Raw genomic sequence first — 228,110 nt, 5'->3', positions numbered from 1 at the left:
GCTCGCCGAGCTGATGGTCGGCTCCGAGCTGCCGTCCCCGAGCACCGAGGCGTCCACGGTGACCGACCAGGTGCTGCTGCGCGTGCGCGACCTGTCGCTGCCCAGCGACGACGGCCGGCCGCTGCTCCAGTCGATCTCCTTCGAGATCCACCGTGGCGAGGTGCTCGGCATCGCCGGTGTCGAGGGCAACGGCCAGGCCGAGCTGGTCGAGTCGATCATGGGCATGCGCCCGGCGGCGACCGGGCTCGTCGAGCTCGACGGCGCCGACCTCTCCGGCCGCTCCACCCGCGACCGGCGGATGAGCGGCGTCGGCTACATCCCCGAGGACCGGCACCGCCACGGCCTGCTCCTGGACGCCCCGCTCTGGGAGAACCGGATCCTCGGCCACCAGTTCCGCCCGCCCAGCGTCAGCCACGGCCTCATCGACAAGCGCGGTGCCCGCAACGACACGCTGCGCATCATCGACGAGTACGACGTCCGCACCCCGGGCCCCGACGTGCTGGCCCGGGCGCTGTCCGGCGGCAACCAGCAGAAGCTGATCGTCGGCCGCGAGATGAGCGGCGAGCCGACCCTGCTGATCGCCGCGCACCCGACCCGCGGCGTCGACGTGGGTGCGCAGGCCGCGATCTGGCGGCACATCAAGGACGCGCGTCGCAACGGCCTCGCCGTCCTGCTGATCTCCGCGGACCTCGACGAGCTGATCGGTCTCTCCGACCGGATCGAGGTGATCCTGCGGGGTCGCTTCGTCGGCACGTTCGATCCGGGCGACGTGACACCCGAGCGGCTCGGCTCCGCGATGACCGGAGCAGGGGAGGGCGAGTAGTCGTGACCAAGGCACGCCTCACGGCGCTGGGCCTGGGCATCGCATCCGCGGTGCTCGCGCTGCTCGCCGCATTCCTGATCACCAGCCTGGTCCTGCTGGCCGCCGGCGACCCGGTCGGCGACGTCTGGGGCCAGCTGCTGTCGTGGCCCGAGACGCGCAACTGGACCAACATCGTCAACAACGCCACGGTGCTCTATCTCTCCGGTCTCGCCGTCGCGGTGGGCTTCCGGATGAACCTCTTCAACATCGGCGTCGACGGCCAGTACCGCGTCGCTGCGTTCACCGCCGCGGTCGTCGCCGGCGAGGCCTGGCTGCCCGGCTACCTCAACACCGCGCTCGCGATCGTCTGCGCGATGGCGGTCGGCGCGATCTGGGCCGGCATCGCCGGCGTGCTGCGCGCCACCCGGGGCGTCAGCGAGGTCATCTCGACGATCATGCTGAACTTCATCGCGACCGGCCTGGTGGCCTACCTGCTGCGCCAGGTCGCGGTGCGCGAGGAGGGCAGCAACCAGATCGGCACCAAGCAGATCCCCGAGGGCAGCCGCATCGGCGGCATCCCGTTCGGCGACTACACGATCTACGGGTTCATCCTGATCGCCGCGGTGGCCGGCTTCGCCTTCTGGTTCGTGCTCAACCGCACCCGCTTCGGCTTCGACCTGCGGGCGACCGGCCGCTCGACCACCGCCGCGGTGGCCAGCGGCATCAGCGTCAAGAAGATGACGATCGCCGCCATGATGATCTCCGGCGCGGTGGCCGGCCTGGTCGGACTGCCGATCCTCTTCGGTGACGCCTACACCTACGGCTCGACCTTCCAGTCCGGCCTGGGCTTCGCCGGCATCGCGATCGCGCTGCTCGGCCGCAACAACCCGATCGGGATCGCGTTCGGCGCGCTGCTCTTCGCCTACCTCGACGAGCAGTCCAACCCGCTGCAGATCCTGGTCGGCGTCTCGCCCGACATCGTCGCGATCACCCAGGGCGTGATCGTGCTGACCGTCGTGATCTCCTACGAGCTGGTCCGCCGCTACGGCGTCCGTCTCGAGCAGCGCGAGGTGGCCCGCGCCTTGGCCACCTCACGCACCGACGAGCCCGAGGAGGTGAAGTCGTGAGTCTCCCCACCCTCATCGGCGCCGCCGAGCCCGGCACCCGACCGCAGCAGCGTCGCCGGCTGCCGCGCTGGTGGTTCGCCGCCGCGCTGTTCCTGGTGCTGCTCGCGCTGTCGATCCTGGAGGCCGTCACCGGCGCGAACGACCTGGTCTCGCGCGGCACGGTCGCCGCGACCCTGATCGCGATCGTCCCGATCATGCTGGCCGGTCTCGGCGGCCTCTGGTCCGAACGTGCCGGCATCGTCAACATCGGCCTCGAGGGCATGATGATCCTCGGCACCTGGGGGGCCGGCTACTTCGGCTACCACTACGGCGCCTGGGCCGGCGTCGCCGGGGCGATCCTGATGGGCATGCTCGGCGGCCTGGTGCACGCGCTCGCGACCGTGATCTTCGGCGTCGACCACATCATCTCCGGTGTCGCGATCAACATCATCGCGCTGGGCGCGGTGCAGTACCTCGCGTCGCTGACCTTCGTCGGGCTGCCCGGCGGCGGGCAGACCCAGTCGCCGAAGATCCCCGACGTCCCGACGATCACGATCACACCGGTCGGCGACGCGCTCGGCGACATCGTGGGCAAGGACATCTTCTTCGTGTCCCAGCTCGCGTCGGTCGCGCAGGCGCTCGTGACCAACCTGTCGCTGCTCGTCGTGCTCGCGATGCTGCTGCTGGTGCTCACCTGGTGGGCGCTGTGGCGCACGTCGTTCGGCCTGCGGCTGCGCTCGTGCGGTGAGAGCCCCTCGGCCGCGGAGTCGCTGGGCGTCGCGGTGCTGCGCTACAAGTTCGTGGCGGTGCTCATCTCCGGCGGGCTCGCGGGCCTCGCGGGCGGCTTCCTGGCGATGGTCGCGTCCAGCAACTACCGCGACGGCCAGACCGGCGGCCGCGGCTACATCGGTCTCGCGGCGATGATCTTCGGCAACTGGCGCCCGGGCGGTCTGCTCGCCGGCTCCGGTCTGTTCGGCTACACCGAGACCCTCGGCCTGCGTCAGGGCGGCGACTCGGTGCACGCCCTGCTGCTCGCGCTCGCGGTGCTCGCCCTCGCGGCCGCGGTCTGGCAGGCCCGCCAGCAGCAGCAGCGCGCCGCGATCATCACCGGCGTCGTCGCGATCGGCCTCGGCGTGCTCTACTTCGCGATCGACCAGGTCCCCGGCGACTTCACGAGCATGACGCCGTACGTCGTCACGCTGCTCGTGCTCGCCTTCGCCTCGCAACGATTGCGGATGCCGGCGGCCGACGGGCAGATCTACCGGAAGGGCAGCGCGGGGTGACGGCCGCCGAGTCAGGGGACAGCTTCGACTGGGACGCGCTCAAGGCGGCCGCCGAGGAGGCGGTCACCCACGCCTACGCGCCGTACTCGCACTTCTCGGTGGGCGCCGCCGCGACCGTCGACGACGGCCGGGTCGTCACCGGGTGCAACGTCGAGAACGCGGCGTACGGCGTGGCGCTGTGCGCGGAGTGCGGCCTGATCGGCCAGCTGCACATCACCGGGGGCGGGCGGCTGACCCACTTCGTCTGCGTCAACGGTGACCGCGAGATCATCATGCCGTGCGGTCGCTGCCGCCAGTTGCTGTACGAGAACGGTGGTCCCGGACTGCTCCTGTGGACGGTCTCGGGGATCCGGAGAATGGACGAGGTGCTGCCTGATGCGTTCGGTCCCGACGACCTCGATTGACCTGACGGACCCGGAGGTCGTCGCCGACCCCTATCCACACTTCGCGCGCGAGCGCGAGGAGCACACGGCCACCGGCGGCGTGGCGTGGCACGAGCCGTCGGGGATGTACCTGACGTTCGCGCACGCGTCCGTCGGCCAGGTGCAGCGCGACCGACGGCTGGGGCGGCTGTGGAAGGACAAGGAGCCGCTCGACTACCTCGAGCCCTTCAACCTCCTGCACCGCAACCAGATGATGGAGAACGAGCCGCCGGAGCACACCCGGCTGCGGCGCCCGGTCGCCTCGGCGTTCGCGCGCGGCCACGTCGAGCGGCTCCGGCCGCGGGTGCGCGAGCTCGCCGCCTCGCTGCTCGACGATGTCGACCCCGCCGGGTTCGACGTGATCGAGGGGTACGCCGAGCCGCTGCCCGTGTTGGTGATCGCCGACCTGCTCGGTGTGCCCCGGTCCTACGCCCACGACCTGCGCGACTGGTCGCAGGCGATCGTGCGGATGTACGAGGTCGCGCCGTCGCAGGAGACCGTCGACAACGCGGTCCGGGCGTCGGTCGAGTTCGCCGGCCTGGCGCGTGAGCTGGCCGCGGAACGGCGCGCGAAGCCGGCCGACGACCTGATCACCGACCTGGTGGCGACCGAGCTCGACGACGACGAGGTCGTCGCCGCCGTGGTGCTGCTGCTCAACGCGGGTCACGAGGCGTCGGTGAACGTGTTCGGCAACGGCCTGACCGCGATGCTGCGGCGCGGGCTGCGCCCCGGCACCGACGTACCGGCCACCGTCGAGGAGATGCTGCGCTTCGACTCCGCGCTCCAGCTCTTCGAGCGCACCGCGATGGAGGACGTCGAGTTCGACCACGGCGAGCAGAAGGTCGTCGTCGAGGAGGGCCAGAAGATCGCGGCGCTGCTCGGCGCGGCCAACCGTGACCCGGCCGTCTTCGACCGGCCCGACGAGTTCCTGGTCGACCGGACGCCCAACAGCCACCTGGCCTTCGGGGTCGGCGTGCACTTCTGCCTGGGCGCCCCGCTCGCGCGGATGGAGCTGGCGGAGTCGGTGCCCGCGTTGTTCGAGACCTTCCCCGACCTGGCCCTCACCGGGGAGCCGGAGAGCCGGGGCACGTTCGTATTGAGGGGCTACCGCCGGGTGCCCGTGGGAGGAAGCCATGCATGACGCCGTCGAGGTGATCGCCGCGAAGCGTGACCGGTTGGAGTTGAGCGACAGCCAGATCGATTGGGTGATCGATGCCTACACGCGGGGTGGGGTGGCCGATGAGCAGATGTCGGCGTTGTTGATGGCGATCCTGCTCAACGGGATGGGCCGGCGGGAGGTCTCGCGGTGGACCGGGGCGATGATCGCCTCGGGGGAGCGGATGGACTTCTCGGGGCTGTCGTGGCCGACCGCGGACAAGCACTCGACCGGTGGGGTGGGCGACAAGATCACGCTGCCGTTGGCGCCACTGGTCGCGGCGTGTGGGGTGGCGGTGCCGCAGCTGTCGGGGCGGGGGCTGGGCCACACCGGTGGCACGCTGGACAAGCTGGAGTCGATCCCGGGCTGGCGGGCGGGGCTGTCGAACCAGGAGATGCTCGCCCAGCTGGAGTCGGTCGGTGCGGTGATCTGCGCGGCCGGGGACGGGCTGGCCCCGGCGGACAAGAAGCTCTACGCGCTGCGCGACGTGACCGGCACGGTCGAGGCGATCCCGCTGATCGCCTCCTCGATCATGTCGAAGAAGATCGCCGAGGGCACCGGCGCGCTGGTGCTCGACGTCAAGGTCGGCACCGGCGCGTTCATGAAGTCCCTCGACTCCGCCCGCGAGCTCGCCGAGACCATGGTCGCGCTCGGACAGGACGCGGGGGTGCGCACGGTGGCGCTGCTCACCGACATGACCACCCCGCTCGGCTACACCGCCGGCAACGGCATCGAGGTCGCCGAGTCCGTCGAGGTACTCGCCGGCGGCGGACCCGCCGACGTGGTCGAGCTGACCCTCGCGCTGGCCCGCGAGATGCTCACCAGCGCCGGACGCGGCGACGTCGACCCGGCCGACAAGCTCGCCGACGGGACCGCCATGGACACCTGGCGACAGATGATCCGCGCCCAGGACGGCGACCCCGACGCCCCGCTCCCCACCGCCCGCGAGACCCACACCGTGACCGCACCCACCACCGGCACCCTGACCCGCCTCGACGCCATGGCCGTCGGCCTGGCCGCCTGGCGCCTCGGCGCCGGCCGGGCCCGCAAAGAAGACCCCGTCCAGGCCGGCGCCGGCGTGACCTGGCACGCCCGCCCCGGCGACCCCATCACCACCGGCCAACCCCTGTTCACCCTCCACACCGACGACCCCGACCGCATCGACCGCGCCCAGACCTCCCTCGACCACGGCTACGACATCGCACCCACCGACACGCCGTACCAGCCCACCCCCCTCATCCACGACCGCATCGGCTGACCCCCGGGGCGGCAGTCGGTGGTCTCGAGGCTCGCCGCGGGCGCGGCTCGCACCTCAACCACCGTGTCGGTGGTTGAGGTGCGAAGGCGCTCTGGCGCCTGAGCCTCGAAACCACCGACTCAGGGCAGCGACTCAGGGCAGGAGCAGCACCACCGTCTCGGCGACGCAGGCGGGCTTGGCGACGCCCTCGATCTCGATGGTGTAGCGGATCGCGGCCTGCTTGCCGCTCGGCAGGTCCGTGACGTCGCCGAGGGCGACGTGGGCGCGGATCCGCGAGCCGACCGGCACGGGGTGGGGGAAGCGGACCTTGTTGGTGCCGTAGTTGAGCCTGGCGCCGGGTGTTTCGAAGCTCACCACCTGGCTGCCCAGGAAGGGCACCAGGGACAGCGTCAGGTAGCCGTGGGCGATGGTGCCGCCGAAGGGGCCGGACGCCGCGCGCTTCACGTCGACGTGGATCCACTGGTGGTCGCCGGTCGCCTGGGCGAACCGGTCCACGCGCTCCTGGTCGATGGTCAGCCAGCCCGAGGTGCCGAGCTCCTCGCCGGCGGCGGCCGACACCTCGTCGAGAGTCGTGAAGACGCGCATGCCGCCAACGTATCGGTTCTGGTTGGATCAGTTCATGACGCCGACCCACGACCAGGTACGCCGGGCGCCGAAGGTGCTGCTGCACGACCATCTCGACGGCGGACTTCGGCCGCAGACCATCATCGAGCTGGCCGCCGACTGCGGCCATCAACTGCCCGACGTGGGCGGTGAGCCGACCGCCCCCCTGACCGCGGAGTCGCTCGGCCGGTGGTTCGCCGAGGCCGCCGACTCGGGCTCGCTGGTGCGCTACCTCGAGACCTTCGACCACACCGTCGCCGTGATGCAGACCGGGCCGGCCCTGACCCGGGTCGCCCGAGAGTGCGTGGAGGACCTCGCGGCCGACGGCGTCGTGTACGCCGAGATCCGCTACGCCCCCGAGCAGCATGTCGGCACCGGCCTCACCCTCGAGGAGGTCGTCGCGGCCGTGCAGGAGGGCTTCGACCAGGGCGTGGCGGCCGCCGACGGCAGGATCGTGGTGCGCCAGCTGCTCACCGCGATGCGGCACCAGGCCCGGTCGATGGAGATCGCCCAGCTCGCGGTCGCCTGGCGCGACCGCGGGGTGGCCGGCTTCGACATCGCCGGCGCCGAGGCCGGCTACCCGCCCACCCGGCACCTCGACGCGTTCGAGTACCTCCAGCGGGAGAACTTCCACTTCACCATCCACGCGGGCGAGGCCTTCGGCCTGCCGTCGATCTGGCAGGCGATCCAGTGGTGCGGGGCCGACCGGCTCGGCCACGGGGTCCGCATCATCGACGACATCACGGTCCACGACGACGGCTCGGTCGAGCTCGGCCGGCTCGCGGCGTACGTGCGCGACAAGCGGATCCCGCTCGAGATGTGCCCCTGGTCCAACGTGCAGACCGGGGCGGCGGAGTCGATCGCGGAGCACCCGATCGGGCTGCTGAAGAAGCTGCGCTTCCGGGTCACGGTCAACACCGACAACCGGCTGATGAGCCAGACCTCGATGACCCACGAGATGTGGTCGCTCGTCGAGGCGTTCGGCTACGGCCTGCGCGACCTCGAGTGGTTCACCGTCAACGCGATGAAGTCGGCGTTCCTGCCCTTCGACGAGCGGCTGGCGCTCATCCAGGACCACATCAAGCCGGCGTACGCCGCCTTGCGGGAGGAGACGTGAGGTGAGGATCCACTACGTCCCGACCGTGCTGCTGCTCGGCTCCGCGCTGGTGCTGCTGCTGGTCGCGGGCGGGCTGCTGCTCAAGGGACAGGTGGTCCGTCGTACCGCCCAGCGGTTCCGCGCCCGGGCGGTCGCGGTGCGAGCGACCGTCGTGGGCCTGGAGGCCAAGGACCTCAGCCTGGGGGGTGAGCCCGACACGCGCTACTTCCCGCGGGTCTCCTTCGTCCCCGACGGCGCCGCGGGCCCGGTGGAGGCGCAGACGCTGACCGACGTGCCCGCGCCGCCGCCGCGGGTCGGCGACGAGCTCGACGTGGCCTACGACCCCGAGCGCCCGGAGCGGGTCGACGTGGCGGCGACCCAGGGCGGCGTGGAGGGCGCCGGGCGGACCTGGTTCGTGCTCGGCTACGGCGTGCTGCTGCTCGCGCTCGGCGTCGCCGCGGCGTGGCTGGTGCTGGTCCTCGTCGTCTGGACCTCCTGATGCCCGGGGCGGCGGAGTCGATCTTCTGGATCACCCTCTGCGCCGTGCTCGCCCCGCTGCTCGCCGGCCTGCTGCTGCGTGGCCGGGTGCCCGAGGTCGTGCTGCTGCTCGTGCTCGGGGTGCTGATCGGGCCGAACGTGCTCGAGCTCGCCGCCGCCGGCGAGGGCGTCACCATCCTGCGCGAGCTCGGGCTCGGGATGCTCTTCCTGCTCGCGGGCTACGAGGTCGAGGTGGACGAGCTGGTGGGCCGGGGTGGCCGCCGCGCCCTCATCACCTGGCTGGGCTGCTTCGCGGTCGCACTCACCCTGATCTTCCTGATCGGCCTGGCCGACGCCATCCACGCGGAGATCGCGGTCGCGATCGCCCTGACCTCGACGGCCCTCGGCACACTGCTGCCCATCCTCAAGGACGGCGGCCTGCTCGGCACCCGCTTCGGGGGCACGCTGATGAACCACGGCGCGTACGGCGAGCTCGGCCCGATCGTGGCGATGGCGGTGCTCCTCGGCAGCCGCGGGCTGGTCGCCTCGCTGCTCGTCCTGGCTTCGTTCTTCGCGGTCGCCGTGCTCGTGCACCGCTTCTCGGCGCGGATCAGCCGGGAGGGCTCGGCCCTGCTCGCCGCCGTACGCCGTGGGGCGGAGACCTCCGGCCAGACCCAGGTCCGCCTCGTCGTGCTGCTGCTGGTCACGCTCGGCGTCGCGGCGGCGCTCTTCGACCTCGACGTCGTGCTCGGGGCGTTCGCGGCCGGCTTCGTGCTGCGCGGCCTGCTGCCGGCGGGCCACGAGAGCCTGGAGCACAAGCTCGAGGGGCTCGCCTTCGGGCTGCTGATCCCGGTCTTCTTCATCACCTCGGGGATGGCGATCGACCCGCGCGCGGTCGTCGAGGAGCCGGTCGCGCTCGTGGCCTTCCTCGGCATGATCCTGCTGGTGCGCGGCGGCGGCGTCCTGATCGCGACCCGTACGGAGCGGGAGGCGGGCCGCCGGGTCTTCGACGGCCGCGAGAGCGCGGCGATGGCCCTCTTCGCCGCGACCGGGCTGCCGATCATCGTCGCGGTCACCTCGGTGGCCGTCGACGCGGGCGAGATGACGACGACCAACGCGTCGGTGCTGGTCGCCGGCGGCGCGTTGAGCGTGCTGATCTGTCCGCTCCTCGCGCAGCGGCTGCTGGCGGGGCGCAGTCACCCGGTTCAGGTGAGCCCCGCCGACTCCGGGCCCGACTAGCCTCGGCGCGACACCGGGGCCGGAACCGGCCTCGACGCACCTGAGAGGAACGCTGTGGACAGCTTCTGGGACTTCTTCTGGTTCATCATCTCCTTCTTCCTGCTCATGGCCTACTTGGTTGTGCTGTTCCAGATCCTGACGGACCTGTTCCGCGACAAGGGCACCAGCGGCTGGATGAAGGCGGTGTGGGTCTTCTTCCTGATCATCCTCCCGCTGATCACCTCACTGGTGTACCTGATCGCCCGCGGCCACGGCATGGCCGAGCGCAACGTCGCCGCAATGAAGGCCGCCCAGGCCGACACCGACGCCTACATCCGGTCGGTGTCCTCCGGAGCCGGCTCGCCCGCCGAGGAGATCGCCCGGGCCAAGGCACTGCTGGACGCCGGCACGATCAACCAGGCCGAGTACGAGTCGCTGAAGGCCAAGGCGCTCGGCTGAGCTGCCTCGCCGGAAGCTCCTCCTGGCGGCAGCCCGCCAGGAGGAGCTCAGTCCGGCAGCACCGCGAACCAGGCGTGCCTCCAGCGCGATGTGGAGAGCGGTGCGACCACCCCGCGCGCGGGGTCGTAGGCCAGGGGCTCCCCGTCCCGCTCGTCGAGGACCAGGACGACGTGGCGGGGCAGCCACCGGCTGCCCAGGTAGACCGGCACCCGCCGGGGGAGCGCGGCGAGCACGTCCGCGCGCCGGTAGCGGCGGACCCGGCCGCCGAGCACGCGGGCGACCGCCCACGGTGTCGTGCCGAGTGCCCGGGGCCACCACCGGTTGAGCCGGCGGTGCATCGCCAGTACCTCGTCGCGGAAGCCCGGCCACGGCTCCGGGAGCCCGTGGTCGAGGAGCCGGGCGACCACGACGACCGACGGCCCGCAGGTGCGGGAGTCCGGCTGCCGCGGCCAGTCGGTCATCGCGCGGCGTCCTGCCCCGCCAGCCGGTCCAGGTCGGCGTAGGCCTGGTCCGGCGTCACCGGCCGGCACCCGCACTCGACGGCGTGGCCGACCACCCGGCGCTGGTCGCGCAGCAGCGCGAGACCGCGGCGGACCAGCACCAGCGGGGGCTTGCGGTGCTCGCGCAGGTCGCGGGTCAGGCGCCGCCAGAAGGTCACCATCGGGTGCTGGCGAACGCAGTACGCCGCGGCCAGCAGCCCGGCCTCCCGGCAGTGGGACACGATCTCCTGCGCGAAGATGCCCTCCGCGACGAACAGGTCGTGCCCGTCGAGGTCGAGCGTCTGCCAGCCGCAGCGGCCGTTCCGCGCGATCTCGTAGACCGGCACCTCCGCGCGCCCGGTGCGGCACAGCTCGTCGAGCGCCGCCATGGCGTCGTCGAGCAGCCACGACTCGGGGTCGTCCCAGTCGACGATGCCGGCGTTCGGACCCTCGGTGATCAGGGGGAGCGTGGGGTCGCCGCCGCTCTTGTAGAAGTCGTCGAGGCGCAGCACCGGCAGGCCGGTGCGCTCGGCGAGGCGGGACTTGCCGGCGCCCGACGGACCGGCCAGGACGATCACCCGGGCGTGCACGGACGGTCAGATGCCGATCGGGTGCCAGACGGTCTTGATCTCGAGGAACGCGGTGATCGGCTCCAGGCCCGGGTCGAGGGTCCAGTCGGGCTCGGCGGCCGGCGCGCGGCGTACCCGCTTGAGGTTGTCGGCCGCCGCGACCTCGAGCTCCGTGGCGAGCGCGGGCTCGCCGGCGATGCCGGTCAGGTCGATGGCGTTGACGTCCATGTGGGCCGCGAGCCAGGGCGCGATCGTCGCGGCCGAGCCGGTGAGCAGGTTGACCACGCCACCGGGCACGTCGGAGGTCGCCAGCACCTCGGCGAAGGTCACCGCCGGCAGCGGCCGCTCGTACGACGACACCACGACCGCGGTGTTGCCGGTGACGATGACGGGCGCGACGACGCTGACCAGGCCGAGCAGCGAGGAGCGCTGCGGCGCGAGCACCGCGACCACGCCGGTCGGCTCGGGGGTGGAGAGGTTGAAGAACGGCCCGGCCACCGGGTTGGCGTTGCCGACGACCTGGGTGATCTTGTCGGCCCAGCCGGCGTACCAGACCAGCCGGTCGATGGCCTCGTCGACGACCTTCTCGGCCTTCGCGGCGGTCAGCCCCTCGGACTGCTGGGTCGCCTGCACGAACTGCGGCCGCCGGTCCTCCATCACCTCGGCGATGCGGTAGAGGATCTGTGCGCGGTTGTACGCCGTGCGGCCGGCCCAGGAGGCCTGTGCCTTGCGGGCCGCGACGACCGCGTCACGGGCGTCCTTGCGCGAGGCGAGGGCGGCGTTGGCCACGAACTTCCCCAAGCTGTCGGCCACCTCGTAGGAGTGCCCGGACTCCGAGCGCGGGAACGCGCCGCCGATGTAGAGCTTGTAGGTCTTGCGAACGTCGACTCTGCTGTTGGTTGGGCTCACTTGAGGTAGGCCTCCAGACCGTGGCGGCCGCCCTCGCGACCGTGGCCCGACTCCTTGAACCCGCCGAACGGGCTGGTGGGGTCGAACTTGTTGAACGTGTTGGCCCAGACGACGCCGGCGCGCAGCTGGTTGGCCATGGACAGGATCCGCGAGCCCTTCTCGGTCCAGACGCCCGCGGAGAGACCGTACGGCGTGTTGTTGGCCTTCTCGACGGCCTCCGAGGGCGTCCGGAAGGTCAGCACGGAGAGCACCGGGCCGAAGATCTCCTCGCGGGCGATCCGGTGGGCCTGCGAGACGCCGGTGAAGAGCGTCGGCGGGAACCAGAAGCCGGTCTCGGGCAGGTCGCAGGCGGGCGACCAGCGGCCGGCGCCCTCGGCCTCGCCGATCTCCGACAGCTCGCGGATCTTGGCGAGCTGCTCGGCGGAGTTGATCGCGCCGATGTCGGTGTTCTTGTCGAGCGGGTCGCCCACGCGCAGCGTGGACATCCGGCGCTTGAGCTTGGCCAGCAGCTCGTCGGCGACCGACTCCTGCACGAGCAGGCGGGAGCCGGCGCAGCAGACGTGGCCCTGGTTGAAGAAGATGCCGTTGACGATGCCCTCGACCGCCTGGTCGAGTGGGGCGTCGTCGAAGACGACGTTGGCGGCCTTGCCGCCGAGCTCGAGCGTGACCCGCTTCTCGGTACCGGCGACCGCGCGGGCGATCGCCTTGCCGACGTCGGTCGAGCCGGTGAACGCGACCTTGTCGACGTCCGGGTGCGAGACCAGCGCCTGACCGGTCGCGCCCGCGCCGGTGACGATGTTGACCACGCCCGGCGGCAGGTCGGCCTGCTGGCAGATCTCGGCGAAGAGGAGCGCGGTCAGCGGGGTGGTCTCGGCCGGCTTGAGCACGACCGTGTTGCCGCAGGCGAGCGCCGGCGCGATCTTCCACGCCAGCATCAGCAGCGGGAAGTTCCACGGGATGATCTGGCCCGCGACGCCGAGCGGCCTCGGGTCGGTGCCGCGGCCGGCGTACTCCAGCTTGTCGGCCCAGCCGGCGTAGTAGAAGAAGTGCGCCGCGACGGTCGGCACGTCGACGTCGCGCGACTCCTTGATCGGCTTGCCGTTGTCGATCGACTCGAGCACGGCGAGCTCGCGGCTGCGCTCCTGGATGATCCGGGCGATCCGGTAGAGGTACTTGGCGCGCTCGCGGCCCGACATCGGGCCCCAGACCTTCTCGTAGGCCTTGCGGGCCGCCTTGACGGCCGCGTCGACGTCGGCCTCGTCGGCCTCCGCGATCTCGGCGAGGACCTCCTCGGTGGCCGGGCTGATCGTCTTGAACGACGTACCGTGCCCCTCGGTGAACTCACCGTTGACGAAGAGGCCGTACGACGGCTTGATGTCGACGATGCTTCGGGACTCGGGAGCGGGGGCGTACTCGAACGGATTAGTCATCGGTGATCAGTCCAGCGTGAAGTAGTCGGGACCGGAGTAGCGGCCGGTCGTCATCTTGGTGCGCTGCATCAGCAGGTCGTTGAGCAGCGTGGACGCGCCGAAGCGGAACCAGTCTGGGTCGAGCCAGTCCGGGCCGGTCACCTCGTTGACCATGACGAGGTACTTGATGGCGTCCTTGGCGGTGCGGATGCCGCCGGCGGGCTTGACGCCGATCATCGTGCCGGTCTGCTCGCGGAAGTCGCGGACCGCCTCGAGCATGATCAGCGTGACCGGCAGCGTCGCCGCCGGCTGCACCTTGCCGGTGGAGGTCTTGATGAAGTCGGCGCCGGCCATCATCGCGAGCCAGCTCGCCCGGCGCACGTTGTCGTAGGTCTGCAGCTCGCCGGTCTCGAAGATGACCTTGAGGTGCGCGTCCTCCCCGTCGGCCCGGGCGCATGCCTGCTTGACCGCGACGATCTCGTCGAAGACCTGCTGGTAGCGGCCGGCGAGGAACGCACCCCGGTCGATGACCATGTCGATCTCGTCGGCGCCGGCCTCGACCGCGTCGCGGGTGTCGGCCAGCTTGATGTCGAGTGCCGCGCGACCGCTCGGGAAAGCCGTCGCGACCGCGGCGACCTTGACCCCGGAGCTGCCCAGCGTCTCCTTCACGGTGGCGACCATGTCGGGGTAGACGCAGACGGCGGCGGCCGCCGGGCAGGTCGGGTCGGCCGGGTCGGGCCGCATCGCCTTCGAGGCGAGCGCCCGGACCTTGCCGGGGGTGTCCTGCCCCTCCAGCGTGGTCAGGTCGACCATCCGGATGGCGAGGTCCAGCGCGAACTCCTTGGCGCTGGTCTTGATCGAACGCGTCCCGAGGCCGGCCGCCCGTGCCTCCGCGCCGACCTGGTCGACACCGGGCAGTCCGTGCAGGAACCGGCGCAGCGCGGCCTCCGAACGGGTCGCGTCCGCGAGACCTGGGTCGGGGATGGTGGAAGTTCCGCTCACCGGGCCAGCATAGGGTTGGCCGAGCCCAGTACCACAACCTTGAGAGCACGACATGACCGAGCAGACCGGCGACCGGGTGGTCGAGCGCTTCCAGCCCACCAGCGGTCGCTCCAGCGGCATCCTCGGTCTGGTGACGGCGGGGGTCGTGCTGGTCCTCGCTGTGATCGGCCGGGACAGCGGCACGGCGCTCGGGGTCGCGATCGTCGCCGTGCTCGGTGCGGTGCTGGTCTGGGCGGCCCTGCTGCGCCCGGCGCTGTGGGTGACCGAGCGCGACCTGGTGATGCGCGGCATGTTCCACACCGACCGGGTGCCGCTCGCCGCCATCGACCGGGTGCAGGTGAGGCAGGTCCTGACGGTGACGGTGGGCGAGCGCGCCCTGGTGTCGCCGGTGGTGGGCTACTCGCTGCGGCACCTGACGAAGAACCGGGTCCAGCCGCGCGGCGGGATCGAGCAGCCGCGGCTCGACGCGCTCGAGCCGCGGGACCCGGTGAGCGACGCGCCCCTCGAGTCCAGCGTGCACCAGGCGTTCGTGGAGTCCCGGATCGCCCACCTCGCGAAGTCCGCGCGCGAGCGGGCCGGCCTCCGGCAGGGCTCGCCCGAGCAGCAGGTGCTGGCCGCCCACGTACGCCGTACCTGGGCCTGGCCCGAGATCGGCGCGTCGGTCGCGCTGGTGGTGGCGTTCGTGGTGTGGCTGGTCGTGCACTGAGCGGTCGCCCGCGTCGGCGGTGGTGTCGAGGCTCGCTCCGCTCGCACCTCAACCACCGTCAGATGCCGGCCGCGGCCTTGACGTCGTCGCGCAGGGCGTCGAGGCGGCCGGCGGCCGCGATCCGGGCGGCGTCCACGCCGGCGTCGGGGTCCACGGGTACGACGACCTCGAGGTAGCACTTGAGCTTGGGCTCGGTGCCGCTCGGGCGCACGATGACGCGGGCGCCGTCGGCGAGCCGGTAGCGCAGCCCGTCGGTCGGGGGCAGGTCCGCGCTGCCGGCGCTGAGGTCGTCGACGCGCTCGACGGCGAGCCCACCCAGCTCGCTGGGGGGAGTCGTCCGGAGACGGTCCATGGCCGCCGCGATCTCGCCGAGGTCGGTGACCCGCGCCGAGAGCTGGTCGGTGGCGTGCAGGCCGTGGGCCAGGGCGATGTCGTCGAGGATGTCGACCAGGGTGCGGCCGTCGGCCTTGGCGGCCGCGGCGAGCTCGCAGAGCAGGAGCAGCGCGGAGACGCCGTCCTTGTCCTTCACGTGCTCGGGGTCGACGCAGTAGCCGAGCGCCTCCTCGTAGCCGAACGCGAGGTCCTCGACCTTGCTGATCCACTTGAAGCCGGTGAGCGTCTCGGCGTAGGGCTGGCCGGCGGCGGCCGCGAGCTTCCCGAGCAGGCTCGAGGAGACGATGCTGCAGGCGTAGGTGCCCCGCTTGCCGCGCGCGAGCAGGGCGTGGGCCAGGAGCGCGCCGACCTCGTCGCCGCGGAGCATCCGCCAGCCCTGGGGGCCCGGCACCGCCGCGGCGCAGCGGTCGGCGTCGGGGTCGTTGGCGACCACCAGGTCGGCGCCACGGCGCTCGGCGAGCTCGAGGGCGAGGTCCATCGCACCCGGCTCCTCCGGGTTGGGGAAGGCCACCGTCGGGAACTCCGGGTCCGGCTGCTCCTGCTGCTCGACCACCGCGGGCGCGGCGAAGCCGGCGGCCTCGAGCACGCGCTCGACCGACGTGCCGCCGACCCCGTGCAGGGGCGTGTAGACGATGTCGAGGTCGCGGGGCCCGTCGCCGACCAGCGTCGCGGTGGTGTCGAGGTAGCGGTCGACGATCTCCTCGCCGAGCACGGTGCCGGCGCCGCCGCGCGGCACGTCACCGACCCGGCCCACGGCAGCGATCCGCGCCGCGATCTCGGTGTCGGCCGGCGGCACGATCTGGCTGCCGTCGCCGAGGTAGACCTTGTAGCCGTTGTCGCGCGGCGGGTTGTGGCTGGCGGTGACCATCACGCCCGCCGCGCAGCCGAGCTCGCGGATCGCGAACGCGAGCACCGGGGTGGGCAGCGGTCGTGGGAGGAGGTACGCCGTGAGCCCGGCGCCGGTCATCACCTCGGCGGTGTCGCGGGCGAAGACGTCGGAGTTGTGCCGGGCGTCGTACCCGATCACGACCGATCCGCTCCCGTGCCCGGTGTCGCGCAGGTAGGCCGCGAGCCCGGCCGCGGCGCGGGTGACGACGACGCGGTTCATCCGGTTGGGTCCGGCGCCGAGCTCGCCGCGGAGCCCCGCCGTGCCGAACTCGAGGGTGCCGTCGAAGCGGTCGGCGAGGTCGGTGCTCTCGGCCCCGGCCTCGACCCGGGCGATCACCGCCTCCAGCTCGGCGCGGGTCTGCGGGTCGGGATCGTCGGCGGCCCACGCCCGAGCGGCGGCGAGCAGGTCACTCATGCGGGGGTCCCCTGTGTGCTCATAGGGGGCACCATACGAGGATGCGGGCCTCCTTCGCCTTCCGGGACAGCTGGGAGATCGACGCGCCTCCGGCGCGCGTGCACGCCGTGCTCGTCGACCTCGAGCACTACCCGGCCTGGTGGCCGCAGGTCGTGGCGGTCGCCTCGCTCGGCCCCGACGACGCCCGGGTGCTCTGCCGCTCGGCGCTGCCCTACACCCTCGACCTGGTGCTGCACGCGGTCTCGCGCTCGGCCGCGCACCTCGAGGTCGAGGTCTCGGGGGACCTGGCCGGGGCGGTGCGCTTCGCGCTCACCCCGGTGCCGGCCGGGACCCGTCTCGACTTCGAGCAGCAGGTTCGGGTGCGGGGCTGGCTGGGCGCGGCGGCGTACCTGGCGCGGCCGCTGCTGCGCTGGAACCACGAGCGGATGATGCGAGGCTGCGCCCGCGGCCTGCGGGCCCGTCTCGCGCTCAGCTCACGCAGAACTCATTGCCCTCGGGATCCTGCATGACGGCGAAGCAGGAGTGCTCGTCGAGGACGCTGCGGACCACCGTCGCGCCCTGGGCGACCACGCGGTCGACCGTCTCCTGGACCTCGCGGCGACGCTGCTCCATCGGCCGCGTCTTGTCGCGGCCGCCCGGGTAGACGTCGAGGTGCAGCCGGTTCTTCGTGACCGTCTTGCCCTCGGGGACGATCTGGAACCAGATCGTCGGCCCCTCGCCGGACGGGTCGTGGAGCCGGTCGCAGTAGTCGGGACCGATGTCGGTGAGCTCCTCCTCGGGAACGCCGACCGAGCGGTACCAGTCGACCCAGGACGCGTGGCCCGGCGGAGGCGGCTGCGGCTCGTAGCCGAGGAGCGGGGCCCAGAACCGGGCCAGCCGGTCCGGGTCGTTGGCGTCGATGGTGAGCTGCCAGGTGACCATGTCACCACGGTAGGCGTCGGCACCGACACCCGGCAGGGGTCGTCGGACACCCCGGCGCTCAGGCGTCGATCGAGCTCATGTCGCCGTACCGGTCACCGGCGACGGCGCCGCGCGGGACGGCCTCGGCGAGCGCCGTCAGGTCGTCGTACCCGAGCTCGACGTCGGCGGCCCCCACGTTCTCCTCGAGGTACCGGACCCGCTTGGTGCCGGGGATCGGCGCGACGCCGACCTCGTCGCCGCCCTGGGCGAGCACCCACGCCAGCGCCAGCTGGCCCGGCGTGCAGCCCTTCGCCTCGGCGATGGCGCGCACGGCGTCGACCAGCGCGAGGTTGGCCCGCAGGTTGTCGCCGTTGAGCCGGGGGAAGTACGCCGAGCGCCGGGAGTCGTCCTCGTCCAGGGAGTCGTCGGAGGTGATGGCCCCGGTGAGGATGCCGCGGCCGAGCGGGGAGTAGGGCACCAGTCCGATGCCGAGCTCGCGCAGCGTCGGGAGGATCTCGTCCTCGAGGTCGCGGGTGAAGAGCGAGTACTCGGTCTGGAGCGCGGTGATCGGGTGCGTCGCGTGGGCCCGGCGGATCGTGTCGGTGCCCGCCTCCGAGAGCCCGAGGTGGCGGACCTTGCCGGCCTCGACCAGCTCGGCCATCGCGCCGACCGTCTCCTCGATCGGCACGGTCCGGTCCACGCGGTGCTGGTAGTAGAGGTCGACGTGGTCGACACCGAGGCGCTGGAGCGAGGCGTCGCACGCGGCGCGGACGTACTCGGGGCGGCCGTTGATGCCGACGCGGGTGCCGTCGGGCCGACGCTCGTTGCCGAACTTGGTCGCGAGCTGCACCTCGTCGCGACGGCCGGCGATCGCCTTGCCGACCAGCCGCTCGTTGGTGAACGGGCCGTACATGTCCGCGGTGTCGAGGAAGGTGACGCCGAGGTCGAGGGCACGGTGGATGGTGGCGATACCGTCGGCCTCGTCCGAGGTGCCGTAGAACTCCGACATGCCCATGCAGCCGAGGCCGAGCGCGGAGACGGTGAGGGGCGACTGGGTCCCGAGGGTGCGGTGCTGGATCGTCATGTGTCCACTGAAGCGCCTGGAGTGCGCTCCAGGTCAAGGGCCTCGAGCTTCGCGCTGTAGATCCCGATCTTGCGGTCGATGGCACCGAGGTGCTCCTGCACCTCCGCCAGCCGGGCGAGCACCTGTACCCGGTGCGCACGGAGCAGGTCGAGGCGCGCCTGCTCCGTGCCCTCGCCGGAGCGCACCAGCTCGGCGTACCGGCGGACGTCGCGGATCGGCATGCCGGTGCCCCGCAGGCAGGTGAGCAGGTTGATCCACGTGAGGTCGCCGTCGGTGTAGCGACGGTGCCCGGTCGCGGACCGGTCGACCGGGTGCAGCATCAGGCCGTCGCGCTCGTAGTAGCGAAGCGTGTCCGGGGTCAGGTCGGTCAGCTCGGCGACCTCGGCGATCGAGTAGCTCACGCCTCAGTCTCGCCCTTGGAGCGCACTCCAGGTCAACCGCCGCGAGGCGACCGCGGTCAGCGGGCGTACGCCTCGAGGTTCTCGCCGAGCTCGGCGAACAGGGCCTGGTTGAGGCGGAAGGCGAGCTTGACCTCGGCGACGATCCGCAGCCGCTCGTCGGCGTCCAGGTCGAGGGCGTCGAGCCGGGCCCGGTAGCCGTCCTTGTAGACCTTCGGCTTCTCGATCTCCGGGAAGTCGTAGAAGGCGATGCCGGCGCCGCCGAGCTCGAACGTCCGGTCGAGGATCCGGCCGATGGCCTGGCCGCCGGAGAGATCGCCGAGGTAGCGGGTGTAGTGGTGGGCGACCAGCAGCGCGGGCCACTGCTCGGCGGCCTCGACCAGCCGCTGCCGGTAGGCGTCGGTGGCGGGGGAGTCGACGGTGCGGGGGCCGTCGGGAGCCCAGTGGTCGAGGTCGGCGTCGATCGCGGCCAGCCGCTCGAGCGCGTCGTCGCGGACCGCGGCGACGGACGGCTCGTCGCGGTGGGTGTGCACGGTCTGCTCCAGCGTCGCGTAGACGCCGCGCAGGCGGAGCAGGTAGTCGGCGTACCCCTGCTCGTTGACCCGGCCGCCGAGCAGGTCGGCCATGAACTTCGAGTCCTCCGCCGCCTGGTGCTCGGCGAGTGAGCCCTCGCGCATCGCCGCCGACAGATTGAGGTCGGTGGTGCGGTCGAGGACGGTCATAGCGGCTCCAGATGGGTCGAGGTTGATGTTGCGACAGATTGTCAGGATCGTAATATACACACAGACCTTTAGGTAAGGCATGCCTTAGTTAGTGCTACCTTTGTCGTCATGGGTGGTGGGGTGAGGACGGCCGCGGTCGCGGGCGCCGTGGTGATGGTCGGGCTGCTGGCGTCGTGCGGGCTGTCGTCGAAGGCGGACCCGGCCGAGGGCGACCGCACGGCCGCCGTCTCCGCGGGCAGTACGCCGCCGCTCTCCGAGGTGACGCCGCTCGACGACGTGCGGGACTGGGACGGCGAGGTCACCGCCGTCGCCGAGACCCCGGTCGACCCGGTGGCCGACGACCCCACCCCGAAGCTGCCGGTGACGGTGACCGACGCCCAGGGCACGAAGGTCACCGTGCAGGACGCCAGCCGGGTCCTCGCGCTCGACGTCTACGGCACGCTGTCGCGCACCGTCTTCGAGCTCGGCCTGGGTGACAACCTGGTCGGCCGCGACGTGTCGACGGAGTTCCCCGAGGCCGACGACCTGCCGCTGGTCACCCAGAACGGCCACGAGCTCAACGCCGAGGCCATCCTGGGCCTGGATCCGACGCTGATCATCACCGATACCTCGCTCGGGCCGTGGGACGTCATCCTCCAGATGCGCGACTCCGGCATCCCGGTCGTCGTGCTCGACTCCCACCGCGGCCTCGACAACGCGGCCGAGCTGATCCGCGAGGTCGCCGACTCGCTGGGGGTGTCCGACGCCGGCAAGGCCCTCGCGGAGCGCACCCAGCAGCAGATCGACGCCGTCACCGCCGAGATCGCCGAGATCGCGCCCGCCGACCGGGGTCAGCGGCTGCGGACCGTCTTCCTCTACGTGCGCGGGCAGTCCGGCGTCTACTACATGTTCGGCGAGGGCTCGGGCGCCGACTCGCTCATCGACGCCATCGGCGGGTACGACGTGGCCGAGGAGATCGACTGGAACGGCATGAAGCCGCTCACCGACGAGGGCCTGGTCGCCGCGCAGCCCGACCTGGTGCTGATGATGAGCGGCGGGCTCGACTCGGCCGGGGGCGTCGACGGGCTCCTCGAGCGACTTCCGGCCCTGGCACAGACCCCGGCCGGCGAGCACCGTCGGTTCGTGACCATGGACGACTCCCAGATCCTCGGCTTCGGGCCGATCTCCGCCAGCGTGCTCGACGCCCTCGCCGTCGCGGTCTACGCCCCGGGGTCAGTGTGAGCACCTCGGGGGACTTCGCATGACGGCCGCCGTCGTCGAGCACCAGCGCGCCGGCATCCGCGCGCTGGCCGGCCGGATCGGCCTGCTCGGCGGACTCTCGATCGCCCTCGTGGTCTCGCTGGTGTTCGCGGCCGGCCACGGCCAGCTCGACGTACCGCCCTCGGAGGTGCTCGGCTCGGTGCTGCACAAGCTCGGCCTCGATCTCGGGCCGGTGCCGCACCACCCGCAGGGGGAGAACACCCTGTGGCAGGTGCGTTTCCCGCGCGTGGTGATGGCCGCGCTCGCCGGGGCCTGTCTCGCCACGGCCGGCGCGCTGATGCAGGGAGTCTTCGGCAACCCGCTCGCCGAGCCCGGCGTCGTCGGCGTCTCGGCCGGCGCGGCCGTCGCGGCGGCGACCGTCATCGTCTTCGAGCTCACCTTCGCCGGCACCTGGACCGTCGCGATCTGCGCCTTCATCGGCGGCCTGCTGACGACCCTCCTCGTCTACGCGATGTCCCGCGACGGCGGCCGCACCGAGGTGGTGACGCTGGTGCTGACCGGCATCGCGGTCAACGCGGTTGCCAGCGCGGGGCTCGCGTTCCTGATGTTCCTCGGCGACACCCAGGCGCGCGAGGAGATCGTGTTCTGGCAGCTCGGCAGCCTCAACGGCTCCCGCCGGGAGTACGTCGGGGTGGTCGCGCCGATGGCCGCGGTCGGCCTCGGTGCCGCGCTCTTCCTGGCGCCGCGACTGGACCTGCTCGCCCTCGGCGACCGGGCCGCCCGGCACGTCGGCGTCGACGTCGAGCGGCTGCGGATGACCACCATCGTCGTGGTGGCGGTGCTGACCGCCGCGGCCGTCGCGTTCTGCGGCATCATCTCGTTCGTCGGCCTGGTCGTACCGCACCTGATCCGGATGATCGCCGGGCCCGGACACCGGCTGCTGGTGCCCGCGAGCGCGCTCGGCGGCGCCGTGCTGCTGGTGCTCGCCGACCTCTGGGCCCGCACGCTGATCGCCTACGCCGACCTGCCGATCGGCATGCTCACGGCGCTGGTCGGCGGACCGTTCTTCTTCTGGCTGATCCGGCGCGCCCGGCGTACCGCGGGAGGCTGGGCATGAGCCGGACCGGCCCCCTGCTCAGCGCCCGCGGCGTGGGCGTGCGCTACGACGACAACCCGATCCTCAGCGACGTCGACGTCGACATCCGCGGGGGCGAGCTCGTCGTGCTGGTCGGGCCCAACGGCGCCGGCAAGTCGACGCTGCTCGGCGTGCTGGCCGGCGACATCGAGCCGACCGTGGGCGGGGTGTCGCTCGACGACAAGCCGCTCCCGGCGTACGCCGCCCGCGAGCTGGCCCGCCAGCGTGGCGTGCAGCTGCAGAAGCAGGGGCTCGCCTTCGGCTTCCGGGTCCGCGAGGTCGTGCAGATGGGCCGCTCGCCCTGGCACCGCACCGCGCGCGAGGACGACGACGAGCGGGTGGTCTCCGAGTCGATGCAGCGCGCCGACGTGGTCGAGTTCGCCGCCCGCCTCTACCCGACCCTGTCGGGTGGCGAGCAGGCCCGCACGTCGTTCGCCCGGCTGCTGGCGCAGGAGACGCCGGTGCTGATGCTGGACGAGCCGACCGCGGCGCTCGACATCCGCCACCAGGAGTCGCTGCTGGCGGTCGCCCGCTCCGCCGCCCAGGCCGGCGCGGCGGTCGTGGTGGTGCTGCACGACCTGTCGCTCGCGGCGGCGTACGCCGACCGGATCGTGATGCTCGCGCACGGCCGGGTCCGCGCCAACGGCGTGCCCCGGGACGTGCTCACCTCCGAGCTGCTGACCGAGGTCTACGAGCACCCGGTCGAGGTGATCGACCATGCCGGCGCGCTGCTCGTCGTGCCGGTCCGGACGCGTGCGGTGGAGTCGCACGCGGGGGAGGAGGTCCGATGCGCCACGCCGTGGCCGCACGCCTGATCGCGGCGACCCTGATCGCAGGGGCCGTGGTCGCCGGCACCGTCCTGGTGGCGACGCCCGCGCACGCGGCGTCGCGGGTCACCGTCGCCAACCCGGAGGGGCAGGCGAAGATCGACCCGACGTACGCCACCACCCTGCGGGTGTCCGGCTCCGGCTTCCAGTCGGTCAAGGGCGGGCACGGCGGGCTCTACGTGTTCTTCGGGGCCGTCCGGCCCGGGTGGCAGCCCAGCAAGGGCGGCGTCACCGGCCAGGACTACTTCTACGTGCCCGACGACGAGGCCAAGGCCAACCAGGGCTTCCAGAAGTACGTCGCCTTCCCCGGCTCCGACACCGCCTCCTCGGCGAACGGCGGCACCATGACCGCCGCCGGCTCCTGGTCGACCCAGGTCGTGGTGCCGGGCGCGACGTTCCAGACCTACGACCGCGACGGTGCGGTGCGCACCGTCGACTGCCGCAAGCTCACCTGCGGCGTGATCACGATCGGTGCGCACGGCGTCAAGAGCCCGCCCAACGAGACCTTCACGCCGGTGACGATCGGCGCCGTGGGAGGCGCGAGCGGCGCCGCCACGCCGACGCCGACCGGGACCGACGGCTCGACCGCCGAGCCCGCCGAGACCGACGCCCCGTCCGCCCCGAGCACGGCACCCGGGGAGGGCGCGAACCCGAAGCCCGGCGCCGCCAAGCCGGCGACCCTCGAGGTCGACCGGGAGTCGGCCGTGGCCGGCAACGTGCTCGCCTTCAGCGCGACCGGTCTGCCGCCCGGCGCCCAGGTCTCGGCGGTGTTCGACGACGGTGCCTCCGGCGCCGGGCCCTTCCTGGCCGGCAGCGACGGCAGCCTGGCCGGCATCATCACGCTCCCCGCCGACACCGGCCCGGGCACCCACGAGCTGCGGCTGTACGGCGTGCCGGAGCCTCCCACCGCCAGCTTCGCCGTGCAGGCGTCCGGGACGACGACCGACAGCGTCGAGCCGCGGGCCGCGGAGGAGGACACGAGGGCCGCCTGGCTGTTCGCGGGTGCCGCCGCGCTGGTCCTGCTGCTCGCCGTCCTGCGCCTCGGCGTGCGCACCTGGAAGGGCAAGCGTCGTGCGGCGGCGTGAGCGGATTGCGGGCGCGCTGCTCGCCGCGGTCGGCTGCGTCCTGCTCGCCGTACCCGCCGTCGCCGACGATCCCGGCCCGAGCGCGAGCCCGACCTCCTCGGCCGGGCCGGTCGAGCTCGACGGCGTCACGCTCCGGTGGGGTGTGAACGACGAGTCCAGCAACCGCGCCTTCGCGCCCGACACCTTCAACTTCTTCGCCGCCGGCACGGTGCCCGACCCGGGCAAGGGCGGCACCACGCTGCCGAAGTCGCGCTGGAAGCAGGCCGTCGGCGACGTCTCGATCGAGAAGTGGAACGGCAAGGCCTGGAAGCCGGCCACGTGGGAGGGACTGCGCACCGACGAGCGGGGCAAGCCACTCGGATCGCCGACGTCCGGCACGTTCAGCAAGCACCGCTTCGTCTTCGGCGCCGGCACGGGCACCGTCGACCTCGCCGCCGGCACCGCCCAGGTGACGTGGGACGGCGACGTCACGATCCTCTACTACTCCGGCATGTCGTTCTTCGCGCTCTCCGACCCGGTCCTCGACGTGGCCGACGGGCGGGGCACGCTGACCGCGACGCTCTCCGGGTACGCCTCCTCGGTCGACGACCCGACCCAGTGGGCGCCCGTCCCCGCCGCCCGGGTGACGGTCGCCGACCTGCCCGACGTCACGCTCGGCGAGACCGGCCTGAGCGCCACGCCGGCGTACCTCGGCACCGAGGTGACCGGGGTCGGTCAGGTCCCCGGAGGTCCGGCCTTCGGCTCGTTCCCGCAGTCGTTCGTCGACTACATGAACCAGCTCGGCACCGCGGCGTTCTGGCTCTCCAGCGGGGCGTCGACCGACGGGTTCAAGGTCCCGCTGCCCGTCTCCGTCGGCTTCGGGGCCGCGGAGGAGGAGCCGGTCGAGCCGACGCCGAGCGAGACGGCCACCAAGCAGCCCCTCGACAACCCGATCGTGCCGCCGCCGGTGACCGTCACGGCGACGGTGACCGCCCGGCCCGCACCCGCGCCACCCGCCGTCGCTCCGCCAGCCGCCCCCTCCGTGCCCGCGGTGCCGACCGCCGAGGCGCCGGCGGTGGACATGGCGCTCCCGCTCGCCGCACAGCTGGTCGCGGCGCCCCAGACGTCGGCCGCCCCGGCCGAACCCGCGTCCGACGCCACCTGGATCTGGTGGCTCGGCGGCGGCCTGCTGATCGCGGCCGCACTCACCTTGCTCGTCCCCGTCGGCCGTCCGCGCCGACCCTAGAAAGGAAACCGCATGTCTCAGCACAAGCGCCTCCGCGGGCTGGCGTTCGTCGCCGCCGGCGCGGTGGCATCGACCGCGCTGGTAGTCGGCACGGCGCCGGCGCAGTCGGCATCGCCCAGTACCGCCTCCGCCGCGACCGGGTCGTTCGCGTGGGAGATCTCCGAGCAGTTCGACGACCACCTGTCGACCCACGAGCTCGCGGACGGCGCGACGGAGGACGCCGCCGGCGTGATCACGTTCCCGGCCGTCTCGTCGGTGGTCGACCCGGTGACGGGTGCGGGCACCGTCCAGTACGACGGGGCCGTCAAGGGCACCTTCGTGAACGCCGGCAATCCGTTCTACTGGGTCAAGATCGAGGACCCGGCGGTGACCGTCGACGCCGCCGGCGAGGGGACGATCACGGCCCTGGTCTCGGCCTGGAACGCCGCCGCCATGGGCTCGGCCGAGGCGAGCACCTCGCCCGCACGGGTCGTGGTGACCACCTTCGACGCGGCCACCAAGTGGTCCACCGGCTCGATCGCGGCGACGCCGGACTGGGCCGGCGTACTGCCCGCTGACAGCCCGCAGGCGACGGCGCTCGGCATCGCCGCCGGCCGACCGGTCGACGGGAAGTCGTTCGCCCCGACGTTCCTCGGCCAGATCACCAGCGGGGTCCGGGCGCACTTCTACTGGACCACCGGCTCGGACAAGAAGGCGCCGGCCGCGTTCACGGCGTCGTACGCGAACGTCGCCAAGTCCGTCACCACGACCGCGACCTATGCCAAGCAGAGCGTCTCGTTCGCGGTCGAGGGCAAGGGCTTCCTGCCCACCGACGGCAACCCCGGTGACGACGGCGTCTACGTGGGCCTGGCGCCGGCCGGCGGCCTGCCCGCCACCGGCTCGCAGACCGACATGGACAAGTTCGTCGCCGCGCAGTGGGTGCCGGCGTCGGCGATCAAGGCCAACGCGTTCAGCACCACGCTCACGGCCGGTGCCGACAAGCTCGAGAAGGGCACGGCGTACGCGCTCTACACGTGGCGCGCCCACGGCCACTCGACCACGAGCCAGGACACCCAGACCGCGGTGTCGCTCGACTGGAGCAAGCTGACCGCGAAGGCCAAGGTCACCGCCAAGGCCAAGAAGAAGGTCACGACCGCGAAGGCCGGCAAGCTCGCGGTGGCGGTCAAGGGCGGCTCGCTCACGCCCGCCGGCAAGGTCAAGGTCACCCTCAAGAAGGGCAAGGTCGCCAAGAAGCGGAGCGCGACGCTGAAGAACGGCAAGGCCGTCGTCAAGCTGCCGAAGCTGCAGGCCGGCAAGTGGAAGGTCAAGGTCGCCTTCACCTCCGCCGACGACGTCTACACCAACGGCACCAAGGCGCTGAAGCTGAAGGTCAAGAAGGCGAAGAAGGCCAAGGCGAAGAAGTAAGCAGCACCCTGCGCAGGCCGGCGGTACCCACCCGGGTGCCGCCGGCTCGTGCGTGTCGGAGTCGGCGGCCGGACGGCGGGCCTCAGATCCGCGGTACGACCCGGCCGAGCAGGTCGCCCATCCGGGACGCGGCGGCGCGGCCGGCCTCGAGGACCTCGGCGTGGTCGAGCGGCTGGTCGCTGATGCCGGCGGCCAGGTTGGTGACCAGGCTGATGCCGAGCACCTCCATGCCGGCCTCGCGCGCGGCGATGGCCTCGAGCGTCGTGCTCATGCCGACCAGCTGACCGCCCAGGATGCCGGCCATCCGCACCTCCGCGGGCGTCTCGTAGTGGGGGCCGGGGAACTGCACGTAGACGCCCTCGTCGAGGCTGGAGTCCACCTCGCGGCACAGGGCGCGGAGCCGGGAGCTGTACAGGTCGGTGAGATCGACGAAGGTCGCGCCGACGATCGGGCTCCGGCCGGTGAGGTTGATGTGGTCGGAGATGAGCACCGGGGTGCCCGGCGTCCAGGTCTCCTTGAGCCCGCCGCACCCGTTGGTGAGCACGATCGCGCGGCAGCCCGCGCGCGCCGCCGTACGCACGCCGTGGACGACCGCGTCGACACCCTTGCCCTCGTAGAAGTGGGTGCGGCTCAGGAAGACGAGCAGCTGTCGGTCGCCGGACCTGATCGAGCGGATCTTGCCGGAGTGGCCGGCGACCGCGGCCGCGCTGAAGCCCGGCAGGTCGGTGGTGTCGATCTCGGCGGTCGCCTCGCCGAGCGCGTCGACCGCGGGCAGCCAGCCCGAGCCGAGCACGAGTGCGATGTCGTGACGCTCGACTCCGGTCAGCTCGGCGAGACGCCGGGCGGCCTGGTCGGCGAGCTCGTACGGGGACTCGGGGGTTGCTGCGTGGGTCACATCGGCGACTCTAAACCGCTCCCGCCGCAACGCCAGCATCCGGCAGGATGAGCGGATGATCGATCACTTCGGCATCAACTGCTCCGACCTGGCCGCGTCGTCGGCGTTCTACGACAAGGTGCTCGGGGTCCTGGGCTTCGGCCGGGTCCTGGACTTCGAGGTCGCCATCGGATACGGCGTTCCGGGCAAGCCGGACTTCTGGATCGGCACCCAGCCCGAGGGCGGTCCCTCGTCCGGACCCAACCGCGAGGTGCACGTCGCCTTCCAGGCGGAGTCGGCCGACGCCGTCCGTGCCTTCTTCGACGCCGCCGTCTCCCTCGGTGCCGAGGTGCTGCACGAGCCCCGGAACTGGCCGGAGTACCACGAGGGCTACTACGGCGCCTTCGTGCGCGACCCCGACGGCAACAACGTGGAGGCGGTCTGCCACACGGCCCCGCCGGCCTGAGGCAACCCTGCCGCGTCAGTCGTCGAGCAGGTCGCGCGGGGTGATGGTCACCGGGTAGGGCGCGGTGGCGGTCCAGGTGTCGTCGGGCCCGACGAGCTCGGCTGCGACGTACCGGTCGTTGTCGAGCTGCCAGACGGTGAGCTCGGGACCGGTGGGGTCGATGGTCCAGTACGACGGGCAGCCGGCCTCGGCGAGGAGCTCCTTCTTGCGGCCGAGGTCGAAGAGCCGGGTGGAGGGGGAGAGCACCTCAACGGCGAGAAGCGGCGCGGTCGGCAGATCGATCTCGGTGAAGTCGGTTCGCCGGCCGACCAGGACGTCGGGCTGGAGAATGCTCGCCGGGCCGAGCGCGACGTCGAAGGGTCCGAGTAGAACCTTGCAATCACGAGGCGCGTGATCCGCCAGCAGGATCGCCAGGCTGCCGACGATCGACTGATGCCGGACGCCTTGGGCCGGAGTCATCACCAGGACCCCGTCGAGGAGCTCATGGTGGCGACCGTTCGGCGGCACCGCGTCTCGCTCTGCGCGGGTGTAGGGGCCCTCACGCACGATCACGTCGTGCCGGAGAAGCGTGGTCATACAGGTATGGTGCGTCATAACCCGGTCGACCGGCAGGGCCGGTTGCGCAGGGCGGCGACGTAGTCGGCCGGGGCGTCGGCCGCCTCGGCGGCGTCGGCCATGATCCCGAGGTACGACGCGGAGGGCAGCCCGCCCTCGTAGGCGTCCAGGACGTAGGTCCAGGCGACCACCGAACCGGTCATCGTGGCGACCCGGACCTTGGTCTTGCGGTAGAGGCCGGAGTCGGCGGCCTCCCAGCCGTCGAGCGTCGACTCGTCCTCGCGGGTGACGTCGTACACCGCGACGAAGACCTGGTCGATCGGATCCTCGACGATCGTCGGCAGCGCGCCGTCCCAGCCGTGCTCCTCGCCGCCGAACGTGAGCCGCCAGCCCTGGAGCCATCCCACCGTCGAGAGCGGTGAGTGCGGGGCGCGCTCGCCCATCCGCGCGGGATCGAGGTTGGTCCCGTAGGCGGCGTAAAGCGTCACTCGTGCAGAGTAGTGGAGCGGTGCGGAGTGACCGTGTTCACGTCAGTAGGCTGACGTGCGTGAGCACCCACTTCAACACCCTCGTCCTCGGCGCCGGCCCCGGTGGGTACGTCGCCGCGATCCGTGCCGCGCAGCTCGGCCAGACCGTCGCCGTCATCGAGGAGAAGTACTGGGGCGGCGTCTGCCTCAACGTCGGCTGCATCCCGTCGAAGGCGCTGCTGCGCAACGCGGAGATCGCCCACATCATCACGAAGGAGAAGGACACCTTCGGGATCAGTGGCGATGCGTCGATGGACTTCGGGAAGACCCACCAGCGCAGCCGCGGCGTCGCCGAGGCCAGCGCCAAGGGCGTCCACTACCTGATGAAGAAGAACAAGATCTCCGAGATCGACGGCTGGGGCACGATCAAGGGCACCGGCGAGGTCGAGGTCGACAAGGACGGCACCAAGACGTCCTACACGTTCGACAACCTGATCGTCGCGACCGGTGCCACGGTCCGGATGCTGCCGGGCATGAGCAAGAGCGCGAACGTCGTCACCTACGAGGAGCAGATCCTCGACAGCGAGCTCCCGGGCAGCGTCATCATCGGCGGCTCCGGTGCGATCGGGGTGGAGTTCGCCTACGTGCTGGCGAACTTCGGGGTCGACGTGACGATCGTGGAGTTCCTGGACCGGATGGTCCCGACCGAGGACGCCGACGTCTCCAAGGAGCTGCTCAAGCACTACAAGAAGCTCGGCGTGAAGGTGCTGCTGTCCACCAAGGTCGAGAACGTCGAGGACACCGGCAGCGGCGTCAAGGTGACGGTGAGCAAGGACGGCAACACCGAGGTGCTCGAGGCCGACCGGATGCTCGCGGCGTTCGGCTTCGCCCCGCGCGTCGAGGGCTACGGCCTCGAGAACGCCGGCATCGAGCTCACCGACCGCGGCGCGATCGCGGTCGACGCCCGCGGCCGCACCAACGTGCCCAACATCTACGCCATCGGCGACGTCACCGGGAAGCTGATGCTCGCCCACACCGCCGAGGCGATGGGCGTCGTCGCGGCCGAGACCATCGCCGGCGCCGAGACCATGGAGATCGACTTCGACATGATCCCGCGCGCGACGTTCTGCCAGCCGCAGATCGCGTCGTTCGGCTACTCCGAGGAGCAGGCCAAGGAGAAGGGGTACGACGTGAAGGTCGCGTCGTTCCCGTTCTCGGCCAACGGCAAGGCCCGCGGCATGGCCGAGGGCGTCGGCTTCGTGAAGATCGTGGCGGACGCCGAGTACAACGAGATCGTCGGCGCCCACATGATCGGCCCGGAGGTCACCGAGCTGCTGCCGGCGCTGACGCTGGCCCAGCAGTGGGACCTCACCGCCGACGAGGTGGCCCGCAACGTCTTCGCGCACCCGACGCTGTCGGAGGCGATGAAGGAGGCCGTCGAGGGCATCGCCGGCCACATGATCAACTTGTGACGAGCAGTCGCCGCGGCTGAGGGCGATGCGGCGTACCGAGGCCCGGTGAGACGAAAGGAAGCGCCACTATGGCCGACGAACGGGTCGTCATCATCGGGGGCGGTCCCGGCGGCTACGAGGCGGCGCACGTCGCCGCGCAGCTCGGCGCCGAGGTCACCATCGTCGACACGGACGGCGTGGGCGGCTCCGCCGTGCTCACCGACTGCGTGCCCAGCAAGACCCTGATCGCCACGGCCGAGGTGATGAGCGAGCTGGCCGGAGCGGCCGAGCTCGGGGTGACCTTCCTCGACGCCGGGGGCGACGCCGCCACCTCGATCCGGGTCGACCTGGCCCGCGTCAACAAGCGGGTGAAGCAGCTCGCGGCCGACCAGTCCTCCGACATCGAGCGGCGACTCACCCGCGACGGCGTCACGCTGGTCCACGGCCGCGGCCGGCTGGACGGTCCGGGCCGGGTCGTCGCGAGCCTGGCCGACGGCGGCGAGCGGACGCTCGAGGCCGACGCGGTCCTGGTCGCGACGGGAGCCGCGCCGCGCACGCTCCCGACCGCGCAGCCGGACGGCGAGCGGATCCTCACCTGGGAGCAGGTCTACGACCTCACCGAGGTGCCGACCGAGCTGATCGTCGTCGGCTCCGGCGTCACCGGCGCGGAGTTCGCCAGCGCCTACCTCAACCTCGGCATCCCGGTCACGCTGGTCTCCAGCCGCGACCGGGTGCTGCCCGGCGAGGACGCCGACGCCGCCAAGGTGCTCGAGGACGTGCTGACCCGGCGCGGCATGAACGTGCTCTCCAAGTCGCGCATGGAGTCGGTCACCCGCGACGGCGACGTCGTCACCGTGACCCTCACCGACGGCCGCACCGTCCAGGGCTCCCACTGCATCCTCGCGCTGGGCTCGGTGCCCAACACCGAGGACCTCGGCCTCGAGGAGGCCGGCGTCGTCACCAAGAACGGCGGCTTCGTCAACGTCGACCGGGTCTCGCGCACCTCCGCTCGCGGTGTGTACGCCGCCGGCGACTGCACCGGCGTGCTGATGCTCGCCAGCGTGGCGGCGATGCAGGGCCGGATCGCGATGTGGCACTTCCTCGGCGACACCGTGCATCCGCTCGACCTGAAGACGGTGTCCTCCAACGTCTTCACGGCGCCCGAGATCGCCACGGTCGGCTGGTCGCAGCAGGCCGTCGACGCGGGCGAGATCCAGGCCGAGGTCGTGATGCTGCCGCTCTCGGGCAACCCGCGCGCCAAGATGCAGGGCGTCCGCGACGGCTTCGTGAAGCTGCTCTGCCGCCCCGGCACCGGCAACGTCGTCGGAGGCGTCGTGGTCGGTCCGCGCGCCAGCGAGCTGATCCACCCGGTCTCGATCGCGGTCGCCGAGTCGCTCACGGCCGACCAGCTCGCCCAGGCGTTCACGGTCTATCCGTCGATGAGCGGCTCGCTGGCCGAGGCCGCGCGCCGCCTGCACCGCATCTGAGCCTCGGAGCCCGCCTTGAGGCGGTCCGTTGCCTCGACACGCCGGTCGCGACCTCGCAGGCTCGGTCGCGCGGCTCGCTCGACCACCATCAGCGTGTCCGCTTGCGCGTCCCCGCTAACCTGACCGCTCCGTCCGCTTCTCGGGAGGTCCGATGTCGATCCGGCGCGCTGCCGTCGCCCTGTCCGTGACCCTGGCGCTCGCCGCCACCGCCGCGCCGGCCGACGCCGGGCCGGCGAAGCCCGACCGGCGCAGGCTCGACAGCGTCACGATCACCACGGTCGGCTGGGGACACGGCAAGGGCCTCTCGCAGTACGGCGCCCGTGCCCGCGCCGAGGCGGGCCAGGGCTGGCGCGAGATCGTGCGGCACTACTACCCCGGCACGAAGTGGGGCACCGCCGGCGGCAAGATCCGGATCCAGATCACGGGTGACACCTCGCGGGACGTGGTCGTGCGGGCCCGGGCCGGGCTGAGGCTGCGCTCGCTCGGCGTCGGCAGGACCTGGCGGCTGCCGGCCAAGATCCGGGGCAAGCACGTGCAGGCGTGGCGGATCCAGCCGGCCGGGCATCGCTCGAAGGTCTCGTTCAAGACCCGCACGTGGCACCACTGGCGCACCGCCCGAGGCGACGCCGAGTTCTCCGCGGGCGGCCAGCCGATCGTCCTCAAGATCCCCGGCGGACGGGCGACGTACCGCGGCGCCCTGCGCTCCACCTCCGTCAACGACTCGGGCAGCAAGCGCAACACCGTCAACGTGCTGCCGATCGACTCCTACCTGCGCGGCGTCGTGCCCCGCGAAGTCTTCCCGTCGTGGCCGGCTCACGCGCTTCGGTCGCAGGCCGTGGCGGCGCGCACGTACGCGGCCTTCGAGCGCCGCGACAACCGGCACCGCCCCTATGACCTGTGCGATACCGACGCCTGCCAGGTCTACGGCGGGGTCGCCGACGAGACTCCGCAGACGGATCGTGCCATCACGGCGACCCGACGCAAGGTGGTCAGCCTCCAGGGCCGCCCGATCTTCGCCCAGTTCTCGGCGAGCAACGGCGGCTGGAGCATCGACGGCGGCTACCCCTACCTGCGCGCGGAGGAGGACCCCTTCGACACCGGCGTCCTCGGTGAGGACCCGAAGGCCACCACCTTCACCGCGTCGGACATCACCCGCAACTGGCCGGGGATGGGCGACCTGGTGTCGATCGCGGTCACCGCCCGCGACGGCCGCGGCCCGTACGGCGGCCGGGCGCTGGAGGTCACGGTGACCGGCACCGGTGGCACCCACACGGTCTCCGGCGACGACTTCCGGAGCTGGATGGGGCTGCGCTCCACGCTCTTCGAAATTACATAAGTGTAGTTCTCCGGTTCACATTGCGGGGCCGCTCGGAGCATGGTGCGATGGCTCGTCACACTCGCACCATCCGCCACTTCAAGCCCCGAGGACCTCATGCGTCGCAGCACCGCGCCCCTGCGCGTCGGCCTCCTGGCCGGCGCCCTGACGCTCTCGGCGACGGTGGCGTCCGCCGGGCCGGCCGGCGCTGCCGCCGAGCGACGCGCCGGCGGCTGGGACGTGCCGGCCGCGGCGCGGATCACCATCAGCGGTCACGGCTACGGCCACGGCCACGGCATGTCCCAGTACGGCGCCGAGGGGGCCGCGCGCCAGGGCCTCACCTACCAGCAGATCACCGAGTTCTACTACCCGGGCACCCAGTGGGGCACCGCCGCCGGGCGGGTGTCCGTGCAGCTCACCGCCGACACCACGCCGCGCGACCTCGTGGTCCGCGCCCGCGCCGGTCTCACGATCAAGGACACCCAGGTCCGCGGGCGGACCCTGTTGCCCGAGAACGGCGCCACCGCCTGGCGGGTGGTCACCGGCCGGGCCGGCGTCGGCCGGGTCTCCTACCGCACCGACCGCTGGTACCCCTACACGACCCTGCGCGGCACCGGCGAGTTCTTCGCGGGCGGCCGGCCGATCACCCTGGTGACGCCGTCGGGGGAGCGCGCCTATCGCGGCCGGCTGCGCACCGGGATCACCTCCACCGGCACCCGCGCGACCGTCAACGAGCTGCGCCTCGAGAAGTACCTGCGCGGGGTCGTCCCGCTCGAGCTTCCGGCGACGTGGAGTACCGAGGCGGTGCGTGCCCAGGCGGTCGCGGCGCGCACCTACGCGGCGTACGAGCGCGCGCACCCGCGGTCCTCGGCGTACCAGATCTGCGACACGACCTCCTGCCAGGTCTATGGCGGGGTCGCCGCCGAGCACCCGAGCGCCAACCGGGCGATCCGGGACACCCGGACCCAGATCCTGACCAGCTCCGGCGAGCCGGCCTTCACCCAGTTCGGCTCGAGCAGCGGCGGCTGGACGGCCGCGGGCTCGATGCCCTACCTGCCGGCGCGCGAGGACCCGTACGACGGCTGGGCGGGCAACCCGGTGCATGCCTGGAAGATCGTGCTCGCCGACACCCGGCTGGAGCAGGCGTGGCCGGCCGTCGGCGACCTGCGGCGCATCGAGATCACCTCGCGCGACGGCAACGGCGCCTGGGGCGGCCGGGTCGGCTCGATCACCCTGACCGGCAGCGCCGGTCAGGTGACCGTGAGCGGAGACAGCTTCCGCTCGGCGCTCGGGCTGCGCTCGACCTGGCTGACCCTCACGATCGCGCCGGGCTGACCACCCGCAGCAACGGCCGGAGCACGAGCCCGGCGACCAGCGCCCAGAACGCCGCGCCGACACCGAGCACGGTCACGCCCGAGGCGGCCACGATGAAGCACACGACGGCCGCCTCGCGGCCGTCCTCGTCGGCGAGTGCGCCGGCGAGCGACGCCGCGAGCGTGCCGAGCAGGGCGAGGCCCGCCGCCGCCTGCATCACGTCGCCGGGTGCCGCGGCGACCAGGGCCGTCAGGGCGGCGCAGCAGAGCGCGAGCACGAGGTAGGTCGCCGACGCGGTCACGGCGGCGATCCAGCGGCGACTGCGGTCGGGTCCGGCCGTCGGTCCGGCCGTCAGCGCGGCGGTGATCGCCGCCAGGTTGATCGCGTGTCCGCCGAAGGGGGCGCCGGCGACCGTGCCGATCCCGGTCACGGTCATGGCCTCGCGCCACGGCACGGCGTACCCGTAGCTCGCGGCGATCGCGACGCCGGGCACGTTCTGCGAGGCCATCGTCACGACGTAGAGCGGCACGCCGATGCTCACGACGGCCTGGAGGGTCCAGTGCGGGGTGGTCCACGTGGCCGAGGGGACCAGGTCGGCCGCCGCCACCGACGACCCCGCCGCGACCACCACCACGATCAGCGCTACGGCCAGCGAGACCGGCACCGCCCACCGCCGCGAGATCCGGTGCATGACCAGCCAGGCGAGCACCACGGGCGCGACGTACGCCGGGGAGTCGGCGAGCCCCGTGACCGGTTCGAGGCAGATCGGCACGAGCACCCCGGCGAGCATCGCCCGGGCGAGCGACGTCGGGATGCGCGAGACCAGGTCGCCCAGGGCCGGGACCAGGCCGGTGAGCACGACGAGCAGGCCGGTGACGACGAACGCTCCGACAGCCGCGGGCCAGCCACCGGTCACGACGCCGGTCGAGATCAGCAGCGCGGCACCCGGCGTCGACCAGGCGAGAGTGATCGGCGTCCGGTGCCGGACGGAGAGCCAGAGCATGCCGAGCGCCTGGGTGATCAGCAGGGTGAGGAATCCGGACGCGGCCTGCTCCGGCGTCGCCCCGACGGCGGCGAGCCCGGTCAGCACGACCACGAACGAGCTGCTCGTGCCCACGACCGCGGTGACGATGCCGGCGACGACCGGCGTGCCCTCCTGATCGGTCACGCCCGACTCCCACCGTGGCGCCCCGGGACGAGCGGGCGCGATGCAGTCGTCGACCGCCCCGGCGTACTTCGCGGGCAGTCCCGCAACGCCTGCGCCAGCGCCGACTCCCGCCCCGACACGACCGAACCTACGAGAGCACGAGCACCAGGTCGCCGCCGTCGACGGCCTGAGTGCCGGAGAGCGCGATCCGCTCGACGGTCCCGGCGACGGGGGCGGTGATCGAGGCCTCCATCTTCATGGCCTCGATGGTCGCGACGGTGTCGCCGGCGGCGACCTTGTCGCCCGGGGCGACGACCACGGTCACGACGCCCTGGAACGGCGCGGCGACGTGGCCGGGCTGGCCGCTGTCGGCCTTCTCGGCCGCGGCGACCTCGGCCGCGATGGACCGGTCGCGCACGTTGACCGGGCGGAGCTGGCCGTTGATCGTGGCCAGCACCGTGCGGATGCCGCGCTCGTCGGCGTCGCTGATCGCCTGGATGCCGAAGAGCAGGGTCTTGCCCTCCTCGAGCTCGACGGTGTGCTCGACGCCCTGGCGCAGGCCGTAGAGGTACTCCCGGGTCGGCACCACCGACAGGTCGCCGTACGTCGCGCGCGACTCGGTGAACTCCCGGGTCGGGCCGGGGAAGAGCAGCTCGTTGAGCATCCGGCGGCGGCGCGGGTTGGTGGTGTGGCGCTCACCGTCGAGAGCCTCCCGCTGCTCGTCGGTGAGGGTCTCGAGCGGCGGCTTGTGCTTGCGGCCCTCGAGCGCCTTGGTGCGGAACGGCTCGGGCCAGCCGCCCGGCGGGTCGCCGAGCTCGCCGTTGAGGAAGCCGATGACGGAGTCGGGGATGTCGAACCGGCCGGGGTTCTCGGCGAACTCGGCCGGGTCGGCGCCGACGGCCACCAGGTGCAGTGCGAGGTCGCCGATGACCTTCGACGAGGGCGTCACCTTCGGGACGTTGCCGAGGATGTCGTTGGCGGCGGCGTACATGTCCTCGATCTGCTCGAACTTCTCGCCGAGGCCGAGCGCGATCGCCTGCTGGCGCAGGTTGGAGAGCTGACCGCCGGGGATCTCGTGCCGGTAGACCCGGCCGGTGGGCGAGGGCAGGCCGGACTCGAACGGCGCGTAGACCCGCCGGGTCGCCTCCCAGTAGGGCTCGAGGGCGTTGACGGCGCCCAGCGACAGGCCGGTCTCGCGGTCGCTGTGGTCGGTCGCCGAGACCAGGGCCGAGAGCGGCGGCTGGGAGGTGGTGCCGGCCATCGACGCGGACGCGGCGTCGACGGCGTCGACCCCGGCCTCGATCGCCGCGACCAGCGTCGCGAGCTGGCCACCGGCGGTGTCGTGGGTGTGCAGGTGCACGGGCAGGTCGAAGCGCTCGCGCAGCGCGGTCACCAGGGTCCGCGCCGCCGGCGCGCGCAGCAGGCCGGCCATGTCCTTGATCGCGAGCACGTGCGCCCCGGCCGCGACGATCTCGTCGGCCAGGCGCAGGTAGTAGTCGAGCGTGTAGAGCGACTCGGCGGGGTCGGACAGGTCGCCGGTGTAGCACAGGGCGACCTCGGCGACCGCGGTGCCGGTCGCCCGGACCGCCTCGATCGCCGGGCGCATCTGCTCGACGTCGTTGAGGGCGTCGAAGACCCGGAACACGTCGATGCCGGTCGCGGCCGCCTCCTCGACGAAGGCGTTGGTCACGTCGGTCGGGTACGGCGTGTAGCCGACGGTGTTGCGACCGCGCAGCAGCATCTGGAGGCAGATGTTCGGCACCGCCTGGCGCAGGGCGGCGAGCCGCTCCCACGGGTCCTCGGCGAGGAAGCGCAGCGCCACGTCGTACGTCGCGCCGCCCCAGCACTCCAGCGACCACAGCTCCGGCGTCGTGCGCGCGACGTGGCCGGCGACCGCGAGCAGGTCGCGGGTGCGCACCCGGGTCGCGAGCAGGGACTGGTGGGCGTCGCGGAAGGTCGTGTCGGTGACGGCGACGTCGTTCTGTGCGCGCAGCCGGCGCGCGAACTCGGCCGGGCCGACCTCGAGCAGCAGCTGCCGAGTGCCGTCGGGCGCGGGCACGTCGAGGTTGACCGCCGGCAGCTTCGCGACCGGGTCGAGGCTGACCGGCGCCGCGCCGTGCGGCTGGTTCACGGTCACGTCGGCGAGGTAGCTGAGCAGCTTGCTGCCGCGGTCGCCCGACCCGCGCGCCTGGAGCAGCTGCGGGTGCGTCTCGATGAACGACGTCGTCACCCGGCCGGCCGCGAAGTCGGGGTCGGCGAGCACCGCCTGCAGGAACGGGATGTTGGTGGAGACGCCGCGGATCCGGAACTCCGCCACCGCTCGGCGCGCCTTCTCGACGGCCTTCTCGAAGGTGCGTCCGCGACAGGTGAGCTTGGCCAGCATCGAGTCGAAGTGCGCGGAGACCTCCGCGCCGGTGTACGTCGTGCCACCGTCGACGCGGACGCCGCCGCCGCCGGGGGAGCGGTACGTCGTGATCACGCCGGTGTCGGGACGGAAGTTGTTGGCGGGGTCCTCGGTGGTGATCCGGCACTGCAGCGCCGCGCCGCGCAGCTGGACCGTGTCCTGCGCGAGCTCGAGGTCGGCCAGCGTCTCGCCGGAGGCGATCCGCAGCTGCGACTGCACGAGGTCGACGTCGGTGACCTCCTCGGTCACGGTGTGCTCGACCTGGATGCGCGGGTTCATCTCGATGAAGACGTAGTTGCCCTGCGGATCGAGCAGGAACTCCACGGTGCCGGCGTTGCGGTAGCCGATCTCCTGGGCGAAGCGCACCGCGTCGGCACACATCCGGTCCCGCAGCTCCGGGTCGAGGTTGGGCGCCGGGGCGATCTCGACGACCTTCTGGTGCCGCCGCTGCACCGAGCAGTCGCGCTCGAAGAGGTGGATCACGTTGCCCGCGCCGTCGGCGAGGATCTGCACCTCGATGTGCCGGGGGTCGACGACGGCCTGCTCGATGAAGACGGTCGGGTCGCCGAAGGCGCCCTCCGCCTCGCGCATGCAGGTCTCGACGGCGTCGCGCAGGTCCTTCGGGTCGTCGACGCGCCGCATGCCGCGCCCGCCGCCGCCCGCCACGGCCTTGACGAAGAGCGGGTAGGGCAGGTCGGCGGCCGCCGCGATCAGCGTGTCCGGGTCGGTCGAGGGCTCGACGCTCGCCAGCGTCGGGACGCCGGCCGCCTTGGCAGCGGCGATCGCGCGCGCCTTGTTGCCGGTCAGCTCCAGCACCTCGGAGGTCGGACCGATGAAGGTGATGCCCGCGTTGGCGCACGCCTCGGCGAGCGCGGGGTTCTCCGACAGGAAGCCGTAGCCCGGGTAGACGGCGTCCGCACCGGCCCGCACCGCGACCGCGACGATCGCCTCGGGGTCGAGGTAGGCGCGCACCGGGTGGCCCCGCTCACCGATCTCGTAGGCCTCGTCGGCCTTCAACCGGTGCTCGGACCAGCGGTCCTCGTAGGGAAAGACCGCGACGGTGCGCGCACCCAGCTCATAGGCCGCGCGGAACGCTCGGATCGCGATCTCGCCCCGGTTGGCCACCAGTACCTTGGAGAACATGGCGGACACGCTATAAGCCCGGCGCGGCGGGCGACGGCGCGCTCGTCTCCGGCGAGACGAGGAACTGCCCGAGCAGCTCGGGCATCGCGTCGTGGGCGAGTGTCACCGCCGTGTCCACCGGTACGTCGAGCACGGTCACCGCCTGCCGCCCGCCGGCCGTGGTCGCGACCAGTGTCGTCAGGCCGGCCCGGCGCTGGAACCACGAGGCGCGCAGGTTCCAGCCGATCACGCCGCGCACCGCGAGCGCCTCGCGTCGGCGATCGAGGCTGCCCGAGCGCGCGACCAGGTGCCGGTCGACCAGCGCGTGACCGAGCGCGGCGGCCCGGTCGTGGGCGAGCAGGAGCGCCGCCGGGAGCGCGAGCAGCGTGGCCAGCCACCAGGTGTCGAGCACGCCGGCGGCGACGGCACCCACGACGACCGCGAGCGCGACGAGCACCGGTCCGGTCGCCCTGGTGTAGCGGCGCCCCCGGGCGCGGGGCCCGTGGCCGGTGAGCGGCGTCTGCACCGGTGCGACGGTGCCCAGCACCTCGGCCGCAACCCGGTCGACCACCGGGCGCGGACAGGGCGGTGCCAGCAGCGAGCTGGCCGACCGGCCGCGGTCCAGGCCGGTCACGATCGCCGAGACACGCGCCCCGCGCGCGGCCCGCAGCGCGAGCGGGTCCGCGATGCTCACGCCGCTGACGCGCTCGTCGTCGACGGTCGTCTCCCGGGTGGTGAGCAGGCCGCGGCGCAGGTGCCAGGCGCCGTGGCGCCGGGGGCCGGTGTGGGTGAGCGTGAAGCCCCAGTTGGTGACGACGTACCCGGCGATGGCCAGCGCGGAGACGAGGATGGCCAGCAGCACCAGCCCGATCGGCACTGCGAGCCAGATCGACCATCCGGTCGCGCCGTTGACGATGCCCTCGGCGTCGAGGTCGTCGAAGCCGCCGACGGCGTTGAGCGTCTGGGCCGCCACACCGAGGGCACCGCCGGCCAGCACCAGGCCGGTGGTCGTCAGCGGGGCGAACCGCACCCAGGCGGGGTCGAAGCGCACGACCACGCGGTCGGTGGGCGCGGCCTCGCTCCCGGTGTCGCCGAGTCGGAGCAGCTCGGCACGGAGCCGCCGGGCGTGCTCGACCGGCAGGCCGTCGAGGTCGAGGTGGTCCTCGTCGTCGGTCGAAGCCGTGCCGGTACCGATCCGCACCGTGGTGAGCCCCAGCAGCCGATGGGTGAGCGAGGCGGTGACGTCGACGGTGCGCACCCGGTCGAGCGGCGTCGACAGCAGGTGCCGGTTGACCAGGCCGCGGCGCAGCTCGACCCGGGCGGCGGTGATCCGGTAGTACGTCGTGAAGTACCGCAGCAGGCCGAGCGCGACCGGGATCGCGATGCCGAGCCCGTGCCACCAGTCGGTCCGGCCGGCGGCGGTGCCGGCGATGAAGATGGCCAGCAGCGCGGGCAGGAAGCGCACCACCTCGCGCACCGGGTAGATCAGCAGCATCCGCGGGTCGAGCCGGCGCCAGGCGACGTCCTCCGCGGCCCCCGGGATCCCGCCGGCCTCCGGGGTCTCCGGTGCGGTCTCGGGATCGGTCACGTCGCGTCGCCCGGCACGGTGTCGGCCTGCACCGCGAGCTGGTCGACCAGCTCGAGGGCGCGGCCGCGTTCGAGTCCGACGATCTCGAGCGCTCCGGCGGCCGAGGCCGTGGTGACGGTGACGGTGGCGAGCCCGAAGAGCCGCGCGATCGCGCCCTCGGCGTGGTCGACGGTCTGGATCCGCGACATGGGCGCGATCCGCCGTTCACGCACCCACCAGCCGGTCTGGGTGTAGACGGCGGTGTCGGTGACCTCCCAGCGGTGCACCCGGTAGCGCCAGAGCGGCATCACCACGACGTATGCCGCGGCGAGGACGCCGACCAGCGCGACCAGCCAGCCGGGGATCGGGAGCCAGCCGGTGATCGGGCCGACCACGGCGAGGATCGCGACCAGCACGACCGCCTCGAGCCCCGCCGACGTCGCCCACATCAGCCGCGCCCGGGGGCTCACCCGCTGGCGGGGCTCGCGCAGGCGTGGCCGGGCCTCGGAGTCCGTCACGCCCCGAGCCTACGGGGCGGAGCGGCGGCGGCTCCGACCCCGTCGGCCCGACTCGAGCAGCCGCCCGAGGAGGTCGCCGTCGAGCGCTCCGTAGCCGGTGCGGCTCCACGCGCCCAGGTCGAGCTTGAAGTAGTGCGCCGGCCGCCCGTCGGCGACGAAGTCGAGCACGTCGTCGGGCTCGGTGCCCCCGGTCACCGCGCGAGCGCACCGCTCACAGGCGGGCACCCGGACACCGGACTCGCCATCGCGCCAGAGCACCGGTGTCGTGGCGCCCTCGTGCAGTGGGTTGAAGTAGCAGCTCGGCGCGGGCTCCCAACCGCGACCGTCGACGGCCGCGGCGAGGGCGGAGCGTCCCCGCCCGGCCAGCACGATCGCGCCGACGGCGTCGGCGGGCGAGTGGTCGCGGTCCAGGATGCGGCGCGCGACGTCGTAGTGGTCGAGGGCCGCCTGCCACGCGGGCAGGCCCGCGCTGCGCCGGGGGTCGAGCTCGGCGGCGTCGATCGCCTCGCCGAGAGCGAGCACGTCCGCCTGGGCCCGACCCTCGGTGCGGCGGTCCTCGGCGGCCCGGACGGTGCTGAGCACGGCGGTCGGCAGCGTGAACGATGCCCCCGTCGGGGTGGGCGCGGCCGGCAGCGCCCGCGCCCGGCGACGGCGCGCGGTCACGACGACGGCGACCAGGGCGAGCACCGCGACGGCGATGCCGGTCAGCGCTCCGGCGCCGAGCCCGCCGTCGTCCCCGCCGGACGAGCCGCCGGGGTACCGCTCCTCGGGGTCGAGCTGCTCGTAGAGGCGCTCGGCGTCGCCCGACTTCAGCAGGTCGAGCACCCGCAGCGCCTGGGCGCCGAGGTCGTCGGGGTGCTCGGCCGAGGCGACCCGCGCGGCGTAGAAGAGCCCGGAGTCGTCGGGGAAGCTGGTGAGCTCGAGGACGTAGGGGTCGTCGCCGTACTGCGGCTCGAGCCCGACGTACACGCCGGAGCGGCCGGTGTCGTCGCGGATGTAGTTCGCGAGCTCCCCGGCGTCGCCGTGCGTCAGCGGGTCGCGGTGGTCGAGGTCCACGAGGGCGACGTACGTCGGTGTGTCCGCCTCGGCCGCCGCCGCCTCGATCTGCGCCTCGACGTCGTGCGGCACCTGGTCGCGGAGCTCGGGGGCGACCCAGACGCCGTCCTCGCCGAGCTCGGCCTCGATCTGTCGCAGGGTCTCCTCGTCGATCCGGGTCATGCGCGGCCCTCACGAGCGGAGCGGGACAGCGCACCGACGAGGCCGACGACCGCCAGCAGCCCGAGGTAGCCGATCGCCGCGAAGAGCAGGCCGGCCGCGATGCCGCCGCCGGTGCCGCCCCAGTAGTCCGAGCGCGTGTCACCGCCCTCGAAGTCGCGCTCCGGCGGCACCGCCGCCAGCTCCTCGACGAGCCGCTCCAGGGCCGCGCCCGCGCGGCCCTTGCCGTCGGCGTCGACGTAGGGATCGCGGTAGCCGAGGGCCCCCAGGAGTGGGTAGCTGCCCCGGGTCACCACCGCGTAGTAGCCGTCCTCGCCGACCCCCACCCGCAGCTGGTCGAGCGCGGCGTACGTCGTGTTGTAGCCGGCGTCGGCGGTGTCCGCCCACCAGACGACGAAGACCGGCACGGGAGCCGTGGCGATGATCCGCTCGACGGTGGCGACCTCGTCGTCGGTCAGCTCGTCGCGCAGCTCCGGCCCGACGTAGAAGCCGGTCTCCCGCACGCCGTCGATCGCTGCCTGCACCCGGTCGCCGGGCGGCTCCTGCGCCGCCGCGGCCAGGATGGCGTCGTCGAAGTCGACCTCCGGCGGCACCGCGTGGTGCCCGGGGACCAGGCCGGCGAACAGCCCGACCCCGACCGCGACGACCACCGCCAGCAGGGCACCGAGGACCCTCATCGCGACCGCCCCCTCGCGGCGGCCACGCGCGAGGCGAGGTCGCCGAGGTCGGCGGCGAGGCTGCCGAAGCCGGTCTGCGCCCAGACCGAGTCGCCCTCGTAGTAGGGCTGGAGCCGCCCGTGCCGGCGTACCTTCAGGGTCTCGGGCTCCCGGCCGGAGCTCACCGCCTTCCGGCACGCGCGACACACCGGCACCTCGACCGCGCTGTCGCCGAAGCGCCACTCGGCCACCTGGGTCGCGGTGGCATGGCGCGGGTCGAAGAAGCAGACGTCGTACGGCGCCGTGGCGCGCCGCCGGGCGATGGCGAGCTCGCGGCGCCCGGCGCGGGCCAGCACCAGCGCACCCATGACGTCGAGGACGTCGTCGGAGCCGAGCAGTGGCTCGGCGACCTCGCGCGCGAGTGCGGCGCGGTCGTGCCGGTCTCCGGCGGGCGCGGTCGGCAGCGTCTCGGCGAGCGCGGTGAGCTGGGTGCCCGCCTCGGCCCGCAGGGTCTCGATGTCGGGGGGCGCAGGACTGCCGGCGGCCCTCGCCCGAGTGCTCGGCCGGTCGCTCGTCCGGTCGCCGCGCCGGCGACGCCAGCCCGGCCAGCCGACGAGGCTCTGGAGCAGCACGGCCAGCAGGCCCGCGCCGACGGCGACCCCGACCATCCACCGCTTGCCGGTGCTCCACGGCTCCGGCGGCTCGTCCAGGTCGGACCGGCTCGGCCGCTCGTACGGTTGCAGGTCCCGCTCCCGTTCGGCGAGGTCGTCGACGACGGTGTCGGGGAGGCTGACGTCCTCGTAGTCGAGTCCCTCGCTCTGCGGCGGGGCGGCGAGCGCGGTCTGGAGCACGGCCTCGACGTCGACGGTCGGGGTGAGGAGGTAGCTCCCGCTCGCGGCCTCGACGGCGTCGCTGTCGGTGTTGGCCTGGAGGCTGAAGAGCGTCTCGTCCCAGCCCGTGCCGATGACCCGGACGCCGGTGGGGCTGCCGCTCGCCGAGACGACGTAGAGACCGGGCTCGCCGATCCGCCGGCTCAGCGCGGTGGCGAGGAAGCGCGACGAGTCGATGCCGGCGTCCACGTCGGGCGGCGCGTCGATCACGGCGACGTACGCCGCGAAGGGCAGTCGCGACACCAGTTCGCCGATCCGGGCCATCGCCCCGCTGGTGTCGCCGGACGCGCGCGTCTCCTGGACGATCACGTGGTCCTGGCGCAGCGCCTGCTCCAGGGCGTCGATCGTGTCCGGGTAGGGGACATCGCCCGAGAGCAGCATGGCGTTGCGGACCCGGTCAGTCCTTGAGTTCGCAGATCACCGCGCCGTTGGCCACGGTCTGGCCGACCTCGGCCTGCAGGCCGGTGACGGTGCCGGCCTTGTGGGCCTTGAGCGGCTGCTCCATCTTCATCGCCTCGATGACGACCACGGTGTCGCCCTCGGCGACCTCCTGGCCCTCCTCGACGACGACCTTCACGACCGTGCCCTGCATGGGGCTGGTGACGGCGTCGCCGCTCGCGGCCGCGCCGGCCTTCTTGCCGCCGGCGCGCTTCGGCTTCTTCGCCCCTCCGCCACCGGCGGACAGACCTGCCCCGAGAGTCTGGCTGAGCCCGCCGGGCAGCACGACCTCGAGCCGCTTGCCGCCGACCTCGACGACGACCTTCTGGCGCTCGTCGGCCTCCTCGGCCTCGGCCACGTCGCCGCCGTAGGGCTGGATCTGGTTGTCGAAGTCGGTCTCGATCCACGTGGTGTAGACGGTGAACTCACCCTCGCCGGACGGCGTGGAGGCGCCGACGTACGCCGGGTCGTCGACCACCGTGCGGTGGAAGGGGATCACGGTCGGCATGCCGTCGACGACGAACTCGTCGAGCGCGCGGCGCGAGCGCTCCAGCGCCTGGGTGCGGTCGCGGCCGGTCACGATCAACTTGGCGATCAGGGAGTCGAACGAGCCGGGTACGGTCTCGCCGTTCTCGTAGCCCCCGTCGATCCGCACGCCCGGACCCTGCGGCGGGCTCCAGGCCGACAGCGTGCCGGGGGCGGGCATGAAGTTGCGGCCGCCGTCCTCGGCGTTGATGCGGAACTCGATCGAGTGGCCGCGCACCTCCGGGTCGTCGTACCCGAGCGCCTCGCCGGCGGCGATCCGGAACATCTCGCGCACCAGGTCGATGCCGGTCACCTCCTCGGAGACGCAGTGCTCGACCTGGAGCCGGGTGTTGACCTCGAGGAAGGAGATGGTGCCGTCGCGGCCCACGAGGAACTCGCAGGTGCCGGCGCCGACGTAGCCGGCCTCGCGCAGGATCGCCTTCGAGGACTCGTAGAGGCGGGCCACCTGGTCGTCGGTGAGGAACGGGGCGGGCGCCTCCTCGACCAGCTTCTGGTGCCGGCGCTGCAGCGAGCAGTCGCGGGTGGAGACCACCACGACGTTGCCATGGGCATCGGCCAGGCACTGGGTCTCGACGTGGCGCGGCCGGTCGAGGAACTTCTCGACCAGGCACTCGCCGCGGCCGAACGCCGTGACCGCCTCGCGCACCGCGGACTCGTAGGCGTCGGGGATCTCCTCGAGCGTGCGGGCGACCTTGAGGCCGCGGCCGCCGCCGCCGAAGACGGCCTTGATCGCGACCGGCAGGCCGTTGGCCTTCGCGAACTCGACGACCTCGTCGGCGTCCTGGACCGGGTCCTTGGTGCCGGGGGCGAGCGGGGCGTTCGCCTTCTGGGCGATGTGCTTGGCCCGCGCCTTGTCGCCCAGCGCCTCGATCGCGGCCGGCGGCGGGCCGATCCACACCAGGCCGGCGTCGAGCACGGCCTGGGCGAAGTCGGCGTTCTCGGCCAGGAAGCCGTAGCCGGGGTGCACCGAGTCGGCGCCCGCCTGCTCGGCGACCGCGAGGATCTTGGCGATGTCGAGGTAGGACTCGGCGGGCGTCGCTCCGCCCAGCGCGTAGGCCTCGTCGGCCAGCCGCACGAAGAGCGCGTCCCGGTCGGGGTCGGCGTAGACCGCCACGCTTCCGATCCCGGCGTCCTTGCAGGCCCGGATCACCCGCACCGCGATCTCTCCGCGGTTGGCGATCAGGACCTTCTGCAGCGGCTTGCTCTCGGGCACTACCCCTCCTGCGTCAGACATGGCGGGTCGGCACGACCCCGCGGGGCAGGGTATCGCCAGCGGGCGCCCAGATGGGCTTCGTCCGGGTGTGGGCCATGTCGCACCAAGCGGATGTTTGGTGTCCCGAGGGTCGCGAGGTTAACAACCGCTAACCTCGGCGGCTAGCATGCGGAGCATGAGCCAGTCGTCGAGCTTCGAGGTGTCCCGCGAGCACGAGGAGTTCCGTCGGAGCGTCCGCGACTTCGCGGAGGCCGAGATCGCGCCGCACGCCGCTCGGTGGGACCGCGACCACCACTTCCCGGTCGACGTCGTGCGGAAGATGGGCGCGCTCGGCCTCTTCGGGCTGACCGCTCCGGAGGAGTACGGCGGCGCCGGCGAGGACGGCGACTTCACCAGCCTCTGCGTGGCGATCGAGGAGATCGGCCGGGTCGACCAGTCGCTCGGCATCACGCTCGAGGCGGCGGTCGGCCTCGGCATCAACCCGATCCTCGCCTACGGCACCGACGAGCAGCGTCGGACCTGGCTGCCCGACCTCGTCGCGGGGGAGCGGCTGGCCGGCTTCGGCCTCACCGAGCCGGGTGCCGGCTCCGACGCCGGGGCGACCACGACCCGCGCCGTACTGGAGAACGGCGAGTGGGTGGTCAACGGCGCCAAGCAGTTCATCACCAACTCCGGCTCCGAGATCACCAGCCTGGTGACCGTCACCGCGCGCACCGGTGAGACCGAGGCCGGGAAGGCGGAGATCAGCACGATCATCGTGCCCAGCGGCACGCCCGGGTTCACCGCGGAGAAGGCCTACGACAAGCTCGGCTGGCACGCCTCCGACACCCACCCGCTGACGTTCGAGGACGCGCGCGTCCCGGAGGCCAACCTGCTCGGCGCCCGTGGCCGCGGCTACGCCCAGTTCCTCGCAACGCTCGACGACGGCCGGGTCGCCATCGCCGCGCTCGCCGTCGGCTGCATCCAGGCCTGCCTCGACCTGAGCGTCGAGTACGCCGGGGACCGGCAGACCTTCGGCGGTCCGATCGGGCGCAAGCAGGGCGTGGCGTTCCAGATCGCCGACCTCGAGGTGATGCTGCACGCGTCGCGGCTGCTGACCTACCGGGCCGCGGCGATGAAGGACTCGATGCGCGACGGGTCCGGCGCGTCGACGAAGGACTTCAAGCAGGCCGCCGCCGTCGCCAAGCTCTACGCCACCGAGTCCGCCGTCACCGCCACCCGGATCGCCACCCAGGTCTTCGGCGGCTACGGCTTCATGGAGGAGTACCCCGTCGCCCGCTTCTACCGCGACGCCAAGGTGCTCGAGATCGGCGAGGGCACCTCGGAGGTGCAGCGGATGCTGATCGCGCGCGGCCTGGGCCTGCCGGTCGAGTAGCGCCACCCGGGGTGGTTTCGAGGCTCAGGCGCCAGGGCGCCTTCGCACCTCAACCACCGTGTCACGGTGGTTGAGGTGTGAGGAGCGCCAGCGACGAGCCTCGAAACCGCCCGCTGGGGTGACAGGTCTCGAGGTTCGGGCTCGGCGGCCCTCACACCTCAGCCACGTGGTCCGGGGCGGTTGCTACCGGGCTGAGCGGGCCCAACGGTTAGCCTTGGCCCCATGGCTGGTGGCCGGTGGCATCGGATCTTCACCGAGGCATACCGGTTCCTGGCGGTCGGTGGCCTCGCGACGATCGTCGCGTTCCTGATCTTCAACTTCCTGCTGCACGGGTTCAGCACCGGCTGGGACGCGCCGCTCGCCAACCATCCCTACCTCGCGTTCGTGATCGCCAACGTGGTCGGCATGACGATCAGCTACCGCGGCAGTCGCACCTGGGTCTTCAAGGACCGGCCGCCGCGCACCGCCGACGGCGGCCGGCTGATGTTCGTGGCGATCAACCTGGTCACCATGCTGATCCCGATCGGGTGCCTGTGGGTCAGCCGCAACGTGCTCGGCCTCGACGACCCCTACTCCGACAACGTCTCCGCGAACGTGCTCGGGCTCTTCCTGGGCATGGTGGCGCGCTTCTACCTGTTCCGCACGCTGGTCTTCCGGCGGCCGGTGGTCCTGGCCGAGCTGCGGCACCACCCGCTCCAGGTCTTCGAGCTGAGCGAGCTGCAGCCGACCGACGAGGGCGGCGGCCCGGGCGAGCTGGGTGGTCTGGGTGGTCTGGAGGTCACCGGGACGGACGGGGAGTCCACAGCTCGGTCCACGAGTGACCGAGCTCCGCGACGAGGTCCCTGAGCAGCGGCAGGCTGACCCCGACCACGTTGTGGTGGTCGCCGTCGATCCCCGTCACGAACGCACCACCGAGTCCGTCGACCGTGAACGCCCCGGCGACGTGCAGCGGCTCGCCGCTCGCGATGTACGCCGCGATCTCCTCGTCGGCCAGGTCGGCGAAGTGCACCGTGGTCGACGCCGTGGCCGCGGCGACTCGGCCGGTGGCGGTGTCGCGCAGGCAGTGGCCGGTGCGCAGCACGCCCGAGCGGCCGCGCATCCGCTCCCAGCGATGCACGGCCTCCGCGGCGTCCTCGGGCTTGCCGAGCGCGGCGCCGTCGAGGTCGAGCACCGAGTCGCAGCCGAGCACGAGCGCACCCTCCGGCAGGTCGCCGCGCTCGGCGACCGCGGCGCACTTGAGCTCGGCGAGCTGGAGTGCGAGCTCCGCGGGCGGCAGGCCCTCGAGCTGCGACTCGTCGACCCCGGACACGATCACCGTGGGCTCGATGCCGGCGTTGCGCAGCGTCTGGAGCCGGGCGGGGGACGCGGAGCCGAGAACGAGAGCCGTCACGCGGGTGATTCAAGCATCTCGATCGCGTCACCGAACGCGCACGTCGCGAGCGCGGTCAGCGGGTCGCCCTCGTCGAGGTGCTCGTGGGCGCGCATCGAGATCATCACGTTGAGCAGCATCCCGTAGGCGATGAAGTCGCGGGTCTCCTCGTCGTCCCAGCCGGTGCGCTTGATGGTCGCGAAGACCTCGCCCATGCAGCGCCGGGCGGCCGCCCCGATCTCGGGCACGCCGCCCGCGGAGAAGCCGTGCATCATCACCTGCAGGAAGTCCTGGTCCTGCAGCAGCTCGGTGTAGGCGATGCCCATCCGGGCGCGGTCGTCCTCGCTCGTGGGGTCGAACGGACCCTCGTCGAGCACCGCCGCGAACGCGTCGCGGATCCGGCCGACCGCGCGCTCGAAGACCTCGAGGAAGAGGTCGAGCTTGGTGCCGAACATCCGCACGACGTACGGCTGGGAGACGCCGGCCTCCTTGGCCACCGCGTCGGTGCTGGTGCCCGCATACCCGCCGCGGGCGAAGGCCCGGGTGGCCGCCTCCAGCACCAGCTCGCGCCGGTCCTCGGCGCTCATCCGGCTGACCTTCTGCGCACGTCCGGCCGCATTCATGGTTGACATGTTATCAGTCGATTACTTACCGTCGTGACCTAAGTAATCATTCAATGCCTTCCTAGGAGCCGTGATGACCACTCTCGACGCGACGCGGGAGCTCGCCCCCGCCAGCGACCCCGGGCCCCGGTCCCGCCGTGCGCCGGTGTGGCTCGCCGTCCTCGCGGCGTCGCTCCCGATGTTCATGGCCACGCTGGACAACCTGGTGATGACCAGCGCGCTACCGGTGATCAAGGCCGACCTCGGCTCGTCGGTCGGTGAGCTCTCCTGGTTCATGAACGCCTACACGCTCGCCTTCGCCACGTTCATGCTCCCGGCCGCCACGCTGGGCGACCGGCTCGGACGACGCCGGGTGATGCTGGTCGGCCTGGCCGTCTTCACGCTCGGCTCGATCGGTTCGGCGCTCAGCACCACGTCGGAGGCGCTGATCGTCGCGCGGGCCGTGCAGGGCGTCGGCGCCGCCGCGATCATGCCGCTCTCGCTGACGCTGCTCGCGGCCGCGGTGCCGCCCGCCAGGCGGGCCGCCGCGATCGGCATCTGGGGCGGGGTCAGCGGCCTCGGGGTCGCACTCGGCCCGGTGATCGGCGGGGCCGTGGTGGAGGGCGTGAGCTGGGAGGCGATCTTCTGGCTCAACGTGCCGGTCGCCCTGGTGGCCGCACCGCTGCTGCTGGCGGCGATCCCGGAGTCGCGCGGCGCCTGGCAGCGTCTCGACCTGGTCGGCGTGCTGCTGCTCGGCGGCGCGGTCTTCCTCGGAGTCTGGGGGATCGTGCACGGCAACGACGACGGGTGGGGCGACCCGCGGGTGCTCGTGCCGCTCGCGCTCGCGACGCTGCTGGTGCCGGCGTACGTCGTCTGGGCCCGGGGCCGCTCGTACGCCGTGCTGCCGCTGCGGCTGTTCTCCTCGCGCAGCTTCTCGGTGGCCAACGTGATCGCGCTGTTCTTCACCCTCGGCATGTTCGGCACGGTCTTCCTGCTCGCGCAGTACCTCCAGATCGTGCAGGGCTACTCCCCGCTGGACGCCGGCCTGCGCACGCTGCCGTGGACCGCGGCGCCGATGGTGGTCGCCCCGATCGCCGGGGCGCTGGCGCCGAAGGTCGGGCTTCGGCCGCTGCTCGCGCTGGGGCTGGCGCTGCAGACCGCGTCGCTGGTCTGGTTCGCGTGGCTCACCGAGTCGGACTCGGCGTACTCCGCGTTCGTCCCGGCACTGCTCCTGGCCGGCGTCGGCATGGGCCTGACGTTCGCGCCGATGGCCACCGCGGTGCTCGACGGCCTCCCGGAGGGCGACTTCGCGGTCGCCAGCTCCGCGAACTCCACGGTCCGCGAGTTCGGCGTGGCACTCGGCATCGCGCTGCTGACCGCGGTCTTCCTCGGCTACGGCGGCGCGCTCGACCCGCGGGGCTACGACGGTGCGATCGGCCCGGCCCTGATCACCGGTGCCGCCGCCGTCGCGATCGCGTTCGTCGCGAGCCTGTTCGCGCCCGGACGGGCGAGCCGGGCGGGATGAGCCGGGGCGGGGACCGCGCCTCGGGCATGATGGCGCGGTGCTCCTCCGCCGCCCCTCCGCCGCACCGGCGGCGCTGCTGCTGGCCACCCTCGCCGGGCTCACCGCCTGCTCCGGAGGCGGTGACGGTGGCCCGGCGGACGCCCAGGCGGTCAACCCGTACGCCGACCACGCGGGCTACGCCGATCCGGACTCGCGCACGGCGCAGGCCGCGGAGCAGGCGAAGGCGTCCGGCGACGCCGATCGGGAGCGGGTCTTCCGCCGGCTGGCCGAGACGCCGCAGGGCATCTGGCTCACCCCGGAGGAGCACCCCGCCGGGGACGTCGGCGGCTACGTGACGCGGATCGTCGACGCGGCGGACGAGGCCGGCCGGGTGCCGACCTTCGTGGTCTACGGCATCCCCGACCGTGACTGCACGGGCGGCTTCTCCGGAGGCGGCCTCCCGGCCGACCGGTACGGCCCGTGGGTGCAGGAGATCGCCGACGCCGCCGCGGCGGGCGACGACGTGGCGGTGGTCGTCGAGCCCGACGCCCTCGCCTCGGTGCTCGAGTGCGGGAGCCGTGAGGACCGGGTCCGGCTGATCGCCGACGCCGTGGACCGGCTCGCCGCGGCCGGCCTCACGACGTACGTCGACGGCGGTCACTCCCACTGGGTCGAGGCGAAGGACCTGGCGCGGCTGCTCGAGCAGGTCGGTGTCGAGGACGTGCGCGGCTTCGCGACCAACGTCTCGAACTTCCAGACCGACGCGGACGAGCGGGCCTACGCCGAGCGGTTGAGCGGGATGCTCGGCGGTGCGCACTACGTCATCGACAGTGGCCGCAACGGGTTCGGCGCCAGCCAGGACTGGTGCAACCCACCGGGCCGGGCGTTCGGCACCGAGCCCGGCGCGGCGACGGACCAGGGCAACCTCGACGCCTACGTGTGGGTGAAGCCGCCGGGGGAGAGCGACGGCGAGTGCCACGGCGGACCGCCGGCCGGGCAGTTCTGGCCCGACCGCGCGATGGAGCTGGCCGGCGCGTCCGGGTGGTGATGCGCCGGACGCGGTGGGATCCGGGCGGCGAGTCGGGGACCCACGCGTCGCCGTCGGGCGCAGCGGCGTTGTTAGGCTGCGGCTCATGGAGTCGGGCAACGAGTGGGTTGCGGTCATCATCGAGGACGACCCCGATGTACGTGACCTGATCGACATAGTGCTGACCCAGTCGGGCTTCACGACCGTGGTGACCGAGAACGGCGCCGACGGTGTCGAGGCGGTCCGTCGCCACAACCCGCTGATCACCACGCTCGACGTGAACATGCCGGGCATGGACGGCTTCGCGGTCGCCAAGCGGCTGCGCGAGTTCAGCAGCACCTACCTGATCATGATCACCGCGCTCGCCGACGAGATCGACGTCGTGCAGGGGTTCGAGGCCGGTGCCGACGACTACCTGGTCAAGCCGTTCCGTCCCCGCGAGCTGCGCGCCCGCGCCGACTCGATGCTGCGCCGGCCGCGCACCCGGATGGACAAGCCGCAGGGTTGGGTCGACGCCGAGCGCGAGGCGCCCGCCGCTCCCGAGCCGGAGTCGTGGGCCGCCGCGGCCGCGCGCGACCTGGCCACGGCCGGCCCGCTCGCGCCGCTCTCCTCGCAGGCGTCCGAGCCTCAGCAGGCGCAGCAGCCGCAGCGGCCCTTCCAGCCGGCGCACCCGCCGACCGTGCCGGCGCCGCCGCCGGCCCCCCAGCAGGCCCCGCCGCAGGTCGCTCCGCAGCCGCCGGCCGAGCAGCCGCACCGGGGTGCGCCCCAGCCCGTCGCCCAGCCCGCAGCCCAGCACGGCGCGGTGCTCGCCGACCCGTCGACCGGCTGGATGCAGTTCAACGGCCTGGCGCTCAACCACGAGACCCGCGTCGTGACCGTCAACAACGGGGCCGTCGACTTGACCCGCACGGAGTTCGACCTGCTCGCCTCGCTGATGGGCACCGGTCGCCGGGTGCGCAGCAAGGCCGACCTGGTGCTGACCATGCGCGGGCAGCAGTACGTCACGTCGTACTTCGTCAACGAGGCCGACAAGCGCTCCGTCGAGGTGCACATCGCCAACCTGCGCCGCAAGCTCGGCGACGACGCGGCGACGCCGCGCTACATCGAGACGGTCCGGGGCGTGGGCTACCGGCTCGCCGAGGCGGTGTAGCGCTCGACGCGCATGTAACGCCGGGTTACCCGCTCTTCCCACCGTGTTGCAGCACCGTGGGAACAGGCAGTAGCCCGGCGTTACAACCGGTGGGCCGGCTCAGTTGGCGTCGACCGGGATCGACTGCGCCTGGGTCGGCTGGTCGGACTTGAAGATCGCGATCGGGACCTTCTGGCTGACCTTCTTCTTCACGAAGCTCCCGGTCCCGGCGCGCCGCTCCATCCAGACGGTCGCGGTGAAGAACAGGTTGAGGCCCTTGGTGTCCATCGACGTCGGCCGGATCGCCTGGTTGCGCAGCTCGAAGGCGCCCTTCGGCGAGGTGATCAGCATGCCGTACTTGGTCGACAGCGGCTCGGGATCGAAGGTGACGTTCTTGGCCACGGCGTCGAGGGAGTAGGGCTCCTCGCCGGACGTCGACCCGTCGTACGTCACCACCTGCGAGGTGACCCGGATCCGGTCGAGGTAGACCTTGCGCTTGGTCCGGAACGGGTCCCGCAGGTCGCGGTCGAGGTCGTAGGCCTGGAAGGTGAACGAGAAGTACTTCTTGCCCTTCGGGTACCACTCGTTGGTGCGCGGCGTCGACTTCGTCGGGTAGAGCGTGTACACGAAGTCGAGGTTGTCGATGTTGATGTGGGACTGGAACGTGCCGTCGCGGGTGAACTGCGAGTCGTACGGCGTCTCGCTCGCCGTCGGCGTCGCCGACGGCGCGGCCGATGGGTCGTCGTTGCCGGTGAGGCTGTCGATCGCGGAGCAGCCGGTCAGCCCCGTCAGCATCAGCGCGCCCGTGGCGGCGACGGCCACCGCGCTGCGGCGCAGACTCGGGCGGGGGTGGATGCGGGACATGCGGCGCTCCTGAGGATCGTGGGGCATGTGGGATCAGGCCTTGAAGCCGCGGTAGCGACGCATGGCCTTCATGATCATCCAGGCGGTCTGGAGGACGGTGATGACTCCGAGGATGGGCCAGCCCACCGCCAGGATGTCGGAGCGCAGGCTGATCGGGAGCTGGAGCCAGATCGCCGCACTCACCGCGAAGATGAACAGGAAGGCGACGAACGGGTAGAGCCACGCGACGCCCTTGCCGCGCTCGGCCTTCGCCTGCGCCGCCCAGTTGTCGGTCTGCTGGCGGCTGAAGAACTTCAGCCACGCCCGGATGAAGTGGCCCATCCGGATCACCATGTACGACTCGGCCGGGACCATCAGCAGCGCGAAGAGATAGTCGCGTCGGTTGACGAACTCCATGGACCGGGCGACCCGGAAGTTCAGCCAGATCGCGGCCGCGGGCGGGATCAGCCACCACGGGCTGAACACGAACGCGTGGATGTTGAGCGAGCCCGCGAGCAGCAGCACGAACATCGTCCGGGTGAGGATGTTGAGCACCATCGACATGTGCTCGAACCAGCGCAGTCGCAGGTTGGGGTGGAACGGCTGCCCGCGGGTGTCGCCGCGCTGGCCGGGCCACATCAGGTCGATCGCCCCGAAGTTCCACTTCACCTGCTGGGCGTCGAGCGCCCGCAGCGTGGTCATGCCGCCCACGTGGGCGCGGGCCCGGGCGGAGATCTTGGTGAGGTAGCCGGCGCTCTTGATCTGCAGCGAGAGCAGGGAGTCCTCGACCTCGCTGTCGTTGACCCAGGGGGTGCGCTGGTGGCTGTCCTTGAGCACGTCGCGCAGCGCCTGCGTGGAGAAGATGGAGAACTGGCCGCCGAGGACCGCCATGTTGCGGCCCTTGAGCAGGTTCTGCATGTTGAACGCCGAGAACTGGGCTCGCTGCCCGGCGATCAGGAACTTCGACATCCAGCCGTCGAGGGCGCTGTCGTCGATGGAGTAGATCGCGGAGATGCCGCCGATCCGGGCGTCGCTCGAGATCTCGTCGACGAGGTGCTGCACGGCGTCCGGCTCGGGCGTGGTGTCGCCGTCGACGCCGAGCAGGTAGTCCATGGTCTCGACCAGGGAGTAGCCGTAGTTGAGCGCACCGACCTTCTTGTCGGGGTTCTTGCCGATGTCGTGGACGTAGATCGCCGTCTCCTGCTCGCCGGTCGGCGTCATCCGCTTGTGCGGTCCGGCGTAGTGGCTGGCGATCTCGACGGAGTCGTCGGAGGAGTTGTTGATGATGACGTGGATGACGTCGGGGAGCCGGGTCTGCTGGAGCAGTGAGTCCAGCACGCCGGCGATGGTCTCGGCCTCGTTGTAGGCCGGGATGATGCAGCCGACCGTGGGCCGGTAGGTCGGGAGCTCCTGCACCTCGCCCTGGTACTGGTCGGCGTACGCCGCGAGATCGGGGTCCGCGAGTCGCACGTACTGGTCGTCACCGGTCGCGGCGAACTGCTGCGTGCCCGTGTCGTTCACGTCCACGTGGTCTCGTCTCCCGTGCTACGGCGCCGCCCGTGCGACACCCCCATGGTGTGACGCTCAGTCTGGTCGGCCAGCCTCAAGACGCCACACGGGAAATCCCAAAGATCGGCTCAAGTATGGTCCAGACCAGGTGGTCTAGGCGGCATTTCCCGGAAGGCGACCCGGGGTGCGACCGGTCACACCTGCCCCTCGGGCAGGGGAAGCGAGCGCGACACGCCGGGCCGGTGCGGCGTGTCGTCACCGTTTCACCGGGCGGCCGGTGAAACGACGTCGGCCTCCGGGCGGCAGCGCTGGACCGCGACCCACCTGGCCCGAGGCCCACATGCCCCGGCCGTGACGGGTTGCCAGGCCGGAGCGGGGGTGCCGGTCGCCAGGTGCGACGGCGACGCCTCAGCGCGGCAGCGCGCTGGACCGCCACCCACCGGGCCCGTGGGGCAGCGCGCGCCGCACCTGGCGGTGGTGTGCCGCCCACTCGGGCACGCGCCGCGGCGCGGGCGACGGGGTGTCGCCGGCCGCGGCGAGCACGGCGACGATCGCCGCGATCTCCTCGGGCGTGGCGTCGCCGTGGGCGACGCGCAGCATCGGGCGCTGCGGCACGGTCTCCGGGGTTGCGGATGCCTCGTCACTCACCGTGGGCTCCTCCTGCTCCTGTGGTCGCGGTCGCTTCTGGGCGCGGGTTGCTCTCGCGACCCCACTCACAGCGGGATGTTGCCGTGCTTCTTGGCGGGGAGGATCTCCCGCTTGGAGCGGAGCAGCCGGAGCGCGCGGACGATCTCGACGCGGGTCTCGTGGGGCGAGATGACGGCGTCGACGTACCCGCGCTCGGCGGCGATGTAGGGGTTGGCGAGCGTGGTCTCGTACTCGTCGATCAGCTCGGCGCGCTTGGCCTCGACGTCCCCACCCTCGTCCTGGACCGCCTTGAGCGTCTTGCGGTGCAGGATGTTGGCCGCGCCCTGGGCGCCCATCACCGCGATCTGCGCGGTCGGCCAGGCGAGGTTCATGTCGGCGCCGAGGTGCTTGGAGCCCATCACGTCGTACGCGCCGCCGTAGGCCTTACGGGTGATCACCGTGACCAGGGGGACCGTCGCCTCGGCGTAGGCGTAGATCAGCTTGGCGCCGCGGCGGATGATGCCGTTCCACTCCTGGTCGGTGCCGGGCAGGAAGCCGGGCACGTCGACGAAGGTGATCACCGGGATGTTGAAGGCGTCGCAGAAGCGGACGAAGCGCGCGGCCTTCTCGGAGGCATCGATGTCGAGGGTGCCGGCGAACTGCATCGGCTGGTTGGCCACCACCCCGACCGAGTGCCCCTCGACCCGGCCGAAGCCGACGACGATGTTCGGCGCGAAGAGCTCCTGGACCTCGAGGAACTCCTCGTCGTCCACGACGGTCGTGATCACGTCGCGGATGTCGTACGGCTGGTTCGGCGAGTCCGGGATGATCGTGTTGAGCGCCCGGTCCAGGTCCGAGAACTCGGTGTCCGCGACCTCCTCGTACGCCGGGACCTCGTCGAGGTTGTTCTGCGGCAGGTAGGACAGCAGCGCCTTGACGTACTCGATCGCGTCCTCCTCGTCCGAGCCCATGTAGTGAGCGTTGCCGGACTTGGTGTTGTGCGTGCGCGCGCCGCCGAGGTCTTCCATCGTGACGTCCTCGCCGGTGACGGTCTTGATGACGTCGGGGCCGGTGATGAACATGTTCGAGGTGCCGTCGACCATGATCGTGAAGTCGGTGACGGCGGGAGAGTAGACGTGCCCGCCGGCGCAGGAGCCCATGATCATCGAGATCTGCGGGATCACGCCCGAGGCGTGCACGTTGCGGCGGAAGATCTCGCCGTACAGGCCGAGTGAGACCACGCCCTCCTGGATGCGGGCGCCGGCACCCTCGTTGATGCCGATGATCGGGCTGCCGGTCTTGATGGCGAGGTCCATCACCTTGGTGATCTTCTCGCCGTAGACCTCGCCCAACGAGCCGCCGAAGACGGTGAAGTCCTGGGAGAACACGCACACCTGGCGGCCGTCGATGGTGCCGTAGCCGGTGACCACGCCGTCGCCGTAGGGCCGGTTCTTCTCGAGCCCGAACGCCGTGGAGCGGTGCCGCGCCAGCTCGTCGAGCTCGACGAAGGAGCCCTCGTCGAAGAGCATCTCGATCCGCTCGCGGGCGGTCTTGCGGCCCTTGGCGTGCTGCTTCTCGACGGCCTTCGCGGACCCGGCGTGCACCGCCTCGTCGAGACGTCGGTCCAGGTCGGCGAGCTTGCCCGCCGTGGTGTGGACGTCGATGTCGGCGGGGACGTCGGTACCTTCGCCTGGCTGCACGCTCATGGGGGGTCGGCTCCTCTTCGACAGGCCTACTGACACGGTGTTGGGACCGTGGGCCAATCTAGTGCCCGTGACCCGCGATGCCATGAGACGCCCATCACTCGACGCCGGGCGCCTCGCGGCGCTCGCGCCCGGACTGGACGTCGAGGTGCTGCCCGAGGTGACGTCGACGAACGCCGTCGCCGCCGACCGCGCCCGCGCCGGCGCTCCCGAGGGGCTGGTCATCGTGGCCGAGCACCAGACCGCGGCCCGCGGTCGCCTCGACCGCAGCTGGTCGACCCCGCCGCGCTCGGCGCTGCTGTTCTCGGTGGTGCTGCGTCCGACCGTCCCGGCGGCCGAGTGGCCCTGGCTGCCGTTGCTCACCGGGCACACCGTCGCCAAGGCGCTGCGCGGAGCGGGGTACGACGCCGGCGTGAAGTGGCCCAACGACGTCCTGCTCGGCGACCCCTCGGGCGAGAGCCGCAAGGTGGCCGGCATCCTCGTCGAGCGGGTGGACACGCCGACCGGACCGGCGGCGGTGGTCGGGATCGGTCTCAACGTGTCGGTCACCGCCGACGAGCTGCCCGTGCCCACCGCGACGTCGCTGGCCATCGCCGGCGGCGCGGAGCCGGACCGCACCGAGGTGCTGGCGACGGTGCTGAACGCGCTCGTCGAGGCCTACGACGCCTGGCAGGTCGGTGGCGAGCAGGCGCGTGACCGGCTCGCGTCGTCGTACGCCGCTGCGTGCGTGACCGTCGGCCGCGACGTCCGGGTGCTGCTGCCCTCGGGCGATCCCCTCATCGGGCGGGCCACCGGAGTGGACCGCGACGGGCGGCTGGTGGTGGCCGGGCCGGAGGGCCCCACCGCCGTGGGCGCCGGCGACGTGGTCCATGTGCGCCCCGCCCGGTAGCCCTCGATCGGTGACATGATCTGCCCGTGGCCATCTCACGCAGACTGCTGAACGACGGCGAGAGCGTCGTCATCGACACCCGCACCCACGTCAAGGCCCTGCTGTGGCCGCTGATCCTGCTGGTGGTGCTGCTGGCGGTGGGCACCTACGTCCAGGTGCAGTGGGACCAGAGGGTCGCGTACGTCGTGTGGGCGATCGTCGCGGTCGCCGTCGTGTGGTGGGTGCTGCGGCCGGTGATCGTCTGGGCGACCGCGTCGTACACCTTCACCGACCGGCGGCTGATCACCCGCAGCGGCGTCCTGGTGCGCCGCGGCCACGACATGCCGCTGGCCCGGATCAGCGACATCGCCTACGAGTTCGGCCTGATCGACCGGATGCTGGGCTGCGGCACGCTGCTGATCTCGGACGCGAGCACGCACGGCACGATCAAGCTCCACGACATCCCGCGGGTCGAGGAGACCCAGCGGAAGGTCAACGAGATGCTCCAGAGGATCCACGACCGCTCGGGCGGACATGACGGAGTCTGACCAGCCGCACGAGTCCACCGAGGGCGGCCGGGGCCCCAAGGACCTCGAGCGCGCGATCCTCGGCGAGGCGCCGACCTTCAACGCCGCGGAGATCGCGACCCGCACCGGGGTGACGATCGAGGAGGCGCGCCGGCTCTGGCGGGCGCTGGGCTTCCCGGAGCACGGCCTCGAGACCGCGTTCACCGACGCCGATGCCGAGGCGCTGTCGTCGATGCTGGCCATCGTGCGGTCGGGCGCGGTCGACTTCGACCTGGCGCTGAACCTGACCCGCGCGGTCGGTCAGACCATGGCCCGGCTCGCCGACTGGGAGGTCTCGACGCTGGTCACCCGCGTCGAGGAGTTGGCCGGCGACCCGGAGGGCACCGACAGCCGCACGGTCTCGGCGCTGCGCCTCGTCGACGACCTCAGCGCGCCGTTCGAGGAGCTGCTGATCTACGTGTGGCGCCGGCATCTCGCGGCGGCCGTCGCTCGCGTCGAGGCGCTGCGGGCCAACGAGGAGGACCTCAACACGGTCCAGCTCACCGTCGGCTTCGCCGACATCGTCAGCTTCACTGCGCTCTCCAACCGGTTGAGCGAGGACCGCATCGGCGACCTGGTCGAGCTCTTCGAGTCCCGGTGCGCCGACGTGGTCGCCGCGCAGCGCGGCCGGGTCATCAAGAGCATCGGCGACTCGGTGCTCTTCGTCAGCGACGATCCCGTCCGCGCCTACGACATCGCGGAGGGCATCATCAACGTCGTCGGTCGCGACCCGCGGATGCCCGACGTACGCCTCGGGCTCGCCAGTGGGTCGGTCGTGATGCGGCTCGGCGACGTCTTCGGCCCGCCGGTCAACCTGGCCGCGCGGCTGACCGCCGTCGCCCGGCGCAACCGGATCATCATCGACGCGGCCACCGCCGGACTGTTGCCCGCCGACGAGTTCGAGACCCGGCGGCTGCCCGCCCGCCCGGTCCGCGGCTTCGGCATCGTCGAACCGGTAGCCGTGCGCCGGGCCTGACCAAACCCGAGGAAATTCACCGAATCCACCCCGTGATCCGCATCACGTTCCTACCGTGTGCAGGTGATCGAGGTGCAGGGCATCCGGCTCGACCCCGACGAACGTCGCGCGTGGCGAGGGGATCAGGAGATCACCCTGTCGCGCAAGGAGTTCGACCTCGTGCACTGCCTGATGCGGCACGCCGGCACCATCGTCAGCCGGGCCGAGCTGATGGAGGAGGTCTGGGAGACGACGTTCTGGACCTCGTCGAAGACCATCGACGTGCACCTGGGCTGGGTACGCCGCAAGCTCGGCGACGATGCCCGGGAGCCCTTCCTGATCACGACGATCCGCGGTCAGGGCCTGCGTTTCGAGACCCAGGACCACCGGCAGCCGCTCTGAAGACGTCGCCTAGGCTGCGGGTGTGCCCGAGCCCGCCCCGCCCCTCGCGCCCACTCTCGCCGTGATCGGCGGCGGACAGCTGGCCCGGATGATGGCCGAGCCGGCGGCCGCGATGGGGCTGCCGCTCCGCCTGCTGGCCGAGGCCGAGGGCGTCTCGGCCGCCCAGGTGATCCCCGACCACACGGTCGGCGACTACCGCGACCTCGCGACGCTGCGCGAGGTGACCGCGGGCTGCCCGGTCGTCACCTTCGACCACGAGCACGTGCCGACCGAGCACCTGCACGCCCTCGAGGCCGACGGCGTCGCCGTGCGGCCCGGACCCGAGGCGCTCGTGCACGCCCAGGACAAGGGCGTGATGCGTGAGCGGCTCGCGGCCCTCGACGTGCCGTGCCCGCGCAACGCGATCGTCACGTCTGCCGCCGAGGTCGAGGACTTCGGCTTCCCGTGCGTGCTCAAGACGACCCGAGGCGGGTACGACGGCAAGGGCGTGTGGTTCGTGCGGGACGCCGCCGAGCTGGAGAAGGTCGGTGCGGAGGCGTTCGCGGCCGCGACCACGTCGGGCGTGCGGATCATCGCCGAGGAGCTCGTCGACTTCCGGCGCGAGCTCTCCGCGCTCGTCGCCCGCTCGCCCAGCGGTCAGGCCGCGGCGTACCCCGTCGTCGCCTCGACGCAGAAGGACGGCATCTGCCACGAGGTGATCGCGCCGGCGCCCGACCTGTCACCTGAGCTCGCGGGCCGGGCGCAGGAGATCGCGCTGCGGATCGCCGGCGCGCTCGACGTGACGGGCGTGCTCGCGGTCGAGCTGTTCGAGACCGACGACGGCCGGATCCTCGTCAACGAGCTCGCGATGCGCCCGCACAACACCGGGCACTGGACCCAGGACGGCGCCGTCACCTCGCAGTTCGAGAACCACCTGCGCGCCGTGCTCGACCTGCCGCTCGGGGCGCCGGAGCCGCGGGCCCGGTGGACGGTGATGGTCAACATCCTCGGCGGCCCCGACGCGGGCGTCGGCCGCCTCTACGACGGCTATCCGCACGCGCTCGCGCGCGACCCCCACCTGCGGGTGCACCTCTACGGCAAGGAGCTGCGGCCCGGCCGCAAGGTCGGCCACGTCAACGCCTACGGCGACGACCTCGACGACTGCCTCGAGCGCGCGCGGCACGCCGCCTCGTGGTTCCGTGGCGACCTGGGAAACGAGAGTGAGTGAGATGGCGGACCAGCCTCGCGTGGGCATCGTGATGGGCTCCGACTCCGACTGGCCGGTGATGAAGCTGGCCGCCGAGGCGCTGGGCGAGTTCGACATCGCCTACGAGGCCGACGTGAAGTCGGCCCACCGGATGCCCGAGGAGATGCTGGCCTACGGGCGTGAGGCCGCCGAGCGCGGCCTGTCGGTGATCATCGCGGGCGCCGGGGGAGCGGCGCACCTGCCGGGCATGCTCGCCGCCGTGACGCCGCTGCCGGTGATCGGCGTGCCGGTGCCGTTGAAGTACCTCGACGGCATGGACTCCCTGCTCTCGATCGTGCAGATGCCCGCGGGTGTCCCGGTGGCCACCGTCGCCGTCGGCGGGGCGCGCAACGCCGGCCTGCTCGCCGTGCGCATCCTCGCCGCCACCGACCCTGCGCTCCAGGAGCGGATGCGGACGTTCCAGGCCGAGCTGCGCGAGTCCGCGCAGGAGAAGGGCAAGGTCGTCCGCGGCGACGCGGGTGGACGGCGCGTCGGCTTCTAGGGTTTCGAGGCTCCTCGCTGGCGCTCGTCGCACCTCAACCACCGTCACGGTGGTTGAGGTGCGAAGGCCGCCAGGCCTGAGCCTCGAAACCACCGGCCTCACCCCTTGACGCACGCCGCCGAGATCCGCACCGTGGTCGCATGTCGCTGACGGCGGGCTGCGTGCTCTGCTCGGCACCGGTGGTCGAGTCGGACGGCGAGTGGTCCTGTCCCGAGCACGGCGCGACCGGGCCGCTGTGGCGTGCGCCCGAGGCGTCGTACGACGCGTTCGCGGAGCACCTGCGCACGGCCGGGACCTTCCCGACCTACGTGCCGTGGCCGATGAGCCCGGGCTGGTCGGTGACCGACTTCGCGGTGGTCGCCGCGCGGCCGGGCCGGGCGACGGCGGCGCTGACCTGCACCTCGGGCACCAGCGAGCTCGACGGTCCGGTCGACGTGCTGGTCGTCGCGGAGGAGGCGGGCACCGGGCTGGGCGCCCGCTGTGCCGGCACCCGCTACACCGACCCCGGGCACGAGATCGGCGACCGCGCGCCGTCGGCGCGGGTGCGGATCGGCAGCCAGTCCGTCAACCTGTGGGACATCTCGACGAGCGGCTTCGACGGCGAGTTCGACCGGTCCGTGCTGGCCGGGGAGGCCGCCGGGAGGTGGCTCTGGATCGTGCTCCGGCCGGCCTCGGCCCTGCTGCTCCTGCGCGACGACTGGATCCTGCGCGACGTGTCGGCCGCCGGCCCGCAGCTGGTCGAGCTGCCCTTCGGCGGGCACCGGCCCGGCTGGTGAGGTCCGTGGAGCCTCTAGCCTCGGGATTTCGTCTCTGATTGGGCGACACCGGCCGTGAACGCACGGAAGTGCCTGTCCTGAGCGGGAAACTTGGGATTGCGACGTCTCAAGCAACCGCACGGAAAGGCACTCCGTAGGTGAAGGGTAGCCCGGTCCCGAGTCTGGTTCTCGATCCCGTCCGCGAGTCGTTGGTCTCGTCGTCGGGGGCGCTGTTGTTGAAGGAGGCGATCCGGGTCGCGGGCCTGGACCGCGGCCTGGTGGCGGCGCTCGCGCCGTGGCGCCCGGCCCGGGCGACACATGATCCGGGCAAGGTGCTGCTCGATGTCGCGGCCGCGGTCGCGCTGGGTGGTGACTGTCTGGCCGATGTCGCCGCGATCCGCGCGCAGCCGGAGGTGTTCGGGCCGGTGGCCTCGGACCCGACGATTTCGCGGCTGGTCGCGAGCCTGGCTGTCGATGTCGACGGCGCGGTGGCCGCGATCCGGGCCGCGCACGCCCAGGCTCGGGCCCGGGTGTGGGCCCGACGGCGGCCGCTGGCCGGTGCTCCTGGCCGTCGGGCGGGCGGGCAGGTGATCGTCGACCTGGACGCCACGCTGGTGACCGCGCACTCGGACAAGGAGGGCGCCGGACCCACGTTCAAGAAGGGCTTCGGGTTCCACCCGATGTGCGCGTTCGTCGACCACGGTGAGCACGGCACCGGCGAACCCCTGGCGATCGACCTGCGACCCGGGACGGCCTCTGCATGGGCCAGCGCCGACCACATCACCGTCCTCGACAACGCACTCGAACAACTGCCCGCCCATGAGCGGGACCAGGTGTTGGTGCGTGCGGACACCGGCGCCTGCTCCAAGGCGTTCTTGCACCGCATCACCGACACCGGCCTGGAATACTCGATCGGGTTCCCCGGCCGCGAAGGCGTGCAGGCCGCGATCGAGGCGATCCCCGAGCAGGCCTGGCGGGCTGCGGTCGACTCCGACGGACAGCCGCGTGATGGGGCGCAGGTCGCCGAGCTGACCGCGTGGATGCCGACCCCGACTAAGCCGGGTCGGTCCCCGGCACGGTTCGGCCCGCAGGAGTGGCCGGCCGGGATGCGGGTCATCGCCCGCCGGGAGCGTCCCCATCCCGGCGCCCAGCTCCGGTTGACCGACCACAACGGCTGGCGGGTCACCTGCTTCGCCACCAACACGCCACGTTCCGCCGGCTGGCGGCTGGCCGACCTGGAGGTCCGGCACCGCCAACGCGCCCGCTGCGAGGACCGGATCCGCGCCCTGAAAGACACCGGGCTACGGAACCTGCCCTTCCACGGCTACGCCCACAACCGGATCTGGATCGAGATCGTCACCCTGGCCGCCGACCTGCTGGCCTGGTCCCAGATCCTCGCCTTCGACGAAACCGAGCCCGCCCGACGGTGGGAACCCAAACGACTCAGATTCCGCGTCCTCGCCGTTGCCGGCCGCATCATCCGCACCGGCCGACGAAGACGCCTGCGGCTGCCACGCGGCTGGCCCTGGAACCACCTCATCGACACCGGTTGGCACGCACTCCGCGCCGCCTGACCACGTGCAACCAAGGACCCGAACCCGCTCCCACGACCAGGACATCGGAGAACCGGCGAACACAGCGCCGACGGCCGAGCACGCACTTCGCAGGCCGCATCCCGCGAACCCGCAGCAGACCCGGCCGGACCGGACTCACGAAAGATCGAGGCTAGAAGAGTGATTCCAGGGTGTCGTGCAGGCGAGCGGCGCTCAGCGCCGCGCTGGCCAGGCGCCGGCGCGAAGGCAGACCGGGGCGTCTTTCGAGCGCTGGCAACGCAGCCAGCGCGGATGCTGAGCGTCGCGCAGCGTGCGAGACCCTGGAATCGGTCATCTAGGGTGACGCCTGTGCGCATCGACCTGCACACGCACTCACGCGCCAGCGACGGCACCGACACCCCGACCGAGTTGGTGCACGCCGCGGCGCGCGCCGGCCTCGACGTGCTGGCGATCACCGACCACGACACCGCCGAGGGCTGGACCGAGGCGGCGGCCGCCGCCGACGACGTCGGGCTCACGCTCGTGCCGGGCATGGAGATCAGCACCCGCCACCACGGGCGCAGCGTGCACCTGCTGGCCTACCTGCCCGACCCGGCCTACCCGCCGCTGGCCGCGGAGCTCCAAAAGGTGCTCCACGGTCGGGCCGAGCGGGTGCCGACGATGGTCGAGCGGCTCAACGGCCTGGGCATCGACATCACCCAGGACGACGTACGCCGGGCGTCGGCGGGCGCGGTCGCGTCGGGGCGTCCGCACGTCGCCGACGCGCTGGTCACCCTCGGGGTGGTCGTCGACCGCACCGAGGCGTTCGACCGCTACCTCGGCTGGGGCAGGCCCGCCCACGTCGACCGCTACGCCGCCCCGCTGGAGACCACGATCCGGGCGGTCGCCGGCGCCGGCGGGGTGTCGGTCATCGCGCATCCGTGGGGACGCGGCGGCCTGGGCCGCCCCGACGAGGCGACGCTCGCGGAGCTGCAGGCGGTGGGGCTGGCCGGCATCGAGGTCGACCACCAGGACCATGATCCGGCGACCCGGGACCGGCTGCGGGCGATGGCCCGCGACCTCGGCCTGGTCGCCACCGGGTCGAGCGACTACCACGGGATCGGCAAGGCCGACCACGACCTCGGCTGCAACACCACGCACCCCGCGGAGCTGGAGCGGCTGCTGGCGCTCGCCGCCGACGCGTCCGCGCGCAGCGGGCGGGCGACGCCGACCGTGGTCACCGCCGGCCGAGCGACTGGAACCGCCTGAGCAGCGGGGTCGGGACGATCCGCGCCAGCCGGGCGATCACGCGGTACTGCGGGCTCGGGATCGACCACACCCGGCCCTTCTCGTGGTCGTCGAGCGCGGTCGCCACCAGCTCGTCGGCGTCGAGCCACAGGAAGCCCGGCGCGGAGCCGCGCGAGACGTCCATCCGCTCGTGGAACTCCGTCCTGGTGAACCCCGGGCACAGGCAGGTCACGGTGACGCCCCGGTCGCGATACTCGTAGGCGGCCCACTCGGAGAAGGAGTTCACCCACGCCTTGGCGGCGCTGTAGCTGCCGCGGGGCAGGAACGACGCCACGCTCGAGACGTTGATGACGCCGCCGCGACCGCGCTCGGCCATCGGGCCCAGCGCGGCGTGGCTCAGCCGCATCACCGCCGTCACCAGCACGTCGAGCATCGCCTGCTCGTCGTCGACCGCGTTGTCCAGGAAGCGCCTCTTCAGGCCGAAGCCGGCGTTGTTGACCAGCAGGTCGACCGGGCGGTCGCGGTCGGCGAGCCGGGCCTCGACCGCGGCCAGCTGCCCGCGGTCGACCAGGTCGGCCGGCAGCACCTCCACGTCGACGGCGTACGTCGAGCGCAGCAGCTCGGCCTCGGACTCCAGTCGCTCGCGGTCCCGCGCGACCAGCACCAGGTCGTGGCCCCGGCCGGCGAGCTGGTGGGCGAAGGAGCGGCCGATGCCGGCGGTGGCGCCGGTGACGAGCGCGGTGTGCCTCGAGTCGGACATGCCGTCGAGTCAAGCAGGTGTCGCCACGATGCGGCGACGCCGGTCCGGCATGATGGGCCTCGATGAGCACGACACTCGCGGTGGCCAACCAGAAGGGTGGCGTCGCCAAGACGACGACGGTCGCATCCGTCGGTGCGGCCCTGGCCGAGCTGGGCCACTCCGTGCTGCTGGTCGACCTCGACGCGCAGTCCTGCCTGACCTTCTCGCTGGGCATCGACCCCGAGGACCTCGAGGTCTCCGTGCACCAGGTGCTGACCCAGGGTCTCGACCCCGCCGAGGTCATCCTCGCCACCGACGAGGGCGTCGACCTGATGCCGGCCACCATCGAACTGGCCCGGGCCGAGGCCGAGCTGCTGACCCGCACCGGCCGCGAGCACGTCCTGAGGACCATGATCGAGACGCTCGCGGAGGACGGCACGGCGTACGACTGGATCCTGCTGGACTGCCCGCCCTCGCTCGGCGTGATGACGGTCGCCGCGCTGACCGCCGCCGACGGCGTGCTGATCCCGCTGCAGTGCGAGACGCTCTCGCACCGCGGGGTCGGTCAGCTGCTCGACACCGTCCACGACGTACGCCGGTTCACCAACCGCTCGCTCGAGGTGTGGGGCGTGCTGCCCACCCTGTACGACGGGCGCACCAACCACGCGCGCACCGTGCTCGAGACGATCTCGGAGACCTATGGCCTCGAGGTGGTCGAGCCGCCGATCCCGAAGACCATCAAGTTCGCCGAGGCGCCGGCCGCGGGGCGCTCGATCCTGGCGACCAGCCGGAGCAGCAAGGGCGCCCAGGCCTACCGCGACGCGACCGAGGCGCTGGTCGCCCGGGCGCAGCGACCGCGGTCGCGCCGCCGGAAGGGCCGGGCGTCGTGAGCCGGCACCGCGGCACGCCCGTGCGCCCGCGCTACGGCCGGCTGGCCGCGCTCGGCTCCTCGCTCGCGGTGACGGCCGTCGCCGTGCTCGGCTCGTTCGGGGTGTTCCCGGGCACCGGCGGCGCCGGGGGTGAACCGCTGGGCAGCGACCCGGCGGCCGCGATCGACGTGGCGGCCGACGCCGGCGCCGGCGTCGCACCGACGCCCGACGCGACGGCCTCGACCGACCCGACGGCGCGACGGGCCGGACGCTCCTCAGCCGACGCGGACACCGCCGACGTCGACGAGGCCGAGCAGGACCCGGCGCGCGATACCACGCTCCCGGACGGCTCGGGCACCGGCAAGCGGGTGGTCTTCAGCCAAGGCCGCCAGCGCGTGTGGCTGGTCGCCCGGGGCACGAAGGTGGAACGCACCTACCTGGTCTCCGGCAGCGTCTACGACAACCTCGACCCCGGCACCTACCAGGTGTACTCACGCTCGCAGCAGGCGTGGGGCATCGACGACTCCGGCACGATGCGCTACTTCGTCCGCTTCGCCAAGGGCGACCGCGCCGCGATCGGCTTCCACGACATCCCCGTCGACGACGGCAAGCCGGTCCAGACCGCCGCCCAGCTCGGCACCCCGCTGTCCCACGGCTGCATCCGCCAGAAGGAGTCCGACGCGATCGCGCTCTGGGACTTCGCCCCGCTCGGCACCACCGTGGTGGTCACCGCCTGACGGCGTACTTCTCGGGCACCTCATGCACTTCTGGGGTGATGCACCCCAGAAGTGCAGGGATACCCGGTGCACCGGGTATCCCTGCGCCCGACGGTCACTCCGCCGCAGGAGCCTTCTCGCCCGAGCCCGACGGACGCCGCCGGCGGCGCCGGTTGCGGCTGCTGCCGGCGGGCTTCTCGCCGCCCTCGGCGGCCGCCTCGGGGGCCTCCGGACCGCTGGAGGTCTCCGCGCCGACGCTCTCGCCGCCGCGGGTGCGGGTGCGCTGCCGGTTGCGGTTGCGCGCCGGCCGGTCGCCCCGGCGATCGGCGGAGCGTTCGCCCGAGCCCGACCGCTCCTCGCGCGGCTTGCGCTCGACCGGCTTCGGGTCGGCGATGCGGCCCTTGGTGCCCGGCGGGATGCCCTGGTCGTGGAAGAGGTGCTCGGAGGTGGAGTAGGTCTCGACCGGCTCGTCGAAGGGCAGGTCCAGCGCCTTGTTGATCAGCTTCCAGCGGTGCAGGTCGGCCCAGTCGACGAACGTGATCGCGATGCCGGAGGCGCCGGCGCGACCGGTGCGGCCGATCCGGTGCACGTAGGTCTTGTCGTCCTCGGGGCAGGTGTAGTTGATGACGTGGGAGACCCCGCGGACGTCGATGCCGCGCGCGGCGACGTCGGTGGCGACCAGCACCTGGATCTTGTCCTCGCGGAACTTCGTCAGCGCCTTCTCACGCGCGACCTGTGCCATGTCGCCGTGCAGCGGGCTGGCCTTGAAGCCGCGCTCGATGAGGTCGTCGGCGACCCGCTGCGCCTGCCGCTTGGTGCGGGTGAAGACGATGATCTTCTCGACGTCCTCTGCCTGCAGGATCCGGCCGATGATCTCCGGCTTGTCGAGGTCGTGAGCCTGGTAGATGAACTGCGCCGTGGCCGGCACGGTGGCGTTCTCGTACGACGACTCGGCGCGGATGTTCATCGGGTGCCGCATGTGCATCCGCGCGAGGGCGACGATGGCGGACGGCATGGTCGCGGAGAACAGCATCGTCTGCCGGGTCTCCGGGGTCATCCGCAGGATCTTCTCGACGTCGGGCAGGAAGCCGAGGTCGAGCATCTCGTCGGCCTCGTCGAGCACGAGCGCGTGGACGTGGGAGATGTCGAGCACCCGGCGGTTGGCGAGGTCGATCAGGCGGCCCGGCGTGCCGACGACGATGTCGACGCCGGCCTCGAGGGCCTCGATCTGCGGCTCGTAGCCGACGCCGCCGTAGACGGTGAGCACGCGCAGGCCGCGGTCGGCGCCGGCCAGGGCGAGGTCGCCGGAGACCTGGAGCGCGAGCTCGCGGGTCGGCGCCACGATCAGCGCCTGCGGCTTGCCCTGCGGAAGCTCGGCGTAGTCGGGGTCCTTGGGGGCGACGCTGCGCTGCAGCACCGGGATGCCGAAGGCGAGGGTCTTGCCGGTGCCGGTGCGGGCCTGGCCGATCAGGTCGGTGCCCAACAGGGCGACCGAGAGGGTCATCTCCTGGATGGCGAACGGTGTGGTGATGTCGGCGCGCTCGAGCGCGTCACAAATCTCGGGGAGCACCCCGAGCTCTCGGAACGTGGTCAGGGTCTTGTCGCTTTCGTGAGTCAGCCGGATCTGGTCCGAATGAGGACGGATGCGGCGGACTCTCCCCGGGACCTCCGGGCCGCGGTCTGCCGCGCACATACGCGGGTCGCAGGCCAGGGTCGTCGTGACGGTGGTAGCGACCTCTATCCCGACCACCATATCGGTAGGGTGCGCACGTGACCGCATCGACGCCCGTCGCCTTCGAGGACCCGCAGTACGTCGAGGCGGTCATCGACCTGCTGGGCGCGATCGCGTACGGCGAGATCTCCGCCTTCGAGCGGCTCGCAGAGGACGCCAAGCTGGCGCCCACCCTGGAGGACAAGGTCGCGATCGCGTCGATGGCCACGGCCGAGTTCGGGCACGTGGCGAAGCTCAACGACCGGCTCGCCGAGCTCGGGGCCGACCCGTTCGAGGCGATGGCGCCGTTCCGCACGGCGATCGACCGCTTCCACGAGCACACCGCGCCCGGGGACTGGTACGAAGGCCTGATCAAGGCCTACGTCGGCGACGGCCTCGCGAACGACTTCTACCGGGAGATCGCCGCCTACCTGGACGCCGACACCCGCGACCTCGTGGTCGCCTCGCTGGAGGACGCGGGCCACTCGGCGTTCGTCGTCGACCGGGTGCGCGCCGCGATCGCCGCGGACCCGCGGCTGGGCGGCCGGCTGGCGCTGTGGGGCCGGCGGCTGATGGGGGAGGCGCTGACCCAGGCGCAGCGGGTCGCGGCCGACCGCGACTCGCTCACCGCGCTGCTGGCCGGTGGCGTGGACCGGCCCGGACTGGACCTGGCGGCGATCGGCCGGATGTTCGCCCGGATCACCGAGCGGCACGCCGAACGGATGGCCGAGCTCGGCCTCGACTCGTAGCGGTGGTTGAGGTGCGGTGGTTGAGGTGCTCCGGAGCGAGGTACGAGCGTAGGAGCCTCGAAACCCGGTGAGGTGAGAGGCAGCCTGGGGTACGGCGGTGGTTGAGGTGCTCCGGAGCGAGGTACGAGCGTAGGAGCCTCGAAACCCGGTGAGGTGGGAAGCAGCCTCGGGGTACGGCGGTGGTTGAGGTGCTCCGGAGCGAGGCACGAGCGGAGGAGCCTCGAAACCCGGTGAGACGAGAAGCAGCCTCGGGTACGGAGGCGGTGGTTGAGGTGCTCCGGAGCGAGGTACGAGCGGAGGAGCCTCGAAACCCGGCGGGGTGAGAGGCGGCCTTGGGTACGGGCGGTGTGAACATCGCTGGGTTTCGAGGCTCGGGCCTGGCGGCCCTCGCACCTCAACCAGCGTGGGGTTCGGGCCTGGCGGCCCTCGCACCTCAACCAGCGTGGGGCCGGCTCAGGCGCGCCGCCGTCCGCTGACGCCGGCGGCCAGGGCCACCAGCACCGCGGCCGCCGCGACCTGCCAGCCGTGTCGCCACCAGTCGACGCCGAGGGTCTGCCGGTCCCAGAAGAGTCCGTAGAGGAAGTCGCCCGCCAGGCAGCCGCCGATGCCGCACAGGATCGTGAGCCACAGCGGGACCTCGTCGGTGTCCCCGGGGGCGACGAGCTTGCCGAGCAGGCCGATCAGCGTGCCACCCAGGACTGCCCAGAGCAGGGCGGAGACCATGGGCCGATCACCACCGAAGGATCAACTACGGAACCCGACCTGGCCGACGGTGCCGTGACCGAGCTCGACGTAGGCCAGCTTCGTCACCGGCACCAGCAGCTGCCGGCCCTTGCTGTCGCGGAGCGTGAGCACCCCGTCGTTCGCGACGGCGTCGGCGACCAGCTTCTGGACGTCGGCGGCGGACTCCTCGACATCGATGGTCAGCTCGCGGGCGGCGTTCTGGATGCCGATCTTGACCTCCACGAGGTCCTCCTTCGGGTTGCTGCGTCGGGGTGGGGGAGGGGGTGTCACTGGTCGTCGGTCAGCGGGTAGCCGCGGATGCCGCGCCACGCCAGTCCGGCGACCAGCGCGGTGGCGTCGTCGCGGTCGATGCCGCCCTGGTCCGAGAGCCAGAACCGGGCGCTCACCTGTGCCATTCCCACCAGGGAGACGGCGAGCAGCCGGGACGCCGCGCCGGACAGCCCGGTGTCGTCGTGGATGACGTGGGCGATCAGGGCGGCGCACTCGGTGGTGACCCGGTCGACGTGCTCGCGGACCGCGGGCTCGTTGGTCAGGTCGGACTCGAAGACCAGACGGAAGGCGCCGGTGTCGCTCCCGACGTACTCGAAGAAGACGTCGATGGCCGCGTGGACCCGCAGCTTGTTGTCGTCGGTGGACTCCAGCGCGCGGCGACAGTTGTCGATGATGGCGTCGCAGGACTGGTCGAGCAGGGCGACGTAGAGGTCGAGCTTGCCCGGGAAGTGCTGGTAGAGCACCGGCTTCGAGACCCCGGCGCGCTCGGCGATGTCGTCCATCGCGGCCGCGTGGTAGCCCTGCGCGACGAAGACCTCGAGGGCCGACGCCATCAGCTGGGCGCGGCGCTCGCGGCGGGGCATCCGGCCACCCCGGGGCCGCGCCGGTACGTCGTACTGCTCTGCCGTCACGCCCGAAACAGTACCGGTCGGTCACCCCCGTCCGGATGACGGGACGTCACGAGGCCGCGGCGGGGCGCCGGGGAACATGGCAGTACCGGAGGTTGTTCGTACGGACGAGACAACCAGCCCTGGCAGAACGAGGAGTACGCCGTGTCCTATCCCGCGCTCGTGGAGCCCGCGGACGAGCTGACCATCGACGAGGTGCGTCGCTACAGCCGGCACCTGATCATCCCGGACGTCGGCATGACCGGGCAGAAGCGGCTCAAGAACGCCAAGGTGCTGGTCATCGGCGCCGGCGGCCTGGGCAGCCCGGCGCTGCTCTACCTGTCCGCGGCCGGCGTCGGCACCATCGGCATCGCGGAGTTCGACGAGGTCGACGAGTCGAACCTGCAGCGCCAGGTGATCCACGGCGTGTCCGACATCGGGAAGTCCAAGGGGCTCTCGGCCAAGGAGTCGATCGCCGAGATCAACCCCTACGTCGAGGTGATCCTGCACGAGCAGCGCCTGGACAACGACAACGTCATGGACGTCTTCCGCGGCTACGACCTGATCCTCGACGGCACCGACAACTTCGCGACCCGCTACATGGTCAACGACGCGGCGTACTTCCTCGGGATCCCCTACGTCTGGGGCTCGATCTACCGCTTCGACGGCCAGGCCTCGGTGTTCGCGCCGAGCCTCGGCGACGACGCGCCGTGCTACCGGTGCCTCTACCCCGAGCCGCCGCCGCCGGGCATGGTCCCGAGCTGCGCCGAGGGTGGCGTGCTCGGCGTGCTCTGCGCCGCGATCGGCTCGATCCAGGTCAACGAGGGGATCAAGCTGCTGACCGGCATCGGCGAGCCGCTGGTCGGCCGCCTGATGATCTACGACGCCCTCGAGATGGAGTACCGCAAGCTCAAGGTTCGCAAGGACCCCAACTGCGCGCTGTGCGGCGACCACCCGACCGTCACCGGCCTGATCGACTACGAGACCTTCTGCGGCGCGGTCTCCGACGAGGCGGCCGAGGCCGCCGCCGGCTCGACGATCTCGGTCGTGCAGCTCGAGCACATGCTCAAGGAGCGCGAGGAGGGCACCCGCGACTTCGTGCTCGTCGACGTGCGCGAGCCCAACGAGTACGAGATCAACCAGATCCCCGGCTCGGTGCTGATCCCCAAGGGCGACTTCCTCAACGGCTCCGCCCTCGAGCAGCTGCCCGGCGACAAGCAGATCGTGATGCACTGCAAGACCGGCGTCCGCTCGGCCGAGACGCTCGCGATCGTCAAGGGCGCGGGCTACGCCGACGCCGTGCACGTCGGTGGCGGCGTGGTCGCCTGGGTCAACCAGATCGACCCGTCCCAGCCGTCGTACTGACCCAGCGCGCCGAGTCGGCGCAGATTTGCCCGCGAGTCGGCGCAGAGTGACCCCGTGAAGGGTCATGTGGCGCCGACTCGGCCTTTACTGGCGCGTAACCCGCCCGGCGGGCCCTCGTTGAGGCGGGCATGAGCCTCTCGCGTTCGCAGCTGGCCGCCGCTGTCGCGGCCGTGACCGTCACCCTGATGACCGCCGTGCTGATGGTGGTCATGCCGGCGCCGGCCGGCGCGGCGCCCACCTGGGCGCCGGCCGACAGCGCCCGGATCCACCCCGGCGTCCAGATGTACACGCAGGGTGCCCAGTGCACCGCCAACTTCGTGTTCACCGACGCCGCGGACAACGTCTACGTCGGGTACGCCGCGCACTGCGCCGGCACCGGTGAGGCGACCGACACCAACGGCTGCGACGTCGACTCGCTGCCGCTCGGCACGCCGGTCACGTTCAACGAGGGCGGCAGCCTGCTGAGCGAGGGCACCAAGGTCGGCTCGGGGACCTTGGCGTACTCCTCCTGGGACACGATGGGCAAGGTCGGCGAGACCGACGCCAACACCTGTGCCTACAACGACCTGGCGCTGGTCCGGGTCAGCCCGGCCGACGTGGCGAAGGTGAACCCGTCGATCCCGTTCTGGGGCGGTCCGACCGGCATCGACACCGACGGCACCGCTGCGGGCGACCGGGTCTGGACCTACGGCAACTCCAGCCTCCGCGCCGGCATCTCGCTGCTCTCCCCGCACACCGGCATCAGCCTCGGCGACGCCGCCGCCGACGGTGGTTGGTCGCACCCGCTCTACACGCTCACCCCGGGCGTGCCCGGTGACTCCGGCTCGGCGTTCCTCAGCGCCGACGGCAAGGCGGTCGGCGTCCTCTCCACGCTCGGCCTGGCCCCGCTCCCGGCGTCCAACAACATCGGCGACCTCGGCAAGGAGCTCGCCTACGCCCAGCAGCACTCCGGCATCGCCGGTCTCCGGCTGGTCAACGGCACGGAGGCGTTCGACCCGATCCTCTGATCGTGACCGCGATGTGACCTCCGAACCCACGTCGACGGCCGGGGCGGCCGGGTAGGTTGCCGAGCATGACCGCTCGGCGCGCCGGCCCCCTGGCCGTGGCGCTGGTGGCGGCGGGCGTCGTGGTCGCGGTGGTGCTGATCACGTGGGCCGCCTCGATCGGGCCCCGTGAGGTGCTCCGCGGTGACGGATGGCAGCCCGAGTCCACCAGCTCCGCCACGCCGCAGCAGGGCGCCTCCGCCAGCATCGCACCCGATCGCTCCGACGACACCGAGCGGGTCCCCAACAACCAGGGGCTCCTGCACGTGATGGCGCTGATCCTCAACGTCGCGGCGGTCATCCTCGCCGGTGTCCTGGTCGCCCGGCTGGTCCGCTGGGCACGGCGGGCCCGGCGCGAGCGACGTACCCGACTCGCCCGGCAGCGCTCCCTCGGGGCCGCGGAGTTCGACGTCATCGAGCCGGCCGTCGCCGTCGCCCGGGACCTGCTGGCCGACGCCGACGCCCAGCGTGACCTGCTCGGTGGCAGTACGCCGCGCAACGCCGTCGTCGCGTGCTGGCACCGGTTCGAGGTCACCGGGGCCGCCGCCGGCATGGAGCGTCACGAGTGGGAGACGTCGTCCGAGTACACCCTGCGCATCCTCGACCTGGTCGCCGCCGACACCGCGGCGGTCACCCGGCTGGCAGGGCTCTACCGGGAGGCGCGGTTCTCCACCCACGAGCTCACCGAGGCCGACCGGGCCGCGGCCCTCGCGGCGCTCGACGAGATCCACCGCACCATCCGGGCCCCCGCCCGGTCGAGCGGGGCGCGGGCATGAGCGGCGGTCGCTGGTGGCCGCGGGTCGCGGGCGCGGTCGCCGCCTTCGCCGGCTTCGAGGTGCTGCTGACGGTGATCGAGGCCGACCCCGACCCGATCCGGCTCGCGCTCCTGGTCGCGATCTGCACGGCCCTGCTGGGGCTGCTCGTCGACGCGCTCGGCGGTGCCGAGCCGTCCTGGCGGGTCGAGGTGGAGCGCCCGTCGGTGCGCGAGAGCGGCGACCCCCGGCTGGTGCGGTACGTCGCGCTCATCGAGGCCCACCTCTCGTCCCGCACCGCCGAGCACGCCCTGCGCGACCGGCTGGCGCAGCTCGCCGACCAGGTGCTGCGCCAGCGACACGGACTGCACCGCGACGACCCCGAGGCCGCGCAGCTGCTCGGCCCGGAGCTGGTCGGCGTACTCTCCGGACCGCCGCGGCGGCTCAGCCGAGCCGAGATCGACCGTTGCCTGACCGCCATCGAGGAGCTGTGACGATGAGCCAGTCCAACACCGGGAGCAGGAGCATCACGGACGCCGCCGAGCAGGCCGGCCACGTGCTCGCCGAGGTCGAGAGGGCGATCGTCGGCAAGCGCGAGGCGCTGATGCTGGTGCTGGCCGCCGTGCTCGCGAAGGGGCACGTGCTGCTCGAGGACTACCCGGGCCTGGGCAAGACGCTGGCTGCGCGCTCCTTCGCCCGGGCGCTGGGCCTGGAGTTCCGGCGGGCCCAGTTCACCCCCGACCTGCTGCCGGCCGACCTGACGGGCTCGTTCGTCTACGACCAGCGCGAGGCCCGCTTCGACTTCCGGCCCGGCCCGCTCTTCACCGGCCTGCTGCTGGCCGACGAGATCAACCGGACCCCGCCCAAGACCCAGGCCGCACTGCTCGAGGCCATGCAGGAGCGGCAGGTCACCGTCGAGGGGGAGACCTTCCCGCTGCCGGCGCCCTTCCACGTGCTGGCGACCGCGAACCCGATCGAGTACGAAGGCACCTATCCGCTCCCCGAGGCGCAGCTCGACCGGTTCCTGCTGCGGGTCAGCTTCGGCTACCCGGCCCCGGCCGAGGAGTACGACGTGCTGGCCCGGCGGCTGGATCGCCGCCAGGAGGAGGTCGAGCTCGAGCAGGTCACCGACGCGGACGGGCTGCTCGCGATGCAGGCCGCGGTCGAGTCGGTGACCGTCGACGAGAGCGTCGCGCGCTACTGCGTCGACCTCGCGACCGCGACCCGCACCCACCCCGACGTGCTGACCGGCGCCTCGCCGCGCGGCTCGCTCGGGCTGGTGCTGGCCGCCCGGGCGTTCGCGGTGCTCCGCGGCCGCGACTACGTGATCCCCGAGGACGTGAAGGCCGTCGCCCGCTCGGTGCTGGCGCATCGCATCACGGTGCGGCCCGAGCTCTGGATGACCGACGCCAGCGGCCGGGGCGTCGTCGACGCCGTGGTCACCCAGGTGCCGACCCCGGCCACCCTCGAGCCGAGATGATCAGGATGGGTCGACCATCGGGCGGGGGTACGGCCGGGGAGCGGTGGGTGTTCCACGTCTTTCAGCGGGGATCAGGTGGATCGCCCACCGCCGCCCGGCTCCGGCAGCACCGGGCGGTGTGCCAGTGAGCCACCCCGACGCCCAGTGGCGGCCGACCGGTGCGCTCGGTCGCGCGGTCGTGGTCGCCGCGGTCGCGGTCTGCGGCGCGCTGCTCGTCGGCGACCCGGCGCTGCTGGTGATCGCGGTGCCGTTCGTCGCGATCGCGACGCTCGGCCTGCTGCACCGGCCGGTCCGGTCGCCGGTGCTGGCCGCCCGGCTCGACCACGCCTCGCTGCACGAGGGACAGGGCACCACGTCGCGGCTGACCCTGGCCGACGCCGACGACGCGGAGTACCTCACCCGGGCGAGCGGGCACGCGCCGTACGTCGCGATGCGGCCGCACCAGGGTCAGGTCGGCGCCCTGCTCGACGGCCCGGCCGGCCCGGCGCCGCTCGTCGAGATGAGCCCCCGGCGCTGGGGCCGGCGGGTCCTCGGCGAGGAGAAGGTGGCGCTGATGTCGCCGTGGGCGGGCTACCGGTTCGGGCCGCTGCTGCTCGGCGGCCAGCAGCTGCGAGTGCTGCCCGCGACCTCGGCGTACGACTCCCGCGCCGAGGCGCCGCACCCGCTCGGCCTGGTCGGCGCCCACCGCTCCCGACGGCCTGGTGCGGGCACCGAGCTCGCCGGGATCCGGCCCTTCCTGCCGGGCGATCGGCTGCGCCGTGTCAACTGGCGGGTCTCGCTGCGCACCGGAGACCTCCACGTCGTCAGCACCCGTGCCGAGGAGGACACCGGCGTGCTGCTGGTGGTCGACGCGTTGGCCGACCACGGCGCGTCCGGGGGCGTCGACGGCCCGTCGAGCAGCCTGGACCTCTCGGTGCGCGCCGCCTCCGCGATCGCCGAGCACCACGTGCGCTCGGGCGACCGGGTGGCGCTGCGCGTGGTCGGTCGCGGTCGCGAGCTGGTCGGCTACGGCACCGGCACCCGGCACCTGCGGCGGCTGCACCACACGCTGGCCGGGATCAGGCCCGGGGAGATGGTCGGAGAGGCCGATCCCGGCGTGCTGCAGCTCGGGGTCACCGGCGGCACCGTGGTCATCCTGCTGTCGCCGATGCTGGCCGAGTCGATCGGCACGGTGGCCGCGATGCTCACCCGGCGCGGAGTGCCGGTGCTCGTCGTGGACACCCTGCCCGGCGACGTACGTCCCGGTGTCGCGGAGGGCACCGACCCGCGGACCGCCATGCTGGCCTGGCGGATGCGGGTGCTCGAGCGGTCGATGGTGCTGCGGCGCCTGGCGGCCCTGGGCTGCCCGGTGGTGCCGTGGCGCGGCCCCGGAACCATCGACGACGTGCTGCGCCGGCTGGCCCGGCGCGCCGAGCTGCCACGGGTGGCGGCGCGATGACCACGATGGTGGGCGAGACGATGACCGAGCTCGGCGAGCTCTCCCGCGGCCAGCTGGTGCTGCGCGTCGTGGTGCTCCTGGGCCCCGTGGTGGCCCTGCTCGCGAGCGGACCGGCGGGGCACTGGCCGCCGTGGTGGGTGATCGCGCTCGTCGTCGGGCTCGCCGGCGGCTTCGCGGCGTTCCCGGAGTCGCCGGTCGGCGTCGTCGCGATCCTCACCGTGCTGGTCTGGTGGACCGCGGCCCTCGACGACGGCCTGCACCCCGCCGTGCTGGTCGCCGCGACCGCGCTGCTGGCCTCCCACGTGGCGGCGGTGCTCGCGTCGTACGGCCCCGGCGAGATGCCGGTCGACCCCGCGCTGCTGCGGCTGTGGGCGGTGCGCGGCACACTGCTGCTGGTCGCGGTGCCGCTGGTCTGGGGGCTCGCCCTGCTGCTGCGCGGCGAGGCCGAGGAGCCCGGCATCTGGGTCGTCGGCGTCGCGACCGGCCTGGTCGGCACCGTCGCGGCCGGGGTCGTGCTGACCTCGCGCCAGCAGGAGGAGGAGTCGTGAGCCTCGATCACGAGTGGTACGTCGAGCTGGTGCTGCGCTGCGTCGAGTCGATCCCTCGCGGCCGGGTCACGACGTACGGCGCCATCGCCGAGGTGGTCGGCCCGGTCGTCGGCGGGGGTGGCCCGCGGTTGGTCGGCACGGTGATGGCCAACCACGGCGCCCCGGTGCCCTGGTGGCGGGTGGTGCGCGCCGACGGCTCGCTGCCGCCGAGCCACCAGGGCGAGGCCCGCCAGGCCTACCTGGAGGAGGGCACTCCGCTGCGGCCCTCCGGCAACGTCGACCTGCGCGCGGCGTTCTGGAGGCCGCCGGAGCCGATCCCAACCTGACCTGATCGGGCTATTCCCGGCCCCGCCCGCGCGGAGGACGCTGCTGGGATCGCTCGATCGGAGGTTGGGATGGAACCCAGGAAGCGTCTTCTGAACGGCCGGCAGCTCACCACGGTCTTCGTGGTCGGCTGCCTGACCCTGGTGCTGCTCCCGTGGGGCGCGTGGGCGGCCAAGAAGCAGTTCGTCACGATCACCGGCAAGGGTGGCCAGCAGGCGGCGGTGTCCAAGGGCGGTGGTCTCAAGGTCACCGACGGCAAGGGCCCGATGACCGTCGACGGCAACGTGGGCGTCACCGGCAACGTCGGAGTGACGGGCAATGTGGGAGTGTCCGGCAGGATCGGGGTCGACGGCACCGTCACCACCCAGGCCGCCGGCACGCCGTTCCAGGTCGCCGACACGCTCAACGGCACGACGTCCCGGCGCTACGTGCTCGGGCACGGCCGGGTCGCGGTGACCGACGCGGTACTGAGTCAGGACAACACCGGCTCGACCCGGCTGAACCTCAGCCTCCGGATCCAGGCGGGCAACAGCGACTGCTCGACGGTCAGCGGCCCGTACCTGGGCCGGATCGTCGAGTACTCCTACCTGCCCGCCCAGGAGGTCGTGCCGGTGAGCTTCACGACGCCGGTCGTCGCCACCGCCGAGACGGTCTGCCTGGTGCCGTCGGTGGGGTCGAACTCCGGTCTCTTCTTCAGCTTCGTCGTGAACGGCGTGCAGCTGTAGGTCGGGGCGCGTCGAGACACCCGGAATGGCCGCTGCTCGGCCCTGCCGAGAGCCATTCCGGGTGTCTCGACGGGAAACTCAGGCCCGCGCGCGGGTCAGCTCGGCCAGCCGGGCGAGCGCCTTCGGGAAGATCTCCGCGGGCGGGGTGACCAGACCGGCGCCGACCTGTCCGACGCCGGCCACCCGCCCGGCCATGCCGGTGTTGATCTGCGGCAGGATGCCGGTGCGGCACACCATGCTGACGTCGATGCCGGTCGGGGTGCCCTGGAACTCCAGCACGGGCACCGACCAGCGCGGGTTCTCCCCGAGCGTGATCTCGTGCATCCGCCGGGTGGTCGCGAGCGCGTCCGGGACCGAGCCACCGACCAGCCGGACGATCGCCGGCGCGGTCGCCATCGCGAAGCCGCCGATGCCGGCGCTCTCGGTGATCGCCGAGTCGCCGATGTCGGGGTTGGCGTCCTCGGGACCGTAGCTGCCGAGGAAGAGGCCGTCGGCGAGCTGGGCCGGCCCGGTGAACCACTCGTCGCCGGTGCCGGCGACCTGGATGCCGAAGTCGGTGCCGTTGCGGGCCATCGCCACGACCATCGTCGACCCCTCGATGCCGCGGGCGGCGTCGAGGGCGAGCTTGCACGCGGGCATCGCGAGGTTGAGGAAGAAGTGGTCGTTGCCGCCGATGAAGCGCAGCGTCTCGGCGACGTCGGCGGAGTCCATCCCACTCGTCACCATCGCGGGAGAGAGGTCGCGCAGCAGCATCAGGGTGCCGGCCCGGTTGCGGTTGTGGGCCTCGTCGCCCATCTGCAGCATCTGGGTGAGGATGCCGGTGACGTCGACCGGTTCGGATCCGCGCACCGCCTTCTGCAGCAGTGGGCCGAGCACGTCGCGCATCCAGCGCAGCCGGGTCAGCACCTCGGAGGAGTAGGCGCCGTAGCGCAGCACCTTGCCGAGCCCCTCGTTGAGGGAGCAGTAGGTACGCCGGCCGGTGGTGGCGTCCTCGAGCACGAACATCCACATGCTCGGCGTGACGACGCCGGCCATCGGGCCGACCGCGGAGCGGTGGTGGCAGGGCTCGAAGGAGACGTTCGCGCCCGACTCGAAGATCGCGACCGCGTCCTCCGGGTCGGCGACGAGGCCCTCCAGTGCGGCACCGCCCATCAGCGCGCCCTTGAGCGGGCCGGACATCCGGTCCCAGGTGATCGGCGGTCCGGCGTGCAGGAACTGGCCGGCCTCGAGGCCGAGCAGCTCGGACGCCGGAGCGACGTCGACCAGCGTGGCGGTGACGCCGAGCATGGCGGCGAGGGCGCGCTCGTTGGCGGTACGCCGCAGCGGGTTGGCCGCCACGGTGGCCAGGTCGGCCTCGGTGCCGGTCATCGGCGGCCGCCAGTCGACCCGGGTCACCGGGGTGGCCTGGTCGGCGACGGCGTCGGCGAGCAGGTCGGCACCGACGTTGGCGACGGCGGTGGGGGTGGTGGTCACTTGGTGCCTCCCAGCAGCTCGATGGCGCGGCGCGTCGCGCCGGCGTTGGACAGGTAGACCTCGGCGCCGGCCTCGGCGAGCGTGCGGACCTGCCGCGCGCGGCCCTGCGGGTCGCCCTCGGTGCCGACGACCGCCACGACGACCGGCTTGTCGACCGCGGCGATCGCGGGCGCCAGCAGCGCGGTGGGGTCGGCCTCGGCGCCGTGGCCGAGTACGACGTCGAGCAGCACGACCGCGGTCTCGGGGTCGGCCGCCGCCCGGGCCAGGTGCTCCAGCCGCAGGCTCGGGTCGATCATCGGGTGCGCGCGGCCCGCGGTGTAGGCGTCGTCGCCGAAGTCGATGAACGTGTGCCCGGCATCGGCCCCGAGCGCGTCGGCGGCGATCAGCTTGGCCTCGCTCTGCAGCGTGCCGCCGACGAACAGGCCGCGCAGCGCGGTGCCGCCCGACGGTGCCGCGGCGGTGCCCTCGACCGGCCAGGCCGGCACGTCGCGGCCGAGCCGGCGCAGCACCGACTCGGCGGCCGCGGTGAGGTCGGGCCGGCCGGCGCCGAGGAGCGCGAACTCGACCGGGGTGGCCAGGCTCGCGGCGTACGCCTCGATCTCGGCGGCGACGTCGGCCGCCGGGGGCTTGGAGATCACCACGATCAGGTCGACGGCGGGGTCCTCGTCGAGCCGCCGCATCGCCTCGCGCGTCGAGGCGCCACGGACCTCCGAGGAGAGGTCGCGGCCGCCGACGCCGAGCGCCGAGGACACGCCCACGCCCGCGTGGTCGAGCAGCGCCAGGAGCTGCTGGCACCCGGTGCCCGAGGCGGCGACGATGCCGACCGGCCCGGGCGCGACGACGTTCGCGAAGCCGAGGCCGAGGCCGCCGACGACGGCGGTGCCGCAGTCGGGGCCCATCACCAGCACGCCGCGCTCCGCGGCGGCGCGCTTGAGCGCCACCTCCTGCTCGACCGGCACGTTGTCGCTGAAGACCATCACGTCGCGGCCCGCGTCGACGGCGTCCATCGCCTCGACCAGCGCGTTCGCGCCCGGGACCGAGACCAGCGCCACCGCGTCAGGGGTACGTCGCAGCGCGCTCGACGTGGTGCGCGGCGGGGCGACCTCCGTCGGGCCGTCGACCCGCCTGGTCGCGTCGCGCAGCGCCTGGTCGACGCCGGCCAGCGCCGAGGCCAGGGCGTCCGGCTCCGCGAGCCGGATGGCGACGACCATGTCGTTGGTCGTCGCCTCCGCGGGGACCTCGAAGCCCATCTCGGTCAGCACCTCGATGTTGAGGGCGGTCGCCATCGCGACCTGCGCGGCGAGCACGCCGTCGAGGCCCTGCACGGTGCGGCTGACCTGGAGCAGCGTGACGGAGTCGGCGTAGGCGCCGGCCCGCAGCTCGACGTGGGTGAGACTCGGAGGAGTGTTCATGCAGCGCCTTCCAGAGGGGAGAGATGGGCGAGGGCGAGACGGGCGCCGTGCAGCAGCCCGCGACCGGAGGAGTGGCCGACGGCGGCCAGGGCCGCCGCACGATCGACCTCGGCAGGGGTCGAGAGCGCGTGCAGCCACAGGGCGAACTCGGGGATCACCTCACCGTGCATCGCACAGTCGAGCAGGGTCGCCGAGAGCAGCGTGGTGCGATCGAGGCAGGCCCGGATCTCGGCGTCGACCGCCGGCGTCGCGATGCCCGCGGCGCGGTGCACGGCCAGCCAGCCGCACAGCACGTCGTCGTCGTACGGCGTGAGGCCGTCGCCCCGGCCGATCATGGCCGGCACGTCGCCGGGCGCCGGTGCGGGCGTCGTCGCCGGGGTGCGGATCGACGGCACGTGCACCTCGACCAGCCGCCCGATCGTCAGCGCGACGTCGTCGGCGTCGGAGTCGAGGTGCAGCACGCCGTCGGCGACGTGTGCCGCACGGGCCTCGGGCACCGAGGCCGCGTCGATGCGCAGGGCGCACGGCACCGCGGTCGCCCGGCGCGAGACCACGCCGACGCAGAGGCCGGCGAGCTCGACGTACACGGCGTCGCGGCCGCGGTGGACCACGGGCACCGCGCCGTCGGGCGCGTCGCGGAGCGCGTCGCGGACCCGCGGCGGCGCGCTGCAGGGGACGACGCGGGCGGGGCTCACCACACTGACGCTAGCGGGGGGATTACCGTTTGGGGATGTCAGGTTGTGCCGATGCCAGCGGTGAGGGAGTGCAAGTCTTGATAAGCGGGGACCGTGAGGAGCTCGCCAGTGCCGCGTTGGCGCGCGTGGACGCGCTGCACACCGGGTTGACCCAGATCGTGCTCGAGGGCGGCAACCTCGACGGCATCGCCGCCGAGGTGAGCCGGGTGCTCGGCGTGGGCGTCGCGTTCACCTCGACCGACGGCCGGGTCCGCGCCGCCGCGCTCTCGCCCGAGCACGAGGAGGCGCTCGCCCGGCACCAGCTCCTCGACCCCACCGGCCGGATCCGCGTCGAGCGGATCGGCTCCACCGGCACCGCCATCGGGCCGGGCGCCGCCCAGGTCTCGCGGGTCGCCGCCGGCGGCGTCGACCTGGCCCGCCTGGTCTGCCTGCGCCCCGACGAGCCGATCACCGCCGACGACGTGCACGCGCTGGAGCGGGCCGCCGCCGTGGCCGCGCTGCTGATCACCCGCGAGGCCGCGGTCGCGGCGGTGGAGAACAAGTACCAGGGCGACTTCCTGCGCGACGTGCTGCTGCGCCGCAGCGGCCGCTCCCAGGACCTCGCCTACGTCGACGAGCACGCCGACACCTTCGGCTGGGACCTGCGCCGCCCGGTCATCGTCGTGGTCGCCGAGCTCGACGCGGTGAGCGGCGACGAGCCGGGCACCAGCGCCCAGCGCCGGCAGTGGCAGGAGCGCTTCGCCGCGGCCTGGCGGCAGGTCTGCGCCTCGATCGGCGACGGCATCCCCAACGTCGACCTCTCCACCGAGGTCGTCGCCCTGCTGCCGTTGACCGAGGACGACGAGTCGCCGGTGCCCGGCCACGGCGTGGTGCGCCGGGCGGTCACGGCGGTGCGCGGGGACAAGGGGGGCGGTCGGCGCCCGTTCTCGGTCGGCGTCAGCCGGGTCGCCTCCGCGCTCGACGAGCTGCCCGCGGCGTACGCGCAGGCGCGCCGGGCCGTCGAGGTGGGCCGGCGGGTCCAGGGCGGCGGCTCCATGACGTTCTTCGACCAGCTGGGCGTGCACCGGCTGATCGCGCTGATCCCCGACACCGCGCAGGGCGGCGCGGAGCTGCGGGCGTTCGTCGCCGACGTGCTCGGCCCGCTGGCCGAGCAGACCACCGAGGCGGCCGACCTGCGCGAGACCCTCCAGGTGCTGCTCGACACGAACTTCAACGTCGCCGAGGCCGCACGCGTGCAGTTCTTCCACTACAACACGATGCGCTACCGCGTCTCGAAGCTGGAGCGGCTGCTCGGCCCGCTCTCGACCGACCCGCACCTGCGCCTCGACGTGGCGGTGGCGCTCCGGGTCCTGGAGATCGCGGGCTGAGCCCATCCCGACAAGTGGTGCCATCTCCCTCGGCGTTCCTTCGGCATTTCTCGCCCTCGTGGTGTGTCATGGCTCTCACTAAGTTGAGCAGGGCTCGGGACCTGTCCTGACACCGAAAGGGTGCACACATGTCGATGTTCAAGTGGGACGTGGTCGATCCCCAACCAGGTGAGGCCGTCGCGCCGAACCAACGCCTCGCCTGGGGCAAGACGGTGGGTATCGGTGCCCAGCACGTGGTGGCGATGTTCGGGGCGACGTTCGTCTTCCCGATCGTCATGGGCCTCGACGCGAACCTCGCGATCATGTTCTCGGGTATCTGCACGATCCTGTTCCTGCTGGTCACGAAGAACAAGGTCCCCAGCTACCTCGGCACCAGCGCCTCGTTCGTCGCCGGTGTGGCCGCGATCCGGGCGCAGGGCGGCGACTCCGCCGACGTGACCGGCGCGATCCTGATCTCGGGCCTCGTGCTGCTGGCGGTGGGCGTGCTCGTCCACTTCGCCGGCGCCGGGATGATCCACAAGGTCCTGCCGCCCGCGGTGACCGGTGCCGTGGTCATGCTGATCGGCTTCAACCTGGCTCCGGTGGTGGCGTCGGTCTACTGGCCTCAGGACCAGTGGGTGGCGCTGCTGACCGCGTCGTTCATGGTGATCGCCGCGGTGCTGCTGCCGGGCTTCTGGTCGCGCATCGCGGTCTTCCTCGCGCTGATCTTCGGGTACCTGATCTCCTGGATCTTCGATGGCATCTTCGGCCAGATCACCTCGGTGCTGCCCACCGGGCCCGACGCGGTCGCGCACGACCGCGTCTCGTGGGCCGGGGTCAAGGCCGCCGACTGGATCGGCCTGCCGAGCGGCCAGCTGCCCGACGGCGTGGACGTCGTCCACGGCCCGAGCTTCTCCCTGACCTTCATCCTGCTGGTGCTGCCCGGTGTCATCGCGCTGATCGCGGAGAACACCGGCCACGTCAAGGCCGTGGCCGAGATGACCGGCGACGACCTCGACCCCTACATGGGCCGGGCCATCGCCGCCGACGGTGGCGCCACCGCGCTGGCCAGCCTCTTCGGTGGCTCGCCGACCACGACGTACGCCGAGAACATCGGCGTCATGGGCGCGACGAAGGTCTACTCCACCGCGGCCTACTACGTCGCCGCGCTGGTCGCGATCCTGCTGGGTCTCTGCCCGAAGTTTGGCGCGATCGTCAACGCCACCCCCGGCGGCGTCCTCGGCGGCATCACGGTCGTGCTCTACGGCATGATCGGCCTGGTCGGCGCCAAGATCTGGGTCGAGAACAACGTCGACTTCGGCGACCCGGTGAACATGGTGGGTCTCGCGGGAGGCATCATCGCCGGCATCGGCGGCGTGTCCCTGAAGATCACCGACGACTTCGAGCTCAGCGGCATCGCGCTGGGCACGATCCTGGTGATCGTCTACTACCACGTGGTCAACCGCCGCGGTGACCACACCGGTCGAAGCTCTGGAGAGGTGACGAAGGCCCTGTGAAACCAGCACCGTTCGAGTACCGCCGTCCGGGAACTCTCGCCGAGGCCGTCGAGGCCCTGGCCGGCGAGCCGAACGCCAAGGTGCTGGCCGGCGGCCAGAGCCTGGTCCCGTTGCTGTCGATGCGACTCGCCGCTCCGGCGCTGCTCGTCGACATCAACGAGATCCCGGGCCTGGACACCATCGAGATCGAGGATGGCGGCGTGCGGGTGGGTGCGCTCGCCCGGCACGCCGCCGTCCTGGCCTCCGACGACGTACGACGCGTGCAGCCGCTCGTGCCGATGGCGCTGTCGCACGTCGCGCACGCCACGATCCGCAACCGCGGCACCACGGTCGGCTCGCTCGTCCACGCCGACGCCGCCGCCGAGATGCCGGTCGTGCTCACGCTGCTCGGCGGGTCCCTCGACGTCGAGGGGCCCGCGGGGCGGCGCACCATCCCGGCCGCCGAGCTCTTCGTCGGGCCGCTCGAGTCGTCGGTGGGCCACGACGAGGTCGCGGTCTCGGCGTACTTCCCGGGCCTGGCCCCCGGCGCGGGGGTCGCGTTCGAGGAGATCGCGCGCCGGCACGGCGACTACGCACTGGTGGGCGCGGCCGCGCTCGTCGAGGGCGAGTCCGTCAGGGTCGGCTATCTCTCGGTCAGCGACGTGCCGAGCGTCGTCGACCTGACCGGCGTCGCCGACGCCGACCTGGGGGAGGCCGCGCTCGCGCAGCTGGAGCCCATGGACGACATCCACGCCACCGCCGCCTACCGCGCCCAGCTGGTGCGGGTCCTCACCGGGCGGGTGGTTCGATCGGCACGAGACTTCGCGGAGGGAGCACGGTGAGCGAGGAACTGCACGACGTACGGCTGACGGTCAACGGCACCACCCACGACGTCCGGGTGCCCGCGCGCCGGCTGCTCTCCGACGCGTTGCGCCACGACCTGGGGCTCACCGGCACCCACGTCGGCTGCGAGCACGGCGTGTGCGGCGCCTGCACGATCCTCGTCGACGGCGCGCCGATGCGGTCGTGCCTGATGTTCGCGGTGTCCGCCGCCGGCCACGAGATCACCACCGTCGAGGGCCTCACGAACCCGGACGGCTCGCTCGGCCCGGTGCAGCAGGCGTTCGCCGAGTGCCACGGGCTGCAGTGCGGCTTCTGCACGCCGGGCTTCCTGACCACGATCACCGCCGGGCTGCGCGACAACCCGTGCCCCACGCACGAGGAGGCCCGCGACATGATCGCCGGCAACCTGTGCCGCTGCACCGGCTACCAGAACATCGTCAAGGCCGTCGAGCGTGCCGCGGAGATCGCCGCGTCCGGCGAGGAGACCGCATCATGACGACCAAGCTGATGGGCCAGAAGGTCCAGCGGGTCGAGGACCAGCGCTTCCTGCGCGGCCACGGCCGGTACGTCGACGACGTGGCCGTCGACCCGGGCCAGCACACCGTGCTGCACGCGGCCGTGCTGCGCTCGCCGCACGCGCACGCCAGGATCCTCGACATCGACGTCTCCGACGTCCTCGACGTCGAGGGTGTGCACGCGGTCTACACCTACGACGACCTCGCGTCGTGCAGCCCGCAGATGGCCGAGCCGCTGCCGCTGCTGATCCCGCACCCCGCGCTCACGCACGGCCGCACCCAGTACGCGCTGGCCAAGGACGAGGTCAACTACGTCGGCGAGGCGATCGCGTTCGTCGTGGCCGACGACCGCTACCTCGCCGAGGACGCCGTCTCGCGGATCCGGGTCGACTACGAGTTCCTGACCCCCGTGGTCGGCATCGACGCCGCCCGCGCGGTCACGTCGCTCGTGCACGAGGACGTGCCCGGCAACGTCGGTGCCCGGATGGAGCAGAACGTCGGCGACGCGCCGGCCGCCATCGCCAAGGCGCCGCACCGGCTCGAGCTCGACCTCACCGTCGAGCGCAGCGCCTGCATGCCGATGGAGGGTCGCGGCACCGTCGCGCGCTGGGACGCCGACATCAACCGGCTCCAGCTGTGGACCTCCACGCAGAGCTCGACCGGCGTCCGCGCCGCCGTCGCGGTCAAGATGGGCCTCGACCTCGGCCAGGTCGACGTGATCACCCCCGACGTGGGCGGTGGCTTCGGCGTGAAGATCAACCACCCGTGGCCCGAGGAGCTCCTGGTGCCGATGGCCGCGCGGGCCCTCGGCCGCACGGTGAAGTTCACCGAGGACCGCCGCGAGCACTTCATCTCCTCGGCCCACGAGCGCGGCCAGGTGCAGCACATCGAGGTCGGCTTCGACGACGACGGGCGGCTGCTCGGGCTCGACGTCGAGTTCTGGCACGACCACGGCGCGTACACGCCGTACGGCCTGATCGTCCCGATCATCACCTCGACCCAGCTGCTCGGTCCCTACAAGCCGCAGAACTACCGGGTCGTCTTCGAGTCGCTCTACACCAACACGGTCATCGTCACGCCGTACCGCGGCGCCGGCCGCCCGCAGGGCTGCTACGCGATGGAGCGGACCATGGACGCGATCGCGCAGTACCTCGGGAAGGACCGCGCCGAGGTGCGGGCGGTCAACTTCATCCAGCCCGACGAGTTCCCCTTCGACCAGGGCATGATCTTCCAGGACGGCCGCGAGCTGGAGTACGACTCCGGCGACTACCCGGCGATGCTGGAGAAGATCAAGGACCTGGTCGGCTGGGACGAGTTCCCGGCGTTCCAGCAGGAGATGGCCGAGCAGGGCCGCCAGGTCGGCATCGGCCTGGCCTGCTACGTCGAGGGCACCGGCGTGGGGCCGTACGAAGGCGCCCACGTGCACATCGAGACCTCCGGCAAGGTCAAGGTCGCGACCGGCCTGACGACCCAGGGCCAGGGCCACGCCACGGTCTTCGCGCAGCTGGTCGCCGACGAGCTCGGTGTGAAGTTCGAGGACGTCGAGGTCGTCACGGGTGACACCCGCCGGATGGCGTACGCCGTCGGCACGTTCGCCTCGCGCGCCGCGGTGATGAGCGGCTCGGCGATCCACCTCGCGGCCAAGCGCGCGAAGGAGAAGGTGCTCAAGATCGCCGCCGAGGCGCTCGAGGCCGACGAGAAGGACCTGGAGATCGTCGACGGCGTCGTCTCGGTGAAGGGCTCGCCCGGCACCTCGATCGACCTGGGCACGGTCTCGGTGCTGTCCAACCCGCTGCGCTACGCCTTCGACGAGAAGTCCAAGGCGGCCACGCAGTTCTCGATCGGCGACCCCGGCAAGCCGCCGGTCGCCGAGGACGACGAGCCGGGCCTGGAGGGCAAGGACTTCTACTCGCCCGAGCGCGCGACGTTCGCCTCCGGCATGCACGCCGTCATCGTCGAGACCGACCCGGACACGGCGGAGATCACCATCCTCAAGTACGCCGTCGTCCACGACTGCGGTCACCTGATCAACCCGATGATCGTCGAGGGCCAGATCCACGGCGGCGTCGCCCAGGGCATCGGGGGAGCGCTCTACGAGCGGATGGCGTACGACGAGTCGGGCCAGTTGCTCAACGCGTCGTTCATGGACTTCCTGATGCCCTACGTCACCGAGGTCCCCGACGGCATCGACATCGACCACCTCGAGACGCCGTCCCCGCTGAACCCGCTCGGCATCAAGGGCGCCGGCGAGGCGGGCGTGATCCCGTCGGCGGCCGTGTTCGCCGCCGCGATCGAGGACGCCGAGCGGCTGTCCTCGACCGGGCTGGCGATCACCGCGATGCCGATCTCCCCGTCCGAGCTGTTCACCCTTCGCCAATCACTGGGCCAGGAGCACTCCGCATGAAGATCACCGGTTCCAACACCATCGCCTTCCCCGTCGAGAAGGTGTGGGATGCCCTGCTCGACCCCCGGGTGCTGGTCGCCACCATCCCCGGCTGCGAGCAGCTCACCGCGACCGGTGAGAACTCCTATGACATGACGGTCACCGCCGGCGTCGCGGCGATCAAGGGCACCTACCAGGGCCAGTGCGTGCTCTCGGACCTCCAGGAGCACGAGTCCCTGGTGATGCGGCTCTCCGGTGCCGGCGCGCCGGGCACCATCGACGCGACCGTGCAGGTGCGCTTCGGCTCGGCCGACGGCGGCGCGACCCAGATCGACTACGAGGCCGACGCGGTCGTCGGCGGCATGGTCGGCGGCGTCGGCCAGCGGATGCTCACGAGCGTGTCCCGACGGATGGCCGGGGAGTTCTTCGGCAACGTGGCCCGGGCGATCGCCGAGGGCCCGGCCCCGGTCGCCGAGCCGGGTCAGCCCGTGCCGGCGGGTGCGCCCACCGCAGAGCCGGCGCAGCCGGCCGCCGCCGGGCAGACCTTCTCCGCCCCGGCCGCCCGCGCCGCGGTCTCCTCGCAGGACGACTTCCTCAAGGGCATCGCCGTCGGTGCCGGCCTCGTCGTGCTCGGCGTGGTCGTGGGCTCGATCTTCGGGCGTCGTCGATGAGCCGCTACGCGTCGACTGCCGGGATACCCGGTGCACCGGGTATCCCGGCACTTCTCGGCCGTTGCAACCCCCGAGAAGTGCAGGGACAGCCTGAGAAGCTGGCGAGGAACCCCCGATGAGTCTCACCGTCGACTCGACCGCGCGCGACCAGGCCGCCGCCGTACGACGGCGCGACATCTCCGCGCGTGAGCTGCTCGACCTGCATCTGGCGCGCATCGCCGAGCGCAACCCGCAGCTCAACGCGATCGTCTCGCTCGACGAGGAGCGGGCCCGGGCGGGCGCCGCCGAGGCGGACCAGGCCCTCGCCGGTGGTGCCGAGGTCGGGGCGCTGCACGGGCTGCCGTTCGCGTTCAAGGACACCCATGCGGTGGCCGGCTGGCGCACGACGTACGGCTCGCCGCTCTACGCCGACCACGTGCCCGACGCCGACGAGCTGCTCGTCGAGCGGGTCCGCCGGGCGGGCGCGGTCACCATCGGCAAGACCAACGTGCCGGAGTTCGCCGCCGGCTCGCACACCTTCAACACCGTCTTCGGCACGACCCTCAACCCGGTCGACCCCACCCGCTCCGCGGGCGGGTCGAGTGGCGGGGCGTCGTGTGCGCTCGCGTCCGGGATGGTGCCGCTCGCCGACGGCTCCGACATGGGCGGCTCGCTGCGCAACCCCGCGTCGTTCTGCGGCGTCGTCGGGCTGCGGCCCTCGCTCGGCCGGGTGCCGGAGTGGCCGTTGTACAACCAGTGGGAGACGACCTCGGTCGGCGGCCCGATGGCCCGCAACGTCGGCGACCTGGCGCTGCTCCTTTCCGTGCTCGCCGGCCCGGACCCCCGGTCGCCGCACGCGCTCGGCGACCCGGGCTCGGCGTTCGCGCCGCCGGTGACGGGCTCGCTCGACGGGCTCCGGGTCGCGCTCTCGGTCGACCTGGGCGGGGCGTTCGAGGTCGACGACGAGGTCGCCGCGATCGTGTCGGGCTCCGCCGGGGTCTTCTCCGACGGCGGTGCGTCCGTCACCGTGGCGCACCCCGACCTCGCCCTGGCCGACGACACCTTCCGCACGCTGCGCGCGTGGCACTTCCAGGCGAAGTTCGGCGCGCTGCTCGCCCAGCACCCCGACTCGTTCAAGCAGTCACTCGCCGACAACATCCGCGCGGGGGAGTCGCTGACCGGCGCCGACGTCGCGCGCGCCTACAGCCAGCGCACGCAGCTGTCGCAGCGGATGCGGGTGTTCTTCGAGACCCACGACGTGCTGGTGCTGCCGGTCTCGCAGGTGCCGCCGTTCCCGGCCGACCAGGAGTTCCCGACCGCCATCAACGGCCGGCCGATGGAGACCTACCTCGACTGGATGCGCTCGGCGTACTACATCACCGTCACCGGCTGCCCGGCCATCTCGGTGCCGTTCGGGCACACCTCCGACGGGCTGCCGGTCGGCATCCAGATCGTCGCCCCGCACGGCCGCGACCGGTTCCTGCTCGAGGTCGCCGCGGCCGTCGAGGCCGCCGTCAGCTGACCGGGCCGGTGCCGGCGGGTTGGCGCCGGGTGGTGGTTTCGAGACGGTTGCTGGCGCAACCTCCTCAACCACCGGCTTCGGTCCCCGGTGGTTGAGGTGTGAAGGCGCGCAAGCGCCTGAGCCTCGAAACCACCCGGTACCCGGCTGGTCGGCGCCCGGGTGGTGGTTTCGAGACGGTTGCTGGCGCAACCTCCTCAACCACCGGCGGCGGTGTGCCGTCGGTCGTCCCACACTGGACCCATGACGGAGTGGAACCGACTTCTGCGCGACCAGTTCGAGTGGCACTGGGAGCACCAGGTCCGCGCCCGCCTGGCCGGGCTGTCCGACGAGGAGTACCTCTGGGAGCCGGTGGCGGGCGCGTGGAGCTTTCGCCCTCGTGGCGCCGCCGCCACCCCGATGGCGGCCGGGTCCGGCGATCGCACCATCGACTGGGCCTTCCCGCCACCGACCCCGGCGCCGTTCACCACCATCGCCTGGCGGCTGGCCCACGTGATCGTCGGCGTGCTCGGGATGCGCAGTGCGGCTCACTTCGGGCGGGCACCGGTCGACTACGCGACGTTCCCGTACGCCGGGACCGCCGCCGAGGCGCTGGCTCAGCTGGACCGCGAGGTCGGGACCTGGCTCGACGGCGTTCGCGGGCTCGGGGAGGCCGGACTCGGCCGGCCCTGCGGTCCCGCTGAGGGCGCGTTCGCCGACGCGCCGCTCGCCACCCTGGTGCTCCACATCCATCGTGAGCTGATCCATCACCTGGCCGAGGTGGCCCTGCTGCGCGACCTGTACGCCCACACCCGGGCCGGGGGCGAGCCGCGACGCGGGTGAGCGTGCGGCGGCTACACCCGTGCCGAGGTGTGGACCAGGTGCGTGTGGGTGGCGGACCGGCGTACCGAGTACGACAGCAGCACCTCCCACTCGCGGGGAAGGTCGCCGTCGCACTCGATGTCGACGATCGCCATGTCGATCCGTGGCTCGGCGTCGGTCCGCTCGTACGGCTCGCCCTCGGCGTCGACGCCGAACGGGAACTGCAGGGGCTGCAGGACCGTCGGGGTCACGTCGGTGACGCGCACGTCCGGGTGCAGGCTCGTGACCACCAGATCGTCGATCTCGCAGCGCGACGGATTGGACACCGTGGCCTGGATCGCCCCGGTCCGGTCGTCGCTGTGGAGCGCCGTGAGCGTGAGGGTGACCTCCTGGGGGGTCGCCGTCGGCGATGACGCATCGGACACCCGAGCCCGCAGGTCGTCGAAGCGCGCGCGCAGGACGTCGTTCTCGGCCCGGGCCGACACGTGCGGGGCCCTCCAGAGCACGTACGCCGCCGCGCCGAGCACGGTGGCCGCCAGCCAGCCGAGGAACCATCCCTCCTCCAGCCACGTCCGGCTGGGGCTGTAGACGGTCACCACCGAGGCCGCCACCCCGAGGGTCGCGACCACCGGCGCGCCGACCCGGGTGGCGAGGCGAAGCCGCGATGACCTGTCCTCTGCTGACGTCACGACGGGAGGGTAGCGGTGGTCGGCGCCGGACCCGGCGGAAACTCCGGACCTCACCGTCGACGCGGTCTCGACCGCGCTCCGAATTCTCCACAGGTGCGGTGGATAACCTGTGGGAAACTCGACCGCCGGATGTGGATCACCGGGTCTCATCTGTGGGCGACGAGGCAGTTTCGGTGGAACCAGGAGAATGTTCGCGGAAGCCCTTGCGCGGGGTGTGATCCAGGGCATAGAACTTCTCCCACGCACTCCGGCAACGGGGAGCGGGACAACTCGGAGACGAGGGTCCAGACGGTGGTCCACCAGCGTGCTGGAGGACCACCGCGGCGGCTGGGTGACGAGGCCGCCGGGACCGGAGCCGACGAGCGTGTCGACCGGAAGCGTCACCGGTACCGGTCAACCCGAAGGGCCCTTGCGACTCATACTCGCAAGGGCCCTTCACCCATTTCCGGGACTCCTGCGTTCCTTCTCAATCCCGCTCAGCTGTGGGGATCTGAGCACTTTCTGTGGAAAACGAAGACCCATTCTGTGGACGAGTCGGTGATTTCCGGTGGAACCACGAGAATGTTCGCGAAAGCCCTTGCGCCGGGTGTGATCCAGGGCATAGAACTTCTCCCACGTCCTCCCGCAAGGGAAGGCGGGACAGCTCGGAGACGAGGGTCCGGACGGAGCGGAACCGGCGTGCCGGGGAAGCCCCGCGGCGGCGAGGTGACGACGCCCGCCGGGGCCGGAGTCGAGGAGCGGTCGACCGGGAGCGTCGCCGTACCGGTCAATCCGAAGGGCCCTTGGAACTCATACTTCCAAGGGCCCTTCACCTATGTCGGGACCGTGTCCGGACCGGGGTGGGCAGGCGTGCGGCGCCGCTCGCTCCGCGACCACGTGTCGGCTGACTCGCCGGTAACCGGAAGACTGTGCCCGTGGTGATGTACACGGTCCTGCACACGGTCGTGCCGCCGGTCGCCAGGCTGATCTGGCGACCGACGGTGACCGGCCTGGAGAACGTCCCGAGGACGGGACCGGTCATCCTGGCGAGCAACCACCTGAGCTTCGCCGACAGCCTGGTGATCCCGATCGTCGCGCCGCGCAAGGTCGTCTTCCTCGCCAAGTCCGACTACTTCACCGGCACCGGTCTCAAGGGCCGCCTCCAGAGGGCGTGGTTCGAGGGGATGGGCCTGATCCCGGTCGACCGCGACGACTCGCGGGCCGCGATCGCCAGCCTCGACACGGCCCTCGACGTGCTCGGCCGGGGGGAGGCGTTCGGCATCTACCCCGAGGGCACTCGGTCCCGCGACGGCCGCCTCTACCGGGGCCGCACCGGCGTCGCCCACCTCGCGCTGACCGCGGGCGTGCCCGTCGTGCCGGTGGGGCTGGCCGGCACCGAGCGCCTCCAGCCCATCGACACCCGGCTACCGCGGGTGGTGCCGGTGGCGGTCAGCTTCGGTACGCCGATCGACGTGGCCGGCCGCTACGACGGGCTGCCGCTCGGCAAGGCCCGCCGCGAGCTCACCGACGAGATCATGCGCGCCATCCAGGCGCTCACCGGGCAGGAGGAGGCGGGCGTCTACAACGATCGCGCCCCGGACGCCTGACCACGTGCTCGGCCCAGCGCCTGGCAGAGATTGCCGGAGAAGTGCGGCTTCGTCGGCAACCTCTGCCGTGGCCCACGGCTCACCGTGCGGGTTGAATCGACGACGTGCCCAGCTACCAGATCGTCGTCGCGGACGCGACGCTCCGCGGCCGTGAGGGCCGCTGGCAGATCGGCATCGACGGCGGCCGGATCGCGACCGTCACCCAGGAGACCCTGACCGGCGGCGAGGAGATCGACGCCGCCGGTGGGCTCGTCACCGAGAGCTTCGCCAACGGCCACATGCACCTCGACAAGGTGCACACGCTCGACCGCATCGGCGACGCCGCGCTCACGGCGTACACCTCCGGCGACATGGGCTCCGCCCTGCACTCCATCGAGCTGGCCTCGGCCGTCAAGGCCGACTACGACCGCAGCTGGATCGAGCCCAACGCTCGCCGCGCGGTGCTCCAGGCGGTCCGGTACGGCGTACGCCACGTGCTCGCCTTCGCCGACGTGGACACCAAGGCGCGCCTCGAGGGAGTGATCCCGCTGCTCGCGCTGCGCGAGGAGTTCCGCGGCGTGGTCGACCTCCAGGTCGTGGCCTTCCCGCAGGACGGGCTGCTCTGCGACCCGGGCGCCGAGGACCTGGTGCGCGAGGCCGTCGACCTCGGGGCCGACGTCGTCGGCGGCATCCCGTGGATCGAGCACACCGACGCCGAGGCGCGCGAGCACGTACGCCGCATGTGCGCGCTGGCCGCCGCCCACGGCCGCCGGGTGGCGATGCTCGTCGACGACGCCGGCGACGCCGGACTGCGCACCACCGAGATGCTCGCCGAGGCGATGCTCGAGCACGGCCTCGAGGGCCGCGGCGTCGCCAACCACGCCCGCGCCGTCGGCCTCTACGCCCGCCCGAGCCTCGAGCGGCTCGCCGGACTGGTGAAGCGCGCCGGCCTCGGCTTCGTCAGCGACCCGCACACCGGTCCGCTGCACCTGCCGGTGCGCGAGCTCACCGCGATGGGCGTGCCGGTCGCGCTCGGCCAGGACGACATCGAGGACGCCTACTACCCGTTCGGCCGGCACAACATGGTCGAGATCGCGTTCCTCGCCGCGCACGCCCTCGAGGCGGTCGACAGCGCGGGCATCGACCTCGTCTACGACGCCGTCACGACCACCGCGGCCGACGTCCTCGGCGTGACCGGCCACCGGCTGGAGGAGGGCGGCAACGCCGACCTGGTCGTCCACCACCACCCGACCCTCCGCGAGGTCGTCGGCCATCACGAGGCGCCGGCGTACGTCGTCGCCTCGGGTCGGCTGGTCGCGACCTCGACGAGCAGCACGACGTACCACCTGACCACCTAGACCCACCTAGACCCACGCAGACCCACCACCTAGAGACACCCACATGGACCACCTGGAAGGGGCCACCGCATGAGCCGGCGTATCCGGATCGGCATCGACACCGGCGGCACGTTCACCGACGTCGTCGCCTTCGACGAGGACTCGGGAGAGCTCGTCACCACCAAGACCCCGTCGACGCCGAGCAACCCGGCCGACGGCTTCCTGTCCGGCATCGACAAGGTCCTCGGCCTGCTCGGCGCGGGCGGTGCCGACATCGACGCCGTCAGCCACGGCACCACGGTCGCGACCAACCAGCTCCTCGAGGGCAAGGTCGACCGCCTCGGCTTCATCACGAACACCGGCTACGAGGCGATGCTCGAGATCGCCCGCCAGTCCGTGCCCGACGGCTATGGCAACTCCTACTTCTGGGTCAAGCCCGACCGCATCGTCTCCCGCGAGTACGTCAAGGGCGTCGAGGGTCGCCTCGACGTGAACGGCGAGGAGGTGCGCCCCTTCGACGAGGACGGCGCGCGCACCGTCGCCCGCTGGTTCAAGACCCAGGGCATCAACACCCTCGGCGTCTGCTTCCTGCACGCGTACGCCAACCCGGTGCACGAGGAGCGGATGCGTGCCGTGCTCCTCGAGGAGCACCCCGACGCGGTGGTGTCGCTGTCGAGCGAGGTGCTGCGCGAGTACCGCGAGTACGAGCGCGCCATGACCACGCTGGTCGACGCCGCCGTCAAGCCGCGGCTCTCGGCGTACGTCAACAACATCAAGACGCGGCTCACCGAGTACGACGACCGCACCGTCCCCTTCTACGTGATGAAGTCGAACGGCGGCGTGCTCTCGGCCGACGAGGTCGTGCACCAGCCGATCACGACCGTTCTCTCCGGCCCGGCGGCCGGAGCGCTCGGCGCGGCGCTGATCGCCAAGGTCGCGGGCTTCGACAAGGTGCTGACCTCCGACGGCGGCGGCACCTCCACCGACGTCTCCGTCGTCATCGACGGCGAGCCGACGCTGACCACCGAGGGCACGGTCGGCGCGTTCCCGTCGAAGATCCCGATGATCGACGTCGTCACCGTCGGCGCCGGCGGCGGCTCGATCGCGTGGCTCTCGCCCGAGGGCACCCTGAAGGTGGGCCCGCAGTCGGCGGGTGCCGACCCGGGGCCGCTGTGCTACGCCAAGGGCGGCACCGAGGTCACCATCACCGACGCCCACGTCTACCTCGGCCGGATCCCTCCCCACCTGCTCGGTGGCGAGATCCCGCTCGACGTCGACGCCGCTCGCAACGGCATCGAGGCGCTCGCGAAGCAGCTCGGTCTGAGCCCGGAGGCGTGCGCCACCGGCATCCTCGAGATCTCCGCGTGGAACCAGGCCAACGCGCTGCGCCAGGTCACGGTCAAGCGTGGGCTCGACGTCCGTGACTTCACGCTCACGACGTTCGGCGGCTCCGGCTCGCTGCTGCTCTGCCGCCTCGTCGACGTGCTCGGCCTCCCGGCCGTGCTGGTGCCGCCGAACCCCGGCAACGTCTCGGCGTTCGGCCTGCTCACCGTCGACGTCAAGAACGACTACGTGCAGACCCACGTCGCGCTGGCCGAGCGGCTCGACTCGGCCGCGGTCGCCCGCATCTACGACGCGCTCACCGAGCAGGCCACGGTCGCGCTGTCGAAGGAGGGCTTCACCGAGGACGAGCACCAGTTCGCCCGCACCGCCGACCTGCGCTACTTCGGTCAGGCCTTCGAGGTCCGCGTGCCCGTCCCCGACGGCCCGATCGACGCCGCCGTCCTCGAGGAGGTGGCGAACCGCTTCCACGCCGAGCACAAGGTGCTCTACGGCTACGACTTCTCCGGCGACGACTCCCAGCAGGTCGAGTGGGTGAACCTCCGGGTCTCCGGCATCGGCCCGATCCAGCGTCCCGAGATCCAGAGGCACGCGTTCGGCGACGGCAGCCTGCCCGCCGAGAAGAGCCGTCGGAGCGTCTGCTTCGACGCCGAGCAGGGGTACGTCGACACGCCCGTGCTCTGGCGCCCCGACCTCGCCCCGGGCACCGTCTTCGACGGCCCGGCGATCATCGAGGAGTTCGGCTCGACCGTGCCGATCCACCCGGGCTTCACCGCGCGCGTCGACGAGTTCCTGAACATCATCGTGACCCGCATCGACTCCAAGGAGACCAACTGATGTGCACCAGCTCGACGGGCGTCGTCACGACCGGCGCCGCCGCGACGGCGAGTGAGGGTGAGAGCCGCCGCGCACCCACGCAGTTCCCGTTCACCCACCTCACCGCGGACGCCGGCGCGAGCGCCGACCCCGTCCTCGTCGAGATCGTCCAGGGCTCCCTGGCGAGCGTCGAGATGGAGGTCGAGACCGCGATCGGCCGCACCAGCCGCAGCCCGATGATCCGCGACGCGCACGACTTCCGCGCGGGCATCCACGACCGGCTGCTGCGCAAGCTCACCGGCCGGTCCTACTCCGCGCTCGTGCACCCGGTCGCCCGGGACTTCCCGCTCGAGGAGATGCAGGAGGGGGACGTCTTCTTCCACAACGACGTCTACCAGTCCGAGGGCGGCATCGGGCACCTGCCCGACCTGTGCGTCACCGTGCCGGTCTTCGCCGGCCCGGAGGGCGACCGCAAGGTCGTCGCCTTCGTGCAGGCCTTCGGCCACCACGACGACATCGGCGGCGCGGTGCCGGGCTCGATGCCCTCCAACGCCACCAGCGTCTTCGAGGAGGGCCTGATGGTCCCCCCGATCAAGCTGTGGGAGGCCGGCCGGCCCAACCGCTCCGCGCTGTCGATCATGACCCGCAACTCCCGGATGCCCGAGTCGCTGGCCGCCGACCTCGACGCCGAGTGCTCGGCCTGCCTGATGGGTGCGCGCCGGCTCGGCGAGCTCTTCGACCGGTACGGCGTGGAGACCGTCGAGTCCTGCTTCGACGCGATCATCAGCCGTACCACCGAGACCTATCGGCGCGAGATCCTCGGCAAGATCCCGGTCGGCACCTGGGTCTGGGAGGACTACGCCGAGCACGACGGCGTCGACGAGCCGCAGCTGCACACCCAGCGGATCACGCTGACCCGCACGCCGGCCGACGACCCCGAGGGCGAGCGGCTGATCCTCGACTTCGGCGGCACCTCGCCGCAGGCGAAGGGTCCGATCAACCACTGCGGCGACTACAGCGACGGCGTCTTCCTCAAGAAGTGGCTCGCGCCGATCCTGCGCAACCTCGCCGACACCCCCGAGCGGATGGCCGAGCTCGACGTCAACGAGGGCATCGTGCCGCTCATCGAGATGCGGTTCCCGCCGCCGGGCACGCTGCTGACGCCGGTCTTCCCCGCGCCGACCAACGCCCGCACGTTCGTGATCCTGAGGTTGCTCGGCGTGCTCGCCGGCGTCGTGGCGAAGGCCGTCGACGGCAACATGCCCGCCGACCAGGAGACGATCCGCTACACGGGCGTCTACGGCGAGGACCTCGAGGGCCGGTCCTACCTGATGCGCGAGGTGCTCGGTGGCGGCTCCGGTGGCCGCTACTACGCCGACGGCGAGGACACCATCCACGTCGTGCCGGACTCCCGCAACCTGCCGACCGAGTTCACCGAGGCGCGCTTCCCGTTCCGGGTCGAGGCGCTGACGCTCGCAGTCGACAGCGGGGGAGCGGGCAAGTTCCGTGGCGGCCTGGGCTACGAGAAGCACATCCGGATGCTCAAGGACGGCCACTTCATGTCGATCGCCGACCGGTCGATCCTGGCCTGCTGGGGCGTCAAGGGCGGCCACGCCGGCAAGCCGTTCCAGGTGACGATCGACCCGGACGGCCCGAATGAGCGCGAGATCGACGCGCTCGCCGACGCCGAGGCGGTCAAGGCCGGCGAGGTGATCCGGATCCGCACCACCGGCGGTGGCGGGTGGGGCAACCCCCTCGAGCGCGACCCGGCGCTCGTCGTCCGCGACGTCGTGTGGCGCAAGGTCTCTGCCGAGGCCGCCCTCGCCGACTACGGCGTGGTGCTCACCGGCACGCTCGACGACGACACCCTGGCGTACGACGAGGCGGCGACCGTCGCGGAGCGCGCGAGCCGGCCGGAGCCGAGCGAGGCGTTCTTCGACCGTGGCCCGGGCTACGCCCAGCTCGCCGCGGGTGCGGCGTACGCCGAGGTGGACCTGGTCTGACCCCCGGCCCGTCCGCGGTCCTGCGGGATAGCCAGTGACCGATAGCCAGTGACGATGTGGTCGTTCCCAGCTGGTGGGGACAGCCACATCGTCACTGGCTATCTTCATGTCCGGCCTTGTGGCCGGTCCGGGGCAGGCGCACCATGGGAGTACGGCGTCCCGAAGAAGGTGAGGCCGATGGGCACGACCGATGTCCTCCGCAACTCGATCCAGCACACCCAGGGCCGGCTCTCCGACCGCCTCGCGGACGCCCGCGAGATGGAGGCCCCACCCGACCGGCCCCGGGACGGGTACGCCCGCATCGACGCGTTCCTGTCCAGCACCAGCAAGCACCTGCACGCCGTCGATGCCGTGTTGCTCCGGCCGGCCCGGCGCAGGGTGCCCGATGGCGGAGCGCTGGTCCACGACTACCTCCGCTCGACCAAGGAGCTCGAGGTCGTGCTGGCGCACGTGAAGGCGCACGAGTACGGCTCGGTCTACGAGATCTCGTTCTCCTGGCCCGAGGTCTGGGACGGGGTCGACCTGGCGATGACCGACCACCAGCGCCACGAGGCGGTGCTCGGCAACCAGATCACCGAGAGCCTCGACGATTCCGAGCTCGACGTACTGGCCCAGCGCCTGTACGCCGCGGAGCTGGCCGCCCCGAGCAGGCCGCATCCCTACACGCCCCACACCGGCCTGCTCGGGAACGTCGCCCGCAAGGTGATGTACGCCGCCGACCGCTTCTGGGACACGCTCGAGGGGCGGATGGTGCCCGAGCCGGCGCCGGAGCCGAAGAAGAAGCCGGGCCTGATGGCGCAGTACTTCCTGGCCGACCCGCGCTTCGACGAGGAGGAGCCCACGCCGCGCCCGTAGGTTGGGCCCATGATGCGGATCGCCGTCCTGGGTGGACACGGGAAGACGGGGAGGGCGGTCGCCGCGGCGCTCGCCGACCGGGGCGCGGAGGCGGTGCCGCTCGGACGCGACGCCTGGCCGGACCTGCCCGGTGCGCTCGCGGGCTGCGGCGCGACGTACCTGATCGCCCCGAACCTGCACCCCGACGAGCCCGCCTACGTCGGGGAGGCGTTGGCCGCGATGTCGGCCGCCGGCGTGGCCCGGGTCGTCTACCACTCGGTCGCCTCGCCGTACGTGCCCGAGATGCCGCACCACCTCGGCAAGGCGGCGTCGGAGGACCTGGTCCGGCGCTCCGGCCTCGCGTGGACGATCCTGCAGCCCGGCGCCTACGTCCAGAACCTCGACCTGGTGGGGCCGTCGGTATCCGTGCCGTACGACGTGGACGCGCCCTTCGGCCTGCTCGACCTGGCCGACCTGGGCGCCGCGGCCGCGACGGTGCTGCTGGAGGGCGGGCACGAGGGCGCGACGTACGAGCTCGCGAGCCGGCAGGTCACGACGCGCCAACTCGCCGCGGAGGCCGGGCTGACGGCCGAGCGGGTCGCGGACCCGGGCACGCATCCGTGGCTGACCGCGATGTTCGGCTACTACGACCGGCACGGGCTGCCGGTCGGCACGCTGCCGCTCCGTGCGCTGCTCGGCCGGCCCTGAGGAAGGCCGGGTGGCCGCGGCTCAGTTGTTGTTGCTCTGCGGCAGCTTCGGGATCAGCCAGCCGAGGAAGGCGTCCTGGCTGCGGGTCTGGAGGTAGATCCGCCCCGGCCCGGTCAGGTCGCAGACCAGGCCCTCGCCGGAGAAGAACGTCGACTTCCAGCTGCCGACCTTGCGCACGGAGTAGTTGACGCCCTCGGTCCACGCCACCATGTGGCCGGTGTCGACGGTGTAGGTCTGACCCGGCTGCAGGTCGATCGCGTGGATCGCGCCGTAGCTCGAGAGCACCACGTCGCCCGGGCCGCTCACCCGCAGCATGAACAGGCCCTCGCGCGAGAAGAACGTCTTCGCCCCACCCCAGTTGGAGTCGACCTCGACGCCCGCCGACGACGCGAGGTAGGACCCGGACTGGACGAACAGCGTGCCGTTCAGCGGCCACGCCACGATGTCGCCGGCGAGTGCGGGGGCCAGCCACAGCTCGGCGCCCTCGGCCTGGGCGGTGAACGTGTTCATGAAGAACGACTCGCCGCCGAGGATCGACCGGCGCAGGCCCTTCAGGACGCCGCCCTGCGTCGAGGTCTCCATCGCGACCGCCGGCGACATCGCGAGCATCGCGCCCGCCTCGGCGCGGACCGTCTCGCCGGCGGTGAGGGTGAGCTTGGCGGCGGCGTACGCCGGGCCGTACATGATCTCGGTCTGCATCGACTCTCCTGGTGACGACCCGAGTGATCAGGTCCCGAGCTCGGGTGGGTACGGCGAGCGTAGTGGCCGTGAGGTGGAGTCGCGGCGTCCCACCCGTGCCTCTCCGTGCCGGCCGCCGACGGGATAGTCCGTCACGTTCTGGTGGTCCTGGCCGCCGTGGGGCAGCCATTCCGTGACGGACCATCCCGGTCGGTCACGTGCGCACGATCTGCTGCAGCGCCCAGCGGTTGCCGTCGGGGTCGGCGAAGTAGACGAACCGGCCCCATGGCTGTTCGTCGACGCCCTCGCACTCGACCCCCCGCTCGCGTAGGTGGGCGAGGGCGGCGTCGGCGTCGTCCACGACGACCTGGATGAACTGCGACGAGCCCTCGGGCAGCATCTCCAGCCCGACGCCGAAGCAGAACGAGCAGGCCGAGCCCGGGGGCGTCACCTGCACGAACCGCAGGTCCGGGCTGACGCGCTGGTCGTGGTCGACCGTCCAGCCGACCCGTTCTCCGTAGAACGCGATCGCGCGGTCGACGTCGGTGACCGCGATCGGGACGAGCTCGATCCTGAAGTCCATGGCACTCTCCTGTGTCCGGTGGGATGTCCTGGCTCCGAGTCAACCGCGGAATCAGGTCAGAACCTGACCGCTGCGAACGCGCGCCGCGGACGACGCCGGTCGCGGCTCGGTGGTCGCGGCTCGGTGGTCGCGGGCGGCGGTGAGCAGGCAACCGTCCGCGGTGGTGAGACGGTTGCTGGCTCACCGCCGCGCGGCCGACCCCACCGGACCGTCCCCTCCGAGACCGTCCCCTCCGAGACCGTCCCCTCCGGAGACGTCGTCCTCCGGTGCGAGACTGGCCGGGTGACGCTCTCCGACACCGACCTCCGCCACCTCCGCAGCTGCGTCGACCTGGCCCGCGAGGCGCTCGACGACGGGGACGAGCCGTTCGGCTCGATCCTGGTCTCGGGCGCCGGCGAGGTGCTCTACGCCGACCGCAACCGGGTCAAGGACGGTGACCAGACCCGGCATCCCGAGTTCGACATCGCCCGCTGGGCGGGGGAGCACCTGCCGATGGACCAGCGCGCGGCCTGCACCGTCTACACCTCGGGGGAGCACTGCCCGATGTGCTCGGCCGCGCACGCGTGGGTCGGTCTCGGCCGGATCGTCTACGCCGCCTCGACCGAGCAGCTGGTCGGCTGGCTGACGGAGTGGGGCGTGGCACCCGGCCCGGTGCGGCCGCTGGCCGTGCAGGAGGTGGCGCCGGGGCTGACCTTCGACGGTCCCGCGGCGGAGCTCGAGGCCGAGGTGCGCGCCCTGCACGCCCGGCTGCACGGCGTGGTGGACCCGGGCGCCGTCAGCTGACCTCGATCTCGGCCAGGACCACGAGGTCGTGGTAGGAGTCGGGGTCGATCCAGACCCGGCGTACGCCGTGGTCGCGGAGGGTCTGGTCGATCGCGTCGAGGAGCGCAAGCCGCAGGGCCACATCGGCCCCAGCATGCACGGTGACGATCTGCTCGGTGCTGGTGGTCATCTCGGAGGTTTCGGAGGCACGGTGGGTAAGGACGCTCATGCGCGACCCATCGTCGTGGCCAACCCGGATCTGCAGAACAAGTCACGCGTATACCCGATCTTGGGGGATTTCCCGCGACTTCGCCACCCGTTGGCCCAATAAAGCGGGCTTGGTTGACGACCGTGACCCGCGGGCGAACCACCCTGGCAGACTCGGTCCATGCCGCGCCGACCCCTCGAGCCCCGGTCATGAGCCGCCTGACGCTCGTCACCGGCGGCACTCGCGGCATCGGCGCCGCGATCGCGCTGCGGCTGGCCGCCGACGGCCACGACCTGGTGCTCGGCTACGCGCGCGACGACCGCGCGGCGGAGGAGGCCCGGCTCGCCGCCGAGGACGCCGGGGCCCGCTGCGCGGTGGTGCGCGCCGACCTCACCGACCCCGACGGCGTCGACCGGCTGTTCGCCGCCGCCGCGGAGCACGGTCGGCTCACCGGCGTGGTCAACAACGCCGGCGCGACGCTGCACATCGGCCCCCTCGCCGAGACCCCGCCCGGGATCGTCGCGGCCACCATCGACCTCAACCTCACCGCCGCGCTGCTCGTCGCCCGGGCCGCGGCGCGGGCGCTCGGCACGTCGTACGGCGGCCCCGGCGGGGTGCTGGTCAACATCAGCTCGGGCGCGGCGACGCTGGGCGCGCCGGGGGAGTACGTCCAGTACGCCGCGGCGAAGGCCGGCGTCGACGCGCTGACCCACGGCCTCGCCCAGGAGGTCGCGGCCGACGGCGTCCGGGTCGTCGGTGTCGCGCCCGGCATCGTGCGCACCACGATCCACGCCGACGCCGGCGATCCGGGCCGGACCGACCGGGTCGGGCCACGGGTGCCACTCGGCCGGGTGGGGGAGCCGAGCGAGGTCGCGGATGCCGTCGGCTGGCTGATGAGCGACGAGGCGTCGTACGTCACCGGCACCACGCTGCGGGTGGCCGGCGGGCGCTGACCCGTCACGGCTCGATCAGGCCGGCCCGGATCGCGTAGCGGGTCAGCTGGGTGCGGTCGCGCATGCCGAGCTTGGCCAGGATGTTGGCGCGGTGCCGTTCGACGGTCTTGATGCTGATCGTCAGCGCGCGGGCGATCTCCCGCGACGAGCTGCCCTCGGCGATCAGCTTGAGCACCTGGTCCTCGCGCTCGGTCAGCACCGTCTCGGGGACGCGCTCGCCGCGGCGCATCCGGTCCAGATAGTCGCGCACCAGCGCGCCCATCGCCCCGGGGTAGACGAACGCCTCGCCGCGCAGCGCGGCCCGGCACGCGCTGACGAGGTCCTCGTCGGCGACCGACTTGAGCACGTAGCCGCACGCCCCGGCCTTGAGCGACTCGAAGAAGTACTGCTCGTTGTCGTGCATCGACAGCATCAGCACCTTCGGCGGCTCTCCGCGCGCCGTACGCCGTCCGATCTCGCGCGCCGCCTGCAGGCCGGTCATCCGGGGCATCGCGATGTCGAGGATCACCAGGTCGATCTCGGTGTCGCGCACCCGGTCGACGGCCTCGGCGCCGTCGCTGGCCTCGGCGACCACGGTGAGGTCCGGCTCCTGGTCGAGGATCAGGCGGACGCCGCGACGGACCAGCGCGTGGTCGTCCGCGAGCAGGATCCGGGCCGGCGCAGGGCTCGTGGCGGCTCTCATGCCGGCACCTCGAGCCGCACGGTCGTGCCGACCGGTGAGCTGGTGACCGTGAGGTCACCGGCGGCCAGACGGGCCCGTTCCCGCATGCCTCGCAGACCTGCACCGTCGCGGCGTACGTCGAAGCCGCGGCCGTCGTCGGCGACCTCCAGGACGACGCGGTCGCCGACCTTGGTCAGCGAGAGCTCGACCGCGCTCGCCCCGGCATGCCGGGCGGCGTTGGTCAGCGCCTCCTGCGCCACCCGGTAGACCACCAGCTCGGTGTCGGAGGAGAGCGGCGGCAGGCCGGGGGCCACGACCCGGCGCACGGATGCGCTGCTGTGCTCGGCGAAGTCGTGGGTGAGCGAGGCCAGGGCGCTGGCCAGGCCGAGGTCGTCGAGCACGCCCGGACGCAGCTGGCGCGCGACCCGGCGTACGTCGTCGAGCCCGTCGCGGGTGCTCTCGCGCAGCGCCGCGAGCTCGTCGGCAAGCTCGGCGGGCGCCCGCTGCTCGGCCTGCTTGAGACCGAGCAGCACCACCGTCAGCTGCTGGCCGATGTCGTCGTGGAGCTCCCGGGCGATCCGGTGCCGCTCGGCCTCCTGCGCCGCGAGCTGCTTGGCGTTGCTCATCGAGCGCTCCTCCTCGAGCCGGTCGACCATCGCGTTGAAGCCGAGCACGAGGTCGCGACCGGGTCCGGAGTCCGGCGGCTTCAGGCGCCGGCCGGGCCGCTGCGGGTCGACGCTCGCCATCTCGCGCACCACCCGGTCCAGCGGCGCCAGGCTCGACCGCAGCAGCAGCGCGTTGGTGACCACCATCAGGAACAGGCCGAACCCGAGGACCGCCGCCTCGGAGACCACCGGATGCCGGGAGACGCTGACCGGGGCGACCACCAGCGCCAGCGTGGCCGCGGTCAGCACGGCACCGTTGATGACCAGCACCCTCCAGTACAACCGCACACCGTCAGCCTCGCATGTGCCGTCAACGGGAGCGCGCGTCGTGGTGGCGTCCGCCGGCCTGTGCACCGGCCGGGGCACCCGCGTCCGGCGACGAAATGGGTGGTAGCACCCATTCGCTGGGCGCCGTCCGCCCCGAAGACTTGAAGCATGACCACGACGACGCTCCTGCTGCTGGCCGCAGCGGTGCTCGTCGCCTGCTGGGCCGCCACCTGCACGCGGCTGGTCGCCGCGGACCGGTGGACGGTGGTGACCCGGGGTGGCGTGGTCCACCGGGTCCACGCGTCCGGGCTCGCCTGGCGCTGGCCGTTCGTCGAGCGCTTCGAGCCCGAGCTCGACGCGCGACGTGAGGCGCCGGTCGGCGCCCGGGCAACGACCACGGACGGCGTACCGCTGCTGGTGCTGGCGGAGGCGACCGTCTCCGTGCCCCGGCCGGTGCCGGGCACGCGGTACGTCGATCCGTGGACAGGGGCCGAGCGGGCCGCGGAGGACGCGATCACCCGCTCGGTGACGGGGTGGGCGGCGGCCGAGCTCACGCAGACGGCCGCCGCCGCCCATGGCCCGATCCGAGACGCCGTGGAGTCGGCCGTCGACGACTTCGGCGTACGGCTCCACGATCTCGAGTTGGTCGAGGTCGGAATCCGCCTGGACGAGATGTCCCAGCAGCAGCTCACGGCCCGTGGACCCGACTGATCTCAACCTCGTCGTGCTCGCGGCGGCGGCACTGCTCCTCGCTGCGGTCGCCGCCGTGCGGATCTCGACCCGCGTGGGCCTGCCGACGCTCCTGATCTACCTCGCGATCGGCCTGGCGGTCGGAGAGTCCGGGCTCGGCCTGGACTTCGAGGACGCGCAGCTCACCCAGGTGCTGGGCACCATCGCGCTGGCGGTGATCCTCGCCGAGGGCGGCTTCACGACCGACTGGGCGACCGTCCGCCCCGTGGCACCGCTGGCCGGCGTGCTGGCGACCCTCGGGGTGGCGATCTCGGTCGCCGTGACCTCGGGCCTGGTCTACCTGCTGCTGGACGTCGACGTCCGGACGGCGATCCTGCTCGGGGCCGTCGCCTCGTCCACCGACGCCGCCGCCGTGTTCGCAGTGCTGCGGCGGATGCCCGTGCAGGGCCGGCTCCGCGCGATCGTCGAGGCCGAGTCGGGGTTCAACGACCCGCCGGTCATCATCCTCGTCACCGTCGTCACCTCCAGTGCCTGGGCCGAGGCCAACGGCATCGAGATCGCCGGCCTGGTCGGCTACCAGCTCGTCGTCGGGATGGTCGTCGGGTTCCTGGTCGCCCGCGCCGGCCAGTGGGTGCTCGTGCACAGCGCGCTCCCGGCGTCCGGGCTCTATCCGATCGCGACGTTCGCGATCGCGTTCCTCGCGTTCGCCTTGGCCGGCGTGGCGGGCGCCAGCGCCCTGATGGCGATCTACGTCGCGGGGCTCACCCTCGGCAACGCCCGGCTGCCACACCGCGCCGCCACCGCCGGATTCGCCGAGGGGTTGGCCTGGCTCGCGCAGATCGGCCTGTTCGTGATGCTCGGCCTGCTGGTCAGCCCCGGCCGGCTCATCGACGCGCTGCCCTACGCGCTCGTCGTCGGCGCCTCGCTCACGCTGGTCGCCAGGCCGGTCTCGGTGCTGCTGTGCGCCACGCCGTTCCGGGTGCCCTGGCGCGAGCAGGCGTTCATCAGCTGGGCCGGGCTGCGGGGCGCGGTCCCTATCGTGCTCGCCACGATCCCGATGAGCGAGGGCCTGCCCGCCGCCCACCGGATCTTCGACGTCGTCTTCCTGCTCGTCGTCGTGTTCACGCTGGTGCAGGGTCCGACCCTGCCCTGGGTCGCCAGGAGGCTGGGCGCTGCCGTCGAGCACCAGCCCCGGGCGGTCGCGATCGAGTCGGCGCCGCTGGAGGAGCTCGACGCGACCCTGCTCCAGTTCTCGATCGAGCCGGGCTCCCGGCTCGCCGGCGTCGAGATCTCCGAGCTGCGGCTGCCCCCGCCGGCCGCCGTCTCCCTGGTGCTGCGGCGGGGCGAGATCTTCGCGCCGTCCCCCTCGACCGTCCTGCGCACCGGCGACCACGTGCTCGTCGCCGCCGCGCGGGAACACCACGCCGCCGTCGAGAGCCGGCTGCGGGCCGTCAGCGATGCCGGCCGCCTGGCCGGCTGGTACGCCGAACCCCACCGAGGAGCTGCTTCGTGACCCACCTCAGTGACCACACGGTCACTCTCGCCGCAGTGGCGATCTTCGCGATCACCTACGCGTTCATCGCCACCGAGAAGGTGCACCGGGTCGCTGCGGCGCTCGGCGGTGTCGCCGCGATGACCGTCATCGGACTGGTCGACGCCGACAGCGCGTTCTTCGATCACCACACCGGCGTCGACTGGAACGTCATCTTCCTGCTCTTCGGCATGATGGTGATCGTCGGGATCCTCAAGCACACGGGGCTCTTCGAGTTCCTCGCGCTCTGGGCCGCGAAGTCGTCGCGGGGCCGGCCCGCTCGCCTGATGACGCTGCTGATCCTGATCACCGCGGCCGTCTCGCCGGTGCTCGACAACGTCACCACCGTGCTCCTGGTCGCTCCGGTCACGCTCTCGGTCTGCGCCCGGCTCGGCCTCTCGCCGGTGCCCTACCTGATCACGCTGATCCTCGCCTCCAACATCGGCGGCACGGCCACCCTGATCGGCGACCCGCCCAACATCATCATCGCGAGCCGCGGCGGGCTGAGCTTCAACGACTTCCTGATCCACTCGCTGCCGATCACCGTCGTACTGGTCGCCGGGCTGATCTTCCTCAGCCGCTTCCTCTTCCGCCGCGAGCTCGACGTCGAGACCTTCAACGACATCGCCGACCTCCGCCCGACCGACGCGATCACCGACGCACGCCGCCTCGTGCGGTGCCTGGTGGTGCTCGGCGTCGTCATGGTCGCCTTCGGACTGCACACGGTGCTCCACCTCGACCCGTCGATCGTTGCGATGCTCGGAGCCGGGGCGATGGTCGTGGTCGCCCGCGCGGAGCCGGAGGAGTTCCTCGCCGAGATCGAGTGGACGACGCTCGCGTTCTTCATGGCGCTCTTCGTGCTCGTCGGCGGGCTGGTCGAGGTCGGGGTGATCGGCGACCTCGGCCGGTGGGCGGCCGACGCGATGAGCGACCACGAGCTGCTCGCGTCGACCGTGCTGCTCTTCGGCTCCGGGATCATCGGCGGCTTCGTCGACAACATCCCCTACACCGCGGCGATGGTGCCGATCGTCGACGAGATGGTGGCGGCGTCCCCGAGCGCCGGATCCGGCAGCCCGCTGTGGTGGGCGTTCGTGCTCGGGGCCGACCTCGGCGGCAACACCACGGCGGTCGCGGCCGGTGCGAATGTCGTCGTCCTGGGGATCGCGGCGAAGGCGGGGCACCCGATCAGCTTCTGGCGGTTCACCCGCTACGGGCTCGTGGTCACCGCGGCCTCGCTCGTCGTGGCCTGGCTCTACGTGTGGCTCCGGTACTTCGTGATCGCCTGAGCCGCCGCCTCTTGGCAACTCCTGCCATGTGCGGGGGTGGGTGTTGGTCATTAGGTTCGGACACATGAGGGTTCTGCTCGCGCTCGGCGGAAACGCCATGACGAACGCCGACGGGCGTGCCCGCCCCGAAGACCAGATCGCCGCGGCCGGGGTGGCCATGTCGGCCGTCGCCGATCTGCTCCGCCAGGACGTCGCGGTCGTCATCACCCACGGCAACGGCCCGCAGGTGGGCAACCTGCTGGTCAAGAACGAGCTCGCGGCGGCCGTGGTGCCGCCCGTGCCACTCGACTGGTGCGGCGCCCAGACGCAGGGCACGCTCGGATTCGTGCTGATGAACGCGCTCGACGCCGAGCTCGCCCGCCGGGGCATCGACCGGCGTACGGCCGCCGTCGTCACCCGCACGCGGGTGGACGCCGCCGACCCGGGATTCGCCCGGCCGACCAAGCCGATCGGCCGGTTCCTGCCGGCCGAGGAGGCGGCGGTGCTCATCGAGCACGGCGAGACCTGGGAGGACCGCGGCGCGAAGGGCTGGCGCCGGGTCGTCGCCTCGCCCGAGCCGCTCGAGATCGTCGACGCCCCTGCCGTCCGCGCGCTGGTCGACGCCGGCCTCGTCGTGGTCGCCAACGGCGGCGGCGGCATCCCGGTCGTGCGTCACGACGACGGCTCGCTGGGCGGGGTCGAGGCGGTCATCGACAAGGACCTCGGCGCCGCGCTGCTGGCCCGCACCGTCGACGCCGACGTGCTGGTCATCGGCACCGACATCGCCCACGCCGTGCTGCACTACGGCACCCCCGAGGCCCGCGACGTCGGCGTCGTGACCGTCGCCGAGATGCGCTCGTACGCCGCCGACGGCCACTTCGCCAGCGGCTCCATGGGTCCCAAGGTCGACGCCGCCTGCACGTTCGTCGAGCAGGGCGGCGCCCGGGCCGTGATCACCGACCTCGCACACATCTCCGAGGCGGTGACCGGCGCTGCCGGCACCGTCGTCGTACCGAACTGAACAGCACCACACCGGAAAGAGGAGTCCATGCCCAGCGCCATCGAAGTACGCAAGGTGCCGATCCACTCGGTTGCCGACGCCAGTGAGCTCGCCAAGCTGATCGACGACGGGGTCATGGAGGCCTCGCGGGTGATCGCGATCATCGGCAAGACCGAGGGCAACGGCGGAGTCAACGACTACACCCGGATCATCGCCGACCGTGCGTTCCGCGAGGTGCTGATCGAGAAGGGCGCTCCCGAGGAGCAGGTCAAGCAGGTCCCGATCGTCTGGTCGGGCGGCACCGACGGCGTGATCAGCCCCCACGCGACGATCTTCGCGACCGTGGACGCCGAGCCGACCGACGAGCCGCGGCTCACCGTCGGCTTCGCGATGAGCGAGCAGCTGCTGCCCGAGGAGATCGGCCGTACGTCGATGGTCTCCAAGGTCGCCGACGCGGTGAAGGTCGCGATGGAGCGCGCGGGCATCACCGACCCGAAGGACGTGCACTACGTCCAGACCAAGACCCCGCTGCTGACCATCCACACCATCCGTGACGCCAAGTCCCGCGGCAAGACCGTGTGGACCGAGCACACCCACGAGTCGATGGACCTCTCGAACGGCGTCACCGCGCTCGGCATCGCCGTCGCCCTCGGCGAGATCGAGATGCCGACCGACGCCGACGTCATGCACAACCGCGACCTCTACTCCGCGGTCGCGTCCTGCTCCTCCGGCGTCGAGCTCGACCAGGCGCAGGTCGTCGTGGTCGGCAACGCCCCGGGTGTCGGCGGCCGCTACCGGATCGGCCACTCGGTCATGAAGGACGCGCTCGACCAGGACGGCATCTGGGAGGCCATCAAGGACGCCGGCCTCGACCTGCCCGAGCGTCCGCACAGCTCGGACCTCGACGGCCGTCTGGTCAACGTGTTCCTCAAGTGCGAGGCCTCGCAGGACGGCACCGTCCGCGGTCGCCGCAACGCGATGCTCGACGACTCCGACGTGCACTGGCACCGCCAGATCAAGTCCTGCGTCGGCGGCGTCACCGCGGCCGTCACCGGTGACCCGGCCGTGTTCGTGTCCGTCTCCGCGGCCCACCAGGGCCCCGAGGGTGGCGGCCCCGTGGCCGCGATCGTCGACCTGGGCTGAGTCCCGGCCTGTCCAGGGATACCCGGTTCACCGGGTATCCCTGGACATCTCGCGGTGTGCAACGCCCGAGAAGCGCATGAAGTGCCCGAGGGTCCCGCGTGGGACCCTCGGGCCTTTGTTGTTTCCGCACCGAGACACGCCGGCTCGGGTCCGGCGGGCGGCGGTGGGTGCTCCACCGTTCGTGGCCCGAGAGTCGGTGGATCTTGCACCGCCGTCGGATCCGAGCCGATCCGAGCCGATCGTCCGGCGGCGGATGTTCCACCGTTGAGGAGTCACATCGCTTGTGGGTTCACCGGCCAGCCGCTAGAACCCGCACGACACGCCGAGCATCCCCGGCGTGTCGTGCGGGGTTCGGCGGTCAGCCGGTGAAACCCGCAGCGGCGCGGCTCAGGACTCGAGCCACTCCCGGATCGACTCGTTGTGCTGACCCAGGGTCGGGGGAGCGACGTGCTCGGAGCGGCCGCCGGAGAAGGGGTTGTCGTCGAAGCGGATCGGCGATCCCGGCAGCTTCAGCTCGCCCTGGGTGGAGTGCTCGACCGAGAGCAGGAGACCCTGCGAGAGCACCTGGTCCCAGCTGTAGACGTCGTCCATCGACCGCACCTTGCCCGACGGCACGCCGGCCTCGGAGAGCAGCGCGAGCCAGTGCTCGGCGGGCTCGGCGGCGAAGAGCGACTCGATCCGGGTGATCAGCGCGTCCCGGTTGGCGACCCGCTCGGCGTTCGTGGCGAAGCCGTCCTCGGCGGGGTCCCAGCCGAGGGCGCCGCACAGCGCCCGCCAGAGGCCCTCGGAGCCGCAGGCGATCTGCACCGGCGCGGACTTCGTCGAGAACATGCCGTACGGCGCGATCGACGGGTGGTGGTCGCCCGCGAGGCCGGGGACCTCCCCGGCGACGGTCCAACGCGTGCCCTGGAAGGCGTGCACGCCGATCATGCCGGCCAGCAGCGAGGTGCGCACGACCCGGCCGCGGCCGGTGCGCGAGCGATCGTGGAGCGCGGCCAGCACGCCGAACGCGCCGTTCATCCCGGCGATCAGGTCGGCGATCGGCACGCCGACCTTGGTCGGCTGTCCGGTGCCGGTGATCGACATCAGGCCGCCCTCGCCCTGCGCGATCTGGTCGTAGCCGGCGCGGGTCGCCTCCGGCCCGTCGTGCCCGAAGCCGGTGATCGAGAGCACGATCAGGCCCGGGTTCAGCTCGTGCAGCCGCGACACCGGGAAGCCGAGCCGGTCGAGCACGCCGACCCGGAAGTTCTCCATCAGCACGTCGGCCCGCTCGACGAGCCGCGCGAGCACCTCGCGGTCCTCGTCGGACTTCAGGTCGAGGACCAGCGACTCCTTGTTGCGGTTGGCCGCCATGAAGTACGTCGACTCGCGCTCGTCGTCCTCGCCGACGAACGGCGGGCCCCAGCCCCGGGTGTCGTCACCGGTGGGTGACTCGATCTTGATCACGCGTGCGCCCATGTCGCCGAGCATCATGCCGGCGTGCGGACCCGCGAGCGCGCGGGTCAGGTCGAGCACCGTGAGGTCGGACAGCGGGCCTTCGGAAGACGGAGCCATGCGAGCACGCTATCGAGCGTGCTCGCATGGCCCCTATGGCGATACGTGCCAAGGGAGCGGGCGGCCCGTGGTGCTGGCGCACCGGCTGTCGGCGCCGGGTGGTCGAATAGGCCCATGGCGACCCCGACGACCCCGGAGCCGACCCGCCACCTGGTCCGCTCCGACACCGCGGTCGTCGTCCCGACCCTCGACGAGCACCAGCAGCGCGTCGTCGACCACCCCGGCGGGCCGCTGCTGGTGCTGGCCGGCCCCGGCACCGGCAAGACCACGACGCTGGTCGAGGCGATCGTCGACCGCATCGAGCGACGGGGTGCGCGCCCCGACGAGGTGCTGGCGCTGACCTTCTCCCGCAAGGCCGCGGAGCAGCTGCGCGACCGGGTCACCGCCCGCCTCGGCCGCACCATGTCGACCACCCTGAGCTCGACCTTCCACTCCTTCGCCTACGGCCTGATCCGGCGCTACTCGCCGGCCGAGCTCTACGAGGCGCCGCTGCGCCTGCTCTCCGCGCCGGAGCAGGACGTCGTGCTCCGCGAGCTGCTCACCGACCACCCCGAGTCGGTCGCCTGGCCCGACTCCCTGAGCCGCGCGCTCGGCACCCGCGGCTTCGCCCGCGAGGTCCACGCGGTGCTGTCCCGGGCCCGCGAGAAGGGACTCGACGGCGAGGGGCTGCGGGCCCTCGGCGAGTCCGAGGGCCTGCCCGAGTACGTCGCGGCCGGGCTCTTCCTCGACCAGTACCTCACGAACCTCGACTCCCAGGGGGCCACCGACTACGCCGACCTGATCCGGCGCGCCACGATCGAGGCCGAGGCCCACCGCGACGAGCTTCGCGCCCAGCTCCGGCACGTCTTCGTCGACGAGTACCAGGACACCGACCCCGGCCAGGTCGCGCTGCTGCGCGCGCTGGCCGGCGACGGGCGCGACCTCACGGTCGTCGGCGACCCGCACCAGTCGATCTACGCCTTCCGCGGCGCCGAGGTGCGCGGGATCCTCGACTTCCCGGCCGAGTTCCCCCGGGCCGACGACTCGCCCGCGGACGTCGTCGCGCTGCGCACCACCCGCCGCTTCGGGACGCGCCTGCTGGTGGCCTCCCAGCGGGTCGCGGGCCGGCTGGCGCTGCCCGGCAGCATCCCCGAGGAGGCGCGGGCCGCCTTCCTCGCCCCCGAGTCCCGGTCCGGGCTCGGCGACGGGCGGGTGCTGGTGCGCACCTTCGACACCGAGCGCGCCGAGGCCGAGCACCTCGCCGACCTACTGCGCCGCGCCCACCTCGAGGACGGCATCGCCTGGGACGACATGGCCGTCCTGGTCCGCTCCGGCCGCACGTCGATCCCGCCGCTGCGCCGCGCGCTCGGCGCCGCCGGCGTCCCCGTCGAGGTCGCCAGCGACGAGGTGCCGCTGGTCCGCGACCCGGCCGTGCTGCCACTGCTCGACGCGCTCCGCGCGGTCGTGAACCTCGAGAACGACGACCCCGAGCACCTCGAGTACCTCGATCCGGCCCGCGCCGAGGCCCTGCTGCTCGGCCCGCTCGGCGGCCTCGACGCCGGCGACGTACGCCGGCTGGCCCGGCTGCTGCGCGCCCGCGACAAGGAGCAGAGCAAGGCCGAGGGCCGCCCGCCCCGGCAGTCGCGTGAGCTGGTCCGGCTCGCCGTGGTCGAGCCGGGCTTCCTCGACGGGCTCGAGGGACCCGAGGCCGGCCGCGCCCGGGCGCTCACCCAGCTGCTGCTCGACGCCCGCGCCGCGTTGGTCGCCGGTGCGTCGGCCGAGGAGCTGCTGTGGACGCTCTGGTCGCGCACCGGCTGGCCCGCCCGGCTGCGCCGCTCCGTCGACCTCGGCGGAGGTGCCGCCCGGCGGGCCCACCGCGACCTCGACTCCGTGTGCGCGCTGTTCGACGTCGCCGCCCGCGCCGAGGAGCAGCGCGACCACGTCGGCGTCCGGCCGTTCCTCGCCACCCTGGTCCAGCAGCAGATCCCCGCCGACACGCTCGCCGATCGGGGCGCCCGGGGCGCCGCCGTACGCCTGCTCACCGCCCATCGCTCGAAGGGCCTGGAGTGGCGGCTGGTGGTGGTCGCCCACGTGCAGCAGGACGGCTGGCCCGACCTGCGGAGGCGCTCGACGCTGCTGCAGGCCGACCGCATCGGCACCGACAGCATCGTGCCGCCGGTCTCCGCGCGCGAGCTGCTGATGGAGGAGCGTCGGCTCTTCTACGTCGCGTGCACCCGCGCGCGGGAGCGGCTGGTCGTCACCGCGGTCGCGTCGGCCGACGACGACGGCGAGCAGCCGTCGCGGTTCCTCGACGAGCTCGGCGTCGGCGTCGACCGCGTGGTCGGCCGGCCGCGCCGTCCGCTGTCGATGGCCGGACTGGTCAGCGAGCTGCGGCGCACCGTCGCCGATCCGGAGACCAGCGCGCCGCTGCGCGAGGCAGCCGCCCGCCGCCTGGCCCGGCTCGCGGGCGAGACCGTCGGCACCCGGGCGCTGGTGCCGAGCGCCGACCCGTCCACCTGGTGGGGCACCCGCTCGGCGACCCGCTCGGTCCAGCCGGTGCGCGACCCCGAGCAGCCGGTACCGGTCTCGGCGAGCGTGCTCGAGTCGATGATGGTCTGCCCGACGCAGTGGTTCCTCGAGCGCGAGGCCGGCGGCTCCGCCCGCGCCCACCAGTCCGCCAACCTCGGCGAGCTGCTGCACGCACTCGCCCAGCGGGTGGCCACCGGCGAGGTCGAGCCCGCCGTCGACGTGCTGATGGAGCACGTCGACGCCGTCTGGGACCGCCTCGACTTCCGCACCCCCTGGTCGAAGGCCCGCGAGTACGAGCGGGTCCGCGCCGCCCTCGGCCGCTTCCTGCACTGGCACGCCACCAACCCGCGCCGACTGGTCGGCACCGAGGCGCAGTTCGCGACCGTCGTCCGCCTCGACGACGGCGAGGAGGTGCGGCTCACGGGGTACGCCGACCGCCTCGAGCTCGACCCTTCGACAGGCTCAGGACAAGCGCCGAGAATCGTCGTGGTCGATCTCAAGACCGGCCGCACCAAGCCCAGCAACAAGGCCGTCGAGGGTCACGTCCAGCTCGGGCTCTACCAGTACGCCGTCGACCACGGCGCCCTCGCCGAGATCGCCCCCGGGGCCCGCGCCGGTGGTGCCGAGCTGATCCAGCTCGGGCTCACCGACGGCGGCGAGGCCGCGGTCGTGCAGACCCAGGACGTGCAGCCCGAGGAGGGCCCGGGCCGCGCCGTCCTGCGCGACCGGCTGCAGCACACCGCCTCGTTGCTGCGCGCCGAGTCGTTCCCGGCCGTCGCCGGCCAGCACTGCCGCGACTGCGGCTTCGTGCCGATCTGTCCGATCAAGAGCGCAGGATCGGTGACCAACCAGTGACGAGCCCGACCGCCCGCGACATCCGCACGCCCGACGAGCTCGCGGCCGTGATGGGCACGCCGTACTCCCCGAGCGCCCAGCAGTGGGCCGCGATCTCGGCCCCGCTGGCGCCCGCGGTGGTCATCGCCGGCGCCGGGTCCGGGAAGACCACGCTGATGGCGGCCCGGGTCGTCTACCTGGTCGTGACCGGGCAGGTGCGCCCCGACGAGGTGCTCGGCCTGACGTTCACCACCAAGGCCGCCAGCGAGCTGCGGCACCGCATCCGCGGTGCGCTCGAGGCCGCCGGTGCCCTGGACGAGCCGGCGGACCTGGAGGACGGCGAGGACGTCCTCGAGCCGACGGTCGCGACCTACAACGCGTACGCCGCCGGCCTGCTCACCGACCACGGCCTGCGGATCGGCCACGAGCCCGACACCCGGGTGATCACCGACGCGGCGCGCTACCAGCTCGGCGCCCGGGCGGTCGACCGGTTCACCGGCGAGATCCGGCACCTCACCGACCACCCGGCGACCGTGATCCAGAACCTCCTCGCGCTCGACAGCGCGATGAGCGAGCACCTCGTCGGCCCCGACCGGGTGCGTGAGCTCGACGCGGAGGCCCGGACCGGCTTCGAGCGCGCACTGGCCGAGGAGGTGGCGGGGAAGAACCGCGTCACCTACCGCGAGGCCGTCGAGAAGGCCATCTTCGCCATCGACCGGCGGGCCGAGCTGCTCGAGCTGGTCGCGTCCTACCGCCGGCTCAAGCGCGACCTCGGGCTGATGGACTTCTCCGACCAGATCGAGCTCGGCGCCCGGCTGGCCGCCGAGCAGCCGGACGTCGGCGAGCACGAGCGGGCCAGGTTCAAGGTGGTGCTGCTCGACGAGTACCAGGACACCTCGGTCGCCCAGGCCGTGATGCTGTCCCGGCTGTTCTCGGGCGGCCACCCGGTCACCGCGGTCGGCGATCCCAACCAGGCCATCTACGGCTGGCGCGGCGCGTCGGTGTCCAACATCCTCGGCTTCGCCGAGACCTTCCCCGCCGCCGACGGGGGAGCGGTGCCGACGTACCCGCTCACCGTCAACCGGCGATCCGACGCGCGCATCCTCGAGGTCGCCAACCGGCTGGCCGAGCCGCTCTACGAGAGGTTCGGCCAGGTCGAGCCGCTGGTCGCCAAGCCCGACGCCGACCGGGGTGAGGTCACCACCCGGGTCTTCACCACCCACGCCGACGAGCTCGCCTGGCTCGCCGACGCGGTGCGGGCGGCGCACGACCCGGACGTCGAGGGCGGGTGGGCGAGGATCGGCGTGCTGACCCGCGACAACGCCCACGCCGAGGACGTGTTCGACGCGCTGACCGGAGACGGCATCCCGGTCGAGATCGTCGGCCTGTCCGGCCTGCTCCGGCTGCCCGAGGTCGCCGAGGTCGTCGCCACGCTCCACCTCCTGCACGACGTCACCGCCAACGCGTCCCTGCTCACCCTGCTGACCGGGCCGCGCTGGGCGATCGGCCCGCGCGATCTACGGCTGCTCAGCCAGCGCGCCCTCGAGATCGCCGGCCGCCGGGGCCGCGGCGCGACGCCGGAGGCGATCACCGACCACCTGCTCGACATCGCCGACGGCATCGACCCGGCCGAGCTGCCCTCGCTCGACGACGCCCTGGCCGCCCCGGGCGAGCTCGCGTACTCCGCGGAGGCCCTGGAGCGGTTCGCGCTGCTGTCCGCGGAGCTGCGGATGCTGCGCACCTACGTCGGCGAGCCGCTGCTCGACATCGTCCGGCGGATCATCGACACCAGCGGCACCGACGTCGAGCTCGCCTCGGCGGTCAGCCCGGCCGCCGCCGCGCGCCGCGACAACCTCGACCTGTTCGTGAAGGCCGTGGCCGACTTCCAGGCCGTCGACGGCGACGTGACCCTCCCGGCGCTGCTGGCCTACCTCACCGCCGAGGACGACCAGGGCAACGGGCTCGACGTCGCGACGCCCACCGAGGCCGACTCGGTCAAGCTACTCACCGTGCACCGGGCCAAGGGCCTCGAGTGGGACTCGGTGTTCCTGGTCGGCGTCTGCGAGACCCGCTTCCCGTCCAACCGGTCCCGCACGCTGTGGACGTCCTCGCCCGCGATCCTGCCGGCGCCGCTGCGCGGTGACGCGCACGACCTGCCCCAGCTGGCCGGCTACGACAAGGCCGCGCTCGACGCCTACCGCGCCGCCACCCGTGAGCACGACGCCGAGGAGGAGCTGCGGCTCGGGTACGTCGCGTTCACCCGGGCGGCCCGCCGGCTGGCGGTCACGTCGTACCTCTGGAGCCCGCGGGCGACGCCGTTCGGGCCGTCGGCCTACCAGGCCGTCGTCCGCGACCAGCTCGAGGCGTGGGGCGAGCCGACGACGGGCTGGCAGGACAAGCCCGTCAAGGGCGACCCCAACCCCTACGACGCCGTCGACCCGTCCCGGCCGTGGCCGCCGACCGGCACCGGCCGCGAGGCGGCGCTGCGCATCGAGGCCGCGCGTCGGGTGCGCGAGGTCGACCCCGCCGACGCCGACGCGGGGCTCGACATGATCGAGGCCGCTCAGGTGGCGGAGTGGGACGCCGAGCTCGACCGGCTGGTCGGCGAGGCCCGGGCCGAGCGCAGCAGCGACCTCGCGGTGCCGCTGCCGAGCAGCCTCTCCGCCACCGCGCTCGGCCGGCTGCGCGACGATCCGGAGGAGTTCGCCCGCGAGCTCGCCCGCCCGATGCCGCGGCCGCCGTCGTCGGCGGCCCGGTTCGGCACCCGCTTCCACGCGTGGGTGGAGGCGCGGTTCGGCCAGCAGGACCTCTTCGACTACGGCGACCTGCCGGGCCGTGGCGACGCAGGCATCGACGACGATGCCGACCTCAAGGAGCTGATCGCGACCTTCGAGTCGGGGCCGTTCGCGACCCGCACGCCGCTGCAGGTGGAGGCGCCGTTCGCCCTCGTCCTGCGTGGGACGGACGGGGGCGGCCAGGTCGTGCGCGGGCGCATCGATGCCGTCTACGCCGAGGACGACGGCACCTTCCTGCTCGTCGACTGGAAGACCGGCCGGGCCGCCGGCGCCGACCCGCTCCAGCTCGGGGTCTACCGGCTGGCCTGGGCCGAGCTGCACGGCGTGCCGCTGGAGAGCGTGCGGGTGGCGTTCTACCACGTGCGCACCGGCGAGGTCGTCGAGCCCGGCGACCTGCCCGACCGTCAGGCGCTCGAGGCGCTGCTGACGACGGCCGGTGGTTGAGGAAGGCGCTCTGGCGCCTGTCGCCCCGGTGGTTGAGGAAGGCGCTCTGGCGCCTGTCGTTCCGGTGGTTGAGGAAGGCGCTCTGGCGCCTGTCTCGAAACCCACGCCGCCACCCCGCGCGCGGCGGCCCGCCCGGCCCGGTTGGCGCCGATGGTGCTCGCCGACGGCCCGTAGCCGACCAGCTGCACCCGCGGGTCCGCCACCGCGGTGGTGCCGCCGCGGTCGAGCTGGATGCCGCCGCGCTCCGAGCGCAGCCGCAGCGGCGCGAGGTGGGCGATCGCCGGGCGGAAGCCGGTCGCCCACACGATCACGTCGGCCGGCCACAGCACTCCGTTGTCTGCTGGAGGGTCGGGCATGCGTACGCCGCCGGGCTCGATGCGCGTGAACATCGGCCGCCGCCGGTAGGCGCCGAGCCGCTCCGCCTCCCGCTCCTGTTCGCGCAGCGCCAGCCCGGTGACGCTGACGACGCTGGTGGGCGGGAGCCCGCGGCGTACCCGGTCCTCGACCAGCGCGACCGCCTCGCGGCCGCGGTCGGGGGTGAAGTCGTCGGTGCGCCAGACCGGCTCGCGCCGGGTCACCCACAGGGTGTCCGCGGCGACGGGCGCGATCTCGCCGAGCAACTGGACCGCGGAGGCCCCACCGCCGACCACCACGACTCGCCGGCCGCGGAAGTGCTCCGGGCCGGGGTAGTGACGGGTGTGCAGCTGCTCGCCGCGGAAGCTGCCGATGCCGGGGTAGTACGGCAGGTGGGGCTGCGACCAGGTGCCGGTCGCGTTGACGATCGTCCGGGTCGTCCAGCTCCGCTTGCCGGCGCGCACGACGAGCAGGTCGCCTGCCGACTCCACCCGGTCGACCCGCACCGGTCGGAGCACGGGCAGGTCGTGCTCGCGCTCGTAGGAGCCGAAGTACGCCGGCACCACGACGTTGGCGCGGCCCTGCTCGCCCGTGGGGGAGTCGGCGTCGGGCAGCGCCGCGACGCCGTGCACGTCGTGCATGCTCAGCGAGTCCCACCGGTGCTGCCAGGCGCCGCCGGGCGCGGCGTTGGCGTCGAGGACGACGTGCGAGAGGCCGCGACGCTTGAGGTGGTACGACGTCGACAGGCCGGCCTGGCCCGCACCGATCACCACCGAGTCGAGGATCTCCACGTCGGCTCAACGTGTGCGGCATCCCGGTTAGTCCCCTCGCCGGGTTCGAGACGGGTCGACGCCTCCGGTCGCATCTCGGTGGTTGCGGCCGACTCACGTCTCACCGGGTTTCGAGACGCGTCGCTCGTTCCGTCGCTCCGCTCCGGTCCGAGCCGACGCTCCTCAACCTTCGCCGCGGCTCGCTGCCCTCGCGGGCTCGGGCAGCGGCGGCTCCAGCAATTCCCAGGGCAGCTCGGCGAGGGGCACGCCCGGCCGGCGCTCGTGGTCGGGCAGGAGGCAGCCGGTGATCCAGCGGCTCGTCGTCGACACCACCACGCGGCCCTCGTCGTTCACGAGGATCGCCTCCGCGGTGCCCAGCCGGCGGAGCACCACCGTCTCGAACCCGGTGATCGGCACGTCCGCGCCGGCGACGCCGAGGAACCGCCCGTCGGCCTCCATCGGCATCGTGAGGGTGAGCAGGTAGCGGTCCGTGCCGTGCACGTCGACGTAGGGACCGACGACGTGCCGGGCCCGGGTCCGCCGGGGCACCGCGAACCAGTCCGCCGCCATGTAGTCGTAGAAGCCCACGCTGTCGGGGTGCAGGTCGACCTCCAGCGGTACCGGAGCGTCCCGGCCGGTCGACCGCTGCCACCACTCGAGCCGCAGCGGGTGGCTGGGCAGCGTGCCCGGCTCGAGGATGATGCCCAGGCCCACCGCGAGCTGGTCGGGAGCCTCCAGGAGGTCGACGAAAGCGGGTGCCAGACCGCGGACGTCGGGGTCGAGGAAGGCGCGCCCCTCGGCGACGGCAGCGGCGTGACTGGCCAGGGCGAGCCGCCGCACCTCGGCGACCGTCGCGAAGATGCCCTCGATCGCCTCGCTGATCACGCTGGCCGGATCAGGCGTCTGGGTGATGGGCATCCGGACCGCTCCTCAGCTCGCGCTCGATCGGGTCGTGGCGATGTGGTCGTCGATCAACCGCCGGGTGTCGTCGGCGACCTGCTCCTCGGTCAGTCGCCGGGCCCGGTCGCCCCGGTGCCGGGCCACCTCCTCGACCACGGCGGCGCGACCGGCCGCCACCGCGGCCGCCGACCGGTCCGTCTGGAGTCGCCACATCACCTGCGCCAGGTCGCCCTGGAGCTCGATCTCCAGTCGGGTCAGTCGTGCGGACTGCGCGGCCGCCGCCATCTCGATGTAGTAACGGCTCTCGAGGCGGTGCAGCTCGGTGGCGTCGCGTGCGTCCGCCATCCGCGAGACGAGGTCTCGCAGGCGGGCCAGCTCCGTCGGCGAGGCGCGCTCGGCCGCCTTGTGCGCGGCGGAGCCGGCCACCATGCTGTGCATGTCGCCGAGCTCGCGCAGGTCGCTCACCCCGACCTCGGCAAGGCGGTCGTGGGACAGCCGGGCCAGCGCCGCCTGCGACATCCGGACGAAGCTGCCGCCGCCGCGACCGCGCCGGGTCTCCACGAGTCCCCAGGAGCGCAGCTCGGCCAGCGCGTCGCGGAGCGTGAGCGTCGAGACGTTCAGGGTGGCCGCGAGCTGCGACTCCGAGGGCAGCTGCTCGCCGTCCTCGAGGAGACCGAGCGCGATGGCGCTGCCGAGGCGACGCGCGACGGCCTGACTCCGGCCGCCCCCGTCCAGGGGCCTGAGCAGGGCGTCGCGCGCGTCGCCCGAGAGCAGTCGCACCACTGCCTCCTCCCCGCCCGCGACCCGTCCGGTCCGCCCCGTCCGTGGGTCCGGCCGCCCGATCGTATGCCCGGCCCGCCCGGAACTGGGGTTGTCAGTAAACATTCAATCCCATAGGTTTAGCCACCACCCGACGTGATCTGACTCACATCTGACTTCACTCCGATCCATGTCGAGAGGCGGGAGCTGACCGATGACCCAGACGGACAGGGGAGCGGGCGGCGCGGACGCGCTGTCGTCGCCGTTCACACCGGGCATGCGCGACAACCCCGAGGAGCTCGGGCGGTACGTCGACGGGATCGTCGGCCGGCCGTTGCCGCTCGTCGACGGGGAGCCGGGGCACGACGAGCCACCGACCCCCGAGCAGGAGTTCGCCGCGGAGTGGCGCAACGCCGCCTACAACTGCTTCTCCTCCGGCCACAAGTTCTGCCGCGAGGTCTGCCCGGTGATGCAGGTGACGCGCAACGAGTCGTGGACCCCTACCGCGTTCCACGCCAACGTCGTGGCGATGGAGAAGGGCGAGCTCTCCGTCGCGGACGTCGCCGCCGACTACGTCAACTGCACCCAGTGCGGCGCCTGCGAGCTGCGCTGTCCCAACACGCTCTTCACCGGCGACTTCTACCGCTTCCGCACCCGGACGGTCGACGTCGTCAAGGCCGTGCGCGCGCTCGCCGTCGACCAAGGCGTCCATCAGGAGGGCTGGCGCACCTGGAACGCCCGCACCGACGAGCGCACCCACGAGCCGGTGCTCGGTGACGTCCCCGTCAGCCAGGAGCACGTGCGCGACTGGAGCGCGGGCCTCGACCTGCCCATCGGCGGCGAGACCGTGCTGTTCGTCGACTGCGAGGCCGCGTTCTACCGCACCTCCGTGCCGCGCGCGGTGGCGCAGATCCTCCGGCTGGCCGGCTACGAGTTCGGGCTGATGGGGGAGCAGTGGTGCTGCGGCGGCCCGGCGGCCGAGATGGGGTACGTCGACCAGGCCCAGCGGTTCGCCCGCCACAACCTCGACGACTGGCGCTCGACCGGCACCACCCGGGTACTGGTGCTCGACCCGCACGACTACATCTCGTTCACCGAGGACTACCCGCGCTACTTCGGCGACGAGTACGCCGGCATCGAGGTCGTGCTGGTCGTCGAGCTCTTCGCCCAGCTGATCCGGGAAGGACGGCTCACCCCGTCGGTCCCCGTGGAGCGCAAGATCACCTACCACGACCCCTGCCGGCTCAACAAGCGCAAGGGCATCTGGAAGGAGCCGCGCGAGATCCTGCGGGCGATCCCCGGCCTCACCTTCAACGACGTCGACCGGGTCACCCAGTGGTCCTACTGCTCCGGTGGCGGCGGCGGGCTCCCGGTCGAGAAGCCGGAGCTCACCGCTGCGATCTCCGAGCGCCGGATGGAGAAGGCGGCCGGGCTCGACGTCGACACGCTGGTCAGCGCCTGTCCCTGGTCGGAGCGGCCGCTCTCGGCCGCGGGCGAGGGGCAGGACATCGACGTGGTCGACATCCACGAGCTGCTCGCCGTCAGCCTCGGCATCGAGGTCGGCGGCACCACCGACGGCGGCGCGTCATGACCCTCCAGGCCGAGCGTGTCGACGAGGTCGTCGCCGCCCTGCGCACCGTGCTCGCCGACGACCAGATCCTGACCTCCAAGACCGACCGCTTCAACCGGGCCCGGGTCCCCGCACCGTTCCCCGTGCACCGGTGGGCCGAGCGGGTGCCCGACCTCGCCGTCCTGCCGACCAGCACCGAGCAGGTCGCCGGCGTGCTGCGGATCGCCAACGACCTGCGGATCCCGGTGGTGCCCCGCGACGGCGGCACCGGCCTCACCGACGGCGCCGTGCCGCTGCACGGCGGCATCCTGCTCGACGTCAAGCGGATGAACCGGATCAAGGAGCTCGACCTCGACAACCGCACGGTGACCGTCGGCACCGGCATCAACATGCTCAAGCTCAACGAGGAGCTCGCGCGGCACGGGCTCTTCTATCCCGACGACCCCGCGTCGTACCCCTGCTCCCTGGTCGGTGGCCGGATCGGGACCAGCGGCTGGTCGCTGATCGGCTCGCGCTACGGGCACACCCGCGACCTGGTGCTCAGCTTCGACCACGTGCTGCCGACCGGTGAGGTGCTGCACGTCGGGGACGGCATCGGGCACAAGATCAGCAAGTCCTCGAGCGGCTACCAGCTCAAGCACCTGTTCATGGGCCACCAGGGGACCCTGGGCGTCGCCACCGAGGCCACGCTCAAGCTCTACCCCAAGCCGGAGGCCGAGCTCTCGCCGTTCTGGGCGTTCGACAACTACGACGACGCCTACCGCTGCGTGGGCGCCCTCGCGCGGGCCGGCGTCGCCACGTTCGCCGGCGCGGTGCTGTTCGACGAGTGGAAGGTGGCCTACCTGCGTCGCGACGACGAGGCCTACATCCCCCAGCCCGGCGACGTGCGGGCCCTGGTCTGCGCCGTGATGTACGGCTACGAGGACGAGGTGCGTCCGGCGGGCCGGCGGCTGTTCCGGATCGCCAAGGAGCACGGCGCCCGCTACCTCGGCGACGAGATCTCCGAGGGCGACTGGGCCGCGCGCCACGACCGCTACGCGACGCCGCTGCACGGGCGCACCAAGGACGGTCAGGTGGTGCCGATGAGCTGGCACTGCGAGGACGCTGCGGTCAACTACACGAACCTGCCGTCGCTCTCGCGGGCCTGGCACGAGATCGTCGCCGGCCTCCGCCGGCAGACCGACGTCTTCGACGACTGGGGCATGTTCGCCTACACCTCGGCCGACACCGGCGTCGACTACCTCACCGAGATCGACGTCGGCATCTGGGAGCAGCAGCTGGACGACCGGGCCTGGGAGCTGTGGGTCCGGGCCAAGCGCGATATCGCCGCCGTCGCCCTGGCGCACCAGGGATCCATCAGCGCGTGCCACGGGTCCTGCCGGGCCGGCGAGGTGGACCTGGTCCCCGACGAGCTGGGCCGCGGCTTCGACGTGATGCTCGATCTCAAGCGCACCCTCGACCCCCACAACATCATGAACCCCGGCAAGTACCTCCTCGACCGGGCCTACGAGACGGGAGAGCGGCGATGAGCGCTGAGCCAGACGGCCGGCGGATCGGCTACCGGTACGCCGAGCAGCACCAGCCCCCGGACCCGGTCCGGGCCTCGGACGTCGCGGTCACGACCTTCGAGCACGTCTTCGAGGTGGACTCCAGGCTGATGGAGCGATGGGTGCTCCAGCAGCAGTTCCCCAACTGGGACAGCCTCCGGATCATGAACAGCCGGCACGACCACCTCGCGTGGATGCACCGCCACTTCGCGGACCGGGTCGTGACCGGCTCCGAGCTGCTGGCCGAGGTCGAGCGGGAGGACCGACCGTGAGCAGCGCCGTCCACGACGGCCAGGGGTCGCACCACCACCACGAGCACGACGCGGACGCCGCCGCGCTCAGGACCCTGGGCTACACCTCCGAGTTCCGGCGGGAGATGAGCCCCTGGGCCAACTTCGCGCTCGGCTTCACCTACCTCTCCCCGGTGGTCGGCATCTACACGCTCTTCGCGGTCGGCCTGATGACCGGCGGGCCCGCCATGATCTGGTGGTTGGTGATCGTCGGCCTCGGCCAGCTGCTCGTGGCACTGGTCTTCGGCGAGGTCGTCTCCCAGTACCCGGTGGCGGGCGGCGTCTATCCGTGGGCCCGCCGGCTGTGGGGCCGCAAGTGGGCGTGGATGACCGGCTGGATCTACCTGGTCGCGCTGCTCACCACGATCGCGGGGGTCGTCTACGGATCGGGGCCGTTCCTGGCCCAGCTGCTCGGCTTCACGCCCGGCACGTCCTCGACGATCACCTGCGCGCTGATCCTGCTCGCCGTGGCCCTTGCGATCAACCTGATGGGTACCCGCTGGCTGGCGATGGCCGCGATCATCGGGTTCTCCGCCGAGCTGATCGGCGCGCTGGTGGTGGGGGCGTGGCTGCTGCTCACCGAGCGCCACCACAACCTGTCGGTGCTGTTCGACACCGAGGGCGTCGTCGGGCACAGCGGCGGCTACCTCTCGGCGTTCCTCGCCGCGGCGCTGATCGGGATCTACCAGTACTACGGCTTCGAGGCGTGCGGCGACGTCGCCGAGGAGGTGCCCGACCCGACCCGGCAGATTCCGAAGGCGATGCGGATGACGATCTACGTCGGCGGTGCCGCGGCGATCTTCGTGTGCCTCTCGCTGCTGCTCGCGGTCCAGGACTACGCCGCGGTGATCGACGGCACGGACGCCGATCCGGTCACCACGGTGCTTCACAGCGCGTTCGGCGAGGGCGGCACCAAGGTCGTGCTGGCCGTGGTGATGATCTCGTTCCTCTCGTGCGCGCTCAGCCTGATGGCGGCCGCCAGCCGGCTGATGTACTCCTACGCGCGAGACGACATGATCCTCGGGTCGGCGCTGTTCCGGAAGTTCCTGCCGCAGCGGCACGTGCCGCCGTACGCCATGCTGGTCGCGGCGCTGGTGCCGGCGGTGATCGTGCTCGGGTCGGTGGCCTCCACGAAGGCGTTGACGTCGATCATCTCCTTCGCCACCCTCGGCATCTACCTCGGCTTCCAGATGGTCACCCTCGCGGCGCTGCGGGCGCGGCTGAAGGGCTGGGTGCCGAGCGGCAGCTTCACCCTCGGCCGGTGGGGCCTGCTGGTCAATATCGCGGCGCTGACCTACGGCGTGCTCGCGATGGTCAACATGGCGTGGCCGCGGACGCCCGAGCTGCCGTGGTACGACAACTGGCTCGTCGCCCTCTCCGCGGCGGTGGGCGCGGGCATCGGTGCGATCTACATGGTGATCGTGCGGCCCTACGAGCGCAGTGACGCGATCTCGGGCGACGCGGTCGGAGGCCGGGTCGCCGCGTCCACCCAGCCGGCCGCCGCCGGTGACGAACCGTGACGACCGATCGAGTCCATCCAGAAGGGTCAGACCAATGAGATTCAGCTACGCGATGCTCCCGGACTACCCGCTCAGCGAGTCCCTGGCATCGATCCAGAAGGCCGACGAGCTCGGCTTCCATGCCGTCTACGCGGCCGACGAGACCTGGCACAAGGACCTGTGGCTGCTGTTCGCCGCCGCGGCCGCCTCGACCAGCCGGATCCGCCTGGGCCCCAGCATCTCCGGCGTGTGCCTGCGCGAGCCGACCCTGATCGCGCAGGCCGCGGCCACCCTCGACGAGCTGACGAACGGACGGGCCGAGGTCGCGGTCTCCAGCGGCAACTTCGGCCTGCTCGCGCAGTACCGGATCGACTGGGCGCAGACCAAGCCGCTCTCCCGGGTCAAGGAGTCGGTGCAGGTCATCCGGACGCTGCTCGACGACGGCGTGATCACCTTCGACGGCGAGTTCTTCAACTACAGCGGGCTGTTCACCTTCGCCCGCCCGGTGCAGGAGCACCTGCCGGTGAAGATGGGCGCGATGCGCGGGCCGAAGTCCTTCGAGGCGGCGGCCGAGTTCTCCGACGGCTGCCACCACGCGCTCAGCTACACCCGTGAGGCCTACGAGTACATGATGGAGCACTGCACCATCGGGGCTGAGCGAGCGGGCAAGAACGTCCAGGACCTCGACATGGGCTCGTGGGTGGTCTTCTCGGTCGCGGAGGACTCGGCCATCGCCAAGGACGCGGCCCGCAGCATGGTCGGCCTGTACGCCTCGTCGATGCCGGAGGAGCAGCTGCGCCGCAACGGCGTCGAGCCCGAGGAGGTCGCGCCCGTCATCGCGGCGATCGGCGCCGGCGACATGGCGAAGGGCATCGAGCTCACCACCCCCGACCTCGCGGAGCGACTCTCGATCGCCGGGACGCCCGAGGAGGTCACCGCCAAGATCAAGGAGAACGTCGAGCCGACCGGGGTCAACCACATGATCCTCGCGATCACCGACGCCGCCCTGGTCAAGGCGCTGATGGGGCGCGAGCTCGAGGGCGTGCCGGACATCAACTCCCAGCTGCAGCTGGTCCACGACCGGGTGATGCCGGCGTTCGCCGCCTGACGCCGTCGCAGCCAACGCCCCGCCGATCGGCGCGTAGCCGCGCGGACGGTCGAGGTGCTTCTAGTGTTGGCCCACGTGACCTACCAGCACGAGCGCCTCTCCGCGAACCCGCACGACCGCTCCGGGGCGCACCGCGCCGACGACGCCTGGCTGGCCGAGCACTGGGCCGACCCCCGGACCCGGGTCCTGGTCGTCTCGGGCACCCGGATCAGGCCGGTCGACGGTGCCCTGGACTGGGTGGCTCCGAGCGAGGCTCCCGACGGCCTCCGGGTGCTGCTCGGAGAGCACGACGGCCACGCGTGGTTCGCCGTGATCGTCGACGCCGAGGTCTCCCAGGCGGACCAGGCGGAGTGGACGCCGCTGCGTGGCCTGCTGCCCTTCCTCGCCGACGACGCCCTCGCGGGCGCGCCGCTGGTCTTCCACGCGCTCGGCCTCGCCGAGTGGCTGTGGGTCACCCGCTTCTGCCCGCGCTGCGGTGGGCCGCTGAGCCCCCGGTCGTCGGGCCACGAGCTGGTCTGCCCCGAGGGACACGTCCAGTTCCCGCGCACCGACCCGGCCGTGATCATGATCGTCACCTCGGGCGAACCGGGCGCCGAGGACGAGCGCTGCCTGCTCGGCCGGCAGGCGGTTTGGCCCGAGGGCCGCTACTCGACCCTGGCCGGCTTCTGCGAGCCGGGGGAGACCCTCGAGGACGCCGTCCGCCGGGAGGTGCACGAGGAGTCCGGGGTCGTCGTCGGCGACGTCGAGTACTTCGGCAACCAGCCCTGGCCGCTGCCGGCCAGCCTGATGCTGGGCTTCGTCGGGCGTGCCGTCAGCACCGAGATCGAGGTCGACCACCACGAGCTCGACGACGCCCGCTGGTTCACCCGCGCCGAGATGAGGGAGCTCGCCGAGGCCGGCACCCTGGTCCTCCCGCGTGGCGTCTCGATCAGCCGCTCGCTCGTGGAGCACTGGTACGGCGGAGAACTCCCCGGCAGCTGGTGACCCCTGGTCCCGGTGGTTGAGGTGTGAGGGCCGCCAGGCCCGAGCCTCGAAACCACCGCTCCGCTCGAGCGACTTTGGCGTCCTCCCGGGCGGCGCCAGTGTGGGTGCGCGTCCTGCGCCGTCAAGGGTCCGCTGCGCCGCTTCGCGCCCTTGACGGCTCCTCCCGCGCACCCAGTTGGCGCCTATCGGGAGGACGCCGACCTGTGGTCGGTCTGCTTGGCCTCGCCCACGGTGGTTGAGGTGCGAGGGCCGCCAGGCCCGAGCCTCGAAACCCCTGTTCCGGGATCCCGGTGGTTGAGGAAGGCGCGCTAGCGCCTGTCTCGAAACCGCCGATCTGGTCCCGGTGGTTGAGCAAGGTGCGCTAGCGCCTGTCTCGAAACCACCTGTCAGGTGGGTTCACACGGTGGTTGAGGTGTGAGGGCCGCCAGGCCCGAGACGCTTCGAAACCACCGGCCCGGTGCGTGAGGGCTGGGGGGTTCATCAAGGGATGAGGCTGACGTTGCGCTTCCCTGGCTCAACTCGCCGAGGGATGCGTGGTCTGACCGTCATCCCTTGATGAACCTGCGACTGGTGTTGACTCCGGGGCAGCGGCGACGGAGGAGTTTCGTCGGCCGGCCGACGAAACTCCTCCTGGGACGACGAACCTTCATCGTCCCGGCGGGAGCTTCGTCGTCCAAGCGGACGCCGACCTGCGGTCGGGACACATGGTGGCCGACCCGCGCGCCCACGAGTCACCGGGGTCGGCAGCCGAAACCCGCAGCAAGCGCAGCACTCAGGCCGACGCCAGCGCCGCGACCTTCTCCTTGACCTGCGCCAGCGACGGGTTCGTCTGGGCGGTGCCGTCGGCGTAGACCAGGGTCGGCACCGTCTGGTTGCCGCCGTTGGCGGACTCGACGATCTGCGCGGCCGACGGGTCCTGCTCGATGTCGACGATGTCGTAGGTGATGCCCTCGCGGTCGAGCTGGCTCTTCAGTCGGTGGCAGTAGCCGCACCAGGGGGTGGTGTACATGGTGAAAGAGCTGCTCATCTGGGGCTGTCCCCTCCGACGTCTAGGGTGTGGTTCTCGCCCGATCCAACCATGGCCGCCCAGGAGTTGTTCCCGCAGATGCCCGACCTGCTCTCCGCCCTCGACCCCGAGCAGCGCCAGGTTGCGGAGGCGCTGCGTGGACCGGTCCGAGTGCTGGCGGGAGCCGGCACCGGCAAGACGCGGGCGATCACGCACCGGATCGCGCACGGCGTCGCGACCGGGGTCTATGCACCGACCGAGGTGCTGGCGGTGACGTTCACGACCCGGGCGGCGGGGGAGATGCGGGCGCGGCTGCGCACCATGGGGGCCGCCTCGGTGCAGGCGCGCACCTTCCACTCGGCCGCGCTGCGCCAGCTGCGCTACTTCTGGCCGCGCGTCCACGGCACCGAGCTGCCGACGCTGACCGAGTCCAAGATCGGCATGCTTGCCTCCGCCACCCGGCGCCAGCGGCTCAGTGCCGACCAGGCGCTGCTGCGCGACCTCGCCTCCGAGATCGAGTGGGCCAAGGTGAGCAACGTCCACCCCGACGACTACGCGCGGGTCGCCCGAGCCCGGGGGCGGGCGGTCTCCGGCCACGACCACGACACGGTGGCGCGCATCTTCGCGTCGTACGAAGAGGTCAAGCGGGCCCAGGGCCGGATGGACATGGAGGACGTGTTGCTGCTGACGGCCGGCCTGCTCGACGGCGACGAGCGCGTCGCCGCGCAGGTGCGCCGGCAGTACAAGTGGTTCGTCGTCGACGAGTTCCAGGACGTCTCCCCGATCCAGTGGGCGCTGCTGCGGCTCTGGCTCGGCGGTCGCGACGAGCTGTGCGTCGTCGGCGACCCCGCCCAGACCATCTACTCCTTCGCGGGCGCCGACGCGCGCTACCTGCGCGACTTCCGCACCGAGTACCCCCAGGCCGTCTCGATCGACCTGGTGCGCAACTACCGCTCGACCCCCGAGGTGGTCGAGGCCGCCAACACGCTGCTCGCGCCCTCGTCGAGTCGCGGTGTCGAGCTGCGCGCCCAGCGGCCGTCCGGTCCCACGGTCTCCTACACGCCGCGGGCCGACGAGGTCGCCGAGGCCGAGGCCGTGGCCGCCCAGGTCGCGCGGCTGCGCGACTCCGGGCGCTCGCTGAGCGAGGTGGCCGTGCTGTTCCGCATCAACGCCCAGTCCGAGGCGTTCGAGGAGGCGCTCGCCGCGCGCGGCATCCCGTACGTCGTGCGCGGCGCCGCCCGCTTCTTCGACCGCGCCGAGGTGCGTGAGGCGGTCACCCGCCTGCGCGGAGCCGCCCGGTCGGGCGAGGCAGCGGGCGACGGCCTGGTCGAGTCGGTGACCGGCATCCTCGCCGGCATGGGCTGGACGCCCACGGCGCCGACCGCCCGCGGCCAGACCCGAGACCGGTGGGAGTCCTGGCAGGCGCTGGTCGACCAGGCGGCCGAGTTCGCCGCCACGCCGGGCGCCGAGCTCAACGCGTTCGTTGACGACCTCGACCGTCGGGCCGCCGAGCAGCACGCCCCGGTGGCCGACGGCGTCACGCTCGCGACCTTCCACGCCGCCAAGGGCCTGGAGTGGGACTCCGTCTTCCTCTGCGGCCTCCAGGACGGCACGCTGCCGATCACTTACGCAGAGAGCCCGGCGGCGGTCGAGGAGGAGCGCCGGCTGCTCTACGTCGGCATGACCCGCGCCCGCGTCGACCTCGCGCTCTCGTGGTCGCTGGCCCGCAGCCCGGGCGGGCGGGCCTCCCGCAAGCCCTCCCGCTTCCTCGACCCGCTGCTGCCCGAGTCGGCGCGCGCCGAGGCGCAGCAGCCGCGCAGCCGCAAGGTCGCCCGCTGCCGTGAGTGCGGCCGGCCGCTCAGCACGGGCGCCGAGAAGAAGGTCGGCCGCTGCGCCGACTGCCCGGCGTCGTACGACGAGGAGCTCTTCGAGCGCCTGCGCGAGTGGCGCAAGGCGCGGGCGGGCGAGGAGGGCAAGCCGGCGTTCGTGGTCTTCACCGACGCCACGCTGCAGCTGATCGCCGAGCACAAGCCGCGCACCCCCGAGGCGCTGCTGCGGATCAACGGCATCGGCCGGTCCAAGGTCGAGAAGTACGGCGACGACGTGCTCGACCTGGTCGGCTGAGCGCCGATCGGCAGGCGCAAGAGGCGAGTGGCAGAAACTTTTCGGGAAATAGGCACTAAATGGTTTGCCCATTACATGGGTGACCCGATAGTTTCCTGTCACTACCCGCTCGCGCAGCACGGTCCTGGCACGACCAGCGCATGACTCACCGAAGGAGGTGGCCCTGATGAACAGCATCAAGTTCCGGCTGACGGCTCAGACCCCGTTCCGCTTCGGCATGCCCATTTCCGGCCACGCCTTCGGCGCCTGCGCGCCGGCGACCGATGCCCGCATCGCCACGACGACTGTTGTGCGTGAGCGCGCGGTCATCACGGCCACCGAGGGCGGCACCAAGGGACAGCTGGGCCTTGCTCAGTCCTACTTCCCGGGGACCAGTGCCTGGAGACCACCGACCTGTTGACACCCAACAGCCATCGGCAGCCTCCAGGCCGCGGAACCCGAACCGGGATCCGCGGCCTTTCTGTTTCTCCGGAACCGAACCGCACCACCCACAGCGATCAGGTCAACGAAGAAGGAGGTGAAACATGACCATCAGTGAACTCGTCCGCACCGATGGGACTGCCGAGGCGAGGCTCCCCGAGCCCACGCTGGGCCAGCTCCACGACGAGGCGCAACGCGTCGACGAGGAGCTGCTCCCGTGCCGGGTCAACAACCCCGAGCTCTGGTTCGCGGAGTCGCCCAGCGACGTCGAGTACGCCAAAGCCCTCTGCCTGGACTGCCCGGTCCGGACGATGTGCCTCGACGGTGCTCTCGAGCGGCGTGAGCCCTGGGGCGTCTGGGGCGGCCAGCTCTTCCTCCAGGGCGTCGTGATCCCGCGCAAGCGGCCCCGCGGCCGGCCCCGCAAGAACGAGGTCGCCGCCTAGCAGCAGCCCACCACCCATCCATCGATCCACCTTCTCGACAACGACGTCAAAGGACACCGAGATGAACTTCAGCCACCAGGACCTGGCTCGAGCGCACGTATCCGCTCGGCTGGGGGAGGCGCAGCAGAGCCGGCGAGGTCGCCGGCTGGCCCGCCTGCTCGGCTCCGGCCGCAAGGCCGAGCAGCTCGCTCAGCAGGCCCGTCTCGCCATCGCCCGGTCGCTCTGAGCGAGCCACCGCAGATCAGAAAGTCGAACCGACTCCGATGAACACGCACCAGCAGACCAACCCGAACGGACTCACCGCCATGAATCTTCTCCACGAAAATCTCGCCCGCGCGCAAATGTCCGCGCGCCTGGGAGAGGCGCAACAGCTCCAGCTGGGCTACCGGCTGGCCCGTGCCCGCCGACTCAGCCGCAAGGCGGAGGAGGCGGCACAGCAGGCGAGTCTGGCCCTCGCCCGCGCGCTCTGACACGCAGATCCTCACCTGATCGCGGGTGACCTGAGACCGGGAGCCGGTCCCGACGTTCGTACGTCGGGGCCGGCTCCCGGCGTTTGCGGGCCGGGATGGCTAGTGGTCGTCGCTGGAAGTTCCTCGGGGGTCCCGAAGAACTTCCGGTGATGGCCACTAGGTTGGGGTGATGACGGCGACGTGCGACTTCTGTGGACGCGTCGAGACCGACGACGCGAAGACGCTGACCTGGACCACCGCGGTCGAGAACGGTCGCCGGCGCACCTTCTGCGACGAGTGCTCCCGGGCCAACCTGCGGGCGATGGAGGGCAAGCTGGACAGCGAGTGGTGGTGAGGTCACCGGTCGCCCGTCAACCCGTCGCCACGGCGTCCCAGGCGCAGCCGCACCAGGGGTGCCGCCGCCACTCGCGCGGACGTGGGGACAGCGCGAGATCGAGGTCGACGGTCGCCGACCAGGTCGTCGGGCGCTCACCCGCCAGGTAGGCCCGGACGTCGCGGACCGCCCAGGCCACGGTGAGGGCCGCCAGGACGGCGTCCTCGGGCCCGGCGGCGACGCCGCTCAGCTGCTCGACGACCACGGCCCGGCGCGGGTCGCGCTCGGCCAGGTGGGCGTCGACGCAGCGCAGGCACGCGGTGACTCCGGGCACGACGAAGGGGCCGACCCGGTGGCCGCGGGCACCCGCGCCGGTCACCAGGTGTGGGCGCCCGTCGCGCAGGTGGTCGTCGACCAGGTCGCGGGACGGCTCGCCCGCCGCGAGGACCAGCACCACGTCGGCGTGCGCCGGGTCGTCGACCGGGTGGACCGGCCCCGCCGCGAGCAGCCGGCCCGCCTCGGCGCAGAGGATGGCGGTGCCGGTGAGCGCGACGCGTCCGGCCGGCGGCGGCTCCGGCCGGAGCATGCCGGCTGCCGTCAGGTCGCGCAGCAGGCGGTGACCATCGGTCGTGGCCGGCGCCGGCGGTGAGCCGGATGCGAGGTGGGCGAGCACCAGGTGGACGTCGGGGACGTCCGGGGCGATCACGCGCCACGGCGGGTCGAGGCCGATCTGCAGGTGCCGGTCGTCGCGGCGTACGACGTGCAGGCCGGGGCGTAGGAGGCTGCTGGGGGAGCTCATGCCCCGAGGTCTACCCGGCGTGGGAGCGCCGTGGGCGGTCATCCACAGCGCGATGGGTGCCCCACGAGCAACGGCGGCGTCGCCCCGGTGACCGGGGTGACGCCGCCGTCGAACTCGTGGGGCGCTACGCGCGAGTGCGCGTCAGGCCTTGCCGAGGATCCGGTTGAGGTTCGTGCCGCAGACCGGGCAGACGGCCTTGGCCATCTTGGTGCCCTTGTCGTTGACCTTGACCTCGCCCTCGGCCTCGCGCTTCTCCTTGCACTTCACGCAGTAGAACTCGCCGCTCCAGGTCTCCGCCATGACGGCCTCCTTGCCTAATTCATTTCTCGGTCGTCGCGACGGGGCGAAGGGGAAGACCCGCCGGAGCCCGCCGGGGTGCCGCCGGGCCGTATCAGACCCTACGACACGCGGGGCTGAGCGTGGCGAAGGCACACCGCGTGCCGATTCTCGAGGGTTTTCGAGCGTGCGGTCGGTCACGGCGCCGCGGGAGGCCGCTGAGTACGTTGTCCGCATGTCCGAACTCAGCCATCTTCGCCTCGAGCGCCCCCGTGACGGCGTGGTGCTCCTGACCCTCGACAACCCCGCCCAGCGCAACGCGATGTCGGACGAGATGACCTCGTCGTGGGTCGCGGCCGTCGACGAGATCGCCGCCGACCCGTCGGTGCGGGCGGTCGTGGTGACCGGTGAGGGCACGGCGTTCAGCTCGGGCGGCAACACCTCGTGGATCGCCAGCGAGCCGGATGCCTCCGTCGACTACCTGCGCACCCGGATGCTCGCCTTCTACCGGGCCTGGCTGTCGATCCGGCGGCTCGAGGTGCCGACGATCGCGGCGGTCAACGGCCACGCGATCGGCGCCGGGCTCTGCCTGGCGCTGGCCTGCGACGTCCGGTACGCCGCGGCGGGGGCCCGCCTCGGGGTGCCGTTCGTGAAGCTGGGCATGCACTCGGGCATGGCGGCGACGTTCCTGCTGCCGAACGTCGTGGGCGAGGCGCACGCGCGCGACCTGCTGCTCACCGGGCGGATCGTGGACGCCGACGAGGCGCTCCGGCTCGGGCTCGTCTCGCGGGTCGTCGAGCCCGCGTCGTTCCTCGACGAGGTGCTCGAGACCGCCGCCGGGATCGCGGCCACCGCACCGATCGCGAGCAAGCTGACCAAGCTGGCCCTGCGCGACGGCGGTCACGCCGACGTCGAGGCGTGCCTGCAGTGGGAGGCGATGGCGCAGCCGATCACGCTCGCGACGGCCGATCTGCAGGAGGGCATCCGGGCGGCGCGGGAGAAGCGTCCGCCCGTCTTCACCGGCCGGTAGGCCGTCTTGGCCCTGGTGGCCGAGGAAGAGGCCCCCGGATCGCCGATCCGACACTCACCTTCCCCTTGCGAGTGTCGAACGGCTGCCCGGGGGCCTCGTCGGGGACGACGCTAGGAGCCGCGGCGCGCGGCGGTCAACGCGAGCCGGCCACAACCTGTGGACAGTGCTGTGGAGAAACCTGTGGAGGAAGCACCAGTGTGGTGGAGGAAAGCGTCCTGGCACGGGATCTGTCTGTGGACGGAGCGCGGCGTACGGCGGGCACTGTCGGTCTGACCAGCCACAATGGCTGTCCACTGGTTGTGGAGGAAAGAAACCACGACCGAGTTCGGGAGGTGTCGGCGTGTCGTACGACGGAGGTCCGGTCGCGGCGCTGCGACGGATCGCGTTCCTGCTCGAGCGTGGCCGTGAGGACACCTACAAGGTCAAGGCGTTCCGCGGGGCCGCGGCCGCGATCCTGCCGCTGCCGCCCGAGCAGGTGGCGGCGGCCGCCGCGGACGGCACGCTCACCCGGCTGCCCGGCGTCGGCGCCAGCTCGGCGAAGGTGATCGAGCAGGCGGTCCGCGGCGAGCTGCCCGAGCGCCTGGCCACCCTCGAGCGTGAGCACGGCGGTCCACTGACCGGCGGCGGCGCCGACCTCCGGGCTGTCCTGCGCGGCGACCTGCACTGCCACTCCGACTGGTCCGACGGCGGCTCGCCGATCGAGGAGATGGCCTTCACCGCGATCGAGCTCGGCCACGACTACCTCGTGCTCACCGATCACTCGCCTCGGCTCACGGTGGCCCGCGGGCTCAGTCCGGAGCGGCTGCGCCGTCAGCTCGGCGTCATCGACGCGGTCAACGACCACCTGGACGGCGGCTTCACGCTGCTCAAGGGCATCGAGGTCGACATCCTCGACGACGGGTCCCTCGACCAGGACGACGACCTGCTCGCGCAGCTCGACGTCCGGGTCGCCAGCGTGCACTCGAAGCTGAAGATGGACGCCGCCGCGATGACCAGGCGGATGGTCGCCGCGGTGCACCATCCGCGCACCAACGTGCTCGGCCATTGCACCGGCCGCCTGATCACCGGCAACCGGGGCACCCGGCCGGGCTCGCAGTTCGACGCGCGCGCGGTCTTCGAGGCGTGCGTCGAGAGCAACACCGCGGTGGAGATCAACTCCCGACCCGAGCGTCGCGACCCACCGACGAAGCTGCTCGAGCTCGCCCGCGACGTCGGCTGCCTCTTCTCGATCGACAGCGACGCGCACGCCCCGGGGCAGCTCGACTTCCAGGTCTACGGCTGTGAGCGCGCCGAGGAGGCGGGCATCGATCCCGACCGGATCGTCAACACCTGGCCGCGAGAGCGCCTGCTGGCCTGGGCGAACGGCTAGTTTCGATCCATGACCAGGCCGGAGGTGGAGGTACGCCGCTCGAAGCGGCGGCGCCGCACCGTGTCGGCGTACCGCGACGGCGACCGCGTCGTGGTGATGATCCCCGCCTCGCTCTCCCGCAAGGAGGAGGCCGAGTGGGTCGAGACCATGCTGGCCCGCCTCGAGAAGTCCGAGCGCCGGCGCAAGCCCAGCGACGAAGACCTGATGAAGCGGGCCCGAGCGCTCAGCGATCGCTATCTCGGCGGCCTGGCCCTGCCGGAGTCGGTGCGCTGGGTCGAGAACCAGGCGTCCCGCTGGGGGTCGTGTACCCCGGGTGACCGGACCATCCGGCTGTCCGCGCGGCTGCAGGGGATGCCGTCGTGGGTCATCGACTACGTGCTGATCCACGAGCTGGCGCACCTGTTCGAGGCCAGCCACAACGACCGGTTCTGGTCCTGGGTGGACCGGTACCCGAACGCCGAGCGCGCGAAGGGCTACCTGATCGGCTGGTCCGCGGCCGCCCGCCTCGACCCGCCGCCCAGCGAGGTCGTGGGCGACGAGGTCGACTGACCGAGGCGCCCCGGCAGCGGCCTGACGTGGTGCGGGTTTCGGCTGTCGGCAGCCGAAAGCCGCACGACACGCCGCGCTCGACCGGCGTGTCGTGCCGGGATCGGCTGCCAGCAGCCGAAACCCGGCCGGCCGGTCAGCCCAGCCGGGCCCGGGCCAACGCGACCAGCTCGACCATGTCCGCCTCGGGGTCGGGCGGCGCGGCGGCCGGCCACCAGCGGAGGTCGAGCGACTCGACGCTGACGGCATGCTCGGCCCCGTCGGGGGCGATGGCCAGGTAGCGGACGTCGAGGTGGTGCACCGGGCGGCCGGAGGGGTCCGCTCCGCAGAAGGGCACCTCGTGCTCGCTGAGCTGCACCGGGACCGGGTCGAGGGTCAGGCCGGCCAGGCCGGACTCCTCGGTCGCCTCGCGCCGGGCGGCACCGGCCAGCGTCCGGTCACCGGGCTCGCAGTGGCCGCCGAGCTGGAACCAGCGGCGGGCCTTGGCGTGCAGGGTCAGCAGCACCCGCTCGCCGGTGGCGTCCACGACGATCGTGCTCGCGGTGACGTGGTCGGGACGGCACTCGCGCCACATGCCGTCGGGCCGGGCCCGCAGGTGCTCGGCGTACCGCTGCCGGAGGCGCTCCTGGTCGTCGGTGGGCGCGCGCCAGCCGTCGAGCACGGCCAGCGCGTCGGCGTGCAGGCTCACTCGTCGGGCTGGTCGGAGCCGCCGAGCAGCTTCTTGAGCTCGGCGTCGAAGTCCTCGTCGCTGAGCTGCGGGAGCGCCGTGGCGTCCTCGCGGAAGCCGAGCGGGTCGTCGAGGTCGGCGGCGGTCGGCAGCAGGTCGGGGTGCATCCAGACGCCGTCGCGGGCCTCGGTGCCCTGACGGGTGCGCAGCGAGCCCCACAGCGTCGAGGCGTCGCGCAGCCGGCGCGGCCGCAGCTCGAGACCGACCAGGGTCGCGAACGTCTGCTCGGCCGGCCCGCCCGCGGCGCGCCGGCGTCGGAAGATCTCCTGGAGCCGGCCGGCGGTCGGCATCCGCTCGGCGGTGGCCTGGCCGACGACCTCGTCGACCCAGCCCTCGACCAGGGCGAGGGTGACCTCGAGCCGCTGTAGCGCGGCCTCCTGACCGGGGGAGCGGGGGAGGTCGAACATGCCGCCCTCGAGCAGCTGCTGCATCGACTCGGGATCGGTCGGGTCGACGCCGCGCATCTGCTCCTCGACGCGGGACTGGATGGCCTCGGCGTCGATCTCGATGCCGCGGGCGTAGTCGGCCACGGCACCGATGAGGTGATCGCGCAGCCACGGCACGTGTGCGAACAGCCGCTGGTGGGCGGCCTCGCGCAGCGCGACGTACAGGAGGATGTCGTCGGCGCTGACGTCGAGGTCGGCGCCGAAGGCCTCGAGGTTGGCGGTCACGATCGCCGCCTTGCCCGGCGCCGCGAGCGGCAGCCCGATGTCGGACACGCTCAGCACCTCCGAGGCCAGCGCCCCGAGGCCCGAGCCGATCTGGCTGGCCAGCATGCCGCCGATCGCCTTGCCGAGGATGCCCATCAGGGGGCCGGACATCTCGCGGGCCTCGGCCGGCATCGCGGTGCCGAGGGCCTGCACCGAGGACTCGGCGATCGGCTCGACCAGCACCTTCCAGACGTCGATCGTGCCGACGACCCACTCGGCGCGGCTCCACGCGGCCGGCGAGGTCACGCCGGAGGGGAACGCCGTGGTCTCGTCGAGCCAGTGGTCGGCGAGCTGGAGCGCGTCGGCGACCGCATCGCGCTGACGCTGCCCCGGGCTCGGGTCGGCCGACTGGGCCACGGTCTTGCGGGCCAGGTCGATCGCGAAGTCCCAGTTCAGCGGGCCGTCGTACGGTTGCAGCAGGCTCTGGAGCTGGCCGAGGAGCTGACTCAGGTCCGGCATGGCGCCGCTCCCGCCGCCCATCGCGCTGAAGATCTGCTCGAACGGCGTCCCCTTGAAGGGGTTCTGGCCGCCGTCGTCGGGGGTCTCGCCCGGCTTGTCCATGCCCCCAACCGTACGCGCCCGGCCTGACCGGCGGTGGGGGGGAGAACCCGGGGTCGTCCCTGATGTTCGGCACGACCGCGGCTGGCTAGCGTGCTGGTCGTGAAGGCGTTCGTGCAGGACCGGTACGGCGGGCCGGAGGTGCTCGCGCTGCGCACGGTGGACGATCCGGTGCCCGGACCCGGGGAGGTGCTGGTCCGGGTGCGGGCCAGCTCGCTCAACGCGGCCGACTGGCACCTGATGCGCGGCGACCCCTACGTCGTACGCGCGCTGGACCGCACGACCTTCGGCTGGCGCGCCCCGAAGCGACCGATCCGGGGCCGCGACCTGGCCGGCGTGGTCGCGGCGCTGGGCCCCGGCGTGACCGACCTCGCCGTCGGTGACGAGGTGGTCGGCGAGGTGCTCGCGGAGGGCGCCTTCGCCGAGCTCGTGGCCGCGCCCGCCGACGTCCTGGCGCGCAAGCCGGCGGACCTGCCGTTCGAGCAGGCGGCCGCGCTGCCGTTGGCCGGGACGACCGCGCTCACCGGCCTGCGGGAGGCCCGTCTCGCCGCTGGCGACCGGCTGCTGGTCAACGGCGCCTCGGGCGGGGTCGGCACCTTCGCCGTGCAGCTCGCCGCCGCGCTGGGCGCCGAGGTGACCGCGGTGTGCAGTGCGCGCAACGCCGACCAGGCCCGTGCGCTGGGCGCCGACCACGTCGTCGACTACGCGCGGTCCGACTTCGCCGCCTCCGGCCAGCGGTACGACGTCGTGCTGGATCTGGTCGGCAACCGCTCGCTCGCGGACCTGCGCCGGGTGCTGACCGCCGACGGCGCGCTGCTGCTCTCCGGCGGCGGGACGTCGCAGGGAGGCAGCCTGTTCGGGCCGATGCGTCTCTTCGCCGTGGCCGGCGTCCGGGCCAGGTTCGTGCGGCCGCAACGGCTGCTGGCCTTCCGGGCCGAGCCAAGCGCCGCCATGGTCGCGGACCTGCTGGCGATGGTGGCCGCCGGCACGCTGCGCCCGGTGATCGACCGGACCTACCCGCTCGCGGACCTTCCGCAGGCGATGCGCTACCTCGAGGAGGACCACGCCGCCGCGAAGGTGGTCATCACGGTCTAAGGTCCTGACGTGACCTCCGTCGTACGCCTGGTGGACCTGCGCGAGACCCCGCTCGACGTCGCCGAGGTCGTCGCCGCGCTGGACGACGACGCCTCCGGCGGCCTGACGCTGTTCGTGGGCCGGGTGCGCGACCACGACGGCGGCAAGGACGTCGACGGACTCGACTACTCCGCCCACCCGACCGCGCTCGAGAAGATGCGCGAGGTCTGCGAGCGGATCGCCGCGTCGTACGACGTGCACGGCGTCGCGGCCGTGCACCGGGTCGGCACGCTCGCCATCGGCGACGTCGCGGTGATCGTCGCGACCGCGTCCGCCCACCGGGGTGTCGCGTTCGACGCCTCCCGCGCGCTGATCGACACGCTCAAGGCCGAGGTGCCGATCTGGAAGCACCAGCGCTTCGGCGACGGCACCGAGGAGTGGGTCGGCACCCCCTGAGCGCGCCTCCCGGGGTGGGGTGGCCCGGCCGCCTACCCTCGACCCGTGGAGATCCTGCTCTGGCTGGTGCCGTCGGCGGTCGCGACCGTGGTCGCGATGCTGTGGGTCGGCTGGCTGGGTCGCGAGGGCCGTGGCGAGGTCGATCGGGACGTCGCCGTACGCCGCCTCGCGGGCGCGCTCGAGCCCGACCAACGGCGGCGGCGCCCGGCTCCTGGGTACGCCGCGCCGCGGCCCGAGCCCGACCGGAGCACCGGCATCGCCGTACGACCCTCGCGTCGCGCGTCCTGACCGCGCGCGCGGACGTTGGCGCCGTCTGACAGGCTTGGCGCCATGACGCAGCGCACCATCGCCGGCCTCCTCGCCGTGCCGTTGGTGATCGCGCTGTGGGTGGTGGCTGCTCTCGAGTCGCTGCCCTACGTCACCTACGAGCCCGGCATCACCGTGAACGTCCTCGGTGACAACGAGGACGGCAAGCCAATCATCCAGGTCGACGGGCAGGAGACCTGGGCCGACGACGGCCAGCTGCGGATGACGACCGTCTACGTCTCCCAGCCCGACGCGCACAACACGCTCTTCGAGCTGATGAAGGACTGGGTCAGCTCCTCCAGCGCGGTCTATCCCTACGACGCGATCTACCGCAAGGACGAGACCGCCGAGCAGAACCGCCAGGAGGGCAAGCAGGAGATGACGTCCTCGCAGGACGCCGCGACCGCCGCCGCCCTCACCGAGCTCGGGTACGACGTCACCGAGGCCGTGGTCGGCGGCGTCGAGAAGGGCACGCCCGCCGACGGGGTGTTCGAGCGGGGCGACGTGATCCTGCGGGTCGACGGCGAGAAGGTGCTCAACTCCGACGAGGTCGTCACCGCGGTCACCGAGGCGGGCGCGGGGCAGCCCATCGAGTTCGTCGTACGTCGTGACGGCAAGCGCCACACGCTGACGGTGACGCCGCAGGAGACCGACGGCCGGCCGCAGGTCGGCGTCCAGGTCGGCACCCAGACCACCGACTTCCCCTTCGAGGTCACGATCGCGATCGATCCGAGCATCGGCGGCCCGAGCGCGGGGCTGATGTTCAGCCTCGGCATCTACGACACCCTGACCGACGGCTCGCTGACCGACGGCCGGACGATCGCCGGCACCGGCACGGTCGACGCCGCCGGCAAGGTCGGCCCGATCGGCGGCATCCAGCAGAAGATCGTCGGCGCGCGCGAGGCCGGTGCCGAGCTGTTCCTGGTGCCGCCCGCCAACTGCGACGAGGCCGTGCAGGCGCCGAACGGCGACATGCGCCTGGTCGAGGCGCCGTCGACCCACAGCGCGCTGCGGTCGATCAAGACCTGGGTCGAGGACCCCGACGCCGACCTGCCCACCTGTGGAGACGATGCTGCATGAGCGACGACGACTACGACTCCGCGCTGCCGGGCTTCGAGAACGTCGACCCCGCGCTGGCGGCGGCCGTCCTGGAGATCGAGGGCCACATCGCCGCCGAGGGCTGGGACCAGCCGGCGAGGCTCTACGGCCTCGTCGAGACCGCCTCGCTGGTCGCCCGCGAGCCGGCACTGGCCTCGGCGATGGGCCTCGACTCCTCCTCGGCCGAGGGGTCGCTGACGCCGATCGAGCAGGAGCAGCTCGCCCCTGACCGGCCGTTCGAGGAGTCGCTGCGCGCGGTCAGCTGGCCGCCCGGCGTCGCCGGCTGCGCGGCGGTCGTGGAGCGGCTGGTGCTGCCGCCGGACGCCGACGAGCAGATCCCGGAGGACCCGGCGTCGGCCGAGGAGTTCGCGCGCGAGCACCCCGACCGGCAGGAGGTCCGCATCGTCGCGGGCGCCACGCGCGCGGGCGCGACGTACTGCGCGCTGCGGCTGCGCTCCCACGACGACGACCAGTCCGTGGTCGGCGGCGCCGACCTGGTGCCGGGGCTGCTGGAGCTGCTGGTCGCAACGCTCGAGGACGACCCGGAGCCGCAGGGCTGACGTGGTTGACGTGGTTGAGGAAACAGGGAGAGACAAGGCATGAGTGAGCTGTTCGACGAGGAGTCTCGCGAGGCCCCGCCGCCGCGCGGGTCACGGCGCTCGCGTGCGCTGATCATCACCGCGATCGTCCTGGTGCTCGCCTTCCTCGGCCTGTCCACCTTCGCGTCGCTCTACACCGACCGGCTCTGGTACAAGGCCGGCGGCTACTCCGGCGTCTTCACGACCTTGTTCTGGACCCGCACCGGCCTGTTCCTCGTCTTCGGCGCGGTGATGGGCCTCGTCGTCGGCCTGAACATCTACCTCGCCTTCCGGTTCCGCCCGTTCTTCCGGCCGAACTCGCCCGAGCAGACCGGCCTCGACCGCTACCGCGACGCGGTGACGCCGATCCGCACCTGGCTGCTGGTCGGCATCTCCGTCGTGCTGGGTGCCTTCGCCGGCAGCTCGGCGATCGGGGAGTGGCGCAGCTACCTGCTGTGGCGCAACGGCGGCTCGTTCGGCCAGCGCGACGAGTGGTTCGACAAGGACATCGGCTTCTACGTCTTCGACCTGCCCTGGCTGCACTACCTCATCGACTACTCGATGGCGGTGCTGGTCGTCGCGCTGATCGCCGCGGTCGTCGTCCACTACCTGTACGGCGGCATCCGGCTGCAGACCTCCCGCGACCGGCTCTCCGGGGCGGCGCAGGTGCAGATCTCGGTGCTGCTGGGGCTGTTCGTGCTGGTGAAGGCCGCCGACTACTGGCTCGACCGCTTCGACCTGGTCACCCGCTCGGGCTCCCTGGTCACCGGCATGAACTACACCGGCCACAACGCGATCCTGCCGTCCAAGAACATCCTGCTCGGCATCGCCGTGATCTGCGCGGTGCTGTTCTTCGTGAACGTGTGGCGCCGCACCTGGCTGCTGCCGTCGGTCGGCCTGGCGCTGCTCGCGGTCTCCGCGATCCTGCTCGGCCTGATCTGGCCCGGCATCGTGCAGCAGTTCCAGGTCAAGCCGTCGGAGGCCGACAAGGAGGCGCCGTACATCGACGCCAACATCAAGGCCACCCGCGAGGCGTACGCCATCGACGACGACAACGTCGAGGTCACCGAGTACACCAAGAAGGCCGAGAGCACCGATGCGACGGCCGACGCGTTCGCGTCGCTGCTCGGGCAGACCAGCTCGGCGCCGCTGGTGGACCCGCAGCTGGTGCGGCAGACCTTCGAGCAGCAGCAGCAGGCGCGGGTCTACTACTCCGTCGCCGACGTGCTCGACGTCGACCGCTACACGATCGACGACACCGAGCGGGCGCTGGTGCTCGGGGTCCGCGAGCTCGACCAGGACAAGATCAACACCGGCGACAAGAACTGGTCCAACCTGCACACCGTCTACACGCACGGCAACGGCGTGATCGCGGCCTACGCCAACCAGCGGCCGGCCGACAACGGGCCCGAGAAGACCGACATCCAGTGGGCCGAGGGCATCCAGAACAACAGCCAGCGCACGCTCTCCGAGGCGGTCGGCGACTACGAGACCCGCGTCTACTTCGGTGAGCAGAGCCCGGACTACTCGATCGTCGGCAAGGCCGCCCCCAGCGACCCGTCCGTCGAGCTCGACCTCTCGGTCGGCGGCGAGGCTGCCGACACCGGCTCCGCCGACGCGCCCTCGGACGCGCCTTCGGATTCGCCGTCGGACACCCCGTCCGACGCACCGACCGACTCGGCCTCGGAGACGCCGTCCGTCGCCCCCGAGGACACCACGGGGAACACCGACGCCGAGGACCGCACCACGACGTACGACGGCAAGGGCGGCGTCCACATCGGCGGCTTCTTCAACAAGCTGATGTACGCCGTGAAGTTCGGCGAGCCGAACTTCCTGCTCTCCGAGCGCGTCAACGAGAACAGCCAGGTCCTCTACAACCGCAACCCGCGCGACCGGGTCGAGAAGTTCGCGCCGTGGCTGACCATCGACGGCGACGCCTACCCGGTGATCGTCGACGGCCGGATCCTGTGGGTGCTCGACGGCTACACCGCCACCGACCGCTACCCGAACTCGCAGCGCGAGTCGTTCGAGACGATGACCGACGACTCCCTGCAGGACAAGACCGGGCTGCGCACCCTGCCGACCGACGAGGTCAACTACATGCGCAACGCGGTGAAGGCGACGGTCGACGCCTACGACGGCACCGTCACGCTCTACGAATGGGACGAGGAGGACCCGATCCTCAAGGCCTGGGAGAGCGCCTTCCCCGGCACCGTCCAGCCGCGGAGCGACATCCCCGAGGACCTGCTGTCGCACCTGCGCTACCCGCAGGACCTGTTCAAGGCGCAGCGCTACCAGTACGCCCGCTACCACGTGACCGACCCGGGCGACTTCTACCAGGGCAACGACCGCTGGGAGGTCCCCGAGGACCCGAACTCGCGGGGCAGCTTCCTGCAGCCGCCGTACCGGCTGTTCGTGAACCAGGCGGCCGCTGACGGTGCGCAACGGAACGTCTGGTCGCTGACCACGGACTTCGTGCCGTACGGCAAGAGCAACCTCGCGGCGTTCGTGTCGGTCGACTCCGACGCGACCGACCCCGAGAACTACGGGAAGTTCCGGGTCCTCGAGATCCAGAACGCGCAGACGAACGGACCGTCCCTGATCGCCAGCGAGTTCGCCGGCAACCAGGACGTCCGCAACGCGCTGCTGCCCTTCCAGCAGGGTGGGAACCCACCGCTCTACGGCAACCTGCTGACCATCCCGGTCGAGGGCGGACTGATCTACGTCGAGCCGGTCTATGCCCAGCGGACCGGGTCCACCGGCGGCTATCCGATCCTCCAGTACGTGCTGGTCTCGTACGGCGACCAGGTCGGCATCGGCCAGACGCTGCGCGAGGCGCTCGCCGACGCCCTCGGCGTCGAGAACGCGAACGTCACGCCGGGCGGCAACAACGGCGGCGGCAACGGCAAGGGCGGCGGCAAAGGCGGTGGCGGCGAGCCGCAGGGCACGATCTCCCAGCAGATCGCCGTCCTGCTTGCGAAGGCCGAGGCGTCCTTCGCGGCGGCCGACCAGGCGCAGCGGGCCGGCAACACCGTCCGCTGGGCGCAGCTCATGGACCGCGGCAAGGACTTCGTCAGCCAGGCCGTCGAGCTCGCCGACCAGCTGCCCGAGTCGCCGCCGGCGGGGGAGGGCGGCCAGGGTGGTCAGCCCACCGAACCCGCCCAGCCCTCCGGCTCGCCGGAGCCCACGGAGTCCCCGAGCCCGTCGTCCTGACGGACCCGATTTGGCGTGCTCCACCCCGGTCTGTAAGGTTGGGTTCACCGACGCGGGGTGGAGCAGCTCGGTAGCTCGCTGGGCTCATAACCCAGAGGTCGCAGGTTCAAATCCTGCCCCCGCTACAAAGGAAAGGCCCTCTGACCAGCTGAAACGCTGGCCAGAGGGTCTTTCGGATTTCGAACCAGAAACCGTAGGTGGGCGGAAATGACCCGTCTTCATCGGCGGCGCGACCCATCGTTACGGTTCGGGCGAACCGTAACGAGACGTAAAGCCTTGTCGAGCGCCGCCGACATCCCTGGATAGCCGGTCGCGTCCAGCCAGCGTGCGTCCAGGCCAGCGGGCAATGGGAATGCGGAATCGTTCCCAGTACTCCTCCAAAGGCGAAGCCGACTCGGCGATAGCGGCGGATCGGTGCGATGTACGCGGCGGAATGGGGCAGATCGTCCTGACGCCAATGCGTGCCCCAAGCCTGTTCGACTCTGCCCTCTGTGCCGCGAGTCACGAGTCATAGCAAGCCAACTGCCACGGAGTGCTCTAAGGCGACTTGCTCCCTTCGGTGACGGCGCTGTCGATTGCGCTGATCGAGCTCGTTGCGGATGAGGGTGCTCACGCGGTCGTCGCCGCGGGTGCAGGATGCCTCCGAGGAGTACGGTGGGCCCGACTCGTGCTGTCTCGCTGGCGTGACGCCGAGCAGGCGTACGGCTACCCGCAGCCGGAAGGCATCGAAGGACCGCCCCGCTAAAGAGCTGGACGAGCTCGCGAACCGTCTGCGTGGCCTCGCAGGTCAGCGACCAGCCCGGGCGTAGCCCCAGTCAGGCGCGATGGTCAGGTGCGGGGACGTAGGCGAGGCTCACGCGAACGTGTCCGAGGCGGCGTCGGTGCGTAGGCCGTCGCTGGCGCGGCCTCGAATCCGGGAAGGTCGTTGAACCCCACACGGCTATCTCGGCGGACAACCTGCAGGGCATGGGCCAAGAGCCGCGCCGTTGCGGTCGCGTCTCCAGCGGCCGTGTGTGCTCCGGTGAGGCTGATACCTGCGGCGACGCAACAGCTGTGTAGATCGTGGGCGCCGTTGTCGGCTAGTCCGATGTGGTCAGCGAGGTGCAACGTGCACAGGCTCGGTATCGCAGGCATGTCGATGTCGGCTCGCTCGTACTCGCTTGCGAGGAACGCGAGGTCGAACTCTGCGTTATGCGCGACGAGCACGCGGTTGCGAAGGCGTTCGGTCAGCCAGTCGGTCAGTTCAGCGAATGTCGGTGCGCTCTCGACGTCGCTGTTCTGGATGCCGTGTACCTCGGTCGGTCCGGTGTCGCGCACGGGGTTCACGAGGGTCGTCCAGGTGTCGGTCACGCTGCCGTCGGGGTCCGCGTGGAGGACGGCGAGCTCGACGACCCGGTCGTCGAGGTGGGGTGCGAAGCCGGTGGTTTCGAGGTCGATGACCGCAAAACCGGTGAGCCCGAGGCGGGGCTCCTGACGGGGTGTGGGCGCGGTCTGGTCGGAGGTTGGCAGTCTCGGGTCGAGTGTGTCGCTGACTTCTGGGTCGTCGGCGATGGATCGCAGTGCATCCCGAGCGCCGGCGAGGTCGAGGTTGCGGGCGGCGTACGCGGCACAGAGCAGCGGTTCGGACAGGTACTCGTCGTACTTGTCGTGCGCCTTGATGGGGACGGTGGCGGCGAGTGAGGCTGCGTCGGGTGGGGGGTCGGCGAGGAGGTCGCGTGCTGTGGCGCGTAGGTCGTCGGGTGTGGCACGGGTGATGGTCATGGTCCCGCCGCCGATGCCGACGTGGTGGCCGCGGGCGGCGAGGAGGACGGCGACGGTGTTGAGGACTCGGTCTCCGCGCCACGGGAACACGACGGTGTCATCTCCCCAGGGGAGGAGTTGGCGTTCCTGGAGTCGGAGACGGCGGTACGCGGCTCGGCCTTCGTCGAGGAGGTCTTGGGCGGGTGCGTTGAGGTAGACCGGAACGTCGTCGGACTCGTAGAGAGCGCGCATGCGTTGGCGCACCAGGTCGGCTACCTGGGCGCCGTCGCCGGAGAACATCGGTGGACGACCTCCCGACGAGCGGGTGAGCTCGATGACGCGTGAGGTGGTGTCGACGTCGACGACGGCCCAGCGTCGGCCGGCGAAGATGAGAAGGCTTCCCGGGAGTACCGGGTAGTCGACGGGGATGGAGCCGAGTGTTCGGCCGCGAGTGACGAGCCGGTACTCCTCGGCGGTCTTGAACGCTGCGTAGAACGTGTAGTGGTTCACGAGCTGGTCGCCGACGGGGCCGGCGAGGAGAAGCCCGTCGCCGGCCTGGGTGAGGACCTCCGCGGCGCCGAGGTCTCGGAGTAGCTCGACGAACATGGTCTTGTCGACGCGGTTGAACGGGCCTTGCGCGCACAGGTTCGTGTACAGGTCTGCTGCTTTCGCGCCGCCGTGCTGGGCGATGACGGACAGGACCTGTTGGACGAGGGTCGAGAGGTGCAGGTCGCTGGTGTTCGGGGGGTCGTACCACCGTTCGTGGAGCATCAGGTTGGTCATCGCGACCGTCTGGAACAGCTGGGCGCGCAGCTGGTCGGTCGGGGGCGTGCGCTCGGTGAGTTCACGTTCCGAGATGTAGAGCCGCATCACGGCCGGCTGGTCGCGCCTGCCTGAGCGTCCGAGTCGTTGGCGGAGGGCTGCGACACTGCCCGGGGCACCGATCTGGGCGACTGCGTCGGTGGAGCCGATGTCGATGCCCATTTCGAGAGTGGATGTGCAGATGGCGGTGGTCCTGTGTTCGGAGGACCGAAGACGATTCTCGACGTCCTCGCGGTACTCCTTGGACAGGTTGCCGTGGTGGGGGAAGAACTCGTTCGGAACCTGCTGCTCGGTGCTCTTGGTGGTCAGCATGTCGGCGTATGACTCGACAACGGCACGGGAGTTCGCGAACACGAGGTTGTCGTCGCCGCGCAGTGTCCGGAACAGGTGGTCGGCGATGTCGTGGGCGTCTCGGGAGTACACCGCCTCGAGCGTGGCGTCGTCATCTGGTGCGGGTTCGTCGTGTGACTTCGGTGCCTGGGTCGGGTCGGGGCGAACGTATGCGCGCAGCTGGAGCTTGATTTCGGTGCTCTCGCCGCCTGGGTTGTCCAGAACGACGACCTGGTCGGCCCGGCCGGGGCGGAGGAACTCGGCAGCGATGGCCGGGTCGGCGAGCGTTGCTGACAACCCGATGCGTGGGACGCGTCTCCGGACGGCGAGGTCGAGCCGGTACAGCAATGACTGGAGCTGGGCGCCGCGCTCGGTCCCCATGAACGAGTGAAGTTCGTCGATGACGACGTAGCGAAGGTCGGCGAACACTGTTGGGACTCGGGGTCCGTTAAGCACGAACAGGGCCTCGAGGGATTCTGGTGTGATGAGCAGGACGCCGCTCGGGTCGCGAAGCAACGTGCGTTTCTGAGTGCTGGCCACGTCTCCGTGCCACCGGTGCACCTTCACATTGGTGTACTCACCGAGGCTCTCGAGTCGAAGGTGTTGGTCGTTGATGAGGGCCTTCAGCGGTCCGAGGTACAGCGCCTGGACGCCGCCGGCCATCTGGTTGGTGCCGCGCGCCTCGGCCAGTGCGGACATCACGGGAAGCCATGCAGCCTCTGTCTTTCCTGACGCGGTCGCGGCAGCGATGACGACATCGCGACCGTCAAGAACCGGACCGACAGCTTCAGCCTGCACCGTGCGGAGACGGTCCCAGTGCCGGTCCCACACCCACCGCTGCACGCCACGGTGCAACCGGTCGTATGCCTCGGACGGGTCACTCAACGCGAAGCCACCCGTCCCGTGTCGTCATGACCGTGTCGAGCGTCAGAGCTTGAAGCTCTGCAGGTCGTCGTCCTCGTCGGCACTACCCGAACTCGTCGGTGGTGTCGGGTCGACGGCTCCGGCGAACGAGACGTGCACACCCGCCATCGCAGGGTCGCTGCCGTTCGAGGCAGTGTCGACCTCGGAAGATTCGGACTCGTCGGGAAGCGGTTCGAGGTCGGGGTTGGTCTCGCGGCGGACCTCGACGGTTGCGATGACCTCGGTCCACTCGAGCCCCGGGGTCTGCTCGAGCACGGCAAGCAGGTCGAGGAACGTGCGGATGGTGTTGCGCGGGGTGCGGAAGTACGCCTCACCGACCTTCGAGGAGCAGTGCGACATGAACGACTCGAGTGCCATATCGGGCAGCAGGTACGCGTCCGGGTCACCGGAGGCCTGGACGTGGACGAGCTTGCTGAGCAGGACGTACAGGTCCTCGGGGGTCAGGGCCGCGAGTCGGATGACTGGCCCGGAGAGGTCAACGCGCCCGCCGGTTGCGAACGTGTTTTCCGCGAGCCGAGACTGCAGGGCCGTGTAGGAGTAGAGGCCGCGGCGACTGTCGGTGAGGAAGTCAGGTGTACCTCCGAAGATGAAGCCGAGACCTTCAGCGGTGCCCTGGAGGGAGTCGTTCAGGATGCGGAGGATCTGCTCGTAGTTCGAAGTGCGGGCCTGACTGTTCGTCAGTTTGTACAGGTTGACCATCTCGTCGAGGCACACGAGCAGCCCGGAGAAGCCGGCCAACCGGACGAATCGGGCGAGCAGCTTGAGCTGGTCGTAGAAGTTGGCGTCGTCGATGACGGTTCGCACGCCCAGTGCTGCGCGGGCATCGGTTCGGGTGACGTACTCGCCGCGCAACCACCGCACCGCATTCGACTTCAGCTGTTCATCACCGGAGTCGTGGCCCTGCCAGTACTTCGAGATGACCTCAGCGAAGTCGTAGCCGCCAGTCAGCTCGGTCAAGGCGGCGAGCCTGGCCCGGATGACCGAGTCGGGGGTCACGCCTCGCTCGTTCGCCTCGGTCAGGGCGGTCGTCACGAACCGCTCAACGACCGAGCCCATGGCGCCGCCGTCTGGCTTCGCGCGGGTCGACATGTTCCGCATCAGCTCGGAGTACAGGCTTCGTGCCTGTCCTCCGGTTGCGTGAAGTCGACGGTCCGGGGACAGGTCTGCGTGGACGGTGGCTAGCTTGCGCTGAAGTGCGACGGACCGGACGAGGTTGAGGAAGAACGTCTTGCCGGACCCGTACTCGCCGATGACGAACCGGGCCGCGGACCCGCAGTCGGCGATGCGGTCGATGTCGGCAAGGAGCGCGTTGAGTTCGTGGACCCGCCCAACTTGAATGTACTGCTGACCGTTGCGGGGCACGACCCCGGCACGCAACGAGTTCAGCAGCGCGTCACGGTCTCGGGGACGGATACGTTCGGGTGCAGACTGGCTCGTGGTCACGGGAGCAGTTCCTCTCGCGCGTAGGCGTTGATGGTGTACGTGTCGTCGTCCTCGTCGAGGAGCGTTTCGTCGGCGGCATCCAGTGCGGCTTCGTTGATGCGGTCGATCGCACCGTCCGGCATGAGCTGCCACAGGGCGGCGAGCTCCTCGAGCTCCACACGACTCCACGTCTCACGTTCAACGAGAGCGAGCACGAACGCGGAGTGCGGAGCGTCCAAGTCTGCGACCAGCCGCACCACCGGCACGTCTGCGGCGGGGTCACTGGTCCCGTCCGAGGGTGCGTCGGAAGGGGGGCCCGTCGGGTCCTGGTCGGCGTCGGTCGAGTCGCCATTGAAGATGTCGGCCAGCAACGCCGAAACGGCCGCGGTTTCCGCGAACTTCGCCTCGATCGACGCCAAGTCGAGTCCGACACCTCCGGGTTCCTCGTCGCCGCGGTGCTTGCCGGCACTCTCGGCAGGTGGCTCCGTGATGGGGTACCCCGCATCCGGTTCACCTCCTGCACGCACCGTCACTGGCCCAGTTGCGGGTGCGGGCCGGGCGGCACCGGTGAGATGAGCATGAAGACGGCTGTGGACTTCGGCGGGGTTGAGCTCGATGAGCTTGTAGATCTTCGTGAGCGTGCTGACCTCCTCGGGGGAGATAACACCGTCTGCTGCTGCGACGGCGACAAGGAGGTCGCCGATGGCGCTGCGTTGGCCTTGGTCGAGGACGCTGACGCGCTTCGTCAGACCGGTCAGCTTCACCCCGTTCGCGGTCAGCCACCGCAGATGCGCCTCGAGCCGGGTTCGCTCACCGGGCGACAGTTCCAGCGCCGACTGCAGATGCGAGACCAGGTGAGCTTGCTCCTCGGGGCTCACGTATCCATCGGCAGCCGACACCGCGGTTGCCAGGTGCAGCAACGTGGTTGCAGCCGTGTACGACAGAGTCGCAGTCGACGGCGGCTGCGGACCACTTCGGAACACCACCACCGGTGTGGACGGGGTAATGGGTGCACCACCGAGACGCACATCGGGCTCAACACCAAGACCGAGCCGCTCCAGCAGCTGTGCGAGCGTCACCGTCTCAGGCTTCGAAAGCCGCTCGGGAGACTTCGACTCGAACACAGTGAACAGGTCCGCACCCGTGGTCGCGGCACCGGAGTCAGCGTGACCGGCCGCCCAGTCATGTAACTGCGTGAGCGCCGCATTTGGCGCACCGCTCAACTCCGCCGGCAGCAGCGCCGCCGCAGCCAACGTTGACGCACCTTCTGGATTGCGGCCGATGAACCGGCTGTACGCGTCGAGGTCCGTCGTCACCGAGTCCATCAGCGCACTGAGCTTGCGAACAGCGACCGCCTGGTTGAAGACGTTCGGCACACCGTCCATCGTCAGCTCAACACTGCTGAGCCCGCCGGACGCAGCGTGATACGACAACCTCACCGGCGCCTTCATCACCCGCGGCACCAGACCGTCCCCGTAGGCCTCCGTGTACCGGGCACGAAACAACGTCACGAACTCGTTCGTGCACCTGTGCGCAGGCGTACGCAGATGGATGTCCGGGTGATACCAGGCCCACGCGAGCGCCCAATCCGCCGGGACGGGCTTGCCGTCCGCGGCGAGCGAACCCAGCTCAACCAACAGCGACACCGGCGGCTCCCACCGGTAGGTGCGGTCCAAAGGCGGTGGAGTCGCACCCGTCGCGGTCTCCGCGAGCTGAAAGTCCAGCACATCAAGGAACCGGGTCGCGTAGCTCTGGAACGACCCGTTGTCGCCGTACAACCCGAGCAGCCGACTCACCTCGGCACGCAGGTTCGGGAGTTCCCACCGCAACGACTTGTCCCTGGCAATGTCGACGAGCGCTCGCCGCTCAAGCCCGTAGAAGAACAGGAACACGTACCCGATGTACGCAGCCCGATTGGACCGCCCGTTCGCGAGCCAGGACAGGTACCCGCCGCGCGCACGAGGCGGAATCTCGTTGTACGACGGCCAGTAGCCCATCGTCCTGCCCTGGTAGTCCGGGTTCCGGGTGTCCGCCTTCAGAGTCGGGTCGATGAGCGCAGGCTCTACCTTGTACCCCGACGCTGCCTTCATCCCTCTACCGACGTAGAACATGCCGCCTGGAAGCGTCACCCCTGCGACGTTCGCAGCCGTGCCCGGGCCGTACCATTGCACATTCCGCTCCACCTGATGCACACCAGCACGGGCCGGCGCCGGAGGCTTCACATTCACGATCGTCGTCGAAGGTCTCGCAGCCGCTGGCTGACGCGCAGGCGTTGCGGCCTCACCGAAGAGCAGGTTCTCCGAAGGAGTCACTCGTGGCGCCGTCTGCGCAGGTGGAGCCGCAGCGTGCCTGCCGCTGCCTTGGTCCTTACGGAATCGATCAAACAGGCCCACGAAATCCTCCAACGCTCCTGCGACGAGGTCCCCCGTGACCACGCGGCTCAGCGGAGCCTAGTCCCGTCCACCGACGTTCGACCGCGTTTCCAAGCCCGGGAGGCGTGAACGGTCGACACCAACATCGATCCGTACACCACTCTGGCGGACGCCACTGACGGCGATCGGCGGTCGTCGTTCGGAAAGACCGGTTCCATCCGAGTCCTGCGGTGTGGAGTCCGAAACCGTCTCGCCGCAGCAGAACCTTGCGGTCGGGCCGGGACCGCGACTGAGCGCAGCGTCAAGTTGAGAGCCGACGCCATTGTCGGTGCCCTCTCCTAGGTTGCGTTCATGCAGATGCCGCAGCCGAACCAGCACGACGGGCCCATGGAGGGACATGTTCACCGGCGTCGGGTCTTCACGCCGCCACTCGCGGCGACCGGAGTCCTTGTTATCGGAGACTGGTTCAAGGACGACCTCCCCGACATGCTGTGGCCGGCCCTCGTGCTCGCCGAGCAAGGCAACGACGCAATCCGCAGCTTTGTCTCATGGCAGAAGGCAGTTCAGGACGCACTGTCCGGGCACGATGAGACCGCGTTAGTCGCTGAGTCGCTTGACGGTCGCCTGACCAACCTCGCGCGCCTCGCCATCAAGATTCCGAGCGCAGCAGCGGTGGTGTCGGAGCAAGCAGATGAACACGGGCTGCTCTCTGCCGGCGTGCGCAGCGTGCTTACCTCCTACCCGTACATGCCGGTCCCGTGGCTGACTGCGAATGTCGAGGTGCACGTGCCCGATCAGGCCGACATCGATCTCGTGCGCCGGGCACTTCTCGAATCGGTCAGCGACGGCCACCGCGAGGCACTGATGAAGTGCTTCCACACCTGGAGCACGGTTCAGGCCGGCACATTCTCATCAGACCAGCAGACCATCGACCTCCTGAAGGCCTATCCCGACGAAGAAGAGTCCAGGTCTCAGGCGGACACGGTCATTCGCTCGCAATGGGGAGCACACAAGGGGATGCTGACGGTCGAAGATCCGAGCTACTTCGACGAAGCGATCAAGTGGGCGCGAGTGTTCTGGGGAGCCAACTCGATGACGTCGCAGTGCGTTCGCAAGAGGGAAACAGATAGCGAGACCACTCGCACGCCAGCAAGTGATGGCTCGTCGTTGAACGACACTCACGTACCGGTGGCCGAGTCCCAAGGGGCCGGGGCTACTGCACCGCCGCAAGCACGCCCCGACCCCGACTCGAAGCCGGACGCGCTGGACGGCCCACCCGCGGTGGTGGAAGACGTCGGCGCCAACGCAACCCTCGTTCCGCCCGATGGTGCGCACCTACGAGGACTCACCATGGACCTGTTGTCCAGCTTCGTCGAAGCCTTGGAGACGGCGCCCGCGCGGTTGCACGACAAGGAGCGACAGGAGGTCGTTTCAGGCCTGGTGTCGCGGGCGGGGCGAGATCTCATTGCCGTGCTGACAGCACCCGATCTGTGGTGCATGGAGCACGGCGCCCACATCGTGCGAATGCTGGTGGAAACGAAGATCTACCTGCACTGGATGGCGCAGCAGGATCCAGCCATTTACCGCGAGTTCCAGGAGTACGGCGCGGGCAAGGCGAAGCTCTACGCCCGCATCGCGGATGAGGTGCCGGCAGAAGCGCGCACGCCTGGATATCAGGAAGCCATTGATGAGTTAGAACGACTCAGCCACAACCACGACATCATCGATTACAGGATCGTCGACACCCGAGACACATTCGCGCGGGGCAAGTCCATCCGCAGCATGGCCGACGAGACAGGTCTCCTAGACTTCTACCGACAGGCCTACTCACAGGCCAGCGGTGTGGCGCACTCCGAGTGGTGGTCTATCGAGACCCACGCGATGGAACGTTGCCTTAACGTCCTTCACGGCCTGCACCTCATCCCGAGCCTTTCGCTCAGCCTGGGTGGCAACGTCCAGCTCGCGACCGCGTGGGTGAACCAGTTCTACTCACTCGTGCGCACAGCCTTCCGCATCCTCGGCACCGATGAGCGAGCGGTCTCCTCTGCCTTCTCCTGGCTTGAGGAGTCGGAGAATGAGGAGACAGCCTGATCTCGCACCCGACTTTCTGACCGTGGGCAGGGGGAGTCGTGTGCCCGCTCATCGGCAGATCCGTAGATCCGGCTCGCGGCGGCGCGACGTTGGTGGAGCGGGCCAATCCGTCCAGGGCGGTAGCGCTTCGGTGGATGATAAGGTGGCCTTATGACCCTCTTGGTCGACTACCTCGGCGCGCGGCACGATGAGGATGTCGCGCGGCTTCGTCGCATGCTCGCGCTGAGAGCGGCGGTCGCGACAGGGATGAGCCAGCGGGAGATCGCGACTGCTCTGGGCATCAGTCAGGCGGCGGTGAGTCAGCAGCTGAAGACAGCATCGGACCTGTCGAGCGTCCATCCCGGCATTGTTGTCGAGGCTGCTGGGCCTGTTCTTCGCCGCCTTGCCGAGAACGCTGGGTATGGGAGGCTTGCGGTCTTCGGCTCGGTTGCGCGCGGTGAGGCGACGGGTGACTCCGACATCGATCTGTTGGTCGAGGCGCCGGAGGGGACGTCGTCGTTCGAGTTCATCCGGTTCAAGCGGTTGCTCGAGCGGGTACTCGGTCGGCAGATCGATCTGGTCGATTACGGCGGCTTGAAGCAAAGGCTGGACGACGACATCCGTCGTGACGCGGTGTTGCTCTGATGGAGCGCAAGGCGGCCAAGGAACTGCTTCACATCCGGGGCTGGATGATGCGGGTCGATGAGATCGTGCGACGTGGCAAGGAGGCGTACGTCGCCGACGACCTCCTCCAAGAGGCCGGGGACTCGCTCATGATGAAGCTGGGTGAAGCGGCCAACCGGTTGTCTAGACTGAAGGTCCTTGCGCCGGACGGTGTCGAGTGGGCGCTCGCCGTAGCGAACCGCAACTTCATCATCCACCAGTACGACGAGATCAACCGCGAGCTGACCTGGCTGACGCTCTCGAGAGATCTGCCGGAGTGGAAGGTCTCGCTGGAGGGTCTTTTCGGCGAGGCAGAAGGTGTGCTCGACGCCGCCGGCTGAGGTCCAGCATGCCGCGGGCCGGACTAGAGTCTCGTCGCTGCAACCGCGTGACCGGGACTCGAAGGTGGGCGGAAAGTGGGCGGATTTAGCGGCAACCTGAGTCAACGGCCGTCAAACGGTGAAGCCGTGCACGTGGTGTTTGTGCAGGTCAGCCGGTACTAGTGGCAAGCCGTGGCAACCGCAGGCGGTCGGGTGAAGGCGGACGCCGGTCTCCCAGAGGTCGCAGGTTCAAATCCTGCCCCCGCTACTGGAAAGTGGCCCGTGGCCTGCGGAAACGCAGGCCACGGGCCACCTTGTCATTTGAGCCTTTCCATCTCCGGCGTTCGGGTCGTGTTCCTCAGGCCGTGTCATGGACCGTCGTCAGGCACCCGACCCTGCGACGGACCGACATGTCGTCGTCTCCCGACGGAAGGCGACTCAGGCACCTGACGAGGCTGCTCCCGATCCGGGGTGGCGCGACACTCGGGTCGGGTACGACGGAAGCCGGGCGCCAGCCAGGGGCAGCGAGAGATCGCGACTGCTCTGGGCATCAGTCAGGCGGCGGTGAGTCCGACAGCTGAAGACAGCATCGGACCTGTGAAGTTTCTATCCGCGGCACGCGGCTGCGACGTCCTGAGCAGCACCGAAGCCCGCTCTCGTACGCAGATCCCGACGCCGCACTCCCGTGCAGGTGCTGGGCTTCGTTCGACGGCGTAGTCTCGTTGGGACCGTGGGACACGGCGCCTCCGGTCGAGGAGGTGAGATGTCCGCACCCGGACCGACCACGGAGTACCCCGACCACATCGACGGTGCGGTCCTCAAGATCGCGGGCGTGGTCGTGCTCGGCGCGATCATGTCGATCCTGGACATCACCGTGGTCAACGTTGCGCTGCCGACGTTCCAGGAGGAGTTCGGCACTCCCGACAACCCGGTGTCGTACTCGCACGTCGCGTGGACCGTCACCGCCTACACCCTGGCGCTGGCCACCGTCATTCCGCTGACGGGGTGGGCCGCCGACCGGTTCGGGACCAAGCGGCTCTACATGACCGCCATCTTCCTGTTCACCGCGGGCTCCGCACTCTGCGCGACCGCCTGGGACATCAACGTGCTGATCGGGTTCCGGGTGCTGCAGGGGCTCGGAGGTGGGATGTTGATGCCGCTGGGCATGACGATCATGACCCGCGCCGCCGGACCTCATCGGATGGGGCGCCTGATGGCGATCCTGGGCGTGCCGATGCTGCTCGGTCCCATCCTCGGCCCGATCCTCGGCGGCTGGCTGATCGAGGTCGCCAGCTGGCACTGGATCTTCCTGATCAACCTGCCCCTGGGCATCGCGGCGCTGATCTACGCCTGGTTCGTCCTGGAGAAGGACAGCCCGGAGCCGTCGGAGTCCTTCGACTTCCTCGGCATGGCGCTCATGTCGCCCGGCCTGGCGCTCTTCCTCTTCGGGGTCTCATCGCTTCCCGCCGAAGGCGGTGACTTCGGCGCGCCCCGGGTGTGGGTGTCCATGCTCGTCGGCGTCCTGCTGATGCTCGCCTTCGTCTGGCACTCCTTCCGTCCCGAGCACCCGCTGCTCGACCTGCGGCTGTTCAAGAATCGGAACCTCACCGTCTCGATCATCACCATGTTCATGTTCGCCGCGGCCTTCTTCGGTGGGCTGCTGCTGGTGCCGACCTACTTCCAGCAGATCCGCGGGGAGTCCACGCTGCAGGCCGGGCTGCTGGTCGCGCCCCAGGGCATCGGCGCCATGGTGACGATGCCGATCGCCGGCCGGCTGGTCGACAAGATGCCGGTCGGGCGGATCGTTCCCTTCGGGCTGATCGGGATCATCATCGGCATGTTCGGCCTCACCCAGGTCACCGCCACCACGCCGTACCCCGCGCTGATCGCCATGCTGTTCGTCATGGGGCTGGGCATGGGCGGTTCGATGATGCCGCTGTTCACGTCCGCCCTGAAGACCTTGTCCAACCACGAGGTCGCGCGCGGCTCGACGCTGCTCAACATCACCCAGCAGGTCTCCTCCTCCTGCGGGGTGGCGCTGATGTCGGTGCTTCTCACCAGTCACCTCAACGACTCCCCGGTCATCCCCGGCACCGAGAACATCCCCGGCCTGCCCGACGGCCTCACCGAGACCCAGGCGGCGATCCTCTCCAACACGAACCCTGAGCAGTTCGCCACTCTGAACCTCGACCCGGCCGCCGTGGCGCGGGGCCTCGTCGACGCGGCCGCCGCGTTCGCGGAGACCTATTGGGTCGCGTGGGTGCTCGTCGTGCTGACCCTCATCCCGGCCCTGATGCTCCCGCGGAAGCACGAGGAGGCCCACCTTCTCGACGACGAGGGCGTGCCCCCGGCAACCGTCGACTGACTGATCCGGTGGCCTCACCGATCGGGTGCACCGTGACCGCCGCGTCGCTCACGTGGTCGGTAGGTCCCCGACGACGGAAGCTCCGTTCGTGCCCACGCAGGCCAGGCCGGCTGTCGTGAGTGATCTGCGTGCCGGGAGATCGGATCGGAGCATGGCCGTCGACGGTTGGCCTCCCCGCCCGAGACCGTCGTAGTCGCGATGAGCGCGACGGCATCCGGAGGTCGCGGGTTCAGATCCTGCCCCCGGCTGCAAGAAGGTGGCCACTGAGCGGCGGGGCGCAGGTCAGGGCCTGCTTGGTTGCTTCGGCCCTTGCGGTCGATGCCGCGCTTGCACCCCGGCGCGACCCCGCTGGGTGGCTCGTCCGACGTCCGTGAGCGTCAGGTCATCGGTTGCCGAGCCACGCCATGGCGGCGACCACGAGTGCCTGCGTCCCGGTGTCCAGGGTGGGTTGGAGGACCGGCGCGAAGGCGGCCGAGTGGTTGACCGGGATGTCCTGGCCGACGCGACCGGACTCCTCGGCGGCCCGGTAGGTGTCGGGGTCGCTGCCGCCGAAGAACCAGTAGGCGTAGGGCGCACCGAATGCGGCGGGGATGTCGCTGAAGTCCTCGCTCGCACTCTGTGCCGGCAGGTCGCGGGCACGGTCGCCGAAGAAGCCCGCGAAGGCATCGGCGACCCGACGGGTCACGTCGGCGTCGTTGTCGGTCAGCGGGTATCGGTCGAACAGCTCGAACTCCGGGTCTCGCGGTGACCCGGACGCGGCGCACTCGGCGCGCACGATCCGCTTGATCGCGCCCAGCACGGCGGCCCGGGTGCCCTCGTTGTAGGTCCGGACGTTGAGCTGCAGTACGGCCCGGTCGGGGATGACGTTGCTCTTGGTGCCGGCCTGGATGCTGCCGACCGTCAGGACGGCGGTCTCGGTGGGGGCGACCTCGCGGACTACCACGCCCTGGAGCCGGACGACGATCATCGCGGCGAGGACGACGGGGTCGACGGCGGCCTGGGGCATGGATCCGTGGGCGCCACGTCCGTGGACCGTGATCCGCATGCTGTCTGCGGCCGACAGCGCCGGACCCGGCCGGGTGCCGAGGGTGCCGGCAGGGAAGGGGAGTACATGCTGGGCGAACGCGACGTCGACCGGGCCGACGCGTGAGACGAGGTCGTCCTCGACCATCGCGCGGGCTCCATCGGCGGTCTCCTCAGCCGGCTGGACGAGGGCGACGAGCGTGCCCGACCACCGGTCGCGAGCAGCACTCATCAGGGCAGCCGCACCGGCGAGGCAGCTGACGTGCACGTCGTGACCGCAGGCGTGCATGATCGGCGTCCCGTCGTCCCGCACCTGCGTGCTCGCGTACGGCAGTCCCGTCTGCTCGCGCACGGGGAGGGCGTCCATGTCGGCGCGCACCAGCACGACCGGACCCTCACCGTTGCGGAGGATGCCGACGACACCGGTGCCGCCGATCCGTTCGGAGACCTCGTACTCCGCGGTCCGCAACAGGTCGGCGACCCGGTCAGCGGTCCGCTGTTCCTCATGGGACAGTTCGGGGTGCGCGTGCAGGTCGCGATAGAGATCCTCCTGCCAGCCTCGTACGGCGCTCAGGCCATCGAGAACCGCGGTCACGGAGTCGTCGGTCATGCGTTCCATCATGCTCCGCGGCGACTCAGGCCGCGTGCTGACGTTCTGGCTTATCCCTCCGAGGCGCGGCCTCGCGGGCGGGCGAGTCGGGCTCGGTCCACGTGACGGCGTGCGTCGGGGTGTCGGTCGGGTCCTGCGTCCTGCGGTCGGAACGCGGGTCGCGCCCGAGCATGCCGGCGGACGCGAGAGTCCCGAGGGTGAGCACCGTGATGATCATCAGCGCGGTGGCGACGATCCAGATGAGGTAGCCGAGGTCGGACATGGGGGTAATCTCCTTTCGTTCTTCTCTCTATAACGCTACGCGAAGCGTTTCGTATTTCACGGGGCTCCCATGTCGTCTTCGTCACCCGATCGACCGGCGGTACGTCGTGGACGACCGCGCCAGGAAGGGGTTGACCAGCGCCTGGAGTCGGCGGTCCTGTCGTTGCTGCGCAGCGGCGGGCCGTCGGCGGTCACCGTCGAGGCCGTGGCTGAGGTCGCGGGAGTCGCCAAGACGACGATCTACCGTCGCCACGCCAACCGCGCGGAGCTGCTGAGGTCGGCCCTCGCACACGCGATCGGCAGTCCGGACGAGCTGCCGGACGGGACGGTGCGAGAGAAGCTCCACTTCGCCTTGGGGAACGCATGGCGCCAGATGACCGACGTGCTGGGCCCCGGCGGGCTGGCCGCCATCCTCGGCGACTCGGATCCGGAGTTCACCGAGGTCTTCCGTGGCGCGCTGCGCCCCTACGACGAAGCCCTTGTCGCTCGGATCCGCGCCGACTCGGCCGCGGGCCTCCTTCGGTCCGACGTCGACGCCGAGGGCGTCGTCAGCCTGCTCCTCGGTGCCTACCTCGGCGAGCTGGTCCGTCGCGGCCAGGTCGACGACGACTGGATGGACCGGTCGCTCGAGATGATCTGGACCATCCTCGCCACTCCCGGCTGAGACTCGATCGGCGTGGCCCGAGCGCGGCCACCCCGTCTGGTGCGTGGTCGCCGGTCTGCGCCCCCTTTGGTGTGGGCGCAGACCGGCGCCGTGGGTCACCTCCTGACGCGGACCGTGACCGTCTTGGCGGCCCGCTCGGAGTCGGCGGAACCGGCATAGACGATCTTGAGGTGGTGGCGGCCCGCGTCGAGACGCCTGATCCGGTCCGCGCCTCGCCCGCGGTCGTCGAGCGTGCCGCCACCGAGCGTCCTCCGGCCTTCGCGGACGGTGAACGTTCCCTCGGCGGGTGCGCCGCCCGAGCGGACCTGGAAGGTCACGCGCGCGCGGTCGTCGGTGGTGAGCCGCTTGGGCCGGACCTTGACGTCGCGGATCTTCGAGGTGCTCTTCTCGCCCTGGGTCACGGCGACCCGCACGGTCGCGGACGCCGTGCCGCCATGACCGTCGGACACCGTGTAGGTGAACGACGTCGCGCCGGTGAATCCGGCGCGCGGCATGAACCGGATCGCCGATCCGTCGCCGATCGGCGTGACGGTGTGGCCGTCGTAGCCGGAGTAGGTGTAGCTGAGCGCGTCGCCGTCGGGGTCGGCGGCATCGAGCCCGATCGCGACCGAGCTGCCCCGCTCGACCGTGGCGGTGACATCCCGGGCCGTGGGCGCGGTGTTCTGGAACGTGAGTCGCACCGCTTGGTTCAGGGGCGTGCTCGCGGAGGAGCCGCCGACGTGCACGGTGTAGGGGCCGTTGGCGGTCGCCCAGTCGCCGTCGGCCCACTTGGTCAGGTCGGTGGTGGTGGCGGGCACCCAGTAGGAGAAGGGGTGGTTGGACGCATCGGCGTCGATGATCACCGAGACCCGCTTGCTCTGGCCGGGTGCGAGATCGACCTTGTCGAAGCCGACCAGGCGCCGGGATGGCTCGGCGGCGACGGATGGCAGCGTCAGGTAGACCTGCGAGGCCTCCTTGCCCGGGCGACTCCCCGTGTTGGTGATGGTGTAGTCGACCTTCAGCCCGCCGTGCCCGTGGTCGCCGCCGATCGGCGAGACCTGCAGGTCGCTGTAGGCGAAGGTCGTGTAGGAGAGACCGAAGCCGAAGGGGAAGAGCGGCTGCGTGCCGGTGGCCTCGTACCAGCGATATCCCATCGTGAGGTCCTCGTTGTAGCGCACGACCCGTTGGGGCTGACCGGGGATCGGGTCACGGCCGTAGCCACCGGGGGTGCCGGTCTGCTCCTCGAAGCCCGGGTACTGCGCGGGTGTCTGGTAGGCGGCCTCGCGGTCGGTGCGGCCGATGGTGAGGGGGAGCTTGCCGGAGAAGTTCGTGCGGCCGAAGAGCGCGTCGGCGACCACGTTGCCGTCCTCCTGTCCGGGGTACCAGGCCTGCACCATGGTGTGGACGTCGTTGATCCACGGCATGTTGACCTGCCCCTCGGTCTTCATGACCACGATCGTGTTCGGGTTCGCGGCGAGGATGCGAGGAATCAGCAGCTGCTGGTTGGTGCCGGTGACGGACGGCAGATCGAGGTCCGCGACCTCGTTGGGAGCGCCGGCGACGCTGCCGCTGGGGTTCTCCTGGTCGACGTTGCCGTTCTTGTCCCACGTCTCGCGGGCGACGTCGCCGACCATCAGGATCGTGACGTCGGAGTCCGCGGCGAGCTGCTCGGCAGAGCTGATGTCGTCACCGTCGTTGTAGGTGACGGTCGCGTCGCTGCCGAGGGAGTCGAGGGCGTTGTGGAGTCCCTGCTCCGGGGTCACCTGGTACGGCTCGACGACGCCGATGTTGTCGAAGCGATCGCCGCTGCGGGGTGGCAGGGTCGCCTCGCCGGCGAACCAACTGGGTCCGATCAGCGCGATCGAGCTCACGGCCTGGGCGTTGAGTGGCAGGATGTTGCGGTCGTTGCGCAGCAGCACCAGGGACTCGGCCGCGGCCTGCTTGGCGAGCTGGGCGTGGGTAGCCTCGGGACTGAAGCTGATCGTGTCCCACTGGAAGGCGTCGTAGGGGTCGTCGAAGTCGCCGAACTCGAACATCTTCACGTAGCGCTCGCGCAGCAGGTCGTCGATGTGTCCCTCGGTGATCTCACCGGAGTTGATCGCGGCCTTGATCCGTTCGGGCGTGTACCACTCGGGCTGCTCGTCGAGCTCCACGTCGACGCCGGCGAGGACCGAGGGAACCGTGGACTGCTGGGCCCGCCGGTCGGAGAACACGTAGCCGTCGAAGCCCCAGCTCTGGCGCAGGGTCTGCTGCAGCAGGGGAGAGCTGTCGCAGTTGTAGCTGAAGTTGACGTGCGGGTAGGCGCACATGATCGAGGCGGGGTCGGCATCCTTGACCGCCATCTCGAACGGGAGCAGGTAGAGCTCGTGCATGGCACGCGGTGGCACCCGGTTGGCCGAGGTCCACCGCTCGAACTGGTACTCGGAGTCGTTGGCGACGAAGTGCTTGATGGTGGCCTGGCTGATCCGGCGCGCCTGGATGCCGTCCACGATCTGCGAGGCCAGGGCGCCGGTCAGGTAGGGGTCCTCGCTGAAGTACTCCTGGTTGCGGCCGCCGTAGGGCGTGCGGATCAGGTTCATGCCCGGGCCCCACAGGACGTGGTGGCCCCACGCCCGCATCTCCTGGTCGAGAAGCTGGCCCCATTCGTAGTTCAGCCTGCGGTTGAACGTCGCAGCCGACGCGACCTGGGCGGGCAGGGCGGTCGCGGTCGGCTCGGGCGAGCAGTCGCCGCCGCGGATGCCGGTGCCACCGTTGGCCTGCCGGAAGTCCGGGATCTGCAGCTCGGGGATTCCTTCGATGTGGCGGCCCACCTCGGTGAAGTCGCAGCCCTCGCCGTTGTCCGGGTCGCCGTCGTCCAGGTCGGCGTTGTAGACCGGTCTGTTGGCGATCTGCTCGATCTTCTGGTCCAGCGTCATGGCGCTGATGAGGAGGTCCGCGCGTTGCTCGGCGGTCTTGCTGGTGTCCATCCACGGCAGCGGAGCCGCCTGGCTGGTTGCCGTAGGTATCGGCGTGGCGAGGAACAGTGCCGCTGTCACCGCGGTGGCCAGCGAGACGCTGGCGATCTTCCAGGTCTTCATCTGCGAGTTGCTCCTGATTCAGGACAGGAGCGAGCCCCTCCGGGGCACGCCCGACCGATAGAGACGGCGGGCAGCCCGAAGCCACGCATGGCCGCCGCCAGATGTCGGAGTTCCCTCCCCGAGAACCCGGGATCTGCGAGTGGATCCCAGTACGACGACTAGAGGTACAGGCACCGAGATTGCCGGCGTCGTGAGGTGCTGCCTACCGACGCTGTCACTCGTCCCGTTCGAGCGCAACACCCGTTTGTGCACTGATGATGCGGCCGCGGAGACGCTGGCCATCGCGGCGAGAGGACCCACATCTGGATCCACAGCATCTCCGAGTGAGCTGCATCTTCGGCTGCACTCCGGCGGCGGGCGGCGCGTGCCGACCCACGTCGTACCGGCCGACGACGAGGAACCCTCGCCATCTGCGGCCCTGGAGGAGGAATATCGAGACCAACGGCAGGAGGTGCCGCGGGGCCGAACGGCACCGGGGGCACCTTCCCGCCACGTCCGCGATCACGGTTGACACTGGAGGAGACCCATGACCGGTCGGATCGTCGTTGGCATCGACGGCTCGCAACACAGCGGGAACGCGCTCGAGTGGGCGGTGGCTCGTGCCCGCCTCGGCGGAGAGCAGCTGGAGCTCATCAGCGCCTACAGCGTGGCTCCCGCCCTCGACTTCTACAGCTACCACGCTCTCGCCGACTCCCAGCCGATCGACTGGTACGCCGAGCACTCCCAGCAGGTGCTGGAGGCCGCGGTGACGCGGGTGCGCGAGCTGGCTCCCGAGCTGGCCTGCACTCTCACCCCCGCGCGGGGGCACGCCGCGAACCTTCTGGCGACCGCCTCGGAGGGCGCGGACGTCGTGGTGGTCGGGCGCCGTGGCCTGGGCCGTGCCGCAAGCGCCCTGCTGGGCTCGGTGAGCAACCGGCTGACGGTCGAGGCGAAGTGCCCGGTGGTCGTCGTGGGCGACGGGGAGCTCCCGACGAGGGGGCCGATCGTCGTGGGTGTCGACGGATCGGAGTTCGGCACCAGCGCGCTCCGCTACGCACTCGGCGAGGCGGCGCTGCGCAGGACCACGGTGAGAGCCGTCGCGGCGTACGACTTCCTGTCCCAGGTCTACCGGATCGACGCGGAGCTCACCGAGCGGATCCGCAAGGAGGCGGAGGCGCAGGCCGCCGAGACGATCACGCGCGCAGCCGAGGAGGCGCGGTGGGCCGATCCCGCGTCCGTCGGCGTGGCCGAGGTCGTCGTGGAGGGCCCGCCCGCCGAGGCGATCCTGGCCCATGCCGGCGACGCGCAGCTGGTCGTGGTCGGCACGCACGGCAAGGGGATCGTCCGCCGAGTCCTCATGGGCTCGGTCAGCCGGCAGGTCCTCCACGATGCCGACCGCCCGGTCGCCGTCGTCGATCACCGTGGCGACTAGTGGCCATCACCGGAAGCTCTTCTAGCGTCGGGTAAGGCGGCGGCCGTAGTGCCGGCCGCCGCCCCGCGTCACGCCGCTCGCTCGGCGGCGTCGGAGGCGATGATGTAGCCGAACACCAGTCCCTGGCCGATGGTGGCGCCGGCGCCGGGGTAGACGGCGCCGAACACGTTGGCGGCGGTGTTGCCCTGGGCGTAGAGGCCCTCGATCGGCTCGCCGGCCTCGGTGAGCACCCGGCCGCGGCCGTCGGCGACCAGGCCGCCGCAGGTGCCGAGGTCGGAGAGCACGACCTTGACGGCGTAGTAGGTGCGGCCGTCGAGGGGACGCAGGTTGGGGTTGGGTACGACAGTGGGGTCGCCGTAGTAGCGGTCGTACGCCGAGTTGCCCCGGCCGAAGTCCTCGTCGGTGCCGGCGCCGGCGTTCGCGTTGAAGCGGGCGACGGTCGTCTCGAACGCGGACTCCGGGACGCCCATCGCGCGGGCGAGCTCGGCGGGGGTGGCGGCCTGGTGGGCGATGCCCGCCTCGTACCACTCCTTCGGGAGTGGCATCCGCGGGAAGGAGTCGCCCGCGAAGACGTAGCTGTTGCGGTAGGTCTGGTCGAAGACCAGCCACATCTCGCCGATCGGGTCGCCGTCGCGCTCGCGCCGGAGCACGGTCTGGCCGAAGGTCATGTAGTCGGTGGACTCGTTGATGAAGCGCTCGCCGTGGGAGTCGATCATGAAGGAGCCGGGCAGGGACCGCTCGGCCAGCAGGATCGAGGGCATCGCGCCGGCGGCGACCGGGTGCACGGCCGGGAACCACCACGACTGCTCCATGTTGTCGATCGCCGCGCCACTCTCCTGGGCGATCCGGATCACCTCGCCGGTGTTGCCGACGGCGCCGAGGCTCAGGTCCTCCACCAGCGAGGGCGACTGGTACTGCTGCCGCATCGCCATGTCGTGGTCGAAGCCGCCGGCGGCCAGCACCACGCCGAGGCGTGCGGTCACGGTGACCTCGCGGCCTCGCTGGGTGAGTACGGCGCCGGTCACCCGGCCGTCCTCGACGACGAGGCGGGTCAGTGCGGTCTCGGTCCAGATCGGTACGCCGGCCTCGATGAGCCCGGCGTACATGCCACCGGCGATCGCCTGGCCACCGGCGACGTGCTCGCGACCGATGACCTTGCCGCCCGCGCCCTGCAGCACACGCCTGATCGCCTTCGGGAGACCCTTGCCGGGCTTCTTCGCCATCAGGTTGAGCCACTTGTAGTCGGCGCCGGTGATCGGCATCGGCAGCGGCGCCTCCATGGTGGCCGGCTGGAAGCGGCTGCGCTCCTTGCCCAGCCTGCCCAGGTTGAACGCCCGCGACTCCACGGAGCGGCCGGCGGCGCTGCCGCCCGGCTTCTCGGGGTGGTAGTCGGAGTAGCCCTTGGCCCAGAACAGCTTCAGCGGCGTGGTGCGCTCGAGCATCCGGACGGTCTCGGCGCCGTTGTCGATGAAGGGCTGCCAGCGCTCGCGCGGGCTGGAGCCGGCGACCACGGCCTCGACGTACTCGGCGCCGCGCTCCTCGGAGTCGATCGCGCCGTCGCGCTCCAGCACCGGGTTGGCGGGAATCCAGAAGGCTCCGCCGGAGCGGGCCGTCGAGCCGCCGACGTGGACGGTCTTCTCGGCGATGGCGACCTTCAGGCCGCGCTCGTGGGCGGCCAGCGCGGTCGCCATGCCGGTGCCGGATCCGATCACCAGCAGGTCGACGGTGGTGTCCTCGACTCGGCGGGGATCGGAGGGCTGCTGCGCACTCATGACACGGGTCCTTTCTCGACGGGCGACGTAGTGCTCGGTTCAATGCTAGCCGTTCGGCTAGTATTCCCTGACCGCTAGGCTAGGCGGATGGTCACCACCAAGCCCGCCGCTCCCGGTCGCGCGCCGGGTCGCGACGGAGTGCTCACGGCCGCGCTCGAGCTCTTCGCCGAACGCGGCATCGGCGCGACGTCGCTGCAGATGATCGCCGACCGGCTCGGGGTCACGAAGGCCGCCGTGTACCACCACTTCCGGACCAAGGCCGACATCGTGATCACGGCGCTACGGCCGGGCCTGGACCAGCTCGCCGCGGCGGTGCGGCTGGCCGAGAGCCACGCCGACCAGCGGGCCCGGGCCGGCACGGTCGTCGCCGGCATGGCGGAGTGCCTGGTCACCAACCGCCTCGGCTACCAGGTGATGATGGCGGACCCGACCGCGACGCGGCTGCTGGAGTCGGACCCCGAGCTCGCGGAGCTCTTCGACCGGGTACGCCGTGCGCTGGGCGGCGCGGACCCCGACATGGCCACCCGGCTGGCGGTCGCCTGCTTCCTCGGCGCCTGTCTGGGGCCGGCGATCGACCCGGGTGGTGCCGACTTCGCCGATGCCGAGGTGCGTGCGGCCGTGCTGGACGCGGGGGAGCGGTTGGTCCTCGCTCGCCTGTGAGGTGCAGGCCTGGCGGCGGCGGCCGCGCGGAACTACTATGCGTCGCATGGTAGTGGACGAGGTGGTGGCGCAGCGCGACGGACACCTGGTGCGCGGCGTGCTCGAGATGTGCGTGCTCGCGACGCTTGCGGCCGCACCCACGCACGCGTACGACGTGGTCGACCGGCTGCGCTCGCACGGGTTCGGGTCGATCGGCTACGGCACCGTCTATCCGCTGGTGACGCGGCTGCGGAAGCAGGGCCTGGTCGTGCAGGAGTCCGAGCCCAGTCCGGCCGGCCCACCGCGCAAGGTGCTCCGGGTGACGACCGCGGGCGAGGCGGCGCTCCGCGACTGGCGCGACCGCTGGGCGGCGACCTCGGCCGCGGCCGAGCGAGTGCTCGCCGAGCTGGACGGCACCCCATGAGCCGCGCGGCGAGCGGGTCGGCGGGCTGGCACCCGCGGCTGACCGCCTGGGTCGACCGGGTCGAGGGCCGGTGGCGTGCTCTGGGCGTGGCAGAGGCGGAGCGGGTCCGGTGGCGGCGCGACCTCGTCGTCGATCTCGCTCAGGCCCGCCTCGACGGCGCAGCGCTCGGCGAGGTCCTGGCGGTTGACCCGGTGCGGTTCGCCGACGACGTGGCGACCGCGCAGGCGCCGTACGACATGGAGGTCGCCCGGCGCCCCGCGCCCCCACGCCAGGTCTCGCCGCAGCGGGCCTTCGTGATGCTCGCCTTCGCGGGCGCCCTGGTCGGCGGCCTCCTCTCGCTGCTCACCGTCTACCCGGTCGGTCTGACGCTCATGGACGCCTTCGCCGACAGCTATGCGCAGGAGGGTCTCATCGCGCTCACCCTGCACGTACTGGCTGGGCTGTTGGCCGCGACCGGAGGTGCCGTGTTCGTCGGCTTCGGCCACCGCGACAGCGGCAGCTCCCGGCGCCTGGCCCTCACTGCGGGAGGCGGTCTGCTGGCGGCCGGTGCGCTCGCGGTCGGCCCGGCCGTGGCGATCGCCCGCGCGAGCGGCTACAGCACGCAGGCCTCGACCATGACGCTCGAGGTCCTGGTGGTCGTCGCGATCTGCGCGGCGGTGATGCACGCCGTCGCAAGACTGGCCGCTCGTTGAGCGGATCGATCACTCGGCGGGCAGTCCTGGATCGGGTTGACGGAGCGGCCCAGGTCGCCGCCCGTCGGAATGGCGTCCGCATGGCGGGGTGGGTCGTCGGCCCAGTCTCTCGCGGTCACCGGTGCGGCCAGGTCTCGGCGACGTGACATCTCGGAGGTCAGGAGCGCCGGTCGGCCTGCGGGTGTGCCCACCAGGCGGTGAGGGCGACGAGGGCCGTCAGAAGCGAGGCCAACGCCAGGGGAAGCGCGAGCTCCTGGCGCAGGAGCAGCGCGCCCGTGAGTGCCCCGGCCACGATGGTGACGATCGCCCCACCGCGACGGTTGAGCAGAGCCGTCCGATCGGCTCGGAGCAGGTCCTCACTGGCCAGACTGGTGAGGGTCGAGGTGACGACGACCGTGGTCATGTCCTTGACCGCGACCTTGCGCGCCACGCCGGCCTGTGCGCCCATGACGGCCGCGGTGATCGCGGCGCCGAGGAGCTGCATCTCCTGGGTGTGCGGCGGGACGAACAATGCCGTCAGGGTGACGAGCAGTAGCGCGCCGCTGCACGTCGCCAGCATCCAGATGGTGCGTCCGGACCAGCCGGGTGGTTGGCGGCGCAGCATCACTCCCGTGAGCATCGCACCGAACGCGAAGGTGCAGACCGCGATCGTAGGGCCGAGCACCGGAAGGTCTGGCGCTCCGCCCAGGGCCATGCCGAGGATCACCAGGTTGCCCGTCATGTTGCCGGTGAAGACCTTGTCGAAGGAGAGGAAGCCGACCGCATCGACGAGACCGGTCACGAACGTGAGCGTGATCATCAGACTCACGTCGAGGTGCCGATGCTCGAGGACCTGTCGGCGCAGCTGACGCCTGAAGCCCGTGGTGTGCTCTCGGCGGCCGGACTGGTCCAAGGTGTCACTGCCGGGCACGGGCGGCTCCGTCCCGGCGGGGGCGGCACGTAGGCCACGCGGCGGTGTCGGTCTCGGCCCACGTGCAGTCGACATGGCAGGTGACGCGCACCTCGGGTCCGTCGCGGCGGTGCTCGACCACCGTGGCTTCGAACAAGGCCCGTGCGGGGTGGGGCAGGAACGGCACTTGGTTGGGGGACAGCAGCCAGGGTTCTGCCGGGGCTCGACCGCGGGAGCCTTCGTCGCATGCTGCCGGCAGTCTGTTGACGCCGAGGGCGGTCCCCACGCTCAGCACGGAGCCGCCATAGGAACCACCGGACAGGACGAGGACGAAGGACGTCTCGTCGCCGGTCGACACCAGGTCGCGGGCCTGGATCGGAATATCCCCCCAGTTGTCATGGGCCGTCAGCGCCAGCCGGCCGCTGCGGTACCAGTCCGGCAGCAGACGGATCGATGCCGAGGGGGAGTCCGACGGCTTCTCGGCCTGAGTTCGTCGAGGTTCCAATGCCATGCGCTGCGTCTCCTTCGTGCGTGCGCGGGACGGCACTCCGGGGAAGACCCGGAAGCTTCACGCCGGGTCTGCTGTCGCGGGTATCTGTGCGGCCCAGGTGGTGAGAGCTGCCGCGATCAGCTCGAGCCCGGCGTGAGACGGAACGCTCACGCGCACCGTGCCGGGAACTCCCAGAGAGGCGCCTGGTCGCACTGCTACACCGCTGAGGCGCAGGTGCTCGATCAGCCTGTCGGCCGCCGGCACCTCAGCCAGGACGAAGTTCGACTGCGAAGGAACGACCGAGAAGCCGTGGGCCGCCAGGAGCTCGCTGAGGGCCGTGCGATTCGCACAGACGTAGTCGCGCATCTCGGTGAAGTGCGTTCGATCACGCAACGACGCGACGGCCGCGGCCTGGGCGAGCGTGCCGACCGAGAATGGCGGCCTGATGGTGCGGAGCGTGCGAATGATCTCCGGGGACGCCAGCAGATACCCGATCCGGAGGCCCGCCATACCGTGCGCCTTGGAGAAGGTGCGGAGCACCGCCACCCGTCCCGACCCGGTCAGGCTGATCGCGGTGGTCCCCTCGGGGTCGTCGCAGAAGTCGATGTAGGCCTCGTCGACCACGATCAGCTTCGCTCGCGACGACTCGATGAAGCGGACGAGGGACTCGCGGGAGTGCAATGTGCCGGTGGGGTTGTGCGGATTGACGACGAACGCGATGTCCGCCTCGATCCGTGCCATGGCTGCCAGGTCGTGGTGCCAGTCCCGCAGCGGAACCTGGGTGATGCGAGCGTTCACGATCGTGCCGATCACGGTGTTCATCCGGTACGCCGGATCCGCGCAGACCACGCTCCCGCCGCCCGCGAGGTAGGCCCAACCCAAGAGGTAGATGAGCTCGTCGGAGCCGTTGCCGATCAAGATCTGGTCCGGACTGACCCCGTGGAGTCGGGCCAGCTCCTGACGCACCTCGTCGGCCAAGGGGTCCGGGTATCGCTGGATCGTTCGAGCGGCCCCTTGAATGGCCTCCAGCAGGGCGCGGCTGACCGGGAGGGGCGACTCGTTCGAGGCCATCGATCCCTCGAGGAGCGGGGCCGTCTGGCCTGGAACGTAGGGCTCCAGTGCGTCGAGCCACGGCCTGGGACGCAGCGTCATCAGCGCCGACCGCTCAGCAGCACGGTCGCCTGACGGGCTGCGGTCATGACCGCTTCGGCAACCTCCGCGGAGTCCACGTCGCTGCCCATCAGGAAGCTAGCGCCGATAGCGCCGATGGGCTCGTCGGTACCCCGGAACACGGGGGCGGCCACGCAGTGCACGCCGGCCGCAGCGATCCCGGTGTCCTTGGCGTAGCCGCGCGCGCGCACCTTCTCCAGCTCGGCCATCAGCTCGTCGAGCAGTGCGGGGTCCGCCGCCGTCGTATCACCGACGTGTGTGACCACCCGCGACTCCGGAAGCCACGCGAGGCACGCCTTGCCCACGGCGGTGAGGCGAGCGGGCAGCCTGGCCCCGATCGAGCTGGCCAGCCGGATGCCTCGGCCCGGAGGGTCCTGCTTGCACAGGTAGACGGCGTCGTCCCCATCCAGGATCGCGTAGTGCGACGTGAGTCCCAGGCTCTGGGTCAGGGTCTCGAGCTGCGGCGTCACCGCGGCCACGGCGTCGATGCTGCGTCGGTAGGCGGCGCCGACCTCGAAGGCACGGAGGCCGACGGAATAGAGGCTGTGGTCGTTCATCGCCACGAAGTCGTGGTTGAGCATCGAGCGCAGGATGCCGTGCGCGGTGCTCTTGGGCAGGTCCAGCACGGTCGCGATCTCGGCGCAGGACTTCGGCTCGTCGACCTCGGCCAGGAGCCACAGGATCTCCATGGCCCGATCCACTGATCTGCTCAACATTCACCTGCTCGTATTTGCGGACACTGTTCGTATATCCGGAGATTAGCTTTCACGCTCAGCTCCTGTCAACCGTTCCCGTCGGGCAACTGCGGTCATACGAACCTATTTACAGCGACCGGGATCACATGCAACAGTGCGGCATTCGCATTTACAACTCGCATTCGCATATACGAACACGAGGTTCCTTCATGACAAGTACGTCAGGCTTCACTGGCTCCTTCCTCCGTCGCCCGGCGAGGCGGGTCGCTCTGACCGCAGCGGCCCTGTTGCTGGCCTCGGTCGTGGGGGCGTGCGGCAGCGGCGATGGCAGCGCGGGGGACGACTCGACCCTCACGGTCGGATTCCGCTACGGGTTCGCGAGCTTCGACCCGCTGGCCAACCCTGCGTTCACCGCCGACTTCCTGCTTCCGGTCTACGACACGCTGATCGTGCGCAAGGGCCAGGACGAGTTCGAGCCCGGGCTGGCCACCGGATGGGACTACGACCCGGCGGCTCTCACCATGACGCTGACCCTGCGCACCGGGGTGGAGTTCTCCGACGGCACCCCGTTCGACGCCGAGGCCGTGAAGGCGAACTTCGAGCGCGGCATGGCCGAGAAAGCCGGCCCGTGGACCTCGGTGTTCGCCACCTTCGACAGGGTCGAGGTCGCGGACGACTCGCAGGTCGTCGTCCACCTGAAGGAACCCCTTCCGTCGATCGTCTCGGACCTGGCCTTCATCCCCGGGATGATGGTGAGCCCCGAGGCGTTGCAGGACACCGATGCGCTCAAGAACGAGCCGGTCGGCAGCGGGCCGTGGGTGCTCGACAGCGACAAGGTCCGCCCCGGCGACACCTACCCGTTCGTCAGGAACGACGGTTACTGGGATCCCGATGCCGAGGTCGTCGACACCTACGTGATGAAGGTGATCGCGGATCGGACCGCCGCCGGCAACGCGCTGCGCGCCAAGCAGGTCGACCTGATCGGATCCGATGGCTTGCAGGCCGTGCAGTTGGAGAAGGAGGGCTTCCCGATCGGCAGCACCGGAAGCATGGTCTACGTAGTCGACATCGCCGACCGGGCGGGCGAGGTAGTGCCGGCACTCGGTGACGTGCGGGTGCGCCGGGCGATCGGCCTCGCGCTGGATCGCCAGGCCCTCCTGGACGCCGTCTTCGGCGGCTACGGCTCCCCGTCCTCGACCATCTTCCCCGAGGGCTCCATCGGATACAGCGCCGAGGTCGACGAGGGCGTCACCTATGACCTCGAGCTGGCCAAGTCCCTGATGCGCGAAGCCGGATACGAGAAGGGCTTCACCGTCAAGATCTTCGTGATGTCCACGAACGAGAACATCGCCGCGGCCGTGGCGGGCTCGTTGGCCGAGATCGGGATCGAGCTCGAGATCACCCCGGTCCCCGACGCGGGGACCTTCGCAGCCACCGTTGCTGACAAGCAGTCGCCCATCCTGATCGTGGCATCGGGGCTTCGATCGCCGTGGGAGATCCACACGGCGTTCGGCGGCGCGACTGGCCGGTACAACCCGTTCGGTATCACGGCGGACGGCGTCGATGCTGCCGCCGAGGAGGTCATGGCACTGGCCGATCCCACAGGTGCCGAGGCTGCGGCAGGCTACGGCGACCTCATGGAGGAGCTGATCCTGACCAACGCCTTCATCCAGCCCATCTTCACGGTGTACACCCCGGTGGCCATGCAGGACGGGGTCGATCCTGAGCTCGAGACCCAGGCGCAGACGCTGCCCGACCCCCGCACCACAACCAAGGGCTAGCGGCGATGGTGTACCTCGCTCGCCTGGTCATCGGGAGGCTGGGCTCCAGCCTGGCCGTCCTGTTGATCGCAGCGACCGCGACCTTCTTCGGTACGGCGTTCATCGACCGGCGTCCGGAGTCCTACCTGCTCGGTCCGACCGCCTCGCCCGAGTCCGTCCAGCTGCTGCACGAGAAGCTCGGGCTCGACGACCCGCTGCTGGTGCAGTACCTGCGGTGGTTGGCGGGTGCGGTCCAGGGCGACCTCGGCACCTCGTGGGCGAGCTCGCAGGCGGTGCTCGACCTGGTGCTGTCGAGGCTCCCGGCGACGCTCTCGATCGTGATCGGATCCATGGCGCTGGCGATTCTCGTGGGCGTCGGGTTCGGGGTGCTCGCCGCGCTGCACCAGAGTCGGGCGACCGACCGGCTGATCTCGACCGGATTCACCGTCGGGCACTCCGTCCCCGAGTTCTGGCTCGGCATCCTCCTGGTCACGGCCTTCGCCCTGCACTGGTCGCTGCTCCCGGCGACGGGATACGTCCCGTTCGGGGAGTCCCCCACAGAGTGGGCGCGTTCCCTCGTGCTGCCCTGTGTCGCGTTGGCGCTGCCGGTTGCCGCAACTCTGGGACGTCACTCGCGCAGCGCGGTCGTCGCCCAGCTCGGGCAGGACTACGTCCGCTGGAGTGTCTCGACGGGGCTGGGGCGCAGAACGATCATGTGGGGTGCAGTCCTGAAGAACGCGCTCACCACGGTGGTGGCGATCGTCGCGCTGCAGATGCTCGCCATGCTCAGCCTCTCGATCGTGGTCGAACGCGTCTTCGCGATCCAGGGCATGGGCGGCTTGGTGCTCTCAGCGGCGCTGAGTCAGGACATCCCCGTCCTGATGGCCGGAGTGATCGTGTATGGCGCCATCGTCGTGGTCACCAACCTCGTGGCCGACGTGCTCCAGGCGACGCTCAACCCGAGGCTGGGAGCCGCTTCGTGAAGGGCCAGGCAGGCCGTCCGGCCGCGTCGCCCCGCGGCAGGCGACGACGTACTCGCCGGCAGATCAGGATCGGTGCCGCGCTGCTCGTCCTCATCTACGTCGTCGGGCTGGTAGCGACGTTCACGATCTCCTCCGAGTCGGCCACCGAGCAGTCCCTGACGGAGCGGCTGGCCCCACCTGGTCGCGACCACCTGTTGGGCACCGACCAGTACGGGCGGGACCTGCTGGCGCGGACGCTGCTGGCGATCTCGGTGGACTTCCACGCGGTCCTCCTCGCCGTGGTCGTGGCTGTCGTGATCGGCGTCCCGCTGGGGGTGCTGATCGGCATGGGCGGCCCGTGGTTCGACCGCGTCACCATGAGGGTCGTCGACGCGTTCTTGTCGATCCCGACCTTGGTCGTCGTGATGGTGGCGGTGGCCTCGCTCGGCCAGGGCCTGGTCAACACGGCGTTGGGTGTCGGGTTCAGCTTCTCGCTGATCTATGCGCGGATCGCTCGAACCGAGACGCTGAACATCAAGAACGAGCCCTTCGTGATGTCGGCGCGGCAGTCCGGGGTGGGGCGAGCACGCCTCGTCGGTCGGCACATCATGCCGACGCTGGCCCGTCCCCTGATCGTGGAGACGGCCGTCATCCTTCGGGCCGGCTTCATGCTCCAGGCCACGCTCAGCTACTTCGGCCTCAGCGTGCAACCGCCCCACCCCAGCCTGGGCAACCTCCTGCGTGACGCGCAGGAGGCGGCGGTCGAAGCGCCGTGGCAGGTGCTGCCCGCCGGGCTGGTCCTGGTGGCGATCATCCTGCTGCTGAACCTGACGTCGGACGGGATCTCGGACCTCCTGGCGGTCTCCGGGACACCCCGCCGGCTACTGGACGGCGCGCGAGGACGCCTGAGTCGCCTGCCCGAGGTCAGTTCCGGGTCGAGGTCCTTGGTGATCGAGTCGGTCACGATCCAGGTGGACGAGGGAGCGGTGGTCCGTGACGTGTCGATCCACCTGGAGCGGGGCGAGGTCGTCGCCCTCGTCGGAGAGTCGGGCTCCGGGAAGACGATGACGGCCATGTCTGCGGCGGGCCTCCTGCCGCCGGGGGCGGAGATCGTCGCCGGCCAGGTCCAGGTGAACGGCCACGACCTCGTCGGTGCCAGCCCGGGACTGATGCGCTCACTGCGATCTGCCGACGTGGGGGTCATCTTCCAGAACCCGATCTCAGCCATGAACCCGACCTGGCGGGTCGAGAAGCATCTCACCTTCCCGAGCGTGGTCCTGCGCGGGCTGACGCGGGAGCAGGCGCGACAGCGTGCGGTCGACCTGCTCGGAGAGGTGGGCATCGCCGACCCGGAGGGGTGCCTGCGGAAGTACCCGCATGAGCTGTCCGGCGGGATCGCGCAGCGCGTGATGATCGCGGCCGCCCTGGCCGGTGAGCCCTCGGTGATCATCGCCGATGAGCCCACCAGCGCGCTCGACAGCACCGTGCAGGTCCGAGTGCTCGACCTGCTGCTGGGGCTGCGGGCGACGCGGCACTTCTCGTTGCTGCTGATCACGCACTCCATGGGAGTCGTGGCGCACGCCGCCGATCGCGTCTACGTGATGTACAGCGGTGAGATCGTGGAGTCCGGCGCTGTCTCCGAGGTCCTCGGCCACCCCGAGCACCCGTACACCCAGGCCCTCCTCGCCGCCGTGCCGCAGAACAGGATGCGTGAGCGGGAGCTCAAGGGACTGAGTGGCTCGGTACCTCGGCCCACCCGCGAGCTGCCGGGCTGTCGGTTCGCCGAGCGCTGTCCGCACGTGGCGGCCGCGTGTACGGCGGGGAGGGTGCCCTTCGTCGAACGGCACGGACACGCTTCGCGGTGCCTCAGGGCCCAGCTGGAGAGCGATGTGTTCGCTGTCGAGGGGCGACGGGGGGACCTGCCATGAGGACGCCGAACCTGGTCGAGATCGAGAACGTCGGCGTGCGGTACCGATCCGCCGACCTGCGCCTCGGCCGGGCCCGCAACGACGTATGGGCGGTCCGAGGAGTCTCGTTGTCCATCGGTCACGCCGAGACGCTCGGCCTGGTCGGCGAGTCCGGGTCGGGCAAGAGCACGATCGGCCAGTGCGTGCTCGGCAACGTCCGGCCCACCGAGGGAACCATCCGCGTCGCCGGATTCGACGTGGGCGCGTTCGGCACCCGGGTGCCGCTCGACTACCGGTGGGTGGCCCAGGTCGTCTGGCAGGACCCGTACCGCTCGCTGACTCCGGGCATGAGCATCGGGACCCAGATCGGTGAGCCGCTCGCGCGACGACGCAAGCGCTCGCGCGCGGAGGTGGCGACGGAGGTGGCCCGACTCCTGGAGGTGGTCGGCCTCGAGGCAGAGATGGCCAAGGAGAGGCCGAGCCGGTTCTCGGGAGGTCAGCGCCAGCGCATCGCCGTGGCCCGCGCGCTTGCGGCCGAGCCCCGGCTGATCGTTCTCGACGAGCCCGTGAGTGCACTCGACGTCATCTCCCAGGCCCAGCTGATCGAGATGCTCGAGAAGGTCCAGCGCGAGCTGGGGGTGAGCTATCTCCTCATCTCGCACGACCTCGCGGTCGTGCGGCACATGGCGCACCGAACGGCCGTGATGTGCCGCGGACAGCTCGTGGAGTCGGGTACATCGAACGCAGTCGCCGAGATGCCGACCCACCCCTACACCCGAGAGCTGCAGGACTCGGTGCTCGACCTGTCGAGCACCGAGCGTGAGGCCAGGTCCAGCGGCCGCGCCGTACCCGTGGCGCGGCAGCAGGCGCACACCTTGTGCCCCTACCTCGAGAGGTGTCCCCGGGCGATCGGCGCCTGCGAACGCGATCTCCCGCGTCTGGTGCAGAACCCGGAGACCAGGCACCTCACCGCCTGTCATCACCCCCTCACCTCTCCATCGGCCTGACACCGCCGATCTCGCCGACGACATCACGATCACCCTGAGACGAAAAGAGCTCGATACCCATGCGCATTGAACGGCGCCGTACCAACAGCGGCGCAACGACCTGGTGGGCGGAGCGGCCCGACGGCTCCGGCCGGCTGGACCTGGCGCAGGCACACCGCTGTGCCGGCCTCGACGGCGTGACGGAGCCGGGTTGGCAGGGCACCGACCTGGTCGGGCTGCTGTCCGATCCGGATCTCCTGCGCAGCCTGCGCGCGGCCTACGACCATGCGCTGGGCCATGCGGACGGCGCCTGCGTCAGCGACGCCGACGGGGGAAGCCCACCGACGCCGGGCGTCGGACTGTTCGACGTGCCGCGGAAGCTGCTCGGTGTGGGCCTGAACTTCCCGAGCCACATCGCGGAGGCCCAACGCGCGGGGGAGCCGGTGCAGGCACCGGCGCAACCGACGCTGTTCGCCAAGGTCCCGACGGCCCTCGCGGGCGATGGCGAGGAGATCGCGATCCCTGCCTTCGGTACTCATCTCGACTACGAGGTCGAGCTGGCGGTGGTCATCGGAGCGACGTGTCGCGACGTCCCTGTCGAGCGGGCGCGCGATGTCATCGCCGGTGCGACGGTGGTCAACGATCTCAGCCTCCGCGACGTCTTGTTCCACGGGCCCAACGGGATGTTCGAGGGCAAGAACTACGACGGCTTCCTGCCCATGGCGTCGACCTTCGTCACCAGCGACGAGGTCGGGGATCTCGATGAGCTCGTGCTGGAGTCACGGGTCAACGGACGGATCCGCCAGTCGGAGCGGATGGGGAACGCCCTGTTCTCCCCGCTCGAGATCGTCTCGTTCGCCTCGTCGCGGATGACCCTCCAGCCGGGGGACGTCGTCTTCTGCGGGACCCCGGGCGGCGTCGGGATCTTCGCCGAGGACCCTTCGTCGGCGCTCTTGAAGCCGGGGGACGTCGTCGAGGCCAGTGTCGTGTCACTTGTCGCCATACGAAATGTGATCGGTCAACAGGAGAGGCAATTGTGAAGAAGTTGGATAGGCGCTACATCGGCCATGCCGAGAACGGTCTGGGATTCAGCATCTCGGCGGGTCTGCGCCAGGGGAACCTGGTGTTCGTCAGCGGTGCCGGCACGATCGATGAGGACGGCCGCGTGCCCGAGGCGCTCCGCAACGACACCGCGGCCCAGACCCGGCTGACGCTCGACGAGATCGACCGGGTGCTTCGGGAAGCGGGTGGCTCCCTGGAGGACGCCGTCATGTTCACCGTCTTCCTGGGGAACGCGGCGGACTTCCCGGCGATGAACCAGGTCTGGACCGAGCGCTTCAAGGACCTGCGCCCCACGCGAACGACGGTCGGGGTGGAGCTCATGGACCCCGACCTGTGCGTCGAGATCAACGCGATCGCGGTCATCGACCCCGCATGAGCACCCAGCACGTTTCAGACCGCAAGGAAATCAAGGCATTGGAGGAAACCATGGACTTCGAAACCAGCACCATGTTGACCGAGACCGCGGCGGGCACGCCCATGGGGAACTGGCTGCGCCGCTACTGGTGGCCGGTCGGGCTGTCGGAGGATCTCAAGAACAAGCCCACGTTCATCAAGGTCATGGGTGAGGACCTGGTCCTCTTCCGGGACACGAACGGCAACCCCGGCCTGGTGAGCGCGTACTGCCCGCATCGACGCGCCAACCTGTGCCTGGGCAACACCGTCGAGGACGGCATCCGCTGCCGGTACCACGGCTGGTTGATCAGCAAGGAAGGCAAGGTGCTGGACACTCCCGGAGAGCCCGATGACTCCTTCAAGGAGAACGTGACGACCCCGGCATACCCGGTGCAGGAGCTTGCCGGCCTGCTGTTCGCGTACTTCGGTCCGGCAGAGGACATGCCGGAGCTCCCGCGCTACGACTTCCTTGCCGCGGAGGGGGTGCACATCGCCAGCTTCATCGGGATCACCAAGGGGAACTGGCTCCAGGTCACCGAGAACAGCATGGACCCCTTGCACCTCAGCTTCACCCACGCACCCACCTTCACCGCACTCAACGCCGTGCCGGAGATGTGGTTCGAGGAGACGCCGCATGGTGTCGCGTACGTCGCTCTCCGGACGACCGACGAGGAGGACAAGTGGCAGGTGCGCGTCAACAACCTGGTGCTGCCGGCCTGGGGCTGCAGCGGCGCGACGGGCATGTGGATCGAGGGCGCCCGCGGATCGGACTCCCCGCCCATCACCGCACGCGTCAACGTCCCGATCGACGACGAGTCGAGCCTGATGTTCCGCGTGATGTACCTGCCTCCGCAGTTCGCCCACGCGGCCGAGGACATCGCAACCCAGCCGGAGCATCTCAAGTGGGACACGATGTGGCGCACCGTCGAGATCGAGCCCTTCCACGAGTACTTGGAGCACGAGCGGACCGGTGAGCCACTCACGCTCGGCTACACCATCCCCGAAGGCGCTGGGTACGAGGACGCATCCGTCGTCGGGAGCATGCCGCCGCGCGAGGACCGACACAACGAGAACCCGCTGCCGACCGCCGACGCCGGCCTCAAGTTCATCCGGCAGGTCATCATCGACTCAGTGCGCGAGGTCGACGGCGGTGGCCTCGCCAAGGGGCAGAAGCCCGACGAGAGCGACGACGGCGTGATCCCGCTGACCACCGGGGAGAAGTACACGACCCCGGCAGGGGCGGACGCCCTGCGGCAGGACCCGGGCGCGCACCAAGCGCTGCGCCTGCCGTCCTGGACCGACTGAATGACGCGCGAGGGCGAGCCGCCGTCCGGTGGCCCGCCCTCGCCTGTCCAGTCCCGCAAGTGACCCACACAGAATGCGAGCGGCCTTGAAGAAGTATCCGCATCCCGTCCTCTCCGGTCGCGATGAGGCCATCCCGCCGAGGGACCCGAGCACCCTCCGGCGTACGGAGTCGCTCGGCTCCAACCACGGCCTCAGCAGCTCTCACCACCTCGCGACCGAGGTGGGTTCGATGATCTTCCGCGCGGGCGGAAACGCTATCGATGCGGGGGTCGCCGCGGGGATTGCGCTGACGGTGATCGAGCCACACATGTGCACGTTCGCCGGAGTCGCGCCCATCATGGTGCGTCCTGCCCGGACCGCGGAGCCTGTCGTCATCGACGGCGTCGGCAGTTGGCCGGCGGGGATCTCGCCGGAGCACATCGCACAGTGGTTCGGCGACGACATCCCGATCGGCGTGCAGCGCAGCGTCGTCCCGGGTGCGCCAGGAGCGTGGCTCACGGCGCTGAGGGACTACGGCACGCTGTCGGTCCACGACGTGCTCGAGCCCGCCATCGAGCTGTGTCGGACCGGGGTCCCGGTCTCGCCGGGGCTGGCCAGCTTCTGCGGCTTCTTCATGGATCGGATGAGGCTGTGGCCGACGACGATGGAGGTCTTTGCTCCCGGGGGCGTTCCCCTGGCAGCCGGCGAGTTGCTGCGCCAGCCCGACCTCGCCTCGACCTTCGTGGACCTGGTCGATGCCGAGGCGGCCGCGCGCGGCGCGGGGATGAGCCGGGAGGCGTCCATCGATGCTGCCCGCGGCGAGTTCTATGAGGGGCGCATCGCACGAGACATGCTCGCCCTGCTGAAGACCTTCGACTGGCCGATGACGGCAGCCGACTTCGCCGGGCACTGCACGCGCGTGGAGCGTCCGGTGCAGACGCTCTACCGCGGCCACTCGATCTTCGCCTGTGGGCCCTGGTCCCAGGGTCCGCTGCTACCGATGGTTCTCAACGTGCTCGAGGGGTACGACCTGAGCCCGGACGCGATGACGGAGGAGCAGTACCTGCACGTCTTCCTGGAGGCCTTCAAGTTGGCGGGCGCCGATCGGGAGGCGTACTTCGGCGATCCTCGGGCGGTCGAGGTTCCGATGGCGGGCCTGCTGAGCAAGGAGTACGCCGCACGTCGCCGCTCCCTCATCGCAGAGACGGCGGCACCGGAGCTCCCGGCTCCGGGCATCCCTCTCCCCGGAGCTCTGGCCGCCCGCGGTGGGGCCGGTTCGCCACCACCGGCAGCCGGCAATCGCCCGCCGGACACCTCGCATGTGTGTGCCATGGATGCCGAGGGCAACATGTTCTCCGCGCTGCCGTCGGATCACGTCTTCGGGAGCCCGATGGTCGCGGGCCGTGGCTTCGTGGTCTCGCACCGCGGCGGCCAGTTCTGGCTGGACCCGAGCCACCCAGGACGGTTGGCGCCCGGCAAGCGGCCCCGGATCACGCCCAATCCGGCGATGGTGATGCGCGGGAATCGTGCCGTGCTCGCGTTCGGCAGCCCGGGTGAGGATCTGCAGTGCCAGGCGATGGCACAGTTCGTGAACAGTCTCCTCGATCGCGGCCTGGGGTTGCAGTCGGCCGTCGAGGCGCCCCGCGTCGCGAGCCACGCGTTGCCGTCGTCGTTCTTCCCGCACGCGCACGCAGCTCCGAGGGCCGTCCTCGAGGTCCGTGACAACCACGAGGTTCTGGCAGGTCTGCGGGCCCGGGGGCATGACGTCGCCGGCCTGCCCGCCTACAGCTACGGCACGGGCGCCGTCGGCGCCGTTCGTGCCACCGAGCACGGTCACATCGAGGCCGCGGCGGACCCGCGGCGGCCAGACGCATTCGCATGGGCAAGGTGATGGAGATGTCCGAGTCAACCACGTTCGATGCCGTCCCGTCGGAGCGCGCTCCCGCGGAACCGGCCGGCGGAGTGCTGCAACCGATCGCCTGGCAGGGGGAGGTCGAGGAGGAGCCCGTTGCGCTGTCTGTGGGAGGGCAACCGGCGGTCCTGTTCCGAGACCCGGCGGGAGACGTGGCAGCGCTGCACGATGTGTGTCCACATCTGGGCTATCCACTCTCGGGAGGGAAGCTGACGCCGCTCGGCCTGCAGTGCGGTGTTCACCGATACCAGTTCGACGGCAGGGGGATCTGTCGATCGGTGCCGCGCGGCGACCCTGCCGACGTCAAGGCGGCCGAGGTGCTCCCGATCGAGCTGTCGGACCGACTCGTCCTGGCCATCGGTGAGCCTGGCGTCGGCTCGGTGCCGATCGCGGCCCTGACCGAGCTGACGGCGCTCGTCGCGCTGCTGGCCGCCACCCCAGGTCCAGCCTGGGGTCGATCGCACTGCGCCGCGGAGGACCCTTGCTCCGACGGTGGTGTGGACGCCGGCAGGTGGGACACGATGGTCGTCGGGTCGGGGGGGAGCGCGCCGACCGGACCCCGCTCGGTCTCGGCGGCCCTCGAGCAGTGGGGCGGGCAGGGAAAGCCGATGATGGTGGACGTGCCCGGGAGCAGCTACCCGACGTACGCGAAGGCCGTGCTCGGGCTGTCCGCCCTGGACGGAACCGCGGCGGTGCGGGTCGTCGTACCGGCTTCTGGCCCGAGCACCTGGGTCGTGCTCTCGATGCGCACGGGGCCTCTCGCGCAGTCCGTGCATCACACCCACCTGTTCGTGACGGCTCGCCTGGCCTGGAGCGACGCGTTGGCGGAGGCGCTCACCGCGGCGTTGCCCGGATCGGCCACGGGATGGCGGAGCCTCCTCGACGCGCAGTAGCAGGTCTGTCTGCGGCTCATGCTCTGTGAGGCATGCGGTGTGCTGCGGACGCGGGCGATGTCGCTCCGGTTCGGCTCGCAAGCTCGCGTGCCGAACGTGGCGGCCGGGACGTCATGCGGTGGGAGGAACCCCTTCCTCGGAACGTATGACGTCCCGGCCCGACCGCCCAGGTTCAGTCTCGGGACGGATGTGGCGAGGTGGGGTGCCGGGACAGGCTGACGGCTCAGTCGTCTCCCCAGGAGGTTCCACCTTGCCGTCCCGCCGCGTGCGCTCACGCCGCCTGCTCGTCGCCAGCCTCACCTTCCTGCTGCTCTCCCCGGCCGGGGTCGCCAGTGCCCGGCCGTGCCTGAACTGCGAGGACCCGGAGCTCCCGGGGCCCGGCGGTCCCAACTGCGGCATCGCCGCGACCGGCGAGCCGACGATCACGTCGGTGCCGCGGACGGACGCGCCGGTGACCGGGACGCGGGGCACCTGGTCGGGCTCCACGACCCGGTGGTCCTACCAGTGGCTGAGCAACGGCGCCGTCATCGCCGGCGCAACGGCGCTGACCTACACGCCCACGCCCGCGGTGTACGGCACGCAGCTCACCCTGCGGGTGGTCGGGAGCGCGCCCGACTGCGAGTCCGTCGCCGACTACTCGGCAGCGGCGACCGTCGCGCTCGGGGCCACTCCGACGAGCACGACGGCGCCCCAGCTCACCCGCAGCGGCCAGACCGTCACCGCCACGGCCGGCGGCTGGGCGCCCGCGGAGCTCGCGTACACCTACCAGCGCCAGTGGCAGCGCAACGGCGTCGACATCGCCGGGGCGACCGGCACGTCGTACACCCTCACGGCCGCCGACGCCGGTCAGCAGCTCCGGATCCGGGTGCGGGCGACCCGGGGCGGACACCCCGACTCCGCGCCCGCCTACTCCGCGGCCCTCGCCGTCGAGGCGGCACCTGACCCGGACCCCGAGCCCACGACCGACCCCGAGCCCACGACGGCGCCGGACCCGGTGGGTACGCCGAGCCCGGAGCCGACCCTCGAGCCGCGCGCCGACACCACGACCCCGGTCGTGGCCCCGCTGACCCTGCGGTGGAAGGGGACGCCGCTGCGGCTGACCGGCAAGGCCGTCGTCGGCAGGACCCTCCGGCTCTCGCTCGGCACCAAGCGGATCTCGCGCGCGCTCGACCGGGCGGACGTCACGATCCGGTGGTTCCGCGGAGCGAAGCGGGTCGGCAAGACGACCGGTCCCCGCTACCGGCTGACCGGGCGCGACCGCGGCAAGCGGATCGTCGTGCGGGTGATCGCCACCAAGCCGGGCCATGATCGCTTCACCCTGACCCTCGCGAAGCGGCGGGTGCGCCGATGACCAGACGGCTGCCCATCGCGCTCGCGGGCGTCCTGCTCGGCGGCGCGCTCACCATCGCCGGTCCGGCGCAGCCGGCCGACGCCACCCCGCCGGACGGCACCATCGTCTACATCCAGGACCACAACGTCTGGCTGGCCAAGCTCGACGGCAGCGGGCGCCACCAGGTCACCCACGGCGGCAGTGCGGCGGCGCCGTACGCCGGGCCCTCGATGTCCGACCAGGGCCTGATCGCCGTCCAGCGCGGCAGCAGCATCGAGGTGCTGCAGCAGAACGGCGCCGTGGTCAACCGGCTCTCGCCACCGAGTAGCTTCATCGAGGGGAGCTGCTCGACCATGAGCGTCACCCCGGCGCTGGAGCCGACGATCTCGCCCGACGGCTCCAGGATCGCCTACTACCAGGTGCGCCTGAGCAACTGCGCGGGATCGCTGAAGACCGACGCGCTCTCCACCGTGGTCGACACGCTGCCCGCGGGGCCGGGCACCTACGAGGTGGTGATCGGCAGCTCACCGGCGTGGGTGTCCAACGAGCGGCTGGTGCTGCGACAGGGCAGCACCATCGCGCTGTTCCCGCTGGGCTACGGCGACCCCGACGGGGTCGCCTGGTTCACCTCCACGGAGGTCTGCGCGGGGTGCTACAACGATCTCCTCGATCCCGCCACCAGCAGGGACGGCACCCTGGTCGCGGTGGGCATCGACGCCGTCTGGGACGACGCAACCGACCAGAGCCTCGGGTACCTCGGCGTGCTGCCGACGTCGGGCGACCCCCGCTCGGCCACTCCGCCACCGCCGCCGGGCGAGGGCTGCTTCGGCGCGGCCGCGGAGCCGCGTCCCGACGACGGCCCGATCCTGGACAGCATCACCATCTCGGCCGACGGCTCGGCGATCGTGTACCGCGAGGGCGCGGACATCTGGGTGAACACCGTGGCGATCGGTGACTGCGCCGCCAGCACCGGCACCAAGGTCATCACGGGCGCCTCCGACCCGTACTGGTCGCCGGCGCCGATCGCGCCGCCGGCGGTGCCCGGTGGCACGGGGCCCGGCGGCAACGGACCCGGTGGCGCTGGATCCGGCCAGCCGACCGTCCCGGCCGGTACGTCGACCGTGACCCTCCCGGGCGGGCGGACCGTCCAGATGTTCGACGACCGGGCCTTCAAGGCGAAGAAGTTCAAGGCGCGGAAGGGTGCCAGGTACGCCAAGCGAACCGCCATGGTGACCCGGGCGCACCGGGCCACGCTCACCCGAGCGGGCGTGCCGGGCGGGAAGCTCTCACTGGTGGCGAGCAAGGGCCCGCGGCACGGCACCGTCGCGGTGTTCTACGGCAAGAAGAAGCTGCGCACCGTGAAGCTGAGCGCCCCGAAGGTGCGCCACCAACGGCTGATCCGGCTCGGCTCGGTGCCGGCCACGAAGAAGGCCACCGTGAGGATCCAGGTCACCAGCCGTGGCCGCACGGTGATCATCGACGGCCTGGCGATCGGCTGATGGACCGTGCCCTCACCGACAATCGGCGCCGGGGTCGGCCAGGTAGCCGCTGCCGAACGCGACCACCACCAGCTGGACCCGGTCGCGGACACCCACCTTGCGAAGCAGCTGGGCCACGTGGCACTTCACCGTCGCGACCGTGACCACGAGGCGCTCGGCGATCTCGGCGTTCGAGAGTCCCGCGGCCACGAGGACCAGCACCTCGGCCTCCCGCCTGGACAGCCGGGACGGCCAGGCGTGGACGGTGGACTCCAGGAGGTCGGCGACGGGCGCGGTCAGGACGGTCATGCGGGCCAGGATCGCCACGGGTGCGTGCACCCCGCGTGCATGCCGCGTGCACCGTCCGGCAGGTGTGGACGCCGCGGCGGACGACCCCTGGCGCCAGGCCGGGCTCGTCGTCGACCACTAGCCGCCCCGGGCCGATCCCGGTCAGCGGTGAGTGGGCAACCTTTCGGGGGCTGAGAAGCGTTGCTGACGCACCGCCGCCCCGGGCCGATCCCGGTCAGCGGTGAGTAGCCAACCTTCCGAGGCCCGGGAACGGTTGCTGACGCACCGCCGCCCGGGGCCGATCCCGGTCAGCGGTGAGTGGGCAACCTTTCGGGGGCTGAGAAGCGTTGCTGACGCACCGCCGCCCCGGGTCGATCCCGGTCAGCGGTGAGTAGGCAACCTTCCGAGGCCCGGAAACGGTTGCTCGCGCACCGCTGCTCGGTCGCCTCACGACCCACTCGCCCCGCGGGATCGACGGCTCCCGGGCCGGCTCACGGCCCGGGGAACGCGGTCTTGAAGCGGGTGGCCAACAGCCGGTCGCCGGTGACCGTGAGCCGCTCGGCGCCGCCGCGTCCGAAGCCGAGCAGCACTAGGTGGTCGTCGTCCCCGGCGAAGCGGACACTGGCGGGGCCCGGCGCACGGTCCGGCCGCCAGCGTCCGGCCGTACGCCGCAGCCGGAGGTCGACCAGCCGACCGGCGAGCTCGACGCTCGTCCCCTCCGGTTCCGGTGCGCCGAGCCCGCCCACGAAAGTCAGCATCGGGCCGAGGGCGGCGGCGCACGAGGCGAGGGCGGACCCACCGAGTCCACCCGGCCCACCCAGGGCCCGGGCCAGGTCGACGACGTGGATCGCCGCCTCCGCGGCGATCAGCGGGGCCGCCACCTCCATCACGACGACGCCGCCGTCGAGCTCGACCGGCCGTGTCGGGTCGGGGTCGCCGAGCCGCTCGACCGCCCGCGCGAACGCCGCCCGCGCAGCTCGCAGGTCGTCCGCTGCGGCGGGCGCCGGCTCGCCGAGTGCGGCCGCCTCCAGCAGCTGCGCCCTGCGGACGTGCTCGACCAGGTCCGCCACCCGCCAGCCGGGCAGCCCGGTGGGCCGGCCCAGCCGCTCCGGGTCGAGCCCCGTAGCGAGCGTGCCGAATCGCTCGTACTCCGCCGCTGCCACCCGCAGGTGCTCGCGCGGCGTCATCGCGCCTCCGGTGCTCGGAGCAGCGCGGCGGTGCGCTCGGCGGCCGGCCGCAGTCCCCACGCGCGCTGTTGCCGCAGTGCCTCGCCGAGCAGTTCGCGGGCGGTGTCGGCGTCGCCGGACCGCAGGGCCAGGACGCCGAGATGGTGGCTGGCGCTGCCGAGCAGGGCCGCGCCCGCACCGAGCACGACGTTCTGCCCGCGGGCCGGGGCGATGATCCGGGTCAGCTCCGCGGCGTGCGTCGCCTCCCCGAGGTCGGCGACCGGCGCGGCCACCAGGCAGCCGAGGAAGACCTCGATGCCGGCGAACGGCGGGGACGGGCGGAACCGGCGTGCGGAGAGATCGACCAGGCGCGCCGCGGCCAGGTCGCGGTGACCGGCCGCCCAGTCGGTGAGCAGCCGGGTCCAGTCCCACGGCTCGAACCGGTCGTCGGCGGCCCGCAGCTCGACGACCTCGCGGGCGGCCTGTGGTGCGCCCTGCTCGAGGTGCAGCAGGGCGGACAGCACGCCGTGCACCCGGTCGGTGTCGGCGTACCCGTGGTGCGTCGCGACGACCCGGAACCGCTCGACCAGCAGCTCGGCCTCGGCGAGCCGGCCGCGACCCAGGCTGAGCACCGCCCGCCACAGCGGGACGTGCCAGCGGTCGATCTCGCTGCCGGCGGCCTCCGCGCGCACCAGCAGGTCGTCGATGGCCAGGTCGGCGTCGGCGAGCCGGCCGAGCCGGATCAGGTCGGGCACCAGGCGCCGCCGAGCCACCAGGTCCGCGCCGACGAACTCGCCGTGCCCCTGCTCGGTCAGCGCGGTTGCGGTCTCCAGCAGCCGGACCCGGGTGGCCAGGTCGGCGGGCCGGTCGAGCACCGTCGCCACCGTGGTGAGGGTCTCCGCCCGCACCCGGTCCGACGCGGCGTCGGCCGCCGCCTCCGCCCGGCCGGCGACCAGGCGGGCCTGGTCCAGTGCGCCGGCGAAGGCGAGCGACTGGGCGAGGGCGCCGAGCAGCGCTGCCCGCAGGTCCGGAGGATGGTCGTGCGTCAGCGCTCGCCGCAGCAGTACGACGGAGGCGTCGTCGGCGCCCGTGCGCGGCCGACGGGCGTCGACGCTCCAGTGCTCGTGGCCGAGCGCCGCGCGCGCCTCCACCTCCGGCGCCACGCCGTGGGCGGCGTCGGCGAGCCGGCGGTAGTCGACCTCGTCGAGGCGACCCGCGCGATGGGTGAGCTCGGCGAGATCGAGCCGCAGGTCGAGCAGTTCGGCCGGCGGCAGCGAGGCCGAACCGGCCGCCTGCAGGGCCGCCCGTTGGTGGCGCAGCGCCTCGTCGACGTCGCCGCGGGCGAGCGCCAGCCGGGACGCCGCCGCCGACAGCCGCACGGCCGTCGCAGCCAGGTCGGGTGCCGCGATCGAGGCGGGCAGGAGGTGGCGTACGGCGCGCCCGAGCGATGCCTCGTCGCGCTGGTCGGCCCGCTCGGCGAGCACCGCTCCGAGGCGGCCGTGCCGGTCGGCCCGCGTCGCCGGGGTGAGCGAGTCGACGATCGCCTCGCGGACCAGGTCGTGGGCGAACCACAGCCGGCCCGGGTGCTCGGGATCCGCGTCGAGCAGTCGGCGCGGGACCGCGTCGTCGAGGAGCCGGAGCACCTCGAGCGGCGTGGTGTCGTGGGCGGCGGCGAGCAGCGGCACGTCCAGCACGGTCCCGTCGAGGGCCGCGGTGCGGAGCAGGTCTGCGGTCGAGGGCGCCAGCCCCGCCAACCGCTGCTCGGTCAGCGCGAAGGCGCCCTCGGGCACCGGCCAGGGATCGCTGGGATCGAGCCGGTCCCGCTCGGTCAGGAGATCCACGGTCTCGCGGAGATAGAACGGGTTGCCTCCGGTGCGCTCCATCAGCCGGGCCACCAGCCAGTCGGGTGGCGTCGCACCGGTGCGGGTCTCGACGTAGGAGGTCACCGCGTCGGCGTCGAGCTCACGCAGCCCGAGGGCGCGGGTGCTGTCCCGCCGGCGGACCCGGCCGACCACCCCGCGGAACGGGTGGGCGCCGGCCAGCTCGCCGTCGCGGAACAGGGCCAGGACCACCAGCGGCGACGCGGCGATGTCGCGGGAGACCAGCTCCACCAGCCGTGCCGACGCCGGATCGCCCCAGTGCAGGTCGTCGAGCACGACGAGCAGCGGCCGGACCGCCGCCATCCGGTGCAGCACCTCGGCGAGTGCGGCGAGGCCGAGGTCGTCGGGGCTCGGCTCGCCGGCGGTCGGGGCGATGCCGAGCGTCGCCGCGGCCCGTGGCCACTGCGGACCGAGCCGGGCGGCGTCCGCCGCGGAGGCAACGGCGAGCCAGTCGCCGACGGCCTCGCGCCATGGGGCCAGCGCTCGGACCTGCCCGTCGTCGTAGCAGCGTCCCCATGCGACGGCGAACCCGGTGGCGTGCGCGGTGATCTCGGTGGCCAGGCGGGTCTTGCCGATGCCGGGCTCCCCGGAGACCAGCAGCAGGCCGCCGGCGCCTCCGTCCGCCGCCGCAAGCAGCTCGTCGGCGGCGGCCAGCTCGGCCGCCCGCCCGACGAAGGCCGAGGGTGCGGCCGGGCGGGGGCCGGGCGCCGACACCGAGGCCGTGGGCAGCTCGCGGCGCAGCAGGCTCTGCTCCAGCTCGTCGAGCTCGGCCGGCGGGTCCAGCCCGAGCTCGTCGCGGGTCGCGCGGCGGTGATCGGCGAGCACGGCGAGCGCCTCGGCCTGCTGCCCGGCGAGGTAGAGGGCCCTCGCCTGGAGGGCCGCCGCGCGGTGGTCGAGTGGCTGCTCGACCAGGAACTGTGCCAGGTCGGTGCTCGCCGCGGCGTGCTGGCCGGCCAGCAGCCGGGCCTCGGCGAGGTCGAGCCGGGCCAGGCGGCGCCGGTGCTCCAGCTCGGCGACGCGGAGTGCGACGTCCGGGTCGTCGCCGAGCTCGGCGTACGGCGTGGCGCGCCACAGCGCGAGTGCGGCGGCGAGGTGCTGGGCGGCCTGCTCCGGCCGGCCGGCCTGGGCGGCGGCCCGGTCCAGCAGGCGCTCGAACTCGGCGACGTCGAGCCCGTCCTCGCCGACGTCGAGCCGGTAGCCGAGGTGGTCCCCGACGATCCGGTCGGCACCGAGCCGGCCGCGCAGCCGCGACACGTGGGACTGCAGGCTGTTGCGGGCGCTCGACGGCGGTCGGCCGGCCCAGGCCAGGTGGATCAGCCGGTCGAGGGGCACCGCCCGGCCCGGCGTGCTGGCGAGCGCGGCGACGACGCGACGCGGGATCGCCCCGGCCGGGGTGTGGTCGGCCCCGTCGACGGTGACCTGGAGATCTCCCAGCACGCTGACCCGGGTCAGCCACCTCGACATGCCGAACACCTACTCCTGGCCTGACCCCGGACGTGTGGCGACCCACCATGCCACACGTCGGGTCCCGCGCCCGTCATCCGTCGTGGCTCCCTGCGGGCCCGCGACGTGGCCCGCGCGCGATGCGGGTCGTCCTCCAGGACGACGTGGATCCTCCTTTGGTGCTGACGATCCGGTCGGCGGGTTCGGGGGAGGGTCGCAGACGTCTTCTGTCCTCTCGCACCTGGAGTCACCATGCCTTCCCGCTCGTTCCTGCTCACGCCGGCCCTCGCCGTGGCCCTGCTCGCGCCGCTGGCACCGGCTGCGTCGGCGATCGACGCCGACCTGGACCCGCCGATCATCGGGTTCGGAGTGCCGACGGCGGCGTACGACGTGTGGCACACCGACACCGTCACGGTGCAGGTCGACGTCTCCGATCCCGGTGGCACGGGGGTGAGGTCGGTGGAGTACCTGCTCACCGGTGCCTCGGAGCGGGCCGGCACGCTGCCGCTCGACGGCGGCCCGGTGGAGATCAGCGCCGAGGGCCACACCACGATGTACGTCACGGCGTTCGACGACGCCGACCAGCGGGCCGACGGGGTCCTCCAGGTCGGCATCGACCGCACCCCGCCGATCATCAGCGTCTCCTCGCCCCAGGACGGGATCCAGGTGGAGCGCGGCAGCGAGGTGCCGATCCACTTCTCCTGCACCGACGACCACAGCGGGATCAACGGATGCGCGGGCCCGCGCGTGCTGGACACCACCACGCTCGGCAGGCATGCCGCGATCCTGACCGCGCGCGACCGGGTGGGTCGCGAGCAGACCCGGGCGATCAGTTACGAGGTGGTGCCGCCCCGGTTCGCCGTGAGCGGTGCCGTGGCCGTCGCCGGCGAGCCGCAGGTCGGGCAGCTGCTCCGGGTCGACCTGCCGCGGCTGACGCCCGCCGCCACCTTCGGCTACCAGTGGCTCGCCGACGGTGCCGCGATCCCGGGCGCGACCGCTGCGTCGTACCGGATCATGCCGACCGACGTGGGCCGCCGCCTGTCCGTCACGATCACCGGGACCGCGCCGGAGTACCACCCCTGGGCCGAGACCAGCGCTGCCACGACCGCCGTGCAGAAGGCCTCGAGCCGGCTGCGGGTGCGGGCCCGGTCGCTGCCCGGCCGCACCGCGCGTCTCGACATCAGCGTGACCGCTGCCGGGACGACCGCCTCCGGTCGGGTCGTCGTCACCCGCGGCGGCCGGACCGTTGGTCAGGGTCGCCTGGACCGCTCGGGCGACCTCCGCCTGGTGCTGCGTCGGCAGAGCACGGGCCGCACCGTCTACGTGGTGCGCTACGCCGGGAGCGCGGGCGTCGAGGGCGACACCGCCCGGGCCCGGCTCACCATCAGGCCGAGCTGACCCGTGGCCGGCGGGCGTCTTCGGCGATCGCGACCGACGGCGTTCGGCCGCCCGTACCATCGGGTGATGCCGTGGCCGCTGCGACCTTCCGGCCCGGTGCTCGCGGGAGTGTTCGCCCTCTGGTCGACCGCGTTCCTGTGGCCCCAGCTGAGCCCCGCGCTGGCCGTCCTGCCCGTCGGGTTCGGCGTGGGCGGCTGGCTGCTGGTCCGGCACGTGGTGGCCGGTGCCCTCGTCGTGGCGATGACCCAGGCGGCCGGCCTGGCGCTGGGTGCCCCCGTGGAGAACGCGGCCGGGCTGCTGCCGGCGATCTGCTGCCTGTTCTTCGTCGGCCGCCGGCTGCCTCCCGCCTGGGGCGGGTGCGTCCTCGTCGGGTACGTCGCGGTCATCGCGGCCAGTGGGTTCGGGGTGTCGCGGGCGCTCGTCGGAGTCCTGCTGTTCACCGGGACCTGGCTGGTCGGTCAGGTCGTGGGGGAGGGCGCCGCCGTGGTCCAGGCCCGGCGGGCGGTGGCCCGCGACCTGGAGCTGCGTGACCACGAGGTCACCGCCGCTGAGGTCGTGGATCGCGAGCGCGGCCGGATCCTGTCGGGCTCCCTCGACATCGTCGAGCAGGCGGTCGCCTCGATGCGCGCCGACGCCGAAGCGGCCGCGCAGTCGCTCGACCCCCATCTGCTCGACCGCGTCGGCAGTCGCGGCGAGGCCGCCATCGCCGATCTGCGCCGCATCCTGGGCCTGCTGCGGGCACCGGTCGTCGCGCGGGAGCCGGTCCTGGACGAGGCGCTGCTGCGCTTCGTGACGTCGGATGGTCCCCTGCCCGCGGACGTCGAGCGTCGAGGCGCCTGGCGGACGGACGCGCTCCTGGCGGTGGCTCTCGCGGCGGTGGGCCTGGCCGAGGCCGTCGGTCACTCACTCGAGCCCGCCGCCACCGGGCTGGCCGCCGGGGTGCCCCTCGGGCTCGCCCTGTGGCGCACCGCGCCCGCGCTCGCGGCCATGGTCTGCGCGGTGCCGATGGCGGTGGCGTTGGCGATCGACGTGCCGGTTCCCCACGGGGTCGTCGAGATGACCACCATCGCGATGCTGGCCTGGGCGGCCGCCGGCGCCGCGACCGAGCGTTCTGGGCTCGGTCCGCGGGCACTCGTGATCCTCCCCGCCGGGGTGGTGGTGATCCTCTCCGCCGTCGGGACCTGGCGCTCGCCCACGCTGAGCCTGGTCCCGGTCGTGGTCGCCGCGGTCGCGGCGGTCGCGGTGTGGACCCGGCGCCGGACCCAGCACGCGGAGAGCGAGGCCGACAGCCGGATCAGCCGCGCGCAGGCCCGGCTGCGGTCGAGTGTCGACGACGCGATGGCGGCCGAACGGCTCCGGATCGCCCGCGAGCTGCACGACATCACCAGCCATGCGGTCGGGGCGATGGTGCTGCAGGCGCGTGCCGCGCGGGCACTCGCCGGGCGTGACCCGGTCGCCGCCCACCGGGCGGTCGACAACGCCCTGATGGCGGGAGATCAGGCGATGAAGGATCTCGGCGAGCTCGCCGAGATGCTGCGCGACGACCTCCACCGGTCCGACTCCGAGGACCTTCAGGGGCTCGTCGACCGGCTGGGCACCACCGGGCTGGAGATCGACATCGAGGGCGATCTCCCCGACGATCCCGAGATCGCGTTCACGGTGCACCGCATCGTGCAGGAGGCCCTGGCCAACGCCGCCCGCTACGCCCCGGGGGCCCGGGTGCGGGTCCGGCTGGTCGAGGAGCCGGACCGGGTCAGCGTCCTCGTGCAGGACGGGGGCGGTCGGCACCACGCCGCGGCGCCGAGCGGCACCGGCTTCGGACTCGACGGCCTCGTTGAGCGGGTCCGGCTCCAGGGCGGCCAGCTGAGCGCGGGGCCCGAGGGCCGGGGGTTCCGGGTCTCCGCCGTGCTGCCCACGTCGCCGGTACCCCCGGTGTCGGGGCCCATCGAGGCGACCCCGATGATGACCGCGCCGCCGCCGGCGTCCGACCGGACCGGCCAGGCGGGCCAGACAAGTGAGGTGACTCGACCGTGATCAAGGTGGTGATCGCCGACGACCAGGACCTGGTCCGCGGCGGACTCAGCGCCCTGCTCGCCTGTGAGCCGGACATCACGGTCGTGGGGGAGGCCACCGACGGGCAGCAGGCGGTCGGGCTGGCCCGAGAGCGGGCCGCCGACGTGGTGCTGCTCGACATCGAGATGCCCGGGAGCGACGGCCTGCAGGGGATCCGGGCGCTGGCGCAGGCGCGTCCCGAGGCGCGCGCCCTGATGCTCACCACGTTCGATCTCGACGAGTACGTCTTCGAGGCGCTGCGCGCCGGTGCGAGCGGGTTCCTGCTCAAGACCACGCCGCCCGCCGAGCTCTCCGCCGGCATCCGGGCGGTGCACGCCGGGGAGATGCTGTTCGCGCGCTCCGTCGTACGACGCCTGGTCGAGACGTTCGTGCGTCAGCCACCCACGCCCACCGCCTCGGGTGTCCTCTCCAGCCTCACCGAGCGCGAGGTCGAGGTGCTGCGGGCGATCGCTCGTGGCCTGTCGAACGCGGAGATCGGCGCCGAGCTCTACCTCGCCGAGACCACGGTGAAGACCCACGTGGCACGCATCCTCGCCAAGCTCAACCTGCGGGACCGGGTGCAGGCGGTGGTGGTGGCCTACGAGACCGGGCTGGTGCGCCCCGGCGCCTGACCCTCCCCGGGACGACCCACGATCGTCCTTGCGGGCGACCGGGGTCGTCCCCGCGAGCGATGCGGCGGGGGCACCGGACGGGCCACGCTGCTGAGGCCCGTGTTCCCGACCTCCGGAGCCTCACTATGCCCGCCCGACCCTCCCGGGTCGCGGCCCTCCTGGCCGCCCTCGCCCTGCCGTTGTTCGCCCTCCCGGTGACCACCCTCCCGGGGGTGGCCACGGCCGCGGAGAGCCCGCAGCAGGCCGACGATCTCCAGCACACCCAGAAGGCCCAGAAGGCCCAGAAGGCCCAGAAGGCCCAGAAGGCCCGGCACACGCTGCACCCCGGGTCCCCGGCCGCGCCGGGCCGGCGCGTGACGCAGGACGCCACCCAGCGCGCGACCCAGCGCGCGACCCAGCGCACCATCCAGTCGGCCGCGCTGGACGGCAGCATCGTCTTCATCCGCAACGCCAACGTCTGGCTGATCCGCCCCGACGGCACCGGTCTGCACCAGGTGACCAGCGACGGGACGGCCGACTCGCCCTACGAGGACCCGACGATGTCGGACACCGGCGTCATCGCCGTGGCCCGGGGCGGTCAGATCATCCGAATGCTGCAGAACGGCGTCGTCCTGGGCGTGCTGGCCCCGCCCAGCCTCTTCCTGCCCTCGCCCGGCACGCTGCTGATCACCCCGATCCACGAGCCGGTGATCTCACCCGACGGCTCCCGGATCGCCTACAGCCAGCTGCGGTCGAAGGACTACAGCGGCCGGATCCGCATCGAGGAGCTCACGTCGTTCACCGACGCGACCGGCCTCAGCCCCACGACGACGTACGGCATCGTCTCGGGCCGCGAGCCGGCGTGGCTGTCCCCCACGCGCGTCGTGCTCTCCTCCAGCGGCATCGCCGACCTGCAGGACCTGGGCCACGACGAGGCCACCACCTGGTTCTACCAGGACCAGGTGATCAGCGACGAGGACGGCTATCCGCTGCAGTGGCACGGGATCAACCACCCCGAGGTGTCGGCGGACCTGAGCCGGGTGACGTATCTCGTCGGTGACGACTTCGTCGGCATCGGCAGCGTGACCGGCGATCCGCGGACGAGCATCCCGGCGCCGCCGACGACGCCGGCCTGCTTCCTCGCCTCGGACGACACCACCACGCCCGGACCGGTGTTCGACTCGCCGAGCCTGGGTCCCGACGGCCGGTCCGTGGCCTACGAGGAGCTCGGCGACCTGTGGGTGGTGACGTCCTTCGACAGCTGCGACGCGGCCACGTCCATCCGGCTCCTCGTCCCCGGCGGGACCAACCCGGACTGGTCCGCGGCCCCGCTGGCGCCGCCGGCCCTGCCGGCTCCGCCTCCGGCGCCCGGGCCCGGCTCCAAGCCCGCACCCGGTCCGGGGGGCGGCGGCGCCCCCGGCGCCGAGCAGGACCGCTTCGAGGTGTTGGCGAAGGCGGCGGTGCAGGGCTCGGCCCGCGTCGGCAGGACGCTCACCCTCCGCCCGGCGCGGTTCGCGCCCAGCCCGCAGCGGACCCGGATCCAGTGGCTGCGCAACGGCGCGGCGATCAAGCGGGCGACCAAGCCCCGCTATCGGCTCACGGCGGCCGACCGCGGCCGCCGGATCTCGGTCCGGGTGACCGCGATCCGAGCCGGCTACAGCAACCGCTCCGTCACCTCGGCCGCGCTGCGCGTGCGCTGAGCACCTCTGCTCGTCTCCAGGAGAAGACCGTGTCACGAACCTTCCTCGCCCGGGCCAGCGGCCTGGCCACGCTCGCCCTGCTGCTCGGCATGGCGCCGGCCCACGCGATCGACATCGAACCACCCACCATCACCTTCACTCCGGCCGGGGACCGGTGGTTCCCCGGCAGTACGCCGGTCACGGTCGCGGTCGCCGACGTCGGCGGCGGCTCGGTCGACAGCGTGGAGTACCAACTCACCGGCGCCCATGACTCCGGGGGGCTGCTGGGTCGCAGCGGCGGGACGATCGCTCTCACGAACGGCGGGGTCACCGAGGTCGTCGTGACCGCGACCGACCGGTCGGAGAACACCGCCCGGAGCACGGTCTGGTTCGGCATCGACCGCGACTACCCGACGGTCGCCGTCACCGCTCCGGCCGACGGTGCCCGCGTGATCCAGCACTCGACCGTGGCGCTGTCGTACGACTGCGCGGACGCGCTCTCGGGGATCGCGTCGTGCAGTGACACGACTCCGAGCGGCGGCGCCCTCGACACCTCGACGCTCGGCACCCACACCGCCCAGGCGATGGCCGTCGACCGGGCCGGGAACACGACGACCAAGACCGTCGGCTACGAGGTCGTACGCGGCACGTTCGTGCTCGGCACCATGGCGTCCATGATCGGCGGCTTCCGGGTCGGGGAGAGCGTGACCGCCGTCACGCCGCGCACGACGCCGACGGCCACCTCGTACGCCTACCAGTGGCTGATGGACGGCGTCGACGTGCCGGGCGCGACCGAGGCCACCTACGCCGTCAGACCCACGGACTCCAACAAGCGGATCTCGGTGCGGGTCACCGCTTCGCGGCCGGGCTACGACGACCTGGTCAGCGAGTCGAGCCGGATACTCGTCGGGCAGGCGTCGTTCAGCACGTCCGGCCCGGTCATCTCCGGCGACCTCGTCGTGGGCGGCACCCTGGCCGGCTCGATCGAGGCCACCCCCGCCCCCACGGCCGTCTTCTGGACCTGGCGGGTCGACGGCACGAAGGTCGGCGACGAGAGCAGCTACGAGATCCGGCCCGAGGACGTGGGCAAGCGCGTCGTGCTGCAGGCGGAGCTGTGGCGTCCCGGCTATGCCTCGATCTGGCCGCACACCGAGCCCAGCGAGCCGATCCGGCCCGCGACCCAGGACCTCCAGGTCGTGGCCACGGTGGACGGACACCCGGCGGTCGGCCAGCAGCTCACCGCCGTCCTGTCGGGCGTTCCCTCCGGCGTCCAGACCGCGTTGCAGTGGTACGCCGACGGCGCTCCGATCTCGGAGGCCACCGGCACGAGCCATCTCCTGACCGCTGCCCAACAGGGAGCCTCGATCACGGTCGAGGTGACCGTGGACCGGCTCGGCCACGTGCCGTGGCGCACCACCAGCGCAGCGGTCGGCCCGGTCGCGGCCGCTCCGGACGCCGGGCCGACCCCGGGCGGCGCGAACGCCTCCGCCATCGTCGGCACCCCCACGATCTCGGGCACCGCGGTGGCCGGTCAGCGGCTCACCGCCCAGCTGCCGCCACTCCCGGCCGGCGCCATGGCGAGCTACCAGTGGCTCGCCGACGGCGCGCCGATCGCCACCGGCACCGGACCCACGCTGCTGCTGGGGCGTGGCGAGGTCGGTCGACGTGTCTCGCTGCGAGCGAGCGTCACCGCGCCCGACCGGCTGCCGTGGCACGGCACGACCGAGCCGACGACGGCCGTCGCCAAGGCGCGGGCCGTGCTCCGCACCAAGGTGCGCACCCCGCGCGGCGCCACCCGCACGGCCACCGTCACGGTGCGGGTCAGCGCCTCCGGCCTCGCTCCGACGGGCCGTGTCACGGTGCGTCGCAAGGGCAAGACCCTGGCGCGCGCGGCCGTGCGCTCCGACGGAACCGCACGGATCACGCTGCGGAGGCTGAAGCCGGGCGGGCAGCGGCTGACGGTGGCCTATGCCGGCGACCCGAGCACCGCCGCCGCCCAGCGCGCCCTGCGGTTCCGGATCCGATGACGCTCGGTAGCCGGTGATCCCGTGGGGGCGACGACGCTGCGATCCGGCGGTCGGTAGCGTCGTCGCCATGCCCCTTCTCGTCCGTCCCGAGCGACCCGGTGACGAGGCGGCGATCTTCGCCGTGACCCGCGACGCCTTCGCCGGCGCCGAGCACTCCAGCGGCACCGAGCAGCTGATCGTCGACGCGCTGCGGGGTCGGGGAGCCCTGGCCGTGTCGGAGGTCGCGGAGCTGGAGGGCTCCGTGGTCGGCCACGTGGCGATCTCCCCGGTCACCATCATCCCGGTCGACGGGCGCCGTACGCCGGGCGCGCAGGGGTGGTACGGACTCGGGCCGGTCTCGGTGCGTCCCGACCACCAGGGGACCGGTATCGGCACCGCGCTGGTCACCCAGGCGCTGGCGGCGATCGACACCGCGATGGGGTGCGTGGTCCTCGGGGACCCCGGCTACTACGGCCGGTTCGGCTTCCGTCCCGATCCGCGGCTCGTGCTCCCAGGGGTGCCCGCCGAGTACTTCCAGGTGCTGCGACTGGCGGCCCGCGAGATCCCGCAGGGGACGGTCGGCTACGACCCGGCCTTCGACGTCGAGGTCGTGGACTGAGCGCGCTCGCGCCGTCTGGGTGGCGGGGCGGTGCGCACGATAGACAGGTCCGGTGGACACCACCTCGCCGATGTTCCTGGTCCTGGACCTCACCGGCACGTTCGCCTTCGCACTGAACGGCGCGCTGACGGCGATCCGGGTCGCCCGGCTCGACATCGTCGGGGTGATCACGCTCGGCATGTTCACCGCGCTGGGCGGCGGGATGATCCGCGACGTGATGCTCGGGGCGCTGCCACCGGCGACGTTCAGCGACTGGCGCTACCTCGCGGTGGCCGCGATCGGCGGCCTGGTGGCCTTCGTGGCCGGCCGCCACCTCGACCGGCTGGCCAAGCCGATCCTGGTGCTGGACGCCGCCGGCCTGAGCCTGTTCGCGGTCAGCGGCGCGCTCAAGGGGCTGGACCTCGGGGTCGGCTCCGCCCAGGCGGTGATCCTGGGGGCGATCACCGCCGTCGGCGGCGGCACCCTGCGCGACGTGCTGATCCGCGAGATCCCGGCGGTGCTGAGCAGCGGCCTGTACGCGATCCCGGCGTTGGTGGGCGCGTTCGTCCTGGTCGCCGGCGACCAGCTCGGGGTCGCCGACCTGCCGGCTGCGATCACCGGGGCCGTCGTCTGCTTCGTCATCCGGATGATCGGCGTCCGCTTCGGCATCGACGCGCCGAGCCCGCCGGGCACCGGGCAACGGGCCTGAGGGACTCCCGGGCCGCCGCCGGAGGCCCGGCCCTTGCGGCGCCGCGGCGGTCGGCCCTAGATTGGACACATGTCCAGTCAGTTGTCCGCTTCGCCGCGCCAGGGGCTCAACCGCCGCCAGGCCGAGACCGTCGAGCGGCTGCTGGCCGCCGGGCACGAAGAGCTCGGCGCGGTCGGCCACGAGGCGCTGACCGTGCGCACCGTCGCCCACCGCGCGGGCGTCTCACCGGCGACGGCGTACACCTACCTGGCCTCGAAGAACCACCTGTTCGCTGAGCTCTTCTGGCGGTTCCTCGCCGAGGACGCCCACGAGCCGACCGGCGCGGACGTCGTCGAGCGCCTGCAGTCGGTGACCCGCCACCTGACGCGGCGGCTCGCCGAGGAGCCGGAGCTGGCCGCAGCGGTGACCTCCGCGCTGCTCGGCAGCGACCCCGACGTGGAGCGGCTGCGGCTGCGGATCGGCGGCGAGCTCGTCGCGCGCTTCCGCACGGCCCTCGGCGCGGACGCCGACCCGGTCGTGGTCGAGACGGTGGCGCTGGCGTTCTCGGGGGCGCTGCTGCAGGGCGGGATGGGGCTGATGACCTACACCGAGATGGGCGAGCGGCTCGACGCGATCGTCGCCGTGATCATGAGGGGCAATGCGTGAGCATGACGACGGACGCCATCGTCTTCGACCCGTACGACTACGCGTTCCAGGAGGACCCCTACCCGACGTACCGTCGGTGCCGCGACGAGGACCCGCTGCACCACAACGAGGAGCTCGACGTCTGGTTCCTCACCCGGCACGCCGACATCCAGCACGCGCTGCGCACCGAGGGCGTCTACTCCAACGCGATGGGGGTCTCCATCGACCGGAGCGCGTGGGGCCCCGACGCGCATCGAGTGATGTCCTTCCTCGGCATGGACCCGCCCCGCCAGCAGCGGCTGCGGTCGCTGGTCTCCAAGGGATTCACGCCGCGACGGGTGACCGAGCTGGCCCCGCAGATCCAGCGACTGACCGACCACTACCTGGACCGGTGCCTGGAGCGGGCCCGGGACGGGCAGGGCTTCGACTGGATCCACGACTTCGCGGGCCTGCTCCCGATGGACGTCATCTCCGAGATGATGGGCGTGCCCGAGTCCGACCGGGCGGAGGTGCGCCGGCTCGCCGACCTCGTCGTGCACCGCGAGCCGGGCATGCGCGACGTCCCGCCCGCCGGCATGGAGGCGTCGCTGGTGCTGGTCGGCTACTACGCCGAGATGGTCGCGCAGCGCAAGAGGCGGCCGACGTCCGACCTGACCAGCGCCCTGCTCTCGGCGGAGATGGACGGCGACCGGCTCGGCGAGGACGAGATCATCGCCTTCCTCTTCCTGATGGTCGTCGCGGGCAACGAGACCACCACCAAGCTGCTCGGGCACGCGCTCTTCCACCTGACCCGGCACCCCGCGCAGCTCGAGAAGGTCTTCGCCGACCCCGACGACCGGGGCGACCTCGTGGTGCCGTGGATCGAGGAGACGCTGCGCTACGACACCTCCAGCCAGATGCTCGCGCGGCACCTGCTCGCCGACGTCGAGCTGCACGGCCGGGTCGCGCCGGCGGGCTCGAAGGCGGTGCTGGTGCTCGGCTCGGCCAACCGCGACGACCGGGTCTTCGACGATCCGGACCGGTTCGACGTCTTCCGCGAGCGGGACGAACTGGCGCAGTTGCTGAGTTTTGGCGGGGGCCGGCACTTCTGCCTCGGCGCCAACCTGGCCCGCCTCGAGGCCCGGATCGCCCTGGCCGCGCTGGTACGCCGGGTCCGCGCGGTCGAGGTCGCCCACGACGACTGCGTGCGGGTGCACTCGGTCAACGTGCGCGGCTTCGCGTCGGTGCCGGTGCGGATGGAGGCGCGATGAGCGCGGTGTCGGCGTGCGGCGGTGTGTCAGCAACCGTTCTGGCCGGGCGTTCGGTTGCCTGCCCACCGCGCCCCGGTGGCGGTGCCGTGCGGCGGTGTGTGAGCAACCGTTCCGGTCGGGCGATCGGGCGGTGGGTGCTCCACGTTCCTGGTCCCGCGTTGGGTGGATTGTCCACCGCCGCCGGGAGCCGGCCGTCGGTGGAGGCGGCATGAGCGCGGTGCCGGCGTGCGGCGGTGTGTCAGCAACCGTTCTGGCCGGGCGATCGGTTGCCTGCTCACCGCGCCCCGGTGGGTGTCGTGCGGCGGTGTGTGAGCAACCGTTTTGGTGGGGCGGTCGGGCGATCGGGCGGTGGGTGCTCCACGTACCTGGTCCCGCGTTGGGTGGATTGCCCACCGCTGCCGGGGGGCGGCCGTGGATGGAGGCGCGATGAGCGCGGTGTCGGCGTGCGGCGGTGTGTCAGCAACCGTTCCGGGCGGGCGATCGGTTGCCTGCTCACCGCGCCCCGGTGGCGGTGCCGTGCGGCGGTGCGTGAGCAACCGTTCCGGTGGGGCGATCGGTTGCCTGCTCCCGCCGCCCGGCGGCGCGGCCCGGAGGCGGCATGAGTAAGTACGCGCAGCCGACCCGCCGGCCCGCGGTCGTCACCGGCGCCTCGTCGGGCATCGGCGCGGCGACGGCGCTGGCGCTGGCGGCGTCCGGGTTCCCGGTCGCGCTCGGTGCGCGGCGCACCGATCGGTGCGAGGAGGTCGCCGCCCAGATCCGCGCGGCTGGCGGCGAGGCGGTCGCGCACGCGCTCGACCTCACCGACGACTCCTCGGTCGAGGCGTTCGCCGCGCGGGTGAGCGCCGATCTCGGCGACGTCGAGGTCGTGATCTCCAACGCCGGCGCGGTCGCACCAGGCACCATCCACGAGGTCGACACCGACCGCTTCGCCCGCGAGCTCGACCTCAACGTCGTCGGGGCGCACCGACTGGTGCGGGCCTTCGTGCCCGGCATGGTCGAGCGGCGCCGCGGCGACCTGGTCTTCGTCTCCTCCGACGTCGCGGTGCGGGCCCGGCCGTTCATGTCGTCGTACGCCGCCGGCAAGTGGGGCCTGGAGGGCCTCGCGCACGCGATGCAGATGGAGCTCGAGGGCACCGGCGTGCGCGCCTCGATCGTGCGTCCCGGTCCCACCTGGAGCGAGATGGGCACCGACTGGGACGACGCCGAGGCGGCGTTCGTGCTCAACCAGTGGGTCCGCTTCGGGTTGGCCCGGCATCCGCACTTCCTCAAGCCCGCCGCGCTCGCCGACGCGATCACCACGGTGGTCAGCGCGCCCCGCGGCGTGCACCTCAGCCTGATCGAGGTGAACCCCGAGGCTCCGCTCGACGATCGGGGTGATGTCACCCGCTGAGGGGTGGTGCGGGGCCACCTGTCCAGGCGCGACGCTCGACGGACGGTGATCCGCGAAGGGAGCGTGCGTGGACCCAGGCACCGCCGGCTCCGCCCGGAGGCCAGCACCGCGGCTGCTGCCGATCGTCGGTCAGCTGCGGGACTACCGGCGCGCCTGGCTCCGCGGGGACCTGCTGGCCGGCGTCGTGGTCGCCGCGCTGATCATCCCCAAGAACCTCGGGTACGCCGGGATCGCCGGTGTACCCCTCGAGCACGGGCTGTACGCCGCGGCCGTCGGCGCCCTCCTGTACGCCGTGTTCGGCACCTGCCGGCAGATCTCGATGGGCCCGAGCTCCGGGCTCGCGGCCGTCGCGGGCGGCGCCGTGCTCGTCACCGGGATCACCGACACCGCGGACGTGGCCACCCTGGTCGCCGGGATCACCCTGGTCAGCGGCCTGATCTTCCTGGCGCTGGCCGTCTTCCGGATGGGCTGGCTCTCGCAGTTCCTCTCGCGCGCGGTGGTGACCGGCTTCCTCTTCGGCGCGGCGATCGACGTGGTCGTCGGCGAGCTGCCCAAGCTGACCGGCACCGACGCCGAGGGCGACAGCTCCTTCCAGGAGCTGTGGTCGTGGCTGTCGGGCCTCGACGACGCCCACCTCGACACGGTGCTCGTGGGCACGGTCGCGCTGGTGGTGGTCTTCGGCGTCCGCCGGTTCGCCCCGCGGCTGCCGGGCTCGCTGGTGCTGCTGGTGGGCGGACTGGTCGCGTCCGCCCTGCTCGATCTGGGCGACCACGGTGTCGCGCTGGTCGGCGACATCCCACGGGGGCTGCCGTCCTTCGACGTACCGGATCTCGGCCTGCTGGTCGACCACCCGAGCACGGTGCTGCTAGCGGCGTTCGCGCTGGTGATGATCGGGTTCTCCCAGACCGCGGGCGACGCGCGGTCGTTCGCGGCCAAGCACCGCTACCAGGTCGACATCGACCAGGAGTCGGTCGCCCAGGCCGCGGCGAACATCGGCGCCGGGCTGCTGAAGGGGATGCCGGTCTCGACCAGCCTCTCCGCGAGCTCGCTCAACGACCGCACCGGCGCGCGGAGCAACCTGGCGAGCCTGACCTCGGGGCTCACGGTGGTGCTCGCGCTGATCGTGCTGGCGCCGCTCTTCTCGTCGTTGCCCAAGCCGGTGCTGGCGGCCCTGATCATCGAGGCCGTCGTGATGGGGATGATGGACGTCGGCGAGATGCGCCGCCTGCGCCGGGTCTCGCGGGTCGACTTCTGGGTCGCGGTGGCGGCGATCCTCGCGACGCTGGTGTTCGGGGTCCTCGCCGGGGTGGCGATCGGGATCGCGCTCTCGCTGCTGTGGCTGGTCTACGTCGCCACCCATCCGCGACTCTCGACGCTCGGCCGCGAGGCCGGCACCCAGGTCTTCCGCGACCTCGACGAGCACCCGGACGACGAGACGATTCCCGGCGTCGTGGTGCTGCGGATGGACGGCGGCGTCTTCTTCGCGACCGCCGACACGCTCGAGGACCGGGTCCGCGCCGTGCTGATCGATCCCGACGTGCGCGGCGTCGTGCTGCACTTCGCGGGCGTCAACTTCGCCGACTCCCAGGGTGCGGCGACGCTCTCGGAGGTCATCAGGATGGCCGACGAGGCCGGCGTCGACCTGCGCTTCGCCGCGGTCCGGCCGGCGGTGCGCCGGCTGCTGGAGCGCGACGGCGTGATCGGCCGGCTCGGCGCCGACCGCGTGCACGGCAACGTCTACCGGGCCGTGGTCGCACTGACGACCGCCGAGCCGCCGGCCCACCATCGCGAGGAGCCGACCTGATGATGACCGAACTCCCGAGCCGGACCGACCCGCCCGCCGTCGTACCGCGGTGGGAGTGGCGCGCCTTCGGCGACCTCGCCGACGAGGCGCTCGCGTCGCTGCGGACCGTGGCCCCGGCGGTCAGCGACGAGACCTACGTGCTCTCGATGTGGACGAATGCCTCGGTCAAGGTGCGCGACGACCTGCTCGACGTCAAGGTGCTGCGCCGGGTCGACGGGGCCGGGCTCCAGCTGTGGACACCGACCATGAAGGCGGCCTTCCCCGTCGACGAGGCGGACGTGGCCGCGGCGTTCGAGGCCCTCGGCCTGCCGGTGCCGGTGTCCGGGCGACCCCGGCACACCCGCTCCGAGCTGCTGCTCGACGTGATCGGCGCCCACGACGAGCTCCGGCTCGTCGATGTGCACAAGGTGCGGCACCGCTCGGTGCTGGAGGGCTGCCTGGTCGAGTACACCGAGATCAGCGCCGAGGGCTCGTCCACCTGGACCGTCGCGGCGGAGTCGCCGGACCCCGAGCTCGTGTCCGCGACCGTCCGCAGGCTCGGCCTCGCGGGGCGTCGCAACACCTGCGTCGCCGACGGGCTCAAGGCGCTGCTCGGCTGGCGCCCGAGGCGGTACGCCGTCCTCGACGTCGGCACCAACTCGGTCAAGCTGGTCGTCGGCGACCGGGCGGGCCGGACCGAGCTCGACACTGCCGTGGTGACCCGGCTCGGAGAGGGCCTGGCGGAGTCCGGTGGGCTGACCCCCGCGTCGATGGATCGCACCGTCGCCGCGATCGCCGGTCTGCTCGACGACATCCGCGGCCGGGGCCCGGTCGAGATCGTGGCCGTCGGGACGGCGGGGCTGCGGCAGGCGCCCAACCGGGACGACTTCCTCGGCGCCGTCCTCGACCGCTGCGGGGTGGCGGTCGAGGTGATCTCGGGTCCGGAGGAGGCCCGGCTCGCCTACCGGGCGGCGGTCTCGTCCCTGACCTCCGGCGGCGACGGCCTGCTGGTCTTCGACTCGGGCGGTGGCAGCAGCCAGTTCACCTTCGGCAGTCGCGATCGGATCGCGGAGCAGTTCAGCCTCGACGTCGGTGCGGTGCGCCTGACCGAGCGGTTCGGGCTGGCGGGCGCCGTGCCTCGGGAGACCGTCGACGCGGCCCTCGAGGCGATCGCGGCCGAGCTGGGTCGGGTCGCCGGGCGGTCGCGGCCGGACGCCGTGATCGCGATCGGCGGCACCTCGACCAACCTCGCCGCGGTCAGCCACGGCCTGACGACGTACGACCCCGACGTGGTGCACGGCACCGTCGTCGACGTCGCCGAGGTGGACCGGCAGATCGAGGAGTACCGGCGGCGTGCCGCCGACGATCGCCGCACGATCGCCGGGCTCCAGCCCGCCCGGGCCGAGGTGATCCTCGCGGGTGCGTGCATCGTGCGCACGATCCTCACGCTGACCGGGCAGCAAGCGATCACCGTCAGCGACCGCGGCCTGCGCCACGGTGTGGCCGCCGAGCGGTTCGGAGGCTGATCCGGCTCTTGTCGTCCGAGAGAACGTGTTCTAGATTGGACAGGTGTCCAGTCTTATGTCCATCCCGGAGGTCTCGTACGTCGTGCCGGACGACCCCGGGCGGAACTGGGGCCACCTGGCCGAGATGCGGGTCGACCCGATCGGCCTCTTCGAGCGGGTGCGCGCCGAGTGCGGCGACATCGGCCGCTTCCGGCTCGCCGACAAGGACGTCGTGCTGGTCTCGGGCGCCGAGGCCAACGAGCAGTTCTTCCGGGCGCCCGACTCGACGCTCGACCAGGCCGCGGCGTACCCCTTCATGACGCCGATCTTCGGCAAGGGCGTGGTCTTCGACGCCTCGCCGGAGGAGCGCCAGCAGATGCTCAAGAACCAGGCGCTGCGCGGCGACATGATGCGTGGGCACGCCTCGACCATCGAGGCCGAGATCCGCCGGATGGTCGCCGACTGGGGCGACGCGGGCGAGATCGACCTGCTCGACTGGTTCGCGGAGCTGACGATCTACACGACGTCGGCCTGCCTGATCGGCAGGCCCTTCCGCGAGGAGCTCGACTCGTCGTTCGCCCACCACTACCACGAGCTGGAGCGCGGCACCGACGCGCTCGCGTACGTCGACCCCTACCTCGACATCGAGTCGTTCCGGCGCCGCGACGCCGCGCGGGAGCAGCTCGTCGAGCTGGTGCGGGGGATCATCGACCGGCGGAAGGAGCGGGGCACGGTGCCGAGGGAGGAGCGCGACCTGCTCGACGTGCTGATCTCGATCGACATGAGCGCCGACCACATCACCGGCATCTTCATCTCGATGATGTTCGCCGGCCACCACACCTCGTCCGGTACGGCGTCCTGGGCGCTCATCGAGCTGATGCGCAACCCCGAGACCATGGCCTCCGTCGTCACGGAGCTCGACGACCTGTACGCCGACGGCTCGGAGGTCTCCTTCCAGGCGCTGCGCTCGATCCCGCAGCTCGAGGCGGCGCTCAAGGAGACACTGCGCCTGCACCCGCCGCTGGTCATCCTGATGCGGGTCGTCCGGGAGGAGATCGAGCTGGCCGGGCACCGGATCCCGGCGGGCACGGTGGTCGCGGCGTCGCCGCGGGTCTCGAACCGGATCGGCACGGACTTCCCCGACCCGGAGACCTTCGACCCGGGCCGCTACGTCGACCCGCGCCAGGAGGACCTGCAGAACCGCTGGACCTGGATCCCGTTCGGCGCCGGCAAGCACCGGTGCGTCGGCAACGCGTTCGCGATGATGCAGATGAAGGCGATCTTCTCGGTGATCCTGCGCGACTACGAGTTCGAGATGGCCCAGCCGCCGGAGTCCTACCGCGACGACGTGTCGAAGATGGTGATCCAGCTCGAGCAGCCCTGCCGGGTGCGGTACCGCCGAAGGCAGCGGTGATGTCGGTGGCGGGTGGTGGTTTCGAGGCTCAGGCGCCAGCGCGCCTTCGCACCTCAACCACCGCAACGGCGGTTGAGGTGCGAGGAGCGCCAGCGACGAGCCTCGAAACCCCCACGGAGCAGGGGCGATGAGCTTCCGGGTGGTCGCCGACCTCGGCCTGTGCCAGGCGCATCAGGTGTGTCAGGGCGAGGCCCCCCAGGTGTTCGGCTTCGACGCGGAGGCCGATCGCGTGACGGTGCTCCAGGAGCACCCGGACGAGTCCCTGCGGTCCGACGTGCGGTCGGCCGTGAAGTACTGCCCGGCCATGGCGTTGGCCATCGAGGAGGAGTGACCATGCCGCTGACGCGAGCAGAGATCGAGGAGTTCTGGGAGTCCTGGCTGGCGATCAACCGGGAGGCCGAGCGGATCGGCGACTGGAAGATCATGGCCGACTGGTACGCCGAGGACGCGACGTACGGCTGGATGTACACGCCCGACGAGCACTTCATGGCGATCGGTCGCGAGGAGATCCGCGAGCTGGCGATCGGCCAGGAGATGGCCGGGCTCGACGGCTGGCACTACGACTACCAGGCGACGATGATCGACGAGAAGAGCCGGATGATCGCGGGCTTCTGGAAGCAGAAGTCCGGGATCACCGACGACGAGACCGGCGAGGAGTACGAGATCCTCGGCATCGGCGGGTCCTGGTTCGGTGTGGAGCGGCAGGACGACGGGGCGCTCAAGTTCGCGTGGCAGCGCGACTGGTTCGACCTCGGCTCCACCGCGCACACGTTCCTCGCGATCGCGTCCTCCGGCAAGGCGCCGCAGGGCCTGCTGGGCCGGATGGCGGTGGACGGCAGGAGCCAGCCGGGGCACTACCGGCTGCGTGACCTGCCGTCGACGGTGTGGCCGCCGCCGGTCGAGCGCGGGGACTTCATCACCCAGCAGGCCGCTCGATGACGGCGCTGCCGCCCACGGCCCAGCAGCTCGTTGACGGCGAGCTGGTCGGGGCCGGCGACGGCACGACGTACCCGATCCTCAACCCGGCCACGGGTGCGGAGATCGGTCGCGCCCCGGACGCCACGGCAGCGGACGTCGAGGGGGCGATCGCTGCCGCGCGCCGGGCCTTCGACGAGAGCGGCTGGTCGACGGACGTGGAGCTGCGGGTGCGCTGCCTGCGTCAGCTGCACCGGGCGCTGCTCGACCACGCGGACGCGTTCCGGGCGCTGACGACGGCCGAGGTCGGCATGCCCGGCTTCATGATGGGGGCGGCCGGGTTCGACGTGCCGGTCGACGGACTGCGGTGGGTCACCGACCTGGTGGAGTCCTACGAGTTCGAGACCGACCTCGGGGTCGCGGCGCCGATGGGGATCCCGTCGCGCCGGACCGTGCGTCGTGAGCCGGTCGGCGTCGTCGCCGCGATCACGCCGTGGAACGTGCCGACCCAGATCAACCTCGCCAAGGTCGGCCCGGCGCTCGCGGCCGGCTGCACGGTGGTGCTCAAGCCCGCGCCGGACACGCCGTGGCTGGCCTGCGAGCTGGGCCGGCTGGTCGCCGAGCACACCGACCTCCCTCCGGGCGTCTTCAACGTGGTCACCCCGCGGTCCAACGACGTGGCGGGGTTGCTGGCCACCGACCCGCGCGTCGACATGGTCTCGTTCACGGGCTCGACCGCGACCGGCCGGTCGATCATGGCGGCGGCCGCTCCGACGCTGAAGAGGGTCTTCCTCGAGCTCGGCGGCAAGTCCGCGGCGATCGTGCTCGACGACGCCGACCTCGCCTCCGCCGCTGGGGCGACGGCGTTCACCGCCTGCATCCACGCGGGCCAGGGCTGCGCGATCACCACGCGGCTCGTCGTACCGCGGGAGAGGTACGACGAGGCCGTGCAGGTCGCGGCCGCGACCATGGAGTCGATCGGCGCCAAGGACCCCGCCGACCCCGGCGCGATCTGCGGGCCGGTGATCTCCCGGGCGCAGCGCGACCGGGTCGAGGCCTACCTGCGGCTGGCTGTGGAGGAGGGCGGCAGGTTCGCCACCGGCGGCCGCGTCATCGACCAGGCGGGCTTCTGGGTCGAGCCCACGGTCATCGCCGGCCTCGACAATTCCAGCCGGCTGGCGCAGGAGGAGATCTTCGGCCCGGTGCTCGTGGTGATCGCGCACGACGGCGACGACGACGCGGTGCGGATCGCCAACGACTCGGCGTACGGCCTCTCGGGCTCGGTGGAGTCCGGCTCGCTGGAGCGGGCCCGCGCGGTGGCCGCCCGGATCCGCACCGGCACGATCGCCGTCAACGGCGGGGTGTGGTTCAGCCCCGACGCGCCGTTCGGCGGCTACAAGCAGTCCGGCATCGGCCGGGAGATGGGGGTCGCGGGCTTCGAGGAGTACCTCGAGACCAAGACGATCGCTGAGCCCGCATGAGGGACGTAGCGGTGTTTCGAGACAGGCGCCAGCGCGCCTTCCTCAACCACCGCGACGGTGGTTGAGGAGGTTGCGCTAGCAACCGTCTCGAAACCCAGTGAGCCAAGAGGAGACAGCAAGTGAGCAGGTTCCAGGGCAAGGTCGTCGTCGTCACCGGGGCGGCGCAGGGCATCGGCGAGGCGTACGCGCGAGCGCTGGCGGCCGAGGGCGCTTCGGTCGTGGTCGCCGACCTCAACACCCAGGCGGGCGAGAAGGTCGCCGCCGACATCGGCGGGCTGTTCGTGCGCACCGACGTGTCGTCCCACGAGTCGGCCGCCGCGCTGGTCGAGGCGACGGTGGCGGCCTACGGCGGCATCGACGGGCTGGTCAACAACGCCGCGATCTACGGCGAGATGGCCTTCGACCTGCTGATCAGCGTCGACTGGGACTACTACCGCAGGTTCATGTCGGTGAACATGGACGGCGCGCTGGTGATGACCCGCGCGGTCTACCCCGAGATGCAGAGGCGCGGGGGCGGGTCGATCGTCAACCAGTCCAGCACCGCGGCGTACCTCTACTCCGGCTTCTACGGCCTGGCCAAGGTCGGCATCAACGGACTGACCCAGCAGCTCGCGCACGAGCTCGGCGGCATGAGGATCCGTGTGAACGCGGTCGCCCCCGGCCCGACCGACACTGCCGCCACCCGCACGCAGGCCGGCGACGCGGCCCAGGAGCTGGTGAAGAACCTCGCCCTCAAGCGGATGGGCCAGCCCGAGGACCTGGTCGGCGCCTGCCTCTTCCTGCTCTCCGACGAGTCGGCGTGGGTGACCGGCCAGATCCTGGCCGTCGACGGCGGACAGACCTTCCGGCCATGACGACACGGGTGGGCTTCGTGGGTCTCGGCAACATCGGGAGGCCGATGGCGCTGCGGCTCGCGGCCGCCGAGGGCATCGAGCTGACCGTGTACGACGTGGTGCCGGAGCCGGTCGCGGAGCTGGCGGCGGCCGGCGCGAGACCGGCGGCCTCCGTCGGCGCGCTCGCCGACAGCTCCGACGTCGTCTGCGTGATGGTGCGCGACGACGACCAGGTCCGGGCGGTGGCCGCCGACGTCGGCGACGGCGCCGTGCTGGTGGTCCACTCGACCGTCGCGCCGGGCACGCCCGCCGAGCTGGAGGCCGGCGGGTCGACCGTGCTCGACGCACCCGTCAGCGGTGGCCCGATGGGCGCGGCCGAGGGCACGCTCGCGGTCATGGTCGGTGGCTCCGACGAGGCGTTCGTCCTGGCCCGCCCGGCGCTCGACGCGATGTCGTCGTACGTCGTGCACGCGGGCCCGCTCGGTGCCGGCACGCGGATGAAGCTGGCCCGCAACCTGATGCACTTCGTGGCGTTCACGGCCGCGACCGAGGCGCAGCGGCTCGCCGAGGCCTGCGGGCTCGACCTCGTCGAGCTGGGCAGGGTGGTCCGCCACACCGACGTGATCACCGGTGGCCCGGGCGCGATCATGCACCGCGACACGACCGCGCCGATCGTGGAGGGCGACTTCTGGCGCGGCGTGTTCGAGCACGTCGCCGCGCTGGGGGAGAAGGATCTCGGGCTCGCGGTCGAGCTCGCCGAGGGGCTCGACGTCGACGTACCGCTTGCGAGGCTGTCTCTCGAGCGACTGAGGAAGGGGCTTGGCCTTGGGTAAGTTCGACGACCTCCCGGAGACGCGTCGCCGGGGCCTGGAGCGGATGGAGCAGGTCTACGGCTTCGAGATGACCGACGGCACCGGCGACTTCTTCGCCTACACCGCCGACCACCTCTTCGCCGACATCTGGAACCGGCCCGGCCTGACCGACCGCGACCGCCGGCTGCTGCTGATCGGACTGCTGGCCGGCAGCCACCAGCACGACGTGCTGACCATCCAGATCCCCGCGGCGTACGCAGCCGGCGAGCTCGACGAGCAGCAGTTGCGCGAGATCGTGATCCTGCTGTGCCATTACGCCGGCTGGCCGACCGGCTCCCGGGTCAACCAGATCGTCGAGGAGACGATCGCCAAGGCGGCCCGGCAGGCCTGACCTGGGGGATAGCCAGTGACGGAATGGTCGTTCCCAGCGTCTGGGAACAGCCAATTCGTCACTGGGTATCGCGAGGTGTCTGGTGGTGGGTCGTGGGGGGTGGGGTCGTTGTCGTGGTCGGGGAGGGGTGGGGGTGGGGGATAGCCAGTGACGATGTGGTGGTTCCCGGGGTCTCGGAACGACCACACCGTCACTGGGTATCGCGAGGTGTCGGTCAGAAGAGGTCCGGCACGGTCCAGCCGTCGAGGTCGTACTCGGCGAGGAAGTCGTCGGCGAAGCCCTTCATCGCGTCGACGCCACCGCGGGCCTGGGCGGCGAAGAGCAGCTCGGCCTTCACGTTCTCGTGGTTGCCGGAGTAGTTGCGCTCGTAGAGCTCGTGGCGGCCGCCGAACTCGGAGCCGATCGAGTCCCAGAGCGCCTTCATCACCTTGACCCGCTCGACCGCGGTGATGCCGTCGGAGCCGCGGACGTACCGGTCGAGGTAGGGCCGCACCTCCGGGCTCTTGAAGTCGGCGGCGCCCGACGGCAGGTAGATCAGGCCGGAGGCCACGTCCTGCTCGATGATCTCCTTGACGCGCGGGTAGCCGTGGATCATGAACATCCGGTAGGTCAGGCCGTACTCGAGCTTCGGGATCACGGCGTCGCCCACCCACGGCTCGGGGTCGCGGGCCATCGACTCGGTGAGCGACCAGAAGAGGTTGCGCCACCCGATCACCTCGCCGACGCGGGTCTGCACGCCGCGGAAGCCGCCCGACCCGGTCGAGTCGAGCGCCTTGAGCAGCAGGCCGGCGAGGAAGTCGAGCTTCACCGCGAGCCGCGTGCAGCCCTGGAAGGTGAAGCGCGGCAGGAAGCCCGACTGCGGGAAGAACGCGTTGATCCGGTCGACGTCGCCGTACATGAAGACGTTCTCCCAGGGCACCAGCACCTTGTCGAAGACGAAGATCGTGTCGTTCTCGTCCATCCGGCTCGACAGCGGGTAGTCGAACGGCGAGCCGTTGCGCGCGGCCTGCTCCGTGTACGACGTGCGGCAGATCAGCTTGATGCCCGGCGCGTCCATGGGCACGGTGCAGATCAGCGCGAACTGCTTCTTGCGGATCGGCAGGCCGTAGTGGGCGATGAAGTTGTAGTTGGTGATCGCCGAGCCGGTTGCCACGACCTTGGCGCCCGAGACGATCAGCCCGGCGTCGGTCTCCTTCTCGACCTTCATGTAGACGTCGCCGACCTCGTCGGGCGGCAGCTGGCGGTCGACCGGCGGGTTGATGATCGCGTGGTTCCAGTAGAGGACCTTCTCCTGCGACTCGCGGTACCAGCGCTCGGCGTTCGCCTCGAACGGCGCGTAGAGCTCCTTGTTGGCGTGCAGGGTGCCGAGGAAGCTGGCCTTGTAGTCGGGGGAGCGGCCCATCCAGCCCCACGTCATCCTGGCCCAGCGGGCGATCGCGTCGCGCTCCTTGAGCAGGTCGGCCGACGACGTCGGGGTCTTGAAGAACGGCATGGTGACGCCGCCGTTTCCGGTGTCGGTCGGCACCGTGAGCTCGTCGACGTGCGGGCCGGTGTGCAGGGCGTCGTAGAGGCGCGCGGTCATCCGCACCGGGTTGCGGAACGCCGGGTGGGTGGTGACGTCCGGCACTCGCTCGCCGTGCAGGTAGATCTCGCGGCCGTCGCGGAGGCTCTCGATGTACTCGTCGCCCGTCATCGGCCGGGAGGCGAAGTTGGTCCGCTTGTTGGCGGGGGCGTCGGCGGCCGGGTTGACGGTCGGCGGCGCGTCGTCGGCCGGGATGTCGCTGGGGCGCTCGGTCAGCGTGGTCATGGCGGTGCTCCTCGGTGTCGGTATCGGTCTCAGAAGTGGCTGGCGGACGGGATCGGGGTGAAGCGGGTGGCGGCGTCGAACCACCCGCTGTGCGGGTCGTCGGCGCAGTGCAGCCAGGTGGCGTCCGCGCTGCGGCCACCCAGGTGGTGGAAGGCGCTGCCGTGGAAGAGCAGCGGCCTGCGGTCGTGGACCTCGACATCGACGACCTCGCCGAGGAAGAGCAGGTGGTCGCCGCCGTCGTCGGTGCGCCACGGCCGGCACGAGACGGTCGCGGCCGTCCCGCAGAGCAGCGGGGCGGTCGGGCCGTCTCGCCAGCGCACCGGGTCGGTGCCCGGGCGTCCGGCGAACCGCATCGCGACGTCGACCTGGTCGGCCGCCAGCACGTTGACGGCGTACGCCGCGCCGTCGAGCAGGCCGCAGGCCTTCGAGGCCCGGGTGAGGGCGACCTGCACCAGCGGCGGGTCGAGCGAGATCGGCGTGAACGCCGTGACGGTGGCGCCGTGCGGCGTGCCGTCGGCGGTCTCGCAGGTGATGACCGTGACGCCCGTGGCGAACCGGCCGAAGGTGTCCCGGAGCGTTCTCGTGTCCATGGCCCGGGGACGCTAGGCGCGCCTCGGTGGCGGGTCGATCCGCTTCGCGAAGCACCTATCCGGATCACGATCCGGGGGTGTGACGGATCTCGCTCCCAGGGCTACCGTGTGCCGCGAACACCTTGGAGGTGCGCCCATGGTCATGACCGTGGACCCGGACTGGGACTCGTTCTCGGGCGCCGTCGCCGACGCCTACTTCCCGCACGAGCTCGTCGTTCGGCGCGCCCCCGACCAGCCGCAGCCGGTGCTCCGCTCGGTGGCCCTCGGGCCGGTCCGGCTGGCCCGGATCGGCTGGGGCTCCGACGTCTCAGTCGAGTCCGATCACCCCGGCGCGTGGGCGGTCAACGTGCCGCGCAGCGGGGTGCTCGAGGCGCGGATCGGGGAGCGGCACGTGCTGTCGGTGGACGGCCAGGCGACGATCTGCCCGCCCGACGTCCGCACCCGGATGACGCGCTGGTCGGCCGACTGCGCGATCGTCGGCATGCGGGTCGACAAGGACTACCTCGGCCAGGAGGTCGCGACCCTGGTCGGCGGGTCGACGCGCACGATGCCGCGCCAGCTCGACCTGCGCACCGCCTCCGGGAGCACCTGGCTGAGCCTGTTGTCGTCGATCGGCAGCGAGGTGCTGCACAACCCCGCGCTGAGCGGTGACGACCAGGTCGCCCGACGGCTGGGCGCGACGCTCACCGCCGCCCTGGTGCTCGCGTGCTACCCCGACTCGTCGGAGTGCGGGTCGCTGCAGCCGCGCATCGTCTCGCGCGTGCTGGACGCGATCGAGGCCGACCCCGCCCGGCCGTGGACCGCCTCCGAGCTCGCCACGATCGCCGGCGTCGGGATCCGCCGTCTCCAGCAGGGCTTCCGGGAGTACCGCGGCACGACTCCGACCGTCGCGCTGCAGGAGATCCGGCTCGAGCGCGTGCACGCCGACCTGCTGGCCGGCCACCCCGGCACGGTCGCGGACGTGGCGTACCGCTGGGGCTTCAACCACCTCGGCCGCTTCGCCGCCGCCTACCGCGAGCGGTACGGCGTGCCGCCGTCGCACACGCTGCGCGGCTAGATGACTAATTCCAAGGTCTCGCACGCTACGCGACGCTCAGCATCCACGCTGGCTGCGTTGCCAGCGCTCGAGAGACATCCAGTCTGTCGTCGCGCCGGCGCCTGGCCAGCGCGGCGCTGAGCGCCGCTCGCTTGCACGATCCCTTGGGATTACTCATCTAGTGGGCACCGGCTAGCGTCCCCGGCATGGAGCTCCGCCACCTGCGCTACTACGTCGCCGTCGCGGAGGAGTGCCACTTCGGACGCGCGGCCGAGCGGCTGCACATCGCCCAGCCGCCGCTCTCGCAGCAGATCAAGCAGCTCGAGTCCGAGCTCGGCGTCCAGCTGCTGACCCGGTCGACCCGCCGCGTCGAGCTCACCCCGGCGGGGGAGCGCTACCTGCAGCGGGCCCGGGAGATCCTCGCCGGCGTCGACGACGCCGCCGACGAGGCGGTGCGGGTGGCCGCGGGCGAGATCGGCCGGGTGACGATCGGGTTCACCGGCTCCGCGACGTACGAGCTGCTGCCGACGCTGAGCCGGGTGCTGCGCGCCGAGCTCCCCGGGGTGCGGCTCGACCTGCGCGGTGAGCTGCTGACCCCCGGCCAGGTCGCCGGCCTCCTCGACGGCTCGCTGGACGTGGGGCTGCTGCGCCCGCCGGTCGGCGACGCCGACGTCGAGGTGCGGCACCTGCGCGACGAGCCGCTGGTCGCCGTGCTGCCCGAGAGCCACCCGCTCGCGGCGGCCGAGGCCGTCGCGATCTCGGACCTGCGCGACGAGCCGTTCGTGGGCTATCCGTCCCAGCATCGGTCGGTCGTGCACGACGCGGTCGCGGCCGCGTGCCGTGGTGCTGGCTTCGCCCCGCGCCCGACCGAGGTCGCCGAGACCTCGACCCTCGTGTCCTTCGTCGCCGCCGGGCTGGGCGTGGCGCTCGTGCCCGCATCGGTGCGGCACCTGCGGATCACCGGCGCGACGTACCGTCCGCTGGCGGGGCGGGCGCCGACGGTGGCGCTGGCGCTCGCGACCCGCCGTGGCGATCCGTCGCCGGTGGTCGCGCGCGTCGTCGACGCGGTGCGCGCCGCGCTCGATCAAGACGCCTGAGGTCTCAGTCGAGACGAACTGTGTCCTTCACTTGACCTGGTCGGCGTGTGACGCTCGTCGCATGAAGATCAGCCGGGTCGAGGCGATCCCCTACGCGATCCCGTACCGCAAGCCCCTGCGGTTCGCGAGCGGCGAGGTGCTGACCGCCGAGCATGTCCTGGTGCGGGTGCACACCGACGACGGCGTCGTCGGCACCGCCGACGCGCCGCCCCGGCCGTTCACCTACGGCGAGACCCAGACCTCGGTGCGCTCGATCGTGGCCGACGCCTTCGGTCCGGCGATCGTCGGGACCAGCATCCTCGACCGCGAGGTCGTGCTGGCCCGGCTCAACCGCACCGTCGGCAACCCGGTCGCCAAGGCCGCCGTCGACATGGCGATCTGGGACGCGATCGGCCAGACCCTCGGCGCGTCGGTCACCGAGCTGCTCGGCGGCTGGACCGACCGGTTGCGGGTCTCGCACATGGTCGGCTTCGCCCCGGCCGCCGAGATGGTCGCCGAGGCCGAGCGGATGCGCGACGAGCACGGCGTGACGACGTTCAAGGTCAAGGTGGGCCGCCGGCCCTACCGCCTCGACGTCGACGCCTGCCGGGCGCTGCGCGAGGCGCTCGGCCCCGACGTCGAGCTGTACGTCGACGGCAACCGGGGCTGGACCGCCAGCGAGGCCGCCCGGGCCCTGGAGGAGATGGCCGACCTCGGCCTCTCCTTCGCCGAGGAGCTGTGCCCGGCCGACGACGTGCTCGGCCGCCGGTGGCTCGTGCAGCAGGCGACCATCCCGATGTTCGCCGACGAGAGCGTCGCGCGCCCCGGAGAGGTGACGCGCGAGCTGCTGTCGGGTGCGGCGACCGGCATCAGCATCAAGACGTCGCGCACCGGCTTCACCACCAGTCAGCGCCTCGTCGGACTGTGCGAGGGCCTCGGCGTCGAGGTCGTGATCGGCAACCAGATCGACAGCCAGGTGGGCTCGCTCTGCGCGGCCGCCTTCGGCGCGGCGTACCCGCTCACCGCCCGGCGCCCGGCCGAGCTCTCGAACTTCCTCGACATGACCGACGACCTGCTCGCCGAGCCGCTCGTGATCGAGGACGGCGAGCTGCGCGTGCGACAGGGACCCGGTCTCGGGATCGAGATCGACGACGACAAGCTCGCGCGCTACCGCCAGGACCGCGATCACCACCAGCCCAGCAAGGAACGGAGCACGACCATGACCCAGCAGCTCGACCACCCGGAGCTCACCGAGCAGGAGGCCACCGCCGCCGCCTCGGGCGCCAACGCCACCGCGGTCTTCCGCTCCAAGGCGGCCGCCGCCGGCCCCGCGATCAGCAAGGAGCGCGTCGACGAGGTCGCCACGGCGGCGATCCGCGCGCTGCACGACGTGATCCGTGAGAAGCAGGTGACCTACACGGAGTACGACCACCTGAAGAGCTGGCTGATCCAGGTCGGCCTCGACGGCGAGTGGCCGCTGTTCCTCGACGTGTGGCTCGAGCACGTCGTCGAGGAGGTCGCGAACGCCGACCGCCAGGGCAGCAAGGGCACCATCGAGGGCCCGTACTACGTGCCGGAGTCGCCGGAGCTGCCCGCGGTCGCAACCCTGCCGATGCGCGACGACGAGCCGGGCACCGACCTCGTCTTCCAGGGCCAGGTCCGCTCGGTCGACGGTGCGCCGCTCGGCGGTGCCGTCGTCGACATCTGGCACGCGGACGACTACGGCTTCTACTCGCAGTTCGCCCCCAGCCTGCCCGAGTGGCTCTTCCGGGGCCGGGTCGTGACCGACGAGGAGGGCCGCTTCGCGATCGGCACGAAGCAGCCCGCGCCGTACCAGATCCCGACGGACGGCTCCTGCGGCCGGCTCATCGACGCGGCGGGCTGGCACGCCTGGCGGCCCGCCCACATCCACCTCAAGGTCTCCGCCGACGGCCACCAGACCGTCACGTCGCAGCTCTACTTCGAGGGCGGCGAGTACGTCGAGACCGACATCGCCGACGCCGTGAAGCCCGAGCTGATGCTGGCCCCGACGCCGCGCGCCGACGGCCAGGGCAACGAGGTCACCTACGACTTCGTCCTCGACCCCGCCCACGACCCCGCCCACGACCCCGCCCACGACTGATGCCGTTGTACGCCGTCCGCATGGACGTCGACCTGCCGGCCGACCTGCCCGGGCGGGAGGAGCTGCTCGCCCGGGAGCTGGCCTACAGCCAGGACCTGCAGCGCTCCGGCGCCTGGCGCCACCTGTGGCGGATCGCCGGGCAGTACTCCAACCTGAGCGTCTTCGACGTGGCGGACAACGACGCGCTCCACGACCTGCTGTGGAACCTGCCGCTCTTCCCCTTCATGACGATCGACGTGACCCCCCTCGCACACCATCCCTCGTCGATCGACTGAGCGGCACCCCACGACAGGCCCCCGCACCTCGTGCGGGGGCCTGTCGCTCGCCACGCCGCTCCGGTCTGGACAGGCACGCCTCGATGGCGAGTCAATGGCGAGGTGAACGAGCTGTGGATGGTGCGGCACGGGCGGACCGAGTGGAGCGCCGCGGGGCGGCACACGTCGACGACCGACGTCCCGCTGCTCCCGGAGGGCGAGGAGGTGGCGCGAGAGCTGGCTCCCCGCCTCGCCGAGGTGGACTTCGCCCAGGTGCTGACCAGCCCCCGGCTGCGCGCCCGACGTACGGCGGAGCTCGCGGGGTTCGCGGAGGCCGAGGTCGACGACGACCTGGCCGAGTGGGCGTACGGCGACTACGAGGGCACCACCACCGAGGAGATCCGCGAGCACGACCCGGGCTGGACGATCTGGACCCACCCGGTGCCCGGCGGCGAGAGCGCCGAGCAGGTGCGGGCGCGGCTCGACCGGGTGGTCGCGCGGGTCCGGGCGGTCGACGGCCGGAGCCTGGTCTTCGGGCACGGCCACGCCCTGCGCGCGCTTGCGGCGCGCTGGCTGGGCCGCCCCGTCGGAACCGGCCAGTACCTCCAGCTCGACACCGCGACCCTGTCGATCCTGGGCTACGAGCGCGAGCACCCGGTGCTGCACCGGTGGAACGCCCCGTGACCCGGGGAAGACCGATGATCCAGGTTCCGTTGGAGACGGCATGAAGAAGATCGGGTTTCTGTCCTTCGGGCACTGGACGCCCTCGCCGCAGTCGCAGACGCGGTCGGCCTCGGACGCCCTGCTCCAGTCCATCGACCTGGCCGTCGCCGCCGAGGAGCTCGGCGCCGACGGGGCGTACTTCCGGGTCCACCACTTCGCGCGCCAGCTGGCCTCGCCGTTCCCGCTGCTGGCCGCCGTCGGCGCCCGCACCGGCCGGATCGAGATCGGCACCGGCGTGATCGACATGCGCTACGAGAACCCGCTGTACATGGCCGAGGACGCCGGCTCCGCCGACCTGATCGCCGGCGGCCGGCTCCAGCTCGGCATCAGCCGGGGGTCACCGGAGCAGGTGGTCGACGGCTTCCGCTACTTCGGGTACGCGCCGGCGGAGGGAACCGACCACGCCGACATGGCGCGCGAGCACGCCCGTGTCTTCCTCGAGGTGCTCGAGGGTGCCGGGTTCGCCCAGCCCAACCCGCGGCCGATGTTCCCGAACCCGCCCGGCCTGCTGCGCGTCGAGCCGCACTCGCCCGGGCTGCGTGACCGGATCTGGTGGGGTGCCGGCTCCCGGGCGACCGCCGAGTGGACCGCCGAGCAGGGCCTGAACCTGATGAGCTCGACGCTGCTCACCGAGGACACCGGCGTGCCCTTCCACCAGCTCCAGGCCGAGCAGATCCAGCGGTTCCGTGACGCCTGGCGGGCCGCGGGACACGACCGCGAGCCGCGGGTCTCGGTCAGCCGGAGCATCTTCCCGATCGTCAGCGACACCGACCGGATGTACTTCGGTCACGAGTCGCGCAGTCAGGACCAGGTCGGCCACCTCGAGGGCGGGCTCGCGCGCTTCGGCAAGTCGTACGCCGACGAGCCGGACCGCCTCGTCGAGGCGCTCGCCGAGGACGAGGCGATCGCCGCCGCCGACACGCTGCTGCTCACCGTGCCCAACCAGCTCGGTGTGGACTACAACGCCCACGTGATCGAGAGCGTCCTCCGCCACGTCGCGCCGGAGCTCGGCTGGCGCTGATCCGGCGCTGATCCGGCGGCCGCGCACGCCGCGGCGGACCCGTTCGAGCCACGGATCCGGCCCAGCTGGTCCAGACAGCGTTCGACCCCGCCGGCCCAGGGGGTGTCGCCGGCGGGGTCGTCGCACTTACCGCCACGCACCCCCGAGATAACCGACCGGCCGGGGTTGGGGGGCCGGGGCCGATGGGAGGTCTCGGTGCGTGGTGTATGGCCATTCTGCCACACTCCTTGCCAAGATATGACAAATACTTGTCACATCGCGTTCCGCCCGGGACGCCTTGGAGAGGGAGAAAAAGATCATGGTTCGCACGCGCAAGCTGCTCGTCGGTGTCGTCGCTGTCCTGTCGCTGGTCGGGTTCGGAGGTGCCGTGCAGGCCGCCTCGGCCGACTCGTCCACGCAGGTGTCGGCTCACCGCTGGTGCTGCTGACCTCCTGCTGAGGTCGTCAGCCTGACGTTGTCAGCCTGAGGTCTCGGCCGCGAGTCGGCTCGTGACCTGTGGCTGCGGACGGCGTGTGACGGGAGCCACCAGACCGGTGGCCGCTGCGGCACGTCGGTAGGCGTCGAGTGCCGCTGTGGCATCTCCGACGCTCTCGAGGAGACCCGCCAGCTCGAACCAGAGCTGGGCCGCGGACCGGTCGGCACCGAGACCGGTGAGCAGCAGCACGGCCTCCTGGAAGTGGTCTCGAGCGACCGCGGGATCGCCATCGGCGATGGCGATCTGGCCGAGCAGGGCGTAGGAGTCCGCGGCCACGATCGGCGTGGTGGTGCGGGCTGTCGTGGCGGTCTCTGCTGCCTGCATGCGGGCGGAGTGGACGTTCCCGAGCAGCCACTGGGCGCGCGCCTGGGCGAGATGGTTGTCGGCCAGGTCTCCCGGGAGGGCGCCGGCGATCTCCAGGTCGTGGGCGGCGCTGGTCAGGTGGTCGAGTGCCTCGATGGGCTCCGGCGGGTCCACGAGCAGCTGCTGGATGCCCAGCTCGGTGCGCAGCCGGGCGACGTTGCGTGCGTCGCCGCTCGCCTCGAGCACGGCGAGCGCCCGCCGGGTCATCGGCAGGGCGAGGTGGGTGTTGCCGCGCATCGTCTCGATGATCGAGAGGTTCCAGTACGCCGACGCCTTGGCCACCGGAGAGCTGGCCTCCTCGGCGCGGTCGATGACCCGCTGGCACATCCGCGACGCGTAGCCGACGTCGCCCTGCTCGACGTACGCCGCTGCCAGGGAGAGCGTGAGGCGGACGGCCTCGTCGAGCCCGGTCATGCCGTGCTCCTCGATGAACCGCGACGCCTCGTTGCCGACCTCGATGGCCCGGCCGAGCTCGCCGGACTCGCGGTAGCAGCGGCACAGCGCGGTCAGGCCCGCGAGCCAGGTGAGGTCGTGGGGGCTCGTCTCCGCGAGGTCCTCGAGCGCGATGATCGCCGCTGGGACGTCCCCGGTGAGCTCGAGCGTGCTCGCGCGTAGGTACGACGCCTCGCGCTTGACGTCGGGGAGCTCCTCGACGGCGGGATCCGCGAGGATGCGGTCGACGATCTCGAGGGCCTGGCCGCCCGAGCCGGTGGCCAGCGCGAGCTGGGCGTGGTCGAGCTCGACCCGCAGCTCGGTGACGCGGTCGGGGGAGACGCCGACGAGTATCTCGTCGACGGTGACGCCGAGCGAGCCGGCCAGGGCCTCCAGGAGCTCCGGGTCGGGGCGGCGCTGGCCGCTCTCGATCCGGGAGACGTAGCCGATGGACACCGCGTCGCCCGCGACCTGGGCCTGGGTGAGGCCCGCCCGCAGGCGTGCGGAGCGGAGCCGGCCGCCCAAGGTGGCCAGGTCGATGGTGCGGCTGAGTTCGAGAAGATCGTCGCGCATCTCACCATTGTGACGGAAAATGACAAATCTGTGTCAGAACGTGTTGCAGGCCGCTTCCGCCCGACCGTCCGGACGGGTGCCGGAGGGGTGCCGGAGGGGTGGTACGGGACACTCTGGCGCATGACGGTCGCACGGTCCCTGGTCCTGTTCGCGCTGGCCGCCGTGGCCGAGATCGGCGGCGCCTGGCTGGTCTGGCAGGGGGTGCGCGAGCACCGCGGCTGGGTCTGGGTCGGCGCAGGTGTGATCGCCCTCGGCCTGTACGGGTTCGTGGCCACGCTGCAGCCCGACGCCCACTTCGGCCGGATCCTCGCCGCCTATGGCGGCGTCTTCGTGGCCGGGTCGCTGATCTGGGGCGTCGTCATGGACGGCTTCCGCCCGGACCGCTACGACATCGCCGGCGCGATCGTGTGCCTGGTCGGCGTCGCCGTCATCATGTACGCCCCGAGATCGGCCTGAGTGCGGTGTTCCGGCGGCCGATGATCCGGTAGGACAGTGCCATGAGCACGATCCCGTCCCGGTCCGAGCTGTCCGAGCTGGCCCTCGACACCGCGCGCCGCTGCGGCGTCGACGTCGGGTCGCTGACCGGCGACGTCACCGCCTCCTCGCCGGTCAACGGCCTGCCGGTCGCCTCGCTGACGTGGCCCGACCCGGCGTACGTCGACGAGGCGGTCACGCGGGCGGGGGAGGCCTTCCGGGCGTGGCGGCGGGTGCCGGCACCGCAGCGCGGCGCGCTGGTGAAGCGCTGGGCCGAGCTCCTCACGGAGCACCGGGACGACCTCGCGACGCTGGTCAGCATCGAGGCCGGCAAGATCACGTCGGAGGCGCGCGGCGAGATCCAGGAGATGATCGACATCTGCGACTTCGCCGTCGGTCTGTCGCGCCAGCTCTACGGCCGCACGATGCCCTCGGAGCGTCCCGGCCACCGCCTGATGGAGACGTGGCATCCGCTCGGCGTCGTCGGCGTGATCTCGGCCTTCAACTTCCCGGCGGCGGTCTGGTCGTGGAACACCGCGATCGCGCTCGTCTGCGGCGACCCGGTCGTGTGGAAGCCCTCGGAGCTGACCCCGCTGACCTCGCTCGCGTGCCACGCCGTCCTCGCGCAGGCGATCGCCGAGCACGGTGCGCCGGAGGCGCTCTCCCAGGTGATCCTCGGCGGCCCCGAGGTCGGCCGGGCCCTGGTCGACCACGACGGCGTCGCGCTGCTGAGCGCGACCGGCTCCACCCGGATGGGCCGGGCGGTCGGGCCCCGGGTCGCCGAGCGCTTCGGCCGCTCGCTGCTCGAGCTCGGCGGCAACAACGCGGCCGTGGTCACCGGCAGCGCCGACCTCGACCTCGCGGTGCGGGGCATCGTTTTCGCCGCCGCCGGCACCGCCGGCCAGCGCTGCACGACCATGCGCCGGGTCATCGCACACACGAGCGTCGTCGATGAGCTGACCGATCGCCTCGCCGCGGCGTACGACCGGCTCCCGGTCGGCAACCCGCTGGCCGCCGGCACGCTGGTCGGGCCGCTGATCGGCGGGGCGGCGTACGACGCGATGACGGGTGCCGTTGCGGCGGCGGCCGGCGACGGCGGCGTGCTCGTGGCAGGTGGCGGCCGCGTTCACGAGGAACTGGCGCCCGAGGCCTTCTACGTCCGCCCGGCGATCGTGCGGACGGACCGGCAGACCGCGGTGGTCGCCCGGGAGACCTTCGCACCGCTGCTCTACGTGCTGCCCTACGACGACTTCGAGGCGGCGATCGAGCTCAACAACGCCGTGCCGCAGGGGCTGTCGTCGAGCGTGTTCACCTCCGACGTCGCCGAGGCCGAGCTGTTCCTCTCCGCCGAGGGGTCCGACTGCGGGATCGCGAACGTCAACATCGGCACCTCGGGTGCCGAGATCGGCGGTGCCTTCGGCGGCGAGAAGCAGACCGGTGGCGGCCGCGAGTCCGGCTCGGACGCATGGCGGGCCTACATGCGGCGGGCGACGAACACGATCAACTTCTCCGGGGAGCTGCCGCTGGCCCAGGGAGTCGACTTCACGGTCTGACTCACGCGCCGGGGGGTTCGCGCGCTACAGTAGACACGACGTCGGCCCGGGCGGGCCGCGTTCTCGTCGGTCGCGTGCCGGGTCACGCGGGCCGCCATCGCGTCAGGGGAATGGCCTCTCGGCCAGGTCCGACGACGTGTGTTCGTCCCGGGTCCGGGGCGTCGAGGGGGTGCATCCGCCGCCCGCTCGCGTCGACGCGACCGCCACTCGGAGGAGGGGTCCTTGGCTCGA

210 protein-coding genes, 1 tRNA gene and 1 pseudogene (2 of these 212 cut by a window edge) are annotated in these 228,110 nt (G+C 71.8%); 144 read left to right on the top strand and 68 right to left on the bottom strand.

Going from position 1 to position 228,110, the window contains the following annotated elements; genetic code table 11:
- The 6 genes in view from KM427_RS19685 to KM427_RS19660 are tightly spaced (at most 2 nt apart) and all read left to right on the top strand, a layout consistent with a single transcriptional unit that may run on beyond the window.
- A protein-coding gene (locus KM427_RS19685; protein WP_183591498.1) for an ABC transporter ATP-binding protein crosses the window boundary here: on the top strand, window positions 1–823 show its 3' portion. Its footprint begins 707 nt before the window's first position; 823 of the gene's 1,530 nt are visible here — the last part of the coding sequence; its start codon lies beyond the left edge, outside the window; the stop codon is at window positions 821–823.
- A 2-nt stretch (window positions 824–825) separates the two neighbouring features.
- On the top strand, window positions 826–1,929 hold the full coding sequence (locus KM427_RS19680) for an ABC transporter permease (protein WP_183591497.1): 1,104 nt from the start codon (window positions 826–828) through the stop codon (window positions 1,927–1,929).
- The gene (locus KM427_RS19675) at window positions 1,926–3,191 is read left to right on the top strand and encodes an ABC transporter permease (RefSeq protein WP_183591496.1); all 1,266 of its coding nucleotides are present in this window, start codon (window positions 1,926–1,928) and stop codon (window positions 3,189–3,191) included. The genes KM427_RS19680 and KM427_RS19675 overlap by 4 nt, the downstream gene beginning before the upstream one ends.
- Window positions 3,188–3,595, top strand: a complete 408-nt coding sequence (locus tag KM427_RS19670) for a cytidine deaminase (RefSeq protein WP_215525022.1) — start codon at window positions 3,188–3,190, stop codon at window positions 3,593–3,595. The genes KM427_RS19675 and KM427_RS19670 overlap by 4 nt, the downstream gene beginning before the upstream one ends.
- Window positions 3,567–4,754, top strand: a complete 1,188-nt coding sequence (locus tag KM427_RS19665) for a cytochrome P450 (protein WP_215525021.1) — start codon at window positions 3,567–3,569, stop codon at window positions 4,752–4,754. Before KM427_RS19670 ends, KM427_RS19665 begins: the two co-directional genes overlap by 29 nt.
- Entirely contained in the window at window positions 4,747–6,027 is a 1,281-nt protein-coding gene (locus tag KM427_RS19660; RefSeq protein WP_215525020.1) for a thymidine phosphorylase, read from the top strand. Before KM427_RS19665 ends, KM427_RS19660 begins: the two co-directional genes overlap by 8 nt.
- A 132-nt stretch (window positions 6,028–6,159) precedes the next feature.
- Here the strand turns inward: KM427_RS19660 and KM427_RS19655 are convergent, their stop codons facing one another.
- Window positions 6,160–6,612 (bottom strand): MaoC family dehydratase, encoded by a 453-nt coding sequence (locus KM427_RS19655; protein WP_215525019.1) that lies wholly within the window; start codon window positions 6,610–6,612, stop codon window positions 6,160–6,162.
- A gap of 34 nt (window positions 6,613–6,646) precedes the next feature.
- On the opposite strand from KM427_RS19655, the gene KM427_RS19650 reads away from it, so the two are divergent.
- The 4 genes from KM427_RS19650 to KM427_RS19635 are packed head-to-tail and all read left to right on the top strand — an operon-like array spanning window position 6,647 to window position 9,880.
- Window positions 6,647–7,747: an adenosine deaminase gene (locus KM427_RS19650; RefSeq protein WP_215525018.1), complete on the top strand. Its 1,101-nt coding sequence runs from the start codon at window positions 6,647–6,649 to the stop codon at window positions 7,745–7,747.
- Between the two features lies 1 nt (window position 7,748).
- Window positions 7,749–8,225: a DUF3592 domain-containing protein gene (locus KM427_RS19645; RefSeq protein WP_215525017.1), complete on the top strand. Its 477-nt coding sequence runs from the start codon at window positions 7,749–7,751 to the stop codon at window positions 8,223–8,225.
- Window positions 8,225–9,442 carry a cation:proton antiporter gene (locus tag KM427_RS19640; RefSeq protein WP_183591489.1) on the top strand — a complete coding sequence of 406 codons (1,218 nt, stop codon included), beginning with the start codon at window positions 8,225–8,227 and terminating at the stop codon, window positions 9,440–9,442. The genes KM427_RS19645 and KM427_RS19640 overlap by 1 nt, the downstream gene beginning before the upstream one ends.
- Before the next feature lie 54 nt (window positions 9,443–9,496).
- Window positions 9,497–9,880, top strand: coding sequence for an SHOCT domain-containing protein (locus KM427_RS19635; protein WP_183591488.1), 384 nt, complete (start codon window positions 9,497–9,499; stop codon window positions 9,878–9,880).
- 47 nt (window positions 9,881–9,927) lie between these two features.
- Here KM427_RS19635 and KM427_RS19630 read toward each other — a convergent pair whose 3' ends face one another.
- The 5 genes from KM427_RS19630 to deoC are packed head-to-tail and all read right to left on the bottom strand — an operon-like array spanning window position 9,928 to window position 14,248.
- A complete protein-coding gene (locus tag KM427_RS19630) occupies window positions 9,928–10,341 on the bottom strand; it encodes a hypothetical protein (RefSeq protein ID WP_215525016.1) in 414 nt (137 codons plus the stop codon).
- Window positions 10,338–10,949, bottom strand: a complete 612-nt coding sequence (locus KM427_RS19625) for an ATP-binding protein (protein ID WP_215525015.1) — start codon at window positions 10,947–10,949, stop codon at window positions 10,338–10,340. Before KM427_RS19625 ends, KM427_RS19630 begins: the two co-directional genes overlap by 4 nt.
- A gap of 6 nt (window positions 10,950–10,955) precedes the next feature.
- Window positions 10,956–11,837, bottom strand: a complete 882-nt coding sequence (locus KM427_RS19620; RefSeq protein WP_215525014.1) for an aldehyde dehydrogenase family protein — start codon at window positions 11,835–11,837, stop codon at window positions 10,956–10,958.
- Entirely contained in the window at window positions 11,834–13,267 is a 1,434-nt protein-coding gene (locus KM427_RS19615; protein WP_215525013.1) for an aldehyde dehydrogenase family protein, read from the bottom strand. The genes KM427_RS19620 and KM427_RS19615 overlap by 4 nt, the downstream gene beginning before the upstream one ends.
- Before the next feature lie 6 nt (window positions 13,268–13,273).
- The gene (gene deoC, locus KM427_RS19610; RefSeq protein ID WP_252274687.1) at window positions 13,274–14,248 is read right to left on the bottom strand and encodes a deoxyribose-phosphate aldolase; all 975 of its coding nucleotides are present in this window, start codon (window positions 14,246–14,248) and stop codon (window positions 13,274–13,276) included.
- Window positions 14,249–14,300: 52 nt separating this feature from the next.
- On the opposite strand from deoC, the gene KM427_RS19605 reads away from it, so the two are divergent.
- On the top strand, window positions 14,301–14,954 hold the full coding sequence (locus tag KM427_RS19605) for a hypothetical protein (RefSeq protein ID WP_215525012.1): 654 nt from the start codon (window positions 14,301–14,303) through the stop codon (window positions 14,952–14,954).
- 58 nt (window positions 14,955–15,012) lie between these two features.
- On the opposite strand, the gene KM427_RS19600 is transcribed toward KM427_RS19605, so the two are convergent.
- Window positions 15,013–16,650: a phospho-sugar mutase gene (locus KM427_RS19600; protein ID WP_215525011.1), complete on the bottom strand. Its 1,638-nt coding sequence runs from the start codon at window positions 16,648–16,650 to the stop codon at window positions 15,013–15,015.
- 41 nt (window positions 16,651–16,691) lie between these two features.
- Between KM427_RS19600 and KM427_RS19595 the strand changes: the two genes are divergently transcribed.
- Window positions 16,692–17,159, top strand: a complete 468-nt coding sequence (locus KM427_RS19595; RefSeq protein ID WP_215525010.1) for an SRPBCC family protein — start codon at window positions 16,692–16,694, stop codon at window positions 17,157–17,159.
- On the opposite strand, the gene KM427_RS19590 is transcribed toward KM427_RS19595, so the two are convergent.
- From KM427_RS19590 to KM427_RS19575, 4 genes are read right to left on the bottom strand one after another with little or no spacing between them, the layout of a single operon-like run.
- Window positions 17,119–17,571: a VOC family protein gene (locus KM427_RS19590; RefSeq protein WP_215525009.1), complete on the bottom strand. Its 453-nt coding sequence runs from the start codon at window positions 17,569–17,571 to the stop codon at window positions 17,119–17,121. The genes KM427_RS19595 and KM427_RS19590 overlap by 41 nt on opposite strands.
- A gap of 58 nt (window positions 17,572–17,629) precedes the next feature.
- Window positions 17,630–18,634: an aldo/keto reductase gene (locus tag KM427_RS19585; protein WP_215525008.1), complete on the bottom strand. Its 1,005-nt coding sequence runs from the start codon at window positions 18,632–18,634 to the stop codon at window positions 17,630–17,632.
- Window positions 18,631–19,035, bottom strand: a complete 405-nt coding sequence (locus KM427_RS19580) for a MerR family transcriptional regulator (RefSeq protein WP_183591477.1) — start codon at window positions 19,033–19,035, stop codon at window positions 18,631–18,633. The genes KM427_RS19585 and KM427_RS19580 overlap by 4 nt, the downstream gene beginning before the upstream one ends.
- 56 nt (window positions 19,036–19,091) lie before the next feature.
- A complete protein-coding gene (locus KM427_RS19575; protein WP_215525007.1) occupies window positions 19,092–19,754 on the bottom strand; it encodes a biliverdin-producing heme oxygenase in 663 nt (220 codons plus the stop codon).
- Between the two features lie 108 nt (window positions 19,755–19,862).
- Between KM427_RS19575 and KM427_RS19570 the strand changes: the two genes are divergently transcribed.
- Genes KM427_RS19570 through KM427_RS19545 form a run of 6 tightly spaced genes read left to right on the top strand, consistent with a single transcriptional unit; the run spans window position 19,863 to window position 26,630 of the window.
- Window positions 19,863–20,975 (top strand): heme/hemin ABC transporter substrate-binding protein, encoded by a 1,113-nt coding sequence (locus KM427_RS19570; RefSeq protein ID WP_252274685.1) that lies wholly within the window; start codon window positions 19,863–19,865, stop codon window positions 20,973–20,975.
- 19 nt (window positions 20,976–20,994) lie between these two features.
- A complete protein-coding gene (locus KM427_RS19565) occupies window positions 20,995–22,071 on the top strand; it encodes a FecCD family ABC transporter permease (RefSeq protein WP_215525006.1) in 1,077 nt (358 codons plus the stop codon).
- On the top strand, window positions 22,068–22,904 hold the full coding sequence (locus KM427_RS19560; protein ID WP_215525005.1) for a heme ABC transporter ATP-binding protein: 837 nt from the start codon (window positions 22,068–22,070) through the stop codon (window positions 22,902–22,904). Before KM427_RS19565 ends, KM427_RS19560 begins: the two co-directional genes overlap by 4 nt.
- On the top strand, window positions 22,877–24,001 hold the full coding sequence (locus KM427_RS19555) for a hypothetical protein (protein WP_215525004.1): 1,125 nt from the start codon (window positions 22,877–22,879) through the stop codon (window positions 23,999–24,001). Before KM427_RS19560 ends, KM427_RS19555 begins: the two co-directional genes overlap by 28 nt.
- Window positions 23,988–25,226: an HtaA domain-containing protein gene (locus KM427_RS19550; protein ID WP_215525003.1), complete on the top strand. Its 1,239-nt coding sequence runs from the start codon at window positions 23,988–23,990 to the stop codon at window positions 25,224–25,226. Before KM427_RS19555 ends, KM427_RS19550 begins: the two co-directional genes overlap by 14 nt.
- Window positions 25,227–25,238: 12 nt before the next feature.
- Window positions 25,239–26,630, top strand: coding sequence for an HtaA domain-containing protein (locus KM427_RS19545; RefSeq protein ID WP_215525002.1), 1,392 nt, complete (start codon window positions 25,239–25,241; stop codon window positions 26,628–26,630).
- An 82-nt stretch (window positions 26,631–26,712) separates the two neighbouring features.
- Here KM427_RS19545 and KM427_RS19540 read toward each other — a convergent pair whose 3' ends face one another.
- Window positions 26,713–27,564, bottom strand: coding sequence for a purine-nucleoside phosphorylase (locus tag KM427_RS19540; protein ID WP_183591469.1), 852 nt, complete (start codon window positions 27,562–27,564; stop codon window positions 26,713–26,715).
- A gap of 16 nt (window positions 27,565–27,580) precedes the next feature.
- On the opposite strand from KM427_RS19540, the gene KM427_RS19535 reads away from it, so the two are divergent.
- Window positions 27,581–27,970: a VOC family protein gene (locus KM427_RS19535; RefSeq protein ID WP_183591468.1), complete on the top strand. Its 390-nt coding sequence runs from the start codon at window positions 27,581–27,583 to the stop codon at window positions 27,968–27,970.
- Window positions 27,971–27,985: 15 nt separating this feature from the next.
- Here KM427_RS19535 and KM427_RS19530 read toward each other — a convergent pair whose 3' ends face one another.
- Together KM427_RS19530 and KM427_RS19525 are read right to left on the bottom strand one after the other, a co-directional pair.
- Window positions 27,986–28,546, bottom strand: coding sequence for a Uma2 family endonuclease (locus KM427_RS19530; RefSeq protein ID WP_215525001.1), 561 nt, complete (start codon window positions 28,544–28,546; stop codon window positions 27,986–27,988).
- Between the two features lie 14 nt (window positions 28,547–28,560).
- On the bottom strand, window positions 28,561–29,013 hold the full coding sequence (locus KM427_RS19525; protein WP_183591466.1) for a gamma-glutamylcyclotransferase family protein: 453 nt from the start codon (window positions 29,011–29,013) through the stop codon (window positions 28,561–28,563).
- 59 nt (window positions 29,014–29,072) lie between these two features.
- On the opposite strand from KM427_RS19525, the gene lpdA reads away from it, so the two are divergent.
- The 4 genes from lpdA (at window position 29,073) to KM427_RS19505 (ending at window position 34,580) form a co-directional block, all read left to right on the top strand.
- Window positions 29,073–30,464, top strand: a complete 1,392-nt coding sequence (lpdA, locus tag KM427_RS19520; protein ID WP_215525000.1) for a dihydrolipoyl dehydrogenase — start codon at window positions 29,073–29,075, stop codon at window positions 30,462–30,464.
- 68 nt (window positions 30,465–30,532) lie between these two features.
- Window positions 30,533–31,930, top strand: coding sequence for an NAD(P)H-quinone dehydrogenase (locus KM427_RS19515; protein ID WP_183591464.1), 1,398 nt, complete (start codon window positions 30,533–30,535; stop codon window positions 31,928–31,930).
- A gap of 151 nt (window positions 31,931–32,081) precedes the next feature.
- Window positions 32,082–33,266, top strand: a complete 1,185-nt coding sequence (locus KM427_RS19510) for a SpoIID/LytB domain-containing protein (RefSeq protein ID WP_215524999.1) — start codon at window positions 32,082–32,084, stop codon at window positions 33,264–33,266.
- Between the two features lie 96 nt (window positions 33,267–33,362).
- Window positions 33,363–34,580, top strand: coding sequence for a SpoIID/LytB domain-containing protein (locus KM427_RS19505; protein WP_183591462.1), 1,218 nt, complete (start codon window positions 33,363–33,365; stop codon window positions 34,578–34,580).
- Here KM427_RS19505 and KM427_RS19500 read toward each other — a convergent pair.
- From KM427_RS19500 to KM427_RS19465, 8 genes are all read right to left on the bottom strand, one after another.
- Window positions 34,561–35,727, bottom strand: a complete 1,167-nt coding sequence (locus KM427_RS19500; RefSeq protein ID WP_215524998.1) for a benzoate/H(+) symporter BenE family transporter — start codon at window positions 35,725–35,727, stop codon at window positions 34,561–34,563. The two genes, KM427_RS19505 and KM427_RS19500, sit on opposite strands and share 20 nt — an antisense overlap.
- A 127-nt stretch (window positions 35,728–35,854) precedes the next feature.
- Window positions 35,855–39,253 carry a pyruvate carboxylase gene (locus KM427_RS19495; RefSeq protein ID WP_215524997.1) on the bottom strand — a complete coding sequence of 1,133 codons (3,399 nt, stop codon included), beginning with the start codon at window positions 39,251–39,253 and terminating at the stop codon, window positions 35,855–35,857.
- A gap of 10 nt (window positions 39,254–39,263) precedes the next feature.
- Entirely contained in the window at window positions 39,264–40,820 is a 1,557-nt protein-coding gene (locus tag KM427_RS19490; RefSeq protein WP_215524996.1) for a PH domain-containing protein, read from the bottom strand.
- On the bottom strand, window positions 40,817–41,317 hold the full coding sequence (locus KM427_RS19485) for a PH domain-containing protein (protein WP_252274681.1): 501 nt from the start codon (window positions 41,315–41,317) through the stop codon (window positions 40,817–40,819). The genes KM427_RS19490 and KM427_RS19485 overlap by 4 nt, the downstream gene beginning before the upstream one ends.
- A gap of 9 nt (window positions 41,318–41,326) precedes the next feature.
- Window positions 41,327–42,535: a hypothetical protein gene (locus KM427_RS19480; protein WP_215524995.1), complete on the bottom strand. Its 1,209-nt coding sequence runs from the start codon at window positions 42,533–42,535 to the stop codon at window positions 41,327–41,329.
- Window positions 42,532–43,209, bottom strand: a complete 678-nt coding sequence (locus KM427_RS19475; RefSeq protein WP_215524994.1) for a hypothetical protein — start codon at window positions 43,207–43,209, stop codon at window positions 42,532–42,534. The genes KM427_RS19480 and KM427_RS19475 overlap by 4 nt, the downstream gene beginning before the upstream one ends.
- Complete coding sequence (locus KM427_RS19470) at window positions 43,206–44,459, bottom strand: hypothetical protein (RefSeq protein WP_215524993.1); 1,254 nt, start codon at window positions 44,457–44,459, stop codon at window positions 43,206–43,208. The genes KM427_RS19475 and KM427_RS19470 overlap by 4 nt, the downstream gene beginning before the upstream one ends.
- Before the next feature lie 16 nt (window positions 44,460–44,475).
- Window positions 44,476–46,275: an acetyl/propionyl/methylcrotonyl-CoA carboxylase subunit alpha gene (locus tag KM427_RS19465; protein WP_215524992.1), complete on the bottom strand. Its 1,800-nt coding sequence runs from the start codon at window positions 46,273–46,275 to the stop codon at window positions 44,476–44,478.
- A gap of 175 nt (window positions 46,276–46,450) precedes the next feature.
- Between KM427_RS19465 and KM427_RS19460 the strand changes: the two genes are divergently transcribed.
- Both KM427_RS19460 and KM427_RS19455 read left to right on the top strand, forming a co-directional pair.
- Window positions 46,451–47,650, top strand: coding sequence for an acyl-CoA dehydrogenase family protein (locus tag KM427_RS19460; protein WP_183591454.1), 1,200 nt, complete (start codon window positions 46,451–46,453; stop codon window positions 47,648–47,650).
- A gap of 222 nt (window positions 47,651–47,872) precedes the next feature.
- A complete protein-coding gene (locus KM427_RS19455) occupies window positions 47,873–48,496 on the top strand; it encodes a GtrA family protein (protein ID WP_183591453.1) in 624 nt (207 codons plus the stop codon).
- On the opposite strand, the gene KM427_RS19450 is transcribed toward KM427_RS19455, so the two are convergent.
- Together KM427_RS19450 and KM427_RS19445 are read right to left on the bottom strand one after the other, a co-directional pair.
- Window positions 48,429–49,040, bottom strand: coding sequence for a Maf family protein (locus KM427_RS19450; protein WP_215524991.1), 612 nt, complete (start codon window positions 49,038–49,040; stop codon window positions 48,429–48,431). The genes KM427_RS19455 and KM427_RS19450 overlap by 68 nt on opposite strands.
- Entirely contained in the window at window positions 49,037–49,642 is a 606-nt protein-coding gene (locus tag KM427_RS19445; protein WP_246389976.1) for a TetR/AcrR family transcriptional regulator, read from the bottom strand. Before KM427_RS19445 ends, KM427_RS19450 begins: the two co-directional genes overlap by 4 nt.
- A gap of 73 nt (window positions 49,643–49,715) precedes the next feature.
- Between KM427_RS19445 and KM427_RS19440 the strand changes: the two genes are divergently transcribed.
- The 3 genes from KM427_RS19440 (at window position 49,716) to KM427_RS25755 (ending at window position 53,302) form a co-directional block, all read left to right on the top strand.
- Window positions 49,716–51,146 carry an MFS transporter gene (locus KM427_RS19440; protein ID WP_183591451.1) on the top strand — a complete coding sequence of 477 codons (1,431 nt, stop codon included), beginning with the start codon at window positions 49,716–49,718 and terminating at the stop codon, window positions 51,144–51,146.
- Window positions 51,147–51,183: 37 nt separating this feature from the next.
- The gene (locus KM427_RS19435; protein WP_183591450.1) at window positions 51,184–52,173 is read left to right on the top strand and encodes a glycoside hydrolase family 6 protein; all 990 of its coding nucleotides are present in this window, start codon (window positions 51,184–51,186) and stop codon (window positions 52,171–52,173) included.
- Between the two features lie 85 nt (window positions 52,174–52,258).
- Complete coding sequence (locus KM427_RS25755; protein ID WP_215524989.1) at window positions 52,259–53,302, top strand: response regulator transcription factor; 1,044 nt, start codon at window positions 52,259–52,261, stop codon at window positions 53,300–53,302.
- Window positions 53,303–53,401: 99 nt separating this feature from the next.
- Here KM427_RS25755 and KM427_RS19425 read toward each other — a convergent pair whose 3' ends face one another.
- From KM427_RS19425 to KM427_RS19410, 4 genes are all read right to left on the bottom strand, one after another.
- Entirely contained in the window at window positions 53,402–54,145 is a 744-nt protein-coding gene (locus tag KM427_RS19425; RefSeq protein WP_215524988.1) for a hypothetical protein, read from the bottom strand.
- A 33-nt stretch (window positions 54,146–54,178) separates the two neighbouring features.
- The gene (locus tag KM427_RS19420; protein ID WP_183591447.1) at window positions 54,179–55,651 is read right to left on the bottom strand and encodes a glycosyltransferase family 2 protein; all 1,473 of its coding nucleotides are present in this window, start codon (window positions 55,649–55,651) and stop codon (window positions 54,179–54,181) included.
- A gap of 390 nt (window positions 55,652–56,041) precedes the next feature.
- The gene (locus KM427_RS19415; protein WP_215524987.1) at window positions 56,042–56,281 is read right to left on the bottom strand and encodes an acyl-CoA carboxylase epsilon subunit; all 240 of its coding nucleotides are present in this window, start codon (window positions 56,279–56,281) and stop codon (window positions 56,042–56,044) included.
- Window positions 56,282–56,346: 65 nt separating this feature from the next.
- On the bottom strand, window positions 56,347–57,966 hold the full coding sequence (locus KM427_RS19410; RefSeq protein ID WP_215524986.1) for an acyl-CoA carboxylase subunit beta: 1,620 nt from the start codon (window positions 57,964–57,966) through the stop codon (window positions 56,347–56,349).
- An 82-nt stretch (window positions 57,967–58,048) separates the two neighbouring features.
- Here KM427_RS19410 and KM427_RS19405 point away from each other — a divergent pair, with 82 nt between their 5' ends.
- The 9 genes from KM427_RS19405 to KM427_RS19365 all read left to right on the top strand — a co-directional run bounded on the left by KM427_RS19405 (window position 58,049) and on the right by KM427_RS19365 (window position 66,037).
- Entirely contained in the window at window positions 58,049–58,852 is an 804-nt protein-coding gene (locus KM427_RS19405) for a biotin--[acetyl-CoA-carboxylase] ligase (protein WP_215524985.1), read from the top strand.
- 26 nt (window positions 58,853–58,878) lie between these two features.
- Window positions 58,879–59,379 (top strand): PH domain-containing protein, encoded by a 501-nt coding sequence (locus KM427_RS19400; RefSeq protein WP_183591444.1) that lies wholly within the window; start codon window positions 58,879–58,881, stop codon window positions 59,377–59,379.
- Entirely contained in the window at window positions 59,366–60,373 is a 1,008-nt protein-coding gene (locus KM427_RS19395) for an adenylate/guanylate cyclase domain-containing protein (RefSeq protein ID WP_183591443.1), read from the top strand. The genes KM427_RS19400 and KM427_RS19395 overlap by 14 nt, the downstream gene beginning before the upstream one ends.
- Before the next feature lie 63 nt (window positions 60,374–60,436).
- Entirely contained in the window at window positions 60,437–60,754 is a 318-nt protein-coding gene (locus KM427_RS19390) for a winged helix-turn-helix domain-containing protein (RefSeq protein ID WP_183591442.1), read from the top strand.
- Between the two features lie 88 nt (window positions 60,755–60,842).
- A complete protein-coding gene (locus KM427_RS19385) occupies window positions 60,843–61,961 on the top strand; it encodes a 5-(carboxyamino)imidazole ribonucleotide synthase (protein ID WP_215527688.1) in 1,119 nt (372 codons plus the stop codon).
- A gap of 1 nt (window position 61,962) precedes the next feature.
- Window positions 61,963–62,481, top strand: coding sequence for a 5-(carboxyamino)imidazole ribonucleotide mutase (gene purE, locus KM427_RS19380; protein ID WP_215524984.1), 519 nt, complete (start codon window positions 61,963–61,965; stop codon window positions 62,479–62,481).
- A 140-nt stretch (window positions 62,482–62,621) separates the two neighbouring features.
- Complete coding sequence (locus KM427_RS19375; protein WP_183591440.1) at window positions 62,622–63,257, top strand: DUF6758 family protein; 636 nt, start codon at window positions 62,622–62,624, stop codon at window positions 63,255–63,257.
- 137 nt (window positions 63,258–63,394) lie between these two features.
- Window positions 63,395–64,810: an IS1380 family transposase gene (locus KM427_RS19370; RefSeq protein WP_286674204.1), complete on the top strand. Its 1,416-nt coding sequence runs from the start codon at window positions 63,395–63,397 to the stop codon at window positions 64,808–64,810.
- Between the two features lie 327 nt (window positions 64,811–65,137).
- The gene (locus KM427_RS19365) at window positions 65,138–66,037 is read left to right on the top strand and encodes a PHP domain-containing protein (protein WP_215524983.1); all 900 of its coding nucleotides are present in this window, start codon (window positions 65,138–65,140) and stop codon (window positions 66,035–66,037) included.
- On the opposite strand, the gene KM427_RS19360 is transcribed toward KM427_RS19365, so the two are convergent.
- Entirely contained in the window at window positions 66,006–66,776 is a 771-nt protein-coding gene (locus KM427_RS19360) for an SDR family NAD(P)-dependent oxidoreductase (RefSeq protein WP_215524982.1), read from the bottom strand. The genes KM427_RS19365 and KM427_RS19360 overlap by 32 nt on opposite strands.
- Window positions 66,777–66,838: 62 nt before the next feature.
- On the opposite strand from KM427_RS19360, the gene KM427_RS19355 reads away from it, so the two are divergent.
- Together KM427_RS19355 and KM427_RS19350 are read left to right on the top strand one after the other, a co-directional pair.
- Window positions 66,839–67,645, top strand: a complete 807-nt coding sequence (locus KM427_RS19355) for a ParA family protein (protein WP_215524981.1) — start codon at window positions 66,839–66,841, stop codon at window positions 67,643–67,645.
- Entirely contained in the window at window positions 67,642–68,361 is a 720-nt protein-coding gene (locus tag KM427_RS19350; protein ID WP_215524980.1) for a L,D-transpeptidase, read from the top strand. The genes KM427_RS19355 and KM427_RS19350 overlap by 4 nt, the downstream gene beginning before the upstream one ends.
- 94 nt (window positions 68,362–68,455) lie before the next feature.
- On the opposite strand, the gene KM427_RS19345 is transcribed toward KM427_RS19350, so the two are convergent.
- Window positions 68,456–69,910 carry a DEAD/DEAH box helicase gene (locus KM427_RS19345; RefSeq protein ID WP_252274678.1) on the bottom strand — a complete coding sequence of 485 codons (1,455 nt, stop codon included), beginning with the start codon at window positions 69,908–69,910 and terminating at the stop codon, window positions 68,456–68,458.
- Between the two features lie 200 nt (window positions 69,911–70,110).
- On the opposite strand from KM427_RS19345, the gene KM427_RS19340 reads away from it, so the two are divergent.
- Complete coding sequence (locus tag KM427_RS19340; RefSeq protein WP_215524978.1) at window positions 70,111–70,800, top strand: ferritin-like fold-containing protein; 690 nt, start codon at window positions 70,111–70,113, stop codon at window positions 70,798–70,800.
- Window positions 70,801–71,253: 453 nt separating this feature from the next.
- Here the strand turns inward: KM427_RS19340 and KM427_RS19335 are convergent, their stop codons facing one another.
- From KM427_RS19335 to KM427_RS19325, 3 genes are read right to left on the bottom strand one after another with little or no spacing between them, the layout of a single operon-like run.
- A complete protein-coding gene (locus KM427_RS19335) occupies window positions 71,254–71,523 on the bottom strand; it encodes a hypothetical protein (protein ID WP_215524977.1) in 270 nt (89 codons plus the stop codon).
- Window positions 71,524–71,544: 21 nt separating this feature from the next.
- Window positions 71,545–71,766, bottom strand: coding sequence for a DUF3107 domain-containing protein (locus KM427_RS19330; protein ID WP_183593135.1), 222 nt, complete (start codon window positions 71,764–71,766; stop codon window positions 71,545–71,547).
- A gap of 44 nt (window positions 71,767–71,810) precedes the next feature.
- Window positions 71,811–72,398 (bottom strand): TetR/AcrR family transcriptional regulator, encoded by a 588-nt coding sequence (locus KM427_RS19325; RefSeq protein WP_183593824.1) that lies wholly within the window; start codon window positions 72,396–72,398, stop codon window positions 71,811–71,813.
- Window positions 72,399–72,587: 189 nt separating this feature from the next.
- Between KM427_RS19325 and moeZ the strand changes: the two genes are divergently transcribed.
- The 9 genes from moeZ (at window position 72,588) to KM427_RS19280 (ending at window position 80,097) form a co-directional block, all read left to right on the top strand.
- Complete coding sequence (moeZ, locus tag KM427_RS19320; RefSeq protein ID WP_215524976.1) at window positions 72,588–73,787, top strand: adenylyltransferase/sulfurtransferase MoeZ; 1,200 nt, start codon at window positions 72,588–72,590, stop codon at window positions 73,785–73,787.
- Between the two features lie 128 nt (window positions 73,788–73,915).
- Window positions 73,916–74,794 (top strand): hypothetical protein, encoded by an 879-nt coding sequence (locus KM427_RS19315; protein ID WP_183593137.1) that lies wholly within the window; start codon window positions 73,916–73,918, stop codon window positions 74,792–74,794.
- A 65-nt stretch (window positions 74,795–74,859) separates the two neighbouring features.
- Window positions 74,860–75,606, top strand: coding sequence for a DUF4129 domain-containing protein (locus tag KM427_RS19310; protein ID WP_215524975.1), 747 nt, complete (start codon window positions 74,860–74,862; stop codon window positions 75,604–75,606).
- A complete protein-coding gene (locus tag KM427_RS19305) occupies window positions 75,603–76,076 on the top strand; it encodes a hypothetical protein (RefSeq protein ID WP_183593139.1) in 474 nt (157 codons plus the stop codon). The genes KM427_RS19310 and KM427_RS19305 overlap by 4 nt, the downstream gene beginning before the upstream one ends.
- A gap of 2 nt (window positions 76,077–76,078) precedes the next feature.
- On the top strand, window positions 76,079–77,062 hold the full coding sequence (locus KM427_RS19300) for an AAA family ATPase (RefSeq protein ID WP_215524974.1): 984 nt from the start codon (window positions 76,079–76,081) through the stop codon (window positions 77,060–77,062).
- Between the two features lie 124 nt (window positions 77,063–77,186).
- Entirely contained in the window at window positions 77,187–78,500 is a 1,314-nt protein-coding gene (locus KM427_RS19295; RefSeq protein ID WP_215524973.1) for a DUF58 domain-containing protein, read from the top strand.
- Window positions 78,497–79,048 carry a hypothetical protein gene (locus KM427_RS19290; RefSeq protein WP_215524972.1) on the top strand — a complete coding sequence of 184 codons (552 nt, stop codon included), beginning with the start codon at window positions 78,497–78,499 and terminating at the stop codon, window positions 79,046–79,048. Before KM427_RS19295 ends, KM427_RS19290 begins: the two co-directional genes overlap by 4 nt.
- A complete protein-coding gene (locus KM427_RS19285) occupies window positions 79,045–79,374 on the top strand; it encodes an MGMT family protein (protein WP_183593143.1) in 330 nt (109 codons plus the stop codon). The genes KM427_RS19290 and KM427_RS19285 overlap by 4 nt, the downstream gene beginning before the upstream one ends.
- A gap of 69 nt (window positions 79,375–79,443) precedes the next feature.
- Window positions 79,444–80,097 (top strand): hypothetical protein, encoded by a 654-nt coding sequence (locus tag KM427_RS19280; RefSeq protein ID WP_215524971.1) that lies wholly within the window; start codon window positions 79,444–79,446, stop codon window positions 80,095–80,097.
- Window positions 80,098–80,175: 78 nt separating this feature from the next.
- On the opposite strand, the gene KM427_RS19275 is transcribed toward KM427_RS19280, so the two are convergent.
- The 3 genes from KM427_RS19275 to KM427_RS19265 are packed head-to-tail and all read right to left on the bottom strand — an operon-like array spanning window position 80,176 to window position 83,677.
- Window positions 80,176–81,570: a YlbE family protein gene (locus KM427_RS19275; protein ID WP_215524970.1), complete on the bottom strand. Its 1,395-nt coding sequence runs from the start codon at window positions 81,568–81,570 to the stop codon at window positions 80,176–80,178.
- Window positions 81,567–82,982 (bottom strand): AllF/FdrA family protein, encoded by a 1,416-nt coding sequence (locus tag KM427_RS19270; RefSeq protein WP_215524969.1) that lies wholly within the window; start codon window positions 82,980–82,982, stop codon window positions 81,567–81,569. The genes KM427_RS19275 and KM427_RS19270 overlap by 4 nt, the downstream gene beginning before the upstream one ends.
- Entirely contained in the window at window positions 82,979–83,677 is a 699-nt protein-coding gene (locus KM427_RS19265) for an oxamate carbamoyltransferase subunit AllH family protein (protein ID WP_215524968.1), read from the bottom strand. Before KM427_RS19265 ends, KM427_RS19270 begins: the two co-directional genes overlap by 4 nt.
- A gap of 125 nt (window positions 83,678–83,802) precedes the next feature.
- On the opposite strand from KM427_RS19265, the gene KM427_RS19260 reads away from it, so the two are divergent.
- From KM427_RS19260 to KM427_RS19225, 8 genes are all read left to right on the top strand, one after another.
- Window positions 83,803–85,044, top strand: coding sequence for a PucR family transcriptional regulator (locus tag KM427_RS19260; RefSeq protein WP_215524967.1), 1,242 nt, complete (start codon window positions 83,803–83,805; stop codon window positions 85,042–85,044).
- A 128-nt stretch (window positions 85,045–85,172) separates the two neighbouring features.
- The gene (locus KM427_RS19255) at window positions 85,173–86,540 is read left to right on the top strand and encodes a uracil-xanthine permease family protein (protein WP_215524966.1); all 1,368 of its coding nucleotides are present in this window, start codon (window positions 85,173–85,175) and stop codon (window positions 86,538–86,540) included.
- Window positions 86,537–87,361, top strand: a complete 825-nt coding sequence (locus KM427_RS19250; protein WP_215524965.1) for an FAD binding domain-containing protein — start codon at window positions 86,537–86,539, stop codon at window positions 87,359–87,361. Before KM427_RS19255 ends, KM427_RS19250 begins: the two co-directional genes overlap by 4 nt.
- Window positions 87,358–87,858, top strand: coding sequence for a (2Fe-2S)-binding protein (locus KM427_RS19245; protein ID WP_183593149.1), 501 nt, complete (start codon window positions 87,358–87,360; stop codon window positions 87,856–87,858). The genes KM427_RS19250 and KM427_RS19245 overlap by 4 nt, the downstream gene beginning before the upstream one ends.
- Entirely contained in the window at window positions 87,855–90,281 is a 2,427-nt protein-coding gene (gene cutA, locus KM427_RS19240) for an aerobic carbon-monoxide dehydrogenase large subunit (protein WP_215524964.1), read from the top strand. Before KM427_RS19245 ends, cutA begins: the two co-directional genes overlap by 4 nt.
- Window positions 90,278–90,931, top strand: a complete 654-nt coding sequence (locus KM427_RS19235) for an SRPBCC family protein (RefSeq protein WP_215524963.1) — start codon at window positions 90,278–90,280, stop codon at window positions 90,929–90,931. Before cutA ends, KM427_RS19235 begins: the two co-directional genes overlap by 4 nt.
- 115 nt (window positions 90,932–91,046) lie before the next feature.
- Entirely contained in the window at window positions 91,047–92,432 is a 1,386-nt protein-coding gene (locus tag KM427_RS19230) for an amidase (protein WP_215524962.1), read from the top strand.
- Window positions 92,433–92,672: 240 nt separating this feature from the next.
- Window positions 92,673–93,251, top strand: a complete 579-nt coding sequence (locus tag KM427_RS19225) for a DinB family protein (RefSeq protein WP_215524961.1) — start codon at window positions 92,673–92,675, stop codon at window positions 93,249–93,251.
- Window positions 93,252–93,262: 11 nt separating this feature from the next.
- On the opposite strand, the gene KM427_RS19220 is transcribed toward KM427_RS19225, so the two are convergent.
- Window positions 93,263–93,919, bottom strand: coding sequence for a hypothetical protein (locus KM427_RS19220; protein WP_183593153.1), 657 nt, complete (start codon window positions 93,917–93,919; stop codon window positions 93,263–93,265).
- A 920-nt stretch (window positions 93,920–94,839) separates the two neighbouring features.
- On the opposite strand from KM427_RS19220, the gene KM427_RS19215 reads away from it, so the two are divergent.
- From KM427_RS19215 to KM427_RS19190, 6 genes are all read left to right on the top strand, one after another.
- Window positions 94,840–95,505 (top strand): lysophospholipid acyltransferase family protein, encoded by a 666-nt coding sequence (locus KM427_RS19215; protein ID WP_183593827.1) that lies wholly within the window; start codon window positions 94,840–94,842, stop codon window positions 95,503–95,505.
- A gap of 104 nt (window positions 95,506–95,609) precedes the next feature.
- Entirely contained in the window at window positions 95,610–96,842 is a 1,233-nt protein-coding gene (locus KM427_RS19210; protein WP_183593154.1) for an amidohydrolase family protein, read from the top strand.
- A gap of 69 nt (window positions 96,843–96,911) precedes the next feature.
- The gene (locus tag KM427_RS19205) at window positions 96,912–98,999 is read left to right on the top strand and encodes a hydantoinase/oxoprolinase family protein (RefSeq protein WP_183593155.1); all 2,088 of its coding nucleotides are present in this window, start codon (window positions 96,912–96,914) and stop codon (window positions 98,997–98,999) included.
- Window positions 98,999–100,981, top strand: coding sequence for a hydantoinase B/oxoprolinase family protein (locus tag KM427_RS19200; RefSeq protein WP_183593156.1), 1,983 nt, complete (start codon window positions 98,999–99,001; stop codon window positions 100,979–100,981). The genes KM427_RS19205 and KM427_RS19200 overlap by 1 nt, the downstream gene beginning before the upstream one ends.
- 177 nt (window positions 100,982–101,158) lie before the next feature.
- Window positions 101,159–101,836, top strand: coding sequence for a hypothetical protein (locus KM427_RS19195; RefSeq protein ID WP_183593157.1), 678 nt, complete (start codon window positions 101,159–101,161; stop codon window positions 101,834–101,836).
- Window positions 101,837–101,845: 9 nt separating this feature from the next.
- Window positions 101,846–102,523, top strand: coding sequence for an SDR family oxidoreductase (locus KM427_RS19190; RefSeq protein WP_215524960.1), 678 nt, complete (start codon window positions 101,846–101,848; stop codon window positions 102,521–102,523).
- A 21-nt stretch (window positions 102,524–102,544) separates the two neighbouring features.
- Here KM427_RS19190 and KM427_RS19185 read toward each other — a convergent pair whose 3' ends face one another.
- Both KM427_RS19185 and KM427_RS19180 read right to left on the bottom strand, forming a co-directional pair.
- On the bottom strand, window positions 102,545–103,222 hold the full coding sequence (locus KM427_RS19185) for a TIGR00266 family protein (RefSeq protein WP_215524959.1): 678 nt from the start codon (window positions 103,220–103,222) through the stop codon (window positions 102,545–102,547).
- Window positions 103,223–103,415: 193 nt separating this feature from the next.
- On the bottom strand, window positions 103,416–103,784 hold the full coding sequence (locus tag KM427_RS19180; RefSeq protein ID WP_183593160.1) for a VOC family protein: 369 nt from the start codon (window positions 103,782–103,784) through the stop codon (window positions 103,416–103,418).
- Between the two features lie 282 nt (window positions 103,785–104,066).
- Here KM427_RS19180 and KM427_RS19175 point away from each other — a divergent pair, with 282 nt between their 5' ends.
- The gene (locus tag KM427_RS19175; protein ID WP_215524958.1) at window positions 104,067–104,567 is read left to right on the top strand and encodes a nucleoside deaminase; all 501 of its coding nucleotides are present in this window, start codon (window positions 104,067–104,069) and stop codon (window positions 104,565–104,567) included.
- Here KM427_RS19175 and KM427_RS19170 read toward each other — a convergent pair.
- Window positions 104,560–104,736 (bottom strand): hypothetical protein, encoded by a 177-nt coding sequence (locus KM427_RS19170; RefSeq protein ID WP_183593162.1) that lies wholly within the window; start codon window positions 104,734–104,736, stop codon window positions 104,560–104,562. The two genes, KM427_RS19175 and KM427_RS19170, sit on opposite strands and share 8 nt — an antisense overlap.
- A gap of 227 nt (window positions 104,737–104,963) precedes the next feature.
- Between KM427_RS19170 and KM427_RS19165 the strand changes: the two genes are divergently transcribed.
- Window positions 104,964–105,707: an SDR family oxidoreductase gene (locus KM427_RS19165; RefSeq protein WP_215524957.1), complete on the top strand. Its 744-nt coding sequence runs from the start codon at window positions 104,964–104,966 to the stop codon at window positions 105,705–105,707.
- 4 nt (window positions 105,708–105,711) lie between these two features.
- On the opposite strand, the gene KM427_RS19160 is transcribed toward KM427_RS19165, so the two are convergent.
- Entirely contained in the window at window positions 105,712–106,389 is a 678-nt protein-coding gene (locus KM427_RS19160; RefSeq protein WP_183593164.1) for a response regulator, read from the bottom strand.
- On the bottom strand, window positions 106,386–107,321 hold the full coding sequence (locus KM427_RS25590) for a sensor histidine kinase (RefSeq protein WP_252274674.1): 936 nt from the start codon (window positions 107,319–107,321) through the stop codon (window positions 106,386–106,388). The genes KM427_RS19160 and KM427_RS25590 overlap by 4 nt, the downstream gene beginning before the upstream one ends.
- A 147-nt stretch (window positions 107,322–107,468) precedes the next feature.
- On the opposite strand from KM427_RS25590, the gene KM427_RS25585 reads away from it, so the two are divergent.
- The 5 genes from KM427_RS25585 to bar all read left to right on the top strand — a co-directional run bounded on the left by KM427_RS25585 (window position 107,469) and on the right by bar (window position 112,929).
- A complete protein-coding gene (locus tag KM427_RS25585) occupies window positions 107,469–108,011 on the top strand; it encodes an SPFH domain-containing protein (RefSeq protein ID WP_246390604.1) in 543 nt (180 codons plus the stop codon).
- Window positions 107,998–109,503, top strand: coding sequence for a potassium/proton antiporter (locus tag KM427_RS19150; RefSeq protein ID WP_215524956.1), 1,506 nt, complete (start codon window positions 107,998–108,000; stop codon window positions 109,501–109,503). Before KM427_RS25585 ends, KM427_RS19150 begins: the two co-directional genes overlap by 14 nt.
- Window positions 109,500–110,807 carry an ArsB/NhaD family transporter gene (locus KM427_RS19145; protein ID WP_183593167.1) on the top strand — a complete coding sequence of 436 codons (1,308 nt, stop codon included), beginning with the start codon at window positions 109,500–109,502 and terminating at the stop codon, window positions 110,805–110,807. The genes KM427_RS19150 and KM427_RS19145 overlap by 4 nt, the downstream gene beginning before the upstream one ends.
- A 64-nt stretch (window positions 110,808–110,871) precedes the next feature.
- The gene (locus KM427_RS19140) at window positions 110,872–111,807 is read left to right on the top strand and encodes a carbamate kinase (protein ID WP_183593168.1); all 936 of its coding nucleotides are present in this window, start codon (window positions 110,872–110,874) and stop codon (window positions 111,805–111,807) included.
- Window positions 111,808–111,834: 27 nt separating this feature from the next.
- Complete coding sequence (bar, locus tag KM427_RS19135) at window positions 111,835–112,929, top strand: barbiturase (RefSeq protein ID WP_183593169.1); 1,095 nt, start codon at window positions 111,835–111,837, stop codon at window positions 112,927–112,929.
- A gap of 387 nt (window positions 112,930–113,316) precedes the next feature.
- Here the strand turns inward: bar and KM427_RS19130 are convergent, their stop codons facing one another.
- Window positions 113,317–114,483 (bottom strand): CaiB/BaiF CoA transferase family protein, encoded by a 1,167-nt coding sequence (locus KM427_RS19130; RefSeq protein WP_215524955.1) that lies wholly within the window; start codon window positions 114,481–114,483, stop codon window positions 113,317–113,319.
- Window positions 114,484–114,597: 114 nt separating this feature from the next.
- On the opposite strand from KM427_RS19130, the gene KM427_RS19125 reads away from it, so the two are divergent.
- Window positions 114,598–117,846 carry an ATP-dependent helicase gene (locus KM427_RS19125; RefSeq protein ID WP_215524954.1) on the top strand — a complete coding sequence of 1,083 codons (3,249 nt, stop codon included), beginning with the start codon at window positions 114,598–114,600 and terminating at the stop codon, window positions 117,844–117,846.
- Window positions 117,843–121,064, top strand: coding sequence for an ATP-dependent helicase (locus KM427_RS19120; protein WP_252274671.1), 3,222 nt, complete (start codon window positions 117,843–117,845; stop codon window positions 121,062–121,064). The genes KM427_RS19125 and KM427_RS19120 overlap by 4 nt, the downstream gene beginning before the upstream one ends.
- Here the strand turns inward: KM427_RS19120 and KM427_RS19115 are convergent.
- From KM427_RS19115 to KM427_RS19105, 3 genes are all read right to left on the bottom strand, one after another.
- The gene (locus tag KM427_RS19115; protein ID WP_215524953.1) at window positions 121,025–122,209 is read right to left on the bottom strand and encodes an FAD-dependent oxidoreductase; all 1,185 of its coding nucleotides are present in this window, start codon (window positions 122,207–122,209) and stop codon (window positions 121,025–121,027) included. The two genes, KM427_RS19120 and KM427_RS19115, sit on opposite strands and share 40 nt — an antisense overlap.
- Window positions 122,210–122,371: 162 nt before the next feature.
- On the bottom strand, window positions 122,372–123,106 hold the full coding sequence (locus tag KM427_RS19110) for a cache domain-containing protein (RefSeq protein WP_183593172.1): 735 nt from the start codon (window positions 123,104–123,106) through the stop codon (window positions 122,372–122,374).
- Between the two features lie 12 nt (window positions 123,107–123,118).
- Entirely contained in the window at window positions 123,119–123,868 is a 750-nt protein-coding gene (locus KM427_RS19105; RefSeq protein ID WP_215524952.1) for a FadR/GntR family transcriptional regulator, read from the bottom strand.
- A gap of 193 nt (window positions 123,869–124,061) precedes the next feature.
- Between KM427_RS19105 and KM427_RS19100 the strand changes: the two genes are divergently transcribed.
- The 6 genes from KM427_RS19100 (at window position 124,062) to nudC (ending at window position 130,845) form a co-directional block, all read left to right on the top strand.
- A complete protein-coding gene (locus tag KM427_RS19100) occupies window positions 124,062–125,438 on the top strand; it encodes a (Fe-S)-binding protein (RefSeq protein ID WP_215524951.1) in 1,377 nt (458 codons plus the stop codon).
- Window positions 125,435–126,946 carry an FAD-binding oxidoreductase gene (locus tag KM427_RS19095; protein WP_215524950.1) on the top strand — a complete coding sequence of 504 codons (1,512 nt, stop codon included), beginning with the start codon at window positions 125,435–125,437 and terminating at the stop codon, window positions 126,944–126,946. The genes KM427_RS19100 and KM427_RS19095 overlap by 4 nt, the downstream gene beginning before the upstream one ends.
- On the top strand, window positions 126,943–127,236 hold the full coding sequence (locus KM427_RS19090) for a hypothetical protein (RefSeq protein ID WP_183593175.1): 294 nt from the start codon (window positions 126,943–126,945) through the stop codon (window positions 127,234–127,236). The genes KM427_RS19095 and KM427_RS19090 overlap by 4 nt, the downstream gene beginning before the upstream one ends.
- On the top strand, window positions 127,233–128,774 hold the full coding sequence (locus KM427_RS19085; RefSeq protein WP_252274669.1) for an APC family permease: 1,542 nt from the start codon (window positions 127,233–127,235) through the stop codon (window positions 128,772–128,774). Before KM427_RS19090 ends, KM427_RS19085 begins: the two co-directional genes overlap by 4 nt.
- Before the next feature lie 34 nt (window positions 128,775–128,808).
- Window positions 128,809–129,861, top strand: a complete 1,053-nt coding sequence (locus KM427_RS19080) for an LLM class flavin-dependent oxidoreductase (RefSeq protein ID WP_183593176.1) — start codon at window positions 128,809–128,811, stop codon at window positions 129,859–129,861.
- A 75-nt stretch (window positions 129,862–129,936) separates the two neighbouring features.
- Window positions 129,937–130,845, top strand: a complete 909-nt coding sequence (gene nudC, locus KM427_RS19075) for an NAD(+) diphosphatase (protein WP_215524949.1) — start codon at window positions 129,937–129,939, stop codon at window positions 130,843–130,845.
- A 772-nt stretch (window positions 130,846–131,617) separates the two neighbouring features.
- On the opposite strand, the gene KM427_RS19070 is transcribed toward nudC, so the two are convergent.
- Window positions 131,618–131,872, bottom strand: coding sequence for a mycoredoxin (locus tag KM427_RS19070; RefSeq protein ID WP_183593178.1), 255 nt, complete (start codon window positions 131,870–131,872; stop codon window positions 131,618–131,620).
- Between the two features lie 51 nt (window positions 131,873–131,923).
- Between KM427_RS19070 and KM427_RS19065 the strand changes: the two genes are divergently transcribed.
- The 6 genes from KM427_RS19065 (at window position 131,924) to KM427_RS19040 (ending at window position 135,642) form a co-directional block, all read left to right on the top strand.
- The gene (locus KM427_RS19065; RefSeq protein WP_246390606.1) at window positions 131,924–133,975 is read left to right on the top strand and encodes an ATP-dependent helicase; all 2,052 of its coding nucleotides are present in this window, start codon (window positions 131,924–131,926) and stop codon (window positions 133,973–133,975) included.
- 166 nt (window positions 133,976–134,141) lie between these two features.
- Entirely contained in the window at window positions 134,142–134,375 is a 234-nt protein-coding gene (locus tag KM427_RS19060) for a hypothetical protein (protein ID WP_215524948.1), read from the top strand.
- A gap of 124 nt (window positions 134,376–134,499) precedes the next feature.
- Window positions 134,500–134,838: a WhiB family transcriptional regulator gene (locus KM427_RS19055; protein ID WP_183593180.1), complete on the top strand. Its 339-nt coding sequence runs from the start codon at window positions 134,500–134,502 to the stop codon at window positions 134,836–134,838.
- Between the two features lie 61 nt (window positions 134,839–134,899).
- Window positions 134,900–135,064, top strand: a complete 165-nt coding sequence (locus tag KM427_RS19050) for a hypothetical protein (RefSeq protein ID WP_183593181.1) — start codon at window positions 134,900–134,902, stop codon at window positions 135,062–135,064.
- 37 nt (window positions 135,065–135,101) lie between these two features.
- Window positions 135,102–135,308: a putative WhiB-interacting protein gene (locus KM427_RS19045; protein WP_215524947.1), complete on the top strand. Its 207-nt coding sequence runs from the start codon at window positions 135,102–135,104 to the stop codon at window positions 135,306–135,308.
- A gap of 169 nt (window positions 135,309–135,477) precedes the next feature.
- Window positions 135,478–135,642, top strand: a complete 165-nt coding sequence (locus KM427_RS19040; protein WP_183593183.1) for a hypothetical protein — start codon at window positions 135,478–135,480, stop codon at window positions 135,640–135,642.
- 16 nt (window positions 135,643–135,658) lie between these two features.
- Here KM427_RS19040 and KM427_RS19035 read toward each other — a convergent pair whose 3' ends face one another.
- Entirely contained in the window at window positions 135,659–136,420 is a 762-nt protein-coding gene (locus KM427_RS19035; RefSeq protein ID WP_215524946.1) for a hypothetical protein, read from the bottom strand.
- A gap of 141 nt (window positions 136,421–136,561) precedes the next feature.
- On the bottom strand, window positions 136,562–136,720 hold the full coding sequence (locus tag KM427_RS19030; protein ID WP_165821076.1) for a DUF5679 domain-containing protein: 159 nt from the start codon (window positions 136,718–136,720) through the stop codon (window positions 136,562–136,564).
- 211 nt (window positions 136,721–136,931) lie between these two features.
- Here KM427_RS19030 and KM427_RS19025 point away from each other — a divergent pair, with 211 nt between their 5' ends.
- The 3 genes from KM427_RS19025 (at window position 136,932) to KM427_RS19015 (ending at window position 139,644) form a co-directional block, all read left to right on the top strand.
- Entirely contained in the window at window positions 136,932–137,726 is a 795-nt protein-coding gene (locus KM427_RS19025) for an enoyl-CoA hydratase/isomerase family protein (RefSeq protein WP_183593185.1), read from the top strand.
- Between the two features lie 340 nt (window positions 137,727–138,066).
- A complete protein-coding gene (locus KM427_RS19020) occupies window positions 138,067–139,095 on the top strand; it encodes a PHP domain-containing protein (RefSeq protein ID WP_215524945.1) in 1,029 nt (342 codons plus the stop codon).
- A 9-nt stretch (window positions 139,096–139,104) separates the two neighbouring features.
- Window positions 139,105–139,644 carry a M48 metallopeptidase family protein gene (locus KM427_RS19015; RefSeq protein ID WP_183593187.1) on the top strand — a complete coding sequence of 180 codons (540 nt, stop codon included), beginning with the start codon at window positions 139,105–139,107 and terminating at the stop codon, window positions 139,642–139,644.
- A gap of 133 nt (window positions 139,645–139,777) precedes the next feature.
- On the opposite strand, the gene KM427_RS19010 is transcribed toward KM427_RS19015, so the two are convergent.
- Together KM427_RS19010 and KM427_RS19005 are read right to left on the bottom strand one after the other, a co-directional pair.
- A complete protein-coding gene (locus KM427_RS19010) occupies window positions 139,778–140,329 on the bottom strand; it encodes an NUDIX hydrolase (RefSeq protein WP_215524944.1) in 552 nt (183 codons plus the stop codon).
- Window positions 140,326–141,639: a zinc-dependent metalloprotease gene (locus tag KM427_RS19005; RefSeq protein WP_215524943.1), complete on the bottom strand. Its 1,314-nt coding sequence runs from the start codon at window positions 141,637–141,639 to the stop codon at window positions 140,326–140,328. Before KM427_RS19005 ends, KM427_RS19010 begins: the two co-directional genes overlap by 4 nt.
- A gap of 99 nt (window positions 141,640–141,738) precedes the next feature.
- Here KM427_RS19005 and KM427_RS19000 point away from each other — a divergent pair, with 99 nt between their 5' ends.
- From KM427_RS19000 to KM427_RS18970, 7 genes are all read left to right on the top strand, one after another.
- Complete coding sequence (locus tag KM427_RS19000; protein WP_215524942.1) at window positions 141,739–142,731, top strand: NAD(P)-dependent alcohol dehydrogenase; 993 nt, start codon at window positions 141,739–141,741, stop codon at window positions 142,729–142,731.
- 9 nt (window positions 142,732–142,740) lie between these two features.
- Complete coding sequence (locus KM427_RS18995; protein WP_215524941.1) at window positions 142,741–143,166, top strand: molybdenum cofactor biosynthesis protein MoaE; 426 nt, start codon at window positions 142,741–142,743, stop codon at window positions 143,164–143,166.
- A 45-nt stretch (window positions 143,167–143,211) separates the two neighbouring features.
- The gene (locus KM427_RS18990; RefSeq protein WP_215524940.1) at window positions 143,212–143,454 is read left to right on the top strand and encodes a hypothetical protein; all 243 of its coding nucleotides are present in this window, start codon (window positions 143,212–143,214) and stop codon (window positions 143,452–143,454) included.
- A gap of 42 nt (window positions 143,455–143,496) precedes the next feature.
- Entirely contained in the window at window positions 143,497–144,552 is a 1,056-nt protein-coding gene (locus KM427_RS18985; protein ID WP_215524939.1) for a YlbL family protein, read from the top strand.
- Window positions 144,549–145,130, top strand: a complete 582-nt coding sequence (locus tag KM427_RS18980; RefSeq protein WP_215524938.1) for a PPA1309 family protein — start codon at window positions 144,549–144,551, stop codon at window positions 145,128–145,130. The genes KM427_RS18985 and KM427_RS18980 overlap by 4 nt, the downstream gene beginning before the upstream one ends.
- A gap of 39 nt (window positions 145,131–145,169) precedes the next feature.
- Entirely contained in the window at window positions 145,170–148,361 is a 3,192-nt protein-coding gene (locus KM427_RS18975; protein ID WP_215524937.1) for a UPF0182 family membrane protein, read from the top strand.
- 51 nt (window positions 148,362–148,412) lie between these two features.
- Window positions 148,413–148,486 (top strand) — tRNA-Met (locus KM427_RS18970).
- A 703-nt stretch (window positions 148,487–149,189) separates the two neighbouring features.
- On the opposite strand, the gene KM427_RS18965 is transcribed toward KM427_RS18970, so the two are convergent.
- The 3 genes from KM427_RS18965 to KM427_RS18960 form a co-directional block, all read right to left on the bottom strand.
- Entirely contained in the window at window positions 149,190–152,051 is a 2,862-nt protein-coding gene (locus tag KM427_RS18965; protein WP_252275430.1) for a DEAD/DEAH box helicase, read from the bottom strand.
- Between the two features lie 129 nt (window positions 152,052–152,180).
- On the bottom strand, window positions 152,181–153,539 hold the full coding sequence (locus tag KM427_RS25580; protein WP_252275428.1) for an ATP-binding protein: 1,359 nt from the start codon (window positions 153,537–153,539) through the stop codon (window positions 152,181–152,183).
- A gap of 77 nt (window positions 153,540–153,616) precedes the next feature.
- Window positions 153,617–155,821 (bottom strand): tellurite resistance TerB family protein, encoded by a 2,205-nt coding sequence (locus tag KM427_RS18960; protein ID WP_215524935.1) that lies wholly within the window; start codon window positions 155,819–155,821, stop codon window positions 153,617–153,619.
- Window positions 155,822–156,322: 501 nt separating this feature from the next.
- Here KM427_RS18960 and KM427_RS18955 point away from each other — a divergent pair.
- The 4 genes from KM427_RS18955 (at window position 156,323) to KM427_RS18940 (ending at window position 161,389) form a co-directional block, all read left to right on the top strand.
- A complete protein-coding gene (locus KM427_RS18955) occupies window positions 156,323–158,062 on the top strand; it encodes a DUF5677 domain-containing protein (protein ID WP_215524934.1) in 1,740 nt (579 codons plus the stop codon).
- 150 nt (window positions 158,063–158,212) lie between these two features.
- On the top strand, window positions 158,213–158,686 hold the full coding sequence (locus tag KM427_RS18950) for a nucleotidyltransferase domain-containing protein (protein WP_215524933.1): 474 nt from the start codon (window positions 158,213–158,215) through the stop codon (window positions 158,684–158,686).
- Complete coding sequence (locus tag KM427_RS18945) at window positions 158,686–159,045, top strand: HepT-like ribonuclease domain-containing protein (RefSeq protein ID WP_215524932.1); 360 nt, start codon at window positions 158,686–158,688, stop codon at window positions 159,043–159,045. The genes KM427_RS18950 and KM427_RS18945 overlap by 1 nt, the downstream gene beginning before the upstream one ends.
- Window positions 159,046–159,787: 742 nt before the next feature.
- A complete protein-coding gene (locus KM427_RS18940; RefSeq protein WP_183593273.1) occupies window positions 159,788–161,389 on the top strand; it encodes a DHA2 family efflux MFS transporter permease subunit in 1,602 nt (533 codons plus the stop codon).
- A gap of 382 nt (window positions 161,390–161,771) precedes the next feature.
- On the opposite strand, the gene KM427_RS18935 is transcribed toward KM427_RS18940, so the two are convergent.
- Together KM427_RS18935 and KM427_RS18930 are read right to left on the bottom strand one after the other, a co-directional pair.
- Window positions 161,772–163,022, bottom strand: coding sequence for an amidohydrolase (locus KM427_RS18935; RefSeq protein ID WP_215524931.1), 1,251 nt, complete (start codon window positions 163,020–163,022; stop codon window positions 161,772–161,774).
- A gap of 25 nt (window positions 163,023–163,047) precedes the next feature.
- Window positions 163,048–163,284, bottom strand: coding sequence for a hypothetical protein (locus tag KM427_RS18930; RefSeq protein ID WP_215524930.1), 237 nt, complete (start codon window positions 163,282–163,284; stop codon window positions 163,048–163,050).
- A gap of 204 nt (window positions 163,285–163,488) precedes the next feature.
- On the opposite strand from KM427_RS18930, the gene KM427_RS18925 reads away from it, so the two are divergent.
- Window positions 163,489–163,947, top strand: coding sequence for a TetR/AcrR family transcriptional regulator (locus tag KM427_RS18925; RefSeq protein WP_252274666.1), 459 nt, complete (start codon window positions 163,489–163,491; stop codon window positions 163,945–163,947).
- A gap of 95 nt (window positions 163,948–164,042) precedes the next feature.
- Here the strand turns inward: KM427_RS18925 and KM427_RS18920 are convergent, their stop codons facing one another.
- A complete protein-coding gene (locus KM427_RS18920) occupies window positions 164,043–167,003 on the bottom strand; it encodes a glycoside hydrolase family 3 C-terminal domain-containing protein (RefSeq protein WP_215524929.1) in 2,961 nt (986 codons plus the stop codon).
- A gap of 526 nt (window positions 167,004–167,529) precedes the next feature.
- Here KM427_RS18920 and KM427_RS18915 point away from each other — a divergent pair.
- The gene (locus KM427_RS18915) at window positions 167,530–168,414 is read left to right on the top strand and encodes a universal stress protein (RefSeq protein ID WP_215524928.1); all 885 of its coding nucleotides are present in this window, start codon (window positions 167,530–167,532) and stop codon (window positions 168,412–168,414) included.
- A 68-nt stretch (window positions 168,415–168,482) separates the two neighbouring features.
- Here the strand turns inward: KM427_RS18915 and KM427_RS18910 are convergent, their stop codons facing one another.
- The gene (locus tag KM427_RS18910) at window positions 168,483–170,186 is read right to left on the bottom strand and encodes a 3-ketosteroid-delta-1-dehydrogenase (protein ID WP_215524927.1); all 1,704 of its coding nucleotides are present in this window, start codon (window positions 170,184–170,186) and stop codon (window positions 168,483–168,485) included.
- A gap of 87 nt (window positions 170,187–170,273) precedes the next feature.
- Between KM427_RS18910 and KM427_RS18905 the strand changes: the two genes are divergently transcribed.
- Genes KM427_RS18905 through KM427_RS18895 form a run of 3 tightly spaced genes read left to right on the top strand, consistent with a single transcriptional unit; the run spans window position 170,274 to window position 171,941 of the window.
- Window positions 170,274–170,846, top strand: a complete 573-nt coding sequence (locus tag KM427_RS18905; protein ID WP_183593279.1) for a TetR/AcrR family transcriptional regulator — start codon at window positions 170,274–170,276, stop codon at window positions 170,844–170,846.
- Between the two features lie 46 nt (window positions 170,847–170,892).
- Entirely contained in the window at window positions 170,893–171,249 is a 357-nt protein-coding gene (locus KM427_RS18900) for a PadR family transcriptional regulator (protein ID WP_215524926.1), read from the top strand.
- Complete coding sequence (locus KM427_RS18895) at window positions 171,246–171,941, top strand: hypothetical protein (protein ID WP_215524925.1); 696 nt, start codon at window positions 171,246–171,248, stop codon at window positions 171,939–171,941. The genes KM427_RS18900 and KM427_RS18895 overlap by 4 nt, the downstream gene beginning before the upstream one ends.
- Window positions 171,942–172,098: 157 nt before the next feature.
- On the opposite strand, the gene KM427_RS18890 is transcribed toward KM427_RS18895, so the two are convergent.
- The 4 genes from KM427_RS18890 to KM427_RS18875 are packed head-to-tail and all read right to left on the bottom strand — an operon-like array spanning window position 172,099 to window position 175,179.
- Window positions 172,099–172,851, bottom strand: coding sequence for a YoaK family protein (locus tag KM427_RS18890; protein ID WP_215524924.1), 753 nt, complete (start codon window positions 172,849–172,851; stop codon window positions 172,099–172,101).
- Window positions 172,838–173,341: a hypothetical protein gene (locus KM427_RS18885; protein ID WP_215524923.1), complete on the bottom strand. Its 504-nt coding sequence runs from the start codon at window positions 173,339–173,341 to the stop codon at window positions 172,838–172,840. The genes KM427_RS18890 and KM427_RS18885 overlap by 14 nt, the downstream gene beginning before the upstream one ends.
- A gap of 57 nt (window positions 173,342–173,398) precedes the next feature.
- On the bottom strand, window positions 173,399–174,472 hold the full coding sequence (hisC, locus tag KM427_RS18880) for a histidinol-phosphate transaminase (protein WP_215524922.1): 1,074 nt from the start codon (window positions 174,470–174,472) through the stop codon (window positions 173,399–173,401).
- Window positions 174,472–175,179 carry an IclR family transcriptional regulator gene (locus tag KM427_RS18875; protein WP_183593285.1) on the bottom strand — a complete coding sequence of 236 codons (708 nt, stop codon included), beginning with the start codon at window positions 175,177–175,179 and terminating at the stop codon, window positions 174,472–174,474. The genes hisC and KM427_RS18875 overlap by 1 nt, the downstream gene beginning before the upstream one ends.
- 293 nt (window positions 175,180–175,472) lie before the next feature.
- Here KM427_RS18875 and KM427_RS18870 point away from each other — a divergent pair, with 293 nt between their 5' ends.
- The 12 genes and pseudogenes from KM427_RS18870 (at window position 175,473) to KM427_RS18820 (ending at window position 189,173) form a co-directional block, all read left to right on the top strand.
- Window positions 175,473–176,966 (top strand): ABC transporter substrate-binding protein, encoded by a 1,494-nt coding sequence (locus KM427_RS18870; RefSeq protein ID WP_215524921.1) that lies wholly within the window; start codon window positions 175,473–175,475, stop codon window positions 176,964–176,966.
- A 5-nt stretch (window positions 176,967–176,971) separates the two neighbouring features.
- Window positions 176,972–177,928 (top strand): ABC transporter permease, encoded by a 957-nt coding sequence (locus tag KM427_RS18865; protein ID WP_215524920.1) that lies wholly within the window; start codon window positions 176,972–176,974, stop codon window positions 177,926–177,928.
- Complete coding sequence (locus KM427_RS18860) at window positions 177,925–179,835, top strand: dipeptide/oligopeptide/nickel ABC transporter permease/ATP-binding protein (protein WP_215524919.1); 1,911 nt, start codon at window positions 177,925–177,927, stop codon at window positions 179,833–179,835. Before KM427_RS18865 ends, KM427_RS18860 begins: the two co-directional genes overlap by 4 nt.
- Window positions 179,832–180,821, top strand: coding sequence for an oligopeptide/dipeptide ABC transporter ATP-binding protein (locus tag KM427_RS18855; RefSeq protein WP_183593289.1), 990 nt, complete (start codon window positions 179,832–179,834; stop codon window positions 180,819–180,821). The genes KM427_RS18860 and KM427_RS18855 overlap by 4 nt, the downstream gene beginning before the upstream one ends.
- Before the next feature lie 59 nt (window positions 180,822–180,880).
- Window positions 180,881–181,840 (top strand): fumarylacetoacetate hydrolase family protein, encoded by a 960-nt coding sequence (locus KM427_RS18850; RefSeq protein ID WP_215524918.1) that lies wholly within the window; start codon window positions 180,881–180,883, stop codon window positions 181,838–181,840.
- Window positions 181,837–182,238 carry a RidA family protein gene (locus KM427_RS18845; RefSeq protein ID WP_183593291.1) on the top strand — a complete coding sequence of 134 codons (402 nt, stop codon included), beginning with the start codon at window positions 181,837–181,839 and terminating at the stop codon, window positions 182,236–182,238. The genes KM427_RS18850 and KM427_RS18845 overlap by 4 nt, the downstream gene beginning before the upstream one ends.
- Before the next feature lie 50 nt (window positions 182,239–182,288).
- Entirely contained in the window at window positions 182,289–183,560 is a 1,272-nt protein-coding gene (locus KM427_RS18840; protein WP_183593292.1) for a Rieske 2Fe-2S domain-containing protein, read from the top strand.
- A 229-nt stretch (window positions 183,561–183,789) separates the two neighbouring features.
- The gene (locus KM427_RS18835; RefSeq protein WP_215524917.1) at window positions 183,790–185,430 is read left to right on the top strand and encodes a gamma-glutamyltransferase family protein; all 1,641 of its coding nucleotides are present in this window, start codon (window positions 183,790–183,792) and stop codon (window positions 185,428–185,430) included.
- A pseudogene (locus KM427_RS25945) lies at window positions 185,418–185,687 on the top strand (Rieske 2Fe-2S domain-containing protein); the annotation flags it as partial. The gene KM427_RS18835 and the pseudogene KM427_RS25945, both read left to right, overlap by 13 nt.
- Window positions 185,688–185,729: 42 nt before the next feature.
- Entirely contained in the window at window positions 185,730–186,344 is a 615-nt protein-coding gene (locus KM427_RS18830) for a hypothetical protein (protein WP_246390622.1), read from the top strand.
- Window positions 186,345–186,609: 265 nt separating this feature from the next.
- Window positions 186,610–187,695, top strand: coding sequence for a hypothetical protein (locus KM427_RS18825; protein WP_215524916.1), 1,086 nt, complete (start codon window positions 186,610–186,612; stop codon window positions 187,693–187,695).
- Window positions 187,692–189,173, top strand: a complete 1,482-nt coding sequence (locus KM427_RS18820; RefSeq protein WP_215524915.1) for a TolB-like translocation protein — start codon at window positions 187,692–187,694, stop codon at window positions 189,171–189,173. The genes KM427_RS18825 and KM427_RS18820 overlap by 4 nt, the downstream gene beginning before the upstream one ends.
- A 12-nt stretch (window positions 189,174–189,185) precedes the next feature.
- Here KM427_RS18820 and KM427_RS18815 read toward each other — a convergent pair whose 3' ends face one another.
- From KM427_RS18815 to KM427_RS18805, 3 genes are all read right to left on the bottom strand, one after another.
- A complete protein-coding gene (locus KM427_RS18815; protein WP_183593297.1) occupies window positions 189,186–189,461 on the bottom strand; it encodes a helix-turn-helix domain-containing protein in 276 nt (91 codons plus the stop codon).
- A 470-nt stretch (window positions 189,462–189,931) separates the two neighbouring features.
- Window positions 189,932–190,627 (bottom strand): maleylpyruvate isomerase family mycothiol-dependent enzyme, encoded by a 696-nt coding sequence (locus KM427_RS18810; protein WP_215524914.1) that lies wholly within the window; start codon window positions 190,625–190,627, stop codon window positions 189,932–189,934.
- Window positions 190,624–193,950, bottom strand: coding sequence for an ATP-binding protein (locus KM427_RS18805; protein ID WP_215524913.1), 3,327 nt, complete (start codon window positions 193,948–193,950; stop codon window positions 190,624–190,626). The genes KM427_RS18810 and KM427_RS18805 overlap by 4 nt, the downstream gene beginning before the upstream one ends.
- 231 nt (window positions 193,951–194,181) lie before the next feature.
- Here KM427_RS18805 and KM427_RS18800 point away from each other — a divergent pair, with 231 nt between their 5' ends.
- From KM427_RS18800 to KM427_RS18710, 19 genes are all read left to right on the top strand, one after another.
- Window positions 194,182–195,327 carry a hypothetical protein gene (locus tag KM427_RS18800; RefSeq protein WP_215524912.1) on the top strand — a complete coding sequence of 382 codons (1,146 nt, stop codon included), beginning with the start codon at window positions 194,182–194,184 and terminating at the stop codon, window positions 195,325–195,327.
- 66 nt (window positions 195,328–195,393) lie between these two features.
- Window positions 195,394–197,361 (top strand): sensor histidine kinase, encoded by a 1,968-nt coding sequence (locus tag KM427_RS18795; RefSeq protein ID WP_215524911.1) that lies wholly within the window; start codon window positions 195,394–195,396, stop codon window positions 197,359–197,361.
- Window positions 197,358–198,011 (top strand): response regulator, encoded by a 654-nt coding sequence (locus KM427_RS18790; protein WP_215524910.1) that lies wholly within the window; start codon window positions 197,358–197,360, stop codon window positions 198,009–198,011. The genes KM427_RS18795 and KM427_RS18790 overlap by 4 nt, the downstream gene beginning before the upstream one ends.
- 125 nt (window positions 198,012–198,136) lie before the next feature.
- A complete protein-coding gene (locus tag KM427_RS18785) occupies window positions 198,137–199,690 on the top strand; it encodes a TolB-like translocation protein (RefSeq protein WP_215524909.1) in 1,554 nt (517 codons plus the stop codon).
- A gap of 29 nt (window positions 199,691–199,719) precedes the next feature.
- A complete protein-coding gene (locus KM427_RS18780; RefSeq protein ID WP_215524908.1) occupies window positions 199,720–201,696 on the top strand; it encodes an Ig-like domain repeat protein in 1,977 nt (658 codons plus the stop codon).
- Window positions 201,697–201,763: 67 nt separating this feature from the next.
- Window positions 201,764–202,294, top strand: coding sequence for a GNAT family N-acetyltransferase (locus KM427_RS18775; RefSeq protein ID WP_215524907.1), 531 nt, complete (start codon window positions 201,764–201,766; stop codon window positions 202,292–202,294).
- A 52-nt stretch (window positions 202,295–202,346) separates the two neighbouring features.
- Complete coding sequence (locus tag KM427_RS18770) at window positions 202,347–202,982, top strand: trimeric intracellular cation channel family protein (protein WP_183593306.1); 636 nt, start codon at window positions 202,347–202,349, stop codon at window positions 202,980–202,982.
- A gap of 69 nt (window positions 202,983–203,051) precedes the next feature.
- Window positions 203,052–203,627 carry a TetR/AcrR family transcriptional regulator gene (locus KM427_RS18765; RefSeq protein WP_215524906.1) on the top strand — a complete coding sequence of 192 codons (576 nt, stop codon included), beginning with the start codon at window positions 203,052–203,054 and terminating at the stop codon, window positions 203,625–203,627.
- Window positions 203,628–203,629: 2 nt separating this feature from the next.
- Window positions 203,630–204,856 carry a cytochrome P450 gene (locus tag KM427_RS18760; protein WP_215527683.1) on the top strand — a complete coding sequence of 409 codons (1,227 nt, stop codon included), beginning with the start codon at window positions 203,630–203,632 and terminating at the stop codon, window positions 204,854–204,856.
- A gap of 598 nt (window positions 204,857–205,454) precedes the next feature.
- Window positions 205,455–206,246 carry an SDR family oxidoreductase gene (locus KM427_RS18755; protein ID WP_215524905.1) on the top strand — a complete coding sequence of 264 codons (792 nt, stop codon included), beginning with the start codon at window positions 205,455–205,457 and terminating at the stop codon, window positions 206,244–206,246.
- A gap of 67 nt (window positions 206,247–206,313) precedes the next feature.
- Window positions 206,314–208,050 carry a SulP family inorganic anion transporter gene (locus tag KM427_RS18750; protein WP_215524904.1) on the top strand — a complete coding sequence of 579 codons (1,737 nt, stop codon included), beginning with the start codon at window positions 206,314–206,316 and terminating at the stop codon, window positions 208,048–208,050.
- On the top strand, window positions 208,050–209,555 hold the full coding sequence (locus KM427_RS18745) for a Ppx/GppA phosphatase family protein (protein ID WP_252274663.1): 1,506 nt from the start codon (window positions 208,050–208,052) through the stop codon (window positions 209,553–209,555). The genes KM427_RS18750 and KM427_RS18745 overlap by 1 nt, the downstream gene beginning before the upstream one ends.
- Before the next feature lie 43 nt (window positions 209,556–209,598).
- Window positions 209,599–210,948 carry a cytochrome P450 gene (locus KM427_RS18740; RefSeq protein WP_286674202.1) on the top strand — a complete coding sequence of 450 codons (1,350 nt, stop codon included), beginning with the start codon at window positions 209,599–209,601 and terminating at the stop codon, window positions 210,946–210,948.
- Window positions 210,949–211,075: 127 nt separating this feature from the next.
- Window positions 211,076–211,279: a 4Fe-4S domain-containing protein gene (locus KM427_RS18735; RefSeq protein WP_215524903.1), complete on the top strand. Its 204-nt coding sequence runs from the start codon at window positions 211,076–211,078 to the stop codon at window positions 211,277–211,279.
- Between the two features lie 2 nt (window positions 211,280–211,281).
- Window positions 211,282–211,887 (top strand): hypothetical protein, encoded by a 606-nt coding sequence (locus tag KM427_RS18730; RefSeq protein WP_215524902.1) that lies wholly within the window; start codon window positions 211,282–211,284, stop codon window positions 211,885–211,887.
- Window positions 211,884–213,344 carry an aldehyde dehydrogenase gene (locus KM427_RS18725; protein ID WP_215524901.1) on the top strand — a complete coding sequence of 487 codons (1,461 nt, stop codon included), beginning with the start codon at window positions 211,884–211,886 and terminating at the stop codon, window positions 213,342–213,344. Before KM427_RS18730 ends, KM427_RS18725 begins: the two co-directional genes overlap by 4 nt.
- A 119-nt stretch (window positions 213,345–213,463) precedes the next feature.
- Complete coding sequence (locus KM427_RS18720; RefSeq protein WP_215524900.1) at window positions 213,464–214,198, top strand: SDR family oxidoreductase; 735 nt, start codon at window positions 213,464–213,466, stop codon at window positions 214,196–214,198.
- On the top strand, window positions 214,195–215,010 hold the full coding sequence (locus KM427_RS18715; RefSeq protein ID WP_215524899.1) for an NAD(P)-dependent oxidoreductase: 816 nt from the start codon (window positions 214,195–214,197) through the stop codon (window positions 215,008–215,010). The genes KM427_RS18720 and KM427_RS18715 overlap by 4 nt, the downstream gene beginning before the upstream one ends.
- Entirely contained in the window at window positions 215,003–215,380 is a 378-nt protein-coding gene (locus KM427_RS18710; RefSeq protein WP_252274661.1) for a carboxymuconolactone decarboxylase family protein, read from the top strand. Before KM427_RS18715 ends, KM427_RS18710 begins: the two co-directional genes overlap by 8 nt.
- Before the next feature lie 214 nt (window positions 215,381–215,594).
- On the opposite strand, the gene KM427_RS18705 is transcribed toward KM427_RS18710, so the two are convergent.
- Window positions 215,595–217,187 carry a 4-hydroxyphenylacetate 3-hydroxylase family protein gene (locus KM427_RS18705; RefSeq protein ID WP_215524898.1) on the bottom strand — a complete coding sequence of 531 codons (1,593 nt, stop codon included), beginning with the start codon at window positions 217,185–217,187 and terminating at the stop codon, window positions 215,595–215,597.
- A 29-nt stretch (window positions 217,188–217,216) separates the two neighbouring features.
- Entirely contained in the window at window positions 217,217–217,777 is a 561-nt protein-coding gene (locus KM427_RS18700) for a flavin reductase family protein (RefSeq protein ID WP_215524897.1), read from the bottom strand.
- A 136-nt stretch (window positions 217,778–217,913) separates the two neighbouring features.
- Here KM427_RS18700 and KM427_RS18695 point away from each other — a divergent pair, with 136 nt between their 5' ends.
- The 7 genes from KM427_RS18695 to KM427_RS25750 all read left to right on the top strand — a co-directional run bounded on the left by KM427_RS18695 (window position 217,914) and on the right by KM427_RS25750 (window position 224,436).
- Complete coding sequence (locus KM427_RS18695; RefSeq protein WP_215524896.1) at window positions 217,914–218,834, top strand: AraC family transcriptional regulator; 921 nt, start codon at window positions 217,914–217,916, stop codon at window positions 218,832–218,834.
- Window positions 218,835–219,019: 185 nt separating this feature from the next.
- Entirely contained in the window at window positions 219,020–219,910 is an 891-nt protein-coding gene (locus KM427_RS18690; protein WP_215524895.1) for a LysR substrate-binding domain-containing protein, read from the top strand.
- A 61-nt stretch (window positions 219,911–219,971) separates the two neighbouring features.
- Complete coding sequence (gene catA, locus KM427_RS25575) at window positions 219,972–222,011, top strand: catechol 1,2-dioxygenase (protein ID WP_252274658.1); 2,040 nt, start codon at window positions 219,972–219,974, stop codon at window positions 222,009–222,011.
- A 20-nt stretch (window positions 222,012–222,031) separates the two neighbouring features.
- Window positions 222,032–222,286, top strand: a complete 255-nt coding sequence (locus tag KM427_RS18675) for a muconolactone Delta-isomerase family protein (RefSeq protein ID WP_252274656.1) — start codon at window positions 222,032–222,034, stop codon at window positions 222,284–222,286.
- Between the two features lie 117 nt (window positions 222,287–222,403).
- A complete protein-coding gene (locus tag KM427_RS18670) occupies window positions 222,404–222,949 on the top strand; it encodes a histidine phosphatase family protein (RefSeq protein WP_215527678.1) in 546 nt (181 codons plus the stop codon).
- A 40-nt stretch (window positions 222,950–222,989) separates the two neighbouring features.
- On the top strand, window positions 222,990–224,009 hold the full coding sequence (locus tag KM427_RS18665; protein ID WP_215524893.1) for an LLM class flavin-dependent oxidoreductase: 1,020 nt from the start codon (window positions 222,990–222,992) through the stop codon (window positions 224,007–224,009).
- A 298-nt stretch (window positions 224,010–224,307) separates the two neighbouring features.
- On the top strand, window positions 224,308–224,436 hold the full coding sequence (locus KM427_RS25750; RefSeq protein WP_281374675.1) for a hypothetical protein: 129 nt from the start codon (window positions 224,308–224,310) through the stop codon (window positions 224,434–224,436).
- A gap of 30 nt (window positions 224,437–224,466) precedes the next feature.
- Here the strand turns inward: KM427_RS25750 and KM427_RS18660 are convergent, their stop codons facing one another.
- The gene (locus tag KM427_RS18660; RefSeq protein WP_183593321.1) at window positions 224,467–225,852 is read right to left on the bottom strand and encodes a helix-turn-helix domain-containing protein; all 1,386 of its coding nucleotides are present in this window, start codon (window positions 225,850–225,852) and stop codon (window positions 224,467–224,469) included.
- A gap of 120 nt (window positions 225,853–225,972) precedes the next feature.
- Here KM427_RS18660 and KM427_RS18655 point away from each other — a divergent pair, with 120 nt between their 5' ends.
- The 3 genes from KM427_RS18655 to KM427_RS18645 all read left to right on the top strand — a co-directional run.
- A complete protein-coding gene (locus KM427_RS18655) occupies window positions 225,973–226,308 on the top strand; it encodes a YnfA family protein (protein ID WP_183593322.1) in 336 nt (111 codons plus the stop codon).
- Between the two features lie 41 nt (window positions 226,309–226,349).
- Window positions 226,350–227,879, top strand: a complete 1,530-nt coding sequence (gene amaB / locus KM427_RS18650) for an L-piperidine-6-carboxylate dehydrogenase (protein ID WP_215524892.1) — start codon at window positions 226,350–226,352, stop codon at window positions 227,877–227,879.
- A 222-nt stretch (window positions 227,880–228,101) separates the two neighbouring features.
- Window positions 228,102–228,110 carry the 5' end (the start) of a DEAD/DEAH box helicase gene (locus KM427_RS18645; protein WP_183593324.1) on the top strand. The gene runs 2,151 nt beyond the window's last position, so 9 of the gene's 2,160 nt are visible here — the first part of the coding sequence; its start codon is at window positions 228,102–228,104; its stop codon lies off the right edge, out of view.

The sequence above is a fragment of the Nocardioides sp. LMS-CY genome, assembly GCF_018732145.1.
Classification (GTDB): Bacteria; Actinomycetota; Actinomycetes; order Propionibacteriales; family Nocardioidaceae; genus Nocardioides; species Nocardioides soli.
This window is presented reverse-complemented; position numbering and strand designations above follow the sequence as displayed.

Excerpts from the sequence above, each read along its gene's own strand:
- KM427_RS18795 (WP_215524911.1), top strand. The coding sequence starts at position 195,394 with ATGCCGTGGCCGCTGCGACCTTCCGGCCCGGTGCTCGCGGGAGTGTTC.
- KM427_RS18950 (WP_215524933.1), top strand. The coding sequence starts at position 158,213 with ATGACCCTCTTGGTCGACTACCTCGGCGCGCGGCACGATGAGGATGTC.
- KM427_RS18695 (WP_215524896.1), top strand. The coding sequence starts at position 217,914 with ATGGTCATGACCGTGGACCCGGACTGGGACTCGTTCTCGGGCGCCGTC.
- KM427_RS19355 (WP_215524981.1), top strand. The coding sequence starts at position 66,839 with ATGAGCACGACACTCGCGGTGGCCAACCAGAAGGGTGGCGTCGCCAAG.
- KM427_RS19055 (WP_183593180.1), top strand. The coding sequence starts at position 134,500 with ATGACCATCAGTGAACTCGTCCGCACCGATGGGACTGCCGAGGCGAGG.
- KM427_RS19300 (WP_215524974.1), top strand. The coding sequence starts at position 76,079 with ATGAGCCAGTCCAACACCGGGAGCAGGAGCATCACGGACGCCGCCGAG.
- cutA (WP_215524964.1), top strand. The coding sequence starts at position 87,855 with ATGACGACCAAGCTGATGGGCCAGAAGGTCCAGCGGGTCGAGGACCAG.
- KM427_RS18930 (WP_215524930.1), bottom strand. The coding sequence starts at position 163,284 with ATGTCCGACCTCGGCTACCTCATCTGGATCGTCGCCACCGCGCTGATG.
- KM427_RS18820 (WP_215524915.1), top strand. The coding sequence starts at position 187,692 with ATGACCAGACGGCTGCCCATCGCGCTCGCGGGCGTCCTGCTCGGCGGC.
- KM427_RS19455 (WP_183591453.1), top strand. The coding sequence starts at position 47,873 with ATGGCTGGTGGCCGGTGGCATCGGATCTTCACCGAGGCATACCGGTTC.
- KM427_RS19665 (WP_215525021.1), top strand. The coding sequence starts at position 3,567 with ATGCGTTCGGTCCCGACGACCTCGATTGACCTGACGGACCCGGAGGTC.
- KM427_RS19130 (WP_215524955.1), bottom strand. The coding sequence starts at position 114,483 with ATGGCTCCGTCTTCCGAAGGCCCGCTGTCCGACCTCACGGTGCTCGAC.
- catA (WP_252274658.1), top strand. The coding sequence starts at position 219,972 with ATGAAGATCAGCCGGGTCGAGGCGATCCCCTACGCGATCCCGTACCGC.
- KM427_RS18670 (WP_215527678.1), top strand. The coding sequence starts at position 222,404 with ATGGTGCGGCACGGGCGGACCGAGTGGAGCGCCGCGGGGCGGCACACG.
- KM427_RS19385 (WP_215527688.1), top strand. The coding sequence starts at position 60,843 with ATGATGGCCGAGCCGGCGGCCGCGATGGGGCTGCCGCTCCGCCTGCTG.
- KM427_RS18760 (WP_215527683.1), top strand. The coding sequence starts at position 203,630 with ATGACGACGGACGCCATCGTCTTCGACCCGTACGACTACGCGTTCCAG.
- KM427_RS19015 (WP_183593187.1), top strand. The coding sequence starts at position 139,105 with ATGACCAGGCCGGAGGTGGAGGTACGCCGCTCGAAGCGGCGGCGCCGC.
- KM427_RS19190 (WP_215524960.1), top strand. The coding sequence starts at position 101,846 with ATGATGCGGATCGCCGTCCTGGGTGGACACGGGAAGACGGGGAGGGCG.
- KM427_RS18705 (WP_215524898.1), bottom strand. The coding sequence starts at position 217,187 with ATGACCACGCTGACCGAGCGCCCCAGCGACATCCCGGCCGACGACGCG.
- KM427_RS18910 (WP_215524927.1), bottom strand. The coding sequence starts at position 170,186 with ATGAGTGCGCAGCAGCCCTCCGATCCCCGCCGAGTCGAGGACACCACC.
- KM427_RS18810 (WP_215524914.1), bottom strand. The coding sequence starts at position 190,627 with ATGACGCCGCGCGAGCACCTGCGGGTGGCAGCGGCGGAGTACGAGCGA.
- KM427_RS19205 (WP_183593155.1), top strand. The coding sequence starts at position 96,912 with ATGAGCCGGCGTATCCGGATCGGCATCGACACCGGCGGCACGTTCACC.
- KM427_RS18675 (WP_252274656.1), top strand. The coding sequence starts at position 222,032 with ATGGACGTCGACCTGCCGGCCGACCTGCCCGGGCGGGAGGAGCTGCTC.
- KM427_RS19335 (WP_215524977.1), bottom strand. The coding sequence starts at position 71,523 with ATGGTCTCCGCCCTGCTCTGGGCAGTCCTGGGTGGCACGCTGATCGGC.
- amaB (WP_215524892.1), top strand. The coding sequence starts at position 226,350 with ATGAGCACGATCCCGTCCCGGTCCGAGCTGTCCGAGCTGGCCCTCGAC.
- KM427_RS19540 (WP_183591469.1), bottom strand. The coding sequence starts at position 27,564 with ATGCTGGCGTTGCGGCGGGAGCGGTTTAGAGTCGCCGATGTGACCCAC.
- KM427_RS19555 (WP_215525004.1), top strand. The coding sequence starts at position 22,877 with ATGCGCCACGCCGTGGCCGCACGCCTGATCGCGGCGACCCTGATCGCA.
- KM427_RS18945 (WP_215524932.1), top strand. The coding sequence starts at position 158,686 with ATGGAGCGCAAGGCGGCCAAGGAACTGCTTCACATCCGGGGCTGGATG.
- KM427_RS19045 (WP_215524947.1), top strand. The coding sequence starts at position 135,102 with ATGAACACGCACCAGCAGACCAACCCGAACGGACTCACCGCCATGAAT.
- KM427_RS18895 (WP_215524925.1), top strand. The coding sequence starts at position 171,246 with ATGAGCCGCGCGGCGAGCGGGTCGGCGGGCTGGCACCCGCGGCTGACC.
- KM427_RS19505 (WP_183591462.1), top strand. The coding sequence starts at position 33,363 with ATGCGTCGCAGCACCGCGCCCCTGCGCGTCGGCCTCCTGGCCGGCGCC.
- KM427_RS19070 (WP_183593178.1), bottom strand. The coding sequence starts at position 131,872 with ATGAGCAGCTCTTTCACCATGTACACCACCCCCTGGTGCGGCTACTGC.
- KM427_RS19095 (WP_215524950.1), top strand. The coding sequence starts at position 125,435 with ATGACCCTCCAGGCCGAGCGTGTCGACGAGGTCGTCGCCGCCCTGCGC.
- KM427_RS19235 (WP_215524963.1), top strand. The coding sequence starts at position 90,278 with ATGAAGATCACCGGTTCCAACACCATCGCCTTCCCCGTCGAGAAGGTG.
- KM427_RS19060 (WP_215524948.1), top strand. The coding sequence starts at position 134,142 with ATGAACAGCATCAAGTTCCGGCTGACGGCTCAGACCCCGTTCCGCTTC.
- KM427_RS19125 (WP_215524954.1), top strand. The coding sequence starts at position 114,598 with ATGGCGACCCCGACGACCCCGGAGCCGACCCGCCACCTGGTCCGCTCC.
- KM427_RS19570 (WP_252274685.1), top strand. The coding sequence starts at position 19,863 with ATGGGTGGTGGGGTGAGGACGGCCGCGGTCGCGGGCGCCGTGGTGATG.
- KM427_RS19660 (WP_215525020.1), top strand. The coding sequence starts at position 4,747 with ATGCATGACGCCGTCGAGGTGATCGCCGCGAAGCGTGACCGGTTGGAG.
- KM427_RS19640 (WP_183591489.1), top strand. The coding sequence starts at position 8,225 with ATGCCCGGGGCGGCGGAGTCGATCTTCTGGATCACCCTCTGCGCCGTG.
- KM427_RS19170 (WP_183593162.1), bottom strand. The coding sequence starts at position 104,736 with ATGACCACCAGCACCGAGCAGATCGTCACCGTGCATGCTGGGGCCGAT.
- KM427_RS19425 (WP_215524988.1), bottom strand. The coding sequence starts at position 54,145 with ATGTCCCGCATCCACCCCCGCCCGAGTCTGCGCCGCAGCGCGGTGGCC.
- KM427_RS19475 (WP_215524994.1), bottom strand. The coding sequence starts at position 43,209 with ATGAGGGTCCTCGGTGCCCTGCTGGCGGTGGTCGTCGCGGTCGGGGTC.
- KM427_RS19565 (WP_215525006.1), top strand. The coding sequence starts at position 20,995 with ATGACGGCCGCCGTCGTCGAGCACCAGCGCGCCGGCATCCGCGCGCTG.
- KM427_RS19215 (WP_183593827.1), top strand. The coding sequence starts at position 94,840 with ATGTACACGGTCCTGCACACGGTCGTGCCGCCGGTCGCCAGGCTGATC.
- KM427_RS18735 (WP_215524903.1), top strand. The coding sequence starts at position 211,076 with ATGAGCTTCCGGGTGGTCGCCGACCTCGGCCTGTGCCAGGCGCATCAG.
- KM427_RS19025 (WP_183593185.1), top strand. The coding sequence starts at position 136,932 with ATGTCCGAACTCAGCCATCTTCGCCTCGAGCGCCCCCGTGACGGCGTG.
- KM427_RS19560 (WP_215525005.1), top strand. The coding sequence starts at position 22,068 with ATGAGCCGGACCGGCCCCCTGCTCAGCGCCCGCGGCGTGGGCGTGCGC.
- KM427_RS19255 (WP_215524966.1), top strand. The coding sequence starts at position 85,173 with ATGTCGATGTTCAAGTGGGACGTGGTCGATCCCCAACCAGGTGAGGCC.
- KM427_RS18660 (WP_183593321.1), bottom strand. The coding sequence starts at position 225,852 with ATGCGCGACGATCTTCTCGAACTCAGCCGCACCATCGACCTGGCCACC.
- KM427_RS19305 (WP_183593139.1), top strand. The coding sequence starts at position 75,603 with ATGAGCGGCGGTCGCTGGTGGCCGCGGGTCGCGGGCGCGGTCGCCGCC.
- KM427_RS18935 (WP_215524931.1), bottom strand. The coding sequence starts at position 163,022 with ATGACCGACGACTCCGTGACCGCGGTTCTCGATGGCCTGAGCGCCGTA.
- KM427_RS19310 (WP_215524975.1), top strand. The coding sequence starts at position 74,860 with ATGACCGCTCGGCGCGCCGGCCCCCTGGCCGTGGCGCTGGTGGCGGCG.
- KM427_RS19585 (WP_215525008.1), bottom strand. The coding sequence starts at position 18,634 with ATGACGATCCAGCACCGCACCCTCGGGACCCAGTCGCCCCTCACCGTC.
- KM427_RS19605 (WP_215525012.1), top strand. The coding sequence starts at position 14,301 with ATGACCGAGCAGACCGGCGACCGGGTGGTCGAGCGCTTCCAGCCCACC.
- KM427_RS19360 (WP_215524982.1), bottom strand. The coding sequence starts at position 66,776 with ATGTCCGACTCGAGGCACACCGCGCTCGTCACCGGCGCCACCGCCGGC.
- KM427_RS19460 (WP_183591454.1), top strand. The coding sequence starts at position 46,451 with ATGAGCCAGTCGTCGAGCTTCGAGGTGTCCCGCGAGCACGAGGAGTTC.
- KM427_RS18700 (WP_215524897.1), bottom strand. The coding sequence starts at position 217,777 with ATGGACACGAGAACGCTCCGGGACACCTTCGGCCGGTTCGCCACGGGC.
- KM427_RS18765 (WP_215524906.1), top strand. The coding sequence starts at position 203,052 with ATGTCCAGTCAGTTGTCCGCTTCGCCGCGCCAGGGGCTCAACCGCCGC.
- KM427_RS19510 (WP_215524999.1), top strand. The coding sequence starts at position 32,082 with ATGTCGATCCGGCGCGCTGCCGTCGCCCTGTCCGTGACCCTGGCGCTC.
- KM427_RS19315 (WP_183593137.1), top strand. The coding sequence starts at position 73,916 with ATGAGCCTCTCGCGTTCGCAGCTGGCCGCCGCTGTCGCGGCCGTGACC.
- KM427_RS19040 (WP_183593183.1), top strand. The coding sequence starts at position 135,478 with ATGACGGCGACGTGCGACTTCTGTGGACGCGTCGAGACCGACGACGCG.
- KM427_RS19590 (WP_215525009.1), bottom strand. The coding sequence starts at position 17,571 with ATGGTCACCTGGCAGCTCACCATCGACGCCAACGACCCGGACCGGCTG.
- KM427_RS18875 (WP_183593285.1), bottom strand. The coding sequence starts at position 175,179 with ATGGAGATCCTGTGGCTCCTGGCCGAGGTCGACGAGCCGAAGTCCTGC.
- KM427_RS25755 (WP_215524989.1), top strand. The coding sequence starts at position 52,259 with ATGGAGTCGGGCAACGAGTGGGTTGCGGTCATCATCGAGGACGACCCC.
- KM427_RS18800 (WP_215524912.1), top strand. The coding sequence starts at position 194,182 with ATGCCTTCCCGCTCGTTCCTGCTCACGCCGGCCCTCGCCGTGGCCCTG.
- KM427_RS18920 (WP_215524929.1), bottom strand. The coding sequence starts at position 167,003 with ATGAAGACCTGGAAGATCGCCAGCGTCTCGCTGGCCACCGCGGTGACA.
- KM427_RS19395 (WP_183591443.1), top strand. The coding sequence starts at position 59,366 with ATGACGGAGTCTGACCAGCCGCACGAGTCCACCGAGGGCGGCCGGGGC.
- KM427_RS19545 (WP_215525002.1), top strand. The coding sequence starts at position 25,239 with ATGTCTCAGCACAAGCGCCTCCGCGGGCTGGCGTTCGTCGCCGCCGGC.
- KM427_RS19375 (WP_183591440.1), top strand. The coding sequence starts at position 62,622 with ATGTCGCTGACGGCGGGCTGCGTGCTCTGCTCGGCACCGGTGGTCGAG.
- KM427_RS18840 (WP_183593292.1), top strand. The coding sequence starts at position 182,289 with ATGGACTTCGAAACCAGCACCATGTTGACCGAGACCGCGGCGGGCACG.
- KM427_RS18815 (WP_183593297.1), bottom strand. The coding sequence starts at position 189,461 with ATGACCGTCCTGACCGCGCCCGTCGCCGACCTCCTGGAGTCCACCGTC.
- KM427_RS19195 (WP_183593157.1), top strand. The coding sequence starts at position 101,159 with ATGGGCACGACCGATGTCCTCCGCAACTCGATCCAGCACACCCAGGGC.
- KM427_RS18835 (WP_215524917.1), top strand. The coding sequence starts at position 183,790 with ATGATCTTCCGCGCGGGCGGAAACGCTATCGATGCGGGGGTCGCCGCG.
- KM427_RS18885 (WP_215524923.1), bottom strand. The coding sequence starts at position 173,341 with ATGGCATTGGAACCTCGACGAACTCAGGCCGAGAAGCCGTCGGACTCC.
- KM427_RS18915 (WP_215524928.1), top strand. The coding sequence starts at position 167,530 with ATGACCGGTCGGATCGTCGTTGGCATCGACGGCTCGCAACACAGCGGG.
- KM427_RS19225 (WP_215524961.1), top strand. The coding sequence starts at position 92,673 with ATGACGGAGTGGAACCGACTTCTGCGCGACCAGTTCGAGTGGCACTGG.
- KM427_RS18755 (WP_215524905.1), top strand. The coding sequence starts at position 205,455 with ATGAGTAAGTACGCGCAGCCGACCCGCCGGCCCGCGGTCGTCACCGGC.
- KM427_RS19200 (WP_183593156.1), top strand. The coding sequence starts at position 98,999 with ATGTGCACCAGCTCGACGGGCGTCGTCACGACCGGCGCCGCCGCGACG.
- KM427_RS19470 (WP_215524993.1), bottom strand. The coding sequence starts at position 44,459 with ATGCTGCTCTCGGGCGATGTCCCCTACCCGGACACGATCGACGCCCTG.
- KM427_RS18775 (WP_215524907.1), top strand. The coding sequence starts at position 201,764 with ATGCCCCTTCTCGTCCGTCCCGAGCGACCCGGTGACGAGGCGGCGATC.
- KM427_RS19185 (WP_215524959.1), bottom strand. The coding sequence starts at position 103,222 with ATGCAGACCGAGATCATGTACGGCCCGGCGTACGCCGCCGCCAAGCTC.
- KM427_RS18905 (WP_183593279.1), top strand. The coding sequence starts at position 170,274 with ATGGTCACCACCAAGCCCGCCGCTCCCGGTCGCGCGCCGGGTCGCGAC.
- KM427_RS19600 (WP_215525011.1), bottom strand. The coding sequence starts at position 16,650 with ATGAGTGACCTGCTCGCCGCCGCTCGGGCGTGGGCCGCCGACGATCCC.
- bar (WP_183593169.1), top strand. The coding sequence starts at position 111,835 with ATGCCCAGCGCCATCGAAGTACGCAAGGTGCCGATCCACTCGGTTGCC.
- KM427_RS18980 (WP_215524938.1), top strand. The coding sequence starts at position 144,549 with ATGAGCGACGACGACTACGACTCCGCGCTGCCGGGCTTCGAGAACGTC.
- KM427_RS25585 (WP_246390604.1), top strand. The coding sequence starts at position 107,469 with ATGACCACGACGACGCTCCTGCTGCTGGCCGCAGCGGTGCTCGTCGCC.
- KM427_RS19140 (WP_183593168.1), top strand. The coding sequence starts at position 110,872 with ATGAGGGTTCTGCTCGCGCTCGGCGGAAACGCCATGACGAACGCCGAC.
- KM427_RS19090 (WP_183593175.1), top strand. The coding sequence starts at position 126,943 with ATGAGCGCTGAGCCAGACGGCCGGCGGATCGGCTACCGGTACGCCGAG.
- KM427_RS18805 (WP_215524913.1), bottom strand. The coding sequence starts at position 193,950 with ATGTCGAGGTGGCTGACCCGGGTCAGCGTGCTGGGAGATCTCCAGGTC.
- KM427_RS19515 (WP_183591464.1), top strand. The coding sequence starts at position 30,533 with ATGGCCGACGAACGGGTCGTCATCATCGGGGGCGGTCCCGGCGGCTAC.
- KM427_RS18665 (WP_215524893.1), top strand. The coding sequence starts at position 222,990 with ATGAAGAAGATCGGGTTTCTGTCCTTCGGGCACTGGACGCCCTCGCCG.
- hisC (WP_215524922.1), bottom strand. The coding sequence starts at position 174,472 with ATGACGCTGCGTCCCAGGCCGTGGCTCGACGCACTGGAGCCCTACGTT.
- KM427_RS18855 (WP_183593289.1), top strand. The coding sequence starts at position 179,832 with ATGAGGACGCCGAACCTGGTCGAGATCGAGAACGTCGGCGTGCGGTAC.
- KM427_RS19270 (WP_215524969.1), bottom strand. The coding sequence starts at position 82,982 with ATGAACACTCCTCCGAGTCTCACCCACGTCGAGCTGCGGGCCGGCGCC.
- KM427_RS19495 (WP_215524997.1), bottom strand. The coding sequence starts at position 39,253 with ATGTTCTCCAAGGTACTGGTGGCCAACCGGGGCGAGATCGCGATCCGA.
- KM427_RS19280 (WP_215524971.1), top strand. The coding sequence starts at position 79,444 with ATGGAACCCAGGAAGCGTCTTCTGAACGGCCGGCAGCTCACCACGGTC.
- KM427_RS19325 (WP_183593824.1), bottom strand. The coding sequence starts at position 72,398 with ATGCCCCGCCGCGAGCGCCGCGCCCAGCTGATGGCGTCGGCCCTCGAG.
- KM427_RS18900 (WP_215524926.1), top strand. The coding sequence starts at position 170,893 with ATGGTAGTGGACGAGGTGGTGGCGCAGCGCGACGGACACCTGGTGCGC.
- KM427_RS19050 (WP_183593181.1), top strand. The coding sequence starts at position 134,900 with ATGAACTTCAGCCACCAGGACCTGGCTCGAGCGCACGTATCCGCTCGG.
- purE (WP_215524984.1), top strand. The coding sequence starts at position 61,963 with ATGGCGGACCAGCCTCGCGTGGGCATCGTGATGGGCTCCGACTCCGAC.
- KM427_RS18745 (WP_252274663.1), top strand. The coding sequence starts at position 208,050 with ATGATGACCGAACTCCCGAGCCGGACCGACCCGCCCGCCGTCGTACCG.
- KM427_RS18865 (WP_215524920.1), top strand. The coding sequence starts at position 176,972 with ATGGTGTACCTCGCTCGCCTGGTCATCGGGAGGCTGGGCTCCAGCCTG.
- KM427_RS19005 (WP_215524943.1), bottom strand. The coding sequence starts at position 141,639 with ATGGACAAGCCGGGCGAGACCCCCGACGACGGCGGCCAGAACCCCTTC.
- KM427_RS18715 (WP_215524899.1), top strand. The coding sequence starts at position 214,195 with ATGACGACACGGGTGGGCTTCGTGGGTCTCGGCAACATCGGGAGGCCG.
- KM427_RS19655 (WP_215525019.1), bottom strand. The coding sequence starts at position 6,612 with ATGCGCGTCTTCACGACTCTCGACGAGGTGTCGGCCGCCGCCGGCGAG.
- KM427_RS18850 (WP_215524918.1), top strand. The coding sequence starts at position 180,881 with ATGCGCATTGAACGGCGCCGTACCAACAGCGGCGCAACGACCTGGTGG.
- KM427_RS19100 (WP_215524951.1), top strand. The coding sequence starts at position 124,062 with ATGACCCAGACGGACAGGGGAGCGGGCGGCGCGGACGCGCTGTCGTCG.
- KM427_RS19535 (WP_183591468.1), top strand. The coding sequence starts at position 27,581 with ATGATCGATCACTTCGGCATCAACTGCTCCGACCTGGCCGCGTCGTCG.
- KM427_RS19440 (WP_183591451.1), top strand. The coding sequence starts at position 49,716 with ATGACCACTCTCGACGCGACGCGGGAGCTCGCCCCCGCCAGCGACCCC.
- KM427_RS18725 (WP_215524901.1), top strand. The coding sequence starts at position 211,884 with ATGACGGCGCTGCCGCCCACGGCCCAGCAGCTCGTTGACGGCGAGCTG.
- KM427_RS19615 (WP_215525013.1), bottom strand. The coding sequence starts at position 13,267 with ATGACTAATCCGTTCGAGTACGCCCCCGCTCCCGAGTCCCGAAGCATC.
- KM427_RS19160 (WP_183593164.1), bottom strand. The coding sequence starts at position 106,389 with ATGAGAGCCGCCACGAGCCCTGCGCCGGCCCGGATCCTGCTCGCGGAC.
- KM427_RS19290 (WP_215524972.1), top strand. The coding sequence starts at position 78,497 with ATGACCACGATGGTGGGCGAGACGATGACCGAGCTCGGCGAGCTCTCC.
- KM427_RS18690 (WP_215524895.1), top strand. The coding sequence starts at position 219,020 with ATGGAGCTCCGCCACCTGCGCTACTACGTCGCCGTCGCGGAGGAGTGC.
- KM427_RS19445 (WP_246389976.1), bottom strand. The coding sequence starts at position 49,642 with ATGAATGCGGCCGGACGTGCGCAGAAGGTCAGCCGGATGAGCGCCGAG.
- KM427_RS18955 (WP_215524934.1), top strand. The coding sequence starts at position 156,323 with ATGCAGATGCCGCAGCCGAACCAGCACGACGGGCCCATGGAGGGACAT.
- KM427_RS19575 (WP_215525007.1), bottom strand. The coding sequence starts at position 19,754 with ATGACCGTCCTCGACCGCACCACCGACCTCAATCTGTCGGCGGCGATG.
- KM427_RS25750 (WP_281374675.1), top strand. The coding sequence starts at position 224,308 with ATGGTTCGCACGCGCAAGCTGCTCGTCGGTGTCGTCGCTGTCCTGTCG.
- KM427_RS19405 (WP_215524985.1), top strand. The coding sequence starts at position 58,049 with ATGAGACGCCCATCACTCGACGCCGGGCGCCTCGCGGCGCTCGCGCCC.
- KM427_RS19480 (WP_215524995.1), bottom strand. The coding sequence starts at position 42,535 with ATGACCCGGATCGACGAGGAGACCCTGCGACAGATCGAGGCCGAGCTC.
- KM427_RS19030 (WP_165821076.1), bottom strand. The coding sequence starts at position 136,720 with ATGGCGGAGACCTGGAGCGGCGAGTTCTACTGCGTGAAGTGCAAGGAG.
- KM427_RS18985 (WP_215524939.1), top strand. The coding sequence starts at position 143,497 with ATGACGCAGCGCACCATCGCCGGCCTCCTCGCCGTGCCGTTGGTGATC.
- KM427_RS19410 (WP_215524986.1), bottom strand. The coding sequence starts at position 57,966 with ATGAGCGTGCAGCCAGGCGAAGGTACCGACGTCCCCGCCGACATCGAC.
- KM427_RS19530 (WP_215525001.1), bottom strand. The coding sequence starts at position 28,546 with ATGACCACGCTTCTCCGGCACGACGTGATCGTGCGTGAGGGCCCCTAC.
- KM427_RS18730 (WP_215524902.1), top strand. The coding sequence starts at position 211,282 with ATGCCGCTGACGCGAGCAGAGATCGAGGAGTTCTGGGAGTCCTGGCTG.
- KM427_RS18975 (WP_215524937.1), top strand. The coding sequence starts at position 145,170 with ATGAGTGAGCTGTTCGACGAGGAGTCTCGCGAGGCCCCGCCGCCGCGC.
- KM427_RS19230 (WP_215524962.1), top strand. The coding sequence starts at position 91,047 with ATGAGTCTCACCGTCGACTCGACCGCGCGCGACCAGGCCGCCGCCGTA.
- KM427_RS19165 (WP_215524957.1), top strand. The coding sequence starts at position 104,964 with ATGAGCCGCCTGACGCTCGTCACCGGCGGCACTCGCGGCATCGGCGCC.
- KM427_RS19080 (WP_183593176.1), top strand. The coding sequence starts at position 128,809 with ATGAGATTCAGCTACGCGATGCTCCCGGACTACCCGCTCAGCGAGTCC.
- KM427_RS19035 (WP_215524946.1), bottom strand. The coding sequence starts at position 136,420 with ATGAGCTCCCCCAGCAGCCTCCTACGCCCCGGCCTGCACGTCGTACGC.
- KM427_RS19630 (WP_215525016.1), bottom strand. The coding sequence starts at position 10,341 with ATGACCGACTGGCCGCGGCAGCCGGACTCCCGCACCTGCGGGCCGTCG.
- KM427_RS18940 (WP_183593273.1), top strand. The coding sequence starts at position 159,788 with ATGTCCGCACCCGGACCGACCACGGAGTACCCCGACCACATCGACGGT.
- KM427_RS19650 (WP_215525018.1), top strand. The coding sequence starts at position 6,647 with ATGACGCCGACCCACGACCAGGTACGCCGGGCGCCGAAGGTGCTGCTG.
- KM427_RS18655 (WP_183593322.1), top strand. The coding sequence starts at position 225,973 with ATGACGGTCGCACGGTCCCTGGTCCTGTTCGCGCTGGCCGCCGTGGCC.
- KM427_RS19110 (WP_183593172.1), bottom strand. The coding sequence starts at position 123,106 with ATGCCCATCACCCAGACGCCTGATCCGGCCAGCGTGATCAGCGAGGCG.
- KM427_RS19180 (WP_183593160.1), bottom strand. The coding sequence starts at position 103,784 with ATGGACTTCAGGATCGAGCTCGTCCCGATCGCGGTCACCGACGTCGAC.
- KM427_RS18785 (WP_215524909.1), top strand. The coding sequence starts at position 198,137 with ATGCCCGCCCGACCCTCCCGGGTCGCGGCCCTCCTGGCCGCCCTCGCC.
- KM427_RS19065 (WP_246390606.1), top strand. The coding sequence starts at position 131,924 with ATGGCCGCCCAGGAGTTGTTCCCGCAGATGCCCGACCTGCTCTCCGCC.
- KM427_RS19595 (WP_215525010.1), top strand. The coding sequence starts at position 16,692 with ATGCGGGCCTCCTTCGCCTTCCGGGACAGCTGGGAGATCGACGCGCCT.